Raw genomic sequence first — 222,998 nt, 5'->3', positions numbered from 1 at the left:
ACCCATGGCAGCCGCTATCGGCGCCGGTCTGCCGGTTGAAGAAGCCAGCGGCTCCATGATCGTGGACATTGGTGGTGGTACCACCGAAATCGCCATTATCTCCCTGAACGGCATCGTCTACGCCGAGTCTGTGCGGGTTGGCGGTGACAAATTCGACGAAGCCATCGTAACCTACGTGCGTCGCAACTACGGCAGCCTGATCGGTGATTCTACCGCCGAGCGTATCAAGCACGAAATCGGTTGCGCATACGAAGGCCTCGAAATCCGCGAGATCGATGTGCGCGGTCGCAACCTCGCCGAAGGTGTGCCCCGGGCATTTACCCTCAACAGCGAAGAGATTCTCGACGCGCTGCAGGAATCCCTGGCGCAGATCGTTCAGACCGTCAAGAGTGCTCTGGAACAGTCTCCGCCCGAGCTGGCGTCCGACATTGCCGAGCGCGGTATTGTTCTGACCGGCGGCGGCGCACTGCTGCGCGGGCTGGACAAACTGATCAGCGAGGAAACCGGCCTGCCGGTGATTATCGCTGAAGACCCGCTGACCTGTGTGGCCCGTGGTGGCGGCAAGGCGCTGGAAGTGATTGACCGGGGTGGCATCGGAATGTTCTCCCAGGAGGGATAATCCTGTGGGGAGGGCTCGCCATTAAAACCATCTTTGTCCAGGGGCCTGTTCCCGGCTTCAGACTCCTCATTGTTCTTCTCGTATCGGCAGCCCTGGTGGTTGCCGATGCGCGTTTCGACAAGCTCTCAACGGTGCGAAGTACCATTGCAACCGGTCTGGCACCCGTGTACTGGCTGGGGAATGCGCCCTACGAATTTTCCGACTGGTTCGCCGGGCTGTTTGAAAATAAACAGGATCTTCAGGAAGAGAATGAAGATCTCCGGGCTCGTTTGCTGATCCTCGAGCGTCGCGCCCTGAAATACGCCGCGCTTGCTTCCGAGAACAACGAGCTGCGCCGCCTGATGAACTCATCAGAAGTATTGGATGACCGCGTCATCGTTGGCGAGGTGGTCGGTGTCTCCCCGGATCCCTTTTCCCACGAAATTATTATCAACAAAGGGCGCAGTGACGGCTTGTCGCCGGGCCAGGCCATTCTGGACGCCCATGGTCTGATGGGCCAGGTGGTGCAGAGCAGCCAGATTACCTCCCGCGTCTTGCTCGTCTCCGACAGCAGCCACGCCGTTCCGGTGGAGGTTGTGCGTAACGGTTTGCGCGCCATCCTGCTGGGTACCGGCGATACGGATACCCTGGATCTCGTTCATGTGCCGGATACGGCGGATATTCGCGAGGGCGACCTGCTCGTCAGTTCCGGTCTTGGTGGCCGTTTTCCGAGGGGCTACCCGGTCGCGGAAGTCAGTCGAATATCCAAAGAGCCGGGCGAACCTTTTGTCTCCATTGAAGCCACACCCAAGGCGCAACTCAACCAGAGCCGTCTGGTGCTGGTAGTATTCCCTGCGGAAAATGCCGCGCCGATCGAAACCGACGAGGGTGAGGACGCATCCGCTGCCAACGTCGCCGAAGATGCCAGCCAGGGAGGGCAGGACTGATGTTGTCCGTAATCAGCTATCCGGTCTTTGTGCTTTCCGTGATCGTTGCCCTGGTGTTCAGTATTTCCCTGTTTCCTGTGGGCTGGTTCGAGTTCCGCCCGGAGTGGTTGGGGCTGGTTGTTTTCTACTGGACATTCCGGGCTCCGGCCCAGTTCGGCATCCTGCTGGCCTGGTGTCTGGGCCTGCTTCTGGATGTGCTGGAAGCCACGCCTCTTGGCGTGAATGCCATGGCGATGGCCTTGATCGCTTTTCTGGTGCTTACTATCCACCAGCGTTTGCGCATGTATCCAATGCCCCAGCAGTGCCTGATGGTGTTCCTGTTGTTGGGCATCAATCAGATGCTGGTGCATTTTGTAAAGCAATTGCTGGGGGCTGATGATGCTGGCTTCAGCTACCTCTGGCCGGCCCTGACCAGCGCCCTGGTATGGCCGGTATTCTGTATCCTGCTGGACAACATTAACCGCAAACTGGGTTAGCCATGCCATCAATCATTCTCGCCTCGGCTTCGCCGCGCCGGGCGGAGCTGTTGCAGCAAATCGGCCTGAATTTTTCGGTTCGTCCGGCGGACATCGACGAAACACCGGAGCCCGATGAATCCCCGGAACGCTATGTGGAACGTTTGGCCCGGGAGAAGGCGCTGGTTGTGGCTGGGTCCTCACCGGAATGCCTGGTACTTGGGTCGGATACATCGGTGGTGCTCGATGGCGAGATACTCGGTAAGCCGTCAGACTTCACCGAAGCCCGGGAAACATTGGCCCGCCTCTCCGGCGCCACTCATCAAGTCATGACTGCCGTGGCGTTGGCCTCAGAAGGGCAATGCCAGTCTGTTCTGGTCATCACCGAAGTTTGTTTCAGGCAGCTTTCCAGCGCAGAGATCGACGCCTATGTGGCCAGCGGCGAACCCATGGACAAGGCCGGGAGTTATGGAATTCAGGGCCTTGGTGGTATTTTTGTTAATGAGCTCCGGGGTAGCTACAGTGCCGTGGTTGGTCTGCCGCTGCAGGAAACCGCCGCATTGCTGGCTGGTGCCGGTTACCCGGTCTGGAAAAACTGGCCGCGCAGTCTGGAGAGCCAAACATTATGAGCGAAGAGATTCTGATCAACGTCACCCCGGTGGAAACGAGGGTGGCCCTGGTTGAAAACGGCATGCTGCAGGAAGCCTATATAGAGCGCACCAGCAGGAAAGGCATTGTCGGCAACATCTACAAGGGCAAGGTGGTGCGCGTTCTACCGGGCATGGAAGCGGCGTTCGTCGATATTGGTCTGGAACGGGCCGCATTCATTCATGCGTCCGATGTGGTTCCGAGTCAGTCCAATGGCGATGAGCCCGCCGATATTCCCAAAACCGTTCCCGATATTCGAAGCCTGCTTCGGGAAGGGCAGTCACTGGTCGTCCAGGTTACCAAGGATCCGATCGGTACAAAGGGGGCCCGCCTGACCACCCAGCTTTCAATTCCGTCGCGGTATCTGGTGTTTATGCCAGGCGTTAGCCACGTTGGTATTTCGCAGCGAATTGAGGACGACACCGAGCGGGCTCGGCTGAAAACGCTCGTTGAGGAGGCCGCCGCCGAGGATCCGGATGTTCAGGGCGGCTATATTATCCGGACGGCCGCGGAAGCGGCGTCACCTGAGGATCTGATTGGCGACATGGCTTATCTGCACCGGTTAAGTCAGTCCATACACGAGCGAATTGCCCGGGTTCAGGCGCCGGCGGTTGTGTATCAGGATCTGCCGTTGTTCATTCGCACCATCCGTGACCTGATCCGGCCCCAGACCGAAAAGGTGCGTATCGACAGCCGCGAGAGTCATCAGCGGGTGATGGAGTTTGTCGAGGAGTTCGTTACGGAATTTGCCGACAAGGTCGAGTACTACCCGGGCGAGCGCCCTATATTTGACCTCTACTCGGTCGAGGACGAAATCCAGAAGGCCCTGAGCCGAAAGGTCCAGCTCAAGTCCGGTGGTTATGTGATTATCGACCAGACCGAAGCCATGACCACGATTGATATCAATACCGGGGCGTTCGTCGGGCACCGGAATCTGGAAGAAACCATCTTCAAGACCAACCTGGAAGCGGCTCGGGCCATCAGTCGTCAGCTGCGCCTGCGAAACCTGGGCGGCATTATCATCATCGATTTTATCGACATGGAAGATCCCGAGCACCAGCGCCAGGTCCACCGGATGCTGGAGAAGATGCTGGAGCGGGATCACGCCAAGACCAAGATCACCGGCGTCTCCGAGTTGGGCCTGGTGGAAATGACCCGCAAACGAACCACCGAGAGCCTTGGTCAGGTGCTCTGCGAACCTTGCCCCATCTGCGATGGACGGGGTTTTCTGAAAACCACCGAGACCGTTTGCTATGAGGTTTTCCGGGAAATTCTCCGGGTTAATCGCGCCTATGATGCCGAGAGCTATCTGGTGATGGCCTCCCAGAGCGTGGTGGATCGCCTGCTGGATGAGGAATCCGATAACGTGGCCGATCTTGAAACCTTCATCAGCAAGACCATTCGCTTCCAGGTGGAGCCCTTCTACAGCCAGGAGCAGTATGATGTTGTTCTGCTCTGATGCCGGGAAACTGCGCCGGTTACCGGGTTAAGGGGTCTGAATGTCCTCCGCTGACCACGAACCGCCGCTTCCGGAGAACCTGCCCGAGAGCCCTCCGGTTCGGCTTTTGGCGCGGCTCGCCAGCCTGATCTGGTGGATGCTGCTGACACTTCTGGTGCTGCTGGCCTTATACGCCGGTCTTGGCCGCCAACTGACCCAGAATGTGGACAGCTTTCGCGATGATCTGGCTCGTGAGCTGTCAGACCGACTGGGCCATGATGTCAGCATCGGTGGCCTTTCATCCCAGTGGTACTGGCTCGACCCCGCCTTTACGGCCAGCGACATTCAGGTCACTCACCCTGACACCGGAATTGTCGTTGCCAACCTTCAGCATCTGAATATCCGCTTTGCTGCACTGGCCTCGTTGATGCGTCTGAGGATTGTCTTTGAGGACTTCCAGGCAGACGGTCTGGAACTGACCGTGAATCAGGAGCGCGGCGGTGATGTCGCGGTGAGAGGCGCAGAAATACCGGAACCGGTCAGCAATCAGTTGCAGGAGTGGCTGGAGCTTGCCGGTGACTGGCTCTCTGATCCTTACGCCAAGATTACCCGCGTCAATCTTGGTATCCGGGATAACCAGGGCAACCTGCGCCATCTGGATATTCCCCAGCTGGATCTCGACTACCGCCGTGGATTGTTCCACGCATCCGGCCGTGCCATGCAATCTGGTACTACCCAGCAGCTGGCCAGTTTTGCCCTCGTGGGCCAGCATTTTTTCCGGGGTGACTTTACCGGCCAGTTGTACCTTGGCGTCGATTCCGGCCGGCTGTTCGACGGGCTGGTTGACGAGTACCAGTGGCGATCCCTCCGGCTGGAAGGCTTCGATCTTGGTGGTGAAGCCTGGCTTACGTTCCGCAACGGTTTGCTGCAACAGGTGACCGGTACGGTGCGGACCCCCTATCTGCAGTTGGGTGTAGGCTCTCAATCCCTGGCGCCACTGGAAGACATCCGCGCGAGATTTGGCTGGCGTCGCCACGATACGGTGATGACCGATGAGACAGTGGTCGAATCCGGGGCCTTCGCCCTTGGCGAGTGGCATCTGAAGCAGCTCCAGTGGACCTGGGACGGCGATGTGGTTTCACCTTTCAGTCTGAGGCTGGCGCCGTCGGAGGGAGGCATGTCCGTCATTGCCGACGCCCTTCCGCTTGCGCCCACACGTCGCCTCGCTGCGCGGCTTCCGTTATTGCCGGAGCGTGCACTCCGGGCCCTGCAGGACTATCGGCCCGGTGGCTTTCTGGACCAGTTGAGAATCTTCTTCCCCGAGGGCGCCCCGGAAGACTTTCAGCTTTCCGGCCGGTTGCGTGACGTTAGTGTTCGGGCCCACGGCGGCGCGCCCGGCGTTACCTCTGTAAACGGAGACATCGCTCTGGACCGGCAAAGAGGCTATGTCCGGATTGCCGCCGGCGAGTCGCCCGTTTCTCTGGATTTTCCCCAGCTTTTCGGGGGCGCCTGGTCATTCCCCGTACTTGAGGGCGAAGTGGCCTGGCTGCTGGATGGCGCTATTACCCGTGTGTTTTCGGATGGCGTACGGATGCGTTACGGCGAGGCCACCGAACTGGACGGTGCTTTTGACCTCAGGATGGATCGAGAGGGTGAAGACAATCTGGGGCTCAAAGTGTCGGTGAAAAACGGCAACGCCGACATGCTGGCAGATTTCGTTCCGGTTAAGGCGGTAAACCCCGGTTTGTACGATTGGCTCACGACCGCCATTCTCGAGGCCGATATTACCTCAGGGACGTTTTTCGGCCATGGTCAGATAGGTTTTGGTGCACCCCGGGGCTCCTTCGTCACCTCAATGATCTATGAATTCGATCAGGCATCTGTCCGCTACGATGACGCCTGGCCGGAGGTCACAGGTGCCCGGGGCAGTGTCAGGGTTCACAATGGCGACACGCTGGTTCGACTCGAAGCAGGTCAGACCGGTGGCCTGGATCTCGATCCCGGGACGGTTCGCGTGGAGCCCTCCGATCAAGGCACACGGATAAGGGTGGATACCTCGGCACGGGTGCCCGGCGAATCGGTCGGGTTCTGGATGGAAAATAGCCCCCTGGGTGATATGGCAGGCACAGAGGCCCAGAAGCTTGAATATGGTGGTGAGTATCAGCTGGACCTTGGTGTCGACTTGCCATTGGGGACGGAGCAGCCAACCGTGGTTGAGGCAAAAATTGCCGCACAGGAAGGCACCGTCTCCTACCCCTCGGCAGGGTTGGCCTGGCGGTCGGTTCAGGGTGAACTGACCTACCACAGCGAAAACGGCTTCTCCGGTGGCCCTTTGACTGCCGAATTTTTCGATGAACCGGTAACCATTGCCTTCAGCAAGTCCCGGGCGGGCAATGCCCTTACCATCCGGCAGTCGGGAACGCTACCGGTGCCCGGGGTGTTTGAGCAGGCGGGACTTGAGACCAGTTCGGGTTTTGGTTTGCAGGGCAATGTTACCTATACCGCGGACCTGGACGTGGGATCGGATTCAACGTCGGGCATCCGCGTGCGGTCCACTCTTGAGGGGCTGGCGGTTGACTGGCCGGAGCCACTGTCAAAAACGGCGGATGAGGCAGCACCGCTGCGGGCAACCATCAATCCCTCGGCCGCCGGCGGGCTTGGCATTACGGGCGACTGGGAAAACCGCGCAACGTTCGATCTGTTATGGAAAGAGACCGGGTTTGATTTGCGTCTTGGCCGCCTGCACCTTGGCCCGCAGGTGTTGAACGATATTGATATCAATGCCCTCGATCTTGGTGACCGGTGGGTGGTGACCACCAGCTCGCAACGCGCCGAAGGCCGACTGACAATTCCGCAAAATGGCGACACGGTGAAGGCCGATTTTCAGGTGTTACGGCTCGTGCGCAGTGAAACACCCCCTGAGGATTCGCCGGAATTACTCACCCTCGAAGAGCAGCTTGAGGCGTTCCGCGCGCTGGATATGGGAAACTGGCCGGATATCGATGTCTCGATTGCGGAACTGCAACTGAACGACGAATCGTTGGGACAGTGGGCCTTCCGGCTCCGCCCCGAACCTTTTCGGTTGCAGGTAAATGACATCGAGGGGCGCCTGAATTCCCTGACACTGCTGGGCGACATGAGCTGGAGCATCGTCGGAGACCGGGAAACCAGCCGGTTTACAGGTTCCATCAGCGGGGGTGCGCTCGCGGATCTGAACGAGCTCCTCGACACTGAAATGCCGGTCACTAACGAGGGGACCAACATAGAGCTGGATCTGGACTGGCCCGGCCGTCCGGATGAGCTTTCCATACCGGAGCTCAGTGGCTCGGTCAGTCTAAGGCTGGATGAGGGTGTGATCCTGGAGCGAAACAACACGGCGCAACTGTTCCGGGTGTTCAATCTGCTGAACTCTGACACCCTATGGCGCCGGTTGAAGCTCGACTTTTCCGATCTGTATGAGCGTGGGGTGGCATTCGACGCGATCTCGGGCAAGGCGCAGATCATCAATGGCTTGCTGACCATGGATCCCGAACTGCAAATAGTGGGCCCATCCGGCGCCTTCAAACTCAGTGGCACGACCAATATGGCCAGCGAGGAGCTGGATATGCGGCTTGTGGTTGTGTTGCCCCTGACTCAGAATCTGCCATTGGCGGCGCTGCTCATGGGTGCCGGTGCGCCGATCGGCGGCGCCTTGTTTGTGCTGGACAAGATTCTGGGCGATCCTTTGAGCAGGCTGACAAGCGCAACCTACAGCGTGACCGGCTCATGGGACGAGCCGGAAGTGAATCTGCAACGGGTTTTTGACACCGGCGAATAACTTTTCTGTTTGGCAATATCGGAGGCAGTCATGAACAAGCGTGTTTCCAACCGGGTCGCAGCCATCCAGATGGTCAGCGGTCATGACATTGACGCCAATCTGCGCGAAGCGGAACAGCTGCTGGCCCGGGCTGCCGAGCAGGGCGCCTCGGTCGCCGTACTGCCTGAGAATTTTGCGGTTCTGGCCACCAGTCAGATGATTGATCGTGGTCGCCAGGAGGCGGGGGCCGAGCCTGTCATAAGAACCTTCCTGGCCGAACAGGCCCGGAAACTGGGGCTCTGGATCGTTGGCGGATCGATGCCCGTGGCCAAACGACCGGACGGCTCAGATCTGGAGGATCGGGTCAGGGCAACCTGCATTGTCTTTGATGACCAGGGTGAGGAAGTTGCCCGTTACGACAAGATTCACCTGTTTGATGCCATGGTGGAAGACGCCCATGGTCAATACCGTGAATCGGACACCTTCGAGCCCGGCGAACAGATAGTGACCGTGGATACGCCCGCGGGCAAGCTGGGGTTGGCGATCTGCTACGATCTTCGCTTTCCGGAGCTGTTCAGGCTGCTGCGTGAGCAGGATGTCGACTGGATTTGCCTTCCGAGCGCTTTCACCTGGCAGACCGGTGATGCCCACTGGTACCCCCTGATCCGGGCCCGCGCGATCGAGAACCAGGTATGGTTAGTGGCACCTGGCCAGGGTGGCCAGAACAGCGAGCGCCGTCGCACCTATGGCCACAGCCTGATCTGTGATCCCTGGGGGCGGATCGTGACGGAAATGGGGGAAGGCCCGGGCCTGGTCACCGCCGAACTGGACGCCGATCAGGTAGCCAATCTGCGCGCCCGGATGCCGGTGTGGGAGCACCGCCGGCTCAAAGGTTGAACCAACGGCTCACATGGCCTCGGCGTCATCGATGCACTCCCTGAGATAACGGAACAGTTTCCGGGCCTGGCCGGTGTTCTTCTGTTTTTCGACGTCTTTTCGGGCGTTTCGAGCAAGGTTTCGCAGGTGCTGCATATCGGCAGTGGGGCAGTAGCTGAAGAACTCGCCAACAACGGAATCGCCTTCGGCAATCATCCGGTCCCGCCAGCGTTCCGCCAGGTGGTGTCTGCGGGTGTGTTCTTCGCTACCGGCATCGAAGGCGTCGATGGCTTTCGCCAGGGCTTCAGGATCATCTTCCTGTCGGATGACCTTACCGATGTATTGCAGGTGCCGTCGTTTGGCCTCGTTCTGGCGGATACGGCGGGATTCCTCGATCGCGGCGCGGAGGGTCTCGCTGATTGGCAAGGTTTCCAGCTGATCGTTGCTCAGGTCCAGCATCCGCTTGCCCAGATCCTGCAGGGCATGCATTTCCCGTTTCAGCTGGGATTTGCTGGGGCCGTCGTATTCCGGCGCGTCGTTGTCTTGATGGTCTTTCATAAATCCGAGATCCGCTTAAGCGTAGAAAATCGTCGCGAGGCCAAGAAAGGCCATGAACCCGACTACATCGGTCACAGTCGTGAGAATCACGCTGCCTGCCAGGGCCGGATCAATATTGCGAGATTTGAGAAACAGTGGCAGAACCGTGCCAACCAGCGCTGCGGCGACAAGATTGATCACCAGCGCGGCAGCAATGATCGCGCCGATCATCACATCCTGGAACCAGAGCATGGCTGCACCCGCCACCACGGCGGCCCAGAGCAGGCCGTTCAGTATCCCTGACAGAAATTCCCGGTTCAGCAGCCAGCCTACGTTGGCGCCGCTGATCTGCCCCACGGCCATACCGCGAATCACCAGTGTAAGCGTCTGACTACCAGCAATGCCGCCCATACTGGCAACAATTGGCATCAGCACTGCGAGCGCCACCACTTTGGCGATCGTGTCTTCAAATAGCCCGATGACGGCGGAGGCGGTCAGTGCCGTAATCAGGTTGATGCCCAGCCAGACGGCACGGCGACGGGTGGTTTTCCACACCGGCGCAAAGGTGTCCTCGTCTTCGTCCAGACCCGCCATACTCATCAGTGAGTGGTCCGCATCCTCCCGGATAACGTCAACCACGTCATCGATGGTGATCCGACCCAGCAGGCGGCCCTCCTCGTTTACCACCGGCGCCGAGATCAGGTCGTAGCGTTCAAACAATGTCGCTACCTTGGTGTCGGAGAGGCTCACGGGAATGGGCTCGATGTCGGTATCCATGACTTCCCGCACGGTGGAGGCGGGGTTGGAGACCAGCATTTTCGTGATGGGCAGCATGCCAATGAAATCGTCCCGGCGGCTGACCACGATCAGGCTGTCGGTCATGGGTGGCAGGGTGCGGTGCCTGCGAAGGTAGCGGAGCACAACATCGATACTGATGTCCGGGCGCACCGTAATGGTGTCCGTGTTCATCAGACCGCCGGCGGTGTCCTCCGGATAGGAGAGAACTTCCTCCACCCGTTGCCGGTCCTGCTCGTCCATGGTCTCCAGGACTTCCTGGATGACCGTATCCGGCAGCTGCTGCAGCAGGTCGGCCAGGTCGTCTGACTCGAAATCCTCGATGATGTCCGCCAGTTCCTGAGCGTTCAGCTGGCTCAGGAAGTAGCCTCGGATATCATCACTGAGATACTGGAGAACCTCGCCTTCGAGGTCTTTGTCCACCAGGTTCCACAGCAGGGCCCGCTGCCGGGGCGGTGAGGACTCCAGCAAATGGGCAATATCACTGGGGCTCAGGCCACCGTTCAGGATGCGGGCAACCTGCTTCAGTGCGCCACTGTCCAGCGCTTCGCTCAGGGAACGAAGACGCTGGCGGGCCTGGCTTTTTTCCAGAATATCGGTCATGTGTTTATTTTACTCACCCTCACCGAAATAGTCGTTAATCAGTTCCACCAATGCTTCGATGGCCTGTTCCTCATCCGGTCCGTCGGCAATGAGCTCCACATCGGTTCCTTTGCTGGCGGCCAGCATCATCACCTGCATGATGTTCTTCGCGTCCACATCCCGGCCTTTGCCGCTGATACGCACGCTGCTGTCGTATTCCGATGCCGTGTTGACCAGCTTCGCAGTGGCGCGCGCATGCAGGCCCAGTTTGTTGATGATGGTAATGGGGCGGCGAATCATGGCTTGATCAGATCTCTTCCCGGGTCTGCAGGTGTGGCAGCTCGGTGTGCCGCACTTGCACATTGCTGTACCGTTGCCGGAAGTACTCACCCAACTGCTCGCACACATACACCGACCGGTGCTGGCCGCCGGTACAGCCAATGGAAATGGTCATATAGCTGCGGTTACTGTCTGCAAAGGAGGGCAGCCAGGTATCCAGAAATGATTTCAGGTCCTCGATCATCTTCCGGCTTGCCGGTTCTTTTTCCAGAAACTCGATAACCGGCTGATCCGTCCCGACATACTTGCGGAGGCTGGTATCCCAGTAGGGGTTGGGCAGGCAGCGGACATCGAAAACGTAGTCGGAATCCAGCGGCACGCCGTGTTTGAAGCCGAATGACTGAAACAGGAGAGCCAGTTCCTGATCTTTTCGACCGACCACGCGCTGCTTGACCATGTCCCGCAGCTCGTACATGGACATGCCGGTGGTATTTACGTAAAGATCGGAAAGCTTGGAGAGGGGCTCCAGCAGTTTCTTCTCGCTGGTAATGGCTTCCCGGAGAGAGGTCCTGTCGTCACTCAACGGATGCTTTCTGCGGGTGGCGTGAAAACGCTGCAGAAGCGACTGCTCGTCGGCGTCCAGGAAGATGATTTCAACGGTAACCCCGGTTTCCTGGAGGCGCCGGTAGATCTCCTCGAAATTGGCCAGCTCGCCGGAAAGGTTCCGCGCATCGATACTGACGGCCATCTTGCCCAGTCGACCAGGCCTGGTCTGGCTGGCGGCTTCCCGTGTGAGGGGGAAGAGCAGGCCAATAGGAAGATTGTCGATGCAATAAAACCCGAGGTCCTCCAGCACATGAAGTGCGGTACTCTTGCCCGAACCGGACCTGCCACTGACGATAATCAGCTTCATGACCACCTTACCTCCACTGCAGTGAATATCAGCCGCCTGAGGCGGTCATGCGCTGGTACAGCGTGCTGGCGTCCTCGGATTGCCGGAGGCGATCACAGAACGACCGCTCATTGAACTTTTCAGCCAGTTGGCTGAGCAGCTCCAGGTGTTCGCTCGTTGCTTCCTTCGGGACGATCAGGGCGAAAATCAGATCCACCGGCTGATTGTCGATAGCATCGAATTCGACGCTTTCTTCCAGCGTCATCAGCACGCCCACCACGTGATCAAGTCCTTCCAGACGGCAGTGGGGAATGGCGATTCCCTGGCCAATGCCGGTGCTGCCCAGGCGCTCGCGGGAAATCAGGTTGTTGAAGAGCTGGGTCTCGCTGAGCGTGTTGTCCTGATGGTTTATCTGCTCGGCAATAAACTCCAGGGCCCGTTTCTTGCTGGACGCAGCTACCCTGCAGAGGGTGAGCTCCGGAGCAAGAATGTTCTCTATGGTCAGGGATGTGTCGCTCATGGATCGACTGCGTTTCCGTTAAAAAAAAGGCTGCGACACGTTACTCATGTCGCAGCTCGATTAGATGAATTGCATGAAAACAGTCAGTTAGCGAGAGCCGTTTCCGTGCATCCGGTCTACATTCTTTTCCTTGTGCTTGAGGATCTGACGGTCAAGCTTGTCGATCAGGGCATCGATGGCTGCGTACATATCCTCATTTTCTGCCTTTGCGTGAATCTCACCACCAACCACGTGCAGCGTGGCTTCCGCAATCTGGCGCACCTTCTCCACTTCCAGGGTTACCTGGCAGTTGCTGATGTGGTCAAAGTGACGCTCGAGCTTCTGGAACTTCTCTGAAACATAATCCTTCAGTGCGGGAGTAAGTTCTACGTGATGGCCTGAAATATTGAGTTGCATAGGCGTCTCCTGTTGTCATCGTTCCGGCTCCCGGGAGCCGGTCTGGGTGCTGGCGCATTGTGCGCCGGCAAATAGTACGTTGCGCCCGGACCCCGGGGTGTTCAGACCAGCCGCTTGCGTTCGTTCGAAGGCGGAATGTGCATGGCCTCCCGGTACTTGGCAACGGTGCGTCGCGCAACCTTGATTCCCTGTTCTCCTAGCATGGCTGCAATTTTACTGTCGCTCAACGGCTTTTTGGGCGTTTCCGCGGCAATCAGCTTTTTGATCATCGCGCGGATCGCCGTGGAAGAACATTCACCGCCTTCGTCAGTGCTGACATGGCTGGAGAAGAAATATTTCAGCTCGAAAATTCCCCGGGGGGTGTGCATGTATTTCTGGGTGGTGACCCGGGAAATCGTGGACTCATGCATCTCAACCGCCTGGGCGATATCAGAGAGGATCAGCGGTTTCATGGCTTCTTCACCCTGATCCAGGAATCCTTGCTGGTGCTCGACAATACGGGTCGCCACTTTCAGCAGGGTTTCATTGCGGCTCTGCAGGCTCTTGATAAACCATTTCGCCTCCTGCAACTGATCCCGCAGGTAGGTGTTGTCGGCACTGCTGTCCGCACGCCTTATAAGAGAAGCATAGCTGGCATTGACCCGGATGCGCGGTGCAATTTCAGGATTCAGCTCAACACGCCAGCGGCCATTGTGTTTGCGAACGATCACGTCCGGAATCACATAATCGGGTTCGGCCCGGTCAATGACATCGCCCGGCCGCGGATTCAGGCCGGTGATCAGCGCCAGGACATCCCGCAACTGGTCTTCTTTCAGGCGGCTGCGGCGCAGCAACTGGGCGTAATCGCGGTTGCCCAGCAGGTTGATGTAATGGGTAATTACAAGGCGTGCCTGGGCCAGCCAGGGTGTTTCCGGCGGCAGCTGGTTGAGCTGGATCAGCAGGCATTCCTGTAGGTCCCGGGCAAACACGCCGGGCGGATCAAAGTGTTGCAGGCGGTGAAGCACGGCTTCCACTTCATCCAGTTCAAGGGGGTCTTCATCGTTCTCATCCAGCAGTCCGGCGTGGATTTCCTCCAGCGGGCTGGTGATATAGCCCCGTTCGTCCACTGCATCCATCAGGGCATGGGCAATGGCCTGGTCCCGTTCACTGAGGTGCGTCAGATTGAGCTGCCATTCCAGGTGATCCTGAAGCGTTTCGGTCGGGGAATTACGGGTTTCGAAATCGTGATCGTTTTCGTCGTCGTTGCGGGCTGCCGGCGCTGGTGCGGACTGGTAGATGTCGTCCCAGGCGGTATCAACCGGCAGATCGTCCGGAATGTTGTCAGGAATCTCGTTCTCCGAGGACCAGTCCGGGCCGTTCTCGGATTCATCCCAGTCGCTGGCCGGTTCCGGGGCAGCTTCAGCGGCGGACTCGGTGGCGTTGGCCTCGCGCTCGTCGTTTTCGCTGGCTGCGTCGGTCTGGTCATCGTCCTCGGAGGTCTCCAGCATGGGGTTGGATTCCAGTGCCTGCTGGATTTCCTGCTGGAGGTCGAGAGTGGAGAGCTGGAGAAGCCGGATCGCCTGTTGCAGCTGGGGCGTCATGGTCAGGCTTTGACCCAGCTTTAACTGTAAGGAGGCTTTCATAACCATGGTTCAGGATCCGTCACTCATCAGCGCGTTGTGTCATAAGTCGTGAAAAAATCTTTATATGCCGGTTACTTGCCGTGATTTTAATTTACCCTAGCAAGTTCTTTGCCGAGTTTACTTGCTACAGATCATCAAAACAATCAGCCATTGGGTGTCAGAGTCTGAATTCGTCGCCGAGATAGACTTCCTTGACCTGCTGGTTGGCCAGGATGGCGTCGGCATTGCCGGAGGCGATGATGTGGCCGCCGGAAACAATGTAGGCATTCTCGCAGATGTCCAGGGTCTCACGCACGTTGTGGTCGGTGATCAAAACGCCAATGCCTTTGTCCCGAAGGTGCCGGATGATGTGTTTGATGTCACTGACGGATATGGGGTCCACACCGGCGAAGGGCTCATCCAGCAGGATGAAAGCCGGCTCCATGGCCAGGGCCCGGGCAATTTCCACCCGTCGCCGCTCACCACCGGACAGGGCCATACCAACGCTGTCCCGTATATGGGTGATGTGGAATTCCTCCAGCAGCTCCTCGAGCTTTTTCTGCCGGTCTGCCTTGGTCAGGCCCTGCCGCGTCTCAAGGATCGCCATGATGTTGTCGCGCACAGACAGTTTGCGGAAAACCGAGGCTTCCTGTGGCAGATAGCCGATGCCTTGGCGGGCCCGACCGTGCATCGGCAGCGGCGTGATATCCCGGCTGTCGATAGTTATCCGCCCGTGATCGGCAGGTACCAGCCCCACGATCATGTAGAAACAGGTGGTTTTCCCGGCGCCGTTGGGGCCTAGCAGTCCAACAATTTCCCCGCTTCGGATTTCCAGGGACACATCGATAACCACTTTTTTCTGTTTGTAACTCTTTGCCAGGTTACTGGCTCTCAGAACTGCCATCGGTTTCCTGTTTGTCAGTGCGTCTGTCGGCGCTTCGCGGCTGGATCACCATTTCTACCCGGCCAGTGCCATCGCCGGTCTCGGCGCCGCCTTCTGCGGTTACAACGCGGCCAGCGGTATCATAGTGAATCACGTCGCCGCGGAACAGGTTGCCATTCTGCTCAATCACCGCTTCCCGTTCAAAGGTCAGCTGGCTGTCGGTGGCGGACCAGGTAATATTCAGGGCGCGGGCGTCGGTTTCACCTCCACCTTCGCGCGCCGGTTGCCTGTATCTTGCGGGGGTTCCGGAGGCCTCGATGCGGCTCAGGCCGTTCTCTGTACGGTACAGGACCACACGCTCCGCGTTCAGGCGGGTATTGCCTTGTTCAAGTTCCACATCGCCGGTGTAAGTGGCAATGCCCTGGCCATCGTCCAGGCGGGCGTTGTCGGCGGTAACCTTGATGGGGATGTCGGAATCAAGGTCGAAAGCCGCCACCGGGCCAGCCATTGCGACTGTCAGCAGGGCGGCCAGCAGGCTCCGGTATCGGTTAGTTTCCGGTTTCATAGCGTCCTTCCACCTGGGAGTTCAGTTCCAGAATCCGCTCGTCAATCCACGCTTTCATGCCCGTGGCCCGGGTTATGCCGGTAACGTCGCGTATTTCTACGGGTGCGTCTGTATATACCATGCCCCGGTCATTATCCAGCGTCAGTGTTGATGTTGTCAGAGTGGCGTCCCGTTCACCAATACTGCGCTGAATCCGGACATTGTCAGTGAGATAGACCAGGTTCTGGTTCTGCAGCAGGCTGCCATTCTCGGCTTCAACAATCCAGGGCAGAACATTGTCGCCGCCATACAGTTCGGCACGGGGAGACTCCATGGTGGCCAGGTTACCTTCTTCAAACTGCTCAATGCGGGGGCTGGAGAACCGGATTTTCAGCTTGCCCGATTCGTCGAATGACGTGTAATTGCCATTGACCACAAAGCCGTCCGGTTCGGCATCGCCCCGCAGTGCGGCTGCCTCATCATCAATGACCGGCGGTTCATCGCTTTGCCAGAGCAAAAAGACCGCGGCCACCACGGTGCCAGCCAGCGCCAGTGTTCGCAGCCAGGGCCTGTCCGGGAGCCAGTTCACGCCTTGAGCTCCAGGTAGGGTGCAAGCGCAGCATCCAGCTTGCCATGGGCAGTCAGCAGCAGGTCGCAGGCTTCTCGCACCGCGCCCTCGCCACCCCGGGTTCGGGTGCAGTAATCGGCATGTTGCTGCACCAGCCAGTAACCATTGGGTACGGTGATTCCCAGCCCGGCAAACCGGAGCGCCGGCAGGTCTGGCAGATCATCACCCATGTAGGCGATGGCCTCAGGGCTGAGATCCATGGTGCTGACCAGTTCCTGCAGGGCCACTTTCTTGTCCTCACGCCCCTGCATCAGATGGGGGATGCCCAGATCCCGCATGCGCTTTTCGGTCAGGGGTGACTTCCGACCGGTAATAACGGCGACAGTAATGCCGGCTGCCATGAGTTGTTTGAGTCCCAGGCCGTCCAGGATGTTGAACGTCTTGAGTTCATCACCGTTGGCGCTGAAGTAAAGCTTGCCATCGCTCATGATGCCGTCCACATCCAGTGCGATCAGTCGAATTTTGGCGGCTTTTTCCAGCAGTGGCTCAGGCCATTGATGCTTCATGTTGAAAAACTCCTCATGGCCCATCAGATGACGCCGGCCCGCAGCAGGTCGTGCATGTTGATGGCGCCGATTAGAGCACCGCTATCGTTCGTCACGGGCAGGGCATTGATCTTCATTTCCTCCATGATATTCAGCGCTTCCGCCGCCAGATGATCAGCCTGGATGGTTTTACCATTCCGCGTCATCACCTCGTTGATGGGCGTATGATGAATATCAACTGACCGGTCCAGAGTCCGGCGCAGGTCACCGTCCGTAAATATGCCGGTAAGCGTGCCTTCCCCGTTTACGACGGTGGTCATACCCAGACCTTTGCGGGAGATTTCAAGGAGAGCGCCGCTCAGGGGTGTGCCCTCGTTAACAACGGGAATCTGATCGCCTGTATGCATGATGTCGGAAACCCGAAGCAGCAGCCGGCGGCCGAGGCTGCCTCCGGGATGGGAGAACGCAAAATCCTCGGCACTGAATCCGCGGGCCTCAAGCAGTGCAACGGCCAGCGCATCCCCCATGACCAGGGTGGCCGTTGTTGAGGAGGTGGGCGCCAGGCCCAGGGGGCAGGCTTCCACCATAACGCTGACGTCCAGGTTGGCGACGGCTTCCCGGGCCAGGGTGGACGTGGCATTGCCGGTCATGCTGATCAGCGGGGCGCCCATACGTTTGATCAACGGCAGAATGGTGACCACCTCGCTGGTGTTGCCGCTGTTGGAAATGGCGATGACCACATCCTGGGAGGTGATCATGCCCATATCGCCGTGGCTTGCCTCACCCGGGTGCACGAAAAACGATGGCGTTCCGGTGCTGGCCAGGGTAGCGGCAATTTTATTGCCAATGTGGCCGGATTTTCCCATGCCGGTCACAACCACGCGGCCCCTGCAGTTCATTATAACTTCGCAGGCCCGCGTGAACTGGTCGTCGATTCGGGCTTCGAGGGCATCAATGGCGTCGCGCTCGATGCGGATGGCGCGGATGGCAGAAGATCGGAAATCGCTGGGAGTCTGTTCGGTCATCGGGCTTTGGGCCTGGCTGTCGGGACGTTGCAAATGTTGGGCAGAGTATACCATTTTCACCCGGCAACGATGCCCGGTTACCGAAAGTTCAGTCAAACTGATCATTGCTATCAGTACATTTTGGGCTCTTTGGATTGAGCTTGCGCGCTCCTTGGCATAATGTAGCGCCTCTTTGAAAGGTAAGGACTATGAATTCACCGGCTTACATATCGCTCAAGGACGTCGTGTTCTCCCGCTCAGGGCGCCGTATCTTCGACGGTGTCAGCCTGGACATCCCCCGCGGAAAAATCACCGCCATCATGGGGCCCAGCGGAACCGGGAAAACCACGCTGCTGCGCCTTATTGGCGGCCAGCTCAGGCCGGATTCGGGCAGTGTTGTGGTGGACGGCCATGAAGTGCCGAAGCTCAAGCGCAAAGCCCTCTACAGCCTTCGGGAAAAGATGGGCATGCTGTTCCAGAGTGGGGCGCTGTTCACCGATCTGAGCGTGTTCGAGAACGTGGCCTTCCCGTTGCGGGTGCACACAAAGCTGCCGGAAGACATGATTCGTGATGTCGTACTGATGAAGCTTGAAGCCGTCGGATTGCGAGGCGCCCGGCAACTGATGCCGTCGGAACTGTCCGGAGGTATGACCCGCCGGGTTGCTCTTGCCCGAAGTATTGCCCTGGATCCCGAGCTGATCATGTACGACGAGCCGTTCGCCGGCCAGGACCCGATTGCCATGGGCGTTCTGGTAAAGCTGATCCGCGATCTGAACAGCTCCATGGGGCTGACCAGCGTTCTGGTTTCCCACGATGTGCCCGAATCCCTGAGCATTTGCCATTACGCCTGCATCATCTCGGACGGCAAGGTGATCGGGGAGGGCACACCGGAAGAGCTCCGGGCGCATCCTTCCGGGAAGGTCCAGCAGTTTCTCCAGGGGCAGCCGGATGGCCCGGTGCCGTTTCACTACCCGGCCGAGGGCGCCGCCCAGGACTTTGGGGTGTCCGGGGGTGTGTCTTGATTGGCAGAATTGCCGCATTCGGGCGGCTCGGTCTTGATATCGTCTCGTCATTCGGCCGTTCAGGCCGTTTCCTTGCAGGCGTTCTGGGCGGTGTGCCCAGGCCGGCGACCGGTTTCCCCCTTCTGGTGAAGCAGCTGTACGCCGTTGGCGTTCTGTCCCTGGCCATTATCGTGGTTTCTGGCCTGTTTATTGGCATGGTGCTGGGGCTGCAGGGGTATACAATTCTGAGTGATTACGGTTCCGAGGCCGCTATCGGTCAGATGATTGCTCTGACCCTGGTGCGCGAACTCGGGCCGGTGGTAACTGCGTTGCTCTTCGCAGGTCGGGCCGGTTCGGCGCTGACAGCGGAAATAGGCCTGATGAAAGCCACCGAGCAGCTGTCTAGCATGGAAATGATGGGTGTGGACCCGCTTCGGCGCGTCATTGCGCCCCGCCTCTGGGCCGGGTTTATCGCCATGCCTGTGCTTGCGGTCATTTTCTCGGTGGTCGGCATCTGGGGCGGTATGCTGGTGGGTGTAGACTGGCTGGGCGTGTTCGAAGGCTCCTTCTGGGGCAATATGCAGTCGTCGGTGGATTTTGTTGATGATGTCCTGAACGGTGTCATCAAGAGCGTTGTTTTCGGCTTTGTCTGCGCCTGGATTGCGGTCTACCAGGGGTATGACTGTGTGCCGACATCGGCAGGGATCAGCTCGGCGACCACCAAGACCGTGGTGTACTCATCGCTGGCGGTGCTGGGGCTGGATTTCGTGCTGACCGCTGTCATGTTTGGCGATTTCTGAATCAACGATTAACGAGATAATACCGGAGCCGGAAATGGCGCAGAGAACCACTGAAATCATCGTTGGCCTGTTCATGATCGCAGGCTGTGCAGCTTTGCTGGTCCTGGCGCTTCAGGTGAGCGGGCTGTCGCCGAAATCGGCCGAGAGCACCTACACCATATATGCCAATTTCAACGATACTGGCGGGCTTACGCCCCGGGGGCGGGTCTCCATGGCCGGGGTAACGGTTGGCACCATCGAGTCCATCAGCCTGAACAAAGAGACGTTCCAGGCCCGCGTGGAAATGTCGATTCACTCGGATGTGGACAATATCCCGTCGGACAGTTCCGCAGTTATACGTACATCCGGCCTGCTCGGTGAGCAGTACATTGATATATCGATCGGGGCCGAGATGGATTCGCTGAAAGAGGGTGATACCTTCTATTCCACCCAGTCGGCCATGAACCTGGAGCGACTGATCAGCAACTTTGCATCGGGCCGCTGATTCGGGCCGGGAAGATTTAACAGGAGATCCTGATGTTTGCACTGAAACACCACATTCTGCTCGGCCTTCTGATGGCCCTGGTTCTGGTTACGCCGGCGCAGGCAGGCGAAGCGGAGGATCTCCGCCAATACGTGGATGAGAACACCCAGCGCCTTGTGGAAAAGCTCAATGAAGAGCGCGGTCTTTATGAGGAGGATCCCGAAGCCTTCTATGAAAGCATGGACCAGGCGCTGACGGACTTTGTCGACTTCCGCCGCATTGCGGCCCGGGTGATGGGCCGCTACGCCCGCCAGACCACGCCCGAACAGCGGGACGAATTCGTGGTCAAGTTCAAGCGCAGCCTGTTTGACAGTTATGCGCAGGCTCTGGTGAATGCGGAAAACTTCGAGATCCAGGTCAAGGAAGCGACCATCAACCCCCAGAGCGACGAGCGCGCGTCGGTACAGATGGAAGTCATCAGCGCCTCTGGAACCCGCTACCCGGTCACCTATTCGATGTACAAGAACGCCGACGGCAAATGGCTGATGGAAAACATCATCGTTGAAGGCGTAAACATCGGTCTGGCGTTCCGGGATCGGTTCAGCCAGGAAATGGAAGAAAACCGTGGCCAGATTCAGGCGGTCATCGATGGCTGGAGCGATGCCGTTGAGTCCCTGAACCTGGACCAGGAAGTGGATAAATCATGACCGCAGGGCTACCCCGGGTCCAGCTCTCCGACGGCGCTCTGATCGTCTCGGGTGAGGTGACCGCAGATACAGTCATTAACCTGAGAAAAGAGGGTGAAAAGCTGATCCGGTCGGCATCCGGCGATCTGGTTGTCGACCTGGATGGTCTGGTCACCGCCCACAGTGTTGTGCTGTCGATGTTGCTCTGCTGGCAGCGCCTCGCCGCTCAGTCAGGCATTGCCCTGTCGTTCAAGGGTGTCAGTGGCCGTTTGGCGTCATTGGCGGCCCTGAGCAACCTCGACGGCCAGCTCGCGGGGTTCGGTCCGGAATCCGTTCATCCCGCCCACTGACTTTTCCGGCCCCGGCCCCTTTGTTTACCGGACAGTAAAGCTGACCCGAGCGCCGGAATTGGTTACAATCTCGCCCCTGATTTCATAACACCCGAGGATTTTCTATGGATGCCGCCCAAGTCACCGAGCTGGTCAAAGAAGCATTGCCCGGCTGTGAAGTTCAGGTACAGGTTGATGGTACCCATTACCTGGTCGTCGTGGTGGGGGATGTATTCGAAGGCCTGCCGACCATCAAACGCCAGCAGCTGATCAATAAGGCGCTGTTCCAGCAGATCATGGATGGCTCAATTCACGCACTTCATCCGAAAGCATTTACTCCGGCTGAATGGGCTGAGCGCCAGGGCTGAATGGCCCGGACAAAACAGGATATTTATTGTGGATAAACTTCTGATCAGGGGCCGCAAGCCTCTGGATGGTGAAGTCCGGATTTCCGGCGCCAAGAACGCTGCGCTGCCAATCCTGGCAGCCACCTTGCTGGCAGACGAGCCGGTGACCGTGGGCAACCTGCCGCACCTGCACGACGTAACCACCATGATCGAACTTCTGGGTCGCATGGGCGTTGAAGTGATTATTGATGAGAAAATGAGCGTGGAAATTCACGCCAATACCATCAAGCATTTCCACGCGCCGTACGAGCTGGTGAAAACCATGCGTGCCTCAATCCTGGTATTGGGTCCGCTGGTGGCTCACTTCGGCGAAGCAGAAGTCTCCCTGCCAGGCGGCTGTGCAATCGGCAGTCGTCCGGTGAATCTGCACATCCACGGCCTGGAAATGATGGGTGCGGAGATCAAGGTCGAAAATGGCTACATCAAGGCCAAGACCAGCGGTCGCCTGAAGGGCGCCCACATCTTCCTGGATACCGTCACCGTAACAGGCACCGAGAACCTGATGATGGCCGCTGCCCTGGCAGACGGAAAAACCATCCTGGAAAACGCGGCCCGCGAGCCGGAGGTTGTTGACCTTGCCGAGTGCCTGATCGCCATGGGCGCGGACATCAAAGGCCACGGCACCGCCACTATCGAGATCAACGGTGTTGAGCGCCTGCACGGTTGCCATTACAACGTGCTGCCAGACCGTGTTGAAACCGGCACCTACCTGGTGGCTGCTGCTGCAACCGGCGGTCGGGTGAAGCTGAAGGATACCCGGGAAGATCTGCTGGAAGCGGTTGTGCTCAAGCTTGAAGAGGCCGGCGCCCACATCAATACCGGCCCGGACTGGATTGAGCTGGACATGAAAGGCAATCGCCCGAAAGCGGTGAGCCTTCGTACCGCGCCTTACCCGGCGTTCCCCACGGACATGCAGGCGCAGTTCGCCGCCATGAACGCGGTGGCCGAGGGCACGGGCACCATCGTGGAGACCGTGTTCGAAAACCGGTTCATGCACCTGCAGGAACTGATCCGCATGGGTGCGGACATTGCGCTTGAGGGCAATGCCGCCATCATCAAGGGTGTGGACCACCTTACCGGTGCACCGGTTATGGCCACGGACCTCCGGGCCTCAGCCAGTCTGGTGATTGCCGGCCTCATGGCCGACGGCGATACCATCGTAGACCGCATTTACCATATTGACCGCGGATACGAGTGTATTGAAGAGAAACTGCAGTTGTTGGGTGCCACTATCCGCCGCCTGCCAGCGTGAAAGACATCCATCCAGCCAATACGGGAAACCGGAAGAATCCATGACAGATTCCATAACCATCGCCTTGTCGAAGGGACGAATCCTGGAAGAGACCCTGCCGCTGCTCGCAGAAGCGGGCATTGAGCTGATCGACGACGTTAAAAAGTCCCGCAAACTGGTGTTCCCGACCACAGACCCCCATGTGCGAGTGCTGATCATCCGGGCCACCGACGTGCCGACCTATGTTCAGTACGGCGGGGCCGACCTCGGGGTGACCGGCAAGGATGTCTTGATGGAGCACGGTGGCGAAGGGCTTTATGAGCCGCTGGACCTGAATATTTCCCGTTGTCGCCTGATGACCGCCGGCCCGAAAGATCAGACTCCGCCATCCGGTCGTATCAAGGTGGCTACAAAGTTCGTCAACCTGGCTCGCCGGTACTACTCGGCCCAGGGTCGCCAGGCAGACATCATCAAGCTCTACGGCGCTATGGAGCTGGCTCCGATTCTTGGTCTGGCTGATGAGATCGTCGACATCGTTGATACCGGCAACACGCTGAAGGCAAACGGCCTTGAAGCCCGAGAGCTGATAGAGCATATCAGCAGCCGGTTGGTGGTTAATCGCGCGTCCATGAAGATGAAACACGAGCGTATTAACCCCATAATTGAAAAGATGTCTGCAGCTGTGGACAAACGCCGGCCCTAGTGCAAGAGCCGGTCAGGAAGTGGTGCAGCAAAGCTAGAAGTTAATCCAATACAGGATTTGAGTTATGACCGCCAAGATCACGAGATTGAACGCCTCCCAAAGTGACTTTAATGATGCGTTGGCCAAACTGCTGGCCTGGGACGACAGCGTTGATCATCAGGTGAACGAGTCGGTGCGTCATATCCTGCATGAGGTGAAAACCCGTGGTGACCAGGCGGTTCTGGAGTTTACCGAGAAGTTCGATCGCCTCAAGGTTGGCTCTGTCGCCGAGCTGGAAATGGACCAGAGCCGGCTGCAGAAGGCTCTGGAAGCGATTCCCCAGGACCAGCGCGTGGCCCTGGAAAAAGCCGCTGAGCGGATCCGTGACTATCACGAGCGCCAGAACCAGAAGTCCTGGCAGTATGAAGACGAAGACGGAACCGTGCTCGGCCAGAAGGTAACGCCGCTGGATCGGGCGGGTCTTTACGTGCCCGGCGGGAAAGCCGCTTATCCGTCATCCGTGCTCATGAACGCCATTCCCGCAAAGGTCGCGGGTGTCAGTGAAGTCGTGATGGTTGTTCCGACACCGGATGGTGTGGTGAATGACATGGTCCTGGCCTCCGCAGCGATTGCCGGTGTTGACCGGGTCTTCACCGTTGGCGGTGCCCAGGCTGTCGGCGCGCTGGCCTATGGTACAGAAACCATCCCGGCCGTCGATAAAATCGTCGGCCCCGGTAATATCTTTGTTGCCACCGCCAAGCGTGAAGTGTTTGGCGTCGTCGGCATCGACATGATCGCCGGCCCGTCGGAAATCCTCGTGATCAGCGACGGCAAAACCGACCCCGACTGGATCGCCATGGACCTGTTCTCCCAGGCAGAACACGACGAACAGGCCCAGTCCATCCTCATCAGCCCGGATGCGGAATTTCTGGACGCTGTCGAAGCCAGCATCAACAAACTGCTGCCGACCATGGAACGTGCCGACATCATCCGCACCTCCATGACCGACCGCGCCGCGCTGATCCAGGTCGCCGATCTGAAACAAGCCGCCGAAGTCTCCAACCGCATCGCCCCGGAGCACCTGGAGCTGTCGGTCGAAGACCCCGAGGCCATGCTCGAAGACATTCGCCACGCCGGCGCCATCTTCATGGGCCGCTACACCGCAGAAGCCCTGGGCGATTACTGCGCCGGCCCGAACCATGTGCTGCCCACCAGCGGCACCGCACGGTTCTCTTCACCGCTGGGCGTTTACGACTTCCAGAAGCGATCCTCCATCATCGGCTTCAGCGCTGCCGGTGCTGATCGAATGGGGCGTGTGGCGTCGGTTCTTGCCCGTGGCGAGGGCTTAACCGCCCACGCCCGGTCGGCGGAATATCGTATTAAAGATTAAAAGACTTCACCCCCTATGTATGCAGGGCGGCGGGCAGCTCAATCTCCGAGAATGTCGGCGGCCATGGATGGCCGACGCCAAGCGCACATGGATGTGCTCGTAGCGGTTCTCGGAGAGTGACCTGCCTGTCGCCCGTCTGCACCAAATGGAGTGCATAATCGATGAGCAAATTCTGGAGCCCCCTGGTAAACGACCTGGTTCCGTACGTACCAGGCGAACAGCCAAAAATGGCCAACCTGGTGAAGCTGAACACCAACGAAAACCCCTTCGGCCCCTCACCAAAAGTCATCGAAGCCATCCAGGCCGAACTGAACGACGGCTTGCGCCTCTATCCGGATCCGGAAGGCGAAAGCCTGCGCCAGACTATCGCGGCGTACAACAAGGTAAAGCCGGAACAGATCTTCCTCGGCAACGGCTCCGATGAAGTCCTGGCCCACATCTTCTTTGGCCTGTTCCAGCATGGCGAACCGATCCTGTTTCCGGACATAACTTACAGCTTCTATCCGGTTTACTGCGGCCTCTATAACATCGAGAGCAAAAAAGTACCGCTGACAGAAAGCTTCGAAATCAACCCGGACGACTTCAAGCAGCCCAACGGCGGCGTGATCTTCCCGAACCCGAATGCGCCAACCGGCCGGTATCTCGAGCTGCAGCATGTTGAAGAGATCCTGGCGGCCAACCCGAACCGCGTCGTGGTGGTGGATGAGGCCTACATTGATTTTGGAGGCGAGTCGGCAATCACCTTGGTCGACAAATACCCGAACCTGCTGGTCTCCCAGACGCTCTCCAAGGCCCGCTCGCTGGCGGGGTTGCGCGTAGGCTTCGCCGTCGGTCATCCGGACCTGATCGAGGCCCTGAACCGTGTGAAGAACAGCTTCAACAGCTACCCGCTGGACCGCCTGGCCCTCGCCGGTGCGAAAGCAGCCTACGAGGATGAGGCCTGGTTCCGGAAGTGCTGCGATGGCGTGATCTCCGAGCGTGAGCGCGTAGCGGCTGCTCTCGAGGAGCTGGGTTTTGAGGTGTTACCCTCAAAGGCAAACTTTATCTTTGCCCGTCACAAAGAGCAGCCGGGTGAGGTTTTGGCGAAGAGCCTTCGTGAGCGGGGCATTATCGTCCGGCACTTCAACAAGCCTCGAATCAGCGAGTTCCTGCGCATCACCATCGGCACTGTTGAGCAGAACGATGCTTTGATTGCTGGGCTCGAATCACTCTAGCCTTTGGGCTAGCGGGCAGCGCAAGGCAGACACCCCTTTCCGGGAACCGCTACGAGCACCCGCACACGGGTCCAGCCAGCAATCATAGATTGCTGTCGTTCGGCTGTCGCATGAAGCTTCGCTTCATAAGCGCTCGGCCTCACCCATGTGCGCTTGACGTCGGCCATCCTTGGCCGCCGACATTCCCGAAAAGGGGTGCCTGCCTCGCTCGTCGAACTTCTAAGAAATAGTCCGGAGCGATTACTGATGGCTGAACGAAACGACATCCTTAAGAAAATCGGCGAATGGCTGCAGCCAGAGAATTTCCAGGATTACTGTCCGAATGGCCTGCAGGTTGAAGGCACGTCCGAAATTAATACTGTCATTTCTGGCGTAACTGCCTCAAAAGCGCTCATCGAAGCCGCCATTGAAGCAAACGCAGATATGATCCTGGTCCACCATGGTTACTTCTGGAAAGGTGAGGGCCAGCGAATCCAGGGCATGAAACGAGAACGCTTGAAACAGCTTCTCGACAACGACATCAATCTTGTCGCCTACCACCTCCCGCTGGATGACCATCCCGAATACGGCAACAACCGTCAGCTGGCAGGCGTTCTCAATATCAAGAATCCACGCCCGCTCGGCGGTCTGGTCTGGGAGGGTGAGCTGGAAGAAGCGATGTCTCCAGAGAAATTCGGTCTTCACATCGCCAGACAGCTTCACCGTGAACCGCTTTGGGTGGGCGAGGGTCCGGCAACTATAAAGCGGGTAGGGTGGTGCACCGGCGCTGCGCAGGGTTTCATCAACATGGCCCTGGATGCGGGTCTAGATGCTTACATCAGCGGTGAAATCTCTGAGCCGACGACGCACACGGCAAGGGAATGTGGCATCCATTATTACGCTGCCGGGCACCACGCGACTGAGCGCTATGGCGTTCAGGCTCTCGGAAAAGCGCTAGTGGAGGAGTTTGGCGTCGCCCACAAGTTTATCGATTGCGACAACCCGGTCTGACTGTTCGGTTCTTGCTTGGAGCGACTTGCACTTCATCGGACAGAGCGGGGTAGGCGCCCCTTTCCGAGAATGTCGGCGGCCAGGGATGGCCGACGTCAAGCGCACATGGATGTGCTCGTAGCGGTTCTCGGAAAGGGGCGCCTATCCCGCTCGCTCCCCGAGTCCAGCAGTCTTATCCAGACTTAATTCCCAAGCTACCGCCATAAAAAAAATTAGGCCTGCTGAGCTTTATCACCCTTCTTGAGCCCAAAGTCCTCAGCAAGCGTGCCGGAATCCTTAGGATCTGTCTTGGGCGCATAATCCCGCGGCGGCTCGGAAGCGTCCTCGCGAACCTCTTCCAGGCGCTTCTTGGAAGTCTCCTGCGCCAACTCCTCCATCCAGTCTTCGTCATTGCAAAGACGGTTGGCGCCGCGTGCCATATGCTGGTTCACGTCGCGGTAGGCATCGTTGAAGCGGCGCAGCAAATGGGCCGACTCCATGAAATGCTCGTTCACCTGGGCCTGGTAGCGGGTATATTCGCTTCTCAGTTCCTCAATCTGCTGTTCCGCCCGGCGCTGCCGAAGCGACGTTCCCTGCCCGGAACGGCCAACAAATACCCCGATGACAATGCCAACAACCAATGCGGCAATCGCTGCCAGAATCAGGTTTGTCATATGCTGTGTCGTCCTTTTACCTAGAAGTGAGCCAAGCCCCTGTTCGACGAGTATAACGCCCCAGGCTCCATCATCCCATGATTGTGGCCTGCGCCAATCGTCGTATTGCTGCCCAGGCGGCCAACGTGGCGAAAAATCGCCAAATGCGAGACAATATGGCGCCCAAATTTACGATCAACTTCCGGGAATACCTTGATGACAGCTGCGATGTCCTCCGAAACCAGTGCGACCATGACCCCTTGGCAACGTTACCAAAAGGATCTTGAACGCCCGGATTTCCAGAAGGACTCGGCCCAGGAAGATGCGGTCAAGCGCCTTCAGTCACTGTACGACAAACTTGTTGAAGCCGAAAGGGATCGTACCAAGCCCAAGGCCAAACTTTTGCGCAAGCTCAAGAAAGGCAAAGAAGAGCCGGTCAAGGGCCTGTATTTCTGGGGTGGGGTAGGCCGGGGAAAAACCTACCTGATGGATACCTTCTACGAGTCGCTGCCCTTTGATCGCAAGATGCGGGTCCACTTCCACCGCTTCATGCAGCGGGTACACAGCGAGCTCAGATCCCTCAAGGGCGAGAAGAATCCACTCGAGCTGGTCTCGAAAAAGTTTGCCGATGAAGCCCGGGTTATCTGTTTCGACGAGTTCTTCGTGTCCGACATTGGCGATGCCATGATTCTCGCCACCCTGATGGACGGCTTGTTCAGCCGCGGCGTCACCCTGGTGTGCACTTCTAATATCGTCCCGGATGGTCTTTACAAGGATGGTCTCCAGCGCGCCCGGTTCTTGCCCGCTATTGAGCTCGTCAAAAAGCACACCGATGTGGTCAACGTTGATGGCGGCGTAGACTACCGGTTGCGGACGCTCGAGCAGGCGGAACTGTTCCACTCGCCTCTTGATGAAGATGCGGACGTCAGCCTGCGCAAAAGTTTCGATGCTTTGGCGGTTGAGGCCGGCAAACACAGCAAATCCATGGAAATCAACGGCCGTAAAATTCCCGCCCAGGCGCACGCAGACGACGTGGTCTGGTTCGATTTCAAAGACGTCTGCGACGGCCCACGAAGCCAGAACGATTACATCGAGATGGCCAGGCAGTTCCACGCCATCATCGTCAGCAACGTGCCCGTCCTGGGCAAAGAAAAAGACGATCAGGCGCGCCGGTTCATTAACATGATTGACGAATTTTACGACCGCAACGTTAAAGTCATCATCTCGGCGGCGGCACCTATCACAGAGCTTTACACCGGCGGCCGCCTCGGCTTTGAATTCGAGCGCACTGAATCCCGCCTGCTGGAGATGCAGTCCCGGGAATACCTCGAAGCACCGCACAAACCATAAAAAAGAAAACAGCCCTGCGTAGGTCGGATCAGCACAGCGCAATCCGACAAGAACCTGCCAGACAACCAACAGAGAGATTCAGAAATGAGCACAGACAACGTCGTTATCGTAAGCGGGGTTCGTACCCCCATGGGTGGATTCCAGGGTAGCCTGGCCAGTGTCAGCGCAACCGATCTTGGAGCGATCACCATCGCCGAGGCCGTAAAACGCGCCGGTCTGAAGCCTGCGGATGTGCAGGAAGTCATCATGGGCAACGTCCTGCCTGCCGGCCTAAAACAGGGCCCGGCCCGCCAGGCTATGCGCAAGGCCGGCCTGCCGGATCACACTGGAGCTACCACCATCAATAAGCTCTGCGGCTCCGGCATGAAAGCCGCCATGTTCGCCCACGATCTGATCAAAGCCGGCAGCAACGACATCATGGTTGCCGGTGGTATGGAAAGCATGTCGAACGCTCCCTACATCCTGCAGGCCGTTCGCAGCGGCTACCGCATGGGCCCGGGTCAGGCACCCCAGGATCATATGTTCCTGGACGGCCTCGAAGACGCCGAAACTGGTCGCCTGATGGGCGCCTTTGCCCAGGAAATGGCGGACAAGAAAGGCTACACCCGGGAAGAAATGGATGAATACGCCATCACCTCCCTCACTCGGGCCAAAAAAGCCATTGAGGAAGGTCTGCTGAAAGACGAGATCATTCCGGTAACCGTGAAAAGCCGAAAAGGCGAAGTGATTGTCGAGGACGACGAGCAACCCCACAACGCCAACATCGACAAGATCCCGAGCCTCCGCCCGGCATTCGCCAAAGATGGTACCGTCACAGCGGCGAATGCCTCTTCGATCTCAGATGGCGCGTCTGCGTTGCTCCTGATGCGCGAGTCCGAGGCTGAAAAACGCGGCCTCAAACCCCTGGCGCGAATCGTCGGTCACAGCACCCAGTCCCAGCATCCTGCCGAGTTTACCTGCGCGCCGGTTGGCGCTATCGAAACCCTATTCGGCAAAACCGGTTGGAGCAAAGACGACGTCGACCTCTTCGAGATCAACGAAGCCTTCGCCATGGTCGCCATGATGCCCATCCGCGAACTAGGCCTGGACCCCGAGAAAGTTAACATCCACGGCGGCGCATGCGCACAGGGCCACCCGGTCGGCTCCACCGGATCCCGCCTCCTGGTAACCCTTATGTACGCCCTCCAGCGTTACGGCAAAAAGAGAGGCATCGCAGCCCTCTGCATTGGTGGTGGTGAAGCTACGGCAATGGCTATCGAGATGCTTTGAACTCGGGAGTTTGGCAGGGGCGGAAGTCCTTCCCGAAACACGCTGTAAATACGTCCCTGTACGCTTGACGGCAGCATCCTTGCTGCCGACAGTTTCGGGAAGGACTCCCGCCCCCGCCAGGCAAACCTCCGGGTAGTCGTTCCCATACAATCGTTTTTCGCGGCATGGGTTTATAGCGAACTCCAAAGCCCGGTGCCGAGGTGGCGATGGTTCCTCCGAGAATGTCGGCGGCCATGGATGGCCGACGCCAAGCGCACATGGATGTGCTAGTAGCGGTTCTCGGAGGAACCATCGCCACCTTGGCGCTCCTCGCAACTAACAGCCGCCGAAAAAAACCACCAAAACCAAAGTGGTTGCATCCATATTTGTTGTCTATAGTGATTCTGTGCGACGAAACCCGGCAGCAAACGGCGGTAATAGAGGTGTGAGAGCAAAATCATACTTTTGACTGATCAAAGCGCCCGAAGGCGTTAGCTATAGTGCCAATATCACGAGCACTGTGCACGAAGCCTCCAATACATCGTGAACACCAATAATCAGAGCAGCGACTCAGAACAACAATGGAGTAGCCTTCCAATGACAAGAAAAACACATCAATGGCAGCGTTGGACCAAATTACCGCTTGCCGTGGCAGTTGCGGCGGGAGTGTCCGGTCACGCAGCCGCCTATTCGTTCTACGTGGGAGATGTGGAAGCCCAGTTCAACACCACGCTGTCCGCGGGTGCAGGTTGGCGAGTTGAGGATCGAGACAAGCGTCTGATCGCACAGGGTAACCTTGGGCCCGAGTACGCTCCGGGCGGTGCTCTGGAAAACATCGGCGCCTCCGCCAACAACTACGACGACGGCAACCTCAACTTCGAAAGTGGCGATACCTACTCCAAAATCGTCAAGGGTAACAGCGAGCTTTACCTCAATTACAACGTCGACAGCTCTTTCCTTACCCGTGTTGGTGGTTTGCTTCGAGGCCGCTACTGGTATGATTTTGAACTGAAAGATGAAAGCCGTGCCGTTGATTTTGTCGGTCAGCGCCGCGAGCTGAATCAACATGCCAAGGACTATGCTTCCGGTGGTGAAATTCTGGATGCCTATGTATTCTCGGACTGGTACTTTGGCCAGATTCCGGTCAGCCTGCGTTATGGCAAGCAGGTTCTCAGCTGGGGCGAAAGTACGTTTATTCAGGGCGGTATCAATATCATCAACCCTGTAGACGTTCCCGCTTTCCGGGCGCCGGGCTCCGAGCTTAAAGACGCCCTGCTGCCCGTGGAGATGTTCTACATGTCTGCCGGCGTGACTGAAAATATTACACTGGAAACTTTTGTGCAGGCGGACTGGGAGCCAGTTCGTCCGGATGACTGCGGAACCTTCTTCTCAACCAACGATTTCGCAGCTGACGGATGTGGTCCGGTTCTGCTTGCCGGCCAGCTGTCTGATTCACAGGCACTTGCACAAGGCCTGGTTGCAGATCGTGTCGGAGACAGGGAGGCGGATGCCAAGGATCAGTTTGGCGTTGCCATGCGCTGGTACTTGCCGCAGCTGAATGATTCGGAGCTTGGTTTCTACTACATCAAGTACAACAGCCGTCTGCCGTATGTGAGCGGTGTTGTCCGTGATCCGCAGAATGGCCAGAACTTGCCCCTGTATTTCATTGAGTACCCGGAAAACATCAACCTGTATGGCGTGAGTATCAATACCACCACCCCGGGCGGATGGTCACTGGGTGCTGAGTACTCCTACCGCGACAAGCTGCCGCTGCAGTGGAACGCCTTTGAACTGATCTTTGGCGGCAACGAAGTTGTGAATCCAGAAACTGGCGAGCCAGCCAGTCAGTTGCAGGTTATTCGCGAAGCTGAAGCCGGTGGTGCATCGCTCAACGGTGAAGCTGTAAGTGGTTGGGATGAGTACGGCGTATCTCAGGCCCAGTTCACGCTCATCAAATTCTTTGAGCAGGTAATGGGGGCGGACCGCCTTACCCTGGTTACCGAATTTGGCGCGACTTACGTACATGACCTGCCCGATTACGACACCGCTCGTTATGGCAGGTCAGGCACGTTTGGCATAGGTCAGCTCCCGGGCGGGGCGTGTGACGGTTCCGGTCAGACGGGTCAAGCACTTAACATCAATACCAACTACTGCAACAATGAAGGCTTCACTACCGATTTCTCCTGGGGCTACCGCGCCCGGTTTGTGTGGAGTTATCTCGATGCGTTTGCCGGTATAAACCTGTTACCGCAACTGGCCTGGAGCCACGATGTCAAAGGTTACAGCCCGCAGCCCGGCGGAGCATTCAACGAGGGCAGCAAGGCGATTGGCGTGTCCGTGGAAGCGGTTTACCAGAACGTTATCAGTGCCGATATCGGTTACACGAACTATTTTGACGGAAAGCCGTATAATGAGTTGACCGACCGCGATTACGTGACTGCCAGCATTTCATACTCATTCTGATCCGGTACGAATTCGTTGAACGAGGGAATTTAAATGAAACTGAACAAGAAACTACTGGCCACAGGCGTTCTGGCAGCTAGCATTTTTGCCGGCCAGGCCTGGGGTGCGGTTTCTGCTGAAGAAGCGGCCAAGCTGGGTGATTCGCTGACACCGATAGGCGCGATGAAAGCCGGCAATGGCGGTGAAATCCCCCCGTGGACAGGTGGGTTGACTACCCCTCCGCCCAACTACAAGGGTGACGGCATATACGTAAATCCGTACCCCAACGAAGAGCCGAAGTTCACCATTGATCAGAGCAACGTTGATCAGTACAAAGACAAACTGTCCCCGGGGCAGGTTGCGATGATCAAGCGTTACAACGATTATTTCATGCCGGTGTATGAAACCCACCGTTCTGCGGCCTATCCGAAGGAAGTTATGGAGCAGACCGTTGAGAATGCAACCACCGTTGAGCTGATCAAGGATGGTAATGGCCTGGGCAACTACCAGTCTGCTACCCCCTTCCCGATCCCTCAGAATGGTCTGGAGGCAATCTGGAACCACATTACCCGTTACAGAGGTGGTTCTGTACAGCGTACCGTTGGTCAGGTGACGCCGACTGAAGGTGGTGAATTCTCTGTTGTGAAATTCCAGGACGAGCTTACCTGGCGTACCTACCTCTCGGATTACAATCCGGACGAGGATGCGAACGTTCTATTTTACTTCAAGCAGGCCATTACCGCTCCGGCACGTCTCGCCGGTAACGTACTGCTGGTACACGAGACCATCGACCAGGTTGCCGAGCCTCGCCGTGCGTGGGTTTACAACGCCGGTCAGCGTCGGGTTCGTCGGGCGCCTCAGGTAGCGTATGACGGACCGGGTACCGCGTCTGACGGTATGCGTACTTCGGATAACTTCGACATGTTCAACGGTGCTCCGGATCGCTACAACTGGGAGCTGGTTGGCAAGAAGGAAATGTACATTCCGTACAACTCCTACAAGCTGACCGATCGCAGTCTGAGCTATGACCAGATTATTCAGGCTGGTCATATCAATCAGGATTACACTCGCTACGAGCTGCACCGTGTATGGCATGTTCGCGCAACCCTGAAAGAAGGGGCCCGCCACATCTATGCCCAGCGTGACTTCTACATTGATGAGGACTCCTGGCAGGCATCTGTCATTGATCACTACGACGGCCGTGGCGAACTCTGGCGTGTTGCAGAAGCCCACAATATGCAGTTCTATGATCAGAAAGTGCCCTGGTACGCCATTGAGACGCTGTACGACCTGCTCTCTGGCCGGTACCTCGCGCTTGGTCTGACCAACGAAGAAGAAAATCCCTATGAGTTTGGCGTTGAACGTCGCTCCAGGGACTACTCGCCGGCCGCACTGCGGCGCGCTGGTACACGGTAAGCGTTCATCCGAACCGCTAAAAAACGGCGGGCCTTTGGGTCCGTCGTTTTTTTATCACTCGATAAAATCCTTTCACGTCAAAATTTTGCAGCCCACCCCTCAATTGGTTTAACCTTCCTATCATACTAAAGGCGTACCCGGTAAAGGTCGTCAATAAAAAGTCAGTGCAAGATCCACTTTTCCGGCGGTGCAAGGCAGTTCAGGCCGGAGTTAAATGGGGCAGTGCGTGAAACCATTCAATGATGGCTGTGCAGCCAACGATGAATTTCAGTCGGCGAATAGTGGTCTTCAAAGAGGCGAGCTGGTCAGAGACCTGCTCAGGCAACGGGTTCAGATTCCCCCGGTTCCGTCCGATTCCCTGGCCCGGCCAAGACTCAATGGCAAGATTTCTGAAGCACTGACTTCCAGAAGCGTTCTGTTTGTGGAAGCGCCCTGTGGCTATGGCAAATCTCACGCCGTGGTCAGTGCGCTTGGTGGCGCAGAAATGGCTACCGATCAGGTTCGCTGGGTTGCCCTGAACTCCCAGGACAATGCACCGTCCCGCTTCCTGACACTGCTTGCCATTGCCCTGGATCTGCCCGAAACCCCCGAACAGGGGATTCAGAGTGGCGCCACCTTTTCCGATACACTGTCGATGATGCAGGTAGCGCTGGCCCGCACCGGTGACAGTCAGCCACGGGTTCTGGTGCTGGACAACCTTCAGCATCTCAGCAACCCCGCCGTTGTGGACCTGCTCCACCAACTGATTATGGACTTTCCGGCTGGCTCCTCCATTGTTCTGATTTCGCGCAAGGCACTGCCTTTCGAAACACACAGCCTTGAGCTGGAAAACCGGTTCACCCGCATAGGGCCCGAAGCGCTTGAGTTCTCTCGTTCCGAAACCTTCGAGTTTTTCCGGCCTGCGACGGCAAATAGCGAACTCACCAGTGTTGCTGTCGATAATCTTTATTATATGACTGAGGGCTGGGCGACGCCGTTAGCGCTGTATCGCCGAGAGGTTCTCCAGAATGTTGACCGGAAACCGATTCAGGAAACACCAAGCGTTGAGCGGTTCCTGAAGGAATCGGTTCTTGGCAATCTTACACCGGGCCAGATACGCTGCATGCGCGGCATTGCCGAGCTTGAGCTGTGTTCCGATGAACTGTTCCTGGCGCTTGAGCCGCTCCTGCCAGAAACCGGTTTCGTTCCCTCCCAGGCTGTTGAAAGGGGGCTCCCGCTGAAGCCCATGCCGGGCCGTGGCCGTTGGTATCGTATTAATCCCTTGTTGCAGGAATGGCTGAAGTCGCCGGTCATGGCCGGTTATCCGGAGCGAATGCTGCAGGCAAGTCGGTGGTTTGGCGTGCGTGATCAATTCCCGGAAGCGCTCAAGTACGCCTTGCTGGCTGGTGATGCGGAGGAGGTCATTCGGATTGCCTCGGAAGGGTCAGAGGCTCTGCTGTTGGGGCAGGATACTGCTTCGCTTCTGCGACTTCGCAAGAGCCTGCCGGCACAGCTACTGGAGCGGAGCGTGAGGCTCAGGATTGTCTACAGCTGGGTTCATGCGATTGGCGGCCAGTTCCGCCAGGCCCGGGCCCTGATTGACGGTCTGGCTGAGGCTGACCAAAAAGAACAGGCTGCACGCATCTGTGCTCTGAGAGCGTTTATTCTGCGAGGCGAGGGCAGTGTTGGCCCGGCCCTGGAAATGGCGGATCGGGCCCTGGCCGAAGGTGAGCTCAGTACCCAGGGCCAACTGGTCACCCAGATGGTGCGTTCCAGTGCCCTGTGCGCAGCAGGTCGGTTCCAGGAAGCGCGGGAAGCCAACCGCGCGGCGTCGAGGTTGGCCCGGGAAGCCGGCGATTCCGGCTCGGAAGCCCTGGCGGTTTACGCCCATGCCCGCATCGAACTTGGCAAAGGCGCTCTCAAACACGCCGAGCAGTTGTTGCGCACTGGCCTCGACACTGCCATGCAGGAGCTGGCTCGTCCTGCTCGTATCGGCGAGACCCGTCTGCAGCTGAACCTGGTGCTGGTGCTCTGGCATCAGGGCCGGGAAGCCGAGGCGGACCGTTTGCTCGTTACCTGTGGCCGCCACGCGGAACAGACCCGGGATCTGGGGCTGTTGCTGGCGATGACCATCCGTGTGCTGATGTGCCGTGGGCAAGGCCGGCTCGACGACGCCTTCGTCTGGATCGGGCGGGCAGAACGCACCATGCATTCCTGGCAGGTTGACGAGTCACTGTTTGTACCCGTACTGGAGGCGCTTAAAGCGAATTGCTGGCTGTCCCAGAACCAGATCGACAGCGCGGATCAGGCGGTCCGTAAGCTGGCTCCCTATCGGGAAGCCGGTTGTGTGCCAGAGCTGTTCCCGATGATGCCGGGTCTGCTGGATTGCCTGCAGGTGCGGGTCGACCTGGCCCGTGGTGACCTGATAAAGGCGCGGGAAACGCTTCAGGGTATCCGTGAGCGTTACGAGGGTGCCATTCCCTGGGGAGTTGAGCTGCACATGCGCCTGCTGGAAGCGGTGATCGTTCTGGATGAAAAAGGGGCAGTGGTTGCCCTGAAAATATTGTCGGCAGTCGTTGCCGAAGCAGCTGCCGAGCATTTCATCAGTCCCTTCCGGGAGCTGCGTGGTGAGTTGCAGGAGCTGATGGGTAAAGGTTTTGGTCAGTTGCCTGAGAATGCTTTCAAGGAGGCGCTCGGTGAGCTGTTCGAGTTGCAGGCCAGCGTATCAGGCGCCGACACACTGGCCGAACCGATCAGTGAGCGGGAGCAGGGCGTGCTTGAACTGATTGCCAAAGGGCTGTCGAACCAGGAAATTGCCGACAAGCTGCACATATCCCTGCACACGGTGAAAACCCACGCCCGCCGAATCAACGCCAAGCTGGAAGTGAAATCCCGGACTCAGGCTATTGTCCGGGCCCGGGAGCTGGGGCTGCTTTAAGCTCATCGATCCGGGCATCCTTCTCGGCCCAGATATCGCTCACCCAACGCTGAAACGCGATCCGGGTTTCCCGGTTATTCTCGTAATCCATGCCCAGGAATTCCCGGGGGATCTCCCGCGTCCGCACCTCAATAATGATCCTGCGGATCCGCCCGCACAGGTAATCCCAGAAGCCGGCACGGCCGTCTGGATAGACGATGGTGACATCCAGCATGGTATGAATCATCTCGCCCATGGCGCCAAGCACGAACGCGGTACCACCCGCCCTCGGCTTCAAAAGGTGCTTATAGGGTGAGTTCTGTCGGTCATGCTTCTCCGGCGTAAACCGGGTGCCTTCCATGAAGTTAAAGATGGTGACCGGCGTATAGCGGAACTTCTCGCAGGCAGCCTGGGTGGCGGCCACGTCCTTGCCTTTCAGCTCAGGGCGTTTGGCGATCTGTTCCTTGGTATGGCGGTGCATAAAGGGAAAATCCAGCGCCCACCAAGCAACCCCCAGAAACGGGACCCAGATCAGCTGTCTTTTCAGGAAGAACTTCAGCAGCGGAATCCGACTGTTGAGCACATACTGAATGGCCGGTATATCGGCCCAGCTCTGATGGTTGCAAGTGACAAAATACCAGTGCTCCCGGCTGAGGTTCTCTACCCCGCGAACGTCCCAGTCGACTTTGTGAAGAAAATCCATCAGCAGGTTGTTAAAGCCGATCCACACCCACGCGATGTTGTTCAGGATCACCGTGCAGCCCTTGCGCACGGAGGTAATCGGTAGCACGAGTTTAAGCAGCGCGAACACCAGAAGAACGGGAAATAGCACGAGGGTATTACACAGGATGGCCAGGGCCGCCAAAGTCCCCTTCAGCGGCGCAGGGAGAAAATAGAGCATGTGGTCGAGTCTCTAGCCTTCAGCCGGGTTGGTGTTCAGTGAGGATTGGCGTGGTAACAACCCGGCTTCCGCTTTCGTTGAGGCCAGTTGCTCAAGGCGGCTGGGTTCGATATCCCGGACCACGCTTCGGAAATCGTCGTCGTAGAATTCCAGGTTGTTGTAATGAATCATGGCCCGGATTTCTTCAATATATTCCTCGCCGCGTTCGGAATAGCCGAGCAGGCCTTCCGCGAGTTCCAGTCCGGATAGTGCCGCATTGTTACGGCGATCTTTCAGCCGAACGTCCCTCAGCAACTGGTAGGTGGGGTGGCGGTTCAGGTTCTGGATGTAGGCCCGAACCGACCGGTAGGGCGAAGAGAACTTCGCCACTTCATGGCTGGCGCCCTCGGCACGACCGAGGGGAACCAGGCCGCAGCCCTTGGAAAAGCACCACTGGCCGAACAGGTTGTTGCCCTTGATGGCAAAGCGGGAGGTGCCCCAGGCAGATTCGTTGGCTGCCTGGGCCAGGATCAGGGACGGAGGAATCACGTCCAGGCGCTTGCGTAGCAGGGCAAATTGCTCGTCGCTGCCGGGCTCGGCATCCACTCGTAACCGCTCCGACTGCTGCGCCAGCCAGTTGTATTCCTTGCTGGTCAGGCTTTCCTTGTTGGCCAGGCTGTCCAGGTAGTCGCGCTCGATCAGAATCCGGGAATTGGCCAGAACAATTCTCGGGTACAGAAACGAAAAGAACGCGGCTTTTTTCTCGGTGGTGTCCTGGTACTGAGAGAAATCCGGCAGATCGTCATTGGCCCAGGTCGGCAGAGGCGGCAGGGAGGAAAGGGCAGGCTCGGAGCCCGAGTTAGCAGAATCGCCCTGGTCAACACTCGCCTGTGGTGTATAGAAACCGCCCCCGATCGCAAACGCAATCAAGGGAACCATCAGCATGACCGCCCGTTTACCCGCAGACATAAAACCTCTCGTTAAAGTCGATACAGCAACAATTATAACAGGTTATACGAGAGCGTCTGCCTCTTGGGTTTCGTCGTGTGCAGCTGCGGTCAGGGCAGGCGTGTCGCCATCACCAGGCCGATCTGTTCCTCATTGCCCTCGGTGGTTCGCATACGCAGGTAAAACTGGTCCTGGCTGGCGGTGTGGAAGCCCTCCAGCACAAGGTTGCCGGCACTGAACTGCACCTGGCCATCGCCGGCCTGGCTGTTATAGGTCAGGGCAATGTCCGGCAGGTTCTCAAGAGCGGGTTTCGTCACGGTTTCGTTGTCGACCGAATGGGTACTGGTCAATGCGACCGGGGACAGCGTCGCGGCACTAGGGGAATCAATGGTCAGCAGTGCATTGTCAAAATGCCGGAGACGGTTTGTGTCTGGCGCCAATGCCAGGGCTACACCCTGAAGCCGGAACTGGCCCGTGGCCGGTGCGGTGTTGGCGGTTTGCTCGGCCGCAATCAGGATGCCGTCTCCCAGTGGGCTGTCATCCAGATTGAACGCCATCAGGCTGCCGTCCGGCGTGCTGGCACCGATGCCGATATCCGGCTGCTGGAAATCACCGGAGGCGGTGGTAATGTCCAGGTTCAGCCGGCCGATATCCACATCGCCTTTGCTGAGCCGGGCCGTCCGGTTGCTCAGGGCCCAGGATTCCGTTCGGGTGCCGGTGGAATCAGTAGTGACAGTGCCTGAGTTACCGCGCTGCACCGTTGTATAGCTCTGGGATTGGCTCACCGTGCCGCCATTAATCTGCCACTGGCCAACGCCTGCTTCAATGGCCATGGGTGGTGTCTCATCGCTGAACCGGGTTCCCAGGTACAGCATGTTGTATTCGCGGCCGTTCAGGGTGTCCGCGTCGAAATCTTCCTTTCGAAGCAGGTTGATTTCAAGAACCGACAGATACTGGTCTTCCAGAGTGCCCAGCCGCAACAACGAATCCCCATCAGCCTCTAGCTCGATAGCCTTGCCCGCACTGAAATAGCCGCTGATCACCCGGTCCGGGCCCGTGGTTTCATCCACGGGAGCGCTGGTGAAGGCATCCAGGTAGTAGGGATTGCGAGTCCAGCCAATGATTTTCGAACTGCCCCGGCCGGTAATGCTCTGGTACAGGGCCCGGCCGGCCAGCAAACGGGTATCTTCCAGCAGGGTGGCGGCCCCGGGAGAGGATGAGTGGGTGTTCCGATCCCACCGATCCGATCCCCGCACAAAGAAATTGTTCCCGTCCTGATGAATCAGGGCCTCCCGATCATAGGGAATATCGTTGGCCAGAGACGTAACGCGGATATTGAACGCATCGAAACTGGTGAGCGTCAGGGCCGGGTAAACATAGCCGGTGCCGTTCTCATCCGTCAGCACCTCTTCCTGTGCGGTACGAACACCCCATTGGCCGGATCGACTCAAAGAAGGCTCCAGAAACGTCTGCCCCAGCTCAATGCCCAGGAATACCGAATTGTAGTCCGCGGAACTGGCGCTGATCTTGCCCGATGAGCTCTCGTCCAGCACCGCGTAGTCGGCCATGGCGCTGACGTACCGGGCAAAGTCTCCCCGATTCTCCAGAACATCCAGGGCACCGCCGAGGCCAACATTGGCGGGGATATCAATTTCAAAGTCGTGCACCTGGTCGGCCAGGGTAGACCACACGTACTTGTTCAGGCACAGCTCGCCACCCTCATCGGCAACGCAATCCATAATGGTCTGGAACTCGCCTGCCGTGTAGCTGCTGAGGGTATTACGCACCAGATACTCGGAGAAGGGGTTCACCTTCACATCCCGGTCAGCATCGGCGGCCAGGGCACGCATGCGGGTGTTGCCGTAACTGGCATCGATAATCACATCCGGACCCAGGGGCAGGCCGTTGGTGAATTCGATAATGGTGAAGCCTTCGCTGTCGGTGCGCGTGGAAATCGCGGGTTCATCAAGCACCGACAGGGCCTGATTGGTGTAGTAAACACTCACCCTGTCCGGCTGTACGATTCTCAGGTTACGCCGGGTCGGCTCGCCCTCGCTGGTGACACCACCTGGTACCTCCATGGTTACCCGGACTTCGTTGCTGGCGAGGCCCCCGGTGTTGGTGGAATCGCCGGTGCTGCCGGAGCTGAAATCGTCCACCGGGTTCTTGTTGCCTGCGAAGTCATTGGGCTGACTGGCCGCCCCCTCAATGGCATCGTCACCGCCACCACATCCGGCGGTAAGTAATAGAGTCGAGGAGAGCAGTAAACCGAGAGAGAATCGCATGCCTGGCTATCCGTGCAGAGAATACAGGCAAACAGTCTAACAGTGGGATTCTCGGGAAAGCGTGAGGAAAAGCACGAAAGGGTTATGGAGGGAACACGAAACGGGCCCCACCGGGCCCGTTTCAGAAAAGGCAGGAATCAGAAGAAAATCTTCATGCCCGCCATAACGCCTTCATCGAGATTGACGTCTCGTGAGGAGTTCTCGATATCGGTGTTCAGATAGCGATAGCCGGCGAAAATCTCGGCGTTGCGGATAACCCGATAGCTACCACGCAGCTCAAGGCTGGTCATATCATCGGAATCGCCAAACGAGAGAATGCTGGGGGCGTAGTGCAGGCCACCGGTGAACGACAGGCCAGGGACATCCGGGATATTGACGGTCGCAAAACCGCCAAGACCGACAGCACCGCCATCGGCGCGGCTTTGATCCCAATAGATACCCCTCATGCCGATGCCGGCTGTGGTGGGCAGGTTGCCGATTGCCGTGCGGCCCTGGGCATGGAAATCAACGTTGAAAATATCGCGGCCACCTTCGCGGTAGGTGTAACCGGTGCCAAGCTGGAGGTCGTTGTTGGTGCCGAAGAAATTTACCTGGCCCTTCACCGAATCGTTGGTGAGGCTGAGGTCGACATCCCCTGCAAAGGCAGGCGCGGCAGCCAGTGAGAGAATCATCAGGGAAATCCGGGACGCTTTCATATATGTGCACCTTCGTTACGTTTTTAGCAGAATTGCCGGTATGTTAACGGGGTGTTCCGGGCCACTCAACTTAAATGCCGGTAAGTCCCCGTTAACTTTCATTTTTCGCAGGTCAGTGCCGGGTGGTATCGCCGCCCTGGTCCAGATCTTCCGGTGAAGCGTTCTCTGCGGGTACCCGGTATTCCTCGTTGGCCCAGGCCCCCAGATCGATCAGTTTGCAGCGCTCGGAACAGAAAGGGCGCCAAGGGTTGGTCTCGGTCCATTCCACGGACTTTTTACAGGTTGGGCATTCAACGTTCATGGTTGCCTTCGGGTAGTGGAAACGTGTCTGGATGTCTGTGCCCTGATTTTAGAAAACAGCTTTCAGGAGGCAGCAGACGCCTGACAATATTGTTCCAGTACTGCCCGCAACATTTCAATATTGACAGGCTTGGCAACAAAAGAATCCATCCCGCACCGGCGGCAGCGTTCCTCGTCTTCTTCCATGGCACTGGCGGTCAGAGCGACCACGGGGATGGGCGCGCGGTTGTGGGTTTTTTCCCACTCCCGCAGGCGTCGGGTGGCTTCGAAACCGTCCACGCGGGGCATCACACAGTCCATGAACACCAGGTCGAAGGGATGCCATTGCCACAGGCTGGCGGCAGCCTCGCCATCGTTGGCGGTCATCACGTCACAACCGAGTTTCTCCAGCAGGCGGCGGGTCAGGGTACGGTTGACCGGGTTGTCTTCCACCAGCAACACCTTCATCCGGCCACAGGGAAGTTCCCGGCGCCTGGCGGTATCGGTAACCGCCTGCAGGGAAAACCGGGTCAGGAAACGCCGTTCCTGTTTGGCGGCATCGGCAAACAACTGGTTCAGAATTGGCGTCAGGCAGGATTCACGCAGCGATTTGCTCAGGAAGGCATCGGCACCTGCCTGCCGGAAATGTTCGGCGTCGCCCCGTTGCGGGTTGGATGACAGAATCAGCAGGCGCATATCGGACCACAACGGATTGCTGCGAATCTGCCGGCACAGCAGGTCGCTGTCCATATCCGGTACAAACCCATCCAGGATGATGGCGTCGAACGGCTGCTGGCCATCAAACGCGGTGCGCAGGGACGTCAGCGCCTCGCCGGCGGATTTCACCGCCTCAATGTGCACCTCGTGGCGGGACAGCATCTCCAGGGTGATCTTGCGGGACAGCTCGTAGGAATCCACCACCAGAATCCGGCGGTTTTTCACCATCCGGGTATCCGGCCGAACCCGGGCGGCGTTCTCCGGGGCCACGGGCAGGGTCAGTTCCATCCAGAAGGTAGAGCCCTCGCCGGGCCGGCTTTCCAGATCCATGGAGCCGTCCATCAGGCCGACCAACTGGCGGCAAATGGTCAGGCCCAGGCCGGCACCCGGTAACTGGCGCTGGAACTGCTGGCCCAGCTGCACGTAGGGCTCATAAATCAGGGGAACATCTTCCGGGTTGATCCCTACGCCGGTATCTTCCACGGCAATGCGAAGGCGTGCCTTGTCGTCCCGGCGGCCAAGCATCTCGATGCTGATCAGCACATGGCCGGAATCGGTAAACTTGATGGCGTTGGAGGTGAGGTTCAGCAGGATCTGGCGAATTCGCACCGGGTCGCCCTTCAGGGCCCAGGGCAGGTTCTCGTCAATCCGAAGCTCCAGTGCCAGCCCCTTCTCCCGGGCGCGGGCGCCGAGCATGTGCACCAGATCATTGAGGGTTTCCCGAAGATCGAAGGGAATGTCATCCAGTACCAGCTTGCCGGCTTCCATGCTGGAGATATCCAGCAGATCGTTGATGATGGCAGAGAGGCTCTCCGAGGCATTCAGCAGCGTCTGCACATACTCTCGCTGCTCCTGATCCAGAGGCGTATCCGTCAGGAGATTGGCGTAGCCCAGCACGGATTGCAGCGGAATGCGCAGTTCGTGACTGACATTGGCCAGGAACTGATTCTTCGCGTGGTTGGCCCGCACCGCCTCGTCCCGCTCACCCTGGGACTGAATCGTGGTCTGGCGCAGGGAGCGGGTGTCCTCGAGGATCTGCAGGCGCATCTTGTTCAGGGCCTGCTCCAGCTCCGAAAGCTCGTCCGGCGTTTTCCGGGGTTTGCGTTTGAGTTTCAGCGGGTCCACCAGCGCGTCCAGGTTCAGGCGGGCGGCGTAATCGGCCATGGCTTCCAGGTGCCGGGATAGCGTCAGACGAACGATTATCAGTAGCCCCAGGGTGCCCAGCATAACCACGATGGACTGGAACAGCAGGTTCAGCAGGGCACGGTTGCGCAGATCTGTGTATATCTGGTCGATGGAGGAGGTAACCGTCAGTGTACCCACGTTCTCCGGGCTGCGGGTACTGGAACGGTCGAACACAAGGGGGAAAGTCTGGGAAAGCACCCGGCCTTCCGGGTAGGTGCCGGTACTGAATGTTTCACCAGTGCTGGTCACCACCCGGCCGTATTGGACAGCGGGTACCGCCTTCATATCATCCAGGCTGTTGGCCACCTCACTGAAATTCATCAGCCAGATGTTGTTGCTCATACTCCCGGAAACCAGCTCGGCGGCTCGGGTCTGATCGTTCAGTAGATCACTCTTACGCCGCTCGAATTCACCAATCAGCTGAACGCCGGTGGCCACCAGAGACAGAAACACGCTGAACAGCAATACGTAGGCGAGCAACCGTGCCGCCAATGGCCGTATTCCCAATCGTTTGAAGAGCCGCTTTGAAGGCAAGGCACATATTCCCTGTGTCGACTACAAAATCACCAAAATGAGTTTAACAGACCGTCAGCACTTCGACACGTTTCCGTGAATGATCATTCACGAATCGAAATCGCACGTTCAGATCGTACAGATGCGCACCGTAAATGCGCTCTTCCTCCCGCCCTCTGCGAAAGGAGGGACGTGGATCGTATGCGACCACATCCTCGATCAGTGGGCGCAGTTCCGGATAGTCTTCCGATGAAAGTTGACGGATCTGCGCCTCGGCTTCCGGCAGAAAAACCACCTCCAGCCTTTCCGTTGGCGGCGAATCGGCCCATCCAAGGCTTGCCTCGGGTACGGAATCGGAGAAAGGCAGGTAGGGTTTGATATCGAGAATCGGTGTGCCTTCGATCAGGTCATGATCGCTGATGCGGAGTATGAGCTCGCCATCTCTGCGAATCAGCCCCTCATTGCGCACCACCGACAGACCGAGACTGTTGGGTCGAAACGGTGAGCGGCTGGCAAACACCCCCATCTTGCGGTTGCCGCCCAGCCGGGGAGGGCGCACCACCGGCCGCCATTCAGCGCGTACAGCTTCGTGAAACTGGAAGGTCAGCCACAGGTGGCTGGCGGTCTCCAGCCCCCGGAACGCATCTTCCCGGTCAAACGGTGGCTGGATGATCAGGTCGGCCCGGGCATGACGGGTCAGCCCCGGTTGACGAGGCACCCCGAACTTGTCCTGAAAGCAGGAGCGTGTGACGGCAACTGGCGTAAGGGTAAGGGCCTCGGCCGCTGGCTTTGAGGGGTGTCTTGGCATTACAAACGATCATCCTCGATAGTACCGGAGAAAAACATCTCCACCCGGAACACCACAGAAGCCCGGTCTTTGAAACTTTCCTCACGGGGGAATTCCAGGGCGGGAATCAGCTCCGCGTATAGCCAGTTGCTGTGCAGCCGGTAGCGAAACGTAAGATCTGTGAACGCGGAGGTGGTGCGCCAGGAAGGTTTGCTTTCCCCCAGCAGGCCCAGCCTCGGTGTTACGATCAGCCGGTTATTCATGCGCTTACGCATGCTGAAGATCTGGCCCGCCACAAATTCCTTGTCGTTGTGCACCCACTCCAGTTCCGATGACGAACGGAAATACCAGTCGTTGCCAACCGGGCGTCCAACTCCAATCCAGGTTCGCTCGCCCCAGCCGTCCTGATGGAAATAATAGAACCGCTGCTGAGCGTTCAGGATCCACTTGTCGTCCAGGCGCCAGCGTTTCTCCGCCGTTGCCCGCCAGAAGGCATCCGGAGGGAGCCGCAGGCGCACACCCACATCGTTGGAGAAATTGATGGCATCGCCAATTTGTGTCAGGTACCGCAGCGCACCCGTGGCTTCCGTATCGGAGCGTTCCGGCTCGGTAAGCTGCCGGTCCCGCTGGCGCTCCCCGAGAGGAATCAGGTCTTCGCTCTCGCTTTCGATAACCAGGCGCAGTTTGCGACGGGTGGTAGGAATGTCCAGCCGAAATCGAGCCTCCGGCTCAAACTGTGCCGGGTCTCCATATTCGGATTCCGTAGCAAAGCCAACCCGCAGATAGCTCTCATTATTGGGGAGGCTCTGGGCGCTGCCAGAGAGCGTCCGGTCTGCCCACTGGCCAACCGACTGGATCTTCTGCCCGTGAAGGCGCTCCTGCCGCAGCACCCAGTTGCTGAATTTGAGCCAGTAGGAATCCCGCGGATCGGCCCAGTATTCATCTGGCTCAAATGTGTAGAAACCGATCGGGAGATGTGCCGGAGACAGAATCTCAGCCACAGAGCGCTCCCGAACCTCAAACACCGGCTCGATGCTGTGGGTTGGGGTAGAGAGGGTGAGAGAAAATGCAGCCGCAAGACCTGCAAAACGAGAGCGGAAAAACCAGTCAGCCAAAGTCCACCAGCAACCTTTCATGCAGCTCCCGCACCTGACGCGTTACATCATCCAGAGGGCGGTCATTATCAATCACCTCATCCGCCCGCGCCAGCCGATCTTCACGCGATATCTGAGCCGCAATGATTCGCTCAACCTGTTCTCGGGAGTTGGTATCCCGAGTCATGGTGCGACCAAGTTGAACGTCCTTGGGCACGTCGATCACTATAATGCGGTCAACGAGTTCGTGTTGATCGGTCTCGAGGAGGAGAGGGGATACCAGAAGCACATAGGGAAGCTGGTAGTTTTCCGGATTTAACTGCCGAATCAACTCTTTCCGAATGATAGGATGCAACAGCGCCTCCAGCCAAACCCGCTCTTCCGGCTCCTGAAAGACAATTGCGCGAAGCTGCGCCCGATCCAAAGCGCGCTCGGGAGTGAGAATCTGCTCACCAAAATGCTCCGCAATCTGTGCCAGTGCTGGCGTCCCCGGCTCAACCACCTCCCGGGCAACATCATCGGCATCCACCCAGTGCACGCCAAGGTCGCCGAACAGGCGAGCCACAGTGGATTTACCAGAACCAATCCCGCCGGTAAGGCCGATTACTGCCATTTAAACCCCTAAAAACCCAAACCAAAACGCCTGAATCTCACTCCCAAACCACAAACAAATCAACCCCGCCGTCGCCAGGTAAGGCCCGAAAGGAATAGGCACCTCGCGCCCATGCTTCCTGAACACCATCAAACTAATACCCAGAACCGCACCAACCACCGAGGAGAGCAAAATCACCGCCGGCAACAACTGCCATCCCAGCCACGCACCGAGCGCAGCGAGCAGCTTGAAGTCACCATGCCCCATGCCTTCCTTGCCGGTAACCAGCTTAAACAGCCAATAAACCGACCAAAGCGAGAGATACCCGGCCACCGCACCCCAAAAGGCACTATTAAAGTCCGTCAGCACACCAAAATAGTTCAGCACAAGGCCCAGCCACATCAGGGGCAGGGTGATGCTATCCGGCAGAAGCTGAGTGTCAAAATCGATAACTGTCAGGGCAACCAGAGCCCAAACCAGCAAAAGCGCCCAAAGCGCAGACTCATTCGGCCCAATGACAGCAATGGTCACCACCGAGAAAATCGCGGTGACGGCCTCAATGATCGGATAACGGGGCGAGATCGGTGCCTTGCAGGAAGCGCATTTGCCCCGAAGAATCAGCCAGCTGACCACCGGAATATTCTCCCAAGCCCGAATGCCATGGCCGCAGGAAGGGCAGGTGGAAGCCGGTTTGGAAAGCGTAATCCGTTCTTCCTGCTTTCGCTGCTTGTCCGGCAGCTCCAGGAATTCCTCGCACTGGCAGCGCCAGTCCTGGTGCATCATTTTCGGCAGCCTCAGAATGACAACATTCAGGAAACTGCCGATGCAGAGGGATACGAGGGTGACAGTGAGATAAAGGAGCCACGGATTGGCAAGAAAGGTTTCGAGACTTAACATCAAATTGCTCAGTTATCGGCAGTAAAGCCCCTCTCCCCTTGCGGGAGAGGGGTTGGGGAGAGGGGATTAACCAACAACCTGACCCATCTGGAAGATGGGCAGATACATGGCAATGATCAGGCCACCAACCAGAACACCCAGAACCGCCATGATCATCGGCTCCATCAGAGCTGTCAGGTTATCGACCATGTCGTCCACCACTGCCTCGTAATGCTCCGCCACCTTGGCCAGCATCTCGTCGAGGTTACCGGATTCCTCGCCAATAGCGGTTAATTGGACGGCCATCACGGGAAAGAGATCCTGTTGCCGCATTGAAGCTTGTAACTGGGTACCGCTGGCAACGTCGTTCTTTATGCGATCGATAGCATCCCGGTAAACCGCATTACCGGTCGCGCCCGCTACAGAGTCGAGCGCATCTACGAGGGGCACACCGGCAGCGAAAGTGGTGGACAGCACTCGACCGAATTTCGCGACGGCAGATTTATCAAGAATTTCGCCTACGATTGGAAGTTTCAATACATATTTGTCTACGATATCTGAAAACTTCTGCGAGCGACGTTTGGCTTCTTTGAATAGAAAAATGGTACCCACAATCCCCAGCAATACGACGAACCACCAGCTTTGGAGCCACTCAGAAAGTCCTACAACCATCTGGGTAAAGACAGGTAGCTCAGCACCAAAGCCTTGAAACAAGCTTTCAAATTGTGGAACTACCTTGACCAGGAGAATGGCAGTTACAACGATCGCAACCACAATAACGGCAATCGGGTAGGTCATTGCCTTTTTAACTTTTTTCTTTAGTACCTCAGTTTTCTCGAGATATGTGGCAATGCGATCCAGCATTGCCTCAAGCGCACCTGCTTTCTCACCAGAATCCACCAGGTTGCAATACAAATCATCAAAATACTTTGGATGTTTGCGCAATGCGCCTGCGAAACTGGTACCCGACGAAATATCATTACGGATACTCATAACCAGTTCCTGCAGCCCCTTGTTCTCAAGGCCATCAGCAACAATGTCAAAGCTCTGAACCAAAGGTACACCCGCCTTCATCATGGTGGCAAGCTGGCGAGTCAGCATGGCAATATCGAAGGGCGTGACCTTCTTGCTGCCTCCAAAAAGCGGCTTTGGCTTTTTCTTGACCTTATCCGGAATAATGCCTTGCTTCCGAAGTTGTGCCTTAACAAGTGCAAGGTTCGAACCCGTCAGCTCGCCCTTGGACTTGTTCCCCTTTCTGTCTTTCCCTTCCCAAACGTACGATTCCAGCTTCTGTGCTTTCTCTGCCATGCTTAATCCTTCGTCACGCGGTTGGCTTCCTCAAGGCTGGTCACGCCCTCAATCACTTTCATGAGAGCTGACTGGCGCAAGTTACGGAAGCCTTCAGCCTGAGCCTGCTTTGCAATTTTGATGGAACTGGCTTCTTCCATAATCATGTTCGCCAGTTCGTCGGTAATTTTCACTACTTCGTAAATCCCGACGCGGCCTTTATATCCTCCATTGCATTTATCACAGCCCTTGGGGCGGTACAATGTGAACCCTGTATCAATTTGTTCCTGTGTGAACCCTTCCTCCAAAAGCACGTCTTTTGGGACTTCAAAGGGCTGTTTGCAGGCGCTACACAGCCTCCGGCCTAGGCGCTGAGCAATAATCAGGCTTACCGAGGTAGCGATGTTGAACGAGGGCACCCCCATGTTCATCATCCGCGTGAGGGTTTCTGCAGCGCTGTTCGTGTGAAGGGTAGAAAGAACCAGGTGCCCAGTCTGAGCCGCTTTGATAGCGATGTTAGCCGTTTCAAGGTCCCGTATCTCACCGACCATGATGACATCGGGATCCTGGCGCAGGAATGCCCGTAGGGCTTCGGCAAAGCCCAGCCCCACACGGTTGTTCACGTTTACCTGGTTAATGCCCTCCAGGTTGATTTCCGCCGGGTCTTCCGCAGTGGAGATGTTGATGTCTGGGGTATTCAGAATATTCAGCCCGGTATACAAAGAGACCGTTTTGCCTGAGCCAGTCGGTCCAGTCACCAAAATCATGCCCTGTGGCTGTTTCAGGGCATCCATGTACATCTGTTTCTGATCTTCCTCATAACCGAGTACATCAATGCCTAGTTTGGCCTGACTGGGATCAAGAATTCGCAAAACGATCTTTTCACCCCAAAGAGTGGGCAGGGTGTTTACCCGGAAATCGATCGCCTTGGTTTTGGACAGCTTCATCTTGATGCGGCCATCCTGAGGTACCCGCCGCTCAGAAATGTCCAGCTGAGCCATGATCTTTACCCGGGCGGAAATCTTCGGAGCCAGCTTTATGGAGGGTCGCGAGACTTCCTTTAGTATTCCGTCTGTGCGGTATCGGACCCGATAGACTTTCTCATAGGGTTCGAAATGAATATCCGAGGCTCCGCCGCGAATCGCATCCAGAAGCATCTTATTCACGTACTTTACAATTGGCGCGTCGTCCACCTCACTGGCGACAACAGCGCCATCATCTTCTTGCTCACCTCCTTCAGTCTCAACCCCCTCAAGATCGGAATCATCCAGATCACCCATTGTGGTGTCCTGGGACTCCAGATATTTGTCGATGGCCTCCCGAAGTTTGGCATCATCTACTAGGACCGCATCGGTGCTTAAACCCGTGTTGAACTTGATTTCATCCAGCGCCTGGATGTTAGTTGGATCGGAAACGGCAATGAACAGCCTATTTCCTCTCTTATAAAGAGGCAGAGCGTTATGCTTGCGGACCAGCTTCTCGTCAACCACCTTCTCCGGCATCATTTCCGGAAGAAACGCGGACAAATCCAGAACAGAGACGCCAAATTCCATAGCCGCAGAAAAGGCGAGTCTGGAACTGTCTGCCAGACTGTTCTGGGTCAGATAAGTAATCAGAGGGATCCGATTCTGGGACGCCTGGATAAAGGCTTCTGTTGCTGTCGCCTCATCCAGCAGACCGTCATCCACGAATCGCCTGGCGAGGCCTGTAAGCGTGATGTTGCTCTTGTTAGTAGACATAAAATCAGTAAGGAACGCCGTCTAAGTTGCTGAAACCGGTGATTTGTCAATTCCAGAGAGTTTAGATGGCCAGGTCCCGTTTGGAAAGCATGCCACATATTGCCGGGCCTACATCGGGGTCAAAAGAAAGCCTTCTTATAACCCCATTTTTCAAAAAAGCACATGTCCGTGCATTCCAAACTGACAAATTTTGTCACCGACTGACGTTCTCGGGTATGCGTTGCTAGGGTCAATTGTAAATTCCAGGGAATGAAGTGGTGCCGGTAAGTATTTGTTTTAAATGATTGATTTTGGCAATTCAATTGATTATTCAAACCTGGCACAGCCGATGCATTGTTCTTGGCAGGCTCAAAACGCCGGCCAAGGGGCACGGCTCCATCGGGCCCGGGTCTGTAAGAGTTATTAACCGACAAACACAGAGGTCGATAATGAAGAATATCCAAATCAATCACGCTCAGAAGGGTTTTACCCTGATCGAACTGATGATCGTTGTTGCGATTATCGGTATTTTGGCGGCAATTGCTATCCCTCAGTATCAGGATTACACTGCTCGTTCCCAGGTCAGCCGGGTTGTTGGCGAGGTTTCTGCTGTCCGCACGGCAGTAGAAGAGCTTGTAAACCGTGGCGGCGTAACGCTGTCCACAACTGCGGGTGATGCTGGATACATCGGTTATAACGCAGGCGCTTCAGATTTGGTTTCCGCTTTTGGGATTACAGGTACTCCGCCCAATGTCGTTTTGACTGCAACCATGGGTGATGCAGGCGCAGCCGTCAGTTCTGCCCAAGTTATTTGGGAACGCGACAATAATGGAGCTTGGAGCTGCCGTATTGAGGGTGTAACTGACGGGCAAGGCGGCTGGAAAAACAGCTATGCACCCAACGGATGTCAGCCATCTAACTAATAGTGTTAAGAAGCTGATGTTAACGTGACAGAAAGGGGCTTTAAGCCCCTTTCTGTTTTTCTATATCTGAAAATTAGTCTGAGTGCAGAGCGATGAAGACAGAGGCTAGGAGCTTCTCTGCCAAAACTGTTTTGATGATCACGCTGATATTCTTCAGCTTTTCTATGTTTTCGGATCTATTGCCTGATATATTTCGTGGCTATGACTCTCAGCGTTTTTTTGTTATCGGCTTATGGAGTGCAGTTCTAGTCTATTTTTTGATTAGTTGGGTATATTGGGGGGCTGCCTTTAATTCTCTACGTTACCATTTTATTCCAATTATTTTTCCTGTTTTATTGCTACTTCTTTCTGCTCTTCCTCCGCATCCTGCTCCTTACATATGGATTGAGCCATTACAATATTCGCTATTCTTAACGGCGGTTGTTATTTGTTCTTCCGCTTACAGAAATTTTGGAGGCTGGGCCACAACTAAAGAATCGCTCCTGGGATTATTATTTATTTCGTCTATTTATGCTTTGATGAATATAAATGTATATGTTTTTGCCGCTTTGGATGGTTTCTCGAACATAACAGATGTTATCCCTTTCGGTTTTGAGAATATGAGGCTGTGGAGCCAGATCGCAACATTTATCCTGCCACTATTTGCTTTGGCGGGAGTGCTGTCGAAAAGGTTCTCATCTAGTTTACCTTTGAGCTTACTGATGATCGGTGCCGGGCTTTGGTGGTGGATCGCTTTACTTACAACCTCTAGGGGGACTATTTTCAGCATCGTTGTCGCCACAATGTTTGTTTCCTTGGTTTTCAGAGGTTTTGCTTTCCCGGTTATCAAAATGCTGATAATTCAGGCCTTGCTGGGCCTCTTTTTCTGGATTCTGCTCTCCCATTATCTGCCTGGTCTCTGGTCCGACAGCGATATTCAGAGGGGGATGAGTTTTTCTGATTCAGGGCGATTCTCCCTGTGGGCGGAAGCTATAAAAATGAGTCTTGAAAATTTCCCACTCGGATTTGGCCCAATGTCTTGGGTGTTTCATCAGCCATTAACCGCGGGCTACGAGCGCTTTGGCGCAATTGGGTCGCCGCATAACATGTATCTTTTGTGGGCTGCTGAGTATGGTTGGCTATTTCTGGCAATTCTGATTGGGTCGATTTTGCTAACATTGAGTAGGTTGAGATCGGCCTTTCGAAGGATTATGAATTCTTCACAAACTGGGCAAAAGCATCTGCTGGTTGCCCTTTGTTTGTCAGGGGCTGCAGGTATAACGGATGCTAATTTTTCTGGTGTTTTCATATCGCCTTCATCACTTTTTTTGGCCTTTTTTGTTTTTTCTCAGGTTCTTGGAGTTTTGTCATGTCATGCAGCGGAAGTGGATTGGAAGGCAGACGCAGCAACTAGTAATAGCTCTCGTTGTTCCCTTTTTATAAGGTTGAGCGTTTCGGTTTTGGTTGTCTTGGTTCTTTGTTTTTATTGGTTCGGTCTCATTGAGTTTTATGAGGCAATGTCGCTTGATGCCGAAACCTTTCGTGAACAAGAGCGAAGTCCGTTTGCTGCGAGATTTTGGCTGCATGGCCTGTTCCCGAGATTGCCATGACTATACTGGGTTGGTGTGAATTTTGCAGCTCTTTATGGAAAAGGGTAACTGTTGAGAAAACGCATGAAAAATGAAGAAATCGGATTTACCCTAGTTGAGCTAATGATCGTGGTCGCTATTGTTGCAATATTGGCGGCGCTAGCGTTTCCGGTCTATCAGAAGTATGTCATTGAAACGCAAATGAAAAGAGCGGTTGCCGAGTTAGGCTATTACCGTGCTAACTTTGAAGAGGCCGTGTCTCGTCCGTCAGCTTCAGATAATCTTACTTTAGGTTACACGCCTTCAACGCTTACCACGGGAAGCTTGTCTGAAAATATTGCCACTGTTAATGGTGACGGTTCTGGTCATCTAGAGGTGACCCTCGGGGGCGATGTGCATCCGATTTTGTCAGGCGTAATTCTGCGGCATTCAAGAACACCGCTTGGCGAGTGGCGGTGTATCCTTTCCAATATCCCCACGGACGCCTGGAGAAGCGGTTACGTCCCTGATGGGTGTGTTATCGAATAGACCCACAAACATCTAAGCATGTACCGATTAAACCTCCACCTCCTCAAACAACTCCGGCACCTCAACATTCCAACCAAATCGATCCCGAATCCGCTTCCGCATAACGTCACTCGCAACCATCTCCCCGTGAGTGACGTAAACCTTCTCGGGCTTCAGTGAACCCTGCTCCAGCCAAGCCAAAATCTCGTTATAATCCCCATGCGCAGAAAGCGAGTCCAGATTATGAATCTCGGCCTTAACCGGCCAGTACTCACCATGAATTTTCACCGATTCCGCACCATTCACCAATGCATCCCCGCGAGTACCCGGTGCTTGGAAACCAGCAAAAACGATGCTGTTACGAGGATTGGGCAGCAACGTCTTCAGGTGGTGAAGCACCCGTCCACCACTGGCCATTCCACTGGCAGAAATAATCACGCAGGGATAACGCACGGCGTCTAATTCAATGGACTCTTCAACCTTGCGAACAAACGTGGTTTTCTCATCAATCAGTTTACACTGAGCGGCGTTGAGCTTGTGCTCTTTATAATGTTTGCAGAAGATCTCCGTAGCTTTAATTGCCATGGGACTGTTCAGAAAAACAGGCAGTTTGGGAATTTTGCCGTCCCCCATTATCTTGTGAATCACATACAGCAGCATTTGCGCCCGGCCAACCGCAAAAGCTGGCAAAAGCACAATGCCTCCGCGTCCAGCCGTCTTCGTGATGATTTCGGCCAGTTCCGCTTCCGGGTCTGTTTCGCCATGGGCACGATCCCCGTAGGTCGATTCACACACCAGCACGTCGGCTTTCTGTAGAGGCTCCGGTGGCCGCATGATGACGTCGTTCTGCCGCCCAACGTCACCACTGAACACGACCGTTCTGTCCGCGCCCTGGTGATGAACGTGCACACAGGAAGAGCCCAGAATATGCCCTGCCGGGGTAAAGGTTACCTGGAACCCTTTTACCGGCTCGAACTTCTCATGGTAGTGCAGGGATTCAAAATGCTTGAGGGCTTCCCAGGCGTCTTTCTCGGTAAACAGCGGCTCGGGCTTCTCGTGCTTGGAGAACTTTTTGCGGAAGGCATATTTGGCATCCTCCTCCTGCAGAAAGCCGGCATCCGGCAGAAGAACCTTGCACAGTTCATGGGTGGCCTTGGTGCAGTAGACCTTGCCTTTAAAACCGTTTTTCACGAGGGCTGGCAGGTAACCTGAATGGTCAATATGGGCATGGGTAAGTACCACTGCATCAATGGTGGAAGGGTCCACCGGAAACTTCGCCCAGTTGCGTCGGCGCAGGGTTTTCACGCCCTGGTACATGCCGCAGTCAATCAGTACCCGGTGCTTGTCATCCGAGAGCAGATAGCGGGAGCCGGTGACTGTTCCTGTGCCGCCAAGGAAGCGAAGTTTCATGTTGCAGTCCTTTTTCTGGTGAAGCCGGGGTCAGAAGAAAGCTTTCTTCTGACCCCTCTTTTATAGATGATATTATAAGCTTATGAAGTTGGGGTCAGATGAAAAGTTCATCTGACCCCAACTTGTTGCTCCCAAATTGATCTGAAGCAGGAAGCGAATCCCATGCATTACAGCTCCATCCTCCCGGATGTCATAAAGGTAGCAGACGAGGCCAGCGAGAAGGTTTTGCATATCTATCAGTCAGACTTCAAGGTGAGCTACAAGGCGGATGATTCGCCCATCACAGCTGCAGATACCGCTGCCCATGACATCATTGTCCATGGTCTGCGGAGAATAAGTCGCGACATCCCCATACTTTCCGAGGAAGGCAAAGACATTCCCTGGGAAGAGCGTAAGCACTGGCGCCGGTTCTGGCTGGTGGATCCTATCGACGGTACCAAGGATTTCACTCAACGCACAGGTGAGTTCACCGTCAATATCGCCATGATTGAAGACGGTGAGCCGGTTATGGGCGTAGTCATCGCTCCGGCCTTGAAAGAAGCCTACTGGGGAGTGGTCGGCGAGGGCGCCCACACGCGTGATCGCACCGGCAAAGTTCACAGAATTCGGGTGGCGGAGCCCAAGGACGTAAAGCGCGTGGTGGCCAGCAAGAACCACCTGAACCCGGAAACCCGAGCGTTTATTGATCAGCTTGGTGAGCACGAGCTCGTGCAGGCTGGCAGCTCCTTAAAGTTTTGCCGTATTGCCGAGGGGCACGCTGATATATACCCACGTATGGGCCCAACCTGCGAGTGGGACACTGGCGCTGCACAGGCGGTGCTGGTGGCTGCCGGTGGGAAAGTCCAAACGGTGGATGGCAAACCGTTGAAATACGGTAAGCAAGATGTGTTAAATCCGTATTTCATTGCGGCGGGAAGCTGGTATATTCCGCAGCCATGACATGGTACGCACTCCAGCACAAACCCGCCCAGGGCGATCGAGCCCTTACACACCTCCAGAATCAGGACATCGCCTGCTTCTACCCTAAAATCACTGTGGAGAAAATCAAGGCGGGCAAGCGCACCAAGAAGCTTGAGCCATTGTTTCCGGGGTACCTGTTCGTAAACCTGGAACAAACCGATCCAATGTGGGCGAAACTTCGCTCAACTCGTGGTGTGCTCAGAATTGTAGGGTTCGCCAACAAGCCTGCGCCCATCAGTGACGATGTTATCCAGCACATCAAAGCCAGCCTGGAGTCGGTGGCAGAGCAGGGTGGTATCAAGCCCGGCCAGGCGGTACAGCTGAACGAAGGGCCATTCGAGGGCATCAATGCCATCTTCCAGTCCTACGATGGCGAGGCCCGTGCCATAGTGCTCATCAGCTTCATGCAAAAAAAGCAGAAGCTCAGAGTGCCGGTTGCTGCTATCAAAACCTGAGGCTAAAATGGCGGCAGACTAATTGCACTTCCAACCCTTTAACAATTCTTTACCCACGCAACTCCCTGAAAACCCATGTGTCAGGCTTTTTGTCACTTGCGTGTCATGAACATTGCCGTAAAATCGCCATCTTCCTGAAACAGTACATTCATCTACCGACACGGATACAGTTGGGAGTAAGCAGTTCCCTTCTTTTTGACTGTTTCCCGTCGCTTTAAAGATAATCCAACTTCATGACCTTAAAACACTGGGCCCTGGTCGGTGGGGCGGTAGCGTGTCTGATAAGTCTTCCCGTAGCGGCCGCTCCATGGGTTGAGTCGGGCGATGCCCGAGCGCGTTTTGCGGCACAAAAGCTGGCAGACCGCGGCCATATGGATCGCACCGTCAGTACCTGGCCCGTGATGTGGAGCGCCGTTCATAGTGGCTTGAAGCCCAGTGTGGCATCAGACCAGTCATCCGTTGGTTCAGCGGCTGCTTATCTGCGTTTCGAGCAGGAGCAGCAGGCTCAGCCGGGTTTTCGGGGCGAATACAGCGTTTACGGCAGCAGCGAGATTCCCGGCATCCGTGGCTTTGACCAAAACCTGCTAGCCAAGGCCGGAACCGCTATCAACCTGCAATGGCAAGGCGAAGTCTGGGCACTTGGGCTAAAGCCCGCCTACGCCCATAAAAGCGACGATGACGAAAAGCTGCGCCTCGATGGTTCTTACCTTGCCGCAACTGCCGGAAATTGGGTATTTGGTGCCGGCGCCATTGACCGCTGGTGGGGTCCCGGCTGGCAATCGAGCCTGATACTTTCCAACAACGCCCGCCCCATGCCGGCGCTGTGGCTCAATCGTAATAACAGTTATGCTCCTGAAACCGACTGGCTGCAGTGGGTTGGCCCTTGGCAGTTCACGGCTTTTGCCGGCCAATACGAAAGCGATCGGGAAATACCGGATGCCAAGTTGCTCGGCATGCGCTTTACGTTCCGCCCGATCGACGGTCTGGATATTGGTCTATCCCGCGCCATCATGTTTGGCGGAGAAGGGCGGCCCGAGGGCGCGTCAACCATCTGGAACGCCTTGATAGGGCGAGATAACGGGCAGCTTGAAGAAAACGACCCCGCCAACCAGCTGGCCAGCGTCGACGCTCGATACGGTTTCGCAATCGGCGAGCAAACCATGGGCCTGTACGCCCAGATGATGGGTGAAGACGAAGCCGGCGCCTTCCCGGCTCGCAAGTCCTGGCTCTTGGGCACGGACTGGACCACTCAGCTCTTCGAAGCGGACCAGCAGTGGTTCATTGAATACACTAATACCCTGGCCGATGATTTCATGGGCGATGCCATTCCCAACATCACCTACGATCACTCCCGCTACCGCTCCGGCTACCGCTATTACGGCCGCAGTATGGCAGCCAGCTTTGATGGCGACGCAGAAGCCGTTACCATCGGTTCTTTCAATTTCTTCGACAACGGCGCCAACCTTTCCGCCAAAGTAACTTACGCTCGACTCAATAAGGACGGCGGAAACCGTACGGTTATCACCAATGAACAAATCTTTTATACCGTACCCGAGGGTGATCAAAACGTCGCCATTCTTGATCTCGGATACGGAACCCGTTTATTCAACGGCTGGCTGGACCTGAGTTTCCAGGCCACTGACAAGAGAGTTCAATACCTGGGTGGCGAGAAAGACCAGTGGTCTCTTGGCGCTGCCTGGAAATACCGCTTCTGAATTGCAAAACTTGCAGGCTGAAAAAGGGGTCTGACCCCGTCGGGGGTCAGACCCCAACTTCAATCTCCCAAGTCTCAGGCACAAATTCAAATCTATAAATTTCGGATCTCATAAACCGTGAACCTGAAAAAACTACTAGCAACCGTCGCTCTTCTGCTACCGGCAGGCTTATCCGCCCAGTCCATCAGCCAATCCCAGATCGAGCAATTCCAGGGCTTGCCCAGAGCCCAGCAAGAGGCCCTTGCCAGTCAATACGGCGTGGATCTCGATAGCCTCGTCTCCTCAGGTCAGCAGAGCCAGCGCCCTCGGGACGTGCAGGTAGTAGAAACTGTGTCTGATATGCCAGACGAAGAGAGGAAACAGGCCCAGGAAGAAAAACAGCAGGAACAGAAAACCGCAGCAAAAAACGGCGGCCTCAAGCCCTATGGTTACGACCTTTTCCGAGGCAGCCCGACCACTTTCGCCCCGGTAACCGAAATTCCGATTCCTTCTGAATACACCCTGGGCCCGGGTGACGTATTGCGCATTCAGCTCTGGGGCAAGGAAAACCAGAACCTGGAATTGCCCATCAGCCGAGATGGCACCATCAGCTTTCCTCAGTCTGGCCCAATGAGCGTGGCAGGGCTGAGCTTCGAAGAAGCCAGCCAACAAATCCGCAAGCAGGTATCCGAGCAATACATTGGTGTTCAGGCCAGTGTTTCACTCGGCGAGCTGCGCAGCATGCGCGTGTTCGTGCTTGGTGAAGCGCGGAACCCGGGTTCTTACTCGGTCAGCTCCCTATCAACCATTACCAACGCCCTGTACGTTTCCGGTGGTATCAAGGTAAACGGCTCCCTGCGAAATCTTCAGCACAAGCGGAATGGCAAACTGGTTGGCACCCTCGATCTCTACGACTTGCTGCTCAAGGGTGATAGCTCTAACGACAGCCGCCTGCAGCCAGGTGACGTAATCTTCATTCCGCCAGTTGGCAACCGCGTAGGCATAAAGGGCGAAGTATACCGCCCAGCGCTCTATGAACTGAACCATGAGAACACTCTGGCAGACCTGGTTCGAATGGCTGGCGGCCTTACGCCCCAGGCCTATCCCCAGCGCATAAATATTGAGCGAACCAACGACGATTTTCTGCGCATTATTACAGAGGCCGATTACACCGCCGGAAAAGGCAAGAACGCGCGAATCCAGGCCGGTGACACAGTTTCCATTCCCTCAATCTCCGACATTACCGGGCAGTATGTCGAGATCAGTGGCGCGGCCACCCGCCCCGGTCGCTTTGCCTGGATGCCAGGCATGCGGGTGAGTTCCGTAATCAAAAACCTGAACGCAGACCTTACGCCCGTCGCCGACAAACGCTATGCGGCCATCGTGCGCACGGACAAAGCAACAGACAGCATCTCCGTACTGAACCTTCGCCTGAGAAAAGCGGTACAGAACCCGGGCAGCGAATTTGATACCCCGTTGCAGGAGAAAGACCAGCTGCTGATTTTCTCTGATGCCGGAAAAGTGGAAGGTGGCGAAGAGGGCCGGAACTACACGCGGGCCAGCCTGTTCTCGCCGGTACTCCAGCGCCTGAAGGGCCAGGCCACGCCTTCTGCTCCGCAAAAAACTATTCGCATCACTGGACCAGTAAGGTACCCCGGTGAATACCCCATGCCGGCCTCGCGCCAGCTTTCAGACGCGATTTTTGTGGCGGGTGGACTAAAGGACTCGGCCTCTCTCTATCACGCCGAGGTCGCCCGCTACACCACCGATGAAAGTGGAATCGGCAAGACGAATATCCTCAACGTGAACCTTGCAGACGCGATGGCCGGCAATGGCAACCACGCGCTCCAGAGCCGTGACAGGATCCTGATCAAATCGATACCGGATTTCGCGAAAACCAGCACCATCGAACTCAGAGGCGAAGTGCGTTACCCCGGTGATTACACCTTCCGCGATGGTGAAACCCTCGAGCAGGTTATCGAGCGTGCCGGCGGGCTGACCGATAATGCCTTCCTGAGGGGCGCGGTGTTTACCCGTGCAAAACTGCGCCAACTTGAGGCGCAGCGTTTGCGGGAAGCTGAAGAACGTCTTCAGGGTGATCTCCTTGGTGTAAAGCTGGAGGGTGACGGGGTAGCTGGGCAAAGTGCTGACCGGGTACAGCAGGTTGAAAGCCTCCTGGAGGACGTCCAGAGCAGCAGACCGGTTGGCCGTATGGTTGTGAATCTGGAAGCTGTAGTCAACGACGAAGGCTATCAGGACATTCGCCTGCAGGATGGCGATACCCTGAATGTTCCGACCATTCCCCAGTCAGTTACTGTATTCGGCGAAGTGCAATTCCCCACGAGCCATATGCACCATGCTGGCTTAACGGTCGACGATTATCTTGAACGGTCCGGCGGGCCGACGCGCCAAGCCGATGAAAGCCGGGTATACGTCGTAAAAGCAGACGGCTCCGTAATGCTTCCCGAGAGAAGTCGCTGGTTTGGTAGTCGCAGCCAACAGTTGGAGCCGGGTGACACGATCATAATGCCAATCGATGTGGACCGCTTGAACCAGCTGGAACTGTGGACGAACGTAAGCCAGATCGTTTACCAGATCGCACTGGGCGCTGCAGCAGTAGGTAACCTGTAATGAGCCAAGTACCAGAAACCCGATACCACGCAGACGACGAAATCGATCTGCGAGAAATCTTTGTCACCCTATGGAGAGGCAAATGGATAATAATCCTCTTCACCATCGTCCTCGGCGCCAGCGGCGTAGCCTATGCCCTATACAAGCCCAATATCTACCAGGCCAGTGCCCTCCTGGCCCCGGCTCAGAATGAAGGCGGGGGCCGAATCGGCGGGCAACTCAGCGGCCTGGCCAGCCTGGCCGGCGTCAACCTGGGCAGTGGAGGCGGCGCCAACAAAACCGTGATCGCCAAAGAAACCCTGCAATCCCGCGCCTTCCTGACGGACTTCATCCACCGGCATGAACTCGCCGTGCCCCTAATTGCCACAAAGGCCTGGGACATGGCCAACGAACGCTGGGTAATCAACCGCGGAATCTACAACCCGGAAACCAGCGAGTGGCAGAAGGATGACACCGGACAATCCCAAGAGCCCACAGACTGGGACCTGGTAAAGGCCTTCCGCGAACTCCTGAGCGTAAACGACAACAAAGACACCGGCATGGTTACCGTCAGCATCAAAAGCCTCTCCCCGGTTGCCGCCAAGGACTGGGTAGAAAAACTGGTGCAAGACATCAACGAACATATGCGCACCCAGGATGTGCAAGAAGCCCAAGCCAGCATCGCCTACCTGGAAGACAAACTGCAGCAAACCAACATCGCCGGCATGCAGCAAGTGTTCTACCAGCTCATAGAAACCGAAACACGCACGGTAATGCTCGCCAACGCCCAGCGTGAATACGTATTCAAAACCGTAGATCCAGCCGTAGTGCCCCAGGAGAAAAGCGAACCCAAACGCGGCATGATAGCCGTAGTCGCCACCATGCTCGGCGGAATGCTAGGCGTCTTCACTGTATTCGTTATAGTCTTCATTCGCACCAGCGAACAAGAGAAGTCAGAGTTCGCCCGGGTCACAAATGTTTCTTGATTAATTCTGTCATATCTTAGTCGTAAATAGAAAAGCATGGCCTTGATGAGCACTCTATATCGAATACGCAATAGTAGCTTGGTTAGTGGTGCGGGCACCTACATGCTCGCGAGCATCATTAATGCATCTATTCCGTTTTTGCTATTGCCTGTATTAACACGATACCTTTCGCCAGCTGAATATGGTGAAGTCGCAATCTTTCAGGTTTGGGTTGCATTAATTGGCGCCGTGTGCGGCTTAAGCGTGCATGGCGCGGCAGTACGAAAGTACTATGATTGTGATGATCCGGATCAAGAAATCGGAGAGTTCATCTCTGCATGTGTGACCATCTTGGTGATTAGCTCATTGACAATTTTTGTGTTGGTCTTGCCATTTTCAGGATGGATTTCCGGCTTAATTGGTTTGTCGAAAAATTGGCTATTGACAGGCGTTCTTTTTGCCTTTTGTAACTTTTTGGTTCAACTCAGGCTTGGGCAATGGCAGGTAAGGAAGAAGCCAAGAAAGTTTGGAGCATTTCAGATTGGGATGAGTCTGCTAAATATGACTCTTTCTTTGCTCTTGGTGGTCGTATTTGCGTTGGGGGTGTCTGGGCGTTTAGCAGGCTATACATCGTCTGTCCTCCTCTTCGGTGTTGTTGCGCTCGCTCTGCTAAAGCGAGATGGATTTCTGAGATTCTCTTGGCGTCCGGATCTTATGAGAGAGGCATTAAGCTTCGGAGTTCCTTTAATACCTCATATTGTGGGTGCCTTTTTTTTATTAACAATTGATAGGGCGGTGATCAGTGCCCAGCTTGGCCTGGATTCAGCCGGCTATTATATGGTCGCAGCACAGATGGCTATGGTAATGGGGTTGATACTCGATAGTGTGAATAAAGCCTATGTTCCTTGGCTTTATGAAAGGCTCAAGCGAAATGAGATGCACGAAAAGAAATTTATCGTAAGGTTAACCTATTGTTATGGTTTTTTTCTTTTACTGGTTGCGGTGCTTGGTTTTCTGATTGGGGGGCCGATACTTGTCTTTGTCGCCGGTAAGAGTTTCGAGCCTGCGGCATCTTTAATTGGTTGGCTAATTCTTGCTAAGTCGCTCCATGGAATGTATTACATGGTGTCAAGCTATATTTTCTTTGCAAGGCGCACTGAAGTGATAGCTAAAATCACGATAATTGTTGGGCTCTTTAATGTTTTCTTGTTGTTTCCGATGACTAGTCACTATGGGCTAGTGGGAGCAGCATGGGCCATGTGTCTAAGCATGATGTTACAGTGGTTGGTTACATGGAGGGCTGCGAGTTTTTTAGTGGATATGCCTTGGTTTGGTGGGATGCGTATATGAAATATATTATATTCTATATTATAGATATCTTTCGGTTTCTTTGTGTTCGACCTTATAGGCGTGTCATAAGGGAATTTCGTAATTGTAAGGCTAAATTACAAAGTGGTTCATATGCAGGGTCACTTCAGGTAGGTGGTCCCACCAACCTTACAAAGAACACTCACCTAGGGAGGAATGCTAACTTTAATGGATTGGTTGTAAATGGTGGGGGGGAAGTGAGGATTGGTGATAATTTCCATTCCGGTCCCGACTGTTTGTTTATATGTCAGAATCATAACTTCAATGAAGGCAAAGCGGTTCCTTACGATAGCACATATATATATAAAGATATCGAAATAGGGGATAACGTTTGGCTTGGTAGTCGTGTAATCGTTCTTGGCGGTGTCACGATAGGAGAGGGTGCAATAATCCAAGCCGGAAGTTGTGTAGTCTCCGATATCCCCGCTTGTGCCATCGCAGGCGGGCACCCTGCAAAGGTATTTGCGTATCGAAATATTGAACACTATGAAAAGTTGAAATCGGAAAGGAAGTTTCTTTGATGACTCGTATGCTTGCAGGAAAAACAATTCTCGTTACCGGTGGCACTGGATCCTTCGGTCACAAATTTATTCCAATGACGTTGGAAAGGTTTAACCCTAAAAAAATCATCGTATTTTCCCGTGATGAAATGAAGCAGTGGGAAATGGCGAAGCTGTTCCAGGGTGACGATCGGTTGCGTTTTTTTATTGGTGATGTTCGCGATCGTGACCGGTTGTACCGAGCGTTAGACGGGGTAGATTATGTGGTCCATGCTGCCGCAACCAAAATTGTCCCAACCGCTGAATACAACCCTTTCGAGTGCGTGAAGACCAACATTCACGGCGCCATGAACCTGATCGATGCCGCCATCGACAAAGGTGTCAAAGGCGTGGTGGCACTGTCCACGGATAAAGCCAGCAGCCCCATCAACCTTTACGGTGCCACCAAGCTGGCTTCAGACAAGCTGTTCGTTGCAGGTAACTCTTATTCTGGCGGTCACGAAACCAAGTTCTCCGTGGTGCGCTACGGCAACGTGATGGGTTCACGGGGCTCGGTTATTCCGTTCTTCATGTCCATCAAAGACAAAGGCGTATTGCCGATTACCGATCCACGCATGACCCGCTTCATGATCAGTCTGGAACAGGGCGTTGAATTGGTATGGCATGCTTTTGAAGACATGGTGGGTGGCGAGATTTATGTGAAGAAGATCCCGTCCATGAAGATGACTGACCTAGCCCGAGTGGTCGCGCCAGAGGCCAAGCAGGAAGTTGTGGGCATTCGCCCGGGCGAGAAGCTGCATGAGCAGATGATCGGTGCGGAAGACTCTTACTTTACTTACGAATACCCGGAGCACTTTAAGATCCTGCCCAACATCAACAACTGGGGCACCTGCGAAAGCCGGATTAAAGACGGCAAAAAGGTACCGGAAGGTTTTGTCTACGTCAGCGACAACAACGCTGAGTGGATGACTAACGAGGAGCTTCAAGCCTGGATTGACCGCCATTACAACGAAATCGGTAAGATCTGATTATGATCCCCTATGGCAAGCAGGACATCAGCCAGGCAGATATTGACGCAGTGCTTGAGGTGCTGCAGTCAGACTTTCTCACTCAGGGCCCTAAAGTGCCTGAGTTCGAGGCCAAGGTAGCCAGCCATGTGGGCGCAAAGCACGCGCTGGCGGTTAACAGTGCCACCTCGGCATTGCACATCGCCTGTCTGGCTGTGGGGTTGGGCGAGGGCGACTGGTTGTGGACTACGTCCATAACCTTTGTAGCCTCGGCCAACTGCGGTTTGTACTGCGGCGCAAAAGTGGATTTTGTGGATATTGATCCACAAACCTACAACCTGTGCCCGAAAAAACTGGCGGAAAAGCTGGAGCAGGCAAAGCAGGAAGAACGCCTGCCGAAAGTGATGATAGCTGTTCACCTATGTGGCCAGCCGTGCGACATGGAGGTTATCCACAAGCTGGGCCAGCAATACGGCTTCCGCATTATTGAAGACGCTTCCCATGCCATCGGCGGCAAGTACCAAGGCGAATTCGTTGGTAACGGCCGGTACAGCGATATTACGGTATTCAGCTTTCACCCGGTAAAGATTGTCACCACCGCGGAAGGCGGCATGGCCCTGACCAACAGCGATGAGCTGGCAAGCCGCATGAATCTGCTTCGCAGCCATGGCGTAACGCGGGATCAGAACCTGATGACCCACGAGCCGGATGGCCCCTGGTATTACCAGCAGGTGGATCTGGGTTTTAATTACCGTATGACCGAACTGCAGGCGGCTCTGGGCGTGAGTCAGATGGAGCGGCTGGATGCCTTCGTTTCACGACGCCACGAACTGGCAAAACGCTATGACCAGCTGCTGTCAGACCTGCCTGTTACCACGCCCTGGCAACACCCGAACAGCTACTCCGGCCTGCACCTTTATGTGATTCGCCTGCAGCTGGATAGCATCAATAAGAGCCACCGGCAGGTTTTCGAAGCCTTGCGGGAGCAGGGCATTGGTGTAAACCTGCACTACATCCCGGTGCATACTCAGCCCTATTACGAGACCATGGGGTTCGCCGCTGAGGACTTCCCGGAAGCCATGGCCTATTACCGTGAGGCGATCAGCTTACCGATGTTTCAGGGGTTGACGGATGAACAGCTGGATGAGGTGGTGGCGTCTCTGAAGATCGCCCTGGCCGGGGGAGTGGGCAGTAAGTGTCCCGCGTAGCCATTATCCCCGCCCGGGGCGGCAGCAAACGCATTCCCCGCAAGAACGTCAAAGATTTCTGTGGCAAACCCATGATTGCCTGGTCCATCGATGCGGCCAAGGCCAGTGGCTGCTTTGATCAGATTATCGTCTCCACCGATGACGATGAAATCGCCAAGGTCGCCAGAGAATGGGGTGCCACGGTGCCGTTCATGCGCCCTGCGAAGCTATCGGATGATTTCACCGGAACCTTGCCGGTGATCCGACACGCCGTGGAGTGGCTGAACCAGAATGAGGCGCCGGTAGAGTACGCTTGTTGTCTTTATGCCACCGCGCCCTTTGTTTTGGCGGATGACCTCAAACGGGGCCTTCAGCTTATCAAGGATTCGGGCAGCAGCTTTGCACTCTCCGTAACTAGTTATGCGTTCCCGATTCAGCGCGCTATACGGATTGCCGATAATGGTCGCGTGGCCATGTTCAACCCCGAGCATTTCCAGACCCGCTCACAAGACCTGGAAGAAGCCTGGCACGATGCCGGCCAGTTCTATTGGGGCACTGCTGAGGCCTGGTGTGAAGAGCGAGCCATCTTCGGCGAGGATTCGGTGCCCGTTAAGCTGCCGCGCCATCGAGTTCAGGATATTGATACCCAGGAAGACTGGAGCCGGGCCGAATGGTTGTTCCGGGCGATGCAGGCCGAAGGTGGTTTGCAGTGAGAATTGCTTTTCGTGCAGATGCCTCCGTCCAGATCGGCACCGGCCACGTGATGCGCTGCCTGACACTGGCAGATGAACTCACTCGCCAAGGCCACGAATGTCAGTTTATTTGTCGTGAGCATGAAGGTCATCTGGGTGATCTGATTGCGAGTAATGGCCACGGCTTAACTCTATTGTCCCCGCGCGTCGATAATGAGCTGGACACGAAAGGCGCGAGCTCAGACAACTATGCGCTGTGGCTGGGTGTGCCCTGGCAAGAAGACGCCCGCCAAACGTTCGATGTCCTGACACCTTGGAAACCTGACTGGCTGGTAGTTGATCACTACGCACTGGATGCCGAGTGGGACAGCGCCCTCGCTAACGCTGTAGGCAGCATTATGGTGATCGACGATCTGGCGAACCGGGTTCATGAATGCGCGCTACTTTTAGACTAGAATCTTGGGCGGGTAGCGTCAGATTATGATGGTCTTCTGCCCATAGATTGTCAGCGACTAATTGGACCGGGTTATGTCTTGTTGCGCCCCAAATTTGCACACATTCGGGAGAAAAGCCTGAAGCGACGGGAGCACCCGGAACTCAAGCGCATTCTGATTTCCCTGGGGGGGCGACGGCACCAATGTGACTGGCCTGGTGCTTGACGCGCTTACGAAGTCAGCGCTACCGGCGAACACTGAGCTGGACATTATTATGGGTGCAGCAGCACCTTATCTGGATGACGTCCGACAGCTGGCTACCGAGTTGCCGTTTAAGGCAACGGTGAGTGTGAATGTAACCGATATGGCGGGGCGGATGTGCTTGGCGGATCTGTCTGTCGGGGCTGCAGGGGGAGCGTCTTGGGAGCGTTGTTGTTTGGGGGTTCCGGCTGTGTTGGTTGTCCTCGCTGAGAATCAAGTTGCCGGGGCAGTAGCCTTGGAAGCATCCGGTGCTGCGATCAAGATTGAGAGCGCGGACCAGCTTGGAACCACTTTGCCTTCCGTATTGGTGGCACTTTCCGATCCTGGTCGGCTTGAGCGGATGAGTGATGCAGCTGCTGGTATCACAAATGGCGATGGCGTGTTCCGGGCAATTCAAGCGATGGGTGCAGCGGGCGGAAGAGATCGATGACGGATCACACCCTCCGACCAATGACCGAGTCAGACCTTGAACAGGTTCTGCAATGGCGCAACCATCTTGAGGTGCGCAGCTACATGTACACTACCCATGAGATTCGCGTGGAAGAACATCGCAAGTGGTTTATGAATGCCAGTCCTGACCCTGCCATTGAGCTTCTAATCTATGAGCAAGGTGGCAAGGCGCAAGGTTTTGTCAATATTGCCCGAACACGTTGTCCAGAAGTGGCAGACTGGGGGTTTTACCTGGCGCCAAACGCTTTAAAAGGCAGTGGTCGGGAGCTTGGCAAGCAAGCGCTCAACTACGCTTTCGGCCGGCTGCGCCTTCATAAGGTATGTGGGCAAGCACTCGGTTTTAATGAGCGTTCGATCACTTTTCATAAGAGACTGGGCTTTGTCGAAGAGGCCCGCCTGCGAGATCAGCACTTTAATGGCAGCCAGTTTCACGATGTTGTGTGTTTTGGTCTTCTGAACAGTGAGTGGCAGGCGCAGACTAAGGATTGAAAAATGAGTGAGCCTAGAATCGTAATTGCCGGCCGGGAGATTTCCCGAAACCAGCCACCCTACGTTATTGCGGAGCTTTCAGCTAACCATAACGGCAAGCTGGAAACAGCCCTGAAGATTGTCGAAGAAGCCGCTAAGGCCGGTGCGGATGCCGTAAAGCTGCAAACTTACCGCCCGGACACCATCACGCTGGATTCAGATGCTGACGAATTCAAAATCAAAGGCGGGCTTTGGGATGGCCGTACCCTCTATGAACTCTATGAAGAAGCGCATATGCCTTGGGAATGGCATAGGCCGCTGTTCGAGCATGCCAAAAAAATCGGTATCCCCATCTTCAGTTCCCCTTTTGACACCACAGCGGTGGATCTGCTCGAGGACCTGAACGCACCGGCCTACAAAATTGCGTCGTTCGAAGCGGTCGACCTGCCGTTAATCCGTTACGTGGCGGCCACTGGCAAGCCGATGATTATCTCCACCGGCATGGCAGACGCCGAGGAAATCCAGGAAGCCATCACCGCCGCTCGGGAAGGTGGTTGTAAACAGTTGGCAATTCTCCACTGTGTAAGCGGCTACCCGGCCCCGGCAGACGATTACAATCTGCGCACCATCGGCGACATGATCAAGCGCTTTGGACTGGTCACCGGTCTGTCGGATCACACGCTGGACAACACCACTGCGATTGCCAGTGTGGTGCTGGGTGCTTCCATTATTGAGAAGCACTTCACTCTTGACCGCAACGGCGGTGGCCCGGATGACAGCTTCTCTCTGGAGCCCGAAGACTTGACGGCTCTGTGCCGCGATAGCAAAACGGCCTGGAAGGCTATGGGGCAGCTTGATTACGGCAGGAAATCGAGTGAGCAGGGTAATGCTCAGTTTCGGCGCTCGCTGTATTTTGTGAAGGACATGAAAGCGGGTGATGTGATTACTGAGGATTGTGTGCGGAGTGTGCGTCCGGGGTATGGGTTGGCACCCAAGTATTTGGATAGGGTGATTGGGCTGACAGTAAGGCGTGAAATTAGTGCTAATACGCCGGTTAGTGAAGGTGTGTTGAATTAATGGGCTGGTATAAAGATATCAACGCCATTCTGGAACAGGAGCCGGAAACCTGGTTGGCCTATCTGTACGGGCAGCAGTTGGAGAACATGCCGCATCTGACCCGTATTAAGCCGAAGGCTCGGGGCTTAGTTTTGCGCATCTGCCGTTATTTTCTGTTCTTGATGCGGCACTTTGCGTTGGGGCAGCCCCCTATGCTCAAGGCTAAAGCCGATTTTTTGGTGTTTTCCGGGACCTCTAACCAAATGAGTTCTCTAGAGGGAACAGCGAGCATTCTGAAGAAGAAAGGTAAGAGAGTAGTTGAAATTGGTCATGGGAGGCTTTTGCTCAGAGGAGAACAGCGGGGCCGTTATATCTCGTTCGCTTTCAGTGTTCTTGATATTGCTAAATCTCTGGTGCTGTTGGTTCGAAATGGCCCTTCGCTGTATAAAGAGCTGCAAAATAAGCATCCAGCTATGGTTCAGAGCTATTTCGATAACTTCTGCAGTGTCTATACATATCTCGTTTATTTTGACCGCGTTCTTAAGCAGACCAAGCCAGATTACGTAATCACATCAAACGACCACAACCCGCCAAACCGCTCGTTACTTGCCGTTGCGCATTATTTGGGAATAAAAACGGTTTATCTGCAGCACGCATCCGTGAGTAATTTGTTCCCGGCGTTACGGGTAGATTACGCATTTCTAGATGGACAGTTTTCCCTTGACACTTACCGGGAGTGCGAGCAAAACCAGCCGCCAACAAAGCGCAAAGTACCAACGCCGATAGTGCTGCTTAGCGGACAGAAAAAGCACTTGAGGAGAGGCGATAGTCGGGCGGCAACGGCGATTGGAATTGCGCTGAACGCGCTGGATGACGCGACCGTCGCGATCCAATTTGTGAAAGAGCTCGCCGATGCTGGTCAGAAAATACGAGTACGCTGGCACCCAGGCCAGCCCGAGCAAGACATCCGGCAATATCAGAAAGCCTTAAAGGGTTTGCCGCATGTGCAGCTAAGCAATCCCAAAACAGAGCAAGTATCCGAATTCATGATGAATATTCGCTGGTTGGTGGCGGGCAATAGTAGCATTCACTTAGAAGCAGCACTTGCGGGCGTAACCCCGATTTACTACGAACTGACCTCTCCGGATAATCCGGATTACTATGGGTATGTTCTCCACGGATTGGCGAAGCGTACGAGTTCTGCAGCCGAGATAGTGGAACTGGTCGAAGCCGGATATGGTGCAGCGGGGCCTGATGTTGAGGCTGTACGGCACTATAGCGCTACTTATCTTACGGAGTGGGATGGTCGAGAGGAGGAGTTGGTTGGCGAATATCTGTTAAGGGATTTAGCCTGTAGGGAGGATATATTTGGTGGGTTTAATTATTAGAACTGTGTCCTTGCCTTAGCTTGCTTAGGAAAATTTTTTTATTTCGAAAAATTCCTGTTCATTTCTGTTTTTCTGTATTGGTGACAAAGTAACGGGTGCTTGAATGATTCTGTCAAAGAAAGATTATAAACATTATCGTACGAGAGACAGGTTGGCGATAGGAGAGAAGCCGTCACTTTTGAGGTATTGGTTTTCAGATCGTTGGCAGTTTTTGCGACGAATGCGCCGTCTTGAGTATGTTTATAATTGCCATTTTCCAAGGTTTGTTGTTGAGTTTCATAGATATCGATTCTTACGCATTTCCCAAAAAATTGGATACTCAATTCCAATTAATACATGCGGGCCTGGCTTGTCAATCGCGCACCGGGGGACTATCGCGATTAACGGTGGTGCAAAGCTGGGTGAGAACTGTAGGGTCCATGTTTGCGTGAATATAGGAACTGAAGCAGGCTTGAATAATGTTGCCCCGAAAATTGGGAATAATTGCTATATTGCTCCGGGCGCAAAGTTGTATGGCGATATAGTTATCGGAGACAATGTTATTGTTGGCGCTAATGCCGTCGTTAATCGCAGTTTTCCTGAAGGAAACTGTACCATTGCAGGGGTTCCTGCAAAGGTGGTTTCAAATAGAAGTGCTCGCGAAGTTCTCCACATCGATGGTCAGATTCGGCCTGATGTACAGGTTTAAGTGCTTTCAGGGTTCAAACAGGATGGTTCGCAAAGTTAAGTCTGCATTAGTAATGGCGTATGGATAATTTAATGGATAGAGCACTTAATGTGGTATATCTCTGTGATTTTGATCTAAAGAAAAATACAGGGAAGGATAGAGCTACGCGCCAAAAGCTATCGGCATTGAGGGGTTTGGTTAACGATCTAGTTGTTGTTAGCAATCCTTTTAAAAGTCAATTTTTTAGAATTTTGGCAATATTTATTCTTGATATTAAAGTGTCTGCACTTTTATTGTCTCGAAGGCCTGATGTTTTCATTAGTCGGGGCTACTCAGGCTGGTTTTCGATGTTGACTGCTAAGGCGTTATCTATAAAAACTGCTCGTGAGATTCACGCAGATGCCATTGAGGAGCTTTCTCTGTTGCCATATCGCGGGGTGAAGCTGAGAGCGTTAGGATTACTGGCAAAACATGCTCACAGAATGGACCTTTCTGCCGATGTTAGGATATTTAATCATCCTGACCTCATGGAAGGATACAGGAAAAGAGGGATCATTGGGGAGCAGGATTTTTTTACATACAATGGCTATGCTCCCGGCGAAAGAAGCTACTTTTCCCGAGCGAAAGCGAGGGAAAAGTTTGGTCTCTCTCAAGATGATCGAATAGTCGTTTTTGTCGGTGCAGCGTCGAAATGGCACGGTGTGGAATATTTGGTTGAGCTACAGAGAGAGTTTGACCAAAGGGGTGAAAATATTAAAGTTGTAGTCGGTGGTGGCGATATAACTGAGTTTGATAAGGAGGGGAGGTGTATTAATTTTACGCCACTAGGCGACCAAGGCTGCGCTGAGCTTATAAGGGCTGCTGACTTTTGCCTGTTGCCAGTCAAGCAGAATAGATTAAGCCCAGGGAGTCCTCTAAAGCTATATGATTATATTGCAAATGAAAGGTTTGTGTTTGCTCAAAAAGAAACTAATGGGTACTCAGACGAGGTTGAGAAGCTCAATATTGGAATGCCTGTCGATTTTACCAATCCCTCAGAGGCAAGCCTTCAGATTATAGATGCATTTAGAGAAAGTTGTTGGCCTGAAGATTATCCTAATTGTAAAGCATCCTGGGCAGATAGGATGGCGCACTGGGTGAGCGGCCTGCGCTCGAAGTGCCAGTAGGCAGGTTGGGCAGATTAGGTCGGTGCCGATACAAACAGGGTGCTGGATCTTAAATTCTTACTAACGTTAGGGGCATTAGTTGGATAACGCTTCCACCGCATATCATGTGTTGAGTACGCTTTTTGTGTTTATATTGGGCTCGATGATTTCCGTTATTACAGGGAGGAAGTTCGGTGTAGGTGCAGGTGGGGCTTTTGTATTATATATTTGGCACACTCTATTTTCGATGTTTTACTGTTGGTATGTACTGCAATCGGGTGGAGATGCACTTTCATATTTTCGATGGGGGCAGCACTGGGCCGGCGAGCTTCGAGTGGGAACTGCTGGGGTTGTTGTAATATCCGGTATATTGGTTAATATTTTTGGTTTGTCGCTGATTGGGGCTTTTTTAGTTTTCAATATATTCGGGCAGATAGGGCTTCTAGCCTTTTGGGGGAGCCTTAAGCAGGCAGTTGTAGGAAAGTCCCGGCATATTCGAGCGTTAGCAACTATTATAGTGTTTCTCCCTTCCGTCAGCTTTTGGAGCGCAGCTTTAGGTAAGGACGCAATTTCCTTTATGGCTACTGGCTTGGCCCTTTGGAGCGCTCTGGATTTATCTCGGCGTAGCTTTTTAATGGTATTTGCGATAGGAGCAATGTTCATGGTGCGCCCTCACATGGCTGGTATCATGGTGATGGCTATTGCCATCTCAGCATTGATGGACAGCAATGCTTCGGTGATAAGGAAGGTTTTGGTGGGAATCTTTGCCACCTCAGTTGCAGCTGTGCTAGTTCCCTTTGCGCTTGAGTATGCAGGTATTGGTGCAGTGGTTGGTGTTGAATCACTCACCGAATATATCGATAAGCGGCAGACCTACAATATGGAAGGGGGGGGCGGAGTTGATATTGCTTCGATGAGTCTGCCAATGCAACTGTTCACCTATCTGTTTCGACCAGTGCTTTTTGAAGCGAGAAGTGTTTTTGCTCTGGCAGCGGCCGTAGATAACCTCATTCTACTTGGTCTATTCATTTTCGGTGGAATTGCGCTTCTGAGGGGCAGAAAGACAGTGCTTGACGAGAATCGTGTATTTATGTGGGCTTATGCGCTTAGTGCTTGGCTCATTCTTGCAATGACTACCGCTAATTTGGGCATTGCTGTTCGACAGAAGTGGATGTTTGCGCCGATGCTGATTTTCCTCTTGATTTCCGTTCTTGGGCGTAAGCGGGTTGCCTGAGGCGTTGGCTTTTGCCTTGTTTTAAGGAATCTTTAATGAAAAAAATTGCAGTCATTGGCCTAGGCTACGTAGGCCTCCCCCTTGCCGTTGCCTTCGGCGAAAAACGTCCGGTTTTGGGGTTTGATATCAACGCGAAGCGCATAGCCGAGCTGAAGCAAGGTGAGGATTTCACTCGGGAAGTCTCCGCTGAAGAACTGGCCGGAGCCTCCCAGCTGTCGTTCAGCGACTCCCTGGATGACATCGCAGACTGCACGGTGTTCATCGTTACCGTTCCCACGCCCATTGATGACTACAAAACGCCGGATCTCACGCCGTTGGTGAAGGCCAGCGATAGTGTGGGCAAGGTGCTTAAATCCGGCGATATTGTGATTTACGAATCCACCGTGTATCCGGGTGCCACGGAAGAGGTTTGTGTGCCGGTGCTGGAGCGGGTGTCCGGCCTTAAATTTAACGAGGATTTCTACGCAGGTTACAGCCCGGAACGGATTAACCCGGGGGATAAGGAGCACCGGGTAACCACGATCATGAAGGTCACCTCCGGCTCTACCCCGGCCATTGCCGAGGAAGTGGATGCCATGTACGCGGATATCATCACCGCCGGTACCCACAAGGCCAGCTCCATCAAAGTGGCGGAGGCGGCGAAGGTAATCGAGAACACCCAGCGGGACCTGAACATTGCGCTGATGAACGAACTGGCCATGATTTTCGCCCGGTTGGGGATTGATACCCACGAAGTGCTGGCTGCCGCCGGTACCAAGTGGAACTTCCTGCCGTTCAAGCCCGGCCTGGTGGGCGGCCACTGCATCGGGGTAGACCCGTACTACCTCACCCACAAAGCCCAGGCCATTGGCTACCACCCGGAAATCATCCTGGCGGGCCGCCGCACCAATGACGGCATGGGCCCCTATGTGGCGGCTGAACTGGTAAAAGCCATGATCAAAGCAGGCCACACCATCGCCAACGCCCGAGTGCTGGCAATGGGCTTTACCTTCAAGGAAAACTGCCCGGACTTGCGCAATACCCGGGTGATTGACGTAGTGAAAGAGCTGCAGGACTTCGGCTGCCAGGTAGATGTAACCGACTGCTGGGCGGACAGCGCCGAAGCGGAACATGAATACGGTATTAGCCTGACGGATAAACCGGAGCAGGGCAGCTACAGCGGTGTGATTGTGGTGGTGCCGCACCGGGAATACGCGGCCATGAGTGCCGGTGATCTGCGGGGCTATCTGACGGCGGATGGTGTGTTGTTTGACCTGAAGGGTGTATTGCCTTGGGGTGAGGCGGATTTGCGGTTGTGATGAATTTAGTGATCGTGACTACTGTGCCCGAAACGTTGGCAACAATACTTCGGGGCCAGCCTGCATTCCTTAATCAGTATTGCTCTATTGTTTGCGTTACTTCTCCCGGGCCCATGCTTGAGAACGTGAAAGAGCATGAGGGTGTCAGTGTTCTTGAGGTTCCCATGAATCGTGGCATCAGTCCTTTTAAGGATTTGGTTTCCATTTTTCGAATGTGGCAAGCGCTCAGGCGCCTACAGCCCGATGTTGTGCACTCCTACACACCGAAGGCTGGATTAGTGACTATGCTGGCGGCGTTTCTGGCCGGCGTTCGGGTTCGTATTCACACCTTTACCGGGTTAGTGTTTCCCACTTCCAATGGTTTTAAGCGCAAGGTCCTTGTCGCGATTGACCGATTGATTTGTGCGGCAGCAACTAAGGTTGTCCCAGAAGGTGAGGGCGTTGCAGCGGATTTGAGGGCTAACGGTATTACTTCCAAGCCTTTGATCGTTATTGGCAATGGCAACATTGCAGGAGTTGATACCCGGCATTTCCGACCAGATACATGCTTGCCGCTTCAACATGAGGGGAGTGGTGCGTTTACATTTTGCTTTGTTGGGCGCCTTAATCGTGATAAAGGGCTTCAGGAACTTGTTTCTGCCTTTACCAGCCTGGAGGGAGAGTCGGCACTGCTTTTGGTGGGCGATTTGGATTCTACTGCACCGGTAGATAAGGTTACGCTGGATCATATTCAGTCCCACCCACGGATTCAGGCAACCGGTTTTCTTGAAGACATCCGGCCCGCTCTTAAGGCTTGTGATGTTTTAGTCCTGCCAAGTTATCGGGAGGGCTTCCCCAATGTGGTTTTGCAGGCTGGAGCAATGGGGAAGCCTGTGATTGCTTCGGATATTAATGGCTGTAATGAGGTTGTCGAGAACGACTTTAATGGTTGGCTGGTGCCACCGAGTGATGAGAGTGCACTAGCTGAGCGTATGGCGCATGTCATGTCGCTTTCTCCTGATCAGCGCGTGAGGTTGGGCAACAATGCGCGGGCGAGGATTGTTGAGAGATACGAGCAGACAGCTTACCGGCGAAAGTTGTTTGAATTTTACAGGGAGGTTGCCAGTGAAGCGGGGCTTTGATTTTTTTGTTTCTTTGATTGGGTTAGTGGCGTTGGCTCCGGTGATTGTTGTCGTTGCCGTGTTAATCCACCGCAAGCTTCGCTCTCCCGTCTTCTTCCGCCAAACTCGCCCCGGCTTGAACGGCAAACCGTTCGAAATGGTGAAATTTCGCACCATGCTAGACGCCACCGACAAGCACGGTAACCCCCTGCCTGATGACCAGCGCATGACACCGTTCGGGAGCTTCCTGCGCGCCACCAGCCTGGATGAGTTGCCGGAGCTGTGGAATGTGCTCAAGGGCGATATGAGCCTGGTAGGCCCCCGGCCGCTGTTGATGGAATACCTGCCGCTGTATTCCAAGGAACAATACCGCCGCCATGAGGTGCGCCCGGGTGTGACCGGCTGGGCGCAGGTGAATGGCCGCAATGCAATTTCCTGGGAAGACAAGTTCCGGCTGGATGTGTGGTATGTGGACAATCAGTCGCTTTGGCTGGATGTGAAGATTCTGTTCCTTACGGTGAAGAAGGTGCTGGTTCGGGATGGGATTAGTGGGGGTGGTGAGGTGACTATGTCGAAGTTCACCGGGAGTCAGGATTGATGCGCCTTGCCATTCTGGGTGCTAGCGGCCACGGAAAAGTTGTGGCGGATGCTGCCGGTCTTTCAGGTTGGAGCTCGATGGTGTTCTTTGACGATGCTTGGCCGGAAATCGCGAAGAATGGCTTTTGGCCAGTTGTTGGCGACACAGCTACTATGCTGAGGGAGGTGAGTAATTTCGACGGTGTAATAGTTGCCATTGGGAATAATTCGACTCGCAAGGCAAAACAGCATGAGTTGGCGGCTTCAGGTGCTCGACTGGTTTCTGTTATCCATCCTTCCGCGGTTGTGAGCGATTTTGCTGTAGTTTGTGCAGGCTCGGTAGTTTTCGCGAATGCGGTGGTCAACGCGTGTGCGGAGATTGGTGAAGGCTGCATTGTAAATACGGGTGCGGTGGTCGAGCACGACTGCGTTATGGGCGATTTCGCTCATTTGAGCCCCAATGCAGTTTTGGCCGGTGGCGTGAAGCTTGGACCTATGGCCTGGGTTGGAGCGTGTGCGTCTGTGAAACAGCTGATTGACGTGGGCGAGGGCGCTATGGTTGGCATGGGCGCTGTTGTCACGAAAAGTGTGCCGTCCGCCGTGACTGTTGTGGGTAATCCCGCGAAGGTTTTATCACCCTCAAGCCAATGACGTTTACACAGGAATGAAAGCAGCTTTGATTTCTTGCATCGGGCTGCCATTTTCCCTTTCCCCAATCTGGAATATTGCAGAGTACTAATGCTTAACGGACCTTTCTCATCATGGCCTTCCTTTTCAGAGGAAGAGGCCAATGCAGTACGCGATGTAGTTCTCTCGAACAAGGTAAATTACTGGACAGGTCAGGAGTGCCGGAAGTTTGAGCAAGAGTTTGCCACTTTCGCTGACTCCGAATACGCAGTAGCTCTGGCAAACGGGACAGTGGCGCTGGATTTGGCGTTGAAGGCGCTGGATATCGGTGAAGGCGATGAGGTAGTAGTTACACCGCGAACCTTCCTGGCGTCCGCCTCCAGCATTGCAACCGCTGGTGCGGTGCCGGTGTTTGCGGATGTTTCACCCGATTCCCAGAACATTACGCCGGAAACCGTGCGCAAGGTCATCACGCCACGTACCCGCGCCATTGTGTGTGTGCACTTGGCAGGCTGGCCCTGTGATATGGACGGGTTTATGGCGCTGGCGGATGAGTTCGGGCTTTACGTGATTGAAGACTGCGCCCAAGCTCATGGTGCCCGTTACAAAGGGCGTTCGGTGGGATCTATTGGCCATGTGGGGTGTTGGTCTTTCTGCCAGGACAAGATCATGACCACCGGAGGTGAGGGTGGCATGGTCACCACTAACGATCGCAAGCTGTGGTCGAAAATGTGGTCATTCAAAGATCATGGGAAAAGTTGGGAAGCGGTCTACGAGCGCGAGCATCCGCCGGGTTTCCGGTGGCTGCACGATTCTTTTGGCACCAACTGGCGGATGACGGAAATGCAGGCGGTGATTGGCCGAATTCAGCTGGGCCGAATGCGAGAGTGGAACAGAGCCCGTACCGCCAATGCGGAGCGCATTTGGGCTACTTGCCGTGAACTGCCGGCGTTGCGAGTGCCTGAATTTTCCTGTGGTGTTAGCTGTGACTCAGGCTGTGCCGGCAGGAGTGGCTGCTCACACGCCCATTATAAATGCTATGTACAGGTTAGGCCGGAGCGCCTGGCGCAAGGCTGGTCCCGGGACCGAATTGTCGAGGAGGTGGTCGCCCAGGGGGTACCGTGTTTCCAGGGGTCGTGTTCAGAGGTCTACCGTGAGCGTGCCTTTGATGGTACTGGCTGGCGCCCGACGAAGCCACTTGAAGTGGCGCGAGAATTGGGGGAGACCAGCCTGATGTTTCTGGTGCATCCTACGCTGACGAAAGCAGAGCTAGAAAAAACCTGTACGGTTTTGTCAGCTGTAGTGAAACAGGCCACCAACGGCTGAGCCTCTCCCCCTCCTGTTGTCCTTTTATTTTCCGGAGTTTTTTCATTTATGTGCGGTATTGTCGGCGCGGTATGCGCTCGAGATGTAACACCTTTTTTGTTAAATGGCCTTCAAACACTGGAATACCGTGGGTATGACTCCGCTGGTCTGGCGCTTCTGAACGGCGGGCTTAAACGGGCCCGTTCCGTGGGCCGTGTGTCCGAGCTGGCAGCGTTGGTTGATCGCGAGCAGTTACAGGGGCATATGGGTATTGCTCACACCCGCTGGGCAACACACGGAGTGCCGGCGGAACGGAATGCGCACCCACATGTGTCTGGAAAGCTTGCGGTTGTTCACAATGGCATTATTGAGAACCATGTTGAACTGCGGGCTATGCTTTCGGGTCTGGGGTACGATTTTACGTCGGATACCGATACGGAGACGGTTGCTCATCTCGTTGAGGCTTGCCTGGCAGGGAAGGTGGGTGAAGCGTCGCCCTCGCTCTTCGAGGCTGTGGGGGCTGCGGTCCCTTACCTGAAAGGCGCGTATGCCCTGGCTGTGGTTCGGGCAGACGAACCAGAAACTCTGGTTGTAGCCAGGGAAGGTTCGCCGCTGATGCTGGGGCAGGGTGATACTGGTTTTTATGCAGCCTCCGATGCCTCCGCTTTGATTTCGGAAACCCGTGAGTTGATGTATCTGGAGAACGGAGATGTTGCCCAGCTTACCTTGGACGGCGTAACGATACGGGATGCAGAGGGTCAGTCGGTTACTCGCCCTGTGACCACCTCTACGCTGAGAGCAGATGCGGTTCAGTTGGGCGAGTATAAGCACTACATGCAAAAGGAGATCTTCGAGCAGCCCCAGGCCCTTGGCAATACCCTTGAAATGCTTGGCGGTACAGGAACGCTTCAGTCGGGCTTGTTCGGTGCGGATGCCGCGCGAATTTTTGATGAAGTGGACTCAGTACTTATTCTGGCCTGCGGTACTTCCAGCTATGCCGGGATGGTGGCGCGCTATTGGATTGAGGCGATTGCAGGCGTGCCCTGTAATGTGGAGATTGCTAGTGAATATCGGTACCGGAAATCAGTAGCCCGGGAATCCCAGTTGGTTGTGGCCATATCCCAGTCGGGAGAGACCGCTGACACCATTGCGGCCCTGCAGTATGCCAAGTCGTTGGGGCACCGATACACTCTGGCTATCTGTAATGTGCCCGAATCCTCCATCGTTCGCGAGGCCGCGCTACGTTTTATTACGCGTGCGGGTCCTGAAATTGGTGTGGCTTCTACCAAGGCGTTTACCACGCAGTTGTCGACGCTGTTCTTGCTCGCTCTTCTTTTGGCCAAGGGGCGTGGCGCGCTATCGGCTGAGGATGAGGCCACCTACCTGAATGAAGCGCGCCATTTGCCGGTCGCCGTTGAAAAGGTTCTGGCGCTGGAGTCGGCGATTCGGGATCTGGCTCAGCAGTTTGGTAACAAGCAACACGCGCTGTTCCTTGGTCGTGGCCGGCATTACCCGATTGCACTGGAAGGTGCCTTAAAGCTTAAGGAAATTTCCTATATACATGCAGAGGCCTACCCGGCGGGAGAACTGAAACACGGCCCTTTGGCGTTGGTTGATGCCGAGATGCCTGTGGTGGTTGTGGCGCCCAATGATGAACTGTTGGACAAATTGAAGGCCAACATGGAAGAAGTTCGGGCCAGAGGTGGCGAACTGTTCGTGTTTGCCGATGGTGACAGCCAGATCGCCTCCGAACCCGGAATACAGGTTCTTAAAATGCCCGAGCATTACGGAATCTTGTCGCCGGTTCTTCATGTTGTTGCATTGCAATTATTGGCTTACCACGTGGCTCTAGTGAAGGGCACTGATGTGGACAAACCCCGCAATTTGGCCAAAAGTGTTACTGTTGAGTGACCGTGGCGATCATCTTTTCTGGTAAAGGAACACCATGTTTGAAAAATTCCTGAATTTATCTCGGGTCCACAAGCGGCTGGTGTCGGTTTTTGCTGATGTGGCGGTTCTGTTTTTTGCTTTGTGGGCGGCGTTTTCGCTGCGCCTGGAGCAGCAGTTCTGGGTGCCTGATCAGGGGCAGCTTATTGTCTCTGGGTTAACGGTTGTCTTCACGATTGCCGTGTTCATAAAGCTGGGTCTCTATCGCGCGGTCATTCGCTATCTGAGTGACAGGGCCTTTATCACGGTGATAACCGGGGTGGTGATTTCGTCGATCACCTTGATCTTGTTGGGATATTGGCTTGAGGTACAGGTTCCTCGTTCCGTGCCTATCATTTACGGGGCGCTGGCTTTTATCTTTGTAAGCGGAACCAGAATGACGGTCCGTATGCTGGTGAATCGTCCTCGGCATCGCAACAAGCAGTTTGTGGCGATTGTTGGTGCAGGCGAGACCGGCCTGCAACTTGCGAACGCGCTGGATCAAGGCACCGAATATCATCCTGCGGCTTTTATCACGTTGCTGAAAGCAAACCACCGGGCCTTGATTAATGGAATCCCGGTTTACGACATCAGTCACATCGAGCGTGTGGTGAGGGAGCATCGTATCAAGCGTTTGTTGCTGGCTCTGGATGCCGATTCTGGTATTGACCGTAAGCGCTTGCTGAAAAAGCTGGAGCCGCTCGCCATTCCGGTGCAGACCGTTCCAACCATGTCCGAACTGGTAGCGGGCCAGGCACGCATCAATGATATCCGGGATCTGGAGCTTGAGGATTTGTTGGGTCGGGACCCCGTGCAGCCAGACAATGCACAGGTCGCTACCAGCCTGTATGAGCGCGCAGTAATGGTAACCGGGGCTGGTGGCTCAATAGGTTCCGAGTTGTGCCGCCAGATCATTCAGCACCGTCCTTCCAAATTGGTGCTTTTTGAACAGTCTGAGTTTTCTCTTTACGCCATTGAGCGCGAGCTTCAGGCGATCAATCAGATTGAGGCACTTGGGGTAGAAATCCACCCGTTGCTGGGCAGTGTTACCCACCGTCGGCGTTGCGAGACCGCGATGCGGAGTTTTGGTATAGAGACGGTATACCACGCCGCAGCCTACAAGCATGTGCCTCTGGTTGAGCACAATGTTATCGAAGGTGTTCAGAATAATGTGTTCGGCACCTTCCATGTTGCGGAAGCGGCCATTGCGGCCGGGGTGAAGCGCTTTGTGTTGATCTCCACCGACAAAGCGGTGCGTCCCACTAATGTGATGGGTGCCAGTAAGCGTCTTGCTGAGCTTGTGCTCCAGGGCCTGGCTCAGCGGCAGTCAGACACGATCTTTTCCATGGTGAGGTTTGGCAACGTGCTTGGATCTTCCGGTTCGGTTGTCCCGCTGTTCCGGGACCAGATTCGCGATGGCGGACCTGTTACCGTGACTCACCCGGATATTATCCGCTACTTCATGACTATTCCTGAGGCCAGCCAGCTTGTCCTTCAGGCTGGCAGCATGGGGCAGGGTGGCGAAGTGTTCGTTCTGGATATGGGCGAGCCCGTAAAAATTGCCGACCTGGCCCGGAAAATGATTCACCTGATGGGGTTGATGGAGAAAACAGACGATCGGCCGGATGGGGATATCGAAATTGTATTCTCCGGGCTGCGGCCCGGTGAAAAGCTCTATGAGGAGTTGTTGATTGGCGACAACCCGCAGGGTACGGCTCACCCCCGGATCATGATGGCAAGGGAGGTCTCGATGCCCTGGGATGAGGTGGAACAAACGCTCAACCGTCTGATGCGGGCAAGTCATGACTTTGATTGTCAGGAGATCATTCAAATCCTTAAAACGGCACCGACGGGGTTTGCCCCCAATGGGGATGTGGCGGATCTGGTATGGTGCAATGGTGATCGACAGTTAACTGTGGCTTCTCAAGAGTCCGATAAGATAAGGCGCTTCCCGGCCTGAAACGATTTGTTCGGTAAGGCCGGTGAGGTTTTTAAAGAAGGGGCGGATCGGGAAGATCTTGCCCCTTTTTTCTTCTATCATGCAGGGATACTTTTGGCTGACCATTTGCGCCGAACTACAAAGACCAGAGGCACCTGACACCCGATGTTTGAAAACAGCTCCATACTGATCACCGGCGGTACAGGCTCCTTCGGCCATACCTTCGTCCCCATGCTCCTCGAGCGTTTCAATCCCAGAAAAGTGATCATTTTCTCCCGGGATGAAATGAAGCAGTGGGAGATGGCCAAGAAGTTTGCCGGCGATCACCGCGTTCGCTTTTTCATCGGCGACGTGCGCGACAAAGATCGCCTTTACCGGGCGCTGGATGGGGTCGATTACGTGGTGCATGCCGCAGCCACCAAGATTGTTCCAACCGCGGAATACAATCCCTTCGAGTGCATCAAGACCAATATCAATGGCGCCATGAACCTGATCGATGCCTGTATCGATAAAGGCGTGAAGCGTGTTGTGGCTCTTTCAACAGATAAAGCCAGCAGCCCGATCAATCTGTATGGCGCTACCAAGCTGGCCTCAGACAAATTGTTCGTTTCTGGCAATTCCTACGCGGGTGGCCATGAGACACGCTTTGCGGTCGTGCGCTATGGCAATGTAATGGGATCCCGTGGGTCGGTTATTCCGTTTTTCATGTCGGTTAAGGACCAGGGCGTGTTGCCCATTACCGACGAGCGCATGACCCGCTTTATGATTTCGTTGGAAGAGGGTGTGGAGCTGGTGTGGCACGCCTTTGAGGATATGGAAGGTGGGGAAATCTACGTGAAGAAAATCCCTTCCATGAAGGTGACCGATCTTGCACGGGTGGTCGCTCCGGAAGCCAAACACGAGATCGTTGGCATCCGCCCCGGCGAGAAGCTGCATGAGCAGATGATTGGTGCCGAGGATTCCTATTACACCTATGAGTACCCGGAGCACTTCAAGATTCTGCCAGCCATTCATGACTGGAGCGCCGATGCTGCGCGCATCAAGGACGGCAAGAAAGTGCCTGAAGGATTTGTTTATTCAAGTGACAACAACACAGAATGGATGTCTCAAGATGATCTGCAGGCCTGGATTGATGCCAACCGGGAAAAAATCGGGAGTATCTGATTGATGATTCCTTACGGGCGCCAGGAAATCACGCAAGAGGACATTGATGCCGTTGTTGAAGTTCTCAAATCGGACTTCCTGACCCAGGGCCCGAAAGTTCCAGAGTTTGAGAACACGGTGGCCAGCCATGTTGGTGCGAAGTTTGGCGTGGCTGTTAACAGCGCAACGTCGGCCTTGCACGTTGCCTGCGCGGCTCTTGGTTTGGGAGAAGGGGACTGGCTGTGGACTTCGCCGGTCACGTTTGTCGCCTCAGCGAATTGTGGCCTTTATTGCGACGCAAAGGTGGATTTCGTCGATATCGACCCCCGCACCTACAACCTTTGCCCGGATGCGCTTGAGCGGAAGCTGGAACAGGCCAGGGAGCAGGATCGTCTGCCCAAGGTGGTTGTGCCTGTTCACCTGTGTGGCCAGCCTTGCGACATGGAACGGATCAAGGCGTTGTCTGATCGTTATGGCTTTCGCATTGTTGAGGACGCGTCCCATGCCATTGGCGGCAAGTATCAGGGCGAGTTTATTGGCAGCGGCCGGTTCAGCGATATCACGGTGTTCAGCTTCCATCCGGTAAAAATTGTGACAACTGCGGAAGGCGGCATGGCTGTCACCAACGACGCTGAACTGGCGCAGCGTATGGAGATGCTCCGCAGCCACGGCATATCCCGCGACCCTGCCCGCATGACCCATGAGCCAGACGGCCCCTGGTACTATCAGCAGGTGGACCTGGGCTTTAACTACCGTATGACCGAGTTGCAGGCGGCCCTGGGTGTCAGCCAGATGGCACGGCTGGACGACTTCGTGAAGCGTCGGCATGAACTGGCCCGGCGATACGATGAACTGTTGGCGGATTTGCCGGTACTGAGCCCATGGCAGCATCCGGACAGCTATTCAGGCCTTCACCTTTACGTGATCCGACTGAAATTGGGAGAGATTCGTGCCAGCCACCGGGAGGTATTCGAGTCGCTGAGGGAGCAGGGAATCGGTGTAAACCTGCATTACATCCCCGTCCACACCCAGCCATTCTACGAGACCATGGGGTTCGCGCCCGATGATTTTCCGGAGTCCATGCGCTATTACAACGAGGCGATCAGCATTCCCATGTACCACGGCCTGACGTTTGAACAGCAGGACGCGGTGGTTGGAGCGCTGAAGCAGGCCCTTTCAGTATGAAGGTTGCGGTAATTCCCGCCCGCGGAGGCAGCAAGCGGATTCCGGGCAAGAATATCCGGGATTTCTGCGGCAAACCGATGATTGCCTGGTCCATTGAGGCTGCCCGAGCGAGTGGCTGTTTTGATGAGGTGATCGTTTCAACCGATGACGAAAGGATCGCCGAAGTAGCCAGGCAGTGCGGAGCTACAGTTCCTTTTATGCGTCCTGAGCATCTTTCAGACGATTACACGGGAACACTGCCGGTTATCCGCCATGCCGTTGAATGGTTTTGTAATGCGGGCCAGGCAGTCGACCTTGTTTGCTGCATCTATGCGACGGCCCCTTTCATCGAACCTGCTGATATCCAGGAAGGCAAAAGTCAGCTTGAAACGGCCGGCTGTAGTTTTGCATTTTCTGTGACCAGCTTTGCCTTCCCCATTCAACGTGCACTTCGCCTTGCCGATGGCGGGCGGGTGGAGATGATGCATCCCGGGCAGTTTTCGACTCGATCCCAGGATCTGGAAGAAGCTTGGCACGATGCCGGTCAGTTCTATTGGGGAACCGCGGACGCCTGGCTTGAGGAACGGATGATCTTCGGGCGGGACTCTATCGGGATCCCGATTCCCCGTTACCGTGTTCAGGATGTTGATACTCCTGAGGATTGGAAGACGGCTGAGTATATGTTCGAAGCGTTGAGAGCCAGGGCGCACCATGGGTAGAGCGCTTGCGGTGGCTTTCCGGGCGGACGCGTCCACCCTCATTGGCTCTGGCCATGTTATGCGCTGCCTGACCCTTGCGGATGCCCTGGCAGAAGCAGGTACCCGGTGTTATTTCGTGATACGACAGGAGCCGGGAAATCTGGAGGACGCGGTGCGCAGAAGGGGGCATCATGTACTGATGCTTTCATCGGCAGAATCCGGAGAAAGTGCGAGCTCTTCAGAGAGCGTACCGCCTCACGCCGCCTGGCTGGGAGTGAGCTGGGAAGCCGATGCCTCTGACACGCTGCAGGCACTGGAGGGCATCGAGTTGGACTGGCTGGTGGTAGACCACTATGCACTCGATCAACGATGGGAAACTCAGGTTCTTGCATGTTGCAAGCGGCTGATGGCTATTGATGACCTTGCAGACCGAAAGCATCAGTGTGATTTGCTTCTGGACCAGAATCTGGGGCGTGAACCGCACGATTACGATGGTCTTCTACCCGGGGATACCAAAAAGCTGATTGGCTCTGATTACGCGTTGCTTCGGCCCGAGTTCCGCCGGGCACGTGCCATGTCCCTTGAGGCACGGCAAACCCGGGAGCCTGGGAACATACTCGTTAGTATGGGTGGCGTGGATGCGGCGAATGTTACCTGCAATGTTCTGCGGGTATTGGATACCATCGAGGTTGTTTCCGCGTATCGGGTTACCGTCGTTCTCGGGGCCGCCTGTCCTCATATCGATGAGGTGACAGAACAGGCGGAATCAATGCGCCTGGCTACGCGGGTGGTCGTAAATGCCAACAACATGGCGGAGCTGATGAGCCAGGCAGATCTTGCCATTGGTGCCGCTGGGGGCTCTGCCTGGGAGCGCTGCTGCCTTGGTTTGCCCAGCTTGCTTGTGGTGATGGCCGACAACCAGCGGCCGGGCGCTGAGGCGCTGAAACATGCTGGCGCATCACTCAGTTTGGGGTGGCCGGGCGCTCTTGAAGAGACATTGCCCAGGGCGATGCGTGAAGTACTCGCGGCTGGAAGGTTGCTTGAGATGAGCCAGAATGCTGCCGCAATCTGCGATGGTCTGGGTGTGCAGCGTGTGGCTGACGCCCTCCGGGAGGGTTCGGATGAGTAGTGGGCGGCTGAGGCTTATGCGCTCCGGGGACCTTGCGCGGGTTCTCAATTGGCGGAATCATCCCGATGTGCGCCAGTTTATGTACACCAGCCATGAGATCTCCCCGGAAGAGCATGCGCAGTGGTTTGCCCGGAACAGTGAAGCCCCCGGTGTGTGGCTGCTGATCTACGAGGTTGATTCGGCCCCTGTAGGCTTCGTTAATATCTCCTCGACCCGCTGTGCCCAGGTTGCGGATTGGGGCTTCTATCTGGCGCCGGATTCAGAGCCTGGAACAGGGCGGTCGCTTGGTGAAGCTGCCTTGAGGTACGCCTTTGAAGAGTTGGAATTGCATAAACTCTGTGGCCAGGCGCTCGGTTATAATGAGCGGTCAGTCCGCTTCCATGAGCGTCTCGGGTTTACCCGGGAAGGTGTCCTCAGAGAGCAACACTGCGACGGAGAACGTTATCACGACGTTATCTGTTTTGGCCTTCTGGCTGCCGAGTGGAAAAATTCGAAGTAAAGGTTCAAGGGCGTGTTTATGAGTGAAGCGAAAATTGTCATTGATGGTCGTGAAATTTCATCATCTCAGCCGCCTTACATAATTGCGGAGCTCTCAGCCAATCATAACGGCAAGCTCGAAACGGCTCTGAAGATCATTGATGAAGCGGTTGAAGCCGGAGCGGACGCGGTAAAATTGCAGACCTACCGTCCCGACACCATCACCCTGAATTCGGATGCCGATGATTTCAAAATCAAAGGCGGGCTTTGGGACGGTCGTACCCTCTATGAGTTATACGAAGAGGCCCACATGCCCTGGGAGTGGCATAAGCCTCTATTTGAGCGGGCCCGGGAGCGGGGCATCACCATTTTCAGCTCGCCGTTTGATACCACCGCTGTTGATCTGCTTGAGGAGCTCGGCGCTCCAGCCTATAAGATCGCATCATTTGAGGCTGTGGATCTGCCATTGATTGAGTATGTGGCCCGGACTGGTAAACCGATGATCATTTCCACCGGGATGGCGGATGCGGAGGAAATTCAGGAAGCCATTGATGCGGCGCGCGGAGCTGGCTGTAACCAGCTGGCGATTCTGCATTGTGTAAGTGGCTATCCGGCGCCAGCGGAAGACTATAATCTGCGAACCATTGTGGACATGAAGCAGCGTTTCGGCCTGGTGACAGGGCTTTCGGATCACACCCTGGATAACACAACGGCGATCGCCAGCGTCGTGTTGGGCGCGGCGATCATTGAAAAGCACTTCACGCTCGATCGCTCTGGCGGTGGGCCGGATGATAGCTTTTCCCTGGAGCCTGAGGATCTCAAAGCGCTTTGCCGGGATAGCAAGACAGCCTGGAGGGCACTTGGCGAGGTGAATTACGGTCGAAAATCCAGCGAGCAGGGTAACGCGCTGTTTCGCCGTTCCTTATACTTTGTGAATGATATCAAGGCGGGGGACGTCATATCCGGCGAAGATGTAAGGAGTGTTCGCCCGGGTTTCGGGTTGGCGCCCAAGCATCTGAAAACCGTTGTTGGCAAATTCGCAAGGCATGGCATCAGCAGGAACTCTCCGGTCAGAGAAGAGGATTTTCGGTAACCTGTAAGCGAATAGAGAACCTGGCCCGGGACTGGGCCGGGTTCAGAATTATCAACAAGGACGTTCAAGTATGGTTTCAATATCTCACCACGGCGCCACCTCTGGTGTTACCGGCTCCTGCCATGAATTGACTCTAGCTCCGAGCATGAAAAAGGGGTCTGACCCCGCGGGGTCAGACCCCAACTTCAAGCCCCGCGGCTCTGCGGGCATACTCATAGACTGCGGCCTGTTCCAGGGCCAGGACGAGGGCCGAGGCGCTTCGGCTTCCAATCTCTCCATCGATTTCCCTATCGAACACATCCGGGCCCTCGTGGTCACTCATGTGCATATTGACCACGTAGGGCGCATCCCCTATTTGCTGGCTGCAGGTTTCGAAGGCCCCATCATTTGTTCCGAACCCTCGGCCATTATGCTGCCGGAGATTCTGGAAGATGCCCTTAAGATCGGGTTTACCCGTGACCGGCGATTGATTGAGCGGGTTCTGGGGCTGATTCGTTCTCGTTTGGTCCCGGTACCCTATGGCCAGTGGCATTCGGTGTTCGTTGAAAATGATTGCTCGCTGTCGGTTCGGTTGCAGAGAGCAGGGCATATTCTTGGTTCGGCCTATGTGGAGTGTGATGCGCGTGTGGGGAATTCTGAAGAGCGGATCGTGTTCAGTGGCGACCTTGGGGCGCCTCATGCGCCATTGCTCCCGGCGCCACAGTCCCCCGGGCGGGCGGATCGGTTGGTGATTGAGAGTACATATGGAGATAAGGACCATGAGGACCGGGAAACGCGGCGTTATCGGTTGAAATCTGTCCTGGAGCACGCCTTGGAAGATGGTGGGACAGTCCTGGTGCCGGCGTTCAGTATTGGGCGGACGCAGGAATTGCTTTATGAGATTGAAAGTTTGATTCATGAGTTTGGGGGTGATGCTTTAGCTTCGGGCATGAAAATGGGGTCTGACCCCACGGGGTCAGACCCCTCATTCACCTGGGAGTCGCTGGAAATCATTGTAGATTCCCCACTCGCCGCCGAATTCACTCGCATCTACCGCGATTTGAAACCCTACTGGGACGCCGAGGCTACTGAATTAGTCATCCAGGGCCGGCATCCGCTTTCTTTCGAGCAACTCACGGTTATCAACAGTCACGAAGACCACCTGAATGCCGTGGATTACCTGGCCCGCTCCCATCGCCCCTGTGTGGTTCTGGCCGGTTCCGGCATGTGTGCCGGTGGTCGCGTTGTGAATTATCTGAAAGCGATGCTGGGCGATAAGCGGAATGATGTGCTGTTCGTGGGCTACCAGGCCGCAGGCACGCCAGGTCGGGATATTCTGAATTATGGTCCCCGTGGTGGCTGGGTGGAGCTGGATGGTGACCGCTATGATATCCGGGCCCGGATTCATCTGGTTGGCGGCTATTCGGCCCATGCTGGGCAGAGTGATTTGCTTCGGTTTGTTGAAGGTATTCCTGGAGCACCTACGGAAATTCGGGTGGTGCATGGGGATGAGGATGCGAAGGCGGCATTTCAGGTAAGGCTTCAACGGGTGTTGCCTGGCTCCCAAGTGCTGATCCCGGCGTAGCGAGGTTTTGATGCGCGCACGATTCGGGTATTGTTGGAAGTAACAGAACAGAACCGACAACGGTTTGAGGATGCTTGGCATGACTACTTCGCCTGAAAAAGTCTGGTTTGATGAAGATAATCTTTGGGTCATTCTCTCGGATGGTCGAACAATTGGTGCCCCGCTGGCCTGGTTCCCGCGTCTGCTGCACGCGGAACAAAAAGCCAGGGATGACTTTGAACTGAGTGTTCATGGTATTCACTGGGATTCGTTGGATGAGGATATCAGTATCCAGGGGTTGCTGGCTGGCCAAGGCGACCAAACCCACCCAAAACGTGATCACGCGGCCTGACATGGAAAAGATAAAGATTTTTGCCACTAAATCCACGAAAGAACACGAACAAAGACTGACTGATTAAAAGTCAGGGCTTCCTTGTCTTTCCCTTTCGTGTTCTTTCGTGGATTTAGTGGCAAAAATGTTCTTAAAAATAAGGATATAAGATGCTCAAGGAAAAAGAGCTTTGCTACCGTATTACCGGCTGTGTGTATGAGGTATACCGGCATCTGGGAGCAGATCACAAAGGCGAGCCCATTGCCGAACACCGGGTCGATCTTTTGGTCGAGAACGCCGTCATCATCGAACTTAAAGCCCAGAAGCAAATGCCGATATCGGCGGAGCCGCAGTTAATCAACTACCTCAAAGCCACAGGGAAAGAGCTTGGTCTGTTGGTTAATTTTTCGTTTCCAAAGGCTGTGGTAAAGCGGGTGGTGTTATGACCGGGCCGGGTTTTTCATGGGAGGGCAGCCCCCTCCTTCACCAGGGATCTCTGGAAATTGTCGTCGATTCTTCTCTGGCGGCGGAATTCCCCCGGATATACCGGGATCTGAAGCCCTACTGGGACGCCATTGCCAGATATATATCGTGACCGGCACCTGCTAGAATTGTTTTTTCTGAAAAGCTGGCAGTTTTAATCGTTTTTTTGGCAGGATAATCATTTTGAGCACGATGGCGGGTGATGAAATTGGCTATGCATGGTTGGCAGCACGTTACGACGTGCAGGCAATCCAGCCGCTGCCGCTGGAGAGCCGTATCGGGCGTAGGCGCCAAACCTACGACCAGGCCGGCCGCCGCCTGGAATACTACACAGAGGCGATGCGCCCGCAAGGCACGCTGGGCGCGCACCTGACCTTCGCTTTAAAACACGAAGGGGTGGCGCTGGAGTTTCTGGCAAGGTTGTTTGGGGCATTGCCCGCAGAGGCGCTTGCTGACTGGATACGCTCTGAACCTACCGGCCAGTATGCCCGGCGTGCTGGTTTTCTCTACGAATGGCTAACCGGCAAGACTCTGGCAGTGGAGGGTGTCGGTGGCAACTATCGTGATGCGCTGGATCCCGAATTGTATGTTACGGCGGCTAACGGGGGGTGTCGTAACCGCCGCTGGCGGATTAATGACAACCTGCCGGGAACCCCTGAATTCTGCCCCCTTGTTCGTCGCACGACTTCAGTGTTGGAAGCCCGTCAATATGGAATCGCTGACAGGCTTTTAGCGATGGAAGGGGAGTTTGGACCGGATATTTTGCGTCGCAGTGCAGTGTGGCTGACTATTAAAGAGAGCCGTGCCAGTTTCGCGATCGAGCACGAAGGGCAGCATCAGGATCGCATACGCCGTTTTGCCACCGCCATGGAACAGTATTGTGGCCGGCTGGATTCCCCCCTTGATGATGACGCCCTGAGTGAGTTTCAGTCAGCTATCCTGGGAACCACCACGATCCGGACGGGCCTTCGGCAATCGCCTGTGTTTGTTGGGAGTAGTTCGATCGATTACGGTGCAGTTGTTCATTACGTCTGCCCGCACTGGGAGTGGTTGCCAGGCATGCTGGAGGGATTGCAGCGTTTTCTGGCGCAAACCGATCCGGGGGATGCAGTGGTTCGCGCTGCTGTGGCAAGTTTCGGGTTCGTCTTCATTCATCCGCTGGCTGATGGTAATGGACGAATCTCCCGTTTTCTGGTGAATGATACTCTTCGCCGCGACGGCGTGGTGCCTGAGCCTTTTATTTTGCCGGTTTCAGCGGCGATAACGTCCTCGGCGGTCAGGCGGGCCGACTATGATCGAATTCTTGAACGTTACTCCCGGCCATTGATGTCGGCTTACCGTGATGCGGTCGATTTCACCCAGGAACGCGTGGCCTACGCAGATGGTATTGAATCGGACTTTGTTTTTAATGCCTATGAGGAGGCAGCACCTGTCTGGAGCTATCCAGACTTGACCGAACATACGGAATATCTGTTCGCGATCATTCGGCATACGTTGGAGCACGAGATGCACCATCAGGCCGCCTTTCAGCGGGCGTGGTATCGCACCCGCGAGGCGATCAAGGATTGGGTTGAAGGCCCCGATGAGCACATTGATCGGATGATCCGGGCGATACGCCAGCATGGCCGGGTCAGTGGCAAATTGATGAAGGAATTTCCGGTGCTGGCGCAATCCGACATTGCATCGGAGCTAGAGCAGGCCGTAGCCGAAGGTTTTGCCGATCTGCCGGATGTGAATCAACGATGATTTTGGTGAGGGCATATCTCTGTGTAGTGCAGTTATTCGCCGCTGGCCGCTCGATCGAAGGCCATCCAAATGCCGTGGATTACCTGGCCCGGATGCATCATAAAAGGTGTTTTCAATCCCTGGCTGGTACAGACATAATTATTCCATCAGAGTAGGGCGTATGGTCGCCGTATTGAGCTTCCTCGCAAAGGATTTCAAATGAAGAAGATTGCAGTTATTGGTCTTGGTTACGTGGGGCTGCCTCTTGCCGCGGCCTTTGGCGAAAAGCGTGAGATTGTCGGCTTTGATATCAGCAAAAAGCGGATTGCCGAGCTGAACGATGGCGTTGATTTTACCCGTGAGGTTTCCCGGGAAGAATTGGCTGCGGCGCCTGGTTTGTCTTTTACCGATGATCTTGAAGGCATTCGCGATTGCCAGATTTACATTGTGACTGTGCCCACCCCTATTGATGAGTTCAAAACGCCGGACTTAACGCCTCTGGTAAAAGCCAGTGAAACGGTTGGGCAGGTTCTGAAGCAGGGCGATATCGTGATTTACGAATCCACGGTATATCCCGGCGCCACGGAAGAAGTTTGTGTGCCGGTATTGGAGAAAGTCTCCGGCCTTACGTTTAACAAGGATTTCTTTGCCGGTTACAGCCCCGAGCGAATCAATCCGGGTGATAAAGAGCATCGGGTAACCAGCATCATGAAAGTAACCTCTGGCTCAACTCCGGAAATTGCCGAGAAAGTAGATGCACTCTACGCCAGTGTTATTACCGCAGGCACCCATAAAGCCAGTTCCATTAAAGTGGCCGAAGCAGCAAAGGTTATCGAGAACACTCAGCGTGATTTGAATATCGCACTGATGAATGAGCTTTCGATGATTTTCTCGCGCCTGAAAATTGATACCCATGAAGTGCTGGCGGCAGCGGGCACAAAATGGAATTTCCTGCCGTTTAAACCGGGGCTTGTTGGTGGCCACTGTATTGGTGTGGATCCGTATTATCTCACTCATAAAGCCCAGGCTATTGGCTATCATCCGGAAATTATTCTGTCCGGCCGGCGGGTAAACGACAATATGGGCCCGTATGCGGCGGCCGAGCTGGTTAAAGCAATGATTAAAACCGGGCATACCGTGGCATCGTCAAAAGTGTTGGTGATGGGGCTGGCCTTCAAGGAAAATTGCCCGGATTTGCGGAACACCCGGGTGATTGATGTTATCCGTGAATTGCAGGATTTCGGCTGTTCCGTGGATGTGACAGACTGCTGGGCGGATAATACGGAAGCCGAGCATGAATATGGGATTTCACTGGTGGAGGCTCCGAAAGCCGGTGACTACGATGCGCTGTTTCTGGCTGTGCCTCATCGTGAATATGCCGCTAAATCGTCGAAAGAGTTGCGTGCTTATTTGAAAGATAATGGCGTCCTGTTTGATCTGAAGGGTGTTTTGCCGTTGGGTGAGGCAGACCTGAGATTGTAAATGTGGGGTCAGAAGAAATTTTCTTCTGACCCCATTTTCATCTGACCCCAGGTTAAACGGTTGGGCTCAAGATAAGCTCGATATGCTAGGCTTAATATTGAGACATCGGCGGGATAATAAGAGATGGGTGACGAAGATATCAGATGGCTACAGCGCCTCAGCAACTTTGAAAAAGCCTACCGGCAGTTGGATGAGGCCGTCGCTTTGAGCCAGGCCCGGGAGCTTTCAGAGCTTGAGAAGCAGGGTGTAATTCAGGCGTTTGAGTACACCTATGAGTTGGCGTGGAATGTTATTCGTGACTATTTCCGGTGGCAGGGTAATTCGGGAATCACGGGCTCCAGAGATGCAATCCGGGAGGCCTTTGCCAATGGCCTTGTTGATCAGGGCGAACAGTGGATGCAGATGCTGAAGGACCGGAACCGCACTTCGCATACCTACAACGAAGAAACCGCTCGTGAAATATTGAAGAATATCCTTGGACTTTACCATCCACTCTTCACTGCTTTTCGGGATCGAATGCAAGAACAGGCGGGAAAGCATGGTATTGGCTGAATCTTCAGCAGCGGGTCGGTCAGTTGGCCTACCTGACTACGCGCTTGAGAATCTAAAGCGTATTTTCAAGAACCACGCCGCAGTGCAAGGTGTGGTTCTGTACGGCTCCCGGGCAAAAGGTAATTTTCGCGCCAATTCCGATATCGATTTAATGCTTATTGCCCCCGAAATTTCGTGGCAGGAATTCAATCAGATTGAAGCAGAAATTGATGACCTGCTGATGCCTTGGAAAGTTGATCTTGCTTTGAAGCATCAGGTGGAGAATAAAGCGTTGCTGGATCATGTGAAGCGCGTCGGTATTAGGCTCCTATGAATAGGGGCTCAAGGGGGCGAAGCAGATCCAGGTTGTAAATACATTTTTATAAAGAGAGTTTTTAAAAGCCGGTCAAGTTGATTGGCTTTTTATTAAGGGCTCGTAAATAAATAATTTTGCCAGACAACATTTTTTTTATTATTATTGTGCCTGACTTTTAGTCAACTCCACTTAATTTGTTAAAACTCCTATTTTAAGAAGGTTTTAATTCCATGGCAAAGATTAACGATTACTACCAGAAAAAACAGCTTATGGAAAAGCTTGCTGCAGAGCTGGAACAGCTTGAAGAAGACCAGGCTCTGAAAGGTGAACTGGAGTTTGAAAACAAGGTTCGCGCATTGATGAAGGAGTATGACAAGTCACCGAAGGATGTTCTTCAGATTCTTTCTGCAATTGATCCCTCAGTGTCTGGGGCAAAGGCTGACACAACCGCTGGCAGCCGGCCGAAGCGCCCGATGAAGACTTACAAGAATCCGCACACCGGGGAAGTGGTCAAGACCCGTGGTGGCAATCACAAGACGTTGAACGAGTGGCGTCAGAAGCATGGTAAGGAAGCTGTGCAGAGCTGGCAGCAGGACTAAGCGCTTAAGTTGGGGGCAGATGAAAATGGGGTCAGAAGAATTTTTCTTCTGACCCCATTTTCATCTGACCTCGATTTCACTCCTTCATGATGCGGATGACTTTTTCGCTGAGGCAGCTGCGCACAAAGCGATTCATGGCCGTTTCATCACCGATTGCATAAAACTCCAGCATCAACTCGTTAAACTCAAGCTGTCTTGAGGCGGGGATATTGATAGCAGGATATCCGTTGTTCAATAAATGGCCATTCATCATGAAGCGGCCCATCCGTTTGTTTACATCATAGAAGAACTGGCATCGGGCCATGGTGAGGAAGAGATGAATGGCCTGATCATAGATGTCCTCAATATCATTCAGGCTCTGGACCATTTCTTCATAAAGTCGGGGAAGCTCGCCAGCGGCGGGAGGTTCATAATCGGTGCCTGCGATAAGCACGGACCCTGAACGGAAGCATCCCCATTCCAGCGCCTCTTCTTTCGCAGCAATGGCATGCAGGCTTTCAGCGCATTCTTTCGTCAACTGGAACTGACTTTCCCGGATCATTTGAAACAGGGCTTTCCAGGTTTCACTCTGGTTGATAGCTATCTGCTGATCGCTTAATTTGTGGCCGCCCACCGTAATGCCCTGCAGCAACGTTTGTATTTCCGGCAGCGTAAAGTTAATTCCCTCCAGACGAACGGCGTCATACACAAAAACAGAAACCTCTCTTTGCGCAATCATCAGGGCTTTGCTTTTGTTCGGCGGCATTGACCAGCAGGTGTCTTCAGCGGCAGTCATATCAGGTCCGAGTTCACTTCATGGGTTCTACGTGTGGGATCAGAATAAAGTAGGTAACTTTCGTTCGTTTCCAACATGCGTTATCAAAATTTACGCTCGATCTTTCGCCTTGCTGTACACATCACCGCGTTCCCGCCGCCCCACGGCCACAACCGTCACTAAAACCTCGCCGTCCTCAACTTGGTAGACCAAACGATATCCAACACTCTTTAACTTGATTTTGTAGCAACCTTGCAGCCCCGACAGAGCGTCAGATGGAACATGAGGTTCATCAAGGCGTTTCGTAAGCTTTTTCTTGAACTGATCTCGAATTGCCGGAGCGAGCTTCTTCCATTCCTTTAGAGCTGATGGTTTGAATGCAAGCGAATACTTAAAGCTCATTGAGATTGACTCGAATACTTGGCTCTGCAAGTCTCTCTTTCACAATTGCTACCATCTCTTGGTCGTCAAGTCGGTCAAGCATGGCTTCGTAGATTTCAGCTGGAACACAGTAGAATGCCGGCTTGTTCCGGTTCAGAACGACGATAGGGAACCCCTCTCCCGAATGCACGGCCGCCATCGGATTCTTTTTGAACTCTGAAATGCTTGCGGTTACTTCAGAATAGATTTGATTAGTCATAACTCTCTCCAAAGACCTTTTAATAGGTCATATTTTGAGGGTGGGCGGGCTTATATGCAAGCAAGAAGATTTTTAAAAAAATGGGGTCAGAAGAAAAGTTCTTCTGACCCCGACTTCACATTTTTTCGAACAGGGTGGCAATCTCGTCGGAGGTGAGGGCGGTGGATAGAGCCTCTTTGTTTCCGTAGAGGCTGTTCGCTAGCTGGCTCTTGCGTTGTTGGAGGTTTTGGATTTTTTCCTCGACGGTGCCTTCACAGATCAGTCGGTATACGAATACTGGTTTGTCCTGTCCAATGCGCCAGGCGCGGTCGGTGGCCTGGTTTTCTACGGCCGGATTCCACCAGGGATCGTAGTGGATCACACAGTCTGCAGCGGTCAGGTTCAGGCCCGTGCCGCCGGCTTTCAAGCTGATCAGGAACAGCGGTTTTTCACCCCTCTGGAATTCTTCAACTGGTTTTTTCCGGTTTTTGGTTTGGCCGGTCAGTTTGGCGTAAGAAGTGCCGCGTTTGTTGAGTTCGTCCTCGATAAGCGCCAGCATGGAGGTGAACTGGGAAAAGACGATGATTCGTCGACCCTCATCGATCAGTTCCGCAAGCATTTCCATCAGGTAGTCCAGTTTTGCCGACTGGCCCTCTGTTGAATGAGTCAGCAGGCGGGGGTGGCAACAGATTTGCCGAAGTTTGAGCAAGGCGTCGAGAATTTCGATCTGGCTGCGTGCCGCGCCTTTATCGGCCATCAGTTTGCGAATGCGTTTATCCATGCTTGCACGCACGGTTTCATAGAGATCCCGCTGGGCCCGGTTGAGCTCGACGGGCTTGATGATTTCGGTTTTTTCTGGCAACTCCGGCGTAACCTGCTCTTTTGTCCTGCGTAACAGAAAGGGTTTTACACGACGTGTGAGCAGGGCCTGTTGTTCGATAGCGCCGTGTTCTTCAATGGGCTTGCGGAAATTTTGCCGGAACTCATCGTGGCTACCGAGATATCCGGGTAATACCAGGTCAAACAACGCCCAGAGTTCGCCCAGGTGATTTTCCATGGGCGTACCCGTCAGCGCAAAGCGGTTGTTGGCTCTGAGTTTACGGGCAGCTCTGGCGACGGCGGTCTGGTGGTTTTTCAGATTCTGGGCTTCGTCGAAGAAAATCTGGCTGTATAGATTGGCTTTGTGCTGTTCGATGTCGCGGGTGAGCAGCGGGTAGCTTGTTATGATTAGATCTTTTTCTTCGATTTGTGCAAACAGTGATTTTCTATTTGCGCCATGGAGAGTCAGCACGCGAAGCTCCGGGGTGAATTTTCTGGTTTCACCCTGCCAGTTCTGTATAACGCTGGTCGGGCAGACAATCAGGGCCGGTCTTTTCAGGCGTCCCGCAGCCTTTTCGACCTGAACGCTTGCCAGCGTTTGCAGGGTTTTGCCAAGCCCCATGTCGTCCGCCAGCACGCCGCCGAGTCCGTTGTGACCAAGGAACTGCAGCCAGTTCAGCCCTGTTTGCTGATAGGGGCGCAGTTGTGCGTTAAGTTCCTGTGCTGGTCTGATTTGTTCAAGGCCGGTGAATCCTGTCAGTCTTTTGCCCAGGGCTTCGAGCTCTTCGCTGTTCTCCCATTCGGCCCGGGTGCGGCCGAGCAGTTGGGCGCTGTCTAGCCGCGACAGCCTGAGGCGGCCTTCAACATCCGGTTTTCCGTAGAGGGTGAACAGGGTTTCGATCATGGGGCGAACGCGGTCGGAGTGCACCCGGATAAGACGTTCATCGTCATGCAGCCACAGGTGCTCAGGCAGTATTAATGCGCCCTCGGTGTCGTACTCACTTTCCCGCTTCAGTCGCTCAAGAGCCGAGGAAAGCAGGGGAATCAGGTTGATGGTCCGGCCCTCATACTCAATGCCTAACTCGACATCAAACCACCCTGGCTCATCCGTCTGTTGGGTGAGGCCATACCATTGATCCGGTTCGATCACTGCCAGATCGAAGGATTCGTCGACCTCAATGAGCCAGCCGCTGGCTTCAAGCATCGGCAGCTCGTAGGCCAGAAAACTGAGCCAATCCCGTTGTGAAGGCAAGGTGAAGTCCATCAGGCTATGAGCGGGGGGCGGATCTTGCCAGTCCCTGGCATGTATGGAGATGTAGATGAACTGATCAAGGTTGCCTGCGAGCTCGAGTTCGGCCTCCTCATCCCGGATGATAAGGACAGGGCCCTGGCTGCTTTCCAGCCGGACAGTCTCACCTTTATCGGTGTAGTGGATTCGGTGATCGCCATAGATGAAAGCCAGCCGGGCGGCCTTTAGTTCCTGATGGCCGGGGAGTACCGTTGAATACAGCTGTAGGACCGGTTTCGGTGTGGTCGTAATGATTTCAGGAAGCACTAGGTCTTCCGGCAGAGGTATTGCAAGTTCCTGCATCAATGGGGTCAATTCAGGTAAGAGCTCTTCAATATGTGCATTGGTCAACGGCGGACATGTCATTAAAAGCTCAAAGGTAGCCGTATCTGTGCCGGTATTAACTATGCCTGCGCTATGATTGAGTGTGTCGATGTACCAGGGCGGATCGGTAGGCGCCAGAACAATGCTGTCTGGAAGCGAAGACAATGCCAGCTGCCAGTGATTATTCGGCAGTGCCATCCATTCAAAGGTGGCGCGCAGGGGGCCACCGCGAGTGAGGGGTGGATTTTCGGTTGATTCCCAGAAAAGACGTCCAGTTTCGATCACAGCATCCAGAAAGCTTGCGCCGGTGTAATCCTCGATTTTCGGTTCTGAATAATACCCGGACGAAAACGCTGAGATCCAGGTGAGAGGCGCTATGTCGGATTTGCGCAAATATTTTGGCCGCTCGTAATCCAGCTGGGCGCGGTGCCATGGCGAGCAAGGATTGCCGCGTCCAAGGCTACCGTCTTTTCGGGGCCTGGCTTTTCTCACAGACACGGAAAGAGCTTCAAACGCCCGTGGTGGTTTGAGTACGTAGACCAGGCATTCTGACGACGCGACGTTCGCCTTGTCGGTCCGGTCGCGAACCTTGGCAAACCAACGCTTCGTTTGCTCCTGCGCCCGAACGTTCTGCAGGTGATTCTGACTTTCCGCTTCAAGCCTGAAATTCGCGGCAAGCAACACTGCTACTGAATGTTTGCAGAAGAATTGAACCGGGCAGCTGCATTGTGTGCGCAGGTCGAAGGGATAATGAGGGTCGATCCAGACCCGGGTTTGATAGGGCCGCCGCTCACTGCCGGCAACTGTGCCTGTCAGCAAGCGTATGCTCATGCCCTCGAACTGACTACTGAAAGCATCGACCCGACCTTCATTAAAATACTGGCGCCCCCGTTGAACAACGGTTTCACCATAAATCTGGGTGAGGTGCGTGTGGGATATGAGCATGGAGCGCTTCTGCCTAAAAGCCCGGAGGTTAATGGAACTTGGGGTCAGATGAAAACGGGGTCAGAAGAAAAATTCTTCTGACCCCGTTTTCATCTGACCCCAAATTGATCCTGGTTCTCAGTCGACAATGCTGCACCTTGCTTGAAGTTCGCTTTTGAACTTTGCAGAGCCCAGCGTCTTTCCGCTTCTGGCGGCTTTGCGGATCTCGTCTTTGAGGTAATCGGGCATAGGCCGGGCGAAGAGTTTTAGGTATCTGTGCCTTCGCTCATGCGAATCTTTGCCAAGGGCCAGGTATAGTGGGTGAGGTGTGTGCATTTCGCTGGTTTTCCCGAGCGCATGGCACTGGTAACTCGACCACCAGTAATCCTCGGGATTGGCGACCATTCTAGCGCTAACCGGATTCATCTCGATATAGCGCTGACAGCCGAGCAGGTAATTTTCGGAATCAATGAGGCATGATCGGAACCGACCTTCCCACAGGCCACCTGTTCTGTCGTGTCGACGGTTAAAGTAGCGTACGTATCGACGACCGAGTGACTGCATAAAGGCCGATATGCCGTTCTCTTTTGAGGGTGTCGCTAGCAGATGCACATGGTTTGTCATCAGAACCCAGCCATGAAGGGCGACACCATGTTCTTCGGAATATTGCTCCATCAAGCGGCAATAAAAAGCGAAATCCACTCGACCTTTGAAGGTTGGCTGACGGTTATTCCCCCTTTGGATAATGTGTTGGGGTACGCCGGGAGGGCAGAATCTGATAGTTCTGGGCATAGCATCACGTCCTTGTGACAGTTTTGGTTTATGTTGGAACCCTATCGCGGTGCTGCCTCGTCTTCCATGACGGAGTGCACGAACTCGGGGTCAGATGAAATTGGGGTCAGAAGAACTTTTCTTCTGACCCCAATTTCATCTGACCCCAACTTAAGCCACTACAACCTGGTTTCGCCCGCCTTTTTTTGCTGCATACAACGCCTCATCCGCCTTCTGCATCCACTGCATATAGTTCTCAGGCTCTTCGGTTAGCTGGGCTATGCCAATGCTGATGGTATAACGGATCGGCGCTACGCTGGTTTCCACCTCACTCTGTTCAATGCTTTCCCGTATCCGCTCGCAGATAATGCGTGCGCCCTCGGCGTCGGTTTCCGGCAGTATGATGCCGAATTCCTCACCACCGTAGCGGCCGGCGCTGTCGGATTGGCGGATGGCGGCACGGGTGACGCTGGCGGTGTGTTTGATCACTTCGTCCCCGGCCAGGTGGCCATGGGTGTCGTTCACCGGCTTGAAGTGGTCGATATCGAACATCACCAGGCTGGTGGTGTGCCCGTAGCGGCGGAAACGTTCGAACTCGGCGTCGACCAGGTTTTCCCAGGTGCCACGGTTGAGCAGGCCGGTGAGGCGGTCTGTCATGCTCAGCTTGGCCAGCTGCTCGTTGGCCCGTTCCAGCGCCATTTTGCTGCTGGCGATGTCGGTTACGTCGTACACCATCAGGCACACTTTCTCGACCTCGCCTGTTGTGCCGGAGAGCGGGCTGATGGTCAGGTTCTGGAACATGTATTGTTCGGTGCCAGTAATAGGCCGGGTATTGCGGAACTGGAACAGGTAAGGGCGCTGCTCCCACGAAGTAAACGCCTTGGTGTTGAGCAAGGCCACAGCATCGACTTTGCGAGTCAGCCAGGCCTGGGGGATATCAGGGAATACATCGAACAATACCTGGCCCTGGATCTTGCTTGCCGTGATGCCGCTGTGGTTTTCCATGAATCCGTTCCAGACTTCGACTCTGAAATCCAGATCCAGGACCACCAGGCCCACTTCCACGGATTCCAGCATGTCCATCAGCCAGTGAAAGGAGTTGGCTTCGGATTCTTCTATGGCCATGAGTCAGTCCACCAGATATTGCAGGCGATCTTCGAGAAAAGGCACTGAATCCTCGGTTAGAAGGATCAGCATGTCGCATTCGATGTCGCGGTCTTCCAGGGTGTAGCAGATTTCGATGCACAACAGCTGCTCTTCACGGGCGCTGTGGTGTTCCAGCAGTTCGTAGATTTGCCGGTGCTGGCCGAGCACGGTGGGGTGGCCCAGGCCGAGTTTCAGGTCCAACTGGTCGCCGATGCCCTTGAGAAAAGCGCCGAATAGTATGCTGGACATGTCCATCAGCACCTCCACATTCACCGCTTCGCCCTCAAGGGTGTCGTAGTGAAGCATCTCTGCCATGTCCCGGAAGCTGGCGTCGGCGAACAGCAGCAGTGCCTCCCCGGCAATACCGGCTCCTGTGAACCCCTGGCACACGGCGGAATAGGTGTTGCTGTCGCTGACCGAGGAAATGGCCATGTGCAGTTCGGAGTTGGCCAGGAAGGCTACCTTGGGAATCGGCTGTTTGACGAACACGCGCAACAGGCGGGCCAGCAGATCCGAGGACCGGCCCATGGCGACGTTGGAGATTTCCTGCAGATAGTCGTTCAGGGAAACGGAGATTTCCGGGGCGGTACTGCCTGTGCTTTTCAGGCTGCTGTCATTGAGCGCGGAGTCTTCGAGTTCGCAAGGCCGGTACAGGCCGTATTCCACCAGCAGATCAAGGACGATGCACGTTTCTGTCGGTTTCTTGATGAAGTCGAGGGCGCCGAGTTTTTTTACCCGTTCCCGTGCTTCCGGCTGGATATCGCCGGAAACCACGATGGTCATCACCGGAAGGTCTTCCTTGCGAACCTGTTCCAGCACCTGATAGCCGTCCATCTCAGGCATGTTCAGGTCGAGGAACATCAGCTCGGCCTCGTGCCGGCGCAATTTCTCCAGTGCTTCCACGCCGTCTTTTGCGAAGCTGACATCGCCACGCAATCCTTCTGGCAGGGCTCGGGCCATTTGCTTTCTGGCAAGGGCAGAGTCGTCGCAGATGAGTATGCGGGTGGTCATTGATGGGGCCGTAGAGGGTTCGTCATAGGGTGCGAAAGTATACCAGCAGTCTTCTTTGTGTACACGTTTGCTACAGCATTCGTAACATTCGGTAAGAGGCTGTAAGTATAATAGGCCAAAGGTTTTGTGACTGTATTCAAAGTTGGCTGAGTATTACTGAATTGTAAACGGTGATTGTGACTCTGCTCACTCTATTGGCCGATCTGCCTTGGTTATAGTGTGCCTGCGGCAAATAAAATAATAATGGTTCTTCAGAGACACAAAACTATGAGACAGCGAGCGTATGGATACGCTGCCGTCACCCTGTTCTGCCTGGGTATTGCGCCCGTTGCCCAGGCCGAGCTGAAGCCCATTTCTGAGGAAACAATGGGTGAGGTGACCGGGCAGGCTTTTATGCAGATTGAGAACATTGACGGCGGTGTTGACGGTCATCAGTTCACCCGAATGACTTTGGGCATGGACGTCGAGACCCGGGTCAACATTGATGATGTGAAGGCCGGTGAAATTGACGGTGGCGTAGACTTTGCCGCCCAGCACTTGGCGCTGGGACATATTGCCCGCAATGATGGGGTTCAATATAACGGCCGCACTTACAACAAAGGCGATACGGTTCATTTTGAGGCGTTTAAGCCTTATATCGAACTGGCAAATGACGCTAACGATGAGCTGGCCGGTTTCAGGATGGGCTTCGGGCAGGCGAGAGGTTCGGTTTCTTCGCTGACTAGCAGTTTCAGTGGCAACATCGGCCTGAAACTCGATGATGGGTCCGGCACGATATACGACGCCACGTTGATGGATCAAAACGGCCAGGCAACTCCACGAAGAGCCACTCATATTGGTATTGTCGACCCCGCAGCAGCTCCCGCCGATTGCACCGGAGCTCCCGCCACAAACTGTGCTCCGCTGACTCACCTCCAGTCCCTAGTTGTGGGTGACGAGAACGCTGAGGGCACCACGGGGTTCACCAACGATTTCTTTGTTGGTTTCCAGCGCGAGGGTGTTGATTGGCAAAGCCCGGACGGCGCCACCGTGATCAACGCTGGCCAGGGTGTGTTCATCAACCTGCCCACCAGCATGACTGTTGAGATGAGTAAATTGATCAACCAGGGCGTGGAGCGGTTGCAAACCCACCGCAATGACATGGGTAAGCAGCTCTTTTAAGGTGGTCCTCATTTTTGCTCCCGAATAAAACTTTTTGGCTCATGGGATCAGGGAGTGATCGGTGCCAACCCTTCTTTACCTGACTGGCTTCAAGCTCTTCTTTTACGCCAACGATCACTGGCCTGCGCACGTCCATGTACTTAAAGGCGAGCGATGGGCTAAAATCCAGTTAAGTGATTTAAAGGTGGTGCACAGCTCACTGAAACAGCAGTAGCTGCGAGCCTGCCTTGGAATTGTTGAAAGCCATCGGTCGGAGTTTCTGGAGCGTTGGAATGCCTGGTTTGAAAGGTAAATCCGTTCATATAGACGATCGCCATCTCCATGTAGAACTGGAGGACGGCCGCGTGATATCGACACCTATCCATTGGTATCCAGAGCTGGAGCGCGCTTCGATTGAGGAATTTCGCAAGTATCGTTTCATTTGCGATGCAACAGGCATCGAGTGGGAAGATATCGACTATCACCTGAGCATTGAGGCGATGTTGTCGGTCGACGCCCGGCAAACTGCTGCCTGATTCTCCCGCCCTCTGAAATTGGGGTCAGATGAAAAGTTCATCTGACCCCAATTTCATCTGACCCCGATTTCGCGAACGCAGGAGCTTCTGTTTTGATTCGCTCGTTTTACTGGCACGATTACGAAACCTTCGGGGTAGACCCGGTTCACGACAGGCCTTCCCAGTTTGCCGGTGTGCGAACGGATGCGGATCTCAACATCATCGAAGACCCGCTGGTGATTTACTGCAAGCCGGCGGATGATTACCTGCCATCGCCGGAGGCCTGCCTGATTACCGGCATTACGCCCCAGAAAGCCCTGCAAGACGGTTTTCCCGAGGCGGAGTTTATCGCCCAGATTAATGAAGCCTTCAGCCAGCCGGGCACCTGTGTGGTGGGCTACAACAGCCTGCGTTTCGACGACGAAGTGACCCGCCATACCCTGTACCGCAACCTGCGTGATCCCTACGCCCGCGAATGGCAGAACGGCAATTCCCGCTGGGACATCATTGATATGGTGCGCCTGACCTACGCCCTGCGCCCGGAGGGTATCAACTGGCCCCGGAAGGAAGATGGCAGCCCCAGTTTCAAGCTGGAGGAGCTGACCGTTGCCAACGGCATCGCCCACGAAGCGGCCCACGACGCCGTGTCGGATGTTGAGGCAACCATTGCGGTAGCCAGACTGATCAAGGAGAAACAGCCAAAGCTCTTTGATTTTGTGCTGCAGAACAAGGACAAACACTCGGCACGGGCCATGCTGGATACGGCCACTATGAAGCCGGTGTTCCACGTGTCCGCCAAGTACCCAGCGAGCCGGGGTTGCTGTGCCCTGGTCGCACCCGTAGCCGAGCATTCCACAAATAAGAACCAGGTGATTGTCTACGACCTGCGTGAAGACCCCGGCGAGCTGATCAACGCCAGTGCTGAACAGATTCGTGAGCGGGTATTTACTTCCCAGGCGGAATTGGGGGAGGGGGTGAGCCGCTTTCCGCTGAAAGGGGTGCAGCTGAACAAATGCCCGGTGCTGGCGCCAGCGAACATGCTTTCCACCCTTTCACAGGAACGCCTGGAAGAACTGGCCTTGGATGGTGATACTTTGCGGGCCAACCTGGCCATGCTGCGCAAGGCTCCGGATCTACCAGCCAGGATTGCCGAGGCCTTCGACCAGCCCCACGAAAGCGACCTCACAGACCCGGACGAACAGCTCTATGCTGGCGGTTTTATCAGCAAAACCGACCGCGAGAAGCTGAACTGGGTGCTGGAGCAGCCGGTGGAAACACTCGGCGAGCTGGATGTGACCTTTGAAGATGATCGCCTGCAGGAGCTGCTGTTTCGCTATCGGGCCAGGAATTATCCGGGCAGCCTGATGGGTGAGGAGCTGGAGCGATGGGAGGAGTTTCGCAGCCAGAGGCTAATGCACCCGAAGAAGGGCTGGCGGTCTTTGGAGGCTTATGCCCAGGAGTTACAGCGTCTGGCGGCGGACCCGGAACTGACGCCGGAGCGGCGGCATATCCTGGAGGATTTGCATTTGTATGGGGAATCTTTGATTCCTTATATCTGAGGATAAAGATGTTGGCTCCGTTGGAGCCGCCGTAAGGGCTTGCCCCCCCCTCTCCCCAACCCCTCTCCCGCGAGGGGAGAGGGGCTAAATGGAGTTGCCTGGAGATTTGATTAAGAATCTCGCCTCTGTGCTGGCCTGCGAGTTGGGCAAGGCAGAGTCATCCGGAGAATTTGATCCAAAAGCCCCCTCTCCCGCGAGGGGAGAGGGGCTAAATGGAGTTGCTCGGAGATTTGATTAAGAATCTCGCCTCTGTGCTGGCCTGCGAGTTGGGCAAGGCAGAGTCATCCGGAGAATTTGATCCAAAAGCCCCCCTCTCCCCTTTGTGGGAGAGGGGCCGGGGGAGAGGGGGGGGGGCTACCGAAGAGGGGCTATTGTGTCTCCGCAAAACGGGCAGGAAGCCCACCACAAACCCAGGGACGAACCATGAACCAAACAACCTTCGCCAAACACCTCCGCAAAAATATGACCGACGCCGAAAGGCGCCTCTGGTTCCACCTCCGTGCCTACCGACTCAATGGAAAACGCTTCCGCCGACAGCAACCGTTGGGACCCTTTATTGTGGATTTCGTGCATTTCGGTTCAAAAGTCATCGTTGAGGCTGATGGTGGGCAGCACAGTGAGTCAGCAACTGACGAACGAAGAGACGCTTGGTTGAAAGCGCAGGGTTACAGGGTGCTTCGGTTCTGGAACCACGAGATTCTACGACAGACCGATGTGGTGCTCTCGGTTATTTACAAAGCAGTTGAAGGCCGAGGGGAATGAAGGAGTAACAATTTAACCACCCCCTCTACCGCAAGGGCTCGGGCTGCAGTACTTTTGCTGGGCAAAGCCTTCTCCGCGAGGGACTGGGGGTGCAGGACTTCTGTTAGTAAAGCCCCTCTCCCGCCAGGGGAGGGGGCTTTGATGGTGTTGTCCTCATTTCTGTACCCCTAATCTCCCCTCTCCCCTGGCGGGAGATGGGTCGGGGGAGAGGGGGAGAGGCGGAGAGGCGGAAGCGTCCTGGCCTCCACAATCCAAATCACCGCCGCTTCAAAAAATAAACACTCAAATTCTGCCCCATCAAACTCTGCACCTCACTGCCCAGTGCCTCCGCCTGAATTTGCTTCTGCACCGGTCCGGTTGCCAGGCTATGGCCATCCACATCCCGTGCTTTCACGAGCTTCCATTCCACCTCATTACTCGCCATAGCCATCAACTCTTTCAGCTGGGCGGTATCCTGCGGCCGGAACCATCTGTCGCGGCAGCCGCCGAGGCTGTAGAAATCGGCGTCGGCGGTCAGGTCCTGCCAGGCAGTATCGTTTCGGTTGGCGAGAACCATCCGGCGGAGCTGGCGCAGCGTCTGGCGGGTGGGTTGGAGCTTATGCTCGCTGACCAGTTTGCGAATCTGTCTGTCGCCGGACGTTTGCTCGGCAATGGCGGTGTGCATGTGCACTACAGCGCCGGAGCCGGTGGCTTGATTAACCAGGGCCGCCAGAGACAGGGTGGTCATGGCCGGGGAGGGCAGTCGACCGACTTCGATCCAGTGCACCTGTTGGCCATCAATGTTTTAAGGCTGCTTTCGGTGCGGTAGGCCAACCGAGACCAGGACGGCCATGCCTGGGGAGCATCGGTCTTATCCAGACAGAGTTCCTCGGCCTTCTCATCGAAATTCTGTTTGATGGCCTCTTCTTCGGCCCGATCGTAATAGCTGGCGGCCAGAACGGGCTGCAATGCCAGGGGCCAGTCCACGAGGTTCCATTGGCCAAGTTGCACTGCGAAGGGCTGGTGGAAGAGAGCGCCGTACATGGCGCTGGTCATCAGTGAGCCGATGAGTCCGTCCTGTTCCTCGCCAAGGACAAACTGGGCCTGGATGCTGTCGTTGATGGCAGAGACCAGTCGTTCTTCATCGTCTTCAGCTGCCAGGGCATAGCCGGTTCTGTCGGCGTATTGAGCGAGGGCCAGTGTCAGGCGTTGCAGTTCGTCGCGAAGTTCAACGGTTTGTGCGACTTCGGCAATGATTGCCCGACGCAGCAGGGTAACCAGCTCTTCCACCGCAGGATTGGGCATCAGGGTTTTCTGGGGGGCAAGGATCAGCAGTTCGTCTTCGCTGGCGGCTTCAGATAGCCCCGACATTCCTGCCGGGCCTTCAGCCGCTGGATATGGCTGAGACCGTTGCTGTTGGACTCCCCGTAGGCAAGGTTGGCCTGCAGAAGCAGGCGGGCAGCCTGGGCCTGTTGGGATTGGGATACCTGGACTTGATGCTTGGCTTGCATCGGACACCTCGTGATAACAGCCGCAATTGGGAGCGGCAAAGGTCTGCAGTTTTTGACGGTTTGCCGTGCTTTGAGGGAGGTGTTGCGAAAGGTGTGCCAGTTCTCTAAATCAACCGAACAGGCCTCGGATAGCGTGCAACCAGCTCATCGGAGGTAAGTAGCAAGAAACCCTCTGTCTCTGCCTGGGCGACCAGAATCCGGTCGAAAGGATCCTTGTGTATGTCCGGAAGGTGGCTTACGGCAAGTGCGTGCTGCGACGATATCGGCAATTCCAGGTAGCCGTTATCCATAAGGCCACGCCTCAGTAGATGCGGATCAACGTGAAAATCCGGTCGGCCCAGCCCATTCTTGATAACCACTTCCCAAAGACTTGCGGCGCTGAAATACAGGCGGTTACTTTCGTTGCTGATCAGGGTTGCCGCCTCGGGTGACAGCTTATCCGGCTCGGCCGCTGCCCATAGCAGAATGTGGGTATCCAGAAGCAGGTTCACCTCAGCCTCCGAACATTTCAACTATTTCGTCCTGGCCCATCCGGTCAAAATCTTCCGGCACCGTGAATTCACCTGCCATGAAGCCAATCCGTTTTTGCTGGCTTTGTTCGGGGGAATCGTAAGCCATTACCCGGGCAACCGGCTTTCCCGCTTTGGCGATGATGAATGCCTCGCCCTTGGCGGCACGGGCCACCAGTTGTGACAGGCGGGTTTTTGCTTCGTGCATGTTGACGGATTCCATTTATCCTCCATAGACTTAGTTCTTTGAACTTAGTCTATCACTGGCGAGGTAGTTGGGCTACCTTCCGGCGCATTTCTGATTAGGCAATGCCGCAACAAGGTAGAGTGCCGGGAAGGTGTGGGTTAGACTTTTGGGAAAGCGACTTATTCATAAGGGAGCGGGAATGGCTAAATCCGGATTGCCAGGTGTCCTGAGGGATCGACACGGAGAACTGAACCAGCTTTGCCGTAAGTACAATGATTGCGTTTAGAAATGTGCTCATGAAGTGGACCCCAAACTACCGGAGCCCTTATGCCCCCGCCAGCCAACAAAGCCTACCAACTCAAAGTATCACTTCTCGGCGCCCGGCCGCCGATCTGGCGCCGGTTGCTGATTGCGCCGGATACCACGTTTCAGGATCTTCACCGGATTATCCAGTTGGCGATGGGCTGGCAGGCCTGTCATCTGCATATGTTTCAGGCGGGTGATGACCGGTTGATTGGTGATCCGGCGGAGGATTTCGATGGCATGCAGAATTTTCAGGATGAAACCATGGTGGCGGTGTCTGCTGTGCTCAACAAGGAAGGGCAGGCTCTGACGTATGACTATGATTTCGGCGACAGCTGGGAGCACGAGGTACGGCTTGAAAAGGTCCTGCCGGGCGATCAGGGCGAGCCGTTGCCCCGCTGCATAAAAGCCGTGCGCCAGTGCCCGCCAGAGGATGTCGGTGGCTTGCCCGGATTCTACGATTTTCTGGAAGCCATGGAAGATGCCGCTCATCCGGAGCATGTGGCAGTGCGCGAGTGGATGGGTGGCGAATGGTTCGAGCCGGAGTTTGTGGATCTTGATGACATCAACCAGGCGCTCGCCGAGCGGGATGCCCTGTTTTCCGAAACCGAATCCGAACCCGATATCCCGCCGGCCAGAGACTTCTTCGGCCTTAGCCCCAGCCAGGTTTATGAGCTGCTGCAGAACCCACTGAATTGCCCCTCTGTGTTCAAGCCGCTGATCGATGCCGAAGCCGTAAACCGCGAACTCGACACCGCGCCGGTCATCCGGATGGCGAAAGTTCTGGTTGAGGCCATGAAAGGCAAGGGCATCCGCCTCACCGGCAAAGGCAACCTGCCTCTCAAACAGGTCAAGGCCATGATTGAGGCCGGTGGAGAAGAGATTGTGGCACCGATGGCGAGATATTCTCCGATTCGCTCCGAGGAGCACGTTCTGGCCGTGATTCTCCCATGGACCACTACGATGGCCTGGATGAAATACAGTACACCGCACCATTCTGCTTCTGGCTTCTGTCCGAGAAAGGCGAGCAGTGGCGCCCGGTGGACGACTACCTGGAGGACATGCTCAAGGCCTTTCCCCGGCTGCCACTTGCCGCCTACCCGGTGGTCTACATGAGCGATGAGGAGCAGGCACGGTCTGCGCTGCGCTCGAGAATGTTGACGCTGTACCAGCTTCTTGGCCTGATCGAGCTGGATCCGGAGCATGCAAGGTTGCGGGATGAGGGTGAGCAGAGGATGCGGCGGACGGGGTTGTTTGAGGGGCTGTTTGTTAGAATTTAATTCCGGGCGCGGCCATAGGAGGTGGCGTCAATTGGAGTGGCTCCAGAGGGTGGGTTAGACTATTAAGTCAATTGGAGCGAGGGAGTGGGCGTTAATGGCTAATTCCGAATTGCCAGATATCCTGACAGAGCGATCAGGCGAGGTGAATCATCTGTGCCGCAAGCACAATGTGAACGCCCTTTTCGTCTTCGGATCCGCTGTTACCGGCCGTTTTTCCGAATCAAGCGACCTGGATTTTCTGGTTACTTTTAACCCGGAGCTGTCCGCTATAGCCGTGGCCGAATCCTACTTCGGGCTAAAGGAAGAGCTTGAGGCTCTGTTTTGCCGGCCAGTCGACCTCGTGAGCACGGCCTCGTTGACCAACCCCTATTTTCGCGATTCGGTAATGGAAGAAAGGCAGTCGCTCTATGCAGCGTGAAGCACTGAAATATGTGTACGACATAAAAGTTGCGGCTGAGAAAATTCAGCGATTCGTTGCCGGTAAATCGCAGTCAGAGTATTTGGAAGATGAAATGCTGCAGTCGGCAGTGGAAAGGCAGTTTGAAATAATTGGCGAGGCGATCGGGAAGTTGCATAAAGTGGATGCTGCACTTGCTGATTCCATAACTGATTGCCGGAAAATGATTGCGTTTAGAAATGTGCTTATCCACGGCTATGCGACAGTGGACCCAGTAATAGTCTGGGGTGTCGTTGAATCGAACCTTGGCGGTCTCGCAAGAGAAGTCGGCCTAATTCTGGATTTGTAATTCTGCGATTCCGTGTTGATGCAGGCCTTGTCAAACTTTGCCATAATCTCGCCAATGGAGGGCTTGATCATGGCAACAATGAATATATCCCTGCCCGATGCGATGAAAACCTGGGCAGAACAACAGGCGGAATCCGGTAGGTATTCCAATACCAGCGATTATGTTCGTGATCTGATCCGCAAAGATCAGGACCGACGACACAAAATCGACCAGTTACAAGCTCTCGTTTCAGCGGGAATTGCCAGTGGCGAAGGGGCTCGTTCAATGGATGAACTCAGAGCTGCAGCAAAGCATTTAGCCGGGGATGGAGAGGCCGGTGAATTACATTCTCAGCAGGAAGGCTGAAGAAGATATTGTCTCTATCTACCTCCATGGATTGGAAAACTTTGGTGAAATGCAGGCTGATGGTTACCATTCAAAATTACAGGCCTGCCTCCGTTTTCATCTGACCCCATCTTCACATCACCGCCGCTTCAGGAAATAAACACTCAAACTCTGCCCCATCAGACTTTGCACCTCACTCCCCAGTGCCTCCGCCTGAATCTGCTTCTGAACCGGGCCGGTTGCCAGGCTGTGGCCGTCGATATCCCGGGCCTTGACCAGCTTCCATTCCACTTCGTTGCTGACCATCGCCATCAGTTCTTTCAGTTGGGCCGTATCCTGGGGCCGGAACCATCTGTCCCGGCAACCGCCGAGGCTGTAGAAGCCGGCATCGGACGTCAGTTCCTGCCAGGTTGCATCCTTCCGGTTGGCCAAAACCATCCGGCGAAGCTGGCGCAGGGCCTGGCGGGTGGGCTGGAGTTGGTGCTCGGCGACCAGTTTGCGGACCTGTTTGTCACCATTGGTTTGCTCGGCAACGGCCGTGTGCATGTGAACAACGGCGCCGGAGCCAGTGGCTTCGTTCACCAGTGCCGCGAGGGACAGCTTGGTCATGGCCGGTGAGGGCAGGCGGCCGACTTCAATCCAGTGCACCTGATGGCCATCGGCCACGAAACGCTGGGCAATGGACCAGGGCCAGAACACGATGTTGTCCATGCCCATGTCGTTCGCCATGCGGGTGGCTTTTGCGATGTTGGCCAGGGATTCATCCACCGCGATCACTTCCACATCGTCCAGGTAACTGGCCAGTTCCATGGCGCGCTGGCCGGACTGGGCGCCGCAGACCATGATGCGAAGAGTGGCAGGCAGGTTGTCGATGAGCAGCCCCAGCTCCGTTGCCATCAGGGTTTTCAGGCTGCTTTCTGTGCGGCAGGCCAGCTGTGACCAACGAGATTCCATTGGCCGAGCTGGACAGCAAAATCCTGGTGGAAGAGGGCGCCGTACATGGCGCTGATCATCAGGGAGCCGATCAGTGTATCCCGATCTTCGCCAAGGGCGAACTGGGCCTGGATGCTGTCATTGACGGCGGCAACCAGCCGCTCTTCATCATCTTCAGCGGCCAGGGCGTAGCCGGTTCTGTCCACATACTCAGCAATGGCCAGGGCCAGGCGTTGTAGTTCGTCCCGAAGTTCAACGGTTTGCGCCACTTCGGCAATAATCGCCCGGCGCAGCATCGTGACCAGCTCTTCCACCGCCGGATTGGGCATCAGGGTTTTCCGGAGGGCGAGGATCAGCAGTTCATCTTCACTGGCGGCTTCCAGGAGAATCTGCGCGTCCGGGTTATCCAGATCGTACTGCTGGTGAATGATCGCGCCGACAAACCGGCCGAGTTCCTGGTGCGGCAAGCCCTCCCGCTGGAGCAGGGCAATGGCATCCTGGGCCAGGGCGGAATCCGCCTTGTTGACTTCCAGATGCTGGGCACAGGTCAGCATACCGTTGTACACAGACTCCCACTCGGCCCCGGTTTCCAGAAGCTTTCGGTAATGCAGGTAGGCCACATCAAACTGCCCCTGCAAGCGTTTGGAGTGGGCAACGCCACAGAAGGGAGGTATTGCGAAAGGTGTGCCAGTTTGGGGGCTCAGCTCAAAATGCTTAGCCCTCGGTAATCCACTTTGCGAGACGGTGCTTGAGTTCCTGAAGCCGTGAATCCGGAATCTCTCCAATTTTGCCGATCAGAAGAGAGCCGTCGAGCACTGCTATCCTTGAGAGTCGAAACACGCTAGATGTTTTCAGGCCAGATTCGCTGAATCCAGAGTCTGAGGGAGTAAGTACCCAGTCTAAGCCCGAATTGAAATGGCGAAGCTGGCTTGAAATCATGCAGACCAGCCAGTCGTCATGGCTATTGTCGAGCTTCCGTAGAAGAAGGACCGGCCGCTTTTTTGAATTTTCCAGATTAGTGAATGGAAAAGGCATTAAAGCGATATCGCCAGCACGCTTCACTACCAACGCTCCCGGATGTCGCTATCGGAGTAAAGTTTCGGCTCATCTTCAATGCCACGAATGGCCTGCTCAACGCTCATGGTCTTGAAGTCTTTTTCGGTCCATTCGGCTTGTTTTGTCTTGCTGTTATCACCATATCGCTGCTCCAGAAACGCGGCGAAATCGATGACCTCCTGCTGCCTGGCGGGTGGCAGACGACTGACCATGCTGATTAGTTCGTCAAGTTGCATAGTAAAAGCCTCGTGGGGTTTTAGATCGGTTCATAGCTTAAATTATCATAACCTAGGAGTCTGCGCGGCAGAAGCTACATTCTGGCACAATAGATCAAAATTCTTCAGCAACAGGATGACTGATGGGAACCACTTTCCGCCCGTATTCGCCTGGCCAGGAACTGCTTCTTCCCCCGAGCCTGAACGAGTGGCTGCCTGAGGGGCATCTGGCCTATTTTGTCAGTGATGTCGTCGAGGAGCTGGATTTAAGCGCGTTTTATGCCCGCTACGAAGGCAACGGCCGACGCAACTCGCCCTTCGATCCACGAATGATGCTGAAGGTTCTGATCTACGCCTACGCCACCGGCGTTTTCTCTTCACGCAAGATCGCCCGGAAGCTGGAAGAAGACGTGGCCTTCCGGGTTCTGGCGGCAGGCAACTTCCCCAGGCATCGCACGATCTGTGATTTCCGCAAACACCATTTGGTTGCCTTCAAGGCCGTGTTTATTCAGGTGGTCCGGATTGCCCGGGAAGCGGAGCTGATCACGCTGGGAACACTGGCGATTGATGGCACCAAGGTTCGGGCTAATGCCAGCAAGCACAAGGCCATGAGCTATGGCCGCATGGGCGAGGAAGACGATCGTTTATCGAAAGAGATCGATGCACTTTGTCGTCAGGCGCGTCAGACAGACCAGTCGGAAGACCGACAGTTCGGCCCGGATAACCGGGGTGATGAACTGCCTGAAGAGCTTCAGTACCGGCAGGCGCGGCTGGACAAGATTCGTGCCGCCAAAGAGAAATTGGAAGCAGACCAGAAAGAGCGGGACAAGGCCCGGGGTCGGTCCCCGGACGATGATCGGCGCTCACCTCGCGGGGGCCCGAACTTCAAGCGGGATTATGGGGTTCCGGATGACAAGGATCAGAGCAATTTTACCGATCCGCAAAGCCGGATTATGAAAACGGCGGACGGGTTCCAGCAATGCTACAACGGCCAGTTGGCCGTGGATGGTGAATTCCAGCTGATTGTCGCCAACCACCTGGGCAATAATCCCAGTGACAATGGCTGTCTGATACCACTGCTGGATCAGGCAAAAGACACTCTGGAAACCTATCCGGATCAGTGTCTGGCTGACGCGGGTTACCGTAAAGAAGAAGATCTACAGACCCTGGAAGACAAAAGCATCGACGGCTATGTCTCGCTGCGCCGGGAGGGCAAGAAGAGTTCAGAGATAGACGCGAGCCGTTATCCGGCCAGCGCCCGGATGGCCGGGAAGCTGGCCACGGCAACCGGGCGATCGGTTTACGCTCAGCGCAAGCATCTGGTTGAGGCGGTCAACGGCTGGATCAAGCATGTTCTGGGCTTCCGACAGTTCAGTCTGCGGGGCCTTCACGCCGTGCAGGGTGAATGGGATCTGGTCTGTCTGTCGCTTAATCTCAGGCGGATGAGTTCACTGATGAGGCTGAAATAGAGGGTCCGAGGGATCCTTGGGCGTACTGAGTGATCGGACTACGATAACGCATTCGCTGATAACCGTCTTGACTGACTGAATAGAGAGAATCGAGACTCTATTCGGCTGGATATTGTGGATACGTTCTCGGGCCGAACTGTGATTCGACGCGGCGGGGTCACTTGCTCAAAATACTTCTGCCGCGCAGACCCCTAGGCAGGGTGTTTAGGTGGGCAATGCAAAACTGGGATGAGCCTCGATAAAGCAACCCTCTCGACGCTTTCTCGGGTTCGGCTTCCAATTAAATCAGCCGAACAGGCCCCGGGTAGCGTGCCACAAGCTCATCCGAGGTTATTAGCAAGAAGCCTTCAGTCTCTGCCTGAGCAACCAGAATCCGGTCGAAGGGATCCTTGTGTATTTCCGGAAGGTGGCTTACCGCAAGTGTGTGTTGCGAAGTGATCGGCAATTCCCAATAGCCGTTATCGACAAGGCCGCGCCTCAGCAAATGGGGATCAACTCGAAAGTCCGGCCGGCCCAGACCATTTTTGAGGACGATTTCCCAAAGGCTGGCCGCACTAAAATACAGGCGGTTATCTTTATCGCCGATCAGCGCCGTCGCCTGGGGGGATAACCTGGAGGGCTCAGCCGCCGCCCAGAGCATAATATGAGTGTCCAGAAGCAGGTTCACGTCAGCCTCCGAACATCTCGAATATTTCCTCCTGACCCATTCGGTCGAAGTCATCCGGCACGGTGAATTCGCCTGCCATGAAACCGATTCTCTTTTGCTGGCCTTCTTCCGGGGAATCGTAAGCGGTTAAACGGGCAGCGGGTTTGCCCGCCTTTGCAATAATAAAGGCTTCACCTTTGGCTGCACGGGCAACCAGTTGCGACAGGCGGGTTTTCGCATCATGCATGTTGACGGATTCCATCGTGCTCTCCAGGAGCTTAGCTAATTGAACTTAGTTTATCATTCACAAGGCCGTTGAACTACCACGCAAACCAGCCAGAACGTAAACTGCGAAGCAGATGAAATCCGCTTAGCTCTCAGGAAGCCCCATGCCTACCGAACCCAAAGCCTCCTACCAGCTCAAAGTGACCCTTTCCGGCGCCATGGAAGATATGGCCCACCCCGAACACATCGCCGTTCGCGAGTGGTGCGGCGAATGGTTCGACCCGGACTTTGCCGATCTTGAACAGATCAATGCGGATCTCGCCGAACGTGATGACTGGTTCCCGGAGGATCCCGAGCATGGCGCTCCCCCGGCCAGCGATTTTCAGGGGCTTAGCCCGGCCCAGGTGCATGAATTGCTACAAAACCCGCTGAACTGCCCCTCGGTTTTCAACCCACTTTTCGATGCCGGATCGGTGAATGAACTGCTTGATACGGCACCGATCATCCGCATGGCCAGGGTGCTGGTGGAGGCCATGAAAAACAAAGGCATTCGCCTGACTGGCAAGGGCAACCTGCCGCTCAAACATGTAAAGGCCATGGTCGAAGCGGGCGGGGAATCCATGGTGGCGCCGATGGCCCGATATTCACCGATTCGCTCCGAAGAACACGTGCTGGCGGTGATCCTTACCCGCGTGTTGCTGGAAATTGCCGGCTACACCAAAAAGCAGAAAGGTGTACTTTCACTCAAAAAAACCGCGGAAGCCAGGCTGGAGAAAAAAGGCTGGTTGATGGTCTACAGGGACCTGCTCTCAACGGCGTTCTCGCGGCTCAGCTGGGCGTCCATGGACCACTACGATGGCCTGGATGAAATACAGTACACCGCACCATTCTGCTTCTGGCTTCTGTCCGAGAAAGGCGAACAGTGGCGCCCGGTGGACGACTACCTGGAGGACATGCTCAAGGCCTTTCCCCGGCTGCCACTTGCCGCCTACCCGGTGGTCTACATGAGCGATGAGGAGCAGGCACGGTCTGCGCTGCGCTCGAGAATGTTGACGCTGTACCAGCTTCTTGGCCTGATCGAGCTGGATCCGCAGCATGCACGGTTGCGGGATGAGGGTGGGCAGAGGATGCGGCGGACGGCGTTGTTTGAGGGGATGTTTGTTGGAATGTAAGTTTTGGAGCTACCTCCAAAGTCGTGGCGATGCATTCTATGGTGAAATTTGTCTTAGTTGGACAGATGGAGGGCTGAGCCTTGTGCGTAATCAGGTAATAGATTCTATGCCTACCGAATCAGAGATGTTCTGTTCTGGTTCTATCCCTATGTATCACTCAGTGGTACACTTTTCATTATGACAAGGATATTCAGAACGAAAACCTTCTCGCGCTGGATGCGCAAAAACGCCCTGTCTGATGATGCGCTGCGTCAGGCCGTGACTGAGATGGCTGGCGGCTTGATTGACGCGGATCTCGGTGGTGGTGTTGTAAAAAAAAGAGTTGCGACACCAGGTCAAGGTAAGCGTGGCGGAGCCAGAACAATTATTGCCACGAATCATGGCGACCGATGGTTCTTTCTCTTTGCATTTGCAAAGAACGAGCGAGCGAACATTTCGCAAAAGGAGCTCAAAGCATTCCAGGAAGTGGCAAGTGACTTTCTGGGTATGGATGATCAGGGCCTGGAAGGCGCACACTTAGCGGGCGTAATAACGGAGATTAAATATGGCAACCACTGAACCTCGAAGTCGCATACTTGATGAAGTTCGCGAGACAGCAACGGATCTCCGTAAAGCCGGCTTGATTAGCAAGCGCCGCCTGGAGGAGTATGAGGTGCTCTGCCGGACTAACGACAGTCATTTACCTGCGCCCGATATTCGTCAGATACGATTGGAGGCGCGAATGAGCCAAGCTGTTTTCGCAGCGGTTTTGAACGTCAGTGTGTCGTCCGTTCAAAAGTGGGAATCGGGAGAGAAAAAGCCGTCTGGCGCTTCGTTGAAGCTGCTGCATCTGGTCAAGCGGAAGGGGATTGAGGTTTTACTTTACTGATTGCCTGGTTTGGCAATTTTTGCGGGCAGATCACAACCACGGTGGTATCTGGTCTGAACTGCTCTGAAGAAACCGCATGACCAGACACCGATACATTTGCCGGATCGAAATGTCTTGGGGTCTGACCCCATTATCACCGTATGACGCCCACCCTGTGGTTTATATAAGCGAGGAGCAGCAGCCTTGATCGGCGCTGCAGTCCAGAATGCTGACGCTATATCAGCTTCTTGGTCTGATTGAGCTGGAACCGGCGCAGGCGCAGGCGAGGTTGTTGGATGAAGGTGAGCAGGTGATGCGGCGGACGGGGTTGTTTGGGGGAATGTTTACCAAAGTGTAGGCTTCGGGGCTATCTCCAAGGCCGTAGCGATGCATTTTATGGCAAGGTTTGTCATAATTGGGCAAGTGGAGGGCGTAGCTATGGCAACAATGAATATATCCTTGCCCGATGCGATGAAAACGTGGGCAGAACAACAAGCGGAATCTGGCAGATATTCCAATACCAGCGATTACGTTCGTGATTTGATCCGCAAAGATCAAGACAGGCGGCACAAAATCGACCAGTTACAGGCTTTCGTTTCAAAGGGAATTGCGAGCGGAGAGGGAAGGCGTTCAATGGATGAACTCAGAGCTGCAGCAAAGTTTTTAGCCAGGGATGGAGAGGTCGATGAATTACATTCTCAGCAGGAAGGCTGAAGAAGATATTGTCTCTATCTACCTCCATGGATTGGAAAGCTTTGGTGAAATGCAGGCTGATGCTTACCATTCAAAATTACAGGCTTGCCTCCGTTTTCATCTGACCCCAACTTCACATCACCGCCGCTTCACGAAATAAACACTCAAATTCTGCCCCATCAAACTCTGCACCTCACTGCCCAAAGCCTCCGCCTGAATCTGCTGCTGAACCGGCCCCGTTGCCAGGCTATGGCCATCTACATCCCGCGCTTTCACGAGCTTCCATTCCACCTCATTACTCGCCATAGCCATCAACTCTTTCAGCTGGGCGGTATCCTGCGGCCGGAACCATCTGTCCCTGCAGCCGCCGAGGCTGTAGAAATCGGCGTCGGCGGTCAGGTCCTGCCAGGCGGCATCGTTTCTGTTGGCCAGAACCATCCGGCGGAGCTGGCGCAGCGTCTGACGGGTGGGTTGAAGCTTGTGCTCGGCAACCAGTTTACGAATCTGTTTGTCGCCGGACGTTTGCTCGGCAATGGCGGTGTGCATGTGCACCACAGCGCCGGAGCCGGTGGCCTGGTTAACCAGAGCCGCCAGAGACAGGGTGGTCATGGCCGGTGAGGGCAGGCGACCGACTTCAATCCAGTGCACCTGGTGGCCATCGGCAACGAAACGCTGGGCGATGGACCAGGGCCAGAACACGATGTTGTCCATACCCATCTCGTTCGCCATGCGCGTGGCTTTGGCGATGTTGGCCAGGGATTCATCCACCGCGATCACTTCCACATCGTCCAGATAGCTGGCCAGTTCCATCGCCCGCTGGCCGGACTGCGCACCGCAGATCATGAGGCGAAGAGTGGCCGGGAGGTTTTCTGTGTCCAGCCCCAGTTCGGTAGCCATCAATGTTTTAAGGCTGCTTTCGGTGCGGTAGGCCAACTGGGACCAGGACGGCCATGCCTGGGGAACATCGGTCTTATCCAGACAAAGTTCCTCGGCCTTCTCATCGAAATTCTGTTTGATCGCCTCTTCCTCAGCCCGGTCGTAATAGCTGGCGGCCAGAACGGGCTGTAATGCCAGGGGCCAGTCCACGAGATTCCACTGGCCAAGTTGTACCGCGAAGGGCTGGTGGAAGAGAGCCCCATACATTGCACTGATCATCAGTGAACCGATGAGTCCGTCCTGTTCCTCGCCAAGGGCGAACTGGGCCTGGATGCTGTCGTTGATAGCAGAGACCAGTCGTTCTTCATCGTCTTCAGCTGCCAGGGCATAGCCGGTTCTGTCGGCGTATTGAGCGATGGCCAGTGTCAGGCGTTGCAGTTCGTCCCGAAGTTCAACGGTTTGTGCGACTTCGGCAATAATTGCCCGACGCAGCAGGGTAACCAGCTCTTCCACCGCCGGATTGGGCATCAGGGTTTTCTGGAGAGCAAGGGTCAGCAGTTCGTCTTCGCTGGCGGCTTCAAGGGAAATCTGTGCGTCCGGGTTTTCAAGGCCGTAGTGGTGATGAATAATCGCGCCGACAAACCGGCCCAGTTCCTGATGCGGCAGACCGTCCCGCTGGAGAAGGGCGATAGCATCAAGGGCCAGGGCGGAATCCGCCTTGTTTACTTCCAGATGTTGGGCGCAGGTGAGCATGCCGCTGTAAACGGAATCCCATTCGGCACCGGTTTCCAGCAGCTTGCGGTAATGCAGGTAGGCCACATCAAACTGGCCCTGCAATCGCTTGGCGTGGGCAACGCCGCAGAAAGCGGCGGCAGATTGCCGGTCGCAGTCCAGGGCTTGCAGGAAATACTGCTCTGCAAGCGCCGGCCTCTCAGTTTTCAGGGCCCAGTAGCCCAGGTTGCAATACTGCTGCGCCTGATCCGGCTGATGGTCCAAGCTGGCATTGAACAGGGTATGTGCTTTCTCAAGCTGCCCGTCGTCCATCTCCACGCGGCCAAGCAGGCCCAGACCACCGGCATTCTCAGGCTCAAGAGCCAACGCCTCGTTCAGATAGCCCCGGCACTCCTGGCGGGCCTTAAGCCGCTGGATATGGCTGAGGCCGTTGCTGTTGGACTCCCCATAGGCAAGGTTGGCCTGCAGGAGCAGGCGCGCAACCTGGGCCTGTTGGGATTGGGATACCTGAACTTGATGCTTGGCTTGCATGGGACACCTCGTGAATACAGCCGCAATTGGGAGCGGCAAAGGTCTGCAGTTTTCGACGGTTTGCCGTGCTTTGAGGGAGGTGTTGCGAAAGGTGTGCCAGTTCTCTAAATCAACCGAACAGGCCCCGGATAGCGTGCAACCAGCTCATCAGAGGTAAGTAGCAAGAAACCCTCTGTTTCTGCCTGGGCGACCAGAATCCGGTCGAAAGGATCCTTGTGGATATCCGGGAGGTGGCTTACCGCAAGTGTGTGTTGCGAGGTGATCGGCAGTTCAGAATAGCCGTTATCGACAAGCCCGCGCCTCAGCAAATGAGGGTCAACCCGAAAATCCGGCCGGCCCAGACCATTTTTGATAACGACTTCCCAAAGGCTGGCAGCACTGAAAAGCAGGCGGTTCTCTTCATTGCCAATCAGCTCTGTAGCCCGAGGGGATAACTTGGAGGGCTCAGCCGCAGCCCAGAGCAGAACGTGAGTGTCCAGAAGCAGGTTCACGTCAGCCTCCGAACATTTCGACTATTTCATCCTGACCCATCCGGTCGAAATCATCCGGCACAGAAAATTCACCTTCCATGAAGCCGATCCTCTTTTGCTGGCCTGCTTCGGGGCAATCGTAAGCGGTTACGCGGGCAACCGGTTTGCCAGCCTTTGCAATAATGAAGGCCTCGCCTTTGGCGGCACGAGCCACAAGCTGTGACAGCCGGGTTTTTGCTTCATGCATGTTGATCGATTCCATGGTTAATCACCTTAGTTTAGTCTGGTAAGCTTAGTTTATCACCCGGCTTCGGTTTTTAGCTACTGTGGCAAAAGGGCAATGCAAAACCAAAACGGACGAGCTATTAGCTCGGCCGCTTTGATTCCACTTTTCAGGTCAAGCGCTGTTATCCCTGCAGCAACTGCAACACCTGCTGAGGCCTTGCGTTGGCCTGGGCCAGTACCGACAGGCCGGCCTGCTGAAGGACCTGGGTCCTGGCCAGTTCGGCGGATTCCGCTGCGAAGTCTGCGTCTCGAATGCGTGAGCGGGCTGCCGACAGGTTTTCAGTTGAAGTGCTCAGGTTGGCTATAGTGGTTTCAAATCGATTCTGCACTGCACCCAAGTCGGCCCGTATGCTGTTGATAGATTGCAACGCAGAGTCTACTGCTAACAGAGCTTTATTAGCCCCTGCTACAGTGGAGATATCAATAGTGGCAACATTTTGAGACTCTTCCACAGAAAGCAGGGTCTGGCTGAAGCCGATAATGTCTGCACCTTCAGTTATTGTTACATTTCCCAGGGATTGCAGGGTGATTTCGCCGCGGTAAGTGTAACTATTAGACGCACTAGCATCAGTATCGGCAGTTTGGGTGAAACCATTTTGGAACACAGAGGTGAGAACAGATTGCCCGGTTGTGGTACTAGCGTCGTCTGTGATGGAAATGTCTTCATCCAGAATGATGTTTCGACCATCTTTTGCAGTTAGAACCAGTTCATTGCTTGAATCTACAGACGCTCTGATACCGGTTTTCGATGTGAACTGGTTGATGGCGGCTTCTGCGTCTGAGAGTGAAACGCTATCGCCCCCATCAAGAGATGTCTCCAAGACCACAGTTCCGTTTACCGTGAGTTTGTAGGACGCAGTGTCGGCTTCGCCGCCGCTGTTAAATGTCACTAGCTCGTTTGAGCCAATGCCCGCAAAGCTTTTTTCTGTTTTTGCCAGTGCCTGCACTCCATCGATGCCGGTCCCGTTGATTGCTGCTGCTTTAGCGTAGGCGCTGTCGCCCGTTTGTCCGTCCAACGTGCCTGCAAAGCGATCTGAATCTGAGACGCTCTTGCCGTTAATAACTAATCCGTTCCCTGCAGTGGTGGTGGTGCCACTAACGCCCGTGAATTGGTCGACAGCTGCCGGGGATGTCGGGGTGCCTGTGAAGGAGCCGTCGGTGGGTGAGCCATCAAGTGCCGTTGCACCAGCGCGGGCGGTCGTGCCAGCGAGATCAACGACTGAACCAAGTTGGTTAGCTTTGGCTCCATCAACCGAGACACCGATGGTCTGGTTGGCATTGGCGCCAACCTGAAACTGTTGGGTTATGTATGACCCATCCAAGACGTTTAATCCGTTAAATTGCGTTTCAGTGGCAATGCGATCGATTTCTTCGATCAGCTGAGCAACTTCAGCTTGGAGGGCGGCACGATCAGAACCGGAGTTTGTCGCGTTGGCCGATTGAACCGACAGCTCTCGAATTCGTTGCAAGGCGTTCGCTGATTCGCTCAGCGCCCCCTCTGCGACCTGAGCGAGGGAAATGCCATCGTTCGCGTTTCGCACCGCCTGATTCAAGCCTCGAATCTGAGAAGTGAAGCGTTCGGAAATAGCAAGACCTGCCGCGTCATCCTTAGCCGAGTTGATGCGCAACCCAGACGAAAGTCTTTCCAAAGCAATGTTGGCATCGCCCTGAGTGGCGTTCAGGTTGCGCTGCGCATTCAGTGAAGCAATGTTGGTATTAATGACCTGAGGCATATCAATTCTCCCTGCTCAGAGGTGCCGGAAGCCTGGTGCCCGACCTTTAATGGGAACCCCCGCCGGCTGAAATTCGTTAAATTGCCGCTTTGTAGAGACATAAGCGAAGGGCATGCCAGTTTTCAAAATTGAAGATTAGGTCAATGTTTTTAATGCACTTTTTGTTTTTCTCGCCGATTGAGAAGAACATGGGAGGACAAAGAGCTGCCGCTTCGGAAGGAATTGAATTGCCGGTTTTACATTTGTTAACAAAAACAACGGATTTTTTTCTAAAGCAACCGGATGTGGCGCCGTTAAGTGGAGTAACAGGGCGGCGCTCCCAAACAAAGAACGGGCGCCAGACCTTTTCCATGAAATAACGACATCTGTCGAAGGAGAAGCAATATGGCTCTCGGTATTAACACTAACGTCGCTTCACTGTCTGCTCAGAATCAGTTGAGCAATTCCCAGAAGCTGAACGATCAGGCATTGGAGCGTTTGTCCTCAGGTCTGCGTATCAATTCTGCAAAGGATGATGCTGCCGGTCTCGCCATTTCCACCCGTTTCCAAGCGCAAATTTCAGGTCTTAATGTCGCGCAGCGCAACGCCAATGATGGCATTTCCTTGGCTCAAACTGCTGAGGGCGCATTGGGAGAAATTACCAGCTCTCTCCAGCGGATTCGTGAGCTGTCTGTTCAGTCAGCCAACGCAACGAACAGCTCATCTGATCGTCAGGCGCTGCAGGAAGAGGTTGCTCAGTTACAAAGCGAGATTGAGCGGGTAGCGACTACTACCGAGTTCAATAACACCAAGCTGCTCAACGGAAACTTTACTGCGCAGCAGTTCCAAGTTGGTGCCAATGCTAACCAGACTATTAATGTAACCGTGGATGGCGCACGTGCAACTCAAATTGGTTCAATCGTAAATGAAAAAGGAACCGGTGGCCCCACCTCAGGCGTAGCCGCAATTAACACGGCGGGTACCGTTGAAGGCACTGCGGACGCATACACTGGAGTTGACTCCAACGCTATCGATGGCACCAATGTAACCATCAACGGCACCAATATCGTGAAGTCGTCAGACTTCACCGGAGAGACAGCGCGGGGTGAAACGGACGATAGCGCATTTGCCAAGGCGGCTGCTATAAATGCTAGTGATGCTGGCGTTAGTGCAGTGGCGTCCAACTCAAAAACGATCAGCGTAGGTACCGCCAATGCGGTTAGCTTTAGTGCTGACACAGCTGGTGACACAGCAACCTATGCACTCGCGATAAATGGTGAGAATGTTTTCTCGCAGGACCTTACTTTCACTAGTCAGAACGTAACGGCTGTAGATATTAAGGATGCGGTAAATTCAAAGTCTGATACGACTGGTGTAACGGCCTCTTTTGACGCTAATACAAACGAACTAACTTTCACCAACAGTTCCGGCGGTAATATTGAGTTAAAAGAAACTGTAAGTGGGGTTGTTAACACTGATCCTGGTGGTGGCGCTGTTGCCGATCCATTGGACACTATTCTTACAACAGGCGGTGCGACTACCGTCGCAGCTGGAGATAACACTGCGACTTTCAGGGGCGATATTACTCTTCAGTCCAATGAGTTGGTCAACATAGAAGCTGGCGCAGCGGTAGTTGGCTTTGATGCGACATCTCAAAATATTTTGAATGTTGATACGTCAAAGTCTGTGGCCACTGTCGATATTTCCACAGTAACTGGCGCCAACGAGGCTATTTTGGCTATCGATGCGGCACTTGATAGCATTAACAGTTCGCGAGCAAAACTTGGTGCGGTTCAGAACCGTTTTGAATCTACCATTTCAAATATTGCGTCGACTTCTGAAAATCTGAGCGCGGCCAACAGCCGAATCTTGGATGCAGACTTCGCCGCAGAAACTGCAAAACTTTCCAAGTCGCAGGTGCTGCAGCAGGCCGGTATCTCCGTCCTGGCTCAGGCAAACGCCCGTCCGCAGCAGGTTCTGTCCCTCCTGCAGTAAGGGGCCAGCGGTAAAAGCTGGAACCTTCGGGTTCCGGCTTAACGCCGTTTGAGGATAGTGAGGTAAAGCTATGAATGACGTTAACCTGAACAGCCCGGATCTGAAGCTGGTTCGCACCAGTGAGCAAGTGCCGGCTCGGGCAATTTCGTCATCTCAGGCCGAGGGCAGGAATGCCTCCGACCTTGCTGGTTCGTCTGCCGCAGTCAGTCAGGTTGAGAGCTCTCAGGTTGCTTCGGACGTGTCCAAGGCTGAGAAGCTCCAGGCTCGGAATGAAGCCACACGGGAGCAACTGGATGATGCGGTTAGCCAACTGAACGATTTTGTTCAGAATGTGCAGCGGGATTTGCAGTTTGAAGTGGATAATGAGCTCGGGCAGACCGTAGTAAGGGTGGTCGATCAGCAAACCCGGGAAGTGATTCGCCAGATTCCGGACGAAGTGGCATTGAGGTTGGCAGAGAACTTGCAGCAGGATGAGCCGCTGACGTTGTTTAACATCAAGGTGTGAGGGCTTGCCGCTTTTGCGCTGATATGGACGACGGTATTTCAGCACCGCCTTACCTTTTAGGGTTTGGCGGTGTTTTCGTTTTGGGTGCGAGTTTGAAAATGGGGTCAGAAGAAGGCTTTCTTCTGACCCCGGGCCACTCCTTCTGACCCCGAATGGCGCCGATTGTTACGCGGTGTTACAAATCGGCGTGAGAAAAAGGCAAAGTTTTGCCGCCTTTTGCCGATAAACTGGTCAGTATCGAGTTTCGCCCCCTTGAGGAGGCATGAGCATGGCAAACATATCATCGTTGGGTCTTGGTTCAGGCGTTCTGAATTCGGATCTGGTTGATCAACTGGTGCAGGCAGAGCGCGCGCCTACCGAAAACCGGCTGACTCAAAAAACAGAACAGACCCAGGCTCTGATTTCCGCCTATGGAAAGCTGCGTAGCGCCGTTACCGAATTGCGTTTGCCCATGCGCCAGCTCAGTGCCCCGGACAATCTCAAGGCCTTTTCGGCGAATTCCTCCAATGAAGACATTGCCGTGTCCGTGGATAGCACCAAGGCTAGCCGGGGCACCTACAGCGTGGAGGTGACCAGCCTTGCCGGTGCGCAGGCGCTGGCTTCCCGTGATGTGTTTGCCGACCGCGATGCAACCAGCGTCGGGCAGGGGGCGATGACCCTGAATGTTGGCGACAAAACCACGAACATCACCATTGATAGCAGCAACGACACGCTTCAGGGGCTGGCGAATGCCATCAATGATGCCGACGCCGGCGTGTCGGCGGGTGTGATTGATACCGGCAACGGTTTCCAACTGGTTCTTTCCGCGGATGAGACTGGTACCGCCAATGCCGTCAGTATTTCTGTATCGGGTGACACGGTTGGAACCGATACCGATAACCTGGGGTTGTCGCGCTTTGCCTTCAATACCGGAATGGATGTGGATTCCGGTCTGCGCGAAACCATTGCCGCTTCAGATGCGGTTATGGAAATCAACGGTGTTGAGGTTACCCGCTCCACCAATAGCTTTGAGAACGTGATTGATGGGTTGACGTTTGATATTGCCGCCACAGGCTCTTCCATTATCAAGGTTCAGCAGGATTTCGGTGCGGTTGCGGACCGGGTTCAGGGCTTTGTCGACAAATTCAACGGCCTCCAATCCACGATCGATAGTCTTGCCGGTTTTAATTCCGAGGCGGGCGTGGGCAGTCTGCTTACGGGCGATAGCACCGTGCGGACGATTCAGAACCAGTTGCGCCAGGTGTTGACCCGCGTTGTGCCGGGTCTGGAAAACTCCAGCGTTCGCAGTCTGGCGGATGTGGGCATTACCACCAACTTTGAGACTGGTGGCCTTGAGTTTGACCGGGCGAAATTTGAGGAGCAGCTCAAGAATAATCCGGATGATGTTACCGCTCTGTTTGCAGAGCAGGGGCGCACGACAGACAGCCAGGTCGAGTTTGTGCGCAGCGGTCTTGATACTGCCCCGGGTAAATACGGCATCAACATTACCCAGGCGGCAACGCAGGGTTCTCTTTTGGCCGGTAGTGCGCTTGCCGATGGCATTACGATTGATGGAGCGAACGATGAGCTCTCGTTTCAAGTCAATGGTGAGACGTCCGTTAGTCTGCAGTTGACTCAGCAAACCTACGCCTCTGCTCAGGATCTGGTGGATGAGATTCAGTCCCAGTTGAATAGCAATAATGCCCTGAATGCGGCAGGCACGTCCGTACAGGTTGAGCTTGATGCAAGCGGCAACCTGAGCTTCACGTCTGCAAAATACGGAAGCGAGTCTTCGGTATCCCTCACTTCGGCGGAAAATCCGACCACTTTCGGCCTGGATTCTGTCACGCCTGCGACCGGCGTCGATGTGGCTGGCACTATTGATGGCCGGACTGCCGAGGGCGATGGGCAGGTCCTGTTCCTTGGGAACGGCAACGGCGGTGCTTCCGGACTGCAGGTCCGTATACTTGGAGATCAGACTGGCAGTCGAGGTTCCATTACCTTTGTTGAAGGTGTGGCCGAGCGTACGGTTGATCTGGTAACAAGTTTCGTTGGTGCGGATGGTGCGATTGAATCCCGCACGGAGAGTCTGAACCGGGACCTGGAGCAGATTCAGCAAAACCAGGCACGTCTTGAAGAGCGAATCGCGGCTTATCGTGAACGGTTGGTCAGCCAGTTCACCGCTGCTGATTCATTGATTTCCCAGCTCAACAGCACCCAGGATTACGTAACTCAGCAACTCGCGGCGCTTGCGCCCCAAAACAACCGGAACAACAACTGACCGGCCCGGTCCGGTTAGCGAACAAAGAGGTCTAGCATGAACGGTTTACAGGCATACCAGCGAGTAAACACCCAAACCAGCATCACCGATGCGGATCCGCACAAGCTTATCCAGCTGCTTTATAACGGAGCTCTGGAGCGCATCAACATGGCGAAGGCCCGCATGCAGGCGAAGGATTACGAAGGCAAGGGTAAGCTGATCACCAAGGCCATCGAGATTATCGGTGGCCTGCGCAGCTTCCTGGATTTCGAGCAGGGCGGTGACCTCGCGGCCCGGCTCGAAGGGCTTTATGACTACATGGAGCGAACGCTGTTCGAGGCGAATGCCAGGAACGATGTGGCCAGGCTCGATGAAGTGGCTAACCTGCTGCGGTCAATCAAGGAAGGCTGGGATGGCATTCGCGAAGAAGCGATGGGGCAGCAGCAAGCTGTCTGAGTGAAGTCGGGGTCAGATGAACGCTTTCATCTGACCCCATGAGCGCACCTGATTCCATCGCAGCGAGGGCATCAGGAGGCTCACTCCCAACGAATATCAATCGTCCGCCGATTGGCCATGCAGTCCCTCAAATAAAGATTTATAAGAGTCTGATATGGCACGCCGGTTTCTTCGGCCATTTCTTTGAAGTACTCCAGCACATCTTCCCCGAGCCGCATTGTTACAGGCTTTTTGAGTTTGGCGGCATAGGGGTTCGGCCGCGACTTCATTTTCGAGAGATCGTATTCTGCTTTCATGAGAGGCCACCATGGTAGTGTGTGCGTTCTCTGGCTGTCGCTTTCCTTGCGGAAATTATTCGGATTGCATTGCCTCCTGCACGCTCGCAGTGACAGACAAGCAAGATTCTGCCGAGCGCACTTGTTCCAAGCATGAGGAACCTGTCCTCATGCTGTGAGTTTTCTTCGTCGAAGAACTGGATGGCAAACTCATCAAAAAAGACAGTTTGCGCCTCTTCAAAGCTGACTCCGTGCTTTCTCTCGTTCGACGTTGCTTTGGTTCGATTCCATTCGAATTTGATCATACGTACAGTGTATGTACGCTGCTACGTTAGTCAATAGCCATTCCCGCTGCAGTTCCGTACAATGTGCGCCTTATTTCGATCGAGAAATTGGGGTATACCTTGGGGTAAGGCTAAAATTGGGGTCAGATGAAGGCTTTCATCTGACCCCGTCTTCACTCTCACTCCGGATATCCCTCAGTTTCTATCCATTCTGTTCAGTCTGGAGCAAGGGCATGTCTGATATCAAAAAGGTGGTGCTGGCCTATTCCGGTGGCCTGGATACTTCCGTCATCGTTCGGTGGTTGCAGGATACCTATAACTGTGAGGTGGTGACCTTCACCGCCGACATCGGTCAGGGCGAGGAAGTGGAGCCGGCGCGGGCGAAAGCCGAGGCGTTGGGCGTTAAGGAAATCTACATCGAGGACCTGCGCGAGGAGTTTGTGCGCGACTATGTGTTCCCGATGTTCCGCGCGAACACCGTCTATGAAGGCGAGTACCTGCTGGGTACGTCCATTGCCCGCCCGCTGATTGCCAAGCGCCTGATCGACATTGCCAACGAAACCGGCGCCGATGCGATTTCTCACGGTGCCACCGGCAAAGGCAACGACCAGGTGCGCTTCGAGCTGGGTGCCTATGCCCTGAAGCCGGGCGTGAAGGTGATCGCTCCCTGGCGCGAGTGGGATCTGAATTCCCGCGAGAAGCTGCTGGCCTACTGCGACGAGCGCAATATCCCGGTGGAGAAGAAGAAGGGCAAGTCGCCTTACTCCATGGATGCCAACCTGCTGCACATCTCTTACGAAGGCATCAATCTGGAAGATCCCTGGGCGGAAGCCGAGGAAGACATGTGGCGCTGGAGCGTGTCTCCGGAAGCCGCGCCGGATACGCCGACTTACGTTGAGCTGACCTATAGGAAGGGTGATATTGTTGCCATCGACGGCCATGAGATGAAGGCGCATGAGGTGCTGGAAACCCTGAACAAGGTTGCCGGCGCGAATGGTATTGGTCGCCTGGATATTGTCGAGAACCGCTACGTGGGCATGAAGTCCCGCGGCTGCTACGAGACCCCGGGCGGCACCATCATGCTGCGCGCCCACCGTGCCATTGAGTCCATCACCCTGGACCGCGAAGTGGCGCACCTGAAAGACAGCATCATGCCGCGCTATGCGGAGGTGATCTATAACGGTTACTGGTGGTCACCGGAGCGCGAGGCTCTGCAGGCCCTGATCGATCAGACCCAGGATTATGTAAACGGCACGGTTCGACTGAAGCTCTACAAGGGCAATGTGGACGTGGTTGGCCGCAAGTCTGAGGATTCCCTGTTTGACGAGAAGATTGCCACCTTCGAGGAAGATCAGGGGGCGTATGATCAAAAGGATGCGGAAGGCTTTATCAAGCTGAATGCACTTCGCCTGCGGATTGCTGCAGGGAAAGGCCGCAAGCTTTAGAGCGTGAACTTGGGGTCAGATGAAAATGGGGTCAGATGACTTTTCATCTGACCCCATTTTCATCTGACCCCGTTTTCATCCACAATCCGGCGTTTTTGGTTATACTCTTCGACAAAATACCAACAACGATTTAAGTCACCATGCCCCCTCTCGGAACCGCTTCCGTCTCTGCCCTACGCCAATATGTTCGCTACGCCGATGCCAAAGGCATTGATACCTCCAACCTTTTCAGCAAAGCGGGCCTTGAGCTGAACATTCTCGATACCGGTGACGGTCGCCTGAACGGCGAGCAGTTTCAAACCTTTATCCGCCTGCTTGCCGAAACAACGGGTAATCCTGTCCTGGGCCTGGAAACCGGTGATTACGTGCAGCCGGGCTCCTATAGCGTGCTTGGTTATATAACGATGAGTTGTGCGACGCTTGGAGAGGCTGTCACTCGAATTGCACCCTATGAAAAGTTGGTGGGAGATATGGGCACCACGGGGCTGCGGATGAATGGTGATGAAGTGTCTCTGGTGTGGACCTGCAACTTTACGGATCCGCTGGTATGGCCCCAGGTAGTGGACAATGTGTTTGCCTCATGGATCAACTATGCCCGTTGGCTGGCGGATAACCGGAAGGCTTCGCCACTGCGGGTACAGCTTCGGCGTTCCTCCCCGGGGAGCGATTACGAGAAGGCCTATGCAGAGCGTTGGCAGTGCCCGGTGGAGTTTAGTGCCGAAGAGGACTGCGTTATCCTGCACCAGAGTCTTCTGTCCACACGCCTGCGCCAGCCAGACCCGCTGTTGCGCAAGACCCTGGAAACTCATGCGTTATCACAGTTGGCCCTGCTGGATTCTGATACGGATCTGACCAGCCGGGTAAAACAGAGTATTCAGAAACAACTTGCGGACGGGGTCACCCGGCAGGATATGATTGCTGAAGATCTGGGTATGACCAGCCGCACCCTGCAACGCAAGCTGGGCCAGGAGGGGGTGTCCTACCAGAAGCTGTTGGATGAAGTCCGCCAGCAGATGGCTGAAGACTACCTGCGAAACACCGAAATGAGTATTCCCGATATCGCCTTCCGGCTGGGGTACAGCGAGACGACATCCTTCCACCGCAAGTTCAAGGCGGTGATGGGTCAGACTCCGGGGGATTTTCGTAAAAACTGAATTTGGATGGCAAGCTAAGGAGAGCAAAAATGCCAGTAATCTCGATGTTCTATGGCATTCTGATAAGAATGTACCTGTTGGATAATAATCATCACAATCTTCCACACATTCATGCTCGGTACGCAGAGTTTGAAGCATCGGTGAGTCTGCATGATGGAGAGTTACTCGCCGGTACCCTACCGAGAAAACAGCTCCGTCTCGTTCAGGCATGGATTGAGCTTCACAGGGAAGAATTGCTGGTAGACTGGGATTTGGCTGTTCATGGGGAGCTACCCTTCAGGGTTGCTCCGCTCTAGGAGGTGCGGATGTATTGGGATATCAAGAGTGTTGAGGCGCTAGATGACTATAAGCTGAAGGTAGTACGTATTGATGGCCTGGAAGGCGTTCTGGATATGTCGCCTTACCTTGAAAAAGGCATTTTTCATGAGTTGAAAGATACGGATTATTTTCGGCAGGTCGGTATCAGCTATGGTGCGATTACTTGGCCCAATGGTCAGGATATTGCGCCGGAGACGGTGGAGCAGGAGTTAAAGCGGTCAGCGTTATTGAAAGTTTCCGAAGGGTAATGGGTGTCAGGCTTATAATAAAAAGGCCAGCTAAAAAGCTGGCCCAAAAAACAAGGAAAGAACGAAAGTGCCTGAAAAATTCGTTAATCCGGTGGATCTCATTCCCCATTTGGCGGCGGAGGTACTGCACGGCTCCTCCGCCATGGGGGATACTGCTTGAATCCACAATTGCAGAATAGGTCTTCCGCTTCTGCCTGTCTGTTTGTGAAGTGTGTATCAGTGTTACCGACTGTGAAGAGGGGTCAGATGAAAATGGGGTCAGATGAACTTTCATCTGACCCCATTTTCATCTGACCCCAATTTCAGGCTATGCCGTTGCATCGAGCTCTGGCGCCGTTTCGGTAAACCGCCGGGTATCATAGGCATCCACCAATCCCTGCACTGCGGCCCGCTCCATATCCTGTATCGAGGGCGTGCCGTTCTGGGCGTTTGCCTTGCACAGCACCATGCCTGCCTCCACGGAAATATAACCGGCAGTGGTTTTCAGGGCTTTGTGGTTGATGCCGTCGAACACGCGCCGGAAGGCGGTGGTTGTGCAATGGTCGCTGTTCGGGAAGTAGGCAATGATGGCGAACTGGTTGTCGCCGACGCGGCACAGGGCATCAATAGGGCGTATCAGGGTGCTCAGGCGGCGGGCGATGCCGATGCCCAGCTCACTCATCACCGTGGGCGGGTGTTTGCGTTTCAGTTCCTGCCAGTTGCGAATGCCGCACAGCACGTAGGCAGAGCATCCGCCGCGGGATTCAGCGTGGCGCAGCATCTTGGTCAGCCGCTCGCGGCCGTATTTGGTGTTGCAGAGGCCGGTTTCCAGATCAATGATGTTGGTGGATTCCAGTTCCCGGTTGTTCTCGATCAGCAGTGAGTTTGCCTTCAGCAGGGTATTCTGGCGGTCGGCCATTCGATCTGCCGCAAAGATGCGGGGGATCAGCTGTTTGGTCATGTCGGACTTGTAGATGAAGTCATCCACGCCCCGATCAAAGGCTTCCGAGAGTGCTTCCACGCTTTCCCGGGCCGTGAGCAGGATCACGTAGGTATAATGGTTGTTCTGTTCGTCCTGCTGGCGGACCTGATCGGTCAGTTCCAGGCCATCCATCTCAGGCATCAGCCAGTCGGCGATCAGCACGCTCACCGGTCGCTGTTCGATCAGTTGAAGGGCTTCCGGGGCATCGTTGACGATGCGCACGTCGCGATATCCGGCCTTTCGCAGGGTGCGTCCTACCACCATACTGCTGAATTTCGCGTCGTCTACTACGAGGATGGGAAGGTCCAGATTGGGCATTGTTATCTACTTTTACCAGTCCGTTGTCAGGTGCGGGAGATGCCGGGGGTTGGTATCATCCCCAGCAAATTGAAGAAGTATACCTTCTTACCTTGTTGGAGAATAACGACCATGCCTTCTTTTGACATTGTTTCAGAAATTGATATGCACGAAGTGACCAATGCGGTTGACCAGGCCAAGCGGGAACTAGGCAATCGCTGGGACTTCAAAAACGTTGAAGCCGACATTGAGCTGGACGACAAAGGCATTACCATCAGCGCTGAGCAGGAGTTCCAGCTCGAGCAGTTGCTGGATATGCTGCGGATGGCGTTTGCCAAGAGGAACATCGATGCCCGTGCTCTGGCGGAAGATGGCGACAGCAAGTCCGGCAAGCTGGTCAAGCAGCACCTGCTGCTGAAGCAGGGCATTGAAACCGATATGGCCAAGAAAATTGTGAAGATGATCAAGGACCAGAAGATGAAGGTCCAGGCCAGTATTCAGGGCGATAAAGTGCGGGTGACCGGCAAGAAACGGGATGATCTCCAGGAGGCCATCGCTATGCTGCGCGAAGCTGAGCTGGATATCCCGCTGCAGTTCAATAATTTCCGCGACTGATCCGGAGGCTTCACCATCTTAACCGGCACCCGCCTGACCCTGATTCGGGACACGCTCTACACCTACACCCGTTGGCAGGTGATCGCCCTGTTATTCCTGGGGTTCTCGGCGGGTCTGCCGTTCCTGCTGGTGTTTTCCACCCTCAATGCCCGGCTGGCGGATGTCGGGGTGGAAACCGCCACCATCGGTTTTTTCAGCTGGCTGGGTATTACCTATTCCATCAAGGTGTTCTGGGCACCGGTTGTGGACCGCCTGAAACTGCCGTTGCTCGACCGGCTTTTGGGCAAGCGGCGGAGCTGGATTATCTTTGCGCAGGCGGGTATCGCCACGGGGCTGTACCTGATGGCTCACGTGGATGCTACGGCAGCGCCTGAAATGATGGCTCTTTGCGGCCTGCTGGTGGCCTTTTCCTCCGCCACTCAGGATGTGGCCATTGATGCCTACCGCATCGAGATTGCCGAGGAGCGGCTGCAGGCGGCGCTGGCCGCAACGTATATCTTCGGTTACCGTCTGGCGCTTCTGGTGGCCGGCGCCGGGGCTCTTTACCTGGCGGAATTCTGGTCCTGGCAGGTGTCCTATGAGGTGATGGCGGCCCTCGTAGGCGTTGGCGCACTCACCGTTCTCATCGTTCGCGAGCCCAGCGTGAACCACTTTGCTGCCGCCCAGGACATTGCTCACAAGATTGAGCAGGAGGCCGCCAGGCGCACCCATCTGAATCCGCGCCTGGCGAGGCTGGTTGGCTGGTTCTACGCTGCTGTCGCAGGCCCGTTCCTGGATTTTTTCAGGCGGTACAAGGAGCTGGCGCTGGTCATCCTGCTCATGGTTGCCGTGTACCGTATCTCGGACATTGCCATGGGCGTCATGGCCAATCCCTTTTACCTGGACTTCATGGGGTTCAGCAAAACCCAGGTGGCGGACGTCACCAAGATCTTTGGCTTCTTCATGACCATTGCCGGCTCCCTGGTTGGTGGGGTTATGGTGGTTCGCTACGGGGTTCGTCGAATTCTTCTGTTGGGAGCGATCATGACTGCCGCCACTAACCTACTGTTCGTTGTTCTGGCCCAGTACCCGCCCAACATCATCGCCCTGGCCGCCGTGGTGAGCGCCGATAACCTCAGTGGCGGTATTGCCAACGTGGCCCTGATTGCCTGGCTCTCCAGTATGACCAGTGCCTCGTTCACGGCAACGCAGTACGCCCTGTTCAGTTCCTTGATGACCCTGCCCGGAAAGTTTCTGGGGGGCTTCTCCGGCATCGTTGTGGCGGGCTTCGGATATGCGGAGTTCTTCCTGGTGGCCGGCATAATGGGCGTCCCTGCTATTTTGTTGGCCATGTTCATGATCCGAAATGGCCATCGATTGGATGCGCTAGCGCCGCGGAATGAATCAAAGCCTGATGCAGAACCGGTGAGCCCTTGATGCCCGAACCAACCAAAGATCAGAAGATCTGGCAAGTTGTACTGGCTGTCCCGGAGGGGAGGGTGGTCAGTTACGGTCAGGTTGCGGAGATGGCGGGATTGGGCCGGCAGGCGAGATATATCGGAAAGGCGTTGGGCAAGCTGCCAGAAGGGCATGCCGTGCCCTGGTATCGGGTGATTCGCAGTAACGGCCAGATTGCATTTCCCGTGGGGTCCGAGAAATACCGGGAGCAGGTACGCCGGCTTGAGGCCGAGGGTGTCGAAGTTACCGACGGGCGGGTTTCGATGTCGCGGTTTCGTTGGCAATGAGCGCCTGGAAGTGAGCCAACAGTTCCGCTTTTTCTCCGGCAGGTTCCCGTGAAAGCCGGTCCGCGATATAGAGCTGAACCTTTGCAATTGCGCTCAGGCACTCCTCGTACAACTCTCTGGCTTTGATCGCACTCAGGTCACAGACCTGAACTCCAAACCGCTCCATGTGTTTTCTCGGCCACCATTTCTTGCTGCCCATGAGGGTGAGGGCGGAGATATCCTGCCTGATATAGGCGGTTGTGCACACGACATCGTAGGCGGGCGCCAGTCTGATGGAATCAATGCTCTCGTAGACCAGGCCAAAGTTCTTCAGGTGGGCGTCGCCATTTTGCAGGATATTGTTCAGGACCATCATCTTGAAAAACTGTTCAAGGGAGGCTTTCTTGTTCTCTGCGCTAACAAACGTTTTGATGGTTTTGGCAATTTGCTCGTAGCTGCCGGTATACTTTTCTTCCCGCTGTTTTGCCTGAAGCACGCACATGTCTTCAAAGCCAAGCGCCTCGCCGCCGTCTTTCAAATCGAACCGCTTCATGATGAACAGGGATTCGTCATCCGATAGATAGAATTCGGGAACGGGAATTCCGGCGTACTGGCAGGCGAGCATGCAGCAGTATTCGTTGAGAGCCAGTTCCGGAAAATCAGGGCCCCAGGCTTTGACGATGTAGTCTTCGAGCCGGAGTGTCGCCTTGTTTTCCAGTGTCGCGAGGACTTTGGGCTGTACGCCACTTAAAGCAGAGCGAAGCGCAAACCGAGACACCAGCTCCTCGAACAGGGTGGGGTTGTCAGAGTGCAAGAGTTTTTCGAGACTCAATGAAGTCTCGCCAGAGTGGTCATCAGGATTGAGCTCGACCCGGCCACGAATATTCGGCGCCAGGAGTCGAAGAAGCCCAAAGTCGTCGGTATCCGTAAGTTTGGCAAACTGCTTTTTGATTACCGACAGCAGGTAGCCCTCCGGCAGATGCATCTCGAAAACCGGGTGCAGTTGGGGATGGCTATAATCTTTTTTTCGGACCGGCATGGTCAGCGAGACGAAGGCGTCAGGATTGGCTTTCTCGGAATAGCTGAAGACAAATTCGCCTGACTCGCGGAACAGTTTCCCGGCAGGTCTGTGATTCACATGAACGTCCAACTCATCGCTCATCACGCAGCTCCTCCAGGGTCGGGAATGGAGACTTGTCCCGGACAGCCAGCTCCTTACCCAGGTAGTCGAGTATTTTCATAACCTTGCGGATGCCGATGTCGCCAGATCGCCCGTTTTCCAGCGCATTTATGGTGGCGCGAGAGATGCCGAGGTGGTCTGCCATTTTTTGCTGGGAGACGCCTTGTTGTTGGCGGAATGCAGAGATTTCGTGTCCGAGGGTCTGAAAATCCATTGCCGGCCTGTTTTGACTAAAATAATTTACATTATTGTCTCTATCTTTCGATATGTAAAGTATTTTAGCTGTATGCTGGCTCGTCCCTGAGCTGGCCTCACTTCTCTGATGGATCTGAGGGATTACAGTCTCAGAGCTCCATCCACCTCAAGCATGCGCCCGGACATATAGTCGTTCTCAAAGATGAACGCCGCGGCCGAGGCAATCTCTTCCGGCTTGCCCATACGCTTCAGCGGAATGCCGGCGGTCATTTTTTCCAGGGCTTCCGGTTTCATGGAGGCGGTCATTTCGGTTTCGATGAAGCCCGGGGCGATACCGGCACAGCGGATGCCGTGGCGGGCGAGTTCCCTGGCCCAGACCGGAACCAGGGCGGAGACGCCGGCTTTGGCGGCGGAGTAGTTGCTCTGGCCCATGTTGCCGGCGCGGGAGATGGAGGCAATGTTGATGATCGCGCCCTGGTCGCCGTTCTTGATCATCCGGGTGGCGGCTTCGCGGCCGCAGAGGAAGACGCCGGTGAGGTTGACGTCGATCACGGCCTGCCACTGGGACAGCTCCATTCGGCGCTCAACTTCGCCATCCTTCACTTTGACCATCAGGCCGTCCCGCAAGATGCCGGCGTTGTTGATCAGGCCATTGAGGTGGCCGAAGTCTTTTACGATGGCTTCAAAGGTTCTCTCCACTTCTTCTTCTTTCGCGACGTTGCAGACGTAGCTTCTGGCCTCTGAGTCCGCGGCCATGCAGGCGGTGACGGCGTCGTCCAGCTTCTCCGGCATCAGGTCGATGAGCGCGACTTTTGCCCCTCTGGCGGCAAGGTATTCGCCCATGGCGCGGCCAAGGCCCTGGCCGCCGCCGGTAATTGCAATCACGGAATCTTGAAGTTTCATGTTTTGCCCTAACTACTGTTATCAGGTGGTTTTACGGTTGCTGTGCGTCTGTGCGGTTATTTTTGTGCGCGGAGTATACCAAATACGACTATGGTGGGGTTTTATCCTTGTTGGGTTAGCGAAGCGTAGCCCGACAAGATCCGAAACAATGGAGGCACTTTGTCCGTTTTCCTTTTTCTCTTCATTGTCATGCCCATCGCCGAGATGGCGGTCCTGATCCAGGTCGGCGGCATGATTGGTGTGCTCAATACCGTCGGGTTGGTGTTGTTGACCGCCGTGATCGGCGCCTGGCTCCTTCGCCAGCAGGGGTTGGCAACGCTTTTGAAGGCCAATCAGCGACTGAACAGTGGCGAATTGCCGGCCAAGGAGGTTGCCGAGGGGCTGATCCTTGCGATTGGTGGTGCGCTATTACTAACACCTGGCTTCATTACCGACACGGTCGGGTTTTTGTGCCTGATCCCCGGAACGCGCCACTGGCTTGCAGCACAGGCGCTCAAGCGCATGGTCGTTGCTGGTCAAAGCCGTGGCAGCAGTTTCTATTTTCGCGCGGGTGGCGGTTCCAATCCGTTCGGGCAGGATCCGTTTGGCGGCCAGGAGAACCCGTTCGGCCGGCAGCGGCCTTTTGATCGGGACAGCAATGGCGACATCATCGAAGGCGAGTACCAGGATGAGACGGAATCCGATCGGGACCGGATCGAAAAAAAGTGAAAAAATTTTCTCTCCGGGGTGTTGAAAACACCTACCAGCTACCCCAAATAGAAACCACAAGTTCGCTGCGGGCTGATTTCCACTGAAAACAGTTGGTTATCCAGCCGGGCAATTTGTCGGACCAGGCGTTGCCTGTCCGACCTACATCAACAATGTCATTGCCACATTAATCTGACTATTGGAGAAACCGAGCAATGAAAATTCGTCCGCTACACGATCGTGTTGTCGTGCGCCGTAAGGAAGAAGAAGAGAAAACTGCGGGTGGCATCGTGCTGCCGGGTAACGCCAAAGAGAAGCCTTCCCAGGGCGAGGTGATTGCCGTTGGTAACGGTCGCATCCTGGATAATGGCGAAACCCGCTCACTGGCGGTCAAGGTGGGTGACACCGTTGTCTTCGGCCAGTACGCCGGTAACACCGTCAAGATCGATGGCGAAGAGCTCCTCATCATGAGCGAGAGCGACATCTACGGCGTGCTTGAGTGATCGCTGAGGCGAATCGCACGAACTCTCATTAATCCGATTGATTCAACAACTTCGGTTTAACGAACAGGAATAGAAGACATGGCAGCAAAAGACGTTAGATTCGGTGATAGTGCACGTAAGCGCATGGTCGCGGGCGTCAATGTACTGGCAGACGCGGTTAAAGTGACCCTCGGCCCGAAAGGTCGTAACGTGGTTCTGGAAAAATCCTTCGGCGCACCGACCATCACCAAAGATGGTGTTTCCGTGGCCAAGGAAATCGAACTGTCTGACAAGTTCGAGAACATGGGCGCCCAGATGGTGAAAGAAGTGGCATCCCAGGCCAACGACACAGCTGGTGACGGTACCACCACTGCAACCGTTCTGGCTCAGTCCATCGTTAACGAGGGCGTGAAGGCTGTTACTGCCGGCATGAACCCGATGGATCTGAAGCGTGGCATCGACAAGGCCACGACCGAAGCTGTGAAGGCGATCCGCGAGATGGCCAAGCCCTGCGACGACAGCAAGATGATTGCCCAGGTTGGCACCATCTCTGCCAACGGCGACGAGACCATCGGCAAGATCATCGCCGATGCGATGCAGAAGGTTGGCAAGGAAGGCGTCATCACCGTTGAGGAAGGCCGTGGCCTGGAAGACGAGCTGGACGTGGTTGAAGGTATGCAGTTCGACCGTGGCTTCCTGTCTCCGTACTTCATCAACAACCAGGACAACATGTCTGCCGAGCTGGAAGACCCTTACATCCTGCTGGTAGACAAGAAGATCTCCAACATCCGCGAACTGCTGCCGGTGCTGGAGTCTGTTGCCAAGGCTGGCAAGCCGCTGCAGATCATCGCTGAAGATATCGAAGGCGAAGCGCTTGCGACTCTGGTAGTAAACAACATGCGTGGCATCGTGAAAGTCAACGCCGTGAAGGCGCCTGGCTTTGGTGACCGTCGCAAGGAAATGCTGCAGGACATCGCGATCCTTTCCGGTGGTACTGTGATCTCTGAAGAAGTCGGCCTGACTCTTGAGAACACCACCCTGGACGACCTGGGCACAGCCAAGCGTGTGAACGTCACCAAGGAAAACACCACCATCATTGGCGGTGCCGGTGCGCAGGCGGATATCGAAGCTCGCGTTGAGCAGATCCGCAAGCAGATCGAAGACAGCTCTTCCGATTACGACAAGGAAAAGCTGCAGGAGCGTGTTGCCAAGCTGGCTGGCGGTGTTGCCGTCATCAAGGTTGGTGCCGGTTCCGAAGTGGAAATGAAAGAGAAGAAGGCCCGCGTTGAAGACGCGCTGCACTCTACCCGCGCTGCGGTAGAAGAGGGCATCGTGCCGGGCGGCGGTGTTACCCTGATTCGCGCCATCGCGGCTCTGGACAAGGTAGACGCCATCAACGAAGAGCAGAAAGCCGGTGTGAACATCCTGCGCCGTGCCATGGAAGCTCCTCTGCGTCAGATCGTATACAACGCAGGCGGTGAGTCTTCTGTGGTGGTTGCCAAGGTTCGCGACGGCGAAGGCTCCTTCGGCTACAACGCTGCTACCGAAGCCTACGGCGACATGCTGGAAATGGGTATCCTGGATCCTGCCAAGGTGACCCGTTCCGCGCTGCAGGCAGCTGCTTCCGTGGCTTCCCTGATCATCACCACCGAGGCGATGGTTGCGGACGAGCCGCAGGACGAGTCTGCCGGTGGCGGTATGCCCGACATGGGTGGAATGGGCGGCATGGGAGGCATGGGCGGCATGATGTAATGCCTATCTGAGCCCAGCCACGCTCAGGATTATGGGCGTGGCCCGCTCCATTACGAAAACCCCGCGTTGGTTCACGCTAACGCGGGGTTTTTGTTTTTTTGTCATGAACTTGCCCCATGCCTTTGCTAGACTCGGCTTCCGGTCCATTATCTGTGCAACGCCGAATGAGTGACGCTGAACCCAAATCCTTTCTTCGCCCCGGCAAGGTTTTTCTGCTCCTGCTGCTGGGCGCTCTGGTTTATCTGCTGTCACTGGTTTTTCTGGTACCTGCGGGATGGGTCTGGCAGCAGGCCTCTGCCCAGGTGCCTTTGCCGCCTCAGGTGCAGGTCCGGCAGGTCGCCGGCAAACTCTGGGATGGAGAAGCCGGAGTCGTCGTGGCCGGGTTTCCGCTGCGGGTTGACTGGCGCCTTCACATGCCCTCTGTCACCAGCCTCGAATGGCCCGCCAGAATTTCTGTGGAATCGTCACAATCTTCGCTCAACGGCAATGTTACGATCGGCGGGCCCGCCAGCGCTCAGCTGGATGCCAATGGGCGGGTCATGGTGGCCGAGTTTGAGGACCTGATTCGCCAGAGCGGCGGCGCCATGATCGAAGGCGAAGTGGTTATTGACCGGTTGGAGATGGCCTGGGCCGACAACCGGATTACCCGGGCCGAAGGCCTTGGGCGCTGGGATGGTGGCCTTGTAACCTGGCCAATGGGGGACCAGCGGGGTCAGGCAGAATTTCCGCCCATGCAGGCGACCATGGACACTACCCAGGGTGGCGTTGCCTTGACCATTTCCGAGCAGGGCGGGCAGGGGCCGGCGGCAGATGCGACGGTAATGTGGAACGGAATGATGGAACTGCGTGTCTACAAGCGGATGGTGGATCTGGCCGGCCAACCCTGGCCGGATTCTGCCAGCGCCGGCGATGTGGTGTTCCGGGTACGCCAGCCTCTCGTACCGGGGGCACGATAATGGCTCTGTTGAGTACACCGGCTCAGCGCCGGATATCGCGGACCCTGGCGAACCTGTTGCTGCTGGTGCTGGTGGTGTACCTGGCTGTCAGTCTCGCCCGTATGACCTGGTTGTTCGCCTGGGACGACAGGCCGGTTCCCAGCGCGCCGGCCACAGACGGCGCCGGCAACATGGCCGGGTCCAGCGGCCTGACGACCTCCATGGCAGTGTATGATTTTTTCGGGCGTTCAGAGCGGCCGGCTGAAGTGGCGGAAGCCGTTCGCCGCTCGGCGCCGGAAACCCGCCTTCGGCTTCGGCTGGAAGGCGTACTGGTAGCACAGCGCCCGGAGGACTCCGGTGCTATAGTTGCTGGAAGTAATGGTCAAACAGCGTATTACCGGGTCGGGGAAATGTTGCCCGGCAATGCGGAACTTGCGGAAGTGGAGCCCGGGCGCATTCTGATTCGTCGGGGCGGACGCTACGAGACCCTGACCTTTGAAGAGCAGGTATCCTCGGATCTGGTTGCAGAGGTGGCCGCCGAGCCGGCAGAATCAGGACCGGATGAGTTCCTGGCCAGCGCCCGTGAACAGATTGACAGCCAGGGCATTGCCGCACTGGCGCCTTTCGGGTTGAGCCCGGTGGACAATAGCGGCATGTCCGGTTACGTGTATGACGGCTCTAACGCCATGCTTAACGCCGTCAACCTGCAGGCCGGGGACGTGATAACGGCTATCAACGGTCAGCGGCTGGGCGATATCAGCCAGGATAAGGCCCTGCTTGAGAACTGGCGCGGCCAGGCCCAGCTGGAGATAGAAATCGAGCGTGACGGATCCATCCTCACCATCAGTTATGCCATACCCGAGCAGTGGCGCTGACCGGGTTCATCGAAACAGGACGAAATCGCCAGATGTATAACCACAAGATCAATGTTTTGCGGGCCATTGTCCTGCTTTTTCTCCTTCCCTTTATGTCCATGGCTTATGGGCAGGAAGCCGAGACATGGCGGCTGAACCTGAAAGACGCCGATATCCGTGCGTTCGTGACCCAGGTCGCGGACATTACCGGGTACAGTTTTGTGGTGGATCCGCGGGTAAAGGGCAAGGTAACCGTGCTCTCCAGCGCGCCCATGAACAAGGATGAGATTTACGACCTGTTTCTGGCGGTTCTGAATGTTCACGGCTTCACTGCCATTCCCGGCGAAGAAGTGATCAAGGTGGTGCAGCAGGTTGATGCCAAGCAGTCGGCAGGAATCCTGGAGCGATTTCCCGAAACCCCCTCCGAGCAGCTGATCACCCGGGTTATCCAGATCGACAACGCCAACGCCCTGGAGCTGGTGCCGATTCTGCGCCCGCTGGTGGCCAAGTACGGCCACCTGGCCGGTGTGGCCGCGGCCAACGCGCTGATCATCAGCGATCATTCCTCAAACATCCAGCGTATCGAGCAGATTGTCCGGGAGTTGGATAGCCCGTCCAAGTACGAAGTGGAAGTCATTCAGCTTCAGGAAGCCTGGGTCGGCGACATGGTGACTCTGCTGCAGGAACTGGCCCCGGATGAACTGGGTCGGGCCGGTGGTGACAATTCCGCCAGAAAGTACAGCATTACCGCGGACGAGCGCAGTAACCGACTGATTCTACGGGGTGATGAGACCTTCCGGGACAAGATGCGCGGTCTGATCCGGCAGTTGGATCAGCCGTCAGCCACCGGTGGCGCTACCAAGGTGCTGCGGCTGAAGCACGCCGATGCCAAGAATCTCACTGAAATTCTCAAGGGTGTGATGGGCGAGCTGGTCAAAGAAGGCTCAGGGTCAGGGGGCTCTGCTGGAGGCTCACGGCCGCAGAGCAATTTCGCGGTCTTCGCCGATGAAGGGCTGAACGCCTTGGTGGTTCGGGGCGAGCCGTCCCTGATGCAGGAAGCCGAACAGATTGTGGCTGCGCTGGATGTGCGTCGTGCCCAGGTGATGATTGAGGCAGCGATTGTCGAGATCAGTGACGAGCTGGGACAGGATCTGGGCGTCCAGGTTGCCGTCGGTGACGAGTCTGGTGAATCCTCACCAGTGGCCGGCACCAACTTCGGCAACGTGGGGCGCAGCCTGGGTGAGGTATTGAGCGCGATTCTGACTGAATCCGCCATTACCCCCGCAACAGGTGGTATCACCATCGGCGCCGGCCAGCGTAACGAGGATGGTGTCAGTTGGGGGATTCTCCTGCAGGCGCTTTCCACCTCGGCGGCGGCAAACCTGCTTTCCACGCCGAGCATCATCACCCTGGACAACCAGGAATCGGAGATCATCGTGGGCCAGAATGTCCCGTTCCGCACTGGCCAGTCGACGGTTGTCGGTGACGGCACCACCAATCCATTCACCACCATCGAGCGTCGCGATATCGGTCTGACCCTCAAGGTTACCCCGACCATCAGTGCCGACGGCCTGGTGCGTCTGGTGGTGGAGCAGACCACAGAGAACGTGGCAGACAGCATCGAGGACGCCTCGGATATCGTCACCAACAAGCGGGAAATCAAGACCACAGTGCTTGCAGATGACGGTGAGACCATCGTGCTGGGCGGTTTGACCCGGGATGATTACCAGGTCAACAGGAGCAAGGTGCCCCTGCTGGGTGACATCCCGTTCGTTGGTCGCCTGTTCTCCTCCGAATCGGAGCGCCGGGTGAAGCGCAACCTGCTGGTGTTCCTGCGCCCCAAAATCATGCTGGGCAAGGAAGAGGCCGTTGCGGCTACTTCCGACAAGTTCAATCAGCTTTGGGACGTCAATCTGAACATCCGGGAGAAGCTGGGTATCCCCACCGAAGAGCAGCGTCCGACAGTGGACGCGCTGTTTGAAGACGGCAGCACCCGGGTAAAGTAAGCGCTCAGACAGCCAGTGGCGGCATCGGGCAATCCATCTGGTCCGCCACCAGCCGCATCAGTTCGTACTCCCGGGTTTCCACTTTCCCGTCGCGGGTAATGCAGTGCCCACAGGCATCGATGATTGCCGGTTTCAGCAGCGGTGAAAGACCGTTCAACGCGGTCAACGCTTCCCGTAGCTGGCGCATGGTGACTTTTTCCAGAACTGGCTCCACTCCATCCTTCGCATTCATGAAGCCGGCCATGGCCTCCCGATAGAGCTTCTCGGCGTCAGATTGGGACTCAGACCCAGCCCTTGCCATCAAGCTCAGGAGCCTCTGGAGGGCCGGCATGACCGGTTTGTAGCTCTTATAGCGCACCGGTACCACTCTGGCTGCTTCGTCGCCCAGGTGGCGTGACAGGAAGCTTGTCAGAGCGAGTTCAAACAGGGTAACCCGGTTATCCGCCGCCACAAGTTTCTGAACATTGGTAATGAGCAACTCCCGCTCTTCCGGGTCCAGCTTGCGAAGGGCAGGCATGGCCAGTTCCAGGGCAGGGAAACGGACGCCATCGCCGATGGTTTTCAGTGCCGGCAGCAGTTTCTCGAGTAGATCCGGCTGGCTGCCCAATACCGGGTGTGCCGGCAGCAGGTTCAGCCGTTCCGTTTGCTGTGGACGCGGCAGCTCGCTGATCAGCATGGCATAGCAGAGCTGCGTGGCCCCGGCCCGGGTGTACAGCAGGTTTCGGAAGGTGGCTGGCAGGCGTTCCAGAAAACGCAGGGCGAAATCTTCGCTTTGCCGGTTGATAGTGCCGACCTGGTCTGAAAATTTCCGGGCCGGTTTTATGGTTTTTTCCGGGCTGGACGCAAGCGGTGAGGTTCTGCCACTCCTGCCGGTAACCGGCCCGAGTATGTCGGTTGCAGCGCCACTGAACCCGGACGCGCCCGCTTCTGGTGCTCCAGAGCCTCCTCGGTATAGGTCGGCGCCTGGTTCGGTATCCCTGAGCCGGCTTCGCAATCTGGCCAGCATGCCGGGCTGAATGGCATTGATTCGCTCATCAATGGGCGGGTGGGATGCCAGCAAAGAGGTGAACTTCATCCGCGCACTTTCGCCAAAGCACATGTGATTCATGTCGCTGGCGTGGCTGGTTGTGTCCAGGTAACCGCCCTTCATTCCGATCTTGAACAGCGCTCCGGCAATGCCTTCGGGATTGCGGGTAAATTGCACGGAGGATGCGTCTGCCAGCATTTCGCGTTGCCTGGAGACCGCTGCCTGTATCAGCCGGCCAAAGAAAACGCCCACATAGCCGATCACAAAAAGCGCGAGACCAATGATGCCCATGGCCGCCTGGGCCCGACCGTCCCGTGATCGACCCACACGGTGGCCGCGGTAGAAGGATGCGCGCAGCAGAAAGCCGCCAATCTGTCCGATCATCAGGATGCCGGCAAGCAGGGCAATGAGCCGAACGTTCAGCCGCATGTCGCCGTTGAAAATATGGCTGAATTCATGGGCGACTACCCCTTGGAGTTCGTCTCGCGATAATTGGGTAATAGCACCGTGGGTGACGACCATAACAGCCTCGCCCGGCGTATAGCCGGCCACAAAAGCGTTGATGCCGGTTTCCTGATCCATCACATAGAGTTCCGGCACCGAAACACCACTGGCAATAGCCATTTCCTCAACGATGTTGCGCAGTTTGCGCTCGTCACTGTCGCGGGTATCAGGGTCAATAGGCCTGGCGCCAACCATTTTTGCGACCCGGTCGCCACCGCCTGCCAGATCAACCCAGCGGAGCAGGGAACCCAGAACAATGAGTGCCACCACGGTAACGGCCGTCAGCAGGCCATGATTGGAGAGCAGCCAGTGGTGGAACGCAAGACCGGAGGATTCACTACGGGTTACGAAATAACCCACAAGGCAGACGGCGAGCGTGATAAACGCGACCGCCGTCAGGAAAAGAAAAACCAGCAGAGTGGTGTTGCGCCGGGCGTGGGCCTGGCGCTGAAAGAAACCGGGATGAGCCATGACTCAGGGCCTCAGAAGGCCACTTTCGGTGCCTGACGGGCTTCCGGTGATTCCAGTTCCAGCTGCGACGTTTCCTTGAACGCAAACATGCCGGCGATAACATTGTTCGGGAACTGTTCCCGGAAAATGTTGTAGCTCATGACGCCGTCGTTGTAGGCCTGGCGAGCAAAGGCGACCCGGTTCTCGGTGCTGGAGAGTTCTTCCATCAGTTGCTGAATGGTTTCGTTGGCCTTCAGCTCCGGATAGTTCTCGGCCACGGCGTAGAAATTCGCGAGCGCCTTGGTGAGCAGGTTTTCGGCGCTGCCCAGGCGTTGGATCTTGGTTCCATCGCCAGGGTCCTTGGCGGCATCTTTTTGGGCGCTGACCGCATTGTTGCGGGCTTCCATCACCTGGGTGAGGGTGCTTTTTTCGTGGGTCAGATAGGCTTTTGCCGCTTCCACAAGATTCGGAATAAGGTCGTGCCGACGCTGCAGTTGAACATCAATCTGGGCAAACCCGTTTTTGAACTGGTTGCGCAGGGAAACCAGGCGGTTATAGATAAAGACCAGATAGAAAACAACGACGGCGATAACGATCAGGCCGATAACAGTGGTTCCCATGGCAACTCCTAGAGGTAGTGGTTCAGAGGTTATTTTCCACGATCTGCTCGTGAAAACCTTTAACGAAGGTCTCAAATTCACGCGGCGGCAATGGCTTGCTGAAGAAATAGCCCTGGGCGAGCTTGCAGCCACGCTGGCTCAGGTAATATTCCTGCTCTGCCGTTTCCACCCCTTCAGCAACCACTGACAGGTTCAGACTCTTGCCAAGGTCGATGATGGTATTGGCGATTCGGGTATCTTCCTCATTGACCAGCAGATCGCGGATAAACTGTTTGTCGATCTTCAGATGCTGTACCGGCATCTGTTTGAGGTAGGTCAGGGACGAATAGCCGGTTCCGAAGTCGTCCACCGCGATGCTTATCCCCGCTTTGTTGAGTCTGTGGAGTTTGGCTACGGCGTCTGACAGGTTCGTCATGAAGCTGGTTTCTGTTACCTCCAGCTCCAGCCGACCGGCCGGTATCTTGTGTCGTCGCAGGGTATCGAGAATATCATCGACAATGCTTTCCTGGCGCAGCTGAACGGCCGAGAGATTAACAGCAATACGAAGTGGCGAGCCGTCCGAGGCCCAGCGCGCCGCCTGCCAACAGGCCTGGTCCAGAACCCACTGGCCAATTTCTACGATAGAGCCGTTTGCTTCGGCCACTGGAATGAAGAAGTCGGGGGGAACCGTGCCACGAGTCGGGTGCTCCCAACGCAACAATGCCTCTGCCCCGATTACCCGTTTGCTCTCCAGATTAATCTGGGGCTGGTAAACCAGGTGAAGCTGGTGATTGCCAAGAGCCTGGGACAAATCCTTTTCCAGCTGCTTCCGGTCCCGGATTTCCTGGTCAATGCTGGCGACATAGAACTGGAAGTGGTTGTGGCCGTTCTGCTTGGCCAGCGTCATGGTCTGCTCGGCACTCTGAAGCAGTCGGTCCGCCTTGCTGGTGTCGGAGGGATACAGGGCGACCCCCAGAGTGGCGCTGATTGAGATATTCTGGTCTTCGACCAGCATGGGCTCATTGACACAGGCCAGGATTCGCTCAGCTGTATCTGCAGCCTGGAACCCGTCCCGAAGCCCTTTTTGGACAACCACGAACTGGTCGCTGCCGAGGCGTGCAATGGTGAAGCGGGCATTATCCAGTTTGTTGGTCAGCCGGTCGGCAACGGTCTGTAGAATAAGGTCCCCGGACCGGAAACCGCACTGCTCGTTCACCGACTTGAAATCGTCGATGCCGCAGACGACCAGCGACAGTTGGGCGTTGCGCTTGGCGGCGTCCTCAATATCTCGCACCAGCAACTCCATGAAGGTATCCCGGCTGGGCAGGCCAGTGAGCTGGTCGTAACGTGAGAGACGGCTTACCCGGTCCTCCGCTTCGCGATGGCGTTTCTGGCTGTCGCCAATGGCGACCAGAAGGTTGTTCGTTGCGTTGACCCAGAGGCCAAGTTCGTCACTCTGGTGGCCGGATGGCGTGGTGACCAGGCGGTCATCTGGGTGGGCAGGATCCACCTGCCTCACGGAATTGACAATTCTGAGGAGGGGGCGCGTCAGAAGCAGGTGGAATACATAGAACAACACCATCCCGAGAATGAGCGCTGTCGCTATGCCGGAAGCGAAAGTGACAGCAGCCCTGTCCAGCCAGGTGCGGGCTGCTGCCGCGGTGTCGTAGTGAACGTCAAGAAAGCCGTAGACGTCTTCCGGGTTACCCTCACGGAAAAGCGGTTCCCGATAGAGCCGATCGGCGTCAAAAATCGGATCGGTTACCGGGCGGAAAGCAGTTTCCTGGAGTGGACGGCTGCGATCTCCCAGCGGGTCGCCGTCAGGGTGGACGATGCGGGCCATATAGACGGCCTCCTTGGCAAAGAGGCCGTCCACGACTTGTTGTGCAAGTTCGGCGTCAATGCTGAACACTGCTTGGGTGGCTGCGTCTTTCACCATCGCGATGGTTTGCTTGGCATCGCTATCCAATCCTCTGGACACACGTTGGGCGTCCAGGATGACCTGTATGGCGCTGACAACGACGCCACTGACAAGGGCCACCACAAGAATCCACCGTAAGATTCGATAGCCCAGGCGATGTTCAACCTCGAAGGAGTTTTGCATTCAAGCCTGTCTTGTTCCGGTTTTTGCAGAGCCGCTGGGCCTGCAAGGTTCAGGGCAAAGGTGTCGCACTTTGGGTGATGTGCGTGGGGGCTCACCCTGATTGTTGTTTCCAAGTATGGTTCAGGTACGCGATATCTTCATGGAGTATCGGCGATTTTTCCAAAGATTTCAGAGTGTGCTTGTATCAAATTGTAATTGCTTGGGTAATGCAGACACAAAAACGCCCGCCAGAAGCGGGCGCTTGATCACAGTCGCTTTAGACTGTGCCTGTAAGCGAGGCCGGGATCAGGCCAGGTTTTCGTTTACGAAATCCCAGTTCACCAGGTTCCAGAAAGCTTCCAGGTAGTTCGGGCGGGAGTTGCGGTAGTCAATGTAGTACGCGTGCTCCCAGACGTCGACGGTCAGTACCGGCTTGTCGGCACCGGTCAACGGCGTTTCAGCATTGCTGGTATTCGCGATGGCAACGGAGCCGTCCGCTTTTTTCACCAGCCAGGTCCAGCCAGAACCGAAGTTATTGGCTGCTTTGTCATTGAATTCTTTCTTGAAATCTTCGAAAGAACCGAACGCCTTCTCGATCGCTTCCTTGGCAGCACCGGTGGGTTCACCACCGCCGTTCGGGCTCAGGCAGTGCCAGTAGAAGGTGTGGTTCCAGACCTGTGCGGCGTTGTTGAACAGCGGGCCGCTGGCACTCTTGATGATGTCTTCAAGAGATTTGTTGGCGTTGTCCGTACCTTCGATCAGGCCATTGAGCTTGGTGACGTAGGTGTTGTGATGCTTGCCGTAATGGTACTCGAGCGTTTCCTGAGAGATGTGCGGTTCCAGTGCGTTCTTTTCGTAGGGCAGTGCGGGAAGTTCAAATGCCATGAGGTCGTTCTCCCTGTCTCTCTGTTTATGTTGATGTTCGTTACCTCAATATAGGGTCGATTTGAGTCAGATCAACCCTTTGGTGTTAAGGAACTTTTAAACTCTGGGCTGCCCGGCAGGAACTGGGCGCAGTTCTTCACCCGCCAGACAAGCTCTTCGTAGCTGTCGGCCAGTATGTTTACGTGGCCCAGCTTCCGACCCGGTCGTTCACCCTTATTATAGAGATGAACATGGGCGTAGGGCAGTTCGAGGATTCGCTCGATGTCGCCGTGCTCCCCGATGATATTGATCATGCAGCTCAAACCACGTGGAGCAACATTGCCAAGAGGGTGCCCGCTTACCGCGCGAATGTGGTTCTCGAACTGGCTGGTCATCGCGCCTTCGATGGTCCAGTGCCCCGAGTTGTGAACCCTGGGCGCCATCTCGTTGGCGACCAGGCCATCGGTTGTCTCGAACAACTCAAGCGTTAATACGCCGACATAGTCCAATTCGTTCAGTAGTGCCTTGATGTACCGCTCCGCATCTTCCTGAATGTGCTTTTCGAGCTTCGGAGCCGGCGCAACGGAGTAGCGCAGAATTCCCTCGTGGTGGGTGTTCTCCGCCATCGGGTAGAAGGCCAGTTCACCGTTTTCAGCGCGAACGGCGATAATCGACACTTCCCGGTGGAAGTCGACGAACTTCTCCACGATAAGGCGGGGGTGGCCGATGGAGGCCCAGGCGGCCTCGGCATCCTCAGGGGATTTGAGTACGGCCTGGCCTTTGCCGTCGTATCCTTCGGTGTTGGACTTCGCTACCACCGGGCAGCCAAGTTCCTCGGCCGCGGCTTTCAACGAGGCGGCGCTATCGGCAATTTTCCATTCTGGCGTGGGGATGCCCAGCTCGCCGAACAGAGTCTTTTCCGCTTCCCGGTTCTGACACACCTGCAACGCCCGGGGGCAGGGGTGAACCGGTTTGTGAGTAGCAATTTTCTCGGCCACGTCTACTGGCAGGTGTTCGAACTCATAGGTAACACGGTCGACCCGGGAGAGGAAATCGTCCAGGTACTGGCCCTCGCGATCGATGATGACTTCACCAAGGCCAGCACTGGGGCTGCCGGACATGTCATAGAAAACAAAGGTCTTGGCCAGTGGGTATCCGGCCAGTGCCAGCATTCTTCCCAGTTGGCCGGCGCCCAGTACACCAATTCTCATTCGAGTTCTCCTGCCTGTTACTGGTCCCGAGGATCAGGATTGTCCAGAATCGTTTCGGTCTGTGTGGCCCGGAACTGCTCAACCGCTTTGCGTACGCTGTCGTCTGAGGTGCCAATAATCTGCGCTGCCAGCAGGCCAGCGTTGGTTGCGCCGGCTTTGCCAATAGCGAGGGTGCCGACAGCGATGCCGCCTGGCATCTGGACGATGGAGAGCAATGAATCCAGGCCATTCAGGGTTTTGGACTGAACAGGAACACCAAGTACCGGCAGGGCGGTTTGCGAGGCAACCATGCCCGGCAGGTGCGCTGCGCCGCCGGCGCCCGCAATAATGACTTTCAAACCGCGGTCTGCGGCCGTTTTGGCGTAGTCAAAAAGCAGATCCGGTGTGCGATGGGCCGAGACGACTTTGGTTTCATAGGGCACGCCGAGTTTTTCAAGCATGGTGGCGGCGTGTTCCATGGTGGGCCAGTCGGATTTGGAGCCCATGATGAGTCCTACAAGCGGCTGCATATGCAACAGTCCTGTGATAATTGGAAAGCCGGCCATTGTATGTTTTGCCTACTTACCATGCAAACTTATGGCTTCGGAGTAGGGCAGGATGGAGGCTCTTTCCGGAAAACGCTACGAGCACATCCATGTGGGCTTGACTGAAGCCATCCCTGGCTTCAGACATTTCCGGAAAGAGCCTCCATTCTGCCCCCCCCCGCCCCCCGACTCTGTGCAAGAGCATGTATTGGCAAGGCGTCATTTTTACCTGCGCCTAAGTACAGGTATTATCGATCCCTATTGTTTTAACCGTCCATAGTCAGGAGCTGTAATGGAACCCATCCGTCCAGATGATGATGAGTTGAGGGCTGAACGACCGATTGGTAGTGCCGAGCCGAAGAAGGCAGCGGAAAGAAAGTCCAGGCCAGCGTCCGGAGGGAAAGGCGAACCGTCGACACCAGCGAAGCCTCCCAAAGGTGGCAAGGGCGGTAACGGAAGCGGCGGCAGCAATGGTCGCGGTAGCTCGGCAATGCTGTGGGTGTTGTTGATTGTGCTGGCCGTTGCCGCGGGTGCTGGCTGGTACTCCCAGGAACAGCGGGTTCAGGCGTTGGAAGGGCAGCTTGAGGAGGCGGATTACTGGGCGCGGCAGAGCAAGCTGGCGCTGGCGCGTTTTGAGGGTGAGCTTTCGGAAACGGGGGAAAACCTTCAGGAGAGGGGCGCTACTCTGGAGGAGCAGATCGCGGCGCATACGAAGCGTCTGGATACGGCAGACAGTGAGATCCGGAAACTCTGGGCCATTGCCAATGAACGCAACAAGAAGCGCCTGGATGAGCAGCAGGAACGGATTGCCGCGTTGGAATCCGGCCTTGCTGAGGGCAAGCAGGCCATTGGTTCGCTTGAGACGTCGGTTGAAAAGGTCCGGTCCTCGCTTTCCGCCGATATTGCAGCCCTGAAACAACAAACGGAGACGTCGATTGCAGCGCTGCAGGATGCCAACCGGCAGGCGACGGATCAGTTGACGAAATTGAGCCAGCAGCTGGCGGATGTGGATCAGGTGATCGAGAGCCGTATCCGGCGTTTTGAGCAGGAGCAGAAGCTGGGAATCAGCGGCATGGAGGGTCGGATCTCGGCCCTGGAGCGGGAGACCGATGAGCTGGCCGATGATGGCCGGGTTCAGGCGCTCCGTAATGAGGTGGCCAGTCTCAAGCGCACGGTTGAGTCTATCGATGCCTCGCGGTCACAACTGACCTCCCGTCTGGTTCGGCTGTCTGAAGAGGTGAATCAGTTACGGAGCCAGATCAGCGGGCAGTAACTGCCCGTAGCGTGGTCCAGCAATCGGCATTTCGGGTTTTGTAACGGTTTGTAGCCATCCCTTGCGGTAGCTCTCATTTCTGTTTTTGTGCAGTTGTTAAGATCAGGCAACTCGCAATCAGGATGAAGAGTTAACAACAATGAAAACCCGAGTGCCTTCCGTTTTTCTTGTTCCCCGGCTTCTGGCAGCGATGTGGCTGTTGCTGGCGTTGCCGGGCTGTACGGTTTATCAGTCCATCGGCAAAAGCGTCGGGTCGTTCCTGCATCCGGTTTCCGGGCATGACTTCGTTCATATCGACAACGATAGCTGGGATCGGCGCAACGCGGTGCTGTACTTCTACAGGACACACTCCCAATGGGCGGCTGATGAAATTGAAGCGCCCAGTGTCTACATAGATGACACCCACTATTTCAACATTCGCAACGACAGCTTCACCTGGCTTGAGGTAAGCCCCGGAGAGCGCCACATTGCCATGCGCCGACCTTTGCTTGGTCTGGAGGGCATGAACTCCTTCAGTCTTAGCCTGATCGCCGATGCCACGCTGGACGTTGAGCCAGGACAGATCTATTACCTGCGTTATAACGAGCTTTCGGAACCGGGCCAACGGCATCCGGACCTGGATCCGGATCATTCGCTGAATCAGGGCGACCTCCAGCTGGTGACGCGGGAATATGCCATGCAGGCAGAGGAGATTGTTTCCACCCGTTTTCTGAACAGTGATCTGTTGGCGCCAAACCACGCGGCTACCTCCATTGTGGAAGTGAATGAAGACCTGGATTACGAGCGGCAACTGGTGCTGCTGGAGGAGGAGCGTGAGCTCGAGATCGAGCGCCTGAAGCAGGAGGGCAAGTACGAATCCACGTCCTGGTTCTGGCCGTTCGGCGGTGGTCCCACGGTTCCCCTGGAAACGGATCGGAAAATCGACAGGTTGGAGCGTGAGTACGCCAAGTTGGAGCAGGAACGTGAGCGTCGGGAAGAAGCAGAATCCGGTGGTGGCTGGTGGATTTTCTGAGTGCTGACTACACTGACGGCAGGTGAAGGACTCGGGAAATTAAAACAATGGCTCTCAAGGATTCTCTTCGACTCAGATTTGAAAAACTGGCCGATGATGTGGTCCCCCAACTACTCGATAGCTGGGGCGATCTGCAGAAACGGCTTGATGACCTGAACTGCTCCCTGGCCAATCGGGCGGTTCCGGAAGACAGGCGCAGTCGTGTCAGTGAATTGTCCCTGCAGGAGAAGGCTCAGCAGGCGGGCCAGAATCGCCCGGCCATACGGGCAGTCAAAACCGCTAGCAAGACCTCGGGTAAAAACTGAATTTGCTTAAAAACTGTACGCTTTTGAATGGCTTGCAGGTTTTTTTATAAAATTGCCGGAAAATATTTGACACCGTCAGCCAAATGCTTAAAATGCGCCTCTCACTTGGTTGAGACAGCACGGCTGGCAAGCAAGTGAATGCCTTTTTAGATTAGATAGGAAGGCTTGAAAGTGGGTGGTTAGCTCAGCTGGGAGAGCATCGCCCTTACAAGGCGAGGGTCACTGGTTCGATCCCAGTACCACCCACCACTTTCAGTTGCATCACCGGATCACCCCATCCGGTTTCAGGTTCGGGCCCAAGGGCCGGAATTGATGCGGAGCGGTAGTTCAGTTGGTTAGAATACCGGCCTGTCACGCCGGGGGTCGCGGGTTCGAGTCCCGTCCGCTCCGCCACTTTTATTTATGAAGTATTCCCGGGTGGTTAGCTCAGCTGGGAGAGCATCGCCCTTACAAGGCGAGGGTCACTGGTTCGATCCCAGTACCACCCACCAAAATTCCAAAAAAGGGCCGATCCGCGAGGATCGGCCCTTTTTTACTTTCCAATCAAAGACTGCCCACAAACGCGCACAACATTGCCATTCACTCCATTGGAGGCAGGGCTGCAGTACCAGGCGATGGCCTCGGCCACATCCACCGGTTGCCCGCCCTGGGACAAGCTGTTCATCCGACGACCGGCCTCTCGGATGGTGACCGGCATGGCGGCGGTCATCCGGGTTTCGATAAACCCGGGGGCGACGGCGTTGATGGTGATGCCGTTTTTCAGTTGCCGGGCCATGGCTTCCACGTAGCCGATCACTCCGCACTTGGCGGTTGAGTAGTTGGTCTGTCCGAAGTTGCCGGCGATGCCGCTGATGGAGGAAATACAGACAATGCGTCCGTTTTCTTTCATGAGCTCCCGCTTTGCCAGTTCCTCGTCGATCAACTCCTCCGCGGTCAGATTGACTGCGATGGTCATATCCCAGAAGTGCTCCGGCATGTTGCCAAGGGTCTTGTCGCGGGTGATGCCGGCATTGTGAATGACCAGGTCGACGCCGCCGAAATGCTCTTCGATGAAGTCGGCGATCAACTTTGGTGCTTTGTCGTCGGTAATGTCGCAGGCCAGAGCCTTCCCGTTGATAGCGGATGTGACCTTTTCCAGTTCTTCCATGGCCGGCGGAATGTCGAGGCCGATCACGGTGGCGCCGTCCCGGGCGAGGGTCTCAGAAATGGCAGCACCGATACCCCTGGACGCTCCGGTGACCAGTGCCACCTTTCCAGTCAGTGGTGCGACGGGATTGGTGGCAGGGGCAGCGTTGCCTTTGCCGACCTTCACGACCTGGCCGGACACATAGGCAGAGCGGGCAGACAGGAAGAACCGCACGCTGGAATCCAGTTGCTTCTCTGCCCCTGGGGCCATCCACAGTAGGTTCGCCGTGGAGCCTTTCTTGCCGATTTCCTTGCCAACGCTGCGTACGAAGCCTTCGAGTGCCCGTTGCGCGGCGGCCTGCGGCGCCTTGCGACAACTGGCGGGATTCTGGCCGATTACCAGAACGCGGGCGTTGCTGCCCAGTTTTTTGATGGTGGGGTGGAAGAAGTCGTATAGTGCCCGCAGGTCGGCCGGACCTTTCAGGCCGGTGGCGTCAAACACCAGCGCCGAAAACTGCTGGTTGATGTCGGAGGCCAGGTCCAGCGGCCGGGCTTTGTTGCCGGCTTTCGATGAGTCCGCCAGGCGATTGCTTTCGCTGGCGTGATGAAGGGTGGCCGCGCTGGCGCCGAGAATACTGCCTAAAGTGGCAATGGCTTTTCCGCCGTTGGCGGCGCCGATGAGCACCTTGCCTTCGATAAATGGCTGGTCGGTGCGCTTCAGGCGCTTCAGTGGCGCGGGCGCGGGGAGACCAAGGGATTGTGCGGCGGTTCTACCAACGGGGGTGTTTACCAGTCTAAGATAGAGGTCGGACATGGGGGCTTCCTTGTGGTTGCAATCGGTTCTCTGGATGCGGATTGTCTACAGGGTAAAGAATCGGACAGTTTTTGGATTGACTCAATGCCTGTAGGGTGTTGTCAGGGGTGCCAATGAGGCATTGTGCGTTGTCGCTACACTTGTTGCCAGCCTGGGTGCAGGGAGCATTGGGGGCTGGCCTCCCAAAACACGCTGTGAATACGTCCTTGTACGCTCGGCTCCGCCATCCATGGCTCCGCACGGTTTTGGGAGGCCAGCCCCCAATGCTCCATCCGGCAATGAAATTTTCCGCAAAAGGATTGGATTGATCATGGCAGAAGCATCGAAAACTCCACGCAAGAAAACCGCTACTTCAAAAAAGACCAGCACAGCCCCTTCGGGTATTCGCCGCGTAGCAGTGCTGGGTGGTAACCGGGTTCCGTTTGCGCGGTCCAATACCGCCTACAGCAAGATCAGTAACCAGGAGTTGCTGACATCCGCGCTGCGGGGGCTGGTGGATCGGTACAGTCTTCAGGGCAAGCGCCTCGGGGAAGTGGCGGCAGGGGCGGTGATCAAGCATTCCCGGGATTTTAACCTTACCCGGGAGTCGGCGATGAGTTGTGGTCTGGCGCCGGAGACACCGGCTTATGATATTCAGCTGGCCTGCGGGACGGGGCTGGAGGCAGCCATTCTGGTGGCCAACAGGATTGCCCTGGGGCAGATCGAATGTGGTATTGCCGGTGGTACCGATACCACGTCCGATGCGCCGATTGGTGTAAGCGAGGGGCTTCGGGAGATTCTGCTGGATCTGAACCGGGCCAAAACCACCGGCGAGCGGTTGAAGATTCTGGCGCGGTTCCGGCCCGCGCACCTCGTGCCCTTGGTTCCGGAGAACCGGGAGCCTCGCACCGGCATGTCCATGGGGGAGCATGCCCAGGTGATGGCCAGGGAGTGGGACATTCCCCGGGAAGATCAGGACAGGCTGGCCTGGGAGAGTCATCAGAAGCTTGCCAAGGCCTATGAAGAGGGGTTCTTTAAAGATTTGCTGACGCCGCTGGCGGGGCTGGACAAGGACAATATTCTGCGGCCGGATACAACCCTTGAGAAGCTGGCGACGCTCAAGCCGGTGTTTGACCGGGACAACGGCACCATGACGGCGGCCAACAGCACGGCGCTGACTGATGGCGCCTCCTGCGTGCTGCTGGCCAGTGAGGAGTGGGCGAAAGAGAATAACCATGAGGTGAAGGCGTGGCTGACGTTCTCCGAGGTGGCAGCGGTGGATTTTGTGGACAAGAAAGAGGGGCTGCTGATGGCGCCAGCTTACGCCGTACCCCGGATGCTGGAAAAAGCGGGGCTGACACTTCAGGATTTCGATTTCTACGAGATCCACGAAGCCTTCGCCTCGCAGGTGCTGTGTACTCTGAAAGCCTGGCAGGATCCCGCCTTCTGCAAGGACCGTCTGGGGCTGGACAAGCCGGTGGGCAGCATCGACCGGGACAAACTCAATGTAAAAGGCAGCAGCCTGGCCACCGGCCATCCGTTCGCCGCCACCGGCGGGCGCATCATTGCGACCCTGGCCAAGTTGCTGGAGGAAAAGGGCAGTGGCCGCGGCCTGATCTCCATCTGCACCGCAGGCGGGCAGGGGGTAACAGCGATTCTGGAGCGGTAAGTTTCCGGAAAACCGGAACTTTCCTTTGACAGTGCCAGGCTCAGCCCTTATCATGCGCGCCACGTTGATCAGGGGTTCCCTGAGCAACAACCAGTTTGATGCGGGGTAGAGCAGTCTGGTAGCTCGTCGGGCTCCCAATCCCGAGAAAGCCGGAGGGAGTCATCGACCTTCGGCTTATGAGCCCGACCAAGAGGCGGACTCAGTAGAAAGAATTGATGAAAAGTTTGATGCGGGGTAGAGCAGTCTGGTAGCTCGTCGGGCTCATAACCCGGAGGTCGTTGGTTCGAATCCAGCCCCCGCTACCATCTAAGAGAAAGGCAGATCAGTAAGCTACTGGTCTGCCTTTTTTATTTGTCCGCAGAAAGTTTCCCATTCCTGACTTGATTGAGGTCAAATCCCGATCCGGTTCGCTCCAATAATTCAGGTTGAACTCAGGTGACTGTGGTTTGCTTATCTCGCTGGAGATGCATGCCCGCTCCGGAGATCACACAATGGCAGTCGGGCGCAACCGCAGACGGAGGAGGGTTATATGGAATGGTTAGCGGAAAACTGGTTCTGGGTGGTTATCGGCATCCTGTTCGTGGCCATGCACATGTTCGGTCACGGTGGGCATGGTGGTCACGGCGGAGGCGGGCACGGCGGACATGGCGCGTCCGACAAGACGGACAAGCCGGACAAACCGGACAGCAATCAGGACCGACCCTCGGGTCATCGCCATTGATGGGAGTGGAACATGCTTAACACGAAACTGGTTACCTGGGCGCTGGGGTTGTTCGCAGCGGTCACCTTCATTGTCTGCGTTATCTATGGACTGGTAACGCCCCAAAGCCTGCATATGCATGCGTTTCTTGAGCAGGTATTGCCGGGATTCAAGTGGCTGACCTGGTGGGGATTTGTGGTCGGCCTGATTGAGAGTTTCCTATATGGCGCCTATGCCGGGCTGGTGTTCTGCCCGATCTACAATCGACTTCACCGTTACTTCGATGCCAAGCAAAGTGGGGACTGAGTCCGCCCCCGTCCACGCAACCACGGTTTAATCCCCCGGAGCACAACTGACCCTGGCAGGGGCACCACTCTGGTGAGCCGCGGCGCAGGTGAGCGGCGGCGCAAGGGCTATCAACGGACGCAGGCCCCGGTCTTAATAAGGAAGGAGACCCCATGAACAATGAAACCCCTGTCAGCCAGCTGCTATACGGCCCACTGCATACGGATGTCGAGGGATTTGATGCCCTGGCCGAGCTGGCCCTGGATATGCGTTCGTCATGGAATCATGCGACCGACCAGGTGTGGCGGCAGCTGGATCCCGAGTTGTGGCAAGCCACACGTAACCCCTGGGTCGTTCTGCAGACGGTCTCGCGGGAGAAGCTCCAGGGACTTCTGGCCGATCCGGCGTTCCGTAAAGACGTCGGGGACCTGGTGCAGGCCAGGCGAGATGCCGCTCGGGCGCCGGCGTGGTTTCAGCAAACCTACCCGCGGCCGCCTTTAACCTGTGCCGCTTATTTCAGCATGGAGTTCATGCTGAGCGAGGCCCTGCCCATTTATTCCGGCGGGCTGGGCAACGTGGCGGGCGATCAGCTCAAGGCCGCCAGCGATCTGGGTGTTCCGGTGATTGGCGTGGGGCTTCTCTACCAGCAAGGCTATTTTCGCCAGCTGATCGACCGGGACGGTGCACAGCAGGCGCTTTACCCGTATAACGATCCCGGCCAGTTGCCAATCATGCCGTTGCGTCATTCCAACGGGGAGTGGCTGCGGATACAGCTCGGCCTGCCCGGCCACCCGATCTGGCTGCGCGCCTGGCAGGTCCAGGTGGGCCGTGTGAAGCTTTACCTCCTGGACAGCAACGATGCGGCGAACTACCCGCCGTACCGGGGAATAACCAGTGAGCTTTACGGGGGCGCGCCGGATCAACGCCTGATGCAGGAGGTGATCCTCGGGATTGGCGGCTGGCGGTTGCTCGCCGCGCTCGGTATCGAACCGGAAGTCTGCCACCTGAACGAAGGGCATGCGGCTCTGGCCGTGCTGGAGCGCGCCCGCCACTTCATGCAGCGGACCGGTCAGCCGTTCGGCGTTGCGCTGGCCGCCACGCGCGCGGGCAATCTCTTCACCACCCACACGGCGGTGGCCGCTGGCTTCGACCGTTTCCCACCAGGCCTCATCGAGCACTGCCTGGGTGGCTACGCAAGCAACCAGCTCGGCATTACGCTCGACGATTTGCTGGCGCTGGGCCGCCGGAATCCGGACGATCCGGCCGAGGATTTCAATATGGCGTACCTGGCGATCCGCGGCAGCGGGGCGGTGAATGGCGTAAGTCGCCTGCACGGCAAGGTGAGCCGGCACCTGTTTGCGCCGCTGTTCCCGCGCTGGCCCGTGGATGAGGTGCCGGTTACGCACGTGACCAACGGCGTTCACATGCCGACCTGGGACTCGGCGGCGGCGGATGATCTTTGGACCGAGGCCTGTGGCAAGGAACGCTGGCTGGGGACCACGGAAACCCATGAGCAGCACATTCGCGCCCTCTCTGACGCCCGTCTCTGGCAATTCCGCACGGCGGCCAGTAAGGCGTTGGTTGACTACGTCCGTGATCGATTGTCCCGGCAACTGGCCGCCTCCGGCGAGGCGCCCGAGGCCGCTGATACTGCGAACCAGCTGTTTGATCCCGGGGTATTGACGCTGGGTTTTGCCCGCCGCTTCGCCACCTATAAGAGGCCGAACCTGCTGCTGCATGACCCGGAGCGCCTGCTGCGCCTGCTGACTGACCCGCAGCGCCCGGTGCAGCTCATTATGGCCGGCAAGGCTCATCCGCAGGACCGGGCGGGCCAGGCCCTGATCCGGCAATGGATGCAATTCATCCAGCGGCCCGAGGTGCGCGCCCGTGTGATCTTCCTGAGCGACTATGACATGCACTTGGGTGAGCACCTGGTGCAGGGCGTGGATGTCTGGCTCAACACGCCGCGCCGGCCCTGGGAGGCGAGTGGCACCAGTGGCATGAAGGTGCTTGTCAATGGTGGTATCAATCTGTCGGAATTGGACGGCTGGTGGGCGGAAGCCTACACTCCGGATGTGGGCTGGGCACTGGGGGACGGCCAGGAACATGGCGATGATCCGTTCCGGGATGCGGCTGAAGCCGATGCGCTGTACGACCTGCTCGAACGCGAAGTGATCCCCGAGTTCTATACGCGTGATGAACAAGGCATTCCCTCCGCCTGGGTGAACCGGATGCGCGAGAGCATGGCGCGGTTGACACCGCGCTTTTCTACCAACCGTACGGTGCGCGAATACACCGAGCAACACTACCTCCCGGCTGCCGCTGCATACCGTGAGCGGGCCGCTGGCAAAGGGGGAGTCGGCGCGGAACTGGTTGAATGGCGGCACGCTCTGGATCACAAATGGGCCGCGATACGCTTCGGCGACGTTGAGGTCGAGCCTGACGGTGAACAACACCTCTTCGAGGTTCAGGTCTACCTCGGAGACCTTGATCCGGAGGCCGTGCGGGTTGAGCTCTACGCCGACGGCAGGGACGGTAGCGCACCTGAACGGGTGGAGATGCAGCGCCTGCGGCAACCGACGGACGGCGAAAGCGGCTACAGCTATCGCGCAGCAGCCCCTGCGGCCCGCCCGGCGACAGACTATACCGCGCGACTCATGCCGCATCACAATGGTGTGGCGATCCCCCTGGAAGCTGCTCACATCCTTTGGCAACGGTGAGCGGGCGGGTATCGCGCATCCAGGAAGATCGCGAGTCGGGTTGGTGTCCTGGCGCGCAGGAGACACTCAGGAGAGATGAAAGCACGTATGACCAGGGAACACAGGTTTTCATGGCCGGTGCGCAGGCTTGCGCTGCTGGGGCTGGCGGGGGTTGCGGTGTTCGGGGCGGCAATTATCGCCCTGCACCTGACCGGCAGCGGGGTCGACTGGACCAGCGATTATGTCAGCGACCTGGCTAACCAGCCGTTTGGCTGGCTGTTCATGGTTGGCGCCTTCGTGCATGGCTGGGGTAACCTGGCGCTGACCCTGGCCCTGCGCGGCGCGCTGCGCCCGGGGCCGCTGCGGACCTGGTCGGTACTGCTGTTCGGCCTGGCCGCGGTCGGTATCCTGCTGGCGGCGTTGTTTCCCATCGAGGCACCCGGCCAGGCGCCGAACCTGCCCGGGCAGATACACCGGGGGGCAGCCAGCCTGGCGTTTGCACTGGAACTCGCCGCGCTGTTCGTGTTTTCAGCGGCCTTTCGCCGTCAGCTCGACTGGCGCCGCCAGCGCGCCGCCTCGCTGGTGCTGTCGGTGATCGCGGCGACGGCGGTGACGGCGTTCGTGATCGCCATTCAACTGGATATCGCGCCGGGCCTGGCGGAGCGTGTCGCGCTGGCGGTTTTCCTGGTCTGGGAAGTTTGGGCTTGCCTGCAGGTCATCCGGCCGCAACAGAAACCTGAGCCTGACCTGAAGCACTCCTATCCCTGACTTTGTGGAGGACCTGATCTTGAAAAACCTATACAAACCGAACAAGCCAGTGCCGGGCCGAGCCCGCCGGCGACGTGCCGACTCTGGAGATCCTGGCGGCGGTGGATATTCTGCGCCGCCACCTGCCCGAGCTCAGGGTGCGTGTGATCAACGTGGTGGATCTCATGACCCTGCAGGACCAGGCGGAACACCCGAACGGGCTGTCACACAAGGACTTCGACACCCTGTTCACGACCGATAAACCGATCATCTTCGCCTATCACGGGTATCCCTGGCTGATCCATCGCCTGACCTACCGGCGCACCAATCACAAGAACCTCCACGTGCGTGGCTACAAGGAGGAAGGCACCACCACGCCGTTCGACGTGGTGGTGCGCAATGACATGGACCGTTTCCACCTGGTGGCGGATGTCATTGATCGGGTTCCGCAACTGGGGTCACGGGCCGCCTATCTCAAGCAATGGCTGCGTGACCGGCTGATCGAGCATCGGCATCACATCATCGGGCACGGCGTGGATATGCCGGAGATTACCCAATGGCGCTGGGGGGCAACCGCGGACCCCACCCGAAGTCAAGAATAATTCCCATGGCTACAGGCTCCCATGCCTGCAGCCAATAACGCTCGTCGCTGCGGAAAAGCCGGGTCGCTACTCCCGGCTTAACTCCACCTGCATCACATTGATACCTCCGGCGCGAAACATACCGGCACAGCTGGCCAGGTAAAACCGCCACTTTCGCACGAACATCTCGCTGTACCCGAGCGCCCGTATCGCCGGTATCTGTTCGTCGACGTTCGCCAGCCACTTTTCCAGCGTAATGGCGTAATCCTGCCCGAATTCGAACACATCGTTCACCACCAGGCCGCTATCGGCGGCAACAGCTTCAAAACGCTTTCTGGAAGGCAGCATACCACCGGGGAAAATATGTTCCCTCAAAAAGTCGTTGCCGGAGCGATATCGCTCAAATCGCTCCTCGGCAATGGTAATGGTCTGTATCATTGCCTTGCCGCCAGGTCTCAGGTAGTCGTGCACATCCCTCATGTAGGCGGGCCAGTACGATTCGCCAACGTGCTCAAACATCCCGATTGATACCAGGTAATCAAAGGGGCCGGACAGCTCCCGGTAGTCCTGTAAACGAACCTCGGCATTTTCCGCCAGTCCGGCGGACTCGAGTCGCTGGCGGGCATAATCCGCCTGTTCGCCGGACAGGGTCGCACCGGTCACATGGCATCCGTGTGTGGCTGCGATTTCCATGAAACCACCCCAGCCACAGCCTATTTCCAGAATGCGGCTTCCCGGTTCCGGTGCCAGTCGCTGAAGGATGCGTTCATATTTCGCTTTCTGGGCCTCGTAAAGCGAGAGGGACGTATTGCCGTCAAACAGGGCGCAGGAGTATGTCATGCTCCGGTCCAGCCAGAGCTGATAAAAGTCGTTGCCTAAATCATAGTGCTCCTGGACGTTCTTACGGCTGCGTTTCAGTGTATTGGAAGACAACCGGTGCCTGCACCAGTGCCATAACCCGAGCCATACGCTGGTGTGCAAAACCCGATCAAAAACAACGATATTGCCTGCGGCGAGGCGCATCAGGGCAAGCAAGTCGGGTGTGGACCATTTGCCTGCCATGTAGTCTTCGCCCAATCCCACGTCACCGTGGGTGATCAGGTGATCGATGACATCCCACTGCAGCAATGCCATTTCCGCATGCACACCGTCTTGTTTTCCTTCATGGCGGGTCGTCTTTCCATCCGGCCATGTAAGCGATAACGAACCGAACTGAAGAGATTTCAGCGCCTGCAGGAAAAGATTACGGTGAATTGCGCTCGTCTTTCCCGTTGGCTTTTCCCGGGACCCCAGGTGCCCGCCTTCCGGCAAGGATTCCCTGCTCATGCCTTTCCATCCTTACGCTGTTCCCAGCAAGTTTCAGTGGGTTAAAAAGTAGGTGGACTATCATTTATTAGGCAACTGCTGTTCGTCAAACCTTATCGGAAACTGGGACGCTTGCAGGAGTTACCGGAACTATGGAAGTCTTTTCCGGCCATCCGGACCTACTCCTGTATTTCCGGATGATCTTGGCTTACTTCGGCCCGGATCGATATCCAGGTTCACCAGGGCGCCCCTGTCGGCCAGGGAGTTGCCCAGGGTGCGATAACCCCCGGTGAGCTCATGCTCCACCGGGCACAGCGGATCCTCCAGCCATAAACCGACCCGGGCATTGCGGGCCATGGGGCCGCCCTCGACCAGATCCGGTCGGGACTGGGTGCCGGGCGGGCCGGGGATGTGGCCGCGGAAGGAAACCAGCGAGCGCGCGTTGCTTATCCGCTTCGCGGGCGCTGGCCAGTGCGCTGTGTTCATCCAGCGCCACAATCGCGTTGATGGCAGGGTTCTGGTCCCGGATTCTTTCCAGTAAGGCGGTAATCAGTGCCTCGCTGGTCAGGGTGCCGGCCTCCAGTTGTTTCAGGAGCTCATGGGCCGGCTGATAATGAGTCGGGGTGTCTTGTACATCCATGGATGTTCTCTTTTTTTGTTGGTCTTAAGGCCTGTCGCCAGCGAGTCACGGCAGCTCTGATCGCCAGTGTTTTACGTTCACCTGGTCCTTGACTGCGTCGATGATTTCGATAATCAGGTTAATCAAGGCCTCGTTCTGGGCTTCGTCGGCTTTCACTTCACCGGGTGTCGGCAGGAAAACATTCACGATGTCTTCAATGAAGGCGTGATTGGAGGCTGAAGCCAGGTCTTCGAGGATCTGGTGGATGACATGGGCAACGATGTCGCCGACCGCTTCTTCCAGGGTTTCCTGAATGGTGGGGCCCACCACCGGAAGATATTTCAGTCGTGACAGTTCCAGGTTCTGTTTGAGGGCATTATCCACTGTGTCTTCCAGGTAGCTCCTGAGGGCTCCGCGATTGGGTACGTAGCCTTCCTGGGCCGCCTCGGCAACCCGTTTGGAAATCCAGTCGGAGAGCATGTCCCGTCGGGGATAGAGAATGTCCTTCTGGATCTTGTCAAACAGCGGAGAGCCCAGTTTGACCTCCTGCTGCACGCCGCTCAGCACCTTCAGCACAATGCGATCAGAGAGCTCTTCCATAAAGGCTTCGTAATAGAAATTTACGAAGCGGTAGATCTTGGTGTTCGTAACGTCAATGATCTTGTACTGGTGCAGTCGATAGATGATGGAGATCACACGGAGGATACGGAGGAAACGCAGGCTTCCCACCGGAATACAGCCCACCAGGTCATACCAGTGAATAAACGGGTAGAAGTACCAGCGGTCGTAGATTTTTGCCTTGATGGCGTAACCCCAGCGGACGAAGAACTCGGTCAGGAATATGCTGACGAAGATCAGATCGTAAAAGATGAAGCGTTCATGGATGGGGTGGTAGGCCGACTGTATGGCCGGAGCATGCTCTTTCAGCAGATTCTGAACGGCTACAAAGTTATAGATCGAGTCCCAGATGATGAACGCCAGGTTGATGATCAGCAGGCCCAGCATCAGGAAATCAATGATGAACCAGACAAGCTGGTGGCTGGATTTCAGGTTTTCTCGATTTATCTTCAGCATTCGCCAGGGTCCGGTCTGTTGCTAAGTATCTGACAGGTTAGCTTATTTCAACGCCACAAACGACTCGCCCTTGAGCCGCTCAAGGCAGTCCGAAAGGCCAACCATGGATTAACTTGACCGTCTGCCATTAAACTCCCACGCTTGAACGGAAATCCTTCTTGTTACCACCAACACTGAAATAGCCGGATGCTATCAATCTATCAAGTCGTGAATTCGGGCCGGGTCCGGCTTTTGATCTTGTTGCTCTGCTGGCTGCCGTCGTGGGTTTGCGCGCAACAGGTCGTCGTGAACATGGAGGGAGACTACCCGGATCTGAAATCAAATGCCCAGGCGTTTATCGGGGAGGTTGAAGGCCGCAGTGCCAGTAATCTCAGGCGTTATGCCCCCACGGCCGTTGGTCAGGCCGAGGAGGCATTGCGGGCGCTCGGGTATTACAGCCCGTTGATTGATTGGCGGATTGAAGAGGGTGGTTCCGACACAACGGCAACGCTCGTTCTGTCCATTACACCGGGGGAGCCGGTGCGAGTTACGTCCCGGACCGTGGAGATCAGGGGGGCAGCTGCGTCAGATGAACGGTTTAACGCCGATCTGCCAGAGCACCCGGCGGAAGGCGACATTCTCAACCACGGTCAATATGCCAGCCTGCGAGACACCATCCAGACCCGTGCCCGACGGCGTGGCTATTTCGACGGCACATTTGTTACCCGTACCCTGGAAGTGGATCCGGCAACCCGAAGCGCTGCGGTTACGCTTATCTATGATAGCGGCGAAAGGCACCGGCTCGGAGAGGTAACCTTTGCCGAGGGACACTGGTTCGAGATCGGTCTACTGGAGCAGTTCGTTTCTTTCGAGCCAGGTATACCCTTCCATGCTGATGAAGTAGCAAGGCTCAACCGGGATCTCCTGAACAGCGGCTATTTCAGCAGTGTTGATATCGATGCCTCACCGGGTAGTGCCGAGGACGGCGTGATTCCGGTCCGCGTTGATCTCACCCGGCGCGAGGCCCGCTCTGTGGCGGCGGGCGTGGGGTTTTCGACCGATGTCGGACCCAGGTTCCGTGGAAACTGGCGGGAACACTGGATCAATCCCATGGGGCACAAGCGGGGCGCCGAGACAGAACTCTCGGTACCCAGGCAGAACCTGAGTACCTGGTACGAGCTGCCCCTGGATCCGCCCATGACCGACCTGATCCGCCTGAGCGCCGGTTACCAGCGCGAGGACATCGAGAATGTGGAATCGGAACTTCTGAGCCTGGGGCAGCAGTGGCAGCATCAGTTGGATAACGGCTGGCTACAGATATTGTCGCTGCGTTGGGAAGGTGAGCGCTTTAACATCGGCAATGACGAGAAAGGCACAAGCACACTCCTGCTGCCCGGTGCGGGATACTCGAAAATACACACGGACTCGCCACTGGACCCATCCCGGGGCTATCGCCTGCAGTTCGATGTTACCGGTTCGCATCGGGCGGCGCTGTCCGATGTGGATATCCTTCATGTAAACGCACTGGTCAAGGGGCTGTTTACGCTGGCGGACAAGCACCGGTTTCTGGGTCGTCTGCAGGCGGGGGCTGTGGCAACCAACCGGTTTGAAGATGTGCCTCCATCCCTGCGTTTCTTCGCTGGCGGTGACCAGAGTGTGCGAGGGTATGGCTATGAAACCCTGTCGCCAGAGAATGATAACGGCGTGCCGGTGGGCGGACGCTTCCTGATGGTTGGCAGTGCCGAGTATCAGTATCAGTTTGCGGACAAATGGCGTGCCGCCATGTTCGTCGACCACGGCAACGCGATCAACAATCCGAGCGACCCGCTGGCCACCGGCGCTGGTGTCGGCATACGCTGGATCAGCCCGGTCGGGCCGTTGAGGCTGGACATCGCCAAAGGGTTGGATCGTGAATTTGGCGGGGATTGGCGCATTCACTTTTCCATGGGGCCTGAGCTGTGACGAGGACACCGGAAACTTCGGACGACAGGCCGCACAAGCCATCGGCACGCCCGCGCCGCCTCCGGTTCTGGCTGTTGGTAGGGCTGGCGGTATTGATTCTCGTGCCTGTCCTTGTGGTGGCCGCTGTTTTGCTGGCCCTGCGCTCTGAGACGGGAACCGCCTGGGTTATAGAACAGGTGCCAGGGCTTCAGGTGGAAAATGACCGGGGATCTCTGTTTGGTCGGTGGCAGGCCGACCACTTGCAATGGCGTGGTTACGGGGTCGAAGTGGTCGTTGAGTCGCCACTCGTGGACTGGTCCCCTTCCTGTCTGTTCCGAAAACAGCTCTGTATTGAGAATCTGGAAGCAGAGACGCTCGAAGTCTCGCAGTTGCCCCCGGCGGACAAAGCCGAAGGCGGGAGCCCCATTACACTGCCGGGCGTGGACCTGCCGCTGGCGCTGAATATCAGTGGCGTCCGGCTCGGGCCTTTTACCTTCAACGGCAACAGAGTCTGGGACCGGTTTGAGCTGGACGCCGGAGGGTCGGGCGCCGCCTGGAACATAAAGCGCGCCTGGTATCAGCTGGGTGAGTACACGGTGTCCGCCGCTGGCCGGATAGAAACCCGCCGGGACTGGCCTGTCAATCTGGAAGTCAAAGCGGACATCCCGCCGCCTTATGGAGACGAGTGGCTTCTCGACGCCCGGCTCTCCGGCAGCGTTCGGGACCTGATGGTCGCTGCATCCAGCCGTGGCTACCTGGATGCTGAACTCTCGGGGGAAGTCGAGCCGCTCGATCCGGCCCTGCCGGCACAGTTGAGGCTAACCTCGGATCAGTTCCGCGCAGCGCAGGCGCTGCCGGAGACCCTTGTGTTCAATGATTGGTCTGTGGACGCCAGGGGTAGCCTTCAGCAGGGTTTTCGCACCCGGGGGCAAGCTACGCTTCCGGGCACGACAGGCCCGGTACGGCTGACGCTGGAGGGCCTGGCGACGACTCGTGCGGCGGAGAACATCCGGATCGAGTTGGCCGCAGACAAGGAGAATGGTGCAGGGCAAGACACTGTGGTGGCCAATGGCAATGTCTCCTGGAGCGAGGGCCTCGAAGCCAGTGCCGACATCCGTTTGCGCGGATTTCCCTGGTATACGCTGATCCCGGGCTTTGAGCCGCCAGTGGTAACCCTTCGTTCCCTGGATGGCACCGTGTCCTGGCGTGAGGGGAACTACCATGCAGAGCTTCAAGCCGGTGTCGAGGGTCCCCAGGGCAACGCGGAACTGACCACCACGGTGGATGGCGATGCCGGGCAGACCACACTGACCAACCTGACCGTCAGCACAGGCGCCGGGTCTCTTACCGGCAACGGCTCGGTGAACTTTTCCGGGCCGCTTTCCTGGCAGGCGGCCTTGCGCCTGAAGGACTTCAATCCCGGTTATTGGGTACCTGTACTGGAAGCCAGTCTCAGCGGTGATGTGACGACCGAGGGACAACTCGGGGATGGACCGGTACCTGCCATGAATGCCGGATGGGATCTTGAGGGCGACTGGCGTTCCAATCCCGCGTCTCTGCAGGGACGGCTAGATACCTCATCAGGCAGTTGGGAGCTATCCGACCTGCAGTTGTTGGTGGGTGACAACCGTATTGAGGGTAGCGGTACCTGGGGCGACGTTCTGCGTGGTGATCTGGCTCTGAACCTGCCCGCGCCGGAAATTGTCCTGCCTGGCCTGACGGGGAATCTGCAAGCCACTCTGACGGCGGAGGGAACACCAGAGCGCCCGAGGGGCGAGCTGAGTGCAAGTGGCAAAAACCTGGGCTGGCAGGATAAGCTCGCCATTGAAACCCTCAGTCTTGAGGCCGATCTGCAGGACGGCATGCGCCTTGTCAGCCGTTTGCAGGCGGAGAACCTCAACGGGTTCGGGCAAGAGCTTGAAACGCTCACTCTGGAAGCCAATGGCACCCAGGGAAAGCACACCGTGAGCATCGGTGCACGTCATGCCGAGGCTGACCTTGAGCTGGTTTTCGCAGGAGAGGCCGGCGCTGACTGGAGAACCTGGCAGGGAGAGCTGTCCCGGGGCGTGATTGACCTTCCGGAACAGTCCCAGCAATGGCGGCTGCAGGCCCCGGCGACCCTGGCATACAAAGCCGATGGTGAGCTCACATTTGGCAATCATTGCTGGCGCTGGGAGGAGAGTACGGTTTGTGCCGAGGACCAGACACTGCTTCCGGTTCCCCGCATTGTCTATCGTATCGACCGCTTCCCAACCGGGGCCCTCGCTCCCTTGCTGCCAGAGACATTACGTTGGGACGGTTGGATCAACGGAGAGGTCGATTTCACCACCACCGGCGACGGTCCGGACGGACGCCTTTTCCTGGACGCCGGTGAAGGACAATTCCAGTTGCTGGTGGACGGCGAGTGGGAGTCGCTCGCCTACAATACCCTGACAAGCGAGGTCGCCCTGAAGCCGAAACAGGCCGACCTTGCAGTCCGTCTTTCCGGACCGGAGCTTGGCGATTTCACGCTGGACATGAACCTGGATCCGAACTCGGACGACCGCAACGTTGAGGGTTCCTTCAGTCTCGAGGGTCTGGATATTGCCCTTGCAGGACTGCTTTCCGGGCTGGACGAAGTTGCCGGTCGGGTGAACGGCCAGGGCCAGCTCTCCGGCCCGCTGATGAAGCCGGCGGTGACCGGCGAACTGCACCTGGTGAATGGACGGGTTTCCGATCCCCGCTTGCCGGTACCGATCGAGGAGGTGATCGCCAGCGTTCAGTTTGGCGGTTACTCGGCCGAGATCAGTGGCAGGATCCGGAGCAATGCGCGAAGCCAGACCATTGTGGATGGGGAAATCGACTGGCAACAGTCTCCCCGGGGGGAAATCACGATTTCCGGCAGCCGTGTGCCATTCAACCTGGAGCCTTATGCGCAGCTTGAGGTGGAGCCGGATCTGACCATCGTTTTCAGTGAGGGGGCCCTGGAGGTATCCGGACAGGTCGGAGTGCCAAGAGGCGACATCGAGATACAGGGTTTGCCGGACCAGGCCGTGTCGGTCTCGGAGGATGAGGTCATTGTCGGCGTGGAACGGGAAGAGCCCGTTGTCCGATCGCTGAATATGGATGTGACCGTGGTTGTTGGAGAAGATCAGGTGACTTTTGCCGCCTTCGGCGTGACCGGTGATCTGGAGGGATCTCTTCGCATTGGCAATGACATGGATACCCGTGGCACGCTCCAACTGGTCAATGGCCAGTATGAAGCCTATGGTCAGGAGCTCAAGCTCAGGCGGGCAAGACTGTTGTTCGTGGGCAACCTTACCCAGCCCTATCTGGACATCGAGGCCGTCCGCACCGTGGATACCGTCGTGGCCGGTATTCGTCTGACCGGCCCTGTGCAGTCGCCCCAGACGGAAGTATTCTCCAACCCCGACATGCCTCAGACGGAGGCGCTTTCCTATGTCATTCTTGGCCGGGCGCCCCAGAGCCAGGGTGATGAGGGCCAGATGAGCCGGGCGGCGCTGTCCCTGGGACTGACCCAGGCCAACAAGGTGACGGGGCAAATTGGCGAAGAGTTCGGTATTCGCCAGCTCACCCTGGAAGCGGAGGGTTCCGGCGATCAGACCTCGGTGGTGGCGAGCGGGTATCTGACGGATGAACTGAGTGTCCGCTACGGTGTCGGCATCTTCGAGCCGATCACGACGGTCGCTCTGCGCTACGATCTGGGCCGCTACTTCTATCTGGAGGCTGCCAGCGGGCTGGCGGCCTCCCTGGATATCTTCTACACCCGGGATTTCTGAGTTCAGTCCAGCTCGAAGGTGGCGCTCACTGAGGCCCGGATTTCCCGCTCACCCACGCTCGAGACCGTATCCGACATGGATTTGGCCTCCGCCATCATCATTGGTACCGGGCGGTGCCCGCCATTGATGTTGATGGTGACCACATCACCACAGCTCTGGTCGAGCTGACTGGCCACGAATCGGCAGCGGGCCTGGGCGTCTGCGATGGCTCTGGCCAGTGCTTCCTGTTCCATACCGGTCTCATCTGAGTGGAAGAACTGGTGAGGGCCCAGGTGGTAATCCAGGCCCACAGCCTGGGCCTGCTGGAGCAAGGGGTTGAGCAGAGTAAGATCACTGATGCTGAAGCTGACGGTCTGGGAGGCAACGGCCTGCTTGCGGGGTTGCTCCTCCCTTTCAGATGCGGGCAACGTTCGGGTGTAAAGGTTTACCGACGCGTCTGAGTAATCATTGAGCTGATCCTGGTACTCGGTAATACCCTCGCGCCACTGCGCCATCAGGGCCGCTACCCGTTCGGTGGCCTTCTGGGGAAGCTCGTGCTCGGCACTGGCTGTGAACTGGAGTCGGGCGCTGTCGGGCTCGTATCGGACACTGCCCTCGCCAGTGAGCGTAACTTCACCTGCCATTGTCAGAGCAGGTACTGTGAGCGCGAGAGGGAGAATAAAACCGGACTTCAGGTTTAAACGGAGCTTTCGGTTCCGTCCGTTCATGGTAGTGCCTCCTTTGGAAACCGTGGATGGATCAGGCGTCGTCGGAATCCGGTTCCAGGCGCGCCAGTTTGTATCGGCGGGCAGCATCCACGAACTGGCCAAAGATGCGTCGGTGTCCGCCATGGTAGAGCAGGTATTCCGGGTGCCATTGGATGCCCGTTAGCCATTGGCGTCCGGTGCTTTCAATAGCCTGTACAAACAGATCATTGTCCACGGCGGTCACGCGCAGGTTGCGGCCAAGGCGCTTGATGGCCTGGCTGTGAATCCGGTTGGCGCCGATCACCGGTGAGCGCATGGCTTGCTCAAGCCGGCTGTGCGTTACCAGTCGCACGGTTTGCAGGGGCAAGAGCAGTGGGCGATGCCGGGTATTGACCCTCAGCGGTGTCACGTTCTGGCACAGGGACCCGCCGTGGAAAACGTTGATGAACTGGGCGCCGCGGCAAATTCCGAGCACGGGAATGCCAATGGCTTCAGCCTGCTCAAGCAGTGACTGATCGGTTTTATCCCGCTTGCGGTCATAATTGGCGGTAACCTGTGGCTCCTGCCCATAACGTTCAGGATGGACGTGGGTGCCGCCTGACAGCACCAGGCCATCAAGCATCGGTACGGCAACCCGTGAACCGGGGCGAATATAGTGGGTCCGGGCACCGTGGAGGCGCAGACCCAGGCTGATCAGGCGATGGGCAAGGCTTTTTCGAGCGGGACCACTGATGCCGATCGTCAGGCCCGGAACCTCAAGTTCCTGTTCTTTGGACTCGTCAGACATACCCGTTTTTGGCCAGCCAGTCGTCAGTGGTTTCCCGCCAGCTGTGGGTCAGGTTGTGAAGATTCAGTTTGCGCCGCTCCCGGAACAGTTGCCGCATGTCGGCCAGGTCGTCGGGATTGTTGGCCAGTTGCTCCAGAACGACCCAGTCGTTCCAAACGGTTGAGAAATGCCAGCCGGGATTGTCGATGTCGCAATCCGGCAACCGGTAATGCAGGGTTGGCCTGCTTTTTATCCTGGGATCCTGAACATGACGTTCCAGCCGTTCCTTGTCCAGGTGGGCAAACAGTGGAAGCAGGTCAAGCGCGCGATTGCGGGTAGGATTGAACTCCAGGTAATCCTCCATGAGCTCCCCGAGGTTTGGATGATAGTTATCCTCCATCAGGAGCTCGGTGTAGCGGCCGTGCCAGGGTTCGATGTACGTAGTGAATTTGCGGCTGACGTCCAGTTGATGCCGGTGCTTGAGCCATTCATACAGGGCCGCGAACGCCTGGAAGTAACGAACCAGGGTCTCCGGGCTGAGGTCGGGCAACTCGGGATTAAGCTGCAGGCCAAACGCAAAATAGATGGCGTCCCGGCTGCCCAGTGCCCCGGCGTTCCTGAGTTTGTCGACGAGCGTTTCAATCACCTCGACGCTGGAAAACTTCAGGGGTGGGCTGATGATCTCGAGGGGTACCACGCGTTCGGCCGCGGCGTCGATCACATCCATCGCCTGACCACCGAGTTCACGAATGGATTCGGGGAGGCGCTCATCCGCCAGATCAAGATCCTTGATCGGATCGGAATCAAGCTCAACCGTGAAGTCGCCAAGAGCTGTCTGCAAGGTTGTCACATAGCGTGACTTGAGCTCAGGTGTGCCCTCCAGCATCTTCGCCGCCAATGTAACCAGCTCATCATAGCCCAGACCAGACAGTTCGATCTCGACGCCAACCCGGCGTTCCTTCCCTTCGTTCGTCTCTAGGATGTCAGGCATCCTGCAGGCACTGACTTGAGTCATGGTGCTCCCTGGTTCGTGAGGAATAGTGGCCTAACCATATCACACCGCTGTTGATCCTCATTATTAAGCGGTTGCAAGAAAATCAGGGAGCCGACTTTACACTGGATAAAACACTGTATATAGTCAGTTTACTGTATAAAAAAACAGGGCCGCCGGAGCCGCTCTTACGAGAGGTTGATGTTTGCCGCGGCCCGATCCCGATATAGCGGAGTAGCTTGATGAAGCTGACAGCAAGGCAGTCCCAGGTACTGGATATTATTCGCCGATACGTCGACGAGACCGGCTATCCGCCAACCCGTGCTGAAATCGCGGCAGAACTGGGCTTCCGTTCGGCCAACGCCGCGGAAGAACATCTCCGGGCATTGGCAAGGAAAGGTGCCATCGAGATGGTGCCGGGAGCCAGCCGCGGCATCCGTCTGCCTGAGGCGGAAGAGGACCTTGGCCTTCCGGTCATTGGTCAGGTTGCTGCCGGCAGTCCGATCCTTGCTCAGGAGCACATCGAGGACCACTGCACATTGCGGCCGGAATTCTTTTCGCCGTCTGCAGATTATCTTCTGCGGGTCCGGGGCATGAGCATGAAAGACATCGGTATTCTCGATGGCGACCTGCTGGCAGTTCACAGTACCCAGGATGTTCACAACGGCCAGGTGGTTGTTGCCCGGGTTGGCGATGAGGTCACGGTAAAGCGTTTCCGCAAGGAAGGCTCGAAAGTCTACCTGATTGCCGAAAACGAAGAATTCGCACCGATCGAAGTGGACCTGACCGAACAGGAGCTGTTCATCGAGGGTCTGGGTGTTGGTGTTATCCGCCGCTCTGACCTGCACTGAGCGGTTCGGATAGCCTCAGATAGTTTGAATAACGGGTGAATTATGGAACAAATGAGCTTTAATCAGAATCTGGCCTACAACCCCAATGCTCTGTCCTGTTCAGTGTCGGCAACCGCCGCCCGCGAGCGACGTTCCGTCATTCGCGCCCGACGCGCTCCGGAAACCACCGAACCCAAAGTCTGTGGCAATGTGACGGAGATCATTCTGCCGGAAGGCCAGGTAGAAAATTTCCAGCTGCTGTTGCCAATGCTGACCCAGCTGAATCAGGAGAAGCGTTGGCTGGCCTGGATCGACCCGCCCCAGGCGCTGGTTAGCAAGTGGCAAAAAATGCACGGGATTGTCGCCGGCGAATTGCTGGTGCTGCGTTCAACACCGGACTATCCTGCCCAGGACCTGGCAGAGCGAGCCCTCAGTGCCGGCACCTGTCACGCGGTGGTCATGTGGACCCGTAAACTGGGGCGAACTGCCTTCGAATCCCTGCAAAGAGCCTCGGCCGAGGGCAATAGCCACGGCGTCGTTCTCAGGCAGCGTTAACCGATCAATGCAGAGTGTAGGAGGGCTGGGCGTCTGAGGCGTCCAGTTCGTCATCTTCCCAGTCGATATCGTGGGCAACATTGCCTACAGCCTCAATGCCAGCTGCAATCATTGCTTTGGCAACCGACATATCCCGATCTTCCATCATTTCCCGGGCTTCTTCCGAAAAAGAGATTTTTACCAGTGGCGCACTGTCATCATCAATGCGGCGCAGGGCGTAATCGCCATTGGTCAATTGCACGATTTCAAAAAACGATGGTGACATTCAATAAACCTTCAAGTTAATACGATTTGAATAACCGGAGCTGGGAGTGGCTTACCACTCGCTGTGCTGCTCTTCCAGATCGTCGGCAAAATGTTTGACGGCGGTCAGCGTTTTCATCAACGCAGCCGACGATCGATCCGGGCCGGAATCGGCCGATACCGCAATGATGTTTTCCTCGCTCACGGTTTTTTTGGTCGCCGGGGGTCTGCTTTGGGCGCGCTCGAGTTGCTCCAGATGGTTCCACCAACTCCCGGATCGCTGTTCCAGCTCCTTCAGGCGGCCAACTTCACTCGGTTCTGGCCCGATAAGAGCGACCAGCTCATCAAGGGTTGAAGGCTCCTCTGATTTTCTCTGGTATAGCCTCGCAACCATGACCAGCAACAGTTTTCGAGACCGCAGAAGCAGCTCGATCGCCCCCTGAATAGCGGCCTCCCGGCGCAGCGCCTGTTCCGCCTCGTTGGGACGTTGTTCCTGAGCCTCGTCTGTGGGCCGGTCGAGTGGCTGAAGCAGCGTGCGGGCGAGAAAGAGCTTTTGAGAAACCAGTGAGTGCCATTGCGAGGCCATGGAATACCTTCAATCCCCCAGCGCGGGTATAACCCCGAAAATTAATTCGTCACTATATCATTTTCGCTATCAAATTTCTTCCATTCTCTGTGCGGTGAGGTTTCACAATAAAACACAAACATTCACTTGAAACGACCGTTTGAATTTGGCAAAAAGGCGCCCGGCTGTGCGAGTTCTGCTCGTGGCGGCTACCCAACAGCATGAATTTCTGGAGGTGTAAGGGATGCGAAGCCAACTGGTTGCAGGTGTCGCACTGGTTTTTCTCGGGTTTTCCGGACAGGCCCTGTCCAAGGTCACGGCCGCCGAGGCCGAGCGGCTGGGTGGTGAACTGACCCCGGTCGGAGCCGAAAAGGCGGGCAACCGCTCAGGCAGCATACCCGAATGGACCGGAGGTTTGGCCACGCCGCCGGACGGCTGGCGTGAGGGGCAAGTGGAAATTAACCCGTTTCCCGAAGACGAGGCTCTTTTCGTTGTTACCTCCAACAACCTGGAGCTATACAGGGACAAGCTTTCAGACGGTCACATTGCCATGCTGGAGAAGTATGGGCCCGACTTCTTCATGCCGGTTTACCAGACCCGACGGACTGCCGCGTTTCCCGAGCACGTCTACGACAAATTTCGTGAGAACGCGCTGACAGCGCAGTTGCTGGACAATGGTAACGGCGTTCGTGACACCATCATGACCAGTCCCTTCCCGATTCCAAAAAATGGTCTGGAGGTTATCTGGAACCATATCCTGCGCTATCGGGGCGAAGAAACTTCCCTGCGTAGTGCCTCTGCAACGCCCCAGAGGGATGGCTCCTACAACCCGGTGGTCAATGATTACGACTACTTCATCGCATACAGCCAGAGGGGTGCGGAGCTGGCGGAAATCGATAACAAGATTTTTTACCTGAAGACGGACACTGTCTCACCGTCGTCACTGGCCGGCACCATCACGCTGGTGCATGAAACGCTTGACCAGGTGCGGTCGCCGCGTCTTGCGTGGCGGTACGATTCCGGTTCCCGTCGTCTTCGCCGGTCGCCCAACCTGGCCTACGAAACCGACCTGCCGAATTCATCCTCGCTGCGGTCCGTCGACCAGAAAGACATGTACAACGGTGCGCCTAACCAATACGACTGGGAGCTGAAAGGCAAGCGCGAGTTGTTCGTGCCCTACAATGCCTACAAGCTTCACGGGCCAGAAATCGAAGCCGACGACGTGATTCGTCCGGGCCATATCAATCAGCAGCTTACCCGCTACGAACTTCATCGGGTTTGGGTAGTCGAAGCGAAACGCCGTACCGGTATCAGCCACATTTATGATCGCCGCGTGTTTTACGTGGATGAAGACAGCTGGCAGATCCTCGCGTCCGAGGAATACGATGCAGAGGGGAATCTGTGGCGTGTGTCGGAAGCTCACAACATCAGCTATTACAGTGAGCCGGTATTCTGGACTACCATGGAAATGACTTACGACCTGAAGGCGGAGCGTTATTACGTTGATGGGCTGGATAATGGATTCCCGGCGTACGATTTCGCCCCGGGGTTCCGTGGCAACGAATTTACTGCCTCCGCCGCCCGTCGTGCCGCTCGCCGCTGATTTCCAAGGAGACTGACATGGCAGACCCGCAAGCCCACCTGGACCACCTGGATCGACTGATGGCGGATCTCGGTCGCGCCCTGGCCGAAAAGGACTGGGACGCGATGGCGGGGCTGAACGAGCAGGTGAAGCCGGCAGTCGAGCCGCTGATGGCTGCCCTGGAAGCGGGAGAGGTTGATGCGGAGCCGGTGAGGCTCCGCTTGCAGGAACTACAGCAGTTTATTGACGCCGCCGATGAATCGGCCCGAATGGCCCGCAAGGAGGCGGAGGATGGCCTGAAGGGTGTAAACAGGAACCGGAGTGCGGCGAAGGCCTACCAGAACGTTTCTTCAAACCGACCAAAATAGCGTCATAAAATTGACTCTGGGGTTCTTACAGTCTTAAATACCGCACAAATCCCCCAAGAGATTCGGTTGAATGTCTAAAAATAACAAAGTGCTGGTGCTGAGCGAGGATGATTCAAGATTGCGGGACATAGTCACCATTCTTGAGTTCATTGGCGAGGAGCAGGTTCTTGCCGGCGATGAAGCCAGGGCACTTTTGAGCAGTGGTGATGAGGAAAGCCTTTCAGATATCGCGGTCGCGGTGGTGAATGGCGAGGATGCAGGAGCCACCGAGGCGATCACCGCTGTGTGTGATGCCGTTCAGGGCGTACCGTTTCTGGTTGTTGGTCACCCTGAGCTCAAGGGGCTGTCCGACGAGACCAGCGGTCGCATCATTGCTCGCATGGAATGGCCGCTCAATTACACCAAGTTCGTCGATTCGCTCTACCGGGCCCAGATCTATCGGGATCAGTTCACCCGCTCCCGGGAGCGTGGCCAGCAGCGCGGTTTGCAGCTCTTCCGGAGCCTTGTGGGAACCAGCCGAAAAGTCCAGCAGGTACGCCAGCTGATGGAGCAGGTGGCGGATAAGGACGTCAGCGTTCTCATTACCGGTGAGTCCGGTACCGGCAAGGAGGTGGTCGCCCGCAACCTGCATTACCACTCTTCCCGGCGGAACAAACCGTTTGTGCCGGTGAACTGTGGCGCCATTCCGGCTGAACTGCTGGAAAGCGAATTATTCGGCCATGAAAAAGGCGCCTTTACCGGTGCCATCACAGCCCGGGTAGGGCGCTTTGAAATGGCGGAGGGCGGCACCCTGTTTCTGGATGAGATCGGCGACATGCCGCTCAACATGCAGGTGAAGATTCTTCGGGTTTTGCAGGAGCGTACCTTCGAGCGGGTGGGCAGCAATCGGACCCAGTCGGCCGATGTGCGGGTAATCGCCGCCACTCACAAGCATCTGGAAGACATGATCGAGTCCGGGGATTTCCGGGAAGATCTCTATTATCGCCTGAATGTGTTCCCCATCGAAATGCCGGCCCTTCGCGAGCGAGTGGAAGATATTCCCTTGCTGATCAACGAGCTTATTTCCCGGATGGAGAAGGAGAAGCGTGGCTCGCTGCGGATGAACTCCGCGGCCATCATGAGTCTGTGCAGGCACGACTGGCCCGGTAACGTGCGTGAACTGGCGAATCTTGTCGAACGCCTGTCGATCATGCATCCCTATGGTGTAATCGGCGTGCAGGAGCTGCCCAAGAAGTTCCGCTACGTTGACGACTATGATGAGAATCGCCCGGTGGAGGACACGGGTATGCCTTCCGGTATTCCTGGCCTGGTGGGCCTGGATGCCCCGGCATTGCTGCCGGTGAACGGTATCGACCTGAAGGATTACCTCTCCAACCTCGAGAAACAGCTGATCCAGCAGGCGCTCGACGAGGCCGGCGGCGTTGTGGCCAGGGCTGCCGAGAAGCTGCGGATCCGACGCACTACTCTGGTAGAGAAGGTTCGAAAGTACGGGCTGCGGGAAGAGGAATCTGAGGAGTCCTGAGCAGGATCGCCCGGAATTTAGAGCTCCCTGAACGGCGTCAAAGGTTCGTAACCTGAGGCGCCGTTTCCGTTTCTGACCGACGTAAAATTGTCATTCTACTCTTTCAAGAATCTCCTTGCCTTTGAAATATATAGAAAAAATCAAGTTGGCACGTTGCTGGCTTACAAACCTGCAAACGAAGTATCCGAACTATGAGGTCCGAACCGACGGGCCGATCGGGGAGTCAGGTTATGAGTCAGGCACAATTTGTTCTTCAGTCCGGCGCGGGCGGCACAAAGACCAACGCTGCGGCGGACGTCAATGACAAGGTTACCGCCCTGTTTCCGGAACAGGACGATGAGGCGGTGGATACCGCCCTGGAATTGTTCAACCGGATGTCGCGGCAGATCACTGACTCCTACCGGACCCTCGAATCCCGGGTCAACCAGCTTTCCGGCGAGCTGAACCAGGAATCGCTCCAGCGTCAGCAGGAGCTTGAAGAAAAAGAGCAGCTGGCAGATCGTCTGTCCACCTTGCTGAACGCACTGCCTGCCGGCGTTGTCGTTCTGGATAGCCAGGGCGTGGTAACGCAGACCAACCCGGCAGCTATTGCGCTTCTGGGGGAGCCCCTTGACGGTGCCCGCTGGGTTGATGTCATCCATCGCTGCTTTGCGCCCCGGCGGGACGATGGCCACGAAGTATCTCTGAAGGATGGTCGCAGGGTCAGCATCGAGATCCGGACCATGGAAAACCAGCCCGGCCAGTTAATCCTGCTGACAGACCTAACCGAAACCCGGCACCTTCAGGCGCAGCTGGCTCACGCCCAGCGTCTGTCTGCCATGGGCAAGATGGTTGCGTCTCTCGCTCACCAGATCCGTACCCCGCTGTCCGCGGCCATTCTTTACGGTGGCCATCTGAGCCAGGAGGATCTGGACGAAGAAATGCGTCAGCGCTGTGCTTCCCGCCTGATGTCGCGCCTGACCCACCTGGAACAGCAGGTGCGGGATATGCTCATTTTCGCCCGGGGCGAAACCCGGCTGGCCGAGGAGTTATCTGCCGACAAACTGGTCTCGGCACTGGCATCGGCAGTCGAGGGGCTGAAGCCGGCTCCGGGCGCGACAGTGAATCTCGAGAACAAAATCTCCAGCGACTGCCGGCTGATGTGTAATCGGGATGCCCTAGTTGGCGCCTGTACCAATCTGGTGAATAACAGCCTGGAGGCCGGCGCTCGCCATGTGGCGGTTCGGGTAACCGAGGAAACCGGGGAACTGGTCATCCGGGTTGTGGACAACGGCCCAGGTTTTGAGCCCTCGGACGCTGCCCGGCTGACCGAAGCTTTTTATACAACCAAGTCCCATGGCACGGGTCTCGGCCTTGCGGTGGTGCAGGCCGTTATCAAGGCGCATCAGGGACGGTTTTCCATTGAATCGCCGGAGCAGGGCGGTGCTGTAGCCACCCTGCGTTTGCCGCAATTACGTAACAGACACTGATCGGAGGCAACCATGGCCAAGGCCCAGATTCTGATTGTTGAGGACGACCATGACCTGCGTGAAGCGCTGGTAACCACCCTCGAACTGGCAAAATTCCGGGTTCGGGAAGCATGCAATGCCAGCGAAGCCCTTGAGCGACTGGCCGAGGCTCCGGTGGATATGGTGGTCAGTGATGTCAACATGCCGGGTCTGTCAGGGCACCAGCTTCTGGCAGAGGTGCAGCGGCTGTACCCGGGCCTGCCAATGATGCTGATCACGGCCTATGGCCAGATCAGCGATGCGGTATCCGCCATGCAGGCCGGCGCTATCGATTATCTGGTGAAGCCATTCGAACCGCGTTTCCTGGTGGATGCCGTCAGCAAGGTTGTTGGCGGCGGGCGTGAGAAAGCCAGTGATGAACCGGTGGCAGAAGACCCGATCAGCAAGCGGATGTTCCAGCTGGCGACCAAAGTGGCCGGCAGCGATTCCACCGTCATGATCTCGGGGGAAAGCGGAACTGGCAAGGAAGTCCTTGCCCGGTTCATTCACCAGCAGTCCCCGCGGTCAGAGCAGCCATTCGTGGCGATCAACTGTGCTGCAATACCGGAAAACATGCTGGAGGCTATCCTGTTCGGTCACGAGAAAGGTGCCTTTACCGGTGCCGTCGCCTCCTCGCCCGGCAAATTCGAGCAGGCCAACGGCGGAACCATTCTGCTGGACGAGATTTCGGAGATGGATCTGGGGCTTCAGTCCAAGCTCTTGCGGGTATTGCAGGAGCGGGAAGTGGAGCGGGTTGGTGGTCGCAAGACCATCAGCCTGGATGTCCGTGTTGTAGCGACCACCAACCGGGATCTGGCGGATTACGTTCGCGAAGGCAAGTTCCGGGAAGACCTCTATTACCGTCTGACAGTGTTCCCGATGCACTGGCAGCCGCTCCGGGAGCGGCCGCTGGATATCATGCCACTGGCTACTTCGCTGCTTAAAAAGCATTGCCGCAAAATGAAGCTGACCGGGATTACCTTTGCCCAGGACGCAAAAAGTGCGCTTATGAATCATCAATGGCCGGGGAATGTGCGGGAGCTGGACAATGCCATCCAGCGAGCGCTGGTGCTGCACCAGGGAAATGTCATTCACTCTGGCGATCTGTGTCTGGAGCTGGGCATCACCGGCCGGCCGGACCTTCGCAGCGCGGCGCCGGTTTCGATGACCGAAACCGTTGCCAACATAGCAGCGGGCGAGCCGGATATTTCAGACTCTGGCTTTTCCCCCCTAGACGAACCTTCTCATTTGCGCAGTGACGAGCCGGAGGGCGCGGTTTCGCTGGGAGATGATCTGAGGCAGCAGGAATTCCGTATTATTATTCAGACACTCCGGAAAGAGCGTGGGCGTCGCAACAGGGCCGCGGAGCAATTGGGGATCAGCCCCCGCACGCTCAGGTACAAGCTGGCCCAGATGCGCGACGCCGGAATCGATCTGGACGCCGAAATGGCCTTGGTCTGACCCCCTGCAAGACGAACTCCTTCATTGGCACCCCTCGGGGTGCCGTTTTTTTATCTTCGATTCCCCATGCCGGTGGGGGCACCCTGCCCGTCGTCAAAAGTCCGTCATGGAACTTTCACGACTCCGTCCTTTTATCCGTAACCTTCTGATATTTATATCTAAAAACTACTTGGCCTGCCAATTGCTTCACCGGAGCTAAGATTATCCCAAGAGCAATTCCGTCCCTGGGAGGGCGGAGCCAGGAGAGAGTTATGGTTCAGCGTGCCGACATCAACAGTGTTTTGTCCGATATCCGGTCCCTGCGTTCACAGATGATGCAGAACCAGCGGGTCGAGCAGGATCAATCGGTTCGTGGTCGCATAGACGGCCCTCGCCAGGTTCAGGAAACCCAGGAGACGCCCAGCTTCAATGACATGCTTAGCAACGCGGTGAACAACGTGAACGACCTCCAGAAAACGGCTGGGGATCTGCGAACCGCCTACGACATGGGCGATCCGAACGTAGACATCACCCGTGTGATGATTGCCGCCCAGAAATCCTCTGTCTCCTTCGAAGCGCTGACCCAGGTACGTAACCGGGTGGTTCGGGCCTACGAAGACATTATGAACATGCCGATCTGATAACGGAGCAGAGTCATGGCCAGCGTACCTGCAGAAACCAATGCCTCCAACATGCCCGCAGCCCGGGAGGGAGACGCGCCAGAGAGCCGCAGCGACCTGTTCATGGGGTTCAACCGGCTCAACCTGCTGCGCCAGATCGGGCTTACGGTGGGGCTTGCCGCCAGCGTGGCGCTGGGGCTGGCGGTCGTGCTCTGGGCTCAGGAGCCGAACTATCAGCCGGTGGTGGGTGATCTTTCATCCTACAATCCCCAGGATGTGACCACCATCCTCGAAAGCAACGGTATCGACTACAAGATGGATCCGCGTACCGGCGCATTGCTGGTTCCCTCGGATCAGGTCTACAACGCCCGTTTGAAGCTGGCGGCCGAAGGTGTCACCGATCGTCAAACCATGGGCTACGAGCTGCTGGACCAGGAGCGTGGTCTCGGCACGTCGCAGTTTATGGAAACCATCTCATACCGGCGAGGGCTTGAGGGTGAGCTTGCCCGCACCGTTGCCAGCATGCGTGGCGTTCGGAATGCCCGTGTGCATCTGGCTATCCCGGAGCGCTCTGTCTTTGTTCGCGATGCCCGTGATCCCTCTGCCTCGGTGTTTCTTGAAGTTTTCGCTGGTCGCCGGCCGGAACAGGAACAGATCAACGCTATTGTGAATCTGGTTGCCGGCAGTGTTCCCATGATGAGCAAGGAACACGTAACCGTTGTCGATCAAAACGGCAATCTGTTGACGGGCAAGCAAAGTCAGAGCGGTGCGGATCAGATGGCGGACCAATACGAATACACCGCCAAAGTCGAGGAGCGTCTGACACGTCGGGTTGCCTCTCTCATTGGACCCATCGTGGGTGATGGCCGCTATCGTGCCGAAGTGTCGGCGGATCTCGATTTCTCCTCGGTGGAGCAGGCAGAGGAATTGTTCAACCCCGAACAGCAGGCGGTGCGCAGTGAGCGTGAGCTGACCGAACGGCGCACTGCTGGCGCACAGGGCGGCATTCCCGGTGCGCTGGCAAACCAGCCGCCGGCTAATGCTACGGTGCCAGAGCAGGCTGCCGGCGGTGATGGTGAGCAGGCGGTGCCAGAACCGGTCAACGTGCGAAGTGAATCCACGCGAAATTATGAAATGGATCGTACTGTCAGCTACCGACGTCAGGAGCTGGGCAGAGTCAAGCGGGTGACCGTGGCTCTGGCGGTGGACGACATGAAAGTAGTGGATCCACAAACGGGCGAAGTCAGCTACGAGCCCTGGCCGGAGCAGGAGCTGCAGCGGCTCAGCATGCTGGTTCGGGACGCCGTGGGCTATTCAGCTGCCCGGGGTGACAGTGTTACGGTGATGAATACCGCATTTGCGCAGGAAGAATCCGTTGAATTCGAGGCTCCGGCGTTCTGGGAACAGCCCTGGTTCTGGGATCTGATGAAGCAAGTGCTCGCAGGCCTGGTGATTCTGGTGCTCGTGCTGGGGCTGCTGCGCCCAACGCTTAAAAGCCTGTCCGGCGGTGGCCAGCGGGAACGCGGCCTGGATTCCGGCTCCGGCAGTGGCGGTGGTTACGGGAGCCTTGATGACATCGAGGGTGGAGATGAGCTCCGCAAGGCCATGTCCGCCCAGGATGATCTGCTTTTGCCGGGTGCCACAGACGGTTATGATAGGCAGTTGAACGCATTGAAAGGTCTGATTGCCGAAGACCCGGCGCGGGTCGCACAGGTAATGCGCCAGTGGGTGAATGTCGATGACTGAGCAAGCCAATCAACAGGGTGGCAATGAGCCGAAGAAACCACAGCGGAAGATTCCGCGTGTGGAGCAGGCCGCGATTCTGCTGATGTCACTGGGCGAGGCGGATGCGGCTGAAATCCTCAAGCACATGGGGCCCAAAGAGGTTCAGCGTGTGGGTGTGGCCATGGCCCAGATGAAGGATGTCAGCAAGGATGAAGTCACCTATGTGATGAACCAGTTTGTTGATGCTGTGGGTGGCCAGACCGGCCTGGGCGTGGGCAATGACGACTATATCCGGACGATGCTGACCCAGGCCCTGGGCGACGATAAGGCATCCAGCCTGATCGACCGTATCCTGATTGGCGGCAACACCACCGGCCTGGATACCCTCAAGTGGATGGAACCCCGGGCTGTGGGTGACATCATTCGTTACGAGCACCCGCAGATTCAGGCCATTGTCATCTCCTATCTCGATCCGGATCAGGCGGCGGAAATTCTTGGCACTCTGGATGAAAAAGTCCGCCTTGACGTCATGATGCGGGTGGCATCGCTGGAGAGTATCCAGCCCCAGGCGCTGCAGGAGCTCAACGATATTCTGGAGAAACAGTTCTCCGGCGGTGCTGCTTCCCAGACTAGCCGGATTGGTGGTGTCAAACGGGCAGCGGATATCATGAACTTCATGGATCGGAGCATCGAGGGCAACCTGATGGATTCCATCAAGGACATGGATCCGGACCTTGCCAGCACCATCGAGGATCTGATGTTCGTGTTCGACAACCTAAAGGAAGTGGACGATCGCGGTATTCAGGCACTGTTGCGGGAAGTGTCCTCGGAAGTACTGGTGGTGGCACTCAAAGGCGCCGACGAAGAGGTCCAGAACAAGATCTTCAAGAACATGTCCAAGCGTGCAGCGGAGTTGTTGCAGGATGATCTTGAGGCCAAGGGGCCGGTCAAGGTCAGCGAAGTTGAATCCGCCCAGAAAGACATTATCACCATTGCACGCCGTATGGCCGAGGCCGGTGAAATCTCCCTCGGCGGTGCCGGCGAAGAAATGATGTGATGAAAGATTCCACCCGTGACGTCAATCGCATTCCCAAGGAACAGCTGACCGCCTATGAACGGTGGGAGCTGCCCCTGCTGGATGCCCGTGGCAATGAAGTAGCGCGGGAAGAGGAGCGCGAGGTCAAGCCCCTCACCGCCGCCGACATTGACGAGATTCGCGAGGCGGCCCGGGAAGACGGCTATAACGAGGGCCGGGAACAGGGTTACCAGGATGGCCTGAAGGCCGGCAAAGAGGAAGGCCACCAGGATGGGCTGGAAACCGGCCTGGCAGAGGGCAGGGAGCAAGGCAAAAGTAAGGGCTACGACGATACCCGCAAGGAAATCGACACCAAGCTTGACCGTCTCGAACATCTACTCGGTGAGTTACTGCTGCCGATCAAGCGCCACGAGGACGAACTTGAAACCTCTCTGGTCAACCTGACCACGGTTCTGGCCCGGGCGGTGGTCTATCGTGAACTGACCATCGACTCCTCCCAGATCCGTCACGTGGTTCGCCGCGCCATGGAGGCGCTACCCTCCACCGCGGAAAACATCCGCATCCATATAAACCCGGAAGACTGTGAAATGGTTCGCGAGGTGACCGCCCGCCTCGAAGCGTCCGCTTCCGTCATTGAAGACGCCAGTATTCTGCCCGGTGGCTGTAAGGTGGAAACCCGTCACAGCCTGGTGGATTTCACGGTTGAGAAACGTTTCCAGCGGGCCGTGCAGAGCATGCTGGACCAGCAGATGAGCGACAGTGAGGGCGGAGAAACCGAGGAACTGGACTCCATGATGGAAGACTTGACCGGTTTCCATCGGGACGTGCTGGATTCCCCGGAGACCGGGGATTCCTCAGACGATCCGAAGCCGGCGCAAAATACAGGTGACGGTGATGACCTCGAGCCTCGCTGATCGCCTCAACCGCTTTCAGGAGTTTCTGGGAAGCGAGCCCGAGCCTGAACTTTCCGGCCGACTGACCCGCATGGTGGGCCTTACCCTCGAATGTGTCGGCTGCCCCATGGTGGTCGGTGACCGCTGTGTCATTTTTGGCCAGAACACCGGTAATGTTGAGGCGGAAGTGGTGGGCTTTGAGGACGACCGGGTGTATCTGATGCCCCTGACAGCAATCGAGGGGCTCAAGCCCGGTGCCAGGGTTGTGCCTCTGTCTGCCGCAAGCCGGGTGCCGGTTGGCCCCCAGCTGCTTGGCCGGGTGGTCGATGGCAGTGGCGAGCCCCTGGACGGAAAAGGCCCCTTGCAGGCCGAAGCCCGCGTGGCGCTCACCGGCGATATTATCAACCCGCTGAACCGCGCCCCGGTGCGGCAGTCGATGGATGTGGGTATTCGGGCGATCAATGCGTTGATGACCGTCGGCCAGGGGCAGCGCCTGGGTCTGTTTGCCGGCAGCGGCGTGGGCAAGAGTATGTTGCTGGGCATGATGACCCGCTTTACCGATGCCGACATCACCGTGGTGGGCCTGATTGGTGAGCGGGGCCGCGAGGTAAAGGAGTTTATCGAAGACATCCTGGGCGAAGAGGGCCTTTCCCGTTCGGTGGTGGTGGCCGCGCCCGCGGACGATTCGCCACTGATGCGGTTGCGCGCCGCCATGCTGACCACCCGGATTGCCGAGTATTACCGGGATCAGGGCAAACGCGTGCTCCTGTTGATGGATTCTCTTACCCGTTACGCCCAGGCCCAGCGGGAAATTGCGCTGGCCGTGGGTGAGCCGCCGGCGACCAAAGGCTACCCGCCCTCGGTATTTGCCAAACTGCCCCAGTTGGTGGAGCGAACCGGCAATGGTCGCCCCGGAGGTGGTTCTATCACGGCGTTCTACACCGTACTGACCGAAGGCGATGACCAGCAGGATCCGATTGCAGACGCTGCCCGGGCGATTCTGGATGGCCACATCGTACTCTCCCGCCGGCTTGCCGAAGAGGGACACTACCCCGCCATTGATGTGGAAGCGTCGATCAGCCGGGTGATGCCGCAGGTAACCGAGACCGAACATTTTTCCAGGGCCCAGCGATTCAAGCAGGTGTACTCACGGTACCAGCAGGCCCGGGATCTGATCTCTGTCGGCGCTTACGTGAAGGGTTCCGATCCCGAGACCGATTTTGCCATCACTCACATCGGTAATATGCGCCAGTTCCTGCAGCAGGGCCTGAATGAGAGTGCACCACTGAAGGAAAGTGTTGACCAGTTGCTGGCGGTGGTGCCAGAGCGTCGATCCCCCGATCGGCGTAAGTCGGCCGTGCCGAATCCGGCAGCTGGCGGCGGAGGTGATGCCTGATGCTGCGTTCCCGGCGTCTGGAAGTGGTTCTTTCCCTGGAGGAGCGCAAGGAGCAGGAAGCCCTGGAGCGAATGGGAGAGGCCAGGAAGCTGGCGGAGCAGCAGCGCGAACAGGTCCAGAACCTGAATCGCTACCAGCAGGAGTACCGGGATCAGATTCGCAACAGCCAACAGGGGATTGTGCAGGTGTCCAGGCTCCAGGCGTGGCAGGCCTTTATTGCGCAACTGGATCAGGTAATCCGGCAGCAACAGACGCAGCTGGAGCAGGCGGAAAAGGTCTTCGAGGCGCGCAAAAAGGAATGGCAGCACGCCTGGGAGCGCCGGCGTGGCATGGAAAAATACATAGAAACCTGCCGCCAGCAGGAGCAGAGGGAGCAGGATCTCCGGGAACAGAAGCTTTCGGATGAGGCCGCGGGGCGGGCTTTTAACCAACGTCGACGCTGAATCTTGCTCCGCATCAAGCAAATACAGATGCAAAATCAGACCACTCAGCTATCCTTACCGGATGTAGGGCTGGTAGTACACGCCGGTCAAATGCTGCTCTTGATAGCCCGGGAGGTTTTGGAATGCCGATCCAGACGCGCCGCGATGATGACGGTCAGACTCTTGTTATCAGGATAGAGGGGCGTTTCGACTTCAGCACCCATCAGGCGTTCCGTGATGCTTACGAGCACGGTGATCCGCACATCCGGAATTACATTGTGGATCTGTCTGACACCACCTACCTCGATAGCTCGGCGCTGGGAATGCTGTTGTTGCTCCGTGATTATGCCGGAGGTGACAGTGCCGGAATCGTCATCGAAAACTGCAATAACGATGTCCGTCGTATCCTTTCAATCTCCAATTTCGAGCAACTTTTCAATATCCGCTGATGCTCGCGGACTGCCGGAGTACTCATGGATGATTCCGTTGCAGAACATAGCCGTCCCCTGAGAATACTGATCGCTGACGGTTCAGACAGCGATCGCCTGATCCTCAAAACACTGCTGAAGCGACTGGGGCACGAAGTCCTTGATGTTGCAAACGGACTGGACGCGGTCTCTGTTTTCCAGCGGGAGGCGCCGGATCTGGTGCTGCTGGACGCCCTGATGCCTGTCATGGATGGCATGGAAGCGGCCCGTCAGATCAAGCTCCTGGCTGGCGAACGGCTGGTCCCCCTGATTTTCCTGACCTCCCTGTCTGAAGCCGGTGCCCTGGCCCGATGTCTGGAGGCCGGTGGCGATGACTTCCTGGGAAAGCCCTATAACCGGATCATCATTGAAGCCAAGATCAAGGCTTTCAACCGAATGCGATTGATGCACCGGACCCTCTCGGATCAGCGGGATCTCATTCGTGAGCGCAACCGACAACTTACCGAAGAGCAGGAAATCGCCAAACGGGTCTTCGATAACGTGGCTCATTCCGGCTGCCTGGATGCCTCCAATATTCGTTATCACGCTTCGCCCCTGTCCATTTTCAATGGTGATGTGTTGTTTGCCTCGCCCCGGCGGGCGGGCGGGATGCTGATCTTCATGGGGGATTTCACCGGCCATGGTCTGCCGGCTGCCATCGGCGCCATGCCTTTAGCCGAGATCTTCTACGGCATGGCCAATAAGGGTTTTAACGGCCAGGACGTGTTGCGCGAGATCAACCAGAAACTCAAACGGATTCTGCCGACGGGCATGTTCTGCTGTGGCGCCATGATTGAGGCGGATTTCAAACTTAATCAGTTGCAGATCTGGAACGGCGGTCTGCCGGATGGCTGGCTGATCCGGACCACCGGAGAACTCCTGGCATTGCCATCGCGGCATCTTCCCCTCGGTATCCTTGCACCAGATCAGTTCAATGCCGATTTCGAGAGGGTTGGTGCCGCCCCTGGCGACAGAGTGCTGATGATGACCGACGGCTTTCTGGAATCTGCCGACAGCGCCGGCAACGTGTTCGGTGAGCAGGGCGTTACCGGCACGCTTGACCGGCTGGACGATGGGGACCATCCGTTCGATGCCATGATGTCCGCGGTTCACCGGTTCACCGGCAACTTTGAGGATGGCGATGACCTGACGCTCTGTTGTCTGGAAATGATGGACGAGGCGGGGCTGGCTACCCTGCCAGATCGTGCCGCACCGTCTGCTCTTGCCGGGCCGGCGGAATGGCGCTGCAGCTATGAAATCCGGGAAAGGACCCTCGGAGAGTTCAGTCCCCTGCCTCTGTTGCTTCATATCTGTATGGAGGTGCCGGGTCTTCGACGGAAGAGCGGCGAAATCTATACCCTGCTGGCGGAACTCTACAACAACGCGCTGGAGCACGGTGTTCTGGAACTCCCGTCAGAATGGAAGCACTCACCGGAGGGCTTTGGCCGCTACTACGCGGAGCGCAATCGGCGCCTGGCCAACGTGGAGGGTCACTACATCCGGTTCACACTGCACCATTCCCTGAAACCGGATGGAGGTCGGCTTCGTGTTATCTGTGAGGACAGCGGCCAAGGGTTTGATTTTCACAATCATCCCAGCGTGGCCCCCGGTAATTCCCCAACCATGAGCGGGCGCTATGCAGGGCGGGGCCTGCTGCTGTTGAAACGTCTGGCGGAGACCATCAGGTTTCATGAACAGGGCAATCATGTTGAAATTGTCTACGATTGGCAGTTCGCCCGTACAGCGGAGAATCGAGATGACTGATAAACCACACCTGGACGAGGAGGCACTGGCTGAGCTTCGAGACGTCATGGAGGACGAATTCGAAGTGCTGATACAGACCTATGTTGCAGATTCCCGCGACAGGATTCGGGGATTGCAAGAAGCCCTGAGGGCTGACGATAGTGACGCCTTTGCCAAGACGGCCCATAGCTTCAAGGGCAGTTGTATCAATATTGGCGCCCCACGACTTGGCGATCTCTGCCTGAGGGCGGAAATCGCAGGAAAGGAATCCCGGCTGGACGATGCCTCGGGATTACTGGATGACATCGCCCGGGAATTCGAACAGGTAATCGCAGGCCTGGATGGCTTGATGGTGGGGTGAATCAGGTCTATTCAGGCCGTTTGTCAGGCGAAGCAGGTGTGCGCTGGCATCACAATTGCTTTGTCCTTCGCATTGAGTGGATTAACCGCCCATGCACCGGCCAGGTCCGGCAAGGTGAGGGCGACAATGCGATAAAAGCGGCAAGAGGTTGCCATGGCCCAGATGGTTCTTCCCCAAACCCCCGCGCCCGGGACGCAACAAGATCCCGGCCCGTCAAAATCCGGAGCCAGCCGAGATCCGGCTGACAGGAAAAGCGATTTCGACTCTGTCTCCCAGGCTGAGCAAAAGCGGCTCGATCGCCAGAAGGCGGATCGGGCCGCTGAGGCCAGATCTGCCGATGAATCCCGGGCGGCCCGGGACACACCTTCAGAGACGAAAACGGAAGCAAACGCGAACGCTGATCCAAAGGGTGGCGAAAAAGCCAACGCTGCCACGGATGCTGAATCACAGGACGCGGACTGGGCCGCTGTAGCAGGTGATGGCAAATCAGAGCCGACGGCGCTTCCCCTTACCTTTGTCGAGTTGCAGTCCTGGCTGAATCCAAAAGCCGGAGGTGCCGGTGAGTCCGCCATGTCAGCTACAATGCCGGGAGTCGGCGTCAATGCTGCCAACGGTGTTTCGGGCCAAGCGAATTCCGTTGCCGGATTGTTCAGTGGCCTTCTCACAGGGGCCTCGGGTCAGAAAGCTCAGTCCGGATCCGGCGGTGTTTCCGGCGATGCGACACTGACAGATGTCATGAAGGCCTCAGTGCTCACCGACTCCGGCCGCAATGCGGATTCCGGCTCGTTGATCAATTCTGGCCGCTTCCAGTCCGCCATGGATCTGGTGTCCCAGCAAGCGGCCAATAATGCCAATGGGGCAGCAAAACTGACGGCCGAGAACGCTGCGCCATTACGAGGTTATGCTACGTCCATTGATGTGCCGGTAGGCCATGCAGAGTGGGGCGACAAACTGGTGGGCAAGCTCAGCTGGCTGACTGCCCGTAACATGTCGGTTGCCGAAATCCACCTGACACCACCGGACATGGGCCCCATGGAGGTCAAGGTCCGGGTGCAGAACGAGCAGGCGAGTATTACGGTCCATTCGGCCAATCCCGTGGTCCGTGACCAGCTTGAACTGCATTCCCACCGGCTCAGGGATATGCTGGGTGAGCAGGGAATGTCGTTGGCAGGCTTCGATGTTTCCGATTCGCCTCGCCAGCAGACCGGCGAGCAGGGCACCGGAAACGATAATGGCTCCGGTGGCGGTTCGGCATCGCTGGTCGCTGGCGATCAGGACGATGAAGGCATCAGCTCCGGCAGCCTTGATCTCAGCTGGAAAGGCGAAGTAGACATCTTCGCCTGATACCCTTCGATATTCTCTTCCAATCTCCTTTGCCCATCCTTCCCGGCAACGCTAAACTGCTGTTCTGAACGGGAAGGTTGGGTGTTCTGGCCCGCCCTTTGCATCCAATCCTGAAAAGTCGCGGAAAATTGCTCCCCGTGACGGATTTCTGGCAAAGCGAACATTATGGCTGAAAATAACGAATCTGAAGCGGCTCCTGCCAAGAAGGGAAAACTGAAACTGATCATCATGCTGGTTGTGGTGGTGATCCTGGCCATTGTGCTGTCTGTGGTGGGTACCCTGTGGTTCCTGGGCGGCGGTCTTCCGGGCATGGGGGAGGAAGAGGGTGACGCAACCGAGGTTGCAGAGGAAACCTTTATTCCCAGCAGCTACTACCAGATGGAAAAAGCCATCGTTACCACGGTTCAGGCTGAGGGTCGCCAACGCTACGCCCAGGCTTATCTGGCGCTGGAGTCCACCGATCCACAGGCGCTTGAAGCTGCCAAGCTGCACATGCCTCTCATTCGAAGCCAGCTGGTGACAGTCCTTGGTAGCAGTAACTTCAACGAGCTGCAGACGCCCGAGGGCCGCAGTGGCCTGGCCGAGCGGATGCTAACCACGGTGAATCAGGTTCTGGAGCAGGAAGGCGAGCCCGCCATCAAACGGGTGTTATTCAGAAATTTTGTCGTGCAATAGCGCACGGGCCAAGGTACTTCACGGGCAGGACTACGTATGCAGGACTTGTTGTCACAGGATGAAATCGATGCCCTCCTCCACGGGGTGGATGACGGTGACATTGATACCTATGAAGAGACTGACGATACCGGCATAAAGAACTACGACCTTGCCAGTCAGGACCGCATCGTTCGGGGCCGGATGCCGACCCTGGAGATGATCAACGAGCGCTTTGCCCGTTACACCCGGATCAGCCTGTTCAACCTGATGCGTCGCAACGCCGATGTCTCCACCGGAGGCGTCCAGATCATGAAATTCGGCGAGTATATCCACACCCTGTACGTGCCCACCAGCCTGAACCTGTGCAAAGTCCGCCCGTTGCGCGGCACTTCGCTGTTCGTGCTGGATGCCAAGCTGGTCTTCAAACTGGTGGACAACTTCTTCGGTGGGGAGGGGCGGCACGCCAAGATCGAGGGTCGCGAGTTCACCCCGACCGAGACCCGCATCGTGCAGATGGTTCTGGATCAGGTGTTCCACGATATGAAGGAAGCCTGGCACGCGGTCCTCAAGGTGGATTTCGAGTACCTGAGCTCAGAAGTGAACCCGGCCATGGCCAACATCGTCAGCCCCAGTGAGGTGGTCGTGGTCAGCACCTTCCACATTGAACTCGACGGCGGCGGCGGTGAGCTGCATTTTGCCTTGCCCTATTCCATGATCGAGCCCATCCGCGACGTGCTCGATGCCGGGGTTCAGAGTGATATTGACGATGTTGATGAGCGCTGGGTGAACGCGCTCCAGGAAGACATCAAAGAGGTCAACGTTCCGATCAACACGACGGTCTGTCGCCGTCGGATCTCGTTGCGGGACATCGCCAAGATGAAAGCCGGTGACATTATCCCGGTGGAGGTGCCCGAGCATTTGACGGTCACCGCCAACGGCATCCCCGTTTACAAGGCAACTCTGGGGACCCGTGACGGGAAACTGGCACTGCGGATTCATGAGCGGGCATCAAGGCCCAAGGTAAAGAAACAATTGAAGGTGGGACGCAATGGCTGACGACGACAAGAAAGACGAGCAGGAGCTCAGCGAAGACGAAAAGCTGGCTGCCGAGTGGGAAGCCGCCATGGAAGAGTCCGGTGATGAGGGCGAACGCGAGGACGAGTGGGCCGCTGCGATGGCAGAGGCCGGCGAGACCGGAGAGGCCGAAGACGATGTTCAGGCTGCGCCCATGGAGGAATTCGAGACCGGAAGCGAACCCTCCATGGGTGGTGGTCCTGCTCCGGATATCGACGTCATTCTCGATATACCGGTCACCATTTCCATGGAAGTGGGCAACACCCAGATCCCGATACGGAACCTGCTGCAACTGAACCAGGGCTCGGTTATCGAACTGGACAGGCTTGCGGGCGAACCGCTGGACGTGCTGGTAAACGGTACCCTGATCGCCCATGGCGAGGTGGTCATGGTGAATGAAAAGTTCGGCATCCGTCTCACCGATGTGATCAGCCCGGGCGAACGTATCAAGCGGTTGCAGAAGTAACATGTGGTCCAGAGTGACTGCGGCACTGGCGCTGCTTGTGATCAATCCGGTTGTTGCCCAGGAAACGGCAAAGACTGCTGCGCCTGATTCGCCGGTGCGAGCCCCGGATACCCTCGGAACCATTCTCAGCCTGGGGCTGGGTCTGGTGGCCGTGGTTGCCGTGATCTATGGCTGCGCCTGGATCATCCGCCGGATGAACGGCATGACCGGCATGAACAACAACGCCATCAAGGTGGTGTCGGTGATGGCCATTGGTGCTCGCGAGCGTATCGCGCTGATTGAGGTGGGCGGCCAGCAGATCCTGTTGGGTATTACCCCATCGGCGATCCGGACCCTGCATGTGTTTGACGAGCCGGTTGTCGAGGCTGGCAGCGCCGGCTCCAGTGATTTTGCCCGGCGTCTGCAGGGCATGATCGGCAAATCCTGGACTTCCCCGACAAGGAACGACTAGCCCCATGCTTGCGGCAACCATCAAGCGACTGCTTCCATCCCTGATTGTCTTGGCGGGCTTTGTCTGGGCGCCACTGGCGCTGGCTCAGGAGCCTTCCGGCATCCCTGGTATACCGGCTTTCACAGTGACGCCCGGAGAAGGCGAGGGCGCCCAGGAATACTCGGTAACCCTGCAGATCCTGGCGCTGATGACAGCGCTGACGTTCCTGCCGGCCATGCTCATGATGATGACGTCTTTTACCCGCATCATCGTTGTGTTTGCGATCCTGCGCCAGGCAATTGGCCTGCAATCCACACCGTCGAACCAGATTCTTCTCGGCCTGGCCCTGTTTCTCAGCATCTTCATCATGAAACCGGTGCTGGAAGAGGCCAACCGGGTGGCGCTGCAACCCTACATGCAGGAGGAAGTAACCTCCCTGGAGGCGGTCGAGCTGGCAAGCCAACCGTTCCGGAAATTCATGCTGGAACAGACCCGTGAGAGCGATCTGGCCCTGTTCATGCGGATCTCCGACACACAGTACGATACACCGCAGGACGTGTCCTTCTGGATACTGATGCCGGCATTCGTAACCAGTGAGCTCAAAACCGCGTTCCAGATCGGGTTTATCCTGTTCATCCCGTTCCTGATTATCGATATGGTGGTGGCCAGTGTTCTCATGGCCATGGGTATGCTGATGCTGTCGCCGATCATCATTTCCCTGCCGTTCAAGATCATGCTCTTTGTTCTGGTGGATGGCTGGGCCCTGATCATGGGCACACTCGCCGCCAGTTACGGAATATAGGAGGCATCATGACTCCGGAAACCGTTATCGACATTCTGCGCGAAGCCCTGTGGATGATCGTGCTTCTTGCCTCGATCATCATCGGCCCGGGGCTGGTGATTGGTCTTGTGGTCAGTACCTTCCAGGCTGCCACCCAGATTAACGAACAGACCCTGAGCTTCCTGCCGCGCCTGCTGGTTACGTTGATTGTCATCATCGTCTGGGGCCCCTGGATGCTCACGCAGTTGCTGGATCATGCCAACCGGTTGTTCGGCAACATACCCTACCTGATTGGCTGACGGATGATACCGGCGGAGATCAGCGCGGATGTGATCGGCCAATGGGTCGGCCAGCACCTCTGGCCGCTGTTCCGCCTGGCCAGCTTCCTGATGGTGATCCCCATTTTCGGTGCCCAGCTGGTGCCGGCCCGGATCCGTCTCGGGCTGGCCTTGCTGATGACCATACTCATCGCGCCCATGATACCGCCCGTTCCTCAGGTGGAAGCCCTGAGCGCCGATGCCGTGGTCATTACCCTGCAGCAGATACTCATCGGCGTCGGCATGGGCTTTGCGCTGACCGCACTCTGGCAGTTGTTCGTGATTGCCGGCCAGATGATCGCCATGCAGATGGGGCTGGGCTTTGCCTCAATGGTCGATCCGGCCAACGGTGTGAACGTGCCCGTACTGTCCCAGATTTACACCATCACCATCACCCTGTTGTTCCTGGCCATGAACGGCCACCTGGTTGCCTTTGAAGTGTTTATAGAAAGCTTCCGGACCCTACCTATTGGGATGGAAGGCCTAGGCCAGACCGGAGTCTGGGAACTGGCCCACCGGATCAGCTGGATGTTCGCCTCCGCCATGCTCCTGGCGTTGCCGGCGGTTACCGCCGTGCTGATCGTCAACATCTCCTTTGGTGTCATGACGCGCGCCGCTCCCCAGATGAACATCTTCGCGTTGGGTTTCCCGATTGGCCTGATTTTTGGATTGTTTGCCATATGGGTGCTGCACGCCAATTTTCTGCCGCACTTCGATCAGTACGCCCGGGAAACCTTTGATTTCATGCGGGGATTGCAGGGGCAGCCGTAGAGATTTATGGCCGAAGAAGACGACAACAGTCAGGAAAAAACGGAAGAGGCCACCCCCCGAAGGCTCGAAAAGGCCAAGGAGGAGGGCCAGACTGCGCGCTCAAAAGAGCTGGCCACCATGGCCGTCCTCCTGGCAGGCGCCGGCGGCATGCTGATGTTCGGCGCCAGCCTGGGAGCCTCGTTGGAGGCGATCATGCGAGATAGCTTCGTTATCGAACGCTCCGCCATCTTCGACATGCGCCACATGAGCGTGCAGCTCATTGAATCCTCCAAGGAAGCGGCCTGGGCTCTCTCTCCCATTCTGGTATTACTGCTGATCGCCGCTATCTTCGGCTCCATCGGCATCGGCGGCCTGCTGATCAGCGGCAAAGCCGTGGCCCCGAAACTCAATCGCATGGACCCCATCAAGGGCCTCGGGCGCATGTTCTCAATGCGCTCCCTTATCGAGCTGGTAAAGGCCATTGCCAAGGTCGGTCTGGTAATGGCCTTGGCCATTCTGATCCTCGATCTGCGCACGGAAGACTTGTTGGCCATTGCCGAGGAGCCGGTGGTGCCGGCCATGGAACATGTACTCTGGACCATCGCCTGGAGCTTTTTCCTGCTTTCCTGCGCCACCATCATCATCGCGGCGATCGACGTACCCTTCCAGATCTACGATCACCAGAAAAAACTGCGCATGACCAAGCAGGAGGTGAAAGACGAATACAAGGACACCGAGGGCAAACCCGAGGTCAAAGGCAAGATCCGCCAACTCCAGCGTGAAATGGCCCAGCGCCGCATGATGCAGGACGTGCCTACGGCAGATGTGGTGATCACTAACCCGACCCATTACGCCGTTGCCCTGAAATACGATCAGAAGGCGATGGCCGCGCCGATAGTGGTGGCCAAGGGCGCCGATGAGGTGGCCTTCAAAATCATGGAAATTGCCCGTGAGAACAAAGTCGAGATCCTGAGAACGCCGCCGCTGACTCGGGCGGTGTACCACAACACCGACATCGGCGAGGAGATTCCCGATGGCCTGTACATGGCCATTGCCCAGGTGCTCGCCTATGTGTTCCAGCTCCGACAGTTCCGCAAGGGGCGCGGGCCCAAGCCCGGTATGCCGGAGTTCCCGATTCCTTCGGATTTGCGGCGGGACGTTTAGTTTGGAGTTGGGTTTCTTTTGGTAGCCTGCGGGTTTGGGAGTTAGCGCGGTTGTGGCTGGCCTTTTCAGGACACGCTACGAGCACATCCATGTGCGCTTGACTGTGGCCATCCATGGCCACAGACAGTCCTGAAAAGGCCACCCACAACCGCTTATCAAACCCCTTCGATATCGCTGAAAAATACCCATCCAACTCAGGAGCTTTTGGCGGATTCCCGTCGGGTTTGCGAGGTTTGTGGGGCTGCCTCCCAAAAATGTCGGCGGCCAAGGATGGCCGACGCCAAGCGCACATGGATGTGCTCGTAGCGGTTTTTGGGAGGCAGCCCCACGAACCTCTTCCCGCTAAATCATCAGGCTGGGGCAGGAGTGGAAGGCGAGATCAGCAACCAGCCTCGATAACCCGAACCATCGGCTCCCCGCGGCTTTCCGGAATCGGCAGTATCCCATACGAGGCCCGCGGGTCATGGACCGTGGTCGAGGTAAAGCCGCAGGACAGGAAGTGCTTGCGGGCCTGCTCGTCGGTCTGGAAGTGGAACGGTACCTCGCTACGGGTAACGGCCCCGAGGACGCCACCGAGCACTTTGAGGGTAGTGTTCAGCACCGGCTGGCGGGGTTGGTAGTAGCTTTCGGAGAGGTAAACCGAGCCCGGGCGTTTGGCCATGGCGGCGGCCAGTCGGCCGGTGGCCATCAGGCGGAGGGCCTTGCGGGCGGCCATGTCGGGCAGATCGGCTTCGACCATGTGGAGCAGAGGGTGTTTCTGCCGTAACCGAATGCCGCGGGGGGGCATGCCGGAGCTGTCAGTCGGCTTTCTGCTCATAGACGGCTTTACCCCATGCCTCGCGGCTGCCGGGCAGTATCAGGTTCAGGATGATGGCAGCCACCGCACAGAGCGCGATGCCTTCGAGGTGCCCGAGCACCATGCCGCCAATACCGAACACCAGGGTAACGCCTACGATAACCAGGTTGCGAGACTGCGACAGATCTACCTGGTGGCGGATCAGTGTGTTCAGGCCAACGACGGCAATGGAACCGAACAGCAGGCAGAGGATGCCGCCCATGACGGGCACCGGGATGGTTTGCAGTGCTGCGCCGAATTTGCCAACGAAAGCCAGAACAATGGCGATGCAGGCAGCCCACCACATGACCTTGGGGTTGAAATTCTTGGTGAGCATAACGGCGCCGGTGACTTCCGAGTAGGTGGTGTTGGGCGGTCCTCCAAGCATGGAGGCGGCGCTGGTGGCCAGGCCGTCACCCAGCAGGGTGCGGTGCAGGCCCGGCTTTTCCAGGTAGTTCTTTCGGGTCACGTTGCCGATGGCCAGCACGTCACCGATGTGTTCAATGGCCGGGGCAATGGCGACGGGGATCATGAACAGCACGGCGCCCCAGCTGAATTCCGGCGCAACAAAGTTGGGAACGGCGAACCAGGCGGCGTCCCGGATTGGCGTGGTATCCACGATACCGGCAAACGCGGAGAGGATGTAGCCGGTGATAACGCCGAACATGATCGGAATCAGCCGGAAAATGCCTTTCGACCAGACCGACATGATGATGGTTACGGCCAGCGAGATCATGGCGATCCAGATCGCCGTGTCGTAGGGAATCAGCTGGTTGGCGCCATCACCGGTGCGGCCGGAGGCCATGTGAACGGCAACCGGCGCCAGGCCGAGACCGATAGTCATGATCACCGGGCCGATAACCACTGGCGGCAGCAGGCGGCGGACAAAGCCGGTGCCCCGCAGCCGCACCAGTCCACTGAGGAAAATATAGAGAATACCCGCTGCCATCAGGCCGCCGAGTGTCTCTTCCATGCCGAACTTGCCTTTGGAGGCAATCACGGGGGCAATAAAGGCGAAGGACGACGCGAGGAAAATCGGGATCTGACCGCCGGTCACCACGTGAAAGATCAGGGTGCCCAGGCCGGCGGTGAACAGGGCCACGTTGGGATCCAGCCCGGTAATCAGTGGCATCAGAACCAGCGCGCCGAACGCCACCAGCAGCATCTGGGAGCCAGCAATGGCCTGTTTCCAGACCGGGTCGTTGGTATGGTCCTGCATTCTTAAACGTCCTTTTGCTTGGTGCCGAAGATTTTGTCGCCGGCATCGCCGAGACCCGGAAGGATGTAGCCTTTGTCGTTGAGGCGCTCATCAACGGAGGCGGTGTAGATAGACACGTCCGGATGTTTTTCCAGAACCTTTTCAACACCTTCGGGCGCGGCAACCAGCACCAGGGCCCGGATCTCGGTGCTGCCGGCCTTCTTGAGCAGGTCAATGGTGGAGATCATTGAGCCGCCGGTGGCGAGCATCGGATCGACAATCATGGCCATACGCTGGTCCAGTTCGCCCACCAGCTTTTCAAGGTAGGTGCTGGCCTCGAGGGTTTCCTCGTTGCGGATCTGGCCGACAACACTGACCCGGGCCACCGGAATCAGGCTGAGGACACCGTCAAGCATGCCAAGGCCGGCCCGCAGGATCGGCACGATGGTGACCTTCTTGCCGTGAATCTGTTCCACGTTAACCGGCCCTGCCCAGCCTTCGATGGTCTTTTCCTGCAGATTGAAGTCTTTGGTGGCCTCGTAGGTCAGGAGTGCACCGACTTCCTGTGCCAGCTCCCGGAAATTCTTGGTGCTGATATCCGCACGGCGCATGATGCCGAGCTTGTGGCGGATCAGAGGGTGTTTTACCTCGTGGATTGGCATGGGGTCACCTGTGTGTCTGGTTGGAATTTTGGCGTCGCGATCAAATGGCGCAAGGATACCGCATCTGGCAAGGGGAGTCAGGCCGCAAATGGCCGGTTCCGTGAAATCCACTAAGGGCTGGTACGGATCTTGCGATAACCCTTCCAAACGACGCTCCGGTGTCAGATTTTCGACCTTCAAAACGCCTGCAGGCACGGCCAATCGGAGAAGTATCCGGCATGGACAGAGCTTTAGTCCTCAATAACGTCAAAACCCTGACGCGGGGCAACCTGGGCATACCAATCATGCTGATGGGCTTGCTGGGCATGATGATTCTGCCCATGCCGGCGTTCCTCCTGGACGTGTTCTTTACTTTCAACATCACCCTGTCCATTGTCATTCTGCTGGTGTGTGTCTACGCCCTGCGGCCGATGGAGTTTGCGTCCTTCCCGACAGTCCTGCTGGTAGCCACACTTCTGCGTCTCGCCCTGAACGTGGCGTCTACCCGGATTGTTCTGCTGAACGGCCACGAAGGCGGCGATGCCGCCGGTAAGGTGATTGAATCCTTCGGTGCGGTACTGATCGGTGGTAACTATGCTGTGGGTCTGGTGGTGTTTGCGATCCTGATGATCATCAACTTCCTGGTGGTGACCAAGGGCGCCGGCCGGGTGTCCGAGGTGAGTGCCCGTTTTACCCTGGATGCCATGCCCGGCAAACAGATGGCCATTGATGCGGACCTGAACGCCGGCCTGATCAATCAGGACGAAGCCAAGCATCGTCGTGCCGAAATCGCCCAGGAAGCGGATTTCTACGGCTCCATGGACGGTGCGTCCAAGTTTGTGAAAGGCGACGCCATTGCCGGCCTGCTGATTCTTGCGATCAACATCATTGGCGGTATTGCCATTGGTATGCTGCAGCACGGCCTGGATTTCGGGCTGGCCATGGAGCGATATGCGCTGCTGACCATTGGCGACGGCCTGGTGGCACAGATTCCCTCGCTGCTGCTGTCCACGTCTGCTGCAATCATGGTAACGCGGGTTACCTCCAGCCAGGACATGGGCGGCCAGATCCTCCAGCAAATGTTCAGTGCGCCCAAGGCGCTGTCCATTGCCGCCGCTATCCTGATCATTCTCGGTCTGATTCCCGGAATGCCCCACGTGGCCTTCCTGGGTCTGGGTGCACTGGCCGCCGGCGCTGCCTGGTATATCTGGAAGCACCAGAGACAGACCGTCGAAGAAGATGGCGCATTCCCGACTAGGGGCGCGGGCGGGGCGGCTCCACGGCCGGCGGGTCGGGATCTGCCGCCGGGCGGTGACGCTGGTGGCGATCAGGGTCGTCAGCTGCCGGCACCCGGAGAGACCAAGGAGCTGGGCTGGGACGACGTGTCCACCGTCGATATCGTCGGTCTGGAAGTGGGTTACCGGCTGATTCCGCTGGTCGACAAGTCCCAGGGTGGCCAGTTGCTCAGCCGCATCAAGGGGGTTCGTAAAAAGCTGTCCCAGGATCTGGGCTTCCTGATGCCTTCGGTCCATATTCGCGACAATCTGGATCTGATGCCCAACGTCTACCGCATCACCCTGATGGGGGTGACCATTGCCGAGGCGGAAATCCATCCGGACCGCGAACTGGCCATCGACCCGGGTCAGGTATTCGGAAAGATAGAGGGCATTGAAGGCAAGGATCCGGCGTTCGGTCTGGATGCCAGCTGGATTGAGCCGGACAAGAAAGACCAGGCCCAGACGCTCGGCTATACCGTGGTTGATGCCAGTACGGTGGTCGCCACCCATCTGAACCAGGTGCTGCAGAAACACGCCCACGAACTGCTGGGCCATGAGGAAGTCCAGAAGTGGCTGGATCAGCTGGAGAAGATTTCTCCGAAGCTGGCCGAGGAACTGGTGCCCACCACCGTTTCCATCAGTCTGCTGCTGAAAGTACTGCAGAACCTCCTGAAGGAGGAAGTGCCGATCCGGGATATGCGGTCCATTGCCGAGGCCATCGTGAACGTGCATCCGAAGAGCCAGGATCCGAAGCTGCTGACCACCGTAGCCCGGCAGTCCCTGCGCCGGATGATTGTTCAGAGCATCTGCGGCAACGAATCGGAGATACCGGTCATCACCCTGGACCCGGATCTGGAACAGTTATTGCTAAAGTCAGTTCAGCAGAGTCAACAATCCGGCGGTCAGGAAGATATTGGCCTGGTTCTGGAGCCGAATATGGTTGAAAAGCTCCAGCGCTCCCTGCAGGAGAGTGTTCAGCGCCAGGAGATGCTCGGCAAGCCGGCCATTCTGCTGGTTTCCGGGCCCCTGAGGCCGGTACTGGCGAAGTTTGCCAGTTATGGGGTAGAGCGCCTGCATGTGCTCTCGTACCAGGAAATTCCGGATAACAAACAGATTACGATCGTGGCGTCCGTTGGCCAGTAACGGCGCGGATGACAGAGCGGACAGCGCCGGCACGGCGTTGCCGGTGGAGGAAGAGGCATCATGAAAGTAAAACGGTTTTTTGCTCAGACCATGGCAGAGGCGCTCAAGCAGGTCAGTGAACAGATGGGGCCGGACGCCGTGATCCTTTCCAATCGTCGGGTCGACGGCGGTGTCGAAATTGTGACGGCGCTGGACTATGACGAGAATATGGCGCGCCAGCGACTGGGCAACCAGGCAGAAGAAGCCACCAACGGGTCCCGCTTGGCCGAGATGCAGGCCGACCAGCACAGGCGTCTTGAGGACGAGCTGAGCCGGTCCCGGGACCGCATCCGTGAAGTACGGGAAAAGCGGGCATCGCAGGGCGCGAGCTACGCCGGTTCGTTCGCTGCCATTCAGGAAGAGGTGAGCGGTGGTTTTGGTGATATTGAACCTCTGCCACAGGCGCCGAGGGAAGCCTATTCCGATGAGCTGGCGCAGATGCGGGCCGAGATCAGCTCGCTCAGAGACATGATGCAGGGCCGTCGGCCGCAACCGGAGCCGGAGGTTTCTGCGACCACCGCCGTGCAGCAGAGGCTTGCCGAGCGCTTGCAGGAGTTCGGCCTCGGCAGTGATCTGGCGGGGTCAATTTCCCGTCGTCACAAGGCGGGGCGTCTGGAAGACGGTTGGAAGCAGTCCCTGAAAATACTGTGTACCGGGGTCCGGACCTCCCGCATGGAGTGGCTGGATGAGGGCGGCGCCTACGCGTTGGTGGGGCCGACAGGGTCCGGGAAAACCACCACCATCGGAAAACTCGCCGCTCGCTACGTGCTCAAGCATGGTTCCGATTCCGTGGCCCTGGTTACCACGGATCGCTATCGGGTGGCGGCGCACGAGCAGTTATTCGTGTTCGGTCGGATCCTGAATGTGCCGGTTCGGGTCGTGGATGAGAGCCACAGTCTGGACGATATTCTGGACGAGCTGTCAGACCGTCATCTGGTGCTGATTGATACCGCCGGACTGACCAGTGCGGACAAAGGCTATCAGGAACAGCTGGCCGAACTGGCTCGCAGCCATCACAATATCAAAACCCATCTGGTGGTCTCGGCAACCAGTCAGCCTCGCATCATGAAATCCGTGTGGCATTGCTATAAGATGGCAAATCTTGCGGGCTGTGTGATGACCAAAATCGACGAGGCCCTGACGCTGGGTGAGTCTCTCGGGTTTGTGATGGAAACCGGTCTGCCGGTAGCCTATTACACAGACGGCCAGAAGATTCCTGAAGACCTGCACCACGCAGAAGCCGTTCCGCTGGTGCGGTTGGCCGTGGATCGGCTGAAAACACTCCAGCAACAGCAAGCGGTCGCAGAGGGCCTGAAAGAGCACGCCTGAGACCGGACAGATTGACAGCAGGCGTCGGAGACAAAGCCGGCGAAACGTGGCGAGAGACCAAAAACAGTATGAGCAGAGCACATCCGGTACAGGTGATTGCAGTTTCCGGCGGAAAGGGTGGTGTCGGCAAGAGTAACGTGTCGGTGAACCTCGGAATTGCCCTGGCGCAGAAAGGCCGGAGAGTGGTGCTGCTCGACGCCGATCTGGGGCTGGCCAATATCGACGTCTTGCTGGGCATCACTGCCAATCGCAACCTCCAGGATGTTCTGGCCGGCGATTGTGATCTGAAGGACGTTCTGGTGAATGGACCCGGTGGCATCAAGATTGTCCCCGCCTCTTCCGGTACCCAACGAATGACCCAGCTCAGCCCCATGGAACATGCCGGGCTGATTAATGCGTTCAGCGAACTGGGTGATCAGATCGATGTCCTGATCGTTGATACCGCCGCCGGGATTTCCGAGTCAGTGGTCAGTTTTCTGAGAGCGTCTCAGGAGCTGCTGCTGGTTGTCTGCGACGAGCCGACCTCGATCACCGATGCCTATGCCCTGATCAAGCTGATGAACCGTGATTATGGAACCAACCGCTTCCGTATTCTTGCCAATCAGGTTCGGAATGAGCAGGAAGGCCGGCATCTGTTTGAAAAACTGACCCGGGTCACCGAGCGCTTCCTCGATGTGGCACTACAATACGTAGGAATAGTTCCCTACGATGAGGCCGTGAAGAAAGCGGTTCAGCGGCAGCGTGCGGTGCTGGACGCCTATCCCAGGGCGAAAGCTTCACTGGCCATCAAGGCGCTGGCGGACAAGGTAGATAGCTGGCCGTTGCCGTCCTCGCCCCGTGGGCATCTGGAATTTTTTGTGGAGCGGCTCGTCGAAGTCTGAATCGGATCCAGTCAAACAAAAAACCGGATACATGACATTGGCGAAAAACCTCGGAATCTATAACCAGTCAAGTGCGCAGAAGCCGGCTCAGCTCATTGAGCAGCACGCGCCGCTGGTCAAGAAAATTGCCCTTCACCTGATGGCTCGCCTGCCGGCGTCCGTCCAGCTTGAAGACCTGATGCAGGCCGGCATGATCGGTCTGCTCGAGGCCGCCCAGCGTTACAGTTCTACCAAAGGTGCTACCTTCGAGACTTACGCCGGTATCCGTATTCGCGGCGCCATGGTGGACGAAATCCGCAAGGGTGACTGGGTGCCACGTTCTGTTCATCGCAACGCCCGTCGCATTTCCCAGGCCATCAAGGCCGTTGAAGATAGACTTGGCCGCGAAGCCCACGACCAGGAAGTGGCCGAAGAGCTGGGTATGGGGCTACCCGAATACCACTCCTACCTTTCCGATTCCAACAGCGGTCGACTTTTTAGCCTCGACGAGCTCAATGAATCCGGAGAGCTGCCGATAGAACAGACAGAGACGCAGGATAATCCCCTTGAGGGGTTGTCCTCCGATGCCTTCCGGCGGAGCCTCGCTGAGGCGATTGAAGACCTGCCGGAGCGGGAAAAGCTGGTGTTGAGCCTTTACTACCAGGAAGAACTGAACCTCAAGGAGATTGGCGCGGTGCTCGGCGTCAGTGAGAGCAGGGTAAGCCAGATTCACAGCCAGGCAGCCCTGCGCCTTCGGGGACGGCTCTCGGATTGGCGTCAGGAATCGGACAACTGACCGCGTTCAGTCTGTGTCGCCAACGAGGTAGTCTGTAGTTTTTGGTAACCGATGCTTTACAACCGAAGCAAAGGTCCGACAATAAGCGGTTAAAACAGCGGCCTGCTAGACTTTGAACGCAAAGGTCAAACGAATTCCGGGTGTTACTAACTGGAGGTCCCATTGGACAAAAACATGAAAATCCTCATTGTGGACGACTTCTCCACAATGCGACGGATCATCAAGAACCTGCTGCGTGATCTTGGCTTCACCAACACCGATGAAGCTGACGACGGCAACACGGCACTGCCAATGCTCAAAAGCGGCAAATACGATTTTCTGGTGACCGACTGGAACATGCCTGGCATGTCAGGCTTCGACCTGCTCAAGGCCGTTCGGGCGGACGAGAATCTGAAAACCCTGCCGGTATTGATGGTAACTGCTGAGGCCAAGCGCGACCAGATCGTTGCCGCTGCCCAGGCAGGCGTAAACGGGTATGTGGTCAAGCCGTTCACCGCTGCCGTGCTCAAGGAAAAGATTGAGAAAATCTTTGAAAGAATCCAGTAACCAGAGGTCGGATGGCTCTCATGAGCGATAGCAAAAAGAACCATCGGGGCCTTGAACCGGAGGTGACGGAAAAGCTCCAGCGGCAGGCAGCGGAACTGGCCGAGAGTGTTGATGCGGGTGATTATGCCAAAGCCATGACCCTGATCAATGAACTCAGCGAAGTCAGGGATCAGAGTCTGTACCGTGAGGTAGGGCGGCTGACGCGGAGCCTGCACGAAGCAATCCGGAACTTCCAGATTGATCCCCGTAACGCCGAGCAACAGGAAGCACTGTCAAAGATGACAGATGCCTCTGATCGTCTCGAATACGTTGTGCAGATGACCGGTGAAGCAGCCAACCGGACCATGGACCTGGTTGAGGAAACCATGCCGGTGGCCAATGCCCTCAGAGACGAGGCCGCCGCGTTGCGTGATGAGTGGCAGCGCCTGCGTCGCCGGGAAATGCAGCCGGCTGAGTTTCGCGAGCTGTACGGCCGGATTGATCGCTTTTTTGTCAGCATGGCAACCGATGCCGACACCATGTACAGCAACCTGTCGGAAATCCTGCTGGCTCAGGATTATCAGGATCTGACAGGTCAGGTCATCCAGAAGGTCACCGCCCTTGTGAAAGAGGTTGAGGAGCAGATGCTCAGCCTGGTGGTGATGGCCAGTCATGTGGACCAGCTCACGGGCACGGTGCACCAGATTGAAGAAAAAGAAGAGTCTGCAGAGAAGGGCGTCGGGCCCCAGATCAAGGCCGATGAGCGTGAAGATGTAGTTTCGGGGCAGGACGACGTAGACGACCTGTTGTCCAGTCTCGGTTTCTGAATAATGAGGGTAACGCATGGCGTTTGATGCTGATGAAGAGATTTTGCAGGACTTCCTCGTAGAAGCCGGCGAGATCCTCGAAAAGCTGTCAGAGCAGTTGGTAGATCTTGAGCGACATCCTGACGACAGTGATCTGCTCAACGCCATCTTCCGTGGTTTCCATACCGTGAAAGGCGGAGCCGGCTTCCTTCAGCTTGAAGCGCTGGTGAACTGCTGCCATTCCGCGGAAAACGTTTTCGACATCTTGCGTAATCACAAGCGCAAGGTGGATTCCGAACTGATGGACGTGGTTCTAGAAGCACTCGACTACGTCAATGCCATGTTTGAGCAGGTCCGCAATCATGAGGAGCTGACACCGGCTCCGGACGAACTTATTGCCCGTCTGGATGCCCTGGCCCAGCCTGAAGGCGAGGGGGCACCGGCCGCTGCCGCTCAACCTGAGCAGGAAGAGAGCGAACCGGCAGAAGACGGTGGCGACATCACCGACGACGAGTTCGAACAGCTTCTGGACGCACTGCAGGACGAGAAATCAGCGGAGGTTTCCTCGGCTTCGAGCGCCGGATCGGCCGGCGGTGACCAGGAAAGTTCTGGAGACGACGAAATAACCGACGACGAATTCGAAGCGCTACTGGACCAACTGCACGGAAAAGGTCAGTTTGCCGGTGCGCCAGCTGGCGAGGAAGAGGCTTCTGGTAAAGAAGAAAAGCCGGCTGCCAAGGCCGGATCTGCTGGCGGCGACGACCTGATCACCGACGACGAATTCGAGAAACTGCTGGACGATCTTCACGGCAAGGGCGGAAGCCCGACCGCGGGCGGAGAGCCTTCAGCCTCGAAAGAGCCTGCAGCTCCAAAACAGCCCTCAGCGCCGAAACAGCCTGCATCTTCAAAAGAGCCGGCTTCACCGAAAGCAAACACGTCAAAGCCCGAAAAATCGAAGCCGGCCGAGAAGCCGGAAGCCAAAGGCGCTGCCGCACCGGCGATGCCTGCTCGCGAGAATGCTCCGGCCGCGGAAACGACGGTTCGTGTCGACACCAAGCGGCTCGATGACATCATGAATATGGTGGGTGAGCTGGTGCTGGTGCGTAACCGCTTGCAGCGTCTGGGTGCCGAAAGTGAAGACGAACACATGCACAAGGCGGTATCCAACCTGGATGTGGTTACGACTGATCTCCAGTCCGCCGTCATGCAGACCCGTATGCAGCCGATCAAAAAGGTGTTCGGCAGGTTCCCCCGCGTTGTGCGCGATCTCGCCAGAAACCTCAAGAAAGAGGTGAACCTGGTGATGCATGGCGAAGAAACCGATCTGGACAAGAACCTGGTTGAAGCGCTGTCTGATCCGCTGGTTCACCTGGTGCGGAATTCGGTGGACCACGGGATCGAGGCTCCGGAAGTCCGCGAGAAGGCCGGGAAGCCACGCCAAGGCACAGTTACCCTATCTGCCGAGCAGGAGGGGGACCATATCCTGCTGTTTATCGAGGATGACGGCGCGGGCATGGATCCGGAGGTCCTGCGCCGCAAAGCAGTCGAAAAGGGTATCTACGACCAGGACGCCGCGGACCGGCTGACCAATTCGGAGTGTTACAACCTTATTTTTGCCGCCGGATTCTCCACCAAGGAGCAGATTTCGGATGTGTCCGGTCGTGGCGTCGGCATGGATGTGGTGAAAACCAAGATTGGCCAGCTCAATGGCCAGTTGAGCATCGAATCCGAGCTGGGCAAGGGCTCTCGCATTGTCATCAAGGTTCCGCTGACGCTCGCCATCATGCCCACCCTGATGATCATGCTGGGCGATCAATCCTTTGCGTTGCCGCTGGTCAACGTGGTCGAGATTTTCCATCTGGACCTGACCAAGACCAACATCGTCGATGGGCGCGAGTGCATTGTGGTTCGGGATAAAGTCTTCCCGCTATTCCATATCAAGCGCTGGCTGGTTCGTGGCGGTGCTGGTCAGGAGGTGCCCGATAATGCCCATGTTGTCATTGTGGCTATGGGTACCAAGCAGGTCGGGTTCGTGGTCGACCAGCTGGTTGGTCAGGAAGAAGTGGTTATCAAGCCCCTCGGGCGAGCGCTCCAGGGTACGCCAGGCATGGCCGGTGCCACCATTACCGGCGATGGCCGGATTGCACTCATTATTGATGTGCCAAGCCTGTTGCAACATTACGGTTGAGCCGGGCCTTCCGGCGCTTTTTGCCAGAGAAGGCCGAAGAACGATGGATTGGGTAGGAGAAGTGGATGACAGTTTCTGTCCTGGTCGTTGACGATTCAGGGTTTTTTCGCAAACGGCTGACGGAAATCCTGACCAGCTCCGGCCAGATCAAAGTGGTAGGTGCTGCGACCAATGGTCGGGAAGGCGTTGAGCTGGCCGAGAAACTGCGTCCCGACGTGATTACCATGGATTATGAGATGCCCGTGATGGATGGCATCTCTGCCGTGCGCGAAATCATGCGCAAACATCCGATACCGGTGCTCATGTTCTCATCGCTCACCTATGAGGGCGCCCGGGTCACACTGGATGCGCTCGAGGCCGGCGCCGTTGATTTTCTGCCCAAGAATTTCGAAGAAATTGCCCGGGACAACAGTCAGCTTCAGAAAATCTTGATTGAGCGGATTCTGGATGTAGCCCGCAGTCGTCCCGGCAACCGTTCTCCTGCGCCTTCCCGCGCGGAACCTTCAGCTCCCGCCTCCCGGGCGCCGGAGCCTGCAGGGCGCCCGCGTCCGGAACCAGCACCGCGTCAGCGTCCTGATACCCGGGCTCCGGCAGCGTCGGCAGGTTCTCCGGGCGAAACCGAGGCCCCCAGGCGCCATGGCCGCCGTGGGCCGGCCAAGCATTACGCCGTTGTTGGCATTGGTACTTCAACCGGCGGCCCGGTTGCCCTGCAGCGGGTACTGACGGTGTTGCCGGCGACCTTCCCGGCACCGATTGTTCTGGTGCAGCATATGCCGGCGAGTTTTACTCCGGCCTTCGCCGAACGCCTTAACAAGCTCTGCCGGATTGAAGTCCGGCAGGCTGAGGATGGTGATGTGTTGCGGCCCGGCCTGGCTTTGCTGGCGCCCGGCGGCAAACAGATGATGGTCGAGAATCGGGGCGGACAGCCCAGGATCCGTATTCTGCCCGGAGACGAGCGGCTCAATTACAAACCCTGCGTGGACGTTACCTTCGGTTCTCTTGCCCGCAGCTTTCCGGGCAAGACGCTCGGCGTCATTCTTACCGGGATGGGCTCGGACGGCAAAGAAGGCTGTCGGATGATGAAGCAGAGCGGGTCGGATATATGGTCCCAGGATGAAAAATCGTCTGTGATCTACGGCATGCCGATGGCCGTTGCCAAGGCAGGGCTGACGGATGAGGTATTGTCCCTGGACGAGATCGGGCCACGCCTCGCTGAAGGTGTGTGCTGATGGATATCCTGAGCCTGCTCGGGGTCATACTGGCCTTTGCCGCAATTCTTGGCGGTAACCTGCTGGAAGGCGGAGCGGTTGGCTCACTGTTTAATGGGCCGGCGGCCATCATCGTCATCGGTGGCACTCTGGCCGCGACTATCCTGCAGACCTCGTGGCCCATGCTGAAGCGAGCCTTCACTCAGGTGCGCTGGGTCTTTTTTCCGCCGTTTATCAACCTTGAAGATGGCATCGGAAAAGTCATTGACTGGAGCGTCAAAGCCCGCAAGCAGGGCTTGCTGGGCCTTGAAGGTCTTGCCGAGCGCGAGCCGGAGCCCTTTGCCCGCAAGGGGTTGCAATTGCTGGTCGACGGTGCCGAAACCGAGACCATCAGGGGCATCATGGAAGTTGATCTGGAATCCCGTGAGCAGAGGGATCTGGAGTCGGCCAAGGTGTTCGAGGCCATGGGTGGTTACTCGCCAACCATCGGCATTATCGGGGCTGTCATGGGCCTGATCCAAGTGATGACCAACCTGGAGGATCCCCAATCCCTGGGTAGCGGGATCGCAACCGCCTTTGTAGCCACCATCTACGGTGTGGCGCTGGCCAACCTCCTGTTCTTCCCGGTCGCCAACAAGATGCGCGGTATCGTGCGGGAGCGCACCCGCTATGAGGACATGATGATCGATGGCCTGATTGCCATCGCCGAGGGTGAAAACCCGAAATCCATCGAATTGCGGCTGCGGGGCTTCCTGCAGTAAGCATGCGCAGGCCAACTTATGCGGCGCCGTAGGCAACCCCAGGATGATCTGCACAACAAGGAGCGGTGGCTGATTTCCTACGCGGATTTCATCACCCTGCTGTTCGCCTTTTTCGTCGTGATGTACTCGGTATCGTCCGTTAACGAAGGCAAATACAAAGTCCTTTCTGAAACCCTGACCGGCGTGTTCAATGCACCCCAGCGCTCCTTCCAGCCAATCGAGATTGGCGACCAGCCCCAGAGATCGCTGAATGCGCCTGCCGAGAACGTAATCCCGCCGGCCGTGACCGAAGCGCCCCGAAATCCGGAGATGGACGCGCAGGCGCGGACTGAAGCGCTGCGAGCCATGGCTGACCAGCTGTCCATGGAGTTTGATGAGCTGATCAACCAGGGCGTGGTGTCGCTTGAGACCAGCGACCAGTGGCTGGAGCTGAATCTGCCCAACAGTCTTTTGTTTGGCAGCGGCGATGCCGAGCCCCATTACGATGCGTTCGAGGTGGTCGAGAAAATCGCCACGGTTCTGAACAGCCGGGACAACGCTGTCAAAGTGGAAGGCTTCACCGATAATCAGCCGATCAGTACCTCCCGTTTTCCGTCAAACTGGGAATTGGCAGCCGCCCGGGCGGCTGCCATGGTCCGGATGCTGGTGATGGAGGGCATCGAGCCGGAACGTCTGGCGGCTGTCGGCTATGGCCAGTATCAGCCGGTTGCCCGGAATGACACTGAAGAAGGGCGCCGCAGAAACCGCCGGGTGGTATTGCTGATCTCCCGTGACGCCAGTATTCGCGGTGCCATGCGCTGACCCGATCGTCGGCAGATGCGTATAGAGCCATTGGCATGGTTCCTGTATTACTCCCCGTTAACAATAAGGCGCCGGCAACAGCTTGCCGGATTTTCCGAGGGCTGGTTCAAGTTGCCCGGGGAGTGGCCGATAAACGGGACTGTGGCAACGGTTAATTGCCGGCCACATCGATGTATTCTCTGGAGAATCAAAGCGTGCGAATCTGGGCAGTAGCCAATCAAAAAGGTGGTGTCGGTAAAACCACGAGTGTGGTCGCCCTGGGCGGCTTGCTTGCCGAACGCGGCAAGCGTGTTCTCGTTGTGGATCTGGACCCGCATGGCTCGCTCACCAGCTGGTTCGGGTACGATCCGGATACAATCGCGCACAGTGTTTTCGACCTGTTCCAGCACCAGGGCAAGGTTCCGGAAGGGCTACCCGCCCAACTGATTACGGAGACCAGCTGCAAGGGCCTGTCCCTTTTGCCGGCGAGTGCAGCCCTGGCTACCCTTGAGCGACGAATGATCGGCGTGGAAGGCATGGGGCTGATCATTTCCCGGGCCCTGACTCAGCTTTGGGACGACTTTGATTATGTTCTGCTCGACAATACTCCCTCTCTGGGGGTTCTGATGGTTAACGCCCTTGCGGCAGCCCAGCATCTGATCATTCCCGTGCAAACCGAATTTCTGGCCATCAAGGGCCTGGAGCGCATGCTCCACACCCTGAAGATGATCATGCGTTCCCAGAAAAACGAACTTTCTTACACCATTGTGCCCACCTTGTATGACCGGCGGACACAGGCGTCGGTGAAAAGCCTGAACCTGTTGCGGAAGACCTACCGCGAGTCCCTCTGGCAGTTTGCGATTCCGGTGGACACCAAGTTCCGGGATGCCAGCCAGGGCGGCACAACACCGTCCGCGCTGGATGCCGAAACCCATGGTGTCCGCGCCTACAGTCATCTGCTGGATGATCTCATGGCCCGGGTGGGCAGGGTGAAGGAGCGTCAGCATGGCTGACGATAAATTGACACGGCTGGCGGATCCGGAAACTGCCATTGCCAGTTATCTTGACGAACTGCTGCACACGGCCACTGATACAGCGCTTCGGGAGGAAGTCGAAGCGCCGGAACCGGTGAAACCTGCACCTCCGGAACCGCGGGTAGCAACTCGCACGAAAACGGCATCTGTGCCAAGCGTCGAAAAACCGGCGGCAAGACCTGAACCACCCAAACGGGTCCGGGAAACGCCTGCGGAACCAGAGCGGCCAGTGGTGCGACAGGCGCCCGAAGCGCCGGTGCCGAAGGCAAGGATTGAAGCTCAGCCTGCGCCGGAGCCGGCCGCGCCGCCGTCCCGCCCGGAGTGGTCAGAACAGCCCTTTGAGTGCCTCATTTTCACGGTGGCCGGTCTGCAGCTGGCGGTGCCTCTGATTCTGCTCGGTGCCATTCACCGCATTGAAGAAGAGATCCGGCCCATCCCGGGAAGTCCACGCTGGTACATGGGAATCCGCCCGGACCGGGATCAGAACCTGAGGGTGGTGGATACCGCCGAATGGATCATGGCAGGGCGGGTGCCGCCCGATGCCCGGGACAACTACCGGTTTGTGATCCGGCTGGATAACAGCGACTGGGGGTTGGCCTGTGATGACGTCGCCCAGTCCTTCACCCTCCGGCCGGACGAAGTGCGTTGGCGCACAGCCCGCAGCAAGCGTCCATGGCTGGCTGGCACGGTGATTGACCACATGTGTGCGCTGATTGATGTGCGCACCATGGCAGACTTGCTGGTGAGGGCGGAAAGAGAGCACCATCTGGATCTGAGCTGACGCAAACAATGGTTACTGAATGAAACCGAGCCGTGCTGGCACGGTTTGTGCCCTTAACTATAGTATTGGGCACTGATGATATTTTTTTGACGATCAGGTTGCCCGCCGGGCAGCCCAAGAGGAGAAACATCGCTATGGCATCCCCGAGCGGACAAACCAATCAGGCCCAGGACGATCAGGTACTGCAGTACGTTACCTTCCGGCTGGATGATGAGACCTACGGTCTGAACGTCATGCAGATTCAGGAAGTGCTGAGATACACGGAGATTGCTCCGGTTCCGGGGGCCCCGGATTATGTGCTCGGCATCATCAACCTTCGGGGTAACGTGGTTACCGTTATCGACACCCGCCGGCGCTTTGGCCTGGCCGATGCCGAAGTAACCGATGCCACCCGGATTGTGGTTATGGAATCTGCCAACCAGGTTATGGGCATTCTGGTGGATTCTGTCGCCGAGGTGGTGTACCTGAAAGCCAGCGAAATTGAAACTGCACCGAACGTGGGTAACGAGGAAAGTGCCAAATTTATCCAGGGCGTGTGCAACAAGGATGGCGAACTGATCATTCTGGTTGAGTTCGACAAGATGCTGTCAGACCACGAGTGGGCTGAAATCGCGGCACTGTGATCCGGGGCAACCCGCTACAGGCCTCACGATGGATGCCTTCCGTGGCAATTAACGGGAGACATCCGTCATGTTTGCAGAAATTCCTTCATACCTTCCCTGGGCGCTGACTGTTGCGGCCCTGTCTCTGGTTTTCGTTCAGGGCCTGGTTCTCGGGCGCCAGGTACGTAGCCTCCGAGCAACGCTGAAAGAGCGCTGTGATACCCTTGGCCGGGAACTGCATGCCACCACCAGTGGCAGCATGGGGGTAGGGCAGCGGTTGGTTAGCTGTGAGCGTCAGTTGCACGAGCTGAGGACCACGCTCGACGAAATGCGCCAGAACGATCCGCTGCGAATCTCTTACGATGAAGCCTCTCGACTGGTTGATCTCGGCGCCGATATCGACGATCTTATGAACACGTGCGGAATTTCCCGTCCCGAGGCCGAGCTGGTGTCAGCACTCAGAAAACGTCAGGCGGCCTGATACCAAGCCGTTACGGACGTTGTTGAATGAAGAGAGTCTATCCGAGGGCCCTTGAGGCCCTTCGATCTGTATCCCGCCATGATTTTGTTTCCGGTTCCGACCTGGTTGCCTCGATAACCGGCCACTCCATTCCCCGCGAAGAAACTGTCAGCCACATTCTCTCCCTGCTCCCGGAAATAGAACCGGATCAGATGGTGATGCACGTGGGCGGTGGCTCAGGCTATTTTGCCGCTGTGCTGTCCGGGCTCGCCCATCGGGTCCTGTACGTGGAGCGGAATGCCGTTGTCGCCGAGGCTGCCAGAGAGCGGTTTGTCCGCCTGGGTATGCACAATGTGGATGTCGTTGTTGCCCGTGCGGAAGAGGCGCCCGAGCCTGATCCACTCTGTGATCTCGTTTTGTGTACCTCGTTTGTCAGGGACCAGACTGCCCTGGCGCACCTGGTTCGTGAGGGGGGCGCCTGGTGTGTCTTGAAGGGCGAGCGGGACCCGTCCCGAGCCTGGCCATGTTCGAAAAACAGGGTGCCAAGCTCAAGCGTGTGCGCACCCTGGGCTGGGTCGACTTCAACCGTAACGTCGAGCAGATCCTCATTGATCAGGGTGTCGTGGACGAAGCGGTCCTGGCCGAGGCAAAGGCGGAGGCAGCGAAGCAGAATTGCCGGCTGCTGGACGTGCTCCGCCGGAAACTGAATCTTGAAGAGATTGATCTCTACCGTTCTCTTGCCCGTCAGCGGGGCATGACCTTCACCGATGCGGACGAGCTTCTGCCGGATCTCCATCCGGCGCTTTTCCGGCGATTTTCCCGAACGTTTCTGGATCTCTCACGACTGATACCCATCGCCGAGGAAGATGGTCGGATCACGGTTGTGACCGACGATCCCGATGCGCGCACTGATCAGCTCGAGCGGTTGAGTCCTAACCAGGTGGTTGACTGCCTGCTGGTTACACCGACGGACTTTCGTCGGCTCTGGTCAGCTCTTGATCTGACTGCCAAAGGGCGCCGCTTTGCAGCGGATCAGGAACCAACCCCGAACCAGGCGGCGGACCCGACTGGCAGCAAGGATCAGCTTCTGGGCAAGGATCCGAAAAACAAGCACGTCAGCCCCTATCTGGTGTCTGTCTACGAAGCCATTCTGATGGACGCTGTAAGTGAAAAAGCCAGCGACATCCATATAGAACAGTACGGTGACCGGATTCGCATTCGCCTTCGGGTGGATGGCGATCTCCATGATCTGCCCCAGTACCAGCTGTCGGCCCGGGAGATGAAAGGGGTGATTAACGTCATCAAGCTGCGGGCAGAGCTGAACATCGCCGAGCACCGGCTGCCCCAGGGTGGGCGGTCCCGGCTGCAGCTCGGCGATATGGCCTACGATCTGCGGATACAGACCCAGCCTTCGCTCCATGGCGAACATGCCGTTATACGTCTGCTGCCGCAGACCGGCCGCGCCATGACCATTGCCGAACTTGGCATGTCATCCATGATCGGTGCCCGTTATCAGCGCTTGCTGGATAACCCGGCGGGACTGGTGCTGGTGGTCGGTCCGACCGGGTCAGGCAAGTCCACCACGCTGTATGCGGGGCTGCAGACCCTTGCCGATGACGGCCGCCGGAAAGTTATCACGGTGGAAGACCCCATCGAGTACTCCATCGACAACATTCAACAAACCCGGGTCAGATCAGAAATTGGCTTTGGTTTCGCCGATGCCATGAGGGCGTTTGTCCGGGAAGATCCGGATGTCATTCTGGTGGGCGAGATCCGTGACCAGGAAACCGCTCTGGAGGCGATACGGGCCTCCCAGACCGGCCACGTGGTTCTGTCCACGCTGCACTGCAACGACGCGGTGGATTCACTGCAGCGCTTGTATGATCTGGGTATCCACCCGAATTCCATTGCCGGTGAGCTGCTGGCTGTCATCGCCCAGCGGCTGGCCAAGCGCATCTGCAAGCATTGTTGCCAGCCTGCAGAGCCGGACCCGGTGATTCTGTCCGAGGTGTTTCCCGACGGCCCGCCCGCGGATTTCCGGTGTTTTCAGGGCGCCGGTTGTGACAAATGCAACGGCCGCGGCACCCAGGGTCGAGTGGCAATTGTCGAGTACATGGAAGTCGATTCGGACATCCGGAACGCCATTTCCAGCCAACCGCCCATCGGGGAGCTGCGCTGGCGAGCTCTTGATGCCGGCCTGGTGACCATGCGGGACAGCGCCCTGGACCATGTGATTGAAGGCATTATTCCGCTTTCCGAACTGCCGCGGATTCTCCCGAGGGAGCGCATGGCACCGGAAGTTCGGGGCGGCCGCAGGAGTCAGGAATGAGCAACAAGCAATCTGTTAACAAGGCGGCCCAGCGGGAGCCCGTGGAGGTAGTCTACGCCGCGGAGCTGGACAAGCTCAGGAGTATGGATCATGGCCCGGTGCCACCAGGCTGGCAGATGTCGCCGCGGGCGGTGGAAAAGTTCGTCATGGGGGATGAGAAACTCGGCATTGAGCGGAAGTTCGTTGCCGACCGGGCCATGGTGGTCCGGATCATCATTTCCCTGTGCACCAGCCGCGGCTGCCTTCTGGTCGGCGAGCCGGGTACCGCCAAATCCTGGTTGTCGGAGTTGCTGGCCGCCGCCATTTCGGGAAGCTCCACGTTAACCTTGCAGGGTGGGGCGGTGAGCAGCGTCGGGCAACTGCTGTATAGCTGGAACGAAGCGGTACTGCATACCGAGGGCCCCTGCCTGAAGGCGTTGGTACCCAGCCCCTTGCTGCGGGGCATGATGGAAGGGCAAATGGTCCGGTTTGAAGAGATCGCCCGCTGCCCACAGGCGCTGCAGGATGCGCTGCTCTCTGTGCTGTCCGACAGGGTGGTGGTGATTCCCGAGCTGGCGGGCGAGGACGGTGTGGTGCTCGCGCGGGAAGGTTTTAACGTTATCGCCACGTCCAACAGTATCGACGAGGGTGTGCACCGGATGAGCGCTGCCCTGAAGCGGCGAATGGACTTCGAGGAAATCCGGCCTATCCGTCATCTGGCCGACGAGATGGATGTTGTGCTCCGGGAGGTCCGCAGGGCCAACAGTCGGGCTGGCATCGAGGTGGCGCTGGAAGAATCGGTGGTCGAGATTCTGGTGACCATGTTCCACGAGCTGCGCAATGGCCAGACCCTGGACGGACGCAGCACCGATCGCCTCGCCGGTTCGGCTCTTTCCACCGCGGAAGCCGTGTCGGTCGCTCACGCGGCCAGCCTCAACGCCTGGTATTACGGTGGCGGAAGCATCACGGTTGAGCAGCTGATGCACCACATCATCGGCTCGGCCCTGAAGGACCAGCCGGAGGACCGGCGCCGGCTGCGTCATTACTTTGAAACCACCGTGGCGCCAAGGCGTGGCGACAACTGGCAGCAGGCCTGGGCGCTCCGATCACTGATTCACTGAATCATCCGACTCGCCGGGTCTGCGATCGTCTGGGGTTAGCCCGCGAATGTGGAAGGCAAACGCCAGGATTTCCGCAATCACCCGGTACAGCGACTCGGGAATTTCTTCGTTCAGTGACAGGCGCGCCAGAATGCTGGCCAGCTCCGCATTTTCATAAAGGGGAACATTGTGCTCCCGGGCGATGCGGATGATCTCTTCCGCCAGCTCATGGGTGCCGGTGGCGCTGATGGTTGGCGCTTTCTCGCCATCGTACTTGAGCGCAACGGCGGCTCTGCTGTGATGCTCTGTCTCTGAGGTCATGCCCGGGTATCCACCAGTCTGTGTTCGAGTCGGGTGACGCCGCTTTGCGGCGTGCCGCGGCGGCAATCCAGGTCTGTCACTTCCAGGCCCAGATCGGTTAGGCTCTGTCGCAACGCGGGAAGCTCCTGGTTCACCTGACGCAGGGTTGTCTGTTTTTCTGCCCAGACCCGGGCGCTCACTGCCTGTTGGCGAAGGGCAACATCGAAATGCAGGGAGCCAGCCTCATCCAGGTCCATGGTCAGTGAAAGCCGCCACTCGGCTGTGGTGGTTTTCGCGGATCGGGTTTCCGATTCCCGGTCTTCGGGATATTGTTCGATCCGGACCTGCGCCAGCCTCGGTTCATTCTGTGGCGTCAGCCATGGCAGATCGAGTACGAGGGTAGAGGCAGGTGCGGGCCCTGCTGCATCGCCGCCACCGCGGGCAGTAAGTACCTGGCTGTGCAACTGGTTGACGGTGATCCGGTTGAGCATTCCGGCCAGCAGGCGGAGCATCTGCCCGACGCTGGGCGCTTCGCCACTGCCGGGGGCCTGGGGTGTGGCCAGCGGTTGGGGAAATTGCAGCGGCGCCTGCATCAGCTCCGGCGTCGAGATAGGTGTCAGCCGGTTGAAGTGTTCTGGTGTACTGCCCTGTTGGGCAAGCAAGGCGGTGATCACTCTACCCAGCGCCAGCTTGAGATCGGGCAACTGGGCAGAGGGTGCCTGGGCCAGTCGCGACTCGGCGAACAGGCCACTTTCTGAAAGCCATTGCCGGACCTGTTGCGATGTCGTGTCCTGGCTGCCAGAACCGGGAGTCAGACTGTTCCCCGAAGGCAGCCTCGCCATCATTTGTTCAATAGCCTGTCTGGCGGCCTCCGGCAGAGGTTGGGGGCCTCGCGATGAGGGCAGTTGGCCCGGTAGCGGGTCTTGCCGGAGGCCTTGTGTGAGAGTGCCCAGCAGCCTTGCCAGTCCACCATCCAGGGTTTGCTGCCAGGGCAGTCGCTGGGCCAGCGCTCGGGCGATACCGGCTTCGGGTGCGGGTGCCAGTTTGCCCATCAGCTGCAGCTCATTGCCGGCCCGCATCACTTTTACCCAGTCACCGGTTGCCAGTTCAGTCTTGCCGACGGCCGCCTGAACCAGAAGAGACTTGCCGCGAATGTCCAGTAACAGGTCCGCGCTGTTACCGCCCTGACGGTTGATGATCTCGGCCACCCGGGCCAGGGTGGTTTCCCGGTTCGTCAGCTGCAGCTGATCGAGCAGTTGCCGCGCTGATGCGGCCGCGGGCTCCCGGGCCGCTTCGGTTGAGACTGAAGGCCGGGACGTCTGTGTTGCAGGCTGGGCTGGAGGTGTCGGGGGCTGTTGTCCGTTGGGTAGTTTCATCGTCACTGATTTGATGTTGGACAAGAGTAATCCGCCGGCGCTTTTGTTATAATACTCCGCGCCGGCAGGTCATGCGCGAACAATGTTCATGGTCGCCGCTGTCACGAATGCACCCGATGCCGTCTTCACGCGCATCGTCCTGGTTACGGGGTCCTGATGTCTGAGCCGTTATTACAGGCTGTCGATCTGCAGTGCGAGCGGGATGAACGGATCCTGTTCCGTGACCTGTCGTTCTCCATACTGCCCGGTACGGTCGCCCGTGTCGAGGGGCCGAACGGCTCCGGCAAGACCACGCTGCTGCGAATGCTGGCCGGCCTGAACGACGCCTGGTCCGGCAATCTGCTCTGGTGCGGCAAGTCCAGGTCTGCCCAGCGGGAAGAATTCCTCCGCAATACCCTGTATCTTGGCCACCGGCCTGGCATAAAGCCGTTGCTGACACCGATGGAGAATCTCCGGGCACTGACGGCCGGGCGGCGGCCGCTGCCAGATCCCGTTCTGCGTCAGGCGCTTGATGGCACCGGATTGACCGGGTTCCAGGATGTGCCCTGTCGCAATCTTTCGGCGGGGCAGCAAAGACGGGTTGCCCTGGCGCGCCTGTTGATTGCCGACGAGCCGCTCTGGCTGCTGGATGAAGTTTTTACCGCCATTGATGCCAGCGGTGTCAGCGCCATTGAACAGCTGCTTCAACAACGGGCTGCCGAGGGAGGTGCGGTGGTAGTGACGACCCATCACGATCTCAGATTGCCCGGTATGCAACGCATTGTGTTGGGCGGAGGGTCGACCGATGAATGCTGATTGCAGGCCGGCACTGACTTTGCGGCAAGACACCGTCGGTGCGCTGGCGGCAATGCAGACCGTGTTTGCCCGGGATATGAAGGTGGCCTTCCGGCAGCGCCAGGATCTGCTCAATCCGCTGTTGTTTTTTGTCATGGTCGTAACCCTTTTTCCCCTGGGGGTTAGCCCGGAAGTGTCATTTCTGCGGGAGGCCGGGGCCGGTATCCTGTGGGTAGCGGCGTTGCTATCGGTGTTGTTGTCGCTGGACCACCTGTTTCGCCATGATTTTGACGACGGCACGCTCGAGCAACTTGTGCTTCAGCCCCAGCCCCTGTTTCTACTGGTACTGGCGAAAACAGCGGCGCACTGGGTGTTAACAGGCTTGCCGCTGGTGGTGCTAACGCCGGTTTTGGGCGTAATGGTCCATCTTGACGGGAACTCCATCGGAGTTTTGTGTCTAACGCTGCTGATCGGTACACCGGTGCTGAGTCTGATCGGGTCAATCGGCGCGGCGCTGACGCTTGGATTACGGTCGGCAGGGGTGCTCTTGTCTCTGTTGATCATTCCGCTGTACATTCCCGTCCTGATTTTCGGAACAGGTACGGTGGCTTCGGCCGCAGAGGGCGCTCCCGTGGGAGCCTATCTGGCCCTGATGGGCGCGTTTCTGGTGCTGGCACTGACCCTGGCACCCTTTGCATCGGCAGCGGCGCTGCGTATCAGCCTGTTCAACGGGTAAAACAAGGTAACGGTAGGACGGTAACCATCTGATGTGGCAATTTTTTCACAAGCTGGGTTCTCCCAAATGGTTCTTCGGGATTGCAGCCCGGCTGATGCCCTGGCTACTGGCAGGTGGCATCC

The 222,998-nt window shown here is 56.6% G+C and carries 226 protein-coding genes, 4 tRNA genes and 2 pseudogenes (2 of these 232 running past the window's edge); 159 read left to right on the top strand and 73 right to left on the bottom strand.

What is annotated here, in order from left to right; translation table 11 throughout:
• The 7 genes from ACGK9W_RS10165 to ACGK9W_RS10135 form a co-directional block, all read left to right on the top strand.
• Window positions 1-619, top strand: partial view of a rod shape-determining protein gene (locus ACGK9W_RS10165; protein WP_008170134.1) — the 3' portion only. 422 nt of this gene lie to the left of the window's left edge; the window shows 619 of its 1,041 coding nt (coding positions 423-1,041); its start codon lies off the left edge, out of view; the stop codon is at window positions 617-619.
• Window positions 620-711: 92 nt separating this feature from the next.
• On the top strand, window positions 712-1,545 hold the full coding sequence (gene mreC / locus ACGK9W_RS10160; RefSeq protein WP_405421036.1) for a rod shape-determining protein MreC: 834 nt from the start codon (window positions 712-714) through the stop codon (window positions 1,543-1,545).
• On the top strand, window positions 1,545-2,021 hold the full coding sequence (gene mreD / locus ACGK9W_RS10155; RefSeq protein ID WP_053112679.1) for a rod shape-determining protein MreD: 477 nt from the start codon (window positions 1,545-1,547) through the stop codon (window positions 2,019-2,021). Before mreC ends, mreD begins: the two co-directional genes overlap by 1 nt.
• A gap of 2 nt (window positions 2,022-2,023) precedes the next feature.
• Complete coding sequence (locus ACGK9W_RS10150; protein WP_053112678.1) at window positions 2,024-2,629, top strand: nucleoside triphosphate pyrophosphatase; 606 nt, start codon at window positions 2,024-2,026, stop codon at window positions 2,627-2,629.
• On the top strand, window positions 2,626-4,107 hold the full coding sequence (gene rng / locus ACGK9W_RS10145) for a ribonuclease G (protein ID WP_053112677.1): 1,482 nt from the start codon (window positions 2,626-2,628) through the stop codon (window positions 4,105-4,107). The genes ACGK9W_RS10150 and rng overlap by 4 nt, the downstream gene beginning before the upstream one ends.
• Window positions 4,108-4,147: 40 nt before the next feature.
• A complete protein-coding gene (locus ACGK9W_RS10140; RefSeq protein WP_405420819.1) occupies window positions 4,148-7,903 on the top strand; it encodes a YhdP family protein in 3,756 nt (1,251 codons plus the stop codon).
• A 30-nt stretch (window positions 7,904-7,933) separates the two neighbouring features.
• The gene (locus ACGK9W_RS10135) at window positions 7,934-8,779 is read left to right on the top strand and encodes a carbon-nitrogen hydrolase family protein (protein WP_008170148.1); all 846 of its coding nucleotides are present in this window, start codon (window positions 7,934-7,936) and stop codon (window positions 8,777-8,779) included.
• Between the two features lie 9 nt (window positions 8,780-8,788).
• Here the strand turns inward: ACGK9W_RS10135 and yjgA are convergent, their stop codons facing one another.
• From yjgA to ACGK9W_RS10075, 12 genes are all read right to left on the bottom strand, one after another.
• On the bottom strand, window positions 8,789-9,316 hold the full coding sequence (gene yjgA / locus ACGK9W_RS10130; protein ID WP_008170149.1) for a ribosome biogenesis factor YjgA: 528 nt from the start codon (window positions 9,314-9,316) through the stop codon (window positions 8,789-8,791).
• A gap of 15 nt (window positions 9,317-9,331) precedes the next feature.
• Window positions 9,332-10,693: a magnesium transporter gene (gene mgtE / locus ACGK9W_RS10125; RefSeq protein WP_008170150.1), complete on the bottom strand. Its 1,362-nt coding sequence runs from the start codon at window positions 10,691-10,693 to the stop codon at window positions 9,332-9,334.
• Window positions 10,694-10,702: 9 nt separating this feature from the next.
• Complete coding sequence (locus ACGK9W_RS10120; protein ID WP_008170151.1) at window positions 10,703-10,972, bottom strand: HPr family phosphocarrier protein; 270 nt, start codon at window positions 10,970-10,972, stop codon at window positions 10,703-10,705.
• Between the two features lie 7 nt (window positions 10,973-10,979).
• The gene (rapZ, locus tag ACGK9W_RS10115; RefSeq protein WP_008170152.1) at window positions 10,980-11,864 is read right to left on the bottom strand and encodes an RNase adapter RapZ; all 885 of its coding nucleotides are present in this window, start codon (window positions 11,862-11,864) and stop codon (window positions 10,980-10,982) included.
• Between the two features lie 28 nt (window positions 11,865-11,892).
• A complete protein-coding gene (ptsN, locus tag ACGK9W_RS10110) occupies window positions 11,893-12,363 on the bottom strand; it encodes a PTS IIA-like nitrogen regulatory protein PtsN (RefSeq protein WP_008170153.1) in 471 nt (156 codons plus the stop codon).
• Window positions 12,364-12,450: 87 nt separating this feature from the next.
• On the bottom strand, window positions 12,451-12,759 hold the full coding sequence (gene hpf, locus ACGK9W_RS10105) for a ribosome hibernation promoting factor (protein WP_092030976.1): 309 nt from the start codon (window positions 12,757-12,759) through the stop codon (window positions 12,451-12,453).
• Window positions 12,760-12,860: 101 nt separating this feature from the next.
• On the bottom strand, window positions 12,861-14,387 hold the full coding sequence (locus ACGK9W_RS10100) for an RNA polymerase factor sigma-54 (protein ID WP_273071640.1): 1,527 nt from the start codon (window positions 14,385-14,387) through the stop codon (window positions 12,861-12,863).
• A gap of 151 nt (window positions 14,388-14,538) precedes the next feature.
• Window positions 14,539-15,264 (bottom strand): LPS export ABC transporter ATP-binding protein, encoded by a 726-nt coding sequence (gene lptB, locus ACGK9W_RS10095; RefSeq protein WP_405420812.1) that lies wholly within the window; start codon window positions 15,262-15,264, stop codon window positions 14,539-14,541.
• Complete coding sequence (gene lptA / locus ACGK9W_RS10090) at window positions 15,242-15,808, bottom strand: lipopolysaccharide transport periplasmic protein LptA (RefSeq protein WP_405420809.1); 567 nt, start codon at window positions 15,806-15,808, stop codon at window positions 15,242-15,244. The genes lptB and lptA overlap by 23 nt, the downstream gene beginning before the upstream one ends.
• Entirely contained in the window at window positions 15,792-16,376 is a 585-nt protein-coding gene (gene lptC / locus ACGK9W_RS10085; RefSeq protein WP_014577737.1) for an LPS export ABC transporter periplasmic protein LptC, read from the bottom strand. Before lptC ends, lptA begins: the two co-directional genes overlap by 17 nt.
• Window positions 16,373-16,921, bottom strand: a complete 549-nt coding sequence (locus ACGK9W_RS10080) for a KdsC family phosphatase (RefSeq protein ID WP_405420807.1) — start codon at window positions 16,919-16,921, stop codon at window positions 16,373-16,375. Before ACGK9W_RS10080 ends, lptC begins: the two co-directional genes overlap by 4 nt.
• Before the next feature lie 23 nt (window positions 16,922-16,944).
• Complete coding sequence (locus tag ACGK9W_RS10075; RefSeq protein ID WP_405420805.1) at window positions 16,945-17,925, bottom strand: KpsF/GutQ family sugar-phosphate isomerase; 981 nt, start codon at window positions 17,923-17,925, stop codon at window positions 16,945-16,947.
• A gap of 188 nt (window positions 17,926-18,113) precedes the next feature.
• Between ACGK9W_RS10075 and ACGK9W_RS10070 the strand changes: the two genes are divergently transcribed.
• From ACGK9W_RS10070 to ACGK9W_RS10020, 11 genes are all read left to right on the top strand, one after another.
• Window positions 18,114-18,926, top strand: a complete 813-nt coding sequence (locus tag ACGK9W_RS10070) for an ATP-binding cassette domain-containing protein (RefSeq protein WP_405420802.1) — start codon at window positions 18,114-18,116, stop codon at window positions 18,924-18,926.
• Complete coding sequence (gene mlaE, locus ACGK9W_RS10065) at window positions 18,923-19,705, top strand: lipid asymmetry maintenance ABC transporter permease subunit MlaE (protein WP_053112674.1); 783 nt, start codon at window positions 18,923-18,925, stop codon at window positions 19,703-19,705. The genes ACGK9W_RS10070 and mlaE overlap by 4 nt, the downstream gene beginning before the upstream one ends.
• A gap of 34 nt (window positions 19,706-19,739) precedes the next feature.
• A complete protein-coding gene (mlaD, locus tag ACGK9W_RS10060; protein ID WP_341582379.1) occupies window positions 19,740-20,189 on the top strand; it encodes an outer membrane lipid asymmetry maintenance protein MlaD in 450 nt (149 codons plus the stop codon).
• Between the two features lie 32 nt (window positions 20,190-20,221).
• Window positions 20,222-20,875: a phospholipid-binding protein MlaC gene (locus ACGK9W_RS10055; protein ID WP_273071648.1), complete on the top strand. Its 654-nt coding sequence runs from the start codon at window positions 20,222-20,224 to the stop codon at window positions 20,873-20,875.
• Complete coding sequence (locus tag ACGK9W_RS10050; RefSeq protein WP_405420798.1) at window positions 20,872-21,204, top strand: lipid asymmetry maintenance protein MlaB; 333 nt, start codon at window positions 20,872-20,874, stop codon at window positions 21,202-21,204. The genes ACGK9W_RS10055 and ACGK9W_RS10050 overlap by 4 nt, the downstream gene beginning before the upstream one ends.
• Before the next feature lie 104 nt (window positions 21,205-21,308).
• On the top strand, window positions 21,309-21,551 hold the full coding sequence (locus ACGK9W_RS10045) for a BolA family protein (protein ID WP_008170179.1): 243 nt from the start codon (window positions 21,309-21,311) through the stop codon (window positions 21,549-21,551).
• 28 nt (window positions 21,552-21,579) lie between these two features.
• Window positions 21,580-22,842 carry a UDP-N-acetylglucosamine 1-carboxyvinyltransferase gene (gene murA, locus ACGK9W_RS10040; protein ID WP_405420795.1) on the top strand — a complete coding sequence of 421 codons (1,263 nt, stop codon included), beginning with the start codon at window positions 21,580-21,582 and terminating at the stop codon, window positions 22,840-22,842.
• 40 nt (window positions 22,843-22,882) lie between these two features.
• Window positions 22,883-23,524 carry an ATP phosphoribosyltransferase gene (gene hisG, locus ACGK9W_RS10035; protein WP_405420793.1) on the top strand — a complete coding sequence of 214 codons (642 nt, stop codon included), beginning with the start codon at window positions 22,883-22,885 and terminating at the stop codon, window positions 23,522-23,524.
• Between the two features lie 64 nt (window positions 23,525-23,588).
• The gene (gene hisD, locus ACGK9W_RS10030; RefSeq protein ID WP_405420790.1) at window positions 23,589-24,893 is read left to right on the top strand and encodes a histidinol dehydrogenase; all 1,305 of its coding nucleotides are present in this window, start codon (window positions 23,589-23,591) and stop codon (window positions 24,891-24,893) included.
• 161 nt (window positions 24,894-25,054) lie between these two features.
• Window positions 25,055-26,107 carry a histidinol-phosphate transaminase gene (gene hisC, locus ACGK9W_RS10025; protein WP_405420787.1) on the top strand — a complete coding sequence of 351 codons (1,053 nt, stop codon included), beginning with the start codon at window positions 25,055-25,057 and terminating at the stop codon, window positions 26,105-26,107.
• A gap of 246 nt (window positions 26,108-26,353) precedes the next feature.
• A complete protein-coding gene (locus ACGK9W_RS10020) occupies window positions 26,354-27,097 on the top strand; it encodes a Nif3-like dinuclear metal center hexameric protein (RefSeq protein WP_405420785.1) in 744 nt (247 codons plus the stop codon).
• Window positions 27,098-27,309: 212 nt separating this feature from the next.
• On the opposite strand, the gene ACGK9W_RS10015 is transcribed toward ACGK9W_RS10020, so the two are convergent.
• Window positions 27,310-27,750, bottom strand: a complete 441-nt coding sequence (locus ACGK9W_RS10015) for a YhcB family protein (RefSeq protein ID WP_008170195.1) — start codon at window positions 27,748-27,750, stop codon at window positions 27,310-27,312.
• Window positions 27,751-27,981: 231 nt separating this feature from the next.
• Here ACGK9W_RS10015 and zapE point away from each other — a divergent pair, with 231 nt between their 5' ends.
• From zapE to ACGK9W_RS09990, 5 genes are all read left to right on the top strand, one after another.
• Window positions 27,982-29,079 (top strand): cell division protein ZapE, encoded by a 1,098-nt coding sequence (gene zapE, locus ACGK9W_RS10010; RefSeq protein ID WP_405421034.1) that lies wholly within the window; start codon window positions 27,982-27,984, stop codon window positions 29,077-29,079.
• A gap of 84 nt (window positions 29,080-29,163) precedes the next feature.
• Window positions 29,164-30,348, top strand: a complete 1,185-nt coding sequence (locus tag ACGK9W_RS10005) for a thiolase family protein (RefSeq protein WP_405420781.1) — start codon at window positions 29,164-29,166, stop codon at window positions 30,346-30,348.
• A 576-nt stretch (window positions 30,349-30,924) separates the two neighbouring features.
• The gene (locus ACGK9W_RS10000) at window positions 30,925-32,790 is read left to right on the top strand and encodes a DUF1302 domain-containing protein (RefSeq protein WP_405420780.1); all 1,866 of its coding nucleotides are present in this window, start codon (window positions 30,925-30,927) and stop codon (window positions 32,788-32,790) included.
• A gap of 33 nt (window positions 32,791-32,823) precedes the next feature.
• Window positions 32,824-34,185 (top strand): DUF1329 domain-containing protein, encoded by a 1,362-nt coding sequence (locus ACGK9W_RS09995; protein WP_405420777.1) that lies wholly within the window; start codon window positions 32,824-32,826, stop codon window positions 34,183-34,185.
• A 214-nt stretch (window positions 34,186-34,399) separates the two neighbouring features.
• Entirely contained in the window at window positions 34,400-37,102 is a 2,703-nt protein-coding gene (locus tag ACGK9W_RS09990) for a LuxR C-terminal-related transcriptional regulator (protein WP_405420774.1), read from the top strand.
• On the opposite strand, the gene ACGK9W_RS09985 is transcribed toward ACGK9W_RS09990, so the two are convergent.
• From ACGK9W_RS09985 to pilB, 12 genes are all read right to left on the bottom strand, one after another.
• The gene (locus ACGK9W_RS09985; protein WP_405420771.1) at window positions 37,068-37,982 is read right to left on the bottom strand and encodes an acyltransferase; all 915 of its coding nucleotides are present in this window, start codon (window positions 37,980-37,982) and stop codon (window positions 37,068-37,070) included. The two genes, ACGK9W_RS09990 and ACGK9W_RS09985, sit on opposite strands and share 35 nt — an antisense overlap.
• 12 nt (window positions 37,983-37,994) lie before the next feature.
• Complete coding sequence (locus ACGK9W_RS09980; protein WP_405420769.1) at window positions 37,995-38,930, bottom strand: glucosaminidase domain-containing protein; 936 nt, start codon at window positions 38,928-38,930, stop codon at window positions 37,995-37,997.
• Between the two features lie 89 nt (window positions 38,931-39,019).
• Complete coding sequence (locus ACGK9W_RS09975; RefSeq protein ID WP_405420766.1) at window positions 39,020-41,194, bottom strand: hypothetical protein; 2,175 nt, start codon at window positions 41,192-41,194, stop codon at window positions 39,020-39,022.
• A gap of 137 nt (window positions 41,195-41,331) precedes the next feature.
• Complete coding sequence (locus ACGK9W_RS09970; RefSeq protein WP_092030965.1) at window positions 41,332-41,889, bottom strand: YfaZ family outer membrane protein; 558 nt, start codon at window positions 41,887-41,889, stop codon at window positions 41,332-41,334.
• 112 nt (window positions 41,890-42,001) lie between these two features.
• Entirely contained in the window at window positions 42,002-42,190 is a 189-nt protein-coding gene (yacG, locus tag ACGK9W_RS09965) for a DNA gyrase inhibitor YacG (protein ID WP_273018052.1), read from the bottom strand.
• 62 nt (window positions 42,191-42,252) lie between these two features.
• Entirely contained in the window at window positions 42,253-44,604 is a 2,352-nt protein-coding gene (locus tag ACGK9W_RS09960; protein ID WP_405420763.1) for a response regulator, read from the bottom strand.
• Between the two features lie 43 nt (window positions 44,605-44,647).
• The gene (gene tsaA / locus ACGK9W_RS09955) at window positions 44,648-45,391 is read right to left on the bottom strand and encodes a tRNA (N6-threonylcarbamoyladenosine(37)-N6)-methyltransferase TrmO (protein ID WP_405420760.1); all 744 of its coding nucleotides are present in this window, start codon (window positions 45,389-45,391) and stop codon (window positions 44,648-44,650) included.
• Window positions 45,391-46,485, bottom strand: coding sequence for a hypothetical protein (locus tag ACGK9W_RS09950; protein ID WP_405421032.1), 1,095 nt, complete (start codon window positions 46,483-46,485; stop codon window positions 45,391-45,393). The genes tsaA and ACGK9W_RS09950 overlap by 1 nt, the downstream gene beginning before the upstream one ends.
• Window positions 46,478-47,077 carry a dephospho-CoA kinase gene (gene coaE, locus ACGK9W_RS09945; RefSeq protein ID WP_405420757.1) on the bottom strand — a complete coding sequence of 200 codons (600 nt, stop codon included), beginning with the start codon at window positions 47,075-47,077 and terminating at the stop codon, window positions 46,478-46,480. The genes ACGK9W_RS09950 and coaE overlap by 8 nt, the downstream gene beginning before the upstream one ends.
• Entirely contained in the window at window positions 47,078-47,953 is an 876-nt protein-coding gene (locus ACGK9W_RS09940; protein ID WP_405420754.1) for a prepilin peptidase, read from the bottom strand.
• A 66-nt stretch (window positions 47,954-48,019) separates the two neighbouring features.
• Window positions 48,020-49,240, bottom strand: a complete 1,221-nt coding sequence (locus ACGK9W_RS09935) for a type II secretion system F family protein (protein ID WP_405420751.1) — start codon at window positions 49,238-49,240, stop codon at window positions 48,020-48,022.
• A 2-nt stretch (window positions 49,241-49,242) separates the two neighbouring features.
• The gene (gene pilB, locus ACGK9W_RS09930) at window positions 49,243-50,958 is read right to left on the bottom strand and encodes a type IV-A pilus assembly ATPase PilB (RefSeq protein ID WP_405420749.1); all 1,716 of its coding nucleotides are present in this window, start codon (window positions 50,956-50,958) and stop codon (window positions 49,243-49,245) included.
• A 428-nt stretch (window positions 50,959-51,386) separates the two neighbouring features.
• On the opposite strand from pilB, the gene ACGK9W_RS09925 reads away from it, so the two are divergent.
• From ACGK9W_RS09925 to ACGK9W_RS09915, 3 genes are all read left to right on the top strand, one after another.
• Entirely contained in the window at window positions 51,387-51,860 is a 474-nt protein-coding gene (locus ACGK9W_RS09925; RefSeq protein ID WP_405420746.1) for a pilin, read from the top strand.
• Window positions 51,861-51,952: 92 nt separating this feature from the next.
• The gene (locus tag ACGK9W_RS09920) at window positions 51,953-53,449 is read left to right on the top strand and encodes an O-antigen ligase family protein (protein ID WP_405420743.1); all 1,497 of its coding nucleotides are present in this window, start codon (window positions 51,953-51,955) and stop codon (window positions 53,447-53,449) included.
• A 63-nt stretch (window positions 53,450-53,512) separates the two neighbouring features.
• Entirely contained in the window at window positions 53,513-53,956 is a 444-nt protein-coding gene (locus ACGK9W_RS09915; RefSeq protein WP_405420740.1) for a pilin, read from the top strand.
• A 27-nt stretch (window positions 53,957-53,983) separates the two neighbouring features.
• Here ACGK9W_RS09915 and ACGK9W_RS09910 read toward each other — a convergent pair whose 3' ends face one another.
• A complete protein-coding gene (locus ACGK9W_RS09910) occupies window positions 53,984-55,345 on the bottom strand; it encodes an MBL fold metallo-hydrolase (RefSeq protein ID WP_405420737.1) in 1,362 nt (453 codons plus the stop codon).
• A 162-nt stretch (window positions 55,346-55,507) separates the two neighbouring features.
• On the opposite strand from ACGK9W_RS09910, the gene cysQ reads away from it, so the two are divergent.
• The 39 genes from cysQ (at window position 55,508) to ACGK9W_RS09715 (ending at window position 95,371) form a co-directional block, all read left to right on the top strand.
• Entirely contained in the window at window positions 55,508-56,284 is a 777-nt protein-coding gene (gene cysQ, locus ACGK9W_RS09905; protein WP_405420735.1) for a 3'(2'),5'-bisphosphate nucleotidase CysQ, read from the top strand.
• On the top strand, window positions 56,281-56,760 hold the full coding sequence (gene rfaH / locus ACGK9W_RS09900; RefSeq protein ID WP_405420733.1) for a transcription/translation regulatory transformer protein RfaH: 480 nt from the start codon (window positions 56,281-56,283) through the stop codon (window positions 56,758-56,760). The genes cysQ and rfaH overlap by 4 nt, the downstream gene beginning before the upstream one ends.
• Before the next feature lie 233 nt (window positions 56,761-56,993).
• Window positions 56,994-58,475, top strand: coding sequence for a capsule assembly Wzi family protein (locus tag ACGK9W_RS09895; RefSeq protein WP_405420730.1), 1,482 nt, complete (start codon window positions 56,994-56,996; stop codon window positions 58,473-58,475).
• Window positions 58,476-58,592: 117 nt separating this feature from the next.
• On the top strand, window positions 58,593-61,085 hold the full coding sequence (locus tag ACGK9W_RS09890; protein ID WP_405420727.1) for an SLBB domain-containing protein: 2,493 nt from the start codon (window positions 58,593-58,595) through the stop codon (window positions 61,083-61,085).
• Window positions 61,085-62,050, top strand: a complete 966-nt coding sequence (locus tag ACGK9W_RS09885; protein ID WP_405420724.1) for a Wzz/FepE/Etk N-terminal domain-containing protein — start codon at window positions 61,085-61,087, stop codon at window positions 62,048-62,050. Before ACGK9W_RS09890 ends, ACGK9W_RS09885 begins: the two co-directional genes overlap by 1 nt.
• A 102-nt stretch (window positions 62,051-62,152) precedes the next feature.
• Complete coding sequence (locus ACGK9W_RS09880; protein WP_405420721.1) at window positions 62,153-63,379, top strand: oligosaccharide flippase family protein; 1,227 nt, start codon at window positions 62,153-62,155, stop codon at window positions 63,377-63,379.
• The gene (locus ACGK9W_RS09875; protein ID WP_405420719.1) at window positions 63,280-63,918 is read left to right on the top strand and encodes an acyltransferase; all 639 of its coding nucleotides are present in this window, start codon (window positions 63,280-63,282) and stop codon (window positions 63,916-63,918) included. The genes ACGK9W_RS09880 and ACGK9W_RS09875 overlap by 100 nt, the downstream gene beginning before the upstream one ends.
• An 8-nt stretch (window positions 63,919-63,926) precedes the next feature.
• Window positions 63,927-64,925 (top strand): UDP-N-acetylglucosamine 4,6-dehydratase (inverting), encoded by a 999-nt coding sequence (pseB, locus tag ACGK9W_RS09870; protein WP_405421029.1) that lies wholly within the window; start codon window positions 63,927-63,929, stop codon window positions 64,923-64,925.
• A 2-nt stretch (window positions 64,926-64,927) separates the two neighbouring features.
• A complete protein-coding gene (gene pseC / locus ACGK9W_RS09865) occupies window positions 64,928-66,112 on the top strand; it encodes a UDP-4-amino-4,6-dideoxy-N-acetyl-beta-L-altrosamine transaminase (RefSeq protein WP_405420717.1) in 1,185 nt (394 codons plus the stop codon).
• Window positions 66,100-66,804 (top strand): pseudaminic acid cytidylyltransferase, encoded by a 705-nt coding sequence (gene pseF, locus ACGK9W_RS09860; RefSeq protein WP_405420714.1) that lies wholly within the window; start codon window positions 66,100-66,102, stop codon window positions 66,802-66,804. Before pseC (ACGK9W_RS09865) ends, pseF (ACGK9W_RS09860) begins: the two co-directional genes overlap by 13 nt.
• Window positions 66,801-67,238 (top strand): hypothetical protein, encoded by a 438-nt coding sequence (locus tag ACGK9W_RS09855; protein WP_405420711.1) that lies wholly within the window; start codon window positions 66,801-66,803, stop codon window positions 67,236-67,238. The genes pseF (ACGK9W_RS09860) and ACGK9W_RS09855 overlap by 4 nt, the downstream gene beginning before the upstream one ends.
• A gap of 253 nt (window positions 67,239-67,491) precedes the next feature.
• Window positions 67,492-67,908 carry a glycosyltransferase gene (locus ACGK9W_RS09850; RefSeq protein WP_405420708.1) on the top strand — a complete coding sequence of 139 codons (417 nt, stop codon included), beginning with the start codon at window positions 67,492-67,494 and terminating at the stop codon, window positions 67,906-67,908.
• Window positions 67,905-68,417 carry a UDP-4-amino-4,6-dideoxy-N-acetyl-beta-L-altrosamine N-acetyltransferase gene (gene pseH / locus ACGK9W_RS09845; protein ID WP_405420706.1) on the top strand — a complete coding sequence of 171 codons (513 nt, stop codon included), beginning with the start codon at window positions 67,905-67,907 and terminating at the stop codon, window positions 68,415-68,417. Before ACGK9W_RS09850 ends, pseH (ACGK9W_RS09845) begins: the two co-directional genes overlap by 4 nt.
• Window positions 68,418-68,420: 3 nt before the next feature.
• A complete protein-coding gene (pseI, locus tag ACGK9W_RS09840) occupies window positions 68,421-69,473 on the top strand; it encodes a pseudaminic acid synthase (protein WP_405420703.1) in 1,053 nt (350 codons plus the stop codon).
• Window positions 69,473-70,840: a hypothetical protein gene (locus ACGK9W_RS09835; RefSeq protein WP_405420700.1), complete on the top strand. Its 1,368-nt coding sequence runs from the start codon at window positions 69,473-69,475 to the stop codon at window positions 70,838-70,840. The genes pseI (ACGK9W_RS09840) and ACGK9W_RS09835 overlap by 1 nt, the downstream gene beginning before the upstream one ends.
• Before the next feature lie 103 nt (window positions 70,841-70,943).
• Window positions 70,944-71,528 (top strand): serine O-acetyltransferase, encoded by a 585-nt coding sequence (locus tag ACGK9W_RS09830; RefSeq protein WP_405420697.1) that lies wholly within the window; start codon window positions 70,944-70,946, stop codon window positions 71,526-71,528.
• A gap of 71 nt (window positions 71,529-71,599) precedes the next feature.
• A complete protein-coding gene (locus ACGK9W_RS09825) occupies window positions 71,600-72,673 on the top strand; it encodes a glycosyltransferase (RefSeq protein WP_405420694.1) in 1,074 nt (357 codons plus the stop codon).
• A 79-nt stretch (window positions 72,674-72,752) separates the two neighbouring features.
• Complete coding sequence (locus tag ACGK9W_RS09820; RefSeq protein ID WP_405420691.1) at window positions 72,753-73,886, top strand: hypothetical protein; 1,134 nt, start codon at window positions 72,753-72,755, stop codon at window positions 73,884-73,886.
• Between the two features lie 35 nt (window positions 73,887-73,921).
• Window positions 73,922-75,184 (top strand): Vi polysaccharide biosynthesis UDP-N-acetylglucosamine C-6 dehydrogenase TviB, encoded by a 1,263-nt coding sequence (gene tviB / locus ACGK9W_RS09815; RefSeq protein ID WP_405420688.1) that lies wholly within the window; start codon window positions 73,922-73,924, stop codon window positions 75,182-75,184.
• A complete protein-coding gene (locus ACGK9W_RS09810) occupies window positions 75,184-76,305 on the top strand; it encodes a glycosyltransferase family 4 protein (protein WP_405420686.1) in 1,122 nt (373 codons plus the stop codon). The genes tviB (ACGK9W_RS09815) and ACGK9W_RS09810 overlap by 1 nt, the downstream gene beginning before the upstream one ends.
• A complete protein-coding gene (locus tag ACGK9W_RS09805) occupies window positions 76,283-76,882 on the top strand; it encodes a sugar transferase (protein WP_405421026.1) in 600 nt (199 codons plus the stop codon). The genes ACGK9W_RS09810 and ACGK9W_RS09805 overlap by 23 nt, the downstream gene beginning before the upstream one ends.
• Window positions 76,882-77,511 (top strand): acetyltransferase, encoded by a 630-nt coding sequence (locus tag ACGK9W_RS09800; protein WP_405420683.1) that lies wholly within the window; start codon window positions 76,882-76,884, stop codon window positions 77,509-77,511. The genes ACGK9W_RS09805 and ACGK9W_RS09800 overlap by 1 nt, the downstream gene beginning before the upstream one ends.
• A gap of 87 nt (window positions 77,512-77,598) precedes the next feature.
• A complete protein-coding gene (locus tag ACGK9W_RS09795) occupies window positions 77,599-78,813 on the top strand; it encodes a DegT/DnrJ/EryC1/StrS family aminotransferase (protein ID WP_405420681.1) in 1,215 nt (404 codons plus the stop codon).
• A 48-nt stretch (window positions 78,814-78,861) separates the two neighbouring features.
• Entirely contained in the window at window positions 78,862-80,703 is a 1,842-nt protein-coding gene (gene glmS / locus ACGK9W_RS09790) for a glutamine--fructose-6-phosphate transaminase (isomerizing) (RefSeq protein ID WP_405420678.1), read from the top strand.
• A 34-nt stretch (window positions 80,704-80,737) separates the two neighbouring features.
• Window positions 80,738-82,678 carry a polysaccharide biosynthesis protein gene (locus ACGK9W_RS09785; protein ID WP_405420675.1) on the top strand — a complete coding sequence of 647 codons (1,941 nt, stop codon included), beginning with the start codon at window positions 80,738-80,740 and terminating at the stop codon, window positions 82,676-82,678.
• Window positions 82,679-82,822: 144 nt separating this feature from the next.
• Window positions 82,823-83,821, top strand: coding sequence for a UDP-N-acetylglucosamine 4,6-dehydratase (inverting) (gene pseB / locus ACGK9W_RS09780; RefSeq protein WP_405420672.1), 999 nt, complete (start codon window positions 82,823-82,825; stop codon window positions 83,819-83,821).
• A gap of 3 nt (window positions 83,822-83,824) precedes the next feature.
• Window positions 83,825-84,985 (top strand): UDP-4-amino-4,6-dideoxy-N-acetyl-beta-L-altrosamine transaminase, encoded by a 1,161-nt coding sequence (gene pseC, locus ACGK9W_RS09775; RefSeq protein ID WP_405421023.1) that lies wholly within the window; start codon window positions 83,825-83,827, stop codon window positions 84,983-84,985.
• A complete protein-coding gene (gene pseF, locus ACGK9W_RS09770; RefSeq protein WP_405420669.1) occupies window positions 84,982-85,683 on the top strand; it encodes a pseudaminic acid cytidylyltransferase in 702 nt (233 codons plus the stop codon). The genes pseC (ACGK9W_RS09775) and pseF (ACGK9W_RS09770) overlap by 4 nt, the downstream gene beginning before the upstream one ends.
• Window positions 85,676-86,791: a UDP-2,4-diacetamido-2,4,6-trideoxy-beta-L-altropyranose hydrolase gene (pseG, locus tag ACGK9W_RS09765; RefSeq protein ID WP_405420666.1), complete on the top strand. Its 1,116-nt coding sequence runs from the start codon at window positions 85,676-85,678 to the stop codon at window positions 86,789-86,791. Before pseF (ACGK9W_RS09770) ends, pseG begins: the two co-directional genes overlap by 8 nt.
• Window positions 86,784-87,290, top strand: coding sequence for a UDP-4-amino-4,6-dideoxy-N-acetyl-beta-L-altrosamine N-acetyltransferase (gene pseH, locus ACGK9W_RS09760; RefSeq protein WP_405420663.1), 507 nt, complete (start codon window positions 86,784-86,786; stop codon window positions 87,288-87,290). The genes pseG and pseH (ACGK9W_RS09760) overlap by 8 nt, the downstream gene beginning before the upstream one ends.
• Window positions 87,291-87,308: 18 nt before the next feature.
• Window positions 87,309-88,361 carry a pseudaminic acid synthase gene (gene pseI, locus ACGK9W_RS09755; protein ID WP_405420660.1) on the top strand — a complete coding sequence of 351 codons (1,053 nt, stop codon included), beginning with the start codon at window positions 87,309-87,311 and terminating at the stop codon, window positions 88,359-88,361.
• Between the two features lie 70 nt (window positions 88,362-88,431).
• Window positions 88,432-89,925, top strand: a complete 1,494-nt coding sequence (locus tag ACGK9W_RS09750; protein WP_405420657.1) for an MBL fold metallo-hydrolase RNA specificity domain-containing protein — start codon at window positions 88,432-88,434, stop codon at window positions 89,923-89,925.
• A 79-nt stretch (window positions 89,926-90,004) separates the two neighbouring features.
• Window positions 90,005-90,256 carry a DUF2442 domain-containing protein gene (locus ACGK9W_RS09745; protein WP_053112596.1) on the top strand — a complete coding sequence of 84 codons (252 nt, stop codon included), beginning with the start codon at window positions 90,005-90,007 and terminating at the stop codon, window positions 90,254-90,256.
• A 149-nt stretch (window positions 90,257-90,405) separates the two neighbouring features.
• A complete protein-coding gene (locus ACGK9W_RS09740) occupies window positions 90,406-90,681 on the top strand; it encodes a GxxExxY protein (protein ID WP_075267575.1) in 276 nt (91 codons plus the stop codon).
• Window positions 90,682-90,910: 229 nt separating this feature from the next.
• Window positions 90,911-92,464: a Fic family protein gene (locus ACGK9W_RS09735; protein ID WP_273157729.1), complete on the top strand. Its 1,554-nt coding sequence runs from the start codon at window positions 90,911-90,913 to the stop codon at window positions 92,462-92,464.
• A gap of 198 nt (window positions 92,465-92,662) precedes the next feature.
• Entirely contained in the window at window positions 92,663-93,925 is a 1,263-nt protein-coding gene (gene tviB, locus ACGK9W_RS09730) for a Vi polysaccharide biosynthesis UDP-N-acetylglucosamine C-6 dehydrogenase TviB (RefSeq protein WP_405420653.1), read from the top strand.
• A 123-nt stretch (window positions 93,926-94,048) separates the two neighbouring features.
• Window positions 94,049-94,477 carry a nucleotidyltransferase substrate binding protein gene (locus ACGK9W_RS09725; protein WP_405420650.1) on the top strand — a complete coding sequence of 143 codons (429 nt, stop codon included), beginning with the start codon at window positions 94,049-94,051 and terminating at the stop codon, window positions 94,475-94,477.
• On the top strand, window positions 94,464-94,790 hold the full coding sequence (locus ACGK9W_RS09720) for a nucleotidyltransferase family protein (protein ID WP_405420647.1): 327 nt from the start codon (window positions 94,464-94,466) through the stop codon (window positions 94,788-94,790). The genes ACGK9W_RS09725 and ACGK9W_RS09720 overlap by 14 nt, the downstream gene beginning before the upstream one ends.
• Window positions 94,791-95,002: 212 nt before the next feature.
• On the top strand, window positions 95,003-95,371 hold the full coding sequence (locus ACGK9W_RS09715) for a histone-like nucleoid-structuring protein, MvaT/MvaU family (protein WP_405420644.1): 369 nt from the start codon (window positions 95,003-95,005) through the stop codon (window positions 95,369-95,371).
• Between the two features lie 76 nt (window positions 95,372-95,447).
• On the opposite strand, the gene ACGK9W_RS09710 is transcribed toward ACGK9W_RS09715, so the two are convergent.
• The 7 genes from ACGK9W_RS09710 to ACGK9W_RS09680 all read right to left on the bottom strand — a co-directional run bounded on the left by ACGK9W_RS09710 (window position 95,448) and on the right by ACGK9W_RS09680 (window position 103,027).
• Complete coding sequence (locus ACGK9W_RS09710; RefSeq protein ID WP_405420642.1) at window positions 95,448-96,146, bottom strand: Fic family protein; 699 nt, start codon at window positions 96,144-96,146, stop codon at window positions 95,448-95,450.
• 90 nt (window positions 96,147-96,236) lie between these two features.
• Window positions 96,237-96,527: a type II toxin-antitoxin system RelE/ParE family toxin gene (locus tag ACGK9W_RS09705; RefSeq protein ID WP_405420639.1), complete on the bottom strand. Its 291-nt coding sequence runs from the start codon at window positions 96,525-96,527 to the stop codon at window positions 96,237-96,239.
• On the bottom strand, window positions 96,517-96,765 hold the full coding sequence (locus ACGK9W_RS09700) for a type II toxin-antitoxin system Phd/YefM family antitoxin (protein WP_405420636.1): 249 nt from the start codon (window positions 96,763-96,765) through the stop codon (window positions 96,517-96,519). Before ACGK9W_RS09700 ends, ACGK9W_RS09705 begins: the two co-directional genes overlap by 11 nt.
• 115 nt (window positions 96,766-96,880) lie before the next feature.
• Window positions 96,881-100,120: an SNF2-related protein gene (locus ACGK9W_RS09695; protein ID WP_405420634.1), complete on the bottom strand. Its 3,240-nt coding sequence runs from the start codon at window positions 100,118-100,120 to the stop codon at window positions 96,881-96,883.
• A 117-nt stretch (window positions 100,121-100,237) separates the two neighbouring features.
• Entirely contained in the window at window positions 100,238-100,891 is a 654-nt protein-coding gene (locus tag ACGK9W_RS09690; protein ID WP_405420631.1) for a transposase, read from the bottom strand.
• Between the two features lie 150 nt (window positions 100,892-101,041).
• Window positions 101,042-101,995, bottom strand: a complete 954-nt coding sequence (locus tag ACGK9W_RS09685; protein WP_405420629.1) for a diguanylate cyclase — start codon at window positions 101,993-101,995, stop codon at window positions 101,042-101,044.
• A gap of 3 nt (window positions 101,996-101,998) precedes the next feature.
• Entirely contained in the window at window positions 101,999-103,027 is a 1,029-nt protein-coding gene (locus tag ACGK9W_RS09680; protein ID WP_405420626.1) for a response regulator, read from the bottom strand.
• 366 nt (window positions 103,028-103,393) lie between these two features.
• On the opposite strand from ACGK9W_RS09680, the gene ACGK9W_RS09675 reads away from it, so the two are divergent.
• The 5 genes from ACGK9W_RS09675 (at window position 103,394) to ACGK9W_RS09655 (ending at window position 107,003) form a co-directional block, all read left to right on the top strand.
• Window positions 103,394-104,188 (top strand): hypothetical protein, encoded by a 795-nt coding sequence (locus ACGK9W_RS09675; RefSeq protein ID WP_405420624.1) that lies wholly within the window; start codon window positions 103,394-103,396, stop codon window positions 104,186-104,188.
• Between the two features lie 61 nt (window positions 104,189-104,249).
• Window positions 104,250-104,402 carry a DUF4160 domain-containing protein gene (locus ACGK9W_RS09670; RefSeq protein WP_405420622.1) on the top strand — a complete coding sequence of 51 codons (153 nt, stop codon included), beginning with the start codon at window positions 104,250-104,252 and terminating at the stop codon, window positions 104,400-104,402.
• Window positions 104,403-104,460: 58 nt separating this feature from the next.
• Window positions 104,461-104,703 (top strand): DUF2442 domain-containing protein, encoded by a 243-nt coding sequence (locus ACGK9W_RS09665; protein ID WP_405420619.1) that lies wholly within the window; start codon window positions 104,461-104,463, stop codon window positions 104,701-104,703.
• A 92-nt stretch (window positions 104,704-104,795) separates the two neighbouring features.
• The gene (sbcB, locus tag ACGK9W_RS09660) at window positions 104,796-106,241 is read left to right on the top strand and encodes an exodeoxyribonuclease I (protein WP_405420616.1); all 1,446 of its coding nucleotides are present in this window, start codon (window positions 104,796-104,798) and stop codon (window positions 106,239-106,241) included.
• Window positions 106,242-106,664: 423 nt separating this feature from the next.
• Window positions 106,665-107,003: an endonuclease domain-containing protein gene (locus ACGK9W_RS09655; RefSeq protein WP_008171308.1), complete on the top strand. Its 339-nt coding sequence runs from the start codon at window positions 106,665-106,667 to the stop codon at window positions 107,001-107,003.
• Between the two features lie 256 nt (window positions 107,004-107,259).
• Here ACGK9W_RS09655 and ACGK9W_RS09650 read toward each other — a convergent pair whose 3' ends face one another.
• From ACGK9W_RS09650 to ACGK9W_RS09630, 5 genes are all read right to left on the bottom strand, one after another.
• Window positions 107,260-107,769, bottom strand: coding sequence for a hypothetical protein (locus ACGK9W_RS09650; protein WP_227497761.1), 510 nt, complete (start codon window positions 107,767-107,769; stop codon window positions 107,260-107,262).
• Entirely contained in the window at window positions 107,727-108,353 is a 627-nt protein-coding gene (locus tag ACGK9W_RS09645; RefSeq protein WP_405420612.1) for a hypothetical protein, read from the bottom strand. Before ACGK9W_RS09645 ends, ACGK9W_RS09650 begins: the two co-directional genes overlap by 43 nt.
• Window positions 108,311-108,493: a hypothetical protein gene (locus ACGK9W_RS09640; RefSeq protein WP_405420609.1), complete on the bottom strand. Its 183-nt coding sequence runs from the start codon at window positions 108,491-108,493 to the stop codon at window positions 108,311-108,313. The genes ACGK9W_RS09645 and ACGK9W_RS09640 overlap by 43 nt, the downstream gene beginning before the upstream one ends.
• A gap of 104 nt (window positions 108,494-108,597) precedes the next feature.
• A complete protein-coding gene (locus ACGK9W_RS09635) occupies window positions 108,598-108,984 on the bottom strand; it encodes a type II toxin-antitoxin system VapC family toxin (RefSeq protein ID WP_092030885.1) in 387 nt (128 codons plus the stop codon).
• Window position 108,985: 1 nt separating this feature from the next.
• Window positions 108,986-109,225: a type II toxin-antitoxin system Phd/YefM family antitoxin gene (locus tag ACGK9W_RS09630; RefSeq protein WP_008171314.1), complete on the bottom strand. Its 240-nt coding sequence runs from the start codon at window positions 109,223-109,225 to the stop codon at window positions 108,986-108,988.
• 291 nt (window positions 109,226-109,516) lie between these two features.
• Here ACGK9W_RS09630 and ACGK9W_RS09625 point away from each other — a divergent pair, with 291 nt between their 5' ends.
• The 5 genes from ACGK9W_RS09625 to ACGK9W_RS09605 all read left to right on the top strand — a co-directional run bounded on the left by ACGK9W_RS09625 (window position 109,517) and on the right by ACGK9W_RS09605 (window position 111,863).
• Window positions 109,517-110,608, top strand: coding sequence for a plasmid pRiA4b ORF-3 family protein (locus ACGK9W_RS09625; protein WP_405420606.1), 1,092 nt, complete (start codon window positions 109,517-109,519; stop codon window positions 110,606-110,608).
• On the top strand, window positions 110,605-110,772 hold the full coding sequence (locus ACGK9W_RS09620) for a hypothetical protein (protein WP_405420603.1): 168 nt from the start codon (window positions 110,605-110,607) through the stop codon (window positions 110,770-110,772). The genes ACGK9W_RS09625 and ACGK9W_RS09620 overlap by 4 nt, the downstream gene beginning before the upstream one ends.
• 94 nt (window positions 110,773-110,866) lie before the next feature.
• A complete protein-coding gene (locus ACGK9W_RS09615; RefSeq protein WP_341582273.1) occupies window positions 110,867-111,190 on the top strand; it encodes a nucleotidyltransferase domain-containing protein in 324 nt (107 codons plus the stop codon).
• A complete protein-coding gene (locus ACGK9W_RS09610) occupies window positions 111,180-111,518 on the top strand; it encodes a HepT-like ribonuclease domain-containing protein (protein WP_341582272.1) in 339 nt (112 codons plus the stop codon). Before ACGK9W_RS09615 ends, ACGK9W_RS09610 begins: the two co-directional genes overlap by 11 nt.
• A gap of 69 nt (window positions 111,519-111,587) precedes the next feature.
• Complete coding sequence (locus ACGK9W_RS09605; protein WP_341582271.1) at window positions 111,588-111,863, top strand: type II toxin-antitoxin system ParD family antitoxin; 276 nt, start codon at window positions 111,588-111,590, stop codon at window positions 111,861-111,863.
• A 117-nt stretch (window positions 111,864-111,980) separates the two neighbouring features.
• Here the strand turns inward: ACGK9W_RS09605 and ACGK9W_RS09600 are convergent.
• The 3 genes and pseudogenes from ACGK9W_RS09600 to ACGK9W_RS09590 form a co-directional block, all read right to left on the bottom strand.
• Window positions 111,981-113,440 (bottom strand): annotated as a pseudogene (locus ACGK9W_RS09600) (hypothetical protein); the annotation flags it as partial.
• Between the two features lie 49 nt (window positions 113,441-113,489).
• Window positions 113,490-113,837 carry a type II toxin-antitoxin system PemK/MazF family toxin gene (locus tag ACGK9W_RS09595; protein ID WP_341582268.1) on the bottom strand — a complete coding sequence of 116 codons (348 nt, stop codon included), beginning with the start codon at window positions 113,835-113,837 and terminating at the stop codon, window positions 113,490-113,492.
• Window positions 113,837-114,067 carry a DUF2281 domain-containing protein gene (locus ACGK9W_RS09590; protein WP_341582267.1) on the bottom strand — a complete coding sequence of 77 codons (231 nt, stop codon included), beginning with the start codon at window positions 114,065-114,067 and terminating at the stop codon, window positions 113,837-113,839. The genes ACGK9W_RS09595 and ACGK9W_RS09590 overlap by 1 nt, the downstream gene beginning before the upstream one ends.
• Window positions 114,068-114,189: 122 nt before the next feature.
• Between ACGK9W_RS09590 and ACGK9W_RS09585 the strand changes: the two genes are divergently transcribed.
• The gene (locus tag ACGK9W_RS09585) at window positions 114,190-115,515 is read left to right on the top strand and encodes an IS1182 family transposase (protein WP_053112091.1); all 1,326 of its coding nucleotides are present in this window, start codon (window positions 114,190-114,192) and stop codon (window positions 115,513-115,515) included.
• A 280-nt stretch (window positions 115,516-115,795) separates the two neighbouring features.
• Here the strand turns inward: ACGK9W_RS09585 and ACGK9W_RS09580 are convergent, their stop codons facing one another.
• Both ACGK9W_RS09580 and ACGK9W_RS09575 read right to left on the bottom strand, forming a co-directional pair.
• Window positions 115,796-116,182, bottom strand: coding sequence for a type II toxin-antitoxin system VapC family toxin (locus ACGK9W_RS09580; protein ID WP_341582266.1), 387 nt, complete (start codon window positions 116,180-116,182; stop codon window positions 115,796-115,798).
• A 1-nt stretch (window position 116,183) separates the two neighbouring features.
• A complete protein-coding gene (locus ACGK9W_RS09575; protein WP_341582265.1) occupies window positions 116,184-116,423 on the bottom strand; it encodes a type II toxin-antitoxin system prevent-host-death family antitoxin in 240 nt (79 codons plus the stop codon).
• Window positions 116,424-116,550: 127 nt separating this feature from the next.
• On the opposite strand from ACGK9W_RS09575, the gene ACGK9W_RS09570 reads away from it, so the two are divergent.
• The 5 genes from ACGK9W_RS09570 (at window position 116,551) to ACGK9W_RS09550 (ending at window position 119,119) form a co-directional block, all read left to right on the top strand.
• Window positions 116,551-117,558, top strand: coding sequence for a hypothetical protein (locus tag ACGK9W_RS09570; RefSeq protein ID WP_405420598.1), 1,008 nt, complete (start codon window positions 116,551-116,553; stop codon window positions 117,556-117,558).
• 177 nt (window positions 117,559-117,735) lie between these two features.
• On the top strand, window positions 117,736-118,116 hold the full coding sequence (locus tag ACGK9W_RS09565; protein WP_341582263.1) for a type II toxin-antitoxin system RelE/ParE family toxin: 381 nt from the start codon (window positions 117,736-117,738) through the stop codon (window positions 118,114-118,116).
• Entirely contained in the window at window positions 118,103-118,426 is a 324-nt protein-coding gene (locus ACGK9W_RS09560; protein ID WP_341582262.1) for a helix-turn-helix domain-containing protein, read from the top strand. The genes ACGK9W_RS09565 and ACGK9W_RS09560 overlap by 14 nt, the downstream gene beginning before the upstream one ends.
• Before the next feature lie 205 nt (window positions 118,427-118,631).
• Complete coding sequence (locus ACGK9W_RS09555; protein ID WP_405420595.1) at window positions 118,632-118,763, top strand: hypothetical protein; 132 nt, start codon at window positions 118,632-118,634, stop codon at window positions 118,761-118,763.
• 80 nt (window positions 118,764-118,843) lie between these two features.
• On the top strand, window positions 118,844-119,119 hold the full coding sequence (locus tag ACGK9W_RS09550) for a type II toxin-antitoxin system ParD family antitoxin (protein ID WP_341582261.1): 276 nt from the start codon (window positions 118,844-118,846) through the stop codon (window positions 119,117-119,119).
• Window positions 119,120-119,236: 117 nt separating this feature from the next.
• On the opposite strand, the gene ACGK9W_RS09545 is transcribed toward ACGK9W_RS09550, so the two are convergent.
• The 4 genes from ACGK9W_RS09545 to ACGK9W_RS09530 form a co-directional block, all read right to left on the bottom strand.
• The gene (locus tag ACGK9W_RS09545) at window positions 119,237-121,237 is read right to left on the bottom strand and encodes a hypothetical protein (RefSeq protein WP_405420592.1); all 2,001 of its coding nucleotides are present in this window, start codon (window positions 121,235-121,237) and stop codon (window positions 119,237-119,239) included.
• A gap of 104 nt (window positions 121,238-121,341) precedes the next feature.
• Entirely contained in the window at window positions 121,342-121,728 is a 387-nt protein-coding gene (locus tag ACGK9W_RS09540; RefSeq protein WP_405420589.1) for a type II toxin-antitoxin system VapC family toxin, read from the bottom strand.
• Window position 121,729: 1 nt separating this feature from the next.
• On the bottom strand, window positions 121,730-121,969 hold the full coding sequence (locus ACGK9W_RS09535) for a type II toxin-antitoxin system Phd/YefM family antitoxin (protein ID WP_405420586.1): 240 nt from the start codon (window positions 121,967-121,969) through the stop codon (window positions 121,730-121,732).
• Window positions 121,970-122,114: 145 nt separating this feature from the next.
• Window positions 122,115-123,725: a flagellin gene (locus tag ACGK9W_RS09530; protein WP_405420584.1), complete on the bottom strand. Its 1,611-nt coding sequence runs from the start codon at window positions 123,723-123,725 to the stop codon at window positions 122,115-122,117.
• Window positions 123,726-123,868: 143 nt separating this feature from the next.
• Between ACGK9W_RS09530 and ACGK9W_RS09525 the strand changes: the two genes are divergently transcribed.
• From ACGK9W_RS09525 to fliS, 5 genes are all read left to right on the top strand, one after another.
• Window positions 123,869-124,084 carry a hypothetical protein gene (locus tag ACGK9W_RS09525; protein ID WP_405420581.1) on the top strand — a complete coding sequence of 72 codons (216 nt, stop codon included), beginning with the start codon at window positions 123,869-123,871 and terminating at the stop codon, window positions 124,082-124,084.
• A 25-nt stretch (window positions 124,085-124,109) separates the two neighbouring features.
• Window positions 124,110-125,699, top strand: a complete 1,590-nt coding sequence (locus ACGK9W_RS09520) for a flagellin (protein WP_405420580.1) — start codon at window positions 124,110-124,112, stop codon at window positions 125,697-125,699.
• Window positions 125,700-125,769: 70 nt separating this feature from the next.
• Window positions 125,770-126,204, top strand: a complete 435-nt coding sequence (locus tag ACGK9W_RS09515; protein ID WP_405420577.1) for a flagellar protein FlaG — start codon at window positions 125,770-125,772, stop codon at window positions 126,202-126,204.
• A 268-nt stretch (window positions 126,205-126,472) separates the two neighbouring features.
• Window positions 126,473-128,464, top strand: a complete 1,992-nt coding sequence (gene fliD, locus ACGK9W_RS09510; protein WP_405420574.1) for a flagellar filament capping protein FliD — start codon at window positions 126,473-126,475, stop codon at window positions 128,462-128,464.
• Between the two features lie 36 nt (window positions 128,465-128,500).
• Window positions 128,501-128,899, top strand: coding sequence for a flagellar export chaperone FliS (gene fliS, locus ACGK9W_RS09505; protein ID WP_405420572.1), 399 nt, complete (start codon window positions 128,501-128,503; stop codon window positions 128,897-128,899).
• Window positions 128,900-128,979: 80 nt separating this feature from the next.
• On the opposite strand, the gene ACGK9W_RS09500 is transcribed toward fliS, so the two are convergent.
• Together ACGK9W_RS09500 and ACGK9W_RS09495 are read right to left on the bottom strand one after the other, a co-directional pair.
• Window positions 128,980-129,195, bottom strand: a complete 216-nt coding sequence (locus tag ACGK9W_RS09500; protein ID WP_405420570.1) for a BrnA antitoxin family protein — start codon at window positions 129,193-129,195, stop codon at window positions 128,980-128,982.
• Window positions 129,192-129,479: a BrnT family toxin gene (locus tag ACGK9W_RS09495; RefSeq protein ID WP_405420567.1), complete on the bottom strand. Its 288-nt coding sequence runs from the start codon at window positions 129,477-129,479 to the stop codon at window positions 129,192-129,194. Before ACGK9W_RS09495 ends, ACGK9W_RS09500 begins: the two co-directional genes overlap by 4 nt.
• Before the next feature lie 212 nt (window positions 129,480-129,691).
• Between ACGK9W_RS09495 and ACGK9W_RS09490 the strand changes: the two genes are divergently transcribed.
• The 4 genes from ACGK9W_RS09490 to ACGK9W_RS09475 all read left to right on the top strand — a co-directional run bounded on the left by ACGK9W_RS09490 (window position 129,692) and on the right by ACGK9W_RS09475 (window position 132,623).
• Window positions 129,692-130,903 carry an argininosuccinate synthase gene (locus tag ACGK9W_RS09490; protein WP_117617664.1) on the top strand — a complete coding sequence of 404 codons (1,212 nt, stop codon included), beginning with the start codon at window positions 129,692-129,694 and terminating at the stop codon, window positions 130,901-130,903.
• 140 nt (window positions 130,904-131,043) lie between these two features.
• A complete protein-coding gene (locus ACGK9W_RS09485; protein WP_405420564.1) occupies window positions 131,044-132,057 on the top strand; it encodes an AraC family transcriptional regulator in 1,014 nt (337 codons plus the stop codon).
• A 29-nt stretch (window positions 132,058-132,086) separates the two neighbouring features.
• Entirely contained in the window at window positions 132,087-132,353 is a 267-nt protein-coding gene (locus tag ACGK9W_RS09480; RefSeq protein WP_053112549.1) for a DUF4160 domain-containing protein, read from the top strand.
• A 9-nt stretch (window positions 132,354-132,362) separates the two neighbouring features.
• Window positions 132,363-132,623 carry a DUF2442 domain-containing protein gene (locus ACGK9W_RS09475; RefSeq protein ID WP_405420561.1) on the top strand — a complete coding sequence of 87 codons (261 nt, stop codon included), beginning with the start codon at window positions 132,363-132,365 and terminating at the stop codon, window positions 132,621-132,623.
• Window positions 132,624-132,930: 307 nt separating this feature from the next.
• On the opposite strand, the gene ACGK9W_RS09470 is transcribed toward ACGK9W_RS09475, so the two are convergent.
• The gene (locus tag ACGK9W_RS09470; protein WP_405420558.1) at window positions 132,931-133,902 is read right to left on the bottom strand and encodes a response regulator; all 972 of its coding nucleotides are present in this window, start codon (window positions 133,900-133,902) and stop codon (window positions 132,931-132,933) included.
• 111 nt (window positions 133,903-134,013) lie between these two features.
• Between ACGK9W_RS09470 and ACGK9W_RS09465 the strand changes: the two genes are divergently transcribed.
• The 3 genes from ACGK9W_RS09465 to ACGK9W_RS09455 all read left to right on the top strand — a co-directional run bounded on the left by ACGK9W_RS09465 (window position 134,014) and on the right by ACGK9W_RS09455 (window position 136,220).
• Window positions 134,014-134,496: a YajQ family cyclic di-GMP-binding protein gene (locus ACGK9W_RS09465; protein WP_008171349.1), complete on the top strand. Its 483-nt coding sequence runs from the start codon at window positions 134,014-134,016 to the stop codon at window positions 134,494-134,496.
• A gap of 78 nt (window positions 134,497-134,574) precedes the next feature.
• Window positions 134,575-135,912 carry an AmpG family muropeptide MFS transporter gene (locus ACGK9W_RS09460; RefSeq protein ID WP_405420555.1) on the top strand — a complete coding sequence of 446 codons (1,338 nt, stop codon included), beginning with the start codon at window positions 134,575-134,577 and terminating at the stop codon, window positions 135,910-135,912.
• The gene (locus ACGK9W_RS09455) at window positions 135,912-136,220 is read left to right on the top strand and encodes an MGMT family protein (RefSeq protein ID WP_405420553.1); all 309 of its coding nucleotides are present in this window, start codon (window positions 135,912-135,914) and stop codon (window positions 136,218-136,220) included. The genes ACGK9W_RS09460 and ACGK9W_RS09455 overlap by 1 nt, the downstream gene beginning before the upstream one ends.
• On the opposite strand, the gene ACGK9W_RS09450 is transcribed toward ACGK9W_RS09455, so the two are convergent.
• The 3 genes from ACGK9W_RS09450 to ACGK9W_RS09440 form a co-directional block, all read right to left on the bottom strand.
• A complete protein-coding gene (locus tag ACGK9W_RS09450) occupies window positions 136,177-137,361 on the bottom strand; it encodes a type II toxin-antitoxin system HipA family toxin (RefSeq protein WP_405420550.1) in 1,185 nt (394 codons plus the stop codon). The two genes, ACGK9W_RS09455 and ACGK9W_RS09450, sit on opposite strands and share 44 nt — an antisense overlap.
• Window positions 137,351-137,593, bottom strand: a complete 243-nt coding sequence (locus ACGK9W_RS09445) for a helix-turn-helix transcriptional regulator (RefSeq protein ID WP_008171357.1) — start codon at window positions 137,591-137,593, stop codon at window positions 137,351-137,353. The genes ACGK9W_RS09450 and ACGK9W_RS09445 overlap by 11 nt, the downstream gene beginning before the upstream one ends.
• Before the next feature lie 122 nt (window positions 137,594-137,715).
• Complete coding sequence (locus ACGK9W_RS09440) at window positions 137,716-138,477, bottom strand: SDR family oxidoreductase (protein ID WP_405420547.1); 762 nt, start codon at window positions 138,475-138,477, stop codon at window positions 137,716-137,718.
• Window positions 138,478-138,636: 159 nt separating this feature from the next.
• On the opposite strand from ACGK9W_RS09440, the gene ACGK9W_RS09435 reads away from it, so the two are divergent.
• The 6 genes from ACGK9W_RS09435 (at window position 138,637) to gspD (ending at window position 145,193) form a co-directional block, all read left to right on the top strand.
• Entirely contained in the window at window positions 138,637-139,185 is a 549-nt protein-coding gene (locus tag ACGK9W_RS09435) for an FxsA family protein (protein ID WP_405420544.1), read from the top strand.
• A 194-nt stretch (window positions 139,186-139,379) separates the two neighbouring features.
• Entirely contained in the window at window positions 139,380-139,667 is a 288-nt protein-coding gene (gene groES, locus ACGK9W_RS09430) for a co-chaperone GroES (protein ID WP_053112533.1), read from the top strand.
• A gap of 78 nt (window positions 139,668-139,745) precedes the next feature.
• Entirely contained in the window at window positions 139,746-141,398 is a 1,653-nt protein-coding gene (gene groL / locus ACGK9W_RS09425) for a chaperonin GroEL (RefSeq protein WP_405420541.1), read from the top strand.
• 164 nt (window positions 141,399-141,562) lie between these two features.
• Window positions 141,563-142,354, top strand: a complete 792-nt coding sequence (gene gspN, locus ACGK9W_RS09420; protein WP_405420538.1) for a type II secretion system protein N — start codon at window positions 141,563-141,565, stop codon at window positions 142,352-142,354.
• Window positions 142,354-143,208, top strand: coding sequence for a type II secretion system protein N (locus ACGK9W_RS09415; RefSeq protein ID WP_405420535.1), 855 nt, complete (start codon window positions 142,354-142,356; stop codon window positions 143,206-143,208). The genes gspN and ACGK9W_RS09415 overlap by 1 nt, the downstream gene beginning before the upstream one ends.
• Before the next feature lie 32 nt (window positions 143,209-143,240).
• Entirely contained in the window at window positions 143,241-145,193 is a 1,953-nt protein-coding gene (gene gspD / locus ACGK9W_RS09410; protein WP_405420533.1) for a type II secretion system secretin GspD, read from the top strand.
• Window positions 145,194-145,197: 4 nt separating this feature from the next.
• Here gspD and ACGK9W_RS09405 read toward each other — a convergent pair whose 3' ends face one another.
• The 6 genes from ACGK9W_RS09405 to purE all read right to left on the bottom strand — a co-directional run bounded on the left by ACGK9W_RS09405 (window position 145,198) and on the right by purE (window position 152,440).
• On the bottom strand, window positions 145,198-147,195 hold the full coding sequence (locus ACGK9W_RS09405) for a M48 family metallopeptidase (protein ID WP_405420530.1): 1,998 nt from the start codon (window positions 147,193-147,195) through the stop codon (window positions 145,198-145,200).
• A gap of 11 nt (window positions 147,196-147,206) precedes the next feature.
• Window positions 147,207-147,794: a LemA family protein gene (locus ACGK9W_RS09400; protein ID WP_014577658.1), complete on the bottom strand. Its 588-nt coding sequence runs from the start codon at window positions 147,792-147,794 to the stop codon at window positions 147,207-147,209.
• Between the two features lie 22 nt (window positions 147,795-147,816).
• A complete protein-coding gene (locus ACGK9W_RS09395; RefSeq protein WP_405420527.1) occupies window positions 147,817-149,877 on the bottom strand; it encodes a putative bifunctional diguanylate cyclase/phosphodiesterase in 2,061 nt (686 codons plus the stop codon).
• A 285-nt stretch (window positions 149,878-150,162) separates the two neighbouring features.
• A complete protein-coding gene (gene sodB / locus ACGK9W_RS09390; RefSeq protein WP_014577657.1) occupies window positions 150,163-150,741 on the bottom strand; it encodes a superoxide dismutase [Fe] in 579 nt (192 codons plus the stop codon).
• Between the two features lie 71 nt (window positions 150,742-150,812).
• Window positions 150,813-151,931 carry a 5-(carboxyamino)imidazole ribonucleotide synthase gene (locus tag ACGK9W_RS09385; protein ID WP_273045884.1) on the bottom strand — a complete coding sequence of 373 codons (1,119 nt, stop codon included), beginning with the start codon at window positions 151,929-151,931 and terminating at the stop codon, window positions 150,813-150,815.
• A 17-nt stretch (window positions 151,932-151,948) separates the two neighbouring features.
• Window positions 151,949-152,440 carry a 5-(carboxyamino)imidazole ribonucleotide mutase gene (gene purE / locus ACGK9W_RS09380; protein ID WP_008171382.1) on the bottom strand — a complete coding sequence of 164 codons (492 nt, stop codon included), beginning with the start codon at window positions 152,438-152,440 and terminating at the stop codon, window positions 151,949-151,951.
• Window positions 152,441-152,747: 307 nt separating this feature from the next.
• On the opposite strand from purE, the gene ACGK9W_RS09375 reads away from it, so the two are divergent.
• The 6 genes from ACGK9W_RS09375 (at window position 152,748) to ACGK9W_RS09350 (ending at window position 155,536) form a co-directional block, all read left to right on the top strand.
• Complete coding sequence (locus tag ACGK9W_RS09375; RefSeq protein WP_273045498.1) at window positions 152,748-153,728, top strand: hypothetical protein; 981 nt, start codon at window positions 152,748-152,750, stop codon at window positions 153,726-153,728.
• 139 nt (window positions 153,729-153,867) lie between these two features.
• Window positions 153,868-154,740, top strand: coding sequence for a DUF2846 domain-containing protein (locus ACGK9W_RS09370; RefSeq protein WP_008171386.1), 873 nt, complete (start codon window positions 153,868-153,870; stop codon window positions 154,738-154,740).
• 47 nt (window positions 154,741-154,787) lie between these two features.
• Window positions 154,788-155,045, top strand: a complete 258-nt coding sequence (locus ACGK9W_RS09365) for a hypothetical protein (RefSeq protein WP_008171388.1) — start codon at window positions 154,788-154,790, stop codon at window positions 155,043-155,045.
• Window positions 155,046-155,218: 173 nt separating this feature from the next.
• Window positions 155,219-155,294 (top strand) — tRNA-Val (locus tag ACGK9W_RS09360).
• Between the two features lie 67 nt (window positions 155,295-155,361).
• Window positions 155,362-155,438, top strand: a tRNA-Asp gene (locus ACGK9W_RS09355).
• A gap of 22 nt (window positions 155,439-155,460) precedes the next feature.
• Window positions 155,461-155,536: transfer RNA gene (locus ACGK9W_RS09350), tRNA-Val, on the top strand.
• 41 nt (window positions 155,537-155,577) lie between these two features.
• Here ACGK9W_RS09350 and ACGK9W_RS09345 read toward each other — a convergent pair.
• The gene (locus ACGK9W_RS09345) at window positions 155,578-156,984 is read right to left on the bottom strand and encodes a 3-oxoacyl-ACP reductase (protein ID WP_053112517.1); all 1,407 of its coding nucleotides are present in this window, start codon (window positions 156,982-156,984) and stop codon (window positions 155,578-155,580) included.
• A 310-nt stretch (window positions 156,985-157,294) separates the two neighbouring features.
• On the opposite strand from ACGK9W_RS09345, the gene ACGK9W_RS09340 reads away from it, so the two are divergent.
• The 7 genes from ACGK9W_RS09340 to ACGK9W_RS09310 all read left to right on the top strand — a co-directional run bounded on the left by ACGK9W_RS09340 (window position 157,295) and on the right by ACGK9W_RS09310 (window position 163,665).
• Window positions 157,295-158,632 (top strand): acetyl-CoA C-acetyltransferase, encoded by a 1,338-nt coding sequence (locus ACGK9W_RS09340; protein WP_075267570.1) that lies wholly within the window; start codon window positions 157,295-157,297, stop codon window positions 158,630-158,632.
• 228 nt (window positions 158,633-158,860) lie between these two features.
• Window positions 158,861-158,937, top strand: a tRNA-Met gene (locus ACGK9W_RS09335).
• A gap of 224 nt (window positions 158,938-159,161) precedes the next feature.
• Window positions 159,162-159,353, top strand: coding sequence for a hypothetical protein (locus ACGK9W_RS09330; RefSeq protein ID WP_053112515.1), 192 nt, complete (start codon window positions 159,162-159,164; stop codon window positions 159,351-159,353).
• 12 nt (window positions 159,354-159,365) lie between these two features.
• The gene (locus ACGK9W_RS09325) at window positions 159,366-159,638 is read left to right on the top strand and encodes a DUF5676 family membrane protein (RefSeq protein ID WP_053112513.1); all 273 of its coding nucleotides are present in this window, start codon (window positions 159,366-159,368) and stop codon (window positions 159,636-159,638) included.
• Between the two features lie 152 nt (window positions 159,639-159,790).
• Complete coding sequence (gene glgP / locus ACGK9W_RS09320) at window positions 159,791-162,337, top strand: alpha-glucan family phosphorylase (protein ID WP_092030846.1); 2,547 nt, start codon at window positions 159,791-159,793, stop codon at window positions 162,335-162,337.
• A 75-nt stretch (window positions 162,338-162,412) separates the two neighbouring features.
• Window positions 162,413-163,084, top strand: a complete 672-nt coding sequence (locus ACGK9W_RS09315; RefSeq protein ID WP_053112512.1) for a DUF998 domain-containing protein — start codon at window positions 162,413-162,415, stop codon at window positions 163,082-163,084.
• 74 nt (window positions 163,085-163,158) lie between these two features.
• Window positions 163,159-163,665, top strand: a complete 507-nt coding sequence (locus tag ACGK9W_RS09310) for a phosphoketolase (RefSeq protein WP_273157544.1) — start codon at window positions 163,159-163,161, stop codon at window positions 163,663-163,665.
• Between the two features lie 66 nt (window positions 163,666-163,731).
• Here the strand turns inward: ACGK9W_RS09310 and ACGK9W_RS09305 are convergent, their stop codons facing one another.
• From ACGK9W_RS09305 to ACGK9W_RS09295, 3 genes are all read right to left on the bottom strand, one after another.
• Window positions 163,732-164,970 carry a cyclopropane-fatty-acyl-phospholipid synthase gene (locus ACGK9W_RS09305; protein ID WP_273157546.1) on the bottom strand — a complete coding sequence of 413 codons (1,239 nt, stop codon included), beginning with the start codon at window positions 164,968-164,970 and terminating at the stop codon, window positions 163,732-163,734.
• A 129-nt stretch (window positions 164,971-165,099) separates the two neighbouring features.
• Window positions 165,100-165,435 (bottom strand): hypothetical protein, encoded by a 336-nt coding sequence (locus ACGK9W_RS09300; RefSeq protein ID WP_273157548.1) that lies wholly within the window; start codon window positions 165,433-165,435, stop codon window positions 165,100-165,102.
• 199 nt (window positions 165,436-165,634) lie between these two features.
• On the bottom strand, window positions 165,635-166,642 hold the full coding sequence (locus ACGK9W_RS09295) for a hypothetical protein (RefSeq protein ID WP_008177437.1): 1,008 nt from the start codon (window positions 166,640-166,642) through the stop codon (window positions 165,635-165,637).
• Window positions 166,643-166,933: 291 nt separating this feature from the next.
• On the opposite strand from ACGK9W_RS09295, the gene ACGK9W_RS09290 reads away from it, so the two are divergent.
• Window positions 166,934-168,583: an autotransporter assembly complex protein TamA gene (locus ACGK9W_RS09290; protein ID WP_273157559.1), complete on the top strand. Its 1,650-nt coding sequence runs from the start codon at window positions 166,934-166,936 to the stop codon at window positions 168,581-168,583.
• Window positions 168,584-168,657: 74 nt separating this feature from the next.
• Complete coding sequence (locus ACGK9W_RS09285; protein WP_405421019.1) at window positions 168,658-172,341, top strand: translocation/assembly module TamB domain-containing protein; 3,684 nt, start codon at window positions 168,658-168,660, stop codon at window positions 172,339-172,341.
• 2 nt (window positions 172,342-172,343) lie between these two features.
• On the opposite strand, the gene ACGK9W_RS09280 is transcribed toward ACGK9W_RS09285, so the two are convergent.
• From ACGK9W_RS09280 to ACGK9W_RS09270, 3 genes are read right to left on the bottom strand one after another with little or no spacing between them, the layout of a single operon-like run.
• Window positions 172,344-173,048, bottom strand: coding sequence for an SIMPL domain-containing protein (locus ACGK9W_RS09280; protein ID WP_014577645.1), 705 nt, complete (start codon window positions 173,046-173,048; stop codon window positions 172,344-172,346).
• Window positions 173,049-173,079: 31 nt separating this feature from the next.
• A complete protein-coding gene (locus ACGK9W_RS09275) occupies window positions 173,080-173,814 on the bottom strand; it encodes a gamma-glutamyl-gamma-aminobutyrate hydrolase family protein (protein WP_405420517.1) in 735 nt (244 codons plus the stop codon).
• Entirely contained in the window at window positions 173,807-174,808 is a 1,002-nt protein-coding gene (locus ACGK9W_RS09270) for an amidoligase family protein (protein ID WP_062782222.1), read from the bottom strand. The genes ACGK9W_RS09275 and ACGK9W_RS09270 overlap by 8 nt, the downstream gene beginning before the upstream one ends.
• 215 nt (window positions 174,809-175,023) lie before the next feature.
• Between ACGK9W_RS09270 and lexA the strand changes: the two genes are divergently transcribed.
• A complete protein-coding gene (lexA, locus tag ACGK9W_RS09265) occupies window positions 175,024-175,635 on the top strand; it encodes a transcriptional repressor LexA (RefSeq protein WP_273082659.1) in 612 nt (203 codons plus the stop codon).
• Window positions 175,636-175,677: 42 nt separating this feature from the next.
• Window positions 175,678-176,169, top strand: a complete 492-nt coding sequence (locus tag ACGK9W_RS09260; protein ID WP_008177450.1) for a cell division inhibitor SulA — start codon at window positions 175,678-175,680, stop codon at window positions 176,167-176,169.
• Window positions 176,170-176,173: 4 nt separating this feature from the next.
• Here the strand turns inward: ACGK9W_RS09260 and ACGK9W_RS09255 are convergent, their stop codons facing one another.
• Both ACGK9W_RS09255 and ACGK9W_RS09250 read right to left on the bottom strand, forming a co-directional pair.
• Complete coding sequence (locus tag ACGK9W_RS09255) at window positions 176,174-176,434, bottom strand: hypothetical protein (RefSeq protein ID WP_008177453.1); 261 nt, start codon at window positions 176,432-176,434, stop codon at window positions 176,174-176,176.
• 51 nt (window positions 176,435-176,485) lie between these two features.
• Window positions 176,486-176,998, bottom strand: coding sequence for a DUF6586 family protein (locus tag ACGK9W_RS09250; protein WP_008177455.1), 513 nt, complete (start codon window positions 176,996-176,998; stop codon window positions 176,486-176,488).
• 223 nt (window positions 176,999-177,221) lie between these two features.
• On the opposite strand from ACGK9W_RS09250, the gene ACGK9W_RS09245 reads away from it, so the two are divergent.
• From ACGK9W_RS09245 to flhB, 23 genes are all read left to right on the top strand, one after another.
• Entirely contained in the window at window positions 177,222-178,580 is a 1,359-nt protein-coding gene (locus ACGK9W_RS09245) for a DUF1329 domain-containing protein (protein WP_405420510.1), read from the top strand.
• 17 nt (window positions 178,581-178,597) lie between these two features.
• Window positions 178,598-178,927, top strand: coding sequence for an SOS cell division inhibitor (locus ACGK9W_RS09240; RefSeq protein WP_092033270.1), 330 nt, complete (start codon window positions 178,598-178,600; stop codon window positions 178,925-178,927).
• Between the two features lie 70 nt (window positions 178,928-178,997).
• Entirely contained in the window at window positions 178,998-180,449 is a 1,452-nt protein-coding gene (locus ACGK9W_RS09235; protein WP_273157554.1) for a sigma-54 dependent transcriptional regulator, read from the top strand.
• A gap of 230 nt (window positions 180,450-180,679) precedes the next feature.
• Complete coding sequence (locus ACGK9W_RS09230; protein ID WP_014577638.1) at window positions 180,680-181,918, top strand: PAS domain-containing sensor histidine kinase; 1,239 nt, start codon at window positions 180,680-180,682, stop codon at window positions 181,916-181,918.
• A gap of 12 nt (window positions 181,919-181,930) precedes the next feature.
• On the top strand, window positions 181,931-183,397 hold the full coding sequence (locus tag ACGK9W_RS09225) for a sigma-54 dependent transcriptional regulator (RefSeq protein ID WP_008173057.1): 1,467 nt from the start codon (window positions 181,931-181,933) through the stop codon (window positions 183,395-183,397).
• A gap of 251 nt (window positions 183,398-183,648) precedes the next feature.
• A complete protein-coding gene (gene fliE, locus ACGK9W_RS09220) occupies window positions 183,649-184,017 on the top strand; it encodes a flagellar hook-basal body complex protein FliE (RefSeq protein ID WP_008173058.1) in 369 nt (122 codons plus the stop codon).
• Window positions 184,018-184,032: 15 nt separating this feature from the next.
• Window positions 184,033-185,742, top strand: coding sequence for a flagellar basal-body MS-ring/collar protein FliF (fliF, locus tag ACGK9W_RS09215; RefSeq protein ID WP_405420505.1), 1,710 nt, complete (start codon window positions 184,033-184,035; stop codon window positions 185,740-185,742).
• On the top strand, window positions 185,735-186,778 hold the full coding sequence (fliG, locus tag ACGK9W_RS09210; protein ID WP_104320340.1) for a flagellar motor switch protein FliG: 1,044 nt from the start codon (window positions 185,735-185,737) through the stop codon (window positions 186,776-186,778). The genes fliF and fliG overlap by 8 nt, the downstream gene beginning before the upstream one ends.
• On the top strand, window positions 186,778-187,671 hold the full coding sequence (locus ACGK9W_RS09205) for a flagellar assembly protein FliH (protein WP_405420501.1): 894 nt from the start codon (window positions 186,778-186,780) through the stop codon (window positions 187,669-187,671). The genes fliG and ACGK9W_RS09205 overlap by 1 nt, the downstream gene beginning before the upstream one ends.
• Window positions 187,652-189,046: a flagellar protein export ATPase FliI gene (fliI, locus tag ACGK9W_RS09200; protein WP_053112489.1), complete on the top strand. Its 1,395-nt coding sequence runs from the start codon at window positions 187,652-187,654 to the stop codon at window positions 189,044-189,046. The genes ACGK9W_RS09205 and fliI overlap by 20 nt, the downstream gene beginning before the upstream one ends.
• A complete protein-coding gene (gene fliJ / locus ACGK9W_RS09195; protein WP_008173065.1) occupies window positions 189,046-189,489 on the top strand; it encodes a flagellar export protein FliJ in 444 nt (147 codons plus the stop codon). The genes fliI and fliJ overlap by 1 nt, the downstream gene beginning before the upstream one ends.
• Before the next feature lie 122 nt (window positions 189,490-189,611).
• Window positions 189,612-189,917, top strand: coding sequence for an STAS domain-containing protein (locus tag ACGK9W_RS09190; protein ID WP_053112487.1), 306 nt, complete (start codon window positions 189,612-189,614; stop codon window positions 189,915-189,917).
• 24 nt (window positions 189,918-189,941) lie between these two features.
• Window positions 189,942-191,699: a PP2C family protein-serine/threonine phosphatase gene (locus tag ACGK9W_RS09185; RefSeq protein ID WP_405420496.1), complete on the top strand. Its 1,758-nt coding sequence runs from the start codon at window positions 189,942-189,944 to the stop codon at window positions 191,697-191,699.
• Window positions 191,692-192,039 carry an Hpt domain-containing protein gene (locus tag ACGK9W_RS09180; RefSeq protein WP_008173068.1) on the top strand — a complete coding sequence of 116 codons (348 nt, stop codon included), beginning with the start codon at window positions 191,692-191,694 and terminating at the stop codon, window positions 192,037-192,039. Before ACGK9W_RS09185 ends, ACGK9W_RS09180 begins: the two co-directional genes overlap by 8 nt.
• Window positions 192,040-192,192: 153 nt before the next feature.
• Window positions 192,193-193,383 carry a flagellar hook-length control protein FliK gene (locus ACGK9W_RS09175; protein WP_008173069.1) on the top strand — a complete coding sequence of 397 codons (1,191 nt, stop codon included), beginning with the start codon at window positions 192,193-192,195 and terminating at the stop codon, window positions 193,381-193,383.
• Window positions 193,384-193,548: 165 nt separating this feature from the next.
• A complete protein-coding gene (gene fliL / locus ACGK9W_RS09170) occupies window positions 193,549-194,058 on the top strand; it encodes a flagellar basal body-associated protein FliL (protein ID WP_008173070.1) in 510 nt (169 codons plus the stop codon).
• A gap of 36 nt (window positions 194,059-194,094) precedes the next feature.
• Window positions 194,095-195,093, top strand: a complete 999-nt coding sequence (fliM, locus tag ACGK9W_RS09165) for a flagellar motor switch protein FliM (RefSeq protein WP_273094625.1) — start codon at window positions 194,095-194,097, stop codon at window positions 195,091-195,093.
• A complete protein-coding gene (gene fliN / locus ACGK9W_RS09160; protein WP_008173072.1) occupies window positions 195,086-195,577 on the top strand; it encodes a flagellar motor switch protein FliN in 492 nt (163 codons plus the stop codon). Before fliM ends, fliN begins: the two co-directional genes overlap by 8 nt.
• Window position 195,578: 1 nt before the next feature.
• Complete coding sequence (gene fliO / locus ACGK9W_RS09155) at window positions 195,579-196,028, top strand: flagellar biosynthetic protein FliO (RefSeq protein ID WP_273018029.1); 450 nt, start codon at window positions 195,579-195,581, stop codon at window positions 196,026-196,028.
• Between the two features lie 4 nt (window positions 196,029-196,032).
• A complete protein-coding gene (gene fliP, locus ACGK9W_RS09150) occupies window positions 196,033-196,809 on the top strand; it encodes a flagellar type III secretion system pore protein FliP (RefSeq protein WP_008173074.1) in 777 nt (258 codons plus the stop codon).
• An 8-nt stretch (window positions 196,810-196,817) separates the two neighbouring features.
• Window positions 196,818-197,087 carry a flagellar biosynthesis protein FliQ gene (gene fliQ / locus ACGK9W_RS09145; RefSeq protein WP_008173075.1) on the top strand — a complete coding sequence of 90 codons (270 nt, stop codon included), beginning with the start codon at window positions 196,818-196,820 and terminating at the stop codon, window positions 197,085-197,087.
• Between the two features lie 3 nt (window positions 197,088-197,090).
• Window positions 197,091-197,876 carry a flagellar biosynthetic protein FliR gene (gene fliR, locus ACGK9W_RS09140; RefSeq protein ID WP_008173076.1) on the top strand — a complete coding sequence of 262 codons (786 nt, stop codon included), beginning with the start codon at window positions 197,091-197,093 and terminating at the stop codon, window positions 197,874-197,876.
• Between the two features lie 6 nt (window positions 197,877-197,882).
• A complete protein-coding gene (gene flhB / locus ACGK9W_RS09135; RefSeq protein ID WP_062782263.1) occupies window positions 197,883-199,019 on the top strand; it encodes a flagellar biosynthesis protein FlhB in 1,137 nt (378 codons plus the stop codon).
• A gap of 379 nt (window positions 199,020-199,398) precedes the next feature.
• Here flhB and ACGK9W_RS09130 read toward each other — a convergent pair whose 3' ends face one another.
• The 3 genes from ACGK9W_RS09130 to upp are packed head-to-tail and all read right to left on the bottom strand — an operon-like array spanning window position 199,399 to window position 201,714.
• Window positions 199,399-199,836: a hypothetical protein gene (locus ACGK9W_RS09130; protein ID WP_053112472.1), complete on the bottom strand. Its 438-nt coding sequence runs from the start codon at window positions 199,834-199,836 to the stop codon at window positions 199,399-199,401.
• On the bottom strand, window positions 199,817-201,073 hold the full coding sequence (locus tag ACGK9W_RS09125) for a uracil-xanthine permease family protein (protein ID WP_088556889.1): 1,257 nt from the start codon (window positions 201,071-201,073) through the stop codon (window positions 199,817-199,819). The genes ACGK9W_RS09130 and ACGK9W_RS09125 overlap by 20 nt, the downstream gene beginning before the upstream one ends.
• A gap of 2 nt (window positions 201,074-201,075) precedes the next feature.
• Window positions 201,076-201,714, bottom strand: coding sequence for a uracil phosphoribosyltransferase (gene upp, locus ACGK9W_RS09120; RefSeq protein WP_008173081.1), 639 nt, complete (start codon window positions 201,712-201,714; stop codon window positions 201,076-201,078).
• Between the two features lie 218 nt (window positions 201,715-201,932).
• Here upp and flhA point away from each other — a divergent pair, with 218 nt between their 5' ends.
• The 17 genes and pseudogenes from flhA (at window position 201,933) to ACGK9W_RS09035 (ending at window position 219,711) form a co-directional block, all read left to right on the top strand.
• A complete protein-coding gene (flhA, locus tag ACGK9W_RS09115) occupies window positions 201,933-204,113 on the top strand; it encodes a flagellar biosynthesis protein FlhA (RefSeq protein ID WP_273072183.1) in 2,181 nt (726 codons plus the stop codon).
• Between the two features lie 60 nt (window positions 204,114-204,173).
• A complete protein-coding gene (gene flhF, locus ACGK9W_RS09110) occupies window positions 204,174-205,481 on the top strand; it encodes a flagellar biosynthesis protein FlhF (RefSeq protein WP_405420484.1) in 1,308 nt (435 codons plus the stop codon).
• A 68-nt stretch (window positions 205,482-205,549) separates the two neighbouring features.
• The gene (locus ACGK9W_RS09105; RefSeq protein ID WP_041646273.1) at window positions 205,550-206,362 is read left to right on the top strand and encodes a MinD/ParA family protein; all 813 of its coding nucleotides are present in this window, start codon (window positions 205,550-205,552) and stop codon (window positions 206,360-206,362) included.
• 31 nt (window positions 206,363-206,393) lie between these two features.
• Window positions 206,394-207,137: an RNA polymerase sigma factor FliA gene (locus ACGK9W_RS09100; protein ID WP_014577616.1), complete on the top strand. Its 744-nt coding sequence runs from the start codon at window positions 206,394-206,396 to the stop codon at window positions 207,135-207,137.
• A 162-nt stretch (window positions 207,138-207,299) separates the two neighbouring features.
• A complete protein-coding gene (gene cheY / locus ACGK9W_RS09095) occupies window positions 207,300-207,683 on the top strand; it encodes a chemotaxis response regulator CheY (protein WP_008173086.1) in 384 nt (127 codons plus the stop codon).
• 20 nt (window positions 207,684-207,703) lie between these two features.
• On the top strand, window positions 207,704-208,489 hold the full coding sequence (locus ACGK9W_RS09090; RefSeq protein WP_053115437.1) for a protein phosphatase CheZ: 786 nt from the start codon (window positions 207,704-207,706) through the stop codon (window positions 208,487-208,489).
• 16 nt (window positions 208,490-208,505) lie between these two features.
• Entirely contained in the window at window positions 208,506-210,656 is a 2,151-nt protein-coding gene (locus ACGK9W_RS09085) for a chemotaxis protein CheA (RefSeq protein ID WP_008173088.1), read from the top strand.
• A 65-nt stretch (window positions 210,657-210,721) separates the two neighbouring features.
• On the top strand, window positions 210,722-211,885 hold the full coding sequence (gene cheB, locus ACGK9W_RS09080) for a chemotaxis response regulator protein-glutamate methylesterase (RefSeq protein WP_062782277.1): 1,164 nt from the start codon (window positions 210,722-210,724) through the stop codon (window positions 211,883-211,885).
• Window positions 211,885-212,625 (top strand): flagellar motor protein, encoded by a 741-nt coding sequence (locus ACGK9W_RS09075; RefSeq protein WP_008173090.1) that lies wholly within the window; start codon window positions 211,885-211,887, stop codon window positions 212,623-212,625. Before cheB ends, ACGK9W_RS09075 begins: the two co-directional genes overlap by 1 nt.
• Window positions 212,626-212,643: 18 nt before the next feature.
• Window positions 212,644-213,426 carry a flagellar motor protein MotD gene (motD, locus tag ACGK9W_RS09070; protein WP_286802506.1) on the top strand — a complete coding sequence of 261 codons (783 nt, stop codon included), beginning with the start codon at window positions 212,644-212,646 and terminating at the stop codon, window positions 213,424-213,426.
• A 194-nt stretch (window positions 213,427-213,620) separates the two neighbouring features.
• Window positions 213,621-214,418: a ParA family protein gene (locus tag ACGK9W_RS09065; protein WP_405420475.1), complete on the top strand. Its 798-nt coding sequence runs from the start codon at window positions 213,621-213,623 to the stop codon at window positions 214,416-214,418.
• On the top strand, window positions 214,411-215,220 hold the full coding sequence (locus tag ACGK9W_RS09060) for a chemotaxis protein CheW (protein ID WP_288366761.1): 810 nt from the start codon (window positions 214,411-214,413) through the stop codon (window positions 215,218-215,220). Before ACGK9W_RS09065 ends, ACGK9W_RS09060 begins: the two co-directional genes overlap by 8 nt.
• 134 nt (window positions 215,221-215,354) lie before the next feature.
• Window positions 215,355-215,843: a chemotaxis protein CheW gene (locus tag ACGK9W_RS09055; protein ID WP_008173094.1), complete on the top strand. Its 489-nt coding sequence runs from the start codon at window positions 215,355-215,357 to the stop codon at window positions 215,841-215,843.
• 67 nt (window positions 215,844-215,910) lie between these two features.
• Window positions 215,911-216,303 (top strand): DUF2802 domain-containing protein, encoded by a 393-nt coding sequence (locus ACGK9W_RS09050; protein WP_053112462.1) that lies wholly within the window; start codon window positions 215,911-215,913, stop codon window positions 216,301-216,303.
• Window positions 216,304-216,329: 26 nt separating this feature from the next.
• Window positions 216,330-216,692: pseudogene (locus ACGK9W_RS09045) on the top strand (protein-L-isoaspartate O-methyltransferase family protein); the annotation flags it as partial.
• A 113-nt stretch (window positions 216,693-216,805) separates the two neighbouring features.
• Window positions 216,806-218,611: a GspE/PulE family protein gene (locus tag ACGK9W_RS09040; protein WP_405420470.1), complete on the top strand. Its 1,806-nt coding sequence runs from the start codon at window positions 216,806-216,808 to the stop codon at window positions 218,609-218,611.
• The gene (locus ACGK9W_RS09035; protein ID WP_286802499.1) at window positions 218,608-219,711 is read left to right on the top strand and encodes an AAA family ATPase; all 1,104 of its coding nucleotides are present in this window, start codon (window positions 218,608-218,610) and stop codon (window positions 219,709-219,711) included. Before ACGK9W_RS09040 ends, ACGK9W_RS09035 begins: the two co-directional genes overlap by 4 nt.
• Here the strand turns inward: ACGK9W_RS09035 and ACGK9W_RS09030 are convergent.
• On the bottom strand, window positions 219,697-220,011 hold the full coding sequence (locus tag ACGK9W_RS09030) for an EscU/YscU/HrcU family type III secretion system export apparatus switch protein (RefSeq protein ID WP_014577604.1): 315 nt from the start codon (window positions 220,009-220,011) through the stop codon (window positions 219,697-219,699). The two genes, ACGK9W_RS09035 and ACGK9W_RS09030, sit on opposite strands and share 15 nt — an antisense overlap.
• A complete protein-coding gene (locus ACGK9W_RS09025; protein ID WP_405420466.1) occupies window positions 220,008-221,390 on the bottom strand; it encodes a flagellar hook-length control protein FliK in 1,383 nt (460 codons plus the stop codon). The genes ACGK9W_RS09030 and ACGK9W_RS09025 overlap by 4 nt, the downstream gene beginning before the upstream one ends.
• Before the next feature lie 132 nt (window positions 221,391-221,522).
• Here ACGK9W_RS09025 and ccmA point away from each other — a divergent pair, with 132 nt between their 5' ends.
• The 3 genes in view from ccmA to ccmC are tightly spaced (at most 31 nt apart) and all read left to right on the top strand, a layout consistent with a single transcriptional unit that may run on beyond the window.
• Window positions 221,523-222,161 carry a cytochrome c biogenesis heme-transporting ATPase CcmA gene (gene ccmA / locus ACGK9W_RS09020; protein WP_053112454.1) on the top strand — a complete coding sequence of 213 codons (639 nt, stop codon included), beginning with the start codon at window positions 221,523-221,525 and terminating at the stop codon, window positions 222,159-222,161.
• Window positions 222,151-222,876 carry a heme exporter protein CcmB gene (ccmB, locus tag ACGK9W_RS09015; RefSeq protein WP_405420462.1) on the top strand — a complete coding sequence of 242 codons (726 nt, stop codon included), beginning with the start codon at window positions 222,151-222,153 and terminating at the stop codon, window positions 222,874-222,876. The genes ccmA and ccmB overlap by 11 nt, the downstream gene beginning before the upstream one ends.
• A gap of 31 nt (window positions 222,877-222,907) precedes the next feature.
• A protein-coding gene (gene ccmC / locus ACGK9W_RS09010; protein ID WP_008173103.1) for a heme ABC transporter permease CcmC crosses the window boundary here: on the top strand, window positions 222,908-222,998 show its 5' portion. The gene runs 653 nt beyond the window's last position; the window shows 91 of its 744 coding nt (coding positions 1-91); the start codon lies at window positions 222,908-222,910; the stop codon falls past the right edge of the window.

This window comes from Marinobacter flavimaris, assembly GCF_045057155.1.
Classification (GTDB): Bacteria; Pseudomonadota; Gammaproteobacteria; order Pseudomonadales; family Oleiphilaceae; genus Marinobacter; species Marinobacter manganoxydans.
The sequence above is the reverse complement of the archived record's forward strand: the minus strand, read 5'-3'. Positions and strand labels throughout refer to the sequence as shown.

What these genes read in the sequence shown, in the direction of transcription:
- ACGK9W_RS09585 (WP_053112091.1), top strand. Translation starts at nt 114,190, where the DNA reads ATGGGAACCACTTTCCGCCCGTATTCGCCTGGCCAGGAACTGCTTCTT.
- ACGK9W_RS09675 (WP_405420624.1), top strand. Translation starts at nt 103,394, where the DNA reads ATGGGTGAGGTGACCGGGCAGGCTTTTATGCAGATTGAGAACATTGAC.
- ACGK9W_RS09935 (WP_405420751.1), bottom strand. Translation starts at nt 49,240, where the DNA reads ATGGCAGAGAAAGCACAGAAGCTGGAATCGTACGTTTGGGAAGGGAAA.
- ACGK9W_RS09925 (WP_405420746.1), top strand. Translation starts at nt 51,387, where the DNA reads ATGAAGAATATCCAAATCAATCACGCTCAGAAGGGTTTTACCCTGATC.
- mgtE (WP_008170150.1), bottom strand. Translation starts at nt 10,693, where the DNA reads ATGACCGATATTCTGGAAAAAAGCCAGGCCCGCCAGCGTCTTCGTTCC.
- ACGK9W_RS09810 (WP_405420686.1), top strand. Translation starts at nt 75,184, where the DNA reads ATGAATTTAGTGATCGTGACTACTGTGCCCGAAACGTTGGCAACAATA.
- ACGK9W_RS09875 (WP_405420719.1), top strand. Translation starts at nt 63,280, where the DNA reads ATGGGCCATGTGTCTAAGCATGATGTTACAGTGGTTGGTTACATGGAG.
- ACGK9W_RS09250 (WP_008177455.1), bottom strand. Translation starts at nt 176,998, where the DNA reads ATGGCCTCGCAATGGCACTCACTGGTTTCTCAAAAGCTCTTTCTCGCC.
- fliP (WP_008173074.1), top strand. Translation starts at nt 196,033, where the DNA reads ATGCTTGCGGCAACCATCAAGCGACTGCTTCCATCCCTGATTGTCTTG.
- ACGK9W_RS09690 (WP_405420631.1), bottom strand. Translation starts at nt 100,891, where the DNA reads ATGCCCAGAACTATCAGATTCTGCCCTCCCGGCGTACCCCAACACATT.
- ACGK9W_RS09740 (WP_075267575.1), top strand. Translation starts at nt 90,406, where the DNA reads ATGCTCAAGGAAAAAGAGCTTTGCTACCGTATTACCGGCTGTGTGTAT.
- fliE (WP_008173058.1), top strand. Translation starts at nt 183,649, where the DNA reads ATGGTTCAGCGTGCCGACATCAACAGTGTTTTGTCCGATATCCGGTCC.
- ACGK9W_RS10015 (WP_008170195.1), bottom strand. Translation starts at nt 27,750, where the DNA reads ATGACAAACCTGATTCTGGCAGCGATTGCCGCATTGGTTGTTGGCATT.
- ACGK9W_RS09750 (WP_405420657.1), top strand. Translation starts at nt 88,432, where the DNA reads ATGGTTTCAATATCTCACCACGGCGCCACCTCTGGTGTTACCGGCTCC.
- ACGK9W_RS09895 (WP_405420730.1), top strand. Translation starts at nt 56,994, where the DNA reads ATGACCTTAAAACACTGGGCCCTGGTCGGTGGGGCGGTAGCGTGTCTG.
- ACGK9W_RS09915 (WP_405420740.1), top strand. Translation starts at nt 53,513, where the DNA reads ATGAAAAATGAAGAAATCGGATTTACCCTAGTTGAGCTAATGATCGTG.
- ACGK9W_RS09910 (WP_405420737.1), bottom strand. Translation starts at nt 55,345, where the DNA reads ATGAAACTTCGCTTCCTTGGCGGCACAGGAACAGTCACCGGCTCCCGC.
- ACGK9W_RS09665 (WP_405420619.1), top strand. Translation starts at nt 104,461, where the DNA reads ATGCCTGGTTTGAAAGGTAAATCCGTTCATATAGACGATCGCCATCTC.
- tviB (WP_405420653.1), top strand. Translation starts at nt 92,663, where the DNA reads ATGAAGAAGATTGCAGTTATTGGTCTTGGTTACGTGGGGCTGCCTCTT.
- ACGK9W_RS09040 (WP_405420470.1), top strand. Translation starts at nt 216,806, where the DNA reads ATGTTCGAAAAACAGGGTGCCAAGCTCAAGCGTGTGCGCACCCTGGGC.
- ACGK9W_RS09490 (WP_117617664.1), top strand. Translation starts at nt 129,692, where the DNA reads ATGTCTGATATCAAAAAGGTGGTGCTGGCCTATTCCGGTGGCCTGGAT.
- ACGK9W_RS09545 (WP_405420592.1), bottom strand. Translation starts at nt 121,237, where the DNA reads ATGCAAGCCAAGCATCAAGTTCAGGTATCCCAATCCCAACAGGCCCAG.
- fliJ (WP_008173065.1), top strand. Translation starts at nt 189,046, where the DNA reads ATGCTGCGTTCCCGGCGTCTGGAAGTGGTTCTTTCCCTGGAGGAGCGC.
- ACGK9W_RS10080 (WP_405420807.1), bottom strand. Translation starts at nt 16,921, where the DNA reads ATGAAGCATCAATGGCCTGAGCCACTGCTGGAAAAAGCCGCCAAAATT.
- fliL (WP_008173070.1), top strand. Translation starts at nt 193,549, where the DNA reads ATGGCTGAAAATAACGAATCTGAAGCGGCTCCTGCCAAGAAGGGAAAA.
- ACGK9W_RS09275 (WP_405420517.1), bottom strand. Translation starts at nt 173,814, where the DNA reads ATGTCTGACGAGTCCAAAGAACAGGAACTTGAGGTTCCGGGCCTGACG.
- ACGK9W_RS09385 (WP_273045884.1), bottom strand. Translation starts at nt 151,931, where the DNA reads ATGAGAATTGGTGTACTGGGCGCCGGCCAACTGGGAAGAATGCTGGCA.
- ACGK9W_RS09235 (WP_273157554.1), top strand. Translation starts at nt 178,998, where the DNA reads ATGTCTAAAAATAACAAAGTGCTGGTGCTGAGCGAGGATGATTCAAGA.
- ACGK9W_RS09270 (WP_062782222.1), bottom strand. Translation starts at nt 174,808, where the DNA reads ATGACTCAAGTCAGTGCCTGCAGGATGCCTGACATCCTAGAGACGAAC.
- ACGK9W_RS09800 (WP_405420683.1), top strand. Translation starts at nt 76,882, where the DNA reads ATGCGCCTTGCCATTCTGGGTGCTAGCGGCCACGGAAAAGTTGTGGCG.
- ACGK9W_RS09785 (WP_405420675.1), top strand. Translation starts at nt 80,738, where the DNA reads ATGTTTGAAAAATTCCTGAATTTATCTCGGGTCCACAAGCGGCTGGTG.
- ACGK9W_RS09055 (WP_008173094.1), top strand. Translation starts at nt 215,355, where the DNA reads ATGGCATCCCCGAGCGGACAAACCAATCAGGCCCAGGACGATCAGGTA.
- cheB (WP_062782277.1), top strand. Translation starts at nt 210,722, where the DNA reads ATGACAGTTTCTGTCCTGGTCGTTGACGATTCAGGGTTTTTTCGCAAA.
- ACGK9W_RS09035 (WP_286802499.1), top strand. Translation starts at nt 218,608, where the DNA reads ATGAGCAACAAGCAATCTGTTAACAAGGCGGCCCAGCGGGAGCCCGTG.
- ccmB (WP_405420462.1), top strand. Translation starts at nt 222,151, where the DNA reads ATGAATGCTGATTGCAGGCCGGCACTGACTTTGCGGCAAGACACCGTC.
- rng (WP_053112677.1), top strand. Translation starts at nt 2,626, where the DNA reads ATGAGCGAAGAGATTCTGATCAACGTCACCCCGGTGGAAACGAGGGTG.
- ACGK9W_RS09735 (WP_273157729.1), top strand. Translation starts at nt 90,911, where the DNA reads ATGGCGGGTGATGAAATTGGCTATGCATGGTTGGCAGCACGTTACGAC.
- ACGK9W_RS09725 (WP_405420650.1), top strand. Translation starts at nt 94,049, where the DNA reads ATGGGTGACGAAGATATCAGATGGCTACAGCGCCTCAGCAACTTTGAA.
- ACGK9W_RS09450 (WP_405420550.1), bottom strand. Translation starts at nt 137,361, where the DNA reads ATGAGCGATGAGTTGGACGTTCATGTGAATCACAGACCTGCCGGGAAA.
- ACGK9W_RS09525 (WP_405420581.1), top strand. Translation starts at nt 123,869, where the DNA reads ATGTTTTTAATGCACTTTTTGTTTTTCTCGCCGATTGAGAAGAACATG.
- ACGK9W_RS09365 (WP_008171388.1), top strand. Translation starts at nt 154,788, where the DNA reads ATGGCTCTCAAGGATTCTCTTCGACTCAGATTTGAAAAACTGGCCGAT.
- rfaH (WP_405420733.1), top strand. Translation starts at nt 56,281, where the DNA reads ATGACATGGTACGCACTCCAGCACAAACCCGCCCAGGGCGATCGAGCC.
- ACGK9W_RS09330 (WP_053112515.1), top strand. Translation starts at nt 159,162, where the DNA reads ATGGAATGGTTAGCGGAAAACTGGTTCTGGGTGGTTATCGGCATCCTG.
- ACGK9W_RS10075 (WP_405420805.1), bottom strand. Translation starts at nt 17,925, where the DNA reads ATGACCGAACAGACTCCCAGCGATTTCCGATCTTCTGCCATCCGCGCC.
- groES (WP_053112533.1), top strand. Translation starts at nt 139,380, where the DNA reads ATGAAAATTCGTCCGCTACACGATCGTGTTGTCGTGCGCCGTAAGGAA.
- ccmA (WP_053112454.1), top strand. Translation starts at nt 221,523, where the DNA reads ATGTCTGAGCCGTTATTACAGGCTGTCGATCTGCAGTGCGAGCGGGAT.
- ACGK9W_RS09990 (WP_405420774.1), top strand. Translation starts at nt 34,400, where the DNA reads ATGGGGCAGTGCGTGAAACCATTCAATGATGGCTGTGCAGCCAACGAT.
- pilB (WP_405420749.1), bottom strand. Translation starts at nt 50,958, where the DNA reads ATGTCTACTAACAAGAGCAACATCACGCTTACAGGCCTCGCCAGGCGA.
- ACGK9W_RS09640 (WP_405420609.1), bottom strand. Translation starts at nt 108,493, where the DNA reads ATGCAAGCCAAGCATCAAGTCCAGGTATCCCAATCCCAACAGGCCCAG.
- fliR (WP_008173076.1), top strand. Translation starts at nt 197,091, where the DNA reads ATGATACCGGCGGAGATCAGCGCGGATGTGATCGGCCAATGGGTCGGC.
- ACGK9W_RS09880 (WP_405420721.1), top strand. Translation starts at nt 62,153, where the DNA reads ATGCTCGCGAGCATCATTAATGCATCTATTCCGTTTTTGCTATTGCCT.
- ACGK9W_RS09535 (WP_405420586.1), bottom strand. Translation starts at nt 121,969, where the DNA reads ATGGAATCGATCAACATGCATGAAGCAAAAACCCGGCTGTCACAGCTT.
- ACGK9W_RS09825 (WP_405420694.1), top strand. Translation starts at nt 71,600, where the DNA reads ATGGATAGAGCACTTAATGTGGTATATCTCTGTGATTTTGATCTAAAG.
- tsaA (WP_405420760.1), bottom strand. Translation starts at nt 45,391, where the DNA reads ATGCCAAGACACCCCTCAAAGCCAGCGGCCGAGGCCCTTACCCTTACG.
- ACGK9W_RS09445 (WP_008171357.1), bottom strand. Translation starts at nt 137,593, where the DNA reads ATGGATTTTCAGACCCTCGGACACGAAATCTCTGCATTCCGCCAACAA.
- fliN (WP_008173072.1), top strand. Translation starts at nt 195,086, where the DNA reads ATGGCTGACGACGACAAGAAAGACGAGCAGGAGCTCAGCGAAGACGAA.
- ACGK9W_RS10000 (WP_405420780.1), top strand. Translation starts at nt 30,925, where the DNA reads ATGACAAGAAAAACACATCAATGGCAGCGTTGGACCAAATTACCGCTT.
- ACGK9W_RS09570 (WP_405420598.1), top strand. Translation starts at nt 116,551, where the DNA reads ATGCCTACCGAACCCAAAGCCTCCTACCAGCTCAAAGTGACCCTTTCC.
- ACGK9W_RS09795 (WP_405420681.1), top strand. Translation starts at nt 77,599, where the DNA reads ATGCTTAACGGACCTTTCTCATCATGGCCTTCCTTTTCAGAGGAAGAG.
- ACGK9W_RS09280 (WP_014577645.1), bottom strand. Translation starts at nt 173,048, where the DNA reads ATGAACGGACGGAACCGAAAGCTCCGTTTAAACCTGAAGTCCGGTTTT.
- ACGK9W_RS09370 (WP_008171386.1), top strand. Translation starts at nt 153,868, where the DNA reads ATGAAAACCCGAGTGCCTTCCGTTTTTCTTGTTCCCCGGCTTCTGGCA.
- fliO (WP_273018029.1), top strand. Translation starts at nt 195,579, where the DNA reads ATGTGGTCCAGAGTGACTGCGGCACTGGCGCTGCTTGTGATCAATCCG.
- ACGK9W_RS09185 (WP_405420496.1), top strand. Translation starts at nt 189,942, where the DNA reads ATGGATGATTCCGTTGCAGAACATAGCCGTCCCCTGAGAATACTGATC.
- fliD (WP_405420574.1), top strand. Translation starts at nt 126,473, where the DNA reads ATGGCAAACATATCATCGTTGGGTCTTGGTTCAGGCGTTCTGAATTCG.
- ACGK9W_RS10070 (WP_405420802.1), top strand. Translation starts at nt 18,114, where the DNA reads ATGAATTCACCGGCTTACATATCGCTCAAGGACGTCGTGTTCTCCCGC.
- ACGK9W_RS09620 (WP_405420603.1), top strand. Translation starts at nt 110,605, where the DNA reads ATGAGCGATGAGGAGCAGGCACGGTCTGCGCTGCGCTCGAGAATGTTG.
- ACGK9W_RS09500 (WP_405420570.1), bottom strand. Translation starts at nt 129,195, where the DNA reads ATGAAAGCAGAATACGATCTCTCGAAAATGAAGTCGCGGCCGAACCCC.
- ACGK9W_RS09030 (WP_014577604.1), bottom strand. Translation starts at nt 220,011, where the DNA reads ATGACCTCAGAGACAGAGCATCACAGCAGAGCCGCCGTTGCGCTCAAG.
- ACGK9W_RS09260 (WP_008177450.1), top strand. Translation starts at nt 175,678, where the DNA reads ATGGAACAAATGAGCTTTAATCAGAATCTGGCCTACAACCCCAATGCT.
- fliS (WP_405420572.1), top strand. Translation starts at nt 128,501, where the DNA reads ATGAACGGTTTACAGGCATACCAGCGAGTAAACACCCAAACCAGCATC.
- glmS (WP_405420678.1), top strand. Translation starts at nt 78,862, where the DNA reads ATGTGCGGTATTGTCGGCGCGGTATGCGCTCGAGATGTAACACCTTTT.
- ACGK9W_RS09130 (WP_053112472.1), bottom strand. Translation starts at nt 199,836, where the DNA reads ATGAGCAGAAAGCCGACTGACAGCTCCGGCATGCCCCCCCGCGGCATT.
- ACGK9W_RS09550 (WP_341582261.1), top strand. Translation starts at nt 118,844, where the DNA reads ATGGCAACAATGAATATATCCTTGCCCGATGCGATGAAAACGTGGGCA.
- flhF (WP_405420484.1), top strand. Translation starts at nt 204,174, where the DNA reads ATGAAAGTAAAACGGTTTTTTGCTCAGACCATGGCAGAGGCGCTCAAG.
- ACGK9W_RS09085 (WP_008173088.1), top strand. Translation starts at nt 208,506, where the DNA reads ATGGCGTTTGATGCTGATGAAGAGATTTTGCAGGACTTCCTCGTAGAA.
- fliQ (WP_008173075.1), top strand. Translation starts at nt 196,818, where the DNA reads ATGACTCCGGAAACCGTTATCGACATTCTGCGCGAAGCCCTGTGGATG.
- pseI (WP_405420703.1), top strand. Translation starts at nt 68,421, where the DNA reads ATGAGTGAGCCTAGAATCGTAATTGCCGGCCGGGAGATTTCCCGAAAC.
- ACGK9W_RS09340 (WP_075267570.1), top strand. Translation starts at nt 157,295, where the DNA reads ATGGCAGAAGCATCGAAAACTCCACGCAAGAAAACCGCTACTTCAAAA.
- pseC (WP_405421023.1), top strand. Translation starts at nt 83,825, where the DNA reads ATGATTCCTTACGGGCGCCAGGAAATCACGCAAGAGGACATTGATGCC.
- ACGK9W_RS09705 (WP_405420639.1), bottom strand. Translation starts at nt 96,527, where the DNA reads ATGAGCTTTAAGTATTCGCTTGCATTCAAACCATCAGCTCTAAAGGAA.
- ACGK9W_RS09240 (WP_092033270.1), top strand. Translation starts at nt 178,598, where the DNA reads ATGGCAGACCCGCAAGCCCACCTGGACCACCTGGATCGACTGATGGCG.
- flhB (WP_062782263.1), top strand. Translation starts at nt 197,883, where the DNA reads ATGGCCGAAGAAGACGACAACAGTCAGGAAAAAACGGAAGAGGCCACC.
- flhA (WP_273072183.1), top strand. Translation starts at nt 201,933, where the DNA reads ATGGACAGAGCTTTAGTCCTCAATAACGTCAAAACCCTGACGCGGGGC.
- ACGK9W_RS09555 (WP_405420595.1), top strand. Translation starts at nt 118,632, where the DNA reads ATGCTGACGCTATATCAGCTTCTTGGTCTGATTGAGCTGGAACCGGCG.
- ACGK9W_RS09560 (WP_341582262.1), top strand. Translation starts at nt 118,103, where the DNA reads ATGGCAACCACTGAACCTCGAAGTCGCATACTTGATGAAGTTCGCGAG.
- ACGK9W_RS09305 (WP_273157546.1), bottom strand. Translation starts at nt 164,970, where the DNA reads ATGAGCAGGGAATCCTTGCCGGAAGGCGGGCACCTGGGGTCCCGGGAA.
- ACGK9W_RS10050 (WP_405420798.1), top strand. Translation starts at nt 20,872, where the DNA reads ATGACCGCAGGGCTACCCCGGGTCCAGCTCTCCGACGGCGCTCTGATC.
- ACGK9W_RS09720 (WP_405420647.1), top strand. Translation starts at nt 94,464, where the DNA reads ATGGTATTGGCTGAATCTTCAGCAGCGGGTCGGTCAGTTGGCCTACCT.
- ACGK9W_RS09485 (WP_405420564.1), top strand. Translation starts at nt 131,044, where the DNA reads ATGCCCCCTCTCGGAACCGCTTCCGTCTCTGCCCTACGCCAATATGTT.
- tviB (WP_405420688.1), top strand. Translation starts at nt 73,922, where the DNA reads ATGAAAAAAATTGCAGTCATTGGCCTAGGCTACGTAGGCCTCCCCCTT.
- ACGK9W_RS09295 (WP_008177437.1), bottom strand. Translation starts at nt 166,642, where the DNA reads ATGCTGAAGATAAATCGAGAAAACCTGAAATCCAGCCACCAGCTTGTC.
- ACGK9W_RS09440 (WP_405420547.1), bottom strand. Translation starts at nt 138,477, where the DNA reads ATGAAACTTCAAGATTCCGTGATTGCAATTACCGGCGGCGGCCAGGGC.
- groL (WP_405420541.1), top strand. Translation starts at nt 139,746, where the DNA reads ATGGCAGCAAAAGACGTTAGATTCGGTGATAGTGCACGTAAGCGCATG.
- ACGK9W_RS10045 (WP_008170179.1), top strand. Translation starts at nt 21,309, where the DNA reads ATGGATGCCGCCCAAGTCACCGAGCTGGTCAAAGAAGCATTGCCCGGC.
- ACGK9W_RS09050 (WP_053112462.1), top strand. Translation starts at nt 215,911, where the DNA reads ATGTTTGCAGAAATTCCTTCATACCTTCCCTGGGCGCTGACTGTTGCG.
- motD (WP_286802506.1), top strand. Translation starts at nt 212,644, where the DNA reads ATGCGGCGCCGTAGGCAACCCCAGGATGATCTGCACAACAAGGAGCGG.
- pseI (WP_405420660.1), top strand. Translation starts at nt 87,309, where the DNA reads ATGAGTGAAGCGAAAATTGTCATTGATGGTCGTGAAATTTCATCATCT.
- ACGK9W_RS10135 (WP_008170148.1), top strand. Translation starts at nt 7,934, where the DNA reads ATGAACAAGCGTGTTTCCAACCGGGTCGCAGCCATCCAGATGGTCAGC.
- fliI (WP_053112489.1), top strand. Translation starts at nt 187,652, where the DNA reads ATGACCTCGAGCCTCGCTGATCGCCTCAACCGCTTTCAGGAGTTTCTG.
- ACGK9W_RS09190 (WP_053112487.1), top strand. Translation starts at nt 189,612, where the DNA reads ATGCCGATCCAGACGCGCCGCGATGATGACGGTCAGACTCTTGTTATC.
- ACGK9W_RS10140 (WP_405420819.1), top strand. Translation starts at nt 4,148, where the DNA reads ATGTCCTCCGCTGACCACGAACCGCCGCTTCCGGAGAACCTGCCCGAG.
- ACGK9W_RS09395 (WP_405420527.1), bottom strand. Translation starts at nt 149,877, where the DNA reads ATGCAAAACTCCTTCGAGGTTGAACATCGCCTGGGCTATCGAATCTTA.
- ACGK9W_RS09920 (WP_405420743.1), top strand. Translation starts at nt 51,953, where the DNA reads ATGAAGACAGAGGCTAGGAGCTTCTCTGCCAAAACTGTTTTGATGATC.
- ACGK9W_RS09205 (WP_405420501.1), top strand. Translation starts at nt 186,778, where the DNA reads ATGAAAGATTCCACCCGTGACGTCAATCGCATTCCCAAGGAACAGCTG.
- ACGK9W_RS09995 (WP_405420777.1), top strand. Translation starts at nt 32,824, where the DNA reads ATGAAACTGAACAAGAAACTACTGGCCACAGGCGTTCTGGCAGCTAGC.
- ACGK9W_RS09100 (WP_014577616.1), top strand. Translation starts at nt 206,394, where the DNA reads ATGACATTGGCGAAAAACCTCGGAATCTATAACCAGTCAAGTGCGCAG.
- ACGK9W_RS09655 (WP_008171308.1), top strand. Translation starts at nt 106,665, where the DNA reads ATGAACCAAACAACCTTCGCCAAACACCTCCGCAAAAATATGACCGAC.
- ACGK9W_RS10055 (WP_273071648.1), top strand. Translation starts at nt 20,222, where the DNA reads ATGTTTGCACTGAAACACCACATTCTGCTCGGCCTTCTGATGGCCCTG.
- ACGK9W_RS09180 (WP_008173068.1), top strand. Translation starts at nt 191,692, where the DNA reads ATGACTGATAAACCACACCTGGACGAGGAGGCACTGGCTGAGCTTCGA.
- ACGK9W_RS10020 (WP_405420785.1), top strand. Translation starts at nt 26,354, where the DNA reads ATGGCTGAACGAAACGACATCCTTAAGAAAATCGGCGAATGGCTGCAG.
- ACGK9W_RS09175 (WP_008173069.1), top strand. Translation starts at nt 192,193, where the DNA reads ATGGCCCAGATGGTTCTTCCCCAAACCCCCGCGCCCGGGACGCAACAA.
- ACGK9W_RS09695 (WP_405420634.1), bottom strand. Translation starts at nt 100,120, where the DNA reads ATGCTCATATCCCACACGCACCTCACCCAGATTTATGGTGAAACCGTT.
- ACGK9W_RS09465 (WP_008171349.1), top strand. Translation starts at nt 134,014, where the DNA reads ATGCCTTCTTTTGACATTGTTTCAGAAATTGATATGCACGAAGTGACC.
- ACGK9W_RS09575 (WP_341582265.1), bottom strand. Translation starts at nt 116,423, where the DNA reads ATGGAATCCGTCAACATGCATGATGCGAAAACCCGCCTGTCGCAACTG.
- ACGK9W_RS09315 (WP_053112512.1), top strand. Translation starts at nt 162,413, where the DNA reads ATGAAAGCACGTATGACCAGGGAACACAGGTTTTCATGGCCGGTGCGC.
- ACGK9W_RS09605 (WP_341582271.1), top strand. Translation starts at nt 111,588, where the DNA reads ATGGCAACAATGAATATATCCCTGCCCGATGCGATGAAAACCTGGGCA.
- lptB (WP_405420812.1), bottom strand. Translation starts at nt 15,264, where the DNA reads ATGGCAGTTCTGAGAGCCAGTAACCTGGCAAAGAGTTACAAACAGAAA.
- ACGK9W_RS09515 (WP_405420577.1), top strand. Translation starts at nt 125,770, where the DNA reads ATGAATGACGTTAACCTGAACAGCCCGGATCTGAAGCTGGTTCGCACC.
- ACGK9W_RS09645 (WP_405420612.1), bottom strand. Translation starts at nt 108,353, where the DNA reads ATGTCGGGGCTATCTGAAGCCGCCAGCGAAGACGAACTGCTGATCCTT.
- ACGK9W_RS10005 (WP_405420781.1), top strand. Translation starts at nt 29,164, where the DNA reads ATGAGCACAGACAACGTCGTTATCGTAAGCGGGGTTCGTACCCCCATG.
- ACGK9W_RS09610 (WP_341582272.1), top strand. Translation starts at nt 111,180, where the DNA reads ATGCAGCGTGAAGCACTGAAATATGTGTACGACATAAAAGTTGCGGCT.
- ACGK9W_RS09830 (WP_405420697.1), top strand. Translation starts at nt 70,944, where the DNA reads ATGATTCTGTCAAAGAAAGATTATAAACATTATCGTACGAGAGACAGG.
- ACGK9W_RS09300 (WP_273157548.1), bottom strand. Translation starts at nt 165,435, where the DNA reads ATGAACACAGCGCACTGGCCAGCGCCCGCGAAGCGGATAAGCAACGCG.
- hisG (WP_405420793.1), top strand. Translation starts at nt 22,883, where the DNA reads ATGACAGATTCCATAACCATCGCCTTGTCGAAGGGACGAATCCTGGAA.
- mreD (WP_053112679.1), top strand. Translation starts at nt 1,545, where the DNA reads ATGTTGTCCGTAATCAGCTATCCGGTCTTTGTGCTTTCCGTGATCGTT.
- ACGK9W_RS10100 (WP_273071640.1), bottom strand. Translation starts at nt 14,387, where the DNA reads ATGGTTATGAAAGCCTCCTTACAGTTAAAGCTGGGTCAAAGCCTGACC.
- rapZ (WP_008170152.1), bottom strand. Translation starts at nt 11,864, where the DNA reads ATGAAGCTGATTATCGTCAGTGGCAGGTCCGGTTCGGGCAAGAGTACC.
- zapE (WP_405421034.1), top strand. Translation starts at nt 27,982, where the DNA reads ATGACCCCTTGGCAACGTTACCAAAAGGATCTTGAACGCCCGGATTTC.
- ACGK9W_RS09680 (WP_405420626.1), bottom strand. Translation starts at nt 103,027, where the DNA reads ATGACCACCCGCATACTCATCTGCGACGACTCTGCCCTTGCCAGAAAG.
- ACGK9W_RS09230 (WP_014577638.1), top strand. Translation starts at nt 180,680, where the DNA reads ATGAGTCAGGCACAATTTGTTCTTCAGTCCGGCGCGGGCGGCACAAAG.
- ACGK9W_RS10150 (WP_053112678.1), top strand. Translation starts at nt 2,024, where the DNA reads ATGCCATCAATCATTCTCGCCTCGGCTTCGCCGCGCCGGGCGGAGCTG.
- hisC (WP_405420787.1), top strand. Translation starts at nt 25,055, where the DNA reads ATGAGCAAATTCTGGAGCCCCCTGGTAAACGACCTGGTTCCGTACGTA.
- pseG (WP_405420666.1), top strand. Translation starts at nt 85,676, where the DNA reads ATGGGTAGAGCGCTTGCGGTGGCTTTCCGGGCGGACGCGTCCACCCTC.
- ACGK9W_RS09245 (WP_405420510.1), top strand. Translation starts at nt 177,222, where the DNA reads ATGCGAAGCCAACTGGTTGCAGGTGTCGCACTGGTTTTTCTCGGGTTT.
- ACGK9W_RS09495 (WP_405420567.1), bottom strand. Translation starts at nt 129,479, where the DNA reads ATGATCAAATTCGAATGGAATCGAACCAAAGCAACGTCGAACGAGAGA.
- gspD (WP_405420533.1), top strand. Translation starts at nt 143,241, where the DNA reads ATGTATAACCACAAGATCAATGTTTTGCGGGCCATTGTCCTGCTTTTT.
- glgP (WP_092030846.1), top strand. Translation starts at nt 159,791, where the DNA reads ATGAACAATGAAACCCCTGTCAGCCAGCTGCTATACGGCCCACTGCAT.
- pseH (WP_405420706.1), top strand. Translation starts at nt 67,905, where the DNA reads ATGACGGATCACACCCTCCGACCAATGACCGAGTCAGACCTTGAACAG.
- ACGK9W_RS09615 (WP_341582273.1), top strand. Translation starts at nt 110,867, where the DNA reads ATGGCTAATTCCGAATTGCCAGATATCCTGACAGAGCGATCAGGCGAG.
- fliM (WP_273094625.1), top strand. Translation starts at nt 194,095, where the DNA reads ATGCAGGACTTGTTGTCACAGGATGAAATCGATGCCCTCCTCCACGGG.
- sodB (WP_014577657.1), bottom strand. Translation starts at nt 150,741, where the DNA reads ATGGCATTTGAACTTCCCGCACTGCCCTACGAAAAGAACGCACTGGAA.
- ACGK9W_RS09700 (WP_405420636.1), bottom strand. Translation starts at nt 96,765, where the DNA reads ATGACTAATCAAATCTATTCTGAAGTAACCGCAAGCATTTCAGAGTTC.
- upp (WP_008173081.1), bottom strand. Translation starts at nt 201,714, where the DNA reads ATGCCAATCCACGAGGTAAAACACCCTCTGATCCGCCACAAGCTCGGC.
- cysQ (WP_405420735.1), top strand. Translation starts at nt 55,508, where the DNA reads ATGCATTACAGCTCCATCCTCCCGGATGTCATAAAGGTAGCAGACGAG.
- pseB (WP_405420672.1), top strand. Translation starts at nt 82,823, where the DNA reads ATGTTTGAAAACAGCTCCATACTGATCACCGGCGGTACAGGCTCCTTC.
- ACGK9W_RS09400 (WP_014577658.1), bottom strand. Translation starts at nt 147,794, where the DNA reads ATGGGAACCACTGTTATCGGCCTGATCGTTATCGCCGTCGTTGTTTTC.
- ACGK9W_RS09715 (WP_405420644.1), top strand. Translation starts at nt 95,003, where the DNA reads ATGGCAAAGATTAACGATTACTACCAGAAAAAACAGCTTATGGAAAAG.
- ACGK9W_RS09630 (WP_008171314.1), bottom strand. Translation starts at nt 109,225, where the DNA reads ATGGAATCCGTCAACATGCACGAAGCAAAAACCCGCCTGTCACAACTG.
- ACGK9W_RS09565 (WP_341582263.1), top strand. Translation starts at nt 117,736, where the DNA reads ATGACAAGGATATTCAGAACGAAAACCTTCTCGCGCTGGATGCGCAAA.
- ACGK9W_RS09375 (WP_273045498.1), top strand. Translation starts at nt 152,748, where the DNA reads ATGGAACCCATCCGTCCAGATGATGATGAGTTGAGGGCTGAACGACCG.
- lptA (WP_405420809.1), bottom strand. Translation starts at nt 15,808, where the DNA reads ATGAAACCGGAAACTAACCGATACCGGAGCCTGCTGGCCGCCCTGCTG.
- ACGK9W_RS09985 (WP_405420771.1), bottom strand. Translation starts at nt 37,982, where the DNA reads ATGCTCTATTTTCTCCCTGCGCCGCTGAAGGGGACTTTGGCGGCCCTG.
- ACGK9W_RS09885 (WP_405420724.1), top strand. Translation starts at nt 61,085, where the DNA reads ATGAGCCAAGTACCAGAAACCCGATACCACGCAGACGACGAAATCGAT.
- ACGK9W_RS09470 (WP_405420558.1), bottom strand. Translation starts at nt 133,902, where the DNA reads ATGCCCAATCTGGACCTTCCCATCCTCGTAGTAGACGACGCGAAATTC.
- hisD (WP_405420790.1), top strand. Translation starts at nt 23,589, where the DNA reads ATGACCGCCAAGATCACGAGATTGAACGCCTCCCAAAGTGACTTTAAT.
- ACGK9W_RS09405 (WP_405420530.1), bottom strand. Translation starts at nt 147,195, where the DNA reads ATGGCTCATCCCGGTTTCTTTCAGCGCCAGGCCCACGCCCGGCGCAAC.
- ACGK9W_RS09325 (WP_053112513.1), top strand. Translation starts at nt 159,366, where the DNA reads ATGCTTAACACGAAACTGGTTACCTGGGCGCTGGGGTTGTTCGCAGCG.
- yjgA (WP_008170149.1), bottom strand. Translation starts at nt 9,316, where the DNA reads ATGAAAGACCATCAAGACAACGACGCGCCGGAATACGACGGCCCCAGC.
- fliF (WP_405420505.1), top strand. Translation starts at nt 184,033, where the DNA reads ATGGCCAGCGTACCTGCAGAAACCAATGCCTCCAACATGCCCGCAGCC.
- ACGK9W_RS09970 (WP_092030965.1), bottom strand. Translation starts at nt 41,889, where the DNA reads ATGAAAGCGTCCCGGATTTCCCTGATGATTCTCTCACTGGCTGCCGCG.
- ACGK9W_RS09835 (WP_405420700.1), top strand. Translation starts at nt 69,473, where the DNA reads ATGGGCTGGTATAAAGATATCAACGCCATTCTGGAACAGGAGCCGGAA.
- ACGK9W_RS09975 (WP_405420766.1), bottom strand. Translation starts at nt 41,194, where the DNA reads ATGCGATTCTCTCTCGGTTTACTGCTCTCCTCGACTCTATTACTTACC.
- ACGK9W_RS09625 (WP_405420606.1), top strand. Translation starts at nt 109,517, where the DNA reads ATGCCCCCGCCAGCCAACAAAGCCTACCAACTCAAAGTATCACTTCTC.
- pseH (WP_405420663.1), top strand. Translation starts at nt 86,784, where the DNA reads ATGAGTAGTGGGCGGCTGAGGCTTATGCGCTCCGGGGACCTTGCGCGG.
- ACGK9W_RS09850 (WP_405420708.1), top strand. Translation starts at nt 67,492, where the DNA reads ATGGGTGCAGCAGCACCTTATCTGGATGACGTCCGACAGCTGGCTACC.
- ACGK9W_RS09345 (WP_053112517.1), bottom strand. Translation starts at nt 156,984, where the DNA reads ATGTCCGACCTCTATCTTAGACTGGTAAACACCCCCGTTGGTAGAACC.
- ACGK9W_RS09480 (WP_053112549.1), top strand. Translation starts at nt 132,087, where the DNA reads ATGCCAGTAATCTCGATGTTCTATGGCATTCTGATAAGAATGTACCTG.
- ACGK9W_RS09455 (WP_405420553.1), top strand. Translation starts at nt 135,912, where the DNA reads ATGCCCGAACCAACCAAAGATCAGAAGATCTGGCAAGTTGTACTGGCT.
- ACGK9W_RS09530 (WP_405420584.1), bottom strand. Translation starts at nt 123,725, where the DNA reads ATGCCTCAGGTCATTAATACCAACATTGCTTCACTGAATGCGCAGCGC.
- ACGK9W_RS09090 (WP_053115437.1), top strand. Translation starts at nt 207,704, where the DNA reads ATGAGCGATAGCAAAAAGAACCATCGGGGCCTTGAACCGGAGGTGACG.
- fliG (WP_104320340.1), top strand. Translation starts at nt 185,735, where the DNA reads ATGACTGAGCAAGCCAATCAACAGGGTGGCAATGAGCCGAAGAAACCA.
- ACGK9W_RS09475 (WP_405420561.1), top strand. Translation starts at nt 132,363, where the DNA reads ATGTATTGGGATATCAAGAGTGTTGAGGCGCTAGATGACTATAAGCTG.
- ACGK9W_RS09520 (WP_405420580.1), top strand. Translation starts at nt 124,110, where the DNA reads ATGGCTCTCGGTATTAACACTAACGTCGCTTCACTGTCTGCTCAGAAT.
- pseB (WP_405421029.1), top strand. Translation starts at nt 63,927, where the DNA reads ATGCTTGCAGGAAAAACAATTCTCGTTACCGGTGGCACTGGATCCTTC.
- ACGK9W_RS09255 (WP_008177453.1), bottom strand. Translation starts at nt 176,434, where the DNA reads ATGTCACCATCGTTTTTTGAAATCGTGCAATTGACCAATGGCGATTAC.
- ptsN (WP_008170153.1), bottom strand. Translation starts at nt 12,363, where the DNA reads ATGAGCGACACATCCCTGACCATAGAGAACATTCTTGCTCCGGAGCTC.
- ACGK9W_RS09745 (WP_053112596.1), top strand. Translation starts at nt 90,005, where the DNA reads ATGACTACTTCGCCTGAAAAAGTCTGGTTTGATGAAGATAATCTTTGG.
- ACGK9W_RS09415 (WP_405420535.1), top strand. Translation starts at nt 142,354, where the DNA reads ATGGCTCTGTTGAGTACACCGGCTCAGCGCCGGATATCGCGGACCCTG.
- purE (WP_008171382.1), bottom strand. Translation starts at nt 152,440, where the DNA reads ATGCAGCCGCTTGTAGGACTCATCATGGGCTCCAAATCCGACTGGCCC.
- ACGK9W_RS09980 (WP_405420769.1), bottom strand. Translation starts at nt 38,930, where the DNA reads ATGTCTGCGGGTAAACGGGCGGTCATGCTGATGGTTCCCTTGATTGCG.
- ACGK9W_RS10120 (WP_008170151.1), bottom strand. Translation starts at nt 10,972, where the DNA reads ATGATTCGCCGCCCCATTACCATCATCAACAAACTGGGCCTGCATGCG.
- pseF (WP_405420669.1), top strand. Translation starts at nt 84,982, where the DNA reads ATGAAGGTTGCGGTAATTCCCGCCCGCGGAGGCAGCAAGCGGATTCCG.
- ACGK9W_RS09940 (WP_405420754.1), bottom strand. Translation starts at nt 47,953, where the DNA reads ATGTTAAGTCTCGAAACCTTTCTTGCCAATCCGTGGCTCCTTTATCTC.
- ACGK9W_RS09710 (WP_405420642.1), bottom strand. Translation starts at nt 96,146, where the DNA reads ATGACTGCCGCTGAAGACACCTGCTGGTCAATGCCGCCGAACAAAAGC.
- ACGK9W_RS09685 (WP_405420629.1), bottom strand. Translation starts at nt 101,995, where the DNA reads ATGGCCATAGAAGAATCCGAAGCCAACTCCTTTCACTGGCTGATGGAC.
- ACGK9W_RS09060 (WP_288366761.1), top strand. Translation starts at nt 214,411, where the DNA reads ATGGCTGACGATAAATTGACACGGCTGGCGGATCCGGAAACTGCCATT.
- ACGK9W_RS09590 (WP_341582267.1), bottom strand. Translation starts at nt 114,067, where the DNA reads ATGCAACTTGACGAACTAATCAGCATGGTCAGTCGTCTGCCACCCGCC.
- ACGK9W_RS09290 (WP_273157559.1), top strand. Translation starts at nt 166,934, where the DNA reads ATGGAGGGAGACTACCCGGATCTGAAATCAAATGCCCAGGCGTTTATC.
- gspN (WP_405420538.1), top strand. Translation starts at nt 141,563, where the DNA reads ATGAGTGACGCTGAACCCAAATCCTTTCTTCGCCCCGGCAAGGTTTTT.
- mlaD (WP_341582379.1), top strand. Translation starts at nt 19,740, where the DNA reads ATGGCGCAGAGAACCACTGAAATCATCGTTGGCCTGTTCATGATCGCA.
- ACGK9W_RS09125 (WP_088556889.1), bottom strand. Translation starts at nt 201,073, where the DNA reads ATGCAGGACCATACCAACGACCCGGTCTGGAAACAGGCCATTGCTGGC.
- ACGK9W_RS09075 (WP_008173090.1), top strand. Translation starts at nt 211,885, where the DNA reads ATGGATATCCTGAGCCTGCTCGGGGTCATACTGGCCTTTGCCGCAATT.
- yacG (WP_273018052.1), bottom strand. Translation starts at nt 42,190, where the DNA reads ATGAACGTTGAATGCCCAACCTGTAAAAAGTCCGTGGAATGGACCGAG.
- hpf (WP_092030976.1), bottom strand. Translation starts at nt 12,759, where the DNA reads ATGCAACTCAATATTTCAGGCCATCACGTAGAACTTACTCCCGCACTG.
- ACGK9W_RS09105 (WP_041646273.1), top strand. Translation starts at nt 205,550, where the DNA reads ATGAGCAGAGCACATCCGGTACAGGTGATTGCAGTTTCCGGCGGAAAG.
- pseC (WP_405420717.1), top strand. Translation starts at nt 64,928, where the DNA reads ATGATCCCCTATGGCAAGCAGGACATCAGCCAGGCAGATATTGACGCA.
- coaE (WP_405420757.1), bottom strand. Translation starts at nt 47,077, where the DNA reads ATGGCAGTAATCGGCCTTACCGGCGGGATTGGTTCTGGTAAATCCACT.
- ACGK9W_RS09225 (WP_008173057.1), top strand. Translation starts at nt 181,931, where the DNA reads ATGGCCAAGGCCCAGATTCTGATTGTTGAGGACGACCATGACCTGCGT.